The sequence below is a fragment of the Algoriphagus sp. TR-M9 genome (genome assembly GCF_027594545.1).
Classification (GTDB): Bacteria; Bacteroidota; Bacteroidia; order Cytophagales; family Cyclobacteriaceae; genus Algoriphagus; species Algoriphagus halophytocola.
In genome coordinates this window covers 3,592,501-3,823,186 of sequence record NZ_CP115160.1, presented here as the reverse complement: position 1 = coordinate 3,823,186, position 230,686 = coordinate 3,592,501, and the positions used below count along the sequence as shown (strand labels likewise).

Below are 230,686 nucleotides of genomic sequence, written 5' to 3'. Positions count from 1 at the left end.
GCTATAAGTTAAGGAATCAAACACTTTTTTGCTGGGAAAAGGTTGATTTCTGTATGGCTTCGACTTATACTTGAAAGAACAAAAACCACTATGAGGCTAGAAAAATTCAGATTTCAAACGCTTTTATTGTTAATCCTTGCCAGCTTTAGTTTTTCCTGTGCATCCAAAAAGAAAGTAGCCAACGAGCCATTTAATCAAGTAATCTCCACTGCCCGAAGCTATACGGGCACACCTTATCGCTTTGGAGGTACCACCAGAGCTGGGATGGATTGCTCTGCTTTGGTATACCACTCCTTTTATGCTGTAGGGATTACCATGCCTAGAATGTCTGCAGATCAAAGTAAAGTGGGCAAGACTGTCCGAACCAATGACATCAAGCCTGGAGATGTGTTGTTTTTTGCCACGGGAAAGAGAAGGAAGCAGGTCACTCATTCTGGAATAGTGACAGAGACTTCAAGGGGGGATGTGCGCTTTATTCATGCTTCCAGTTCTTTGGGGGTTTCCGAAGATTACCTTAGCAACCGGTACTGGTCCAAGGCCTTTTTATTTGCCAGAAGGGTGTTGGATTGATGGCTTTCTATCCGCTGCCCTTCTTAGGGCGGGAGCAAGCAAAAAGCTGAGCATGCCAACGAAGAGTTGTTCAACTTTACTTTTTCGGCAGAATAGGCCGTTTAGTTCCGGTACGAATTGCTGAAATAAATTTAGATTTATTAGGCAAATGCCCTAAATTGCAGGTGAATTAGTAAGCATTCCCAGATTTATGAAAACCCTCCTTCAACTTTCCGTCTTTTGCCTGATCCTCCAGTTTTTCTCCTGCGCTTCCCCGGAGCAATCGGAGGAAAAAGCAGAATATCCCAATGTAATCGTGATTCTCGCTGATGACCTGGGCTATGGTGACATAGGGGCTTTCAACCCAGAAGGTAAAATTTTGACTCCAAATATTGATCAGTTAGCTGCTGAAGGGATGAAATTCACCGATGCACATACCCCATCGGCGGTTTGTACGCCTACCCGATACGGGTTTCTGACCGGTAGATACAACTGGCGGAGTACCTTGAAGTCCGGGGTTCTGACTGGGAAATCACCGGCGCTCATCGAGGACGAACGCACGACTATAGCCGATGTGATGAAATCCGCCGGTTACCATACTGCTTTTATAGGAAAGTGGCACCTGGGCTGGAACTGGGGGCTAGTAGATGGAGATACGCTACGGGGTGAAGGCTGGGATGCTAAAGACTTTGAGCAGATTGATTTCAGCAAACCTATTACCCATACGCCAAACGATCTGGGTTTTGATTATGCCTATGGCCATTCTGGTTCCCTGGATATGGCTCCTTATGTCTATGTGGAAAATGGAAAAGTAACAGCCATCCCAGATACGGTCACAGTAAATACCGGCAAATATTCCTGGTGGAGAGAAGGACCGACTTCCCCCGATTTTGACCATGAGGAAGTCACTCCAAACTTCTTTGATCGCTCCATCCAATACATAGAGGAGCAGTCCAAAACCGAAAACCCTTTCTTCTTGTACCTTGCTTTACCATCTCCCCATACCCCGATTTTGCCTCCGGCAGACTGGCAGGGTAAAAGTGGTCTGGCGCCCTATGCTGACTTTATGATGATGATAGACGATTATGTGGGGCAGGTAAATGCAGTGATTAAAAATGCAGGCATAGACGAAAATACGCTGATTATTTTCACCTCTGATAATGGAGGTTCACCGGCAGCGGGACTGGATGTGATGCAAGGGGCTGGACATTTCTCCAGCTACATCTATCGGGGTCATAAAGCGGATATTTACGAAGGAGGGCATCGTGTTCCCTTTATTGCGAAGTGGCCTGCCAAAATCCAGGCGGGATCGAGCAGGGAACAAACGATCTGTCTCACTGATATGATGGCCACAGGTGCTGAAATCACAGGATACGATTTGAAGGACGATGAAGGAGAGGATAGCTACAGTTTGCTGCCACTTTTTGATGCAGGTAAGCAGGTGGATCAATTCCGTGAGGCGACTGTTTCACATTCCATTAATGGCAGCTTCGCGATCCGTCAAGGAGATTGGAAACTCATCATGGCCAAAGGATCCGGGGGATGGAGCGCACCCAAACCGAATACTCCTGCTGAGGAGGGACTTCCGGATGTGCAGCTGTATAATTTGGCTTCCGACCCGGGAGAAACTAACAATCTACAAGCTGAGAATCCTGAGAAAGTAGCCTCGCTAAAAGCGCTTCTGACTAAGTACATTAAAGAAGGTAGAAGTACCCCAGGTGCTCCCCAGAAAAACGATCCGATCGAAGGAGAATGGAAGCAAATTGGGTTTGTGGAGGAGTGATAGATTAAGCTAGAAGTGGAAATACTCCCGCAACGGCGCAAAGCCGCAAAGAGGGTTGAAAGTTGGAATTTCAAACTCTTTAAGATAATTGAGCTTAGATGCGATCTATGCTTAGTGGGTTTTTCAATAAAGTTGACACTTCACTTACATCCGGAAATCACAAAGAGTATTTAAGAAATTCAGGAATGAGTTCGACCGCCTTCGGGGTCGTGGGTTGGTTTGGTATCCAATAAACCATGGGTTGCACCCATGGCTATTAATGGTTTGACCCCGTTAGGGGTCATGCTTTTAAATCGATTTTCAGCAAATCATTTGATCTTTCAATCTCCAGTCGTTTTTAGAGGAGAAGTCAACAAATATGACCTGTGACCACGAAGTGGTCCAACTTTTCAATAACCGCGGGTGCAACCCGTGGACATCAGAAATAATAATTGAAAATGGTAACCCCGAAGGGGTTGAACTTTGATAAGTATCTTGACTATCACTAAAGATTGTTAGGTTTGACCTATTCTGGGTCTTGGGGTTCATCTGGGGAATTCTTTTATCTACCCGAAATAAGGAGAGTCCATACATCTTTATTTTTTTTAACTGATCAATAGTCACCAAGTATTCCAATAATTGTTAGAATAGCTCCTACAAATATCAGTATCCAAATACCTAATATGAATTGTGTCAACGAGTAACTCCAAACTCGCTCTTGTTTTTCTTTGGCCGACTTATTTGATTCTATTGCCAGTCCGAGTATTCCCAATAGAAGGAAAACAAGTCCGATGATTAAAATGTCTACATTCATTTTTTAATTTCTATTATCCAGCCACCAATTTATTTATTATTAAATATTTTTAGTGGGTGGCTCATCATCGGTTTTATTCACTTTATCTCCGGCTTCCTTGGACACTCGAAATCTAGTTTTTATGATACACGAGCTTGGGCGGTGACAGCGAATTTTCCAATTTTCTAATTCGAAATTTAAAGCCTAATTGCCCGCGCCACCACCTTCGCCATAATTCCCAATCCTTCGGTATTTGGATGAACTCCATCAGGCAGGAGATCTTCATGGCCCATAAATGGGGTATATAGATCGATCAGTTCAGAACCTGAGTCTATAGCGATATCCATGATCATCATGCGTTGCTCATTGTTCATGACCACAGGAGTGATCCCGAAGTTTTCACGGGTTACAGGTACCGGCATGATTACATAGACTTTGCCATCGGCAGGCATGGTTTTCTTAAACTCGGCGATCATATCCAGGTAATCCTGTCTGAATTCCGATGCGTATTGCCAGTTCTGAGGCTTGGAATCATTCGTTCCCAGCATGATGATCAGAATGTCTGCTTTGAAATCCTTCACCTGCTGAAACTGTGGCTCATTCCAATAAGGATAATCTCCTTTTTTGAGTAGGGTTCTTCCACTTACTCCGAAGTTCCCCACTTCATAGGCGTCACCAAGAATGGCTTGCATCTGTAACGGCCAGCTGTCTGGATTGTCTCTTCCTGGACCTTGGGTGATACTATTTCCCACACAGGCGATTTTGATCGGGGATTGTGCCAAAGAAAGACTGGTAAAAGCGAAAAAGGCGGCTAAAAGTAAATTGAGTTTTTTCATGTGTTTAGGTTTATGGGGTTGAGAATTGATCCGTAAAATAAATAATATCCACGAGCATCCGAGCACCAACTATGGACTTTTGCCCATTCGCCTTATCTTTAATCCGTGCAGTTTCTTTTTAAAATCTATCAGCGGCTTACCTGGCTTTCTTTGGATGTGGTTCTTGGCTCAATGGCTGGAATGCTTTTTTTTGAGCGAGCACTAAGAGTAGAATTGGACTGGCAGGAATATGCGCTGCTGGCTATGGCTGTTTGGTGTATTTATACCGCGGATCATTTGATGGATGCGCGAAAACTGGCAGCTGAGCATGCAGAAGATAGACATCATTTCCATCTGATTTACCAAAAGCCTTTACTGCTCATGTTAAGCATTGTTGGATGTATTGGTCTGTATGGGGCGATAAAATTCTTTGGGTTTTCTCAGGAATTGTTTTTTGGTGCAGGGCTTGGGGTTGTGATTCTCGGGATCATGCTTGCCGTGAGGAAATTGGCAGCTAAGCAAGCCCGTCTGAAGGAACTCAGTTCCGCTATATTCTATGTAATCGGGATTTCCTGGCTTCCTTGGTATGAAGCTCCAGCCATAGATTATACCTGGACGGCTTTTGGCCTGACGCTTTTATACATGGGCTTAGCTTACCTAAATCTGATTATGCTTTCCAGTTTGGATAAGGAAAGCGATTCGGAATCTGGCTTTTCTTCCATCGCCACCATTATCCCTCAGGAGAAACTAAACCCGAGAATTCACCAGCTCGCAATTGGATTAATCCTAGTCGCTTTAATTGGCTTGCTACTGGTGAATTCTCTTTATAGGATCTTCCCGGGTTTAGTATTGTTGATGTTGTTTGTCCACTATTTGAGCTTTTTCAAATCTGACTCTAGCCCTGAACAGATCCGGATGCGAATGGAAATCGCCTTCTTGATTCCTGCTATTTTACTGTTACTTTAGACGAATGCACTATGCCCGGTAATGGCCCGGCCTACAATCAGGGAATTGATTTCCTTGGTGCCTTCATAGCTGTAAACTGCTTCAGCATCTGCTACAAATCTCGCGATATCATGGCGGAGCAAAATGCCATTTCCTCCGAAAAGTTCACGGGAATGATCCACAATGGAGCGCATACGAAGGGTACAGAAAACTTTGGCTAGGGAAGCATGTTCGTCTTTCAGAATGTCATCGTCCTGCATTTCCGATAATCTGAATACCATCGTCTGCATGGCAGTCAGATCACCCAGCATAGTCACCAAAAGATCCTGAACGAGTTGGAAGGATGCGATAGGTCTGCCGAATTGCTTGCGTTCATTGGTGTAAGCCAAAGCCAACTCATAAGCCCCTCGGGCACAGCCCACGGCCTGCCATGCCACACCGGCTCTGGTCATGCGCAGTACTTTGGAAGTGTCCCGGAAGGAGTTCGCTTCCTGCAGTCTGTCTGATTCCGGTACCTCACAATTCGTAAGCGTGATCAGGGCATTCTGTACTATTCTCAGCGCCATTTTGTCTTCCAGCTTTTCTGCTTTGAATCCGGGATTTTCTTTTCGCACGATAAATCCTTTCACCTGCTGATCGTCCAGGTCTCTCGCCCAGATGACAGTCATATCGGAAAACGTAGCATTTCCAATCCATTTTTTCTGCCCATTCAGCACCCAGGCATCGCCTTCTCTTTTACAAGTAGTGGTCAAACCTCCTGCTACACCGGATCCGACTTCAGGCTCGGTCAAGCCAAATGCCCCGATTTTCTCCAGTTTTTGCATAGCAGGTAGCCATTCTTGCTTTTGGGCTTCAGAACCACAGAGGTAAACGGAGCCCATGGCTAAGCCGCTTTGCACTCCGAAGAATGTGGAGATAGAAGTATCGATTCTCGCCATTTCCATAGCTACAAAACCTTCCAGCAGCGCCGAGTGTCCGGGACAGCCATAGCCTTGGTAAGTCAATCCGGCAATGTCCAGTTCGGCCATTTTGGGGATGATCTGCATGGGGAATTCACCACGGTTCCAGTAGTCATTTGCGATAGGCTTGATTTCCCGCTCCATAAATTCTCGCACCTTGAGTTGGATTTCCCGCTCCTGTGGAGCAAGGGTTTTGCCCAGCTCATAAAAATCTCCATTGATCGGCGGAATGGTTTTGGGTTTGCTGCCGCCTTTGAGCATTCCCATCATTTTCGACAGGTCTTCGTCGCTCATTTGGGATACCAGCCCCACCATCTTGGAGAGATCTACTTTTTGGGAAAGTTTGGAGATTTGATCCAGATCGACGGTGGATAAAAGTTGGCGCAGACCGCCTATGGTTTTAAATAGATTCTTCATAAAAAGGGTATTTTGGGAATTAGTTCATTCCTTTAAACTAGTGAAAGATCAGTATAGTTTACTTGCTCCCTGGTATTCTTCTTTGGTAAAGTTCATTTTTGGGCAAAAGCTAAAAGAGGCTAAACTATGTTTTCTGGATGATACCAAGTCCAAACGTGTCTTGATTATCGGTGGGGGAGATGGGCTGGATTACGCTGAAATCGAGGCTGATATTTCTGGGGAATATTGGGAATTGTCCGACAGCATGCTGAAAAAAGCGAAGGCAAATCTCCAATTCAGCCAGCTGGATTTCCGCTTAGGCAATTTCGAGGCTGGGAAAAAGTTTGATGAAGTCTGGCTGCATTTTGTATTGGATACCCTGCCTGATGAAGCAATTGAATCACTTTTAGAAGAAATCAAGCTTGCGCTAAAAGCTGGTGGAAGGATAGTATTTGCAGATTTTTTTCGCCCAAAAAACTACAGACAAAAATTCCTGAATCAAGTGATGATTACTTTCTTTCGATTGGTGGCGGGTCATCATCGCAAGGATCTCCCAGACTACTCGGGATTTTTTTCCAAGAAGGGTTTTAGTAAAACAGAAGAGCAGCGCTTTATGGAAGGATGGGTGAAGTCCCAGGTTTGGAGATTAAAATGAATTGACTTCAACTTTATTTCCGGACTGCTCTATCAGGCGAATCAGGAAAGTCTTCGCTACTATATTTTATAAAAATGGAAATCCAGATAGCTCTGCTGATCCTATAGATAAAAGGTACAAAAATCAGTACCGTGATCCCTAGTATGGCCAGCAGAAGAGTCAGTGAATAATCCGGATGGACAATGGATAAAGCTAGCCATGCCGTAATAAACAATGCCGTATTAATCGCATAGCTCACAAACATGGCTCCGAAGTAATATCCTGGCTCCGGCTCAAAGGCCTGTCCGCAATGAGCGCAGCATTTATTCATCACAGAAAATTTGGAGCTGAGCAGTTTTCCACGCAAAAACATATCGCCTTGATGGCAGCGAGGACACTTGCATTGATAGATACTTTTTAGGGTGGAAAGGCTCATAGTGGTGATGATTTATTTAATGCATAGCGCATGATAAGAGTAAACTCCTTTGTGCCAACTAGGGATTCGATTTGGAAATAATCCTCAGGATCATCTCATCAAAGTATTTTCCGTTTCCTGGTCCATACCAATTCATTTCCCGCACTTCATGATAATGCTCGTCATATAATTCATCTGGCGTGATGTATCCGATATAGCCTCCGTTGAACGTAGTGACGATCAGGTTTAAGCCTTTGCTTTGCGCCAGCTGATCCCACTTTTCATAGAAAACACCAGAAAGCTCACCGCTGGAAGCGATCATCAGCGTGTTGCCGATTAAGGTGATATCAAAGTGGGGGTTAGTGTCTCCTAGCAGGTAATTAAAAAGCCATGGTCTAAGGCGAAGGTTGTCCGAAATGCGAAGATGGGGTTCGCGCAAGGAGATGGGCAAGCTTGCATGGCGGATTTGAGGCTTCTTTACCGTGGCAAAGTAGGTCATTTTCAATGCGAGGGTAGAGTCTAGTTCATGGGCGTACTGCTGAACCTTTTCTGGGGAGTTTCCTGGCCGCAAAGGCATGTGGCTTCCCACTGTACCGGCAGCATAGATAGCGAAGTCAAAGGCTCTTTTCTCTAGATTCTCCATGAGGTAGAAAGGATAGTCACCGGATAGTCCCATGAATTTAGTGGTCATCGCAGTGGCATGGGCCGAGTAGGTGAGAAAGGTTGCTTTTTTGCCAGACTTTTTGGTAAAAATAAGTTGACGGACAAAGGGGTCTTTCGGGCCATCCTTCACAAATCTATTGGCGACTAAGTTTCCAGCATCCGATTTCCGGAAGGTTATGGACACCGTGTCTTGGGCAGCCAGTGCATTTTTCAGGGCATTTAGGCTGCTTTTCACCAAAAGGTCTACGGTAGTCTGATCATACCCTCCAAAAGCCAATTCTCCCATAGGGCCGGGCATGTATCCGCCCATGCCGGAGTGGGTATGCGTGGCAGTAAAGATGACTTGATCTATGGGTAATTCATTGCTTTTGATTGCTTCTTGGATTTGATTTGCCAGGGCAGGATGTACGATCAGCAGCTCAAAATTCAGCCAGGCCACTTGGGTCTTACCATTGGAAAGTGTGAGTGCCTTCACAAAGGAGCTGTCCTGTACAAATTCATAATTACCGCGGGGAGCATAGCCTACTAGGGGTACTGGCTGAGGCGGAGTCATATTGGTACGAGCCCAGCCGGCCAGCCAGCTTTCTCCTTGGGTTTTTGGAAAATCAAGTTGCTCTAATGCGGCAAAAGTCTGCTTGTAAAAATCCTGATCCTGAATCGGGGAGCGATCTACTTTGGTCAAAGTGATCAATCCTATTACCAACAAAACAACAAAAGTCCAGCTGAGGACTTTTGTAGTTTTTAGTAATATATTTTTCCCTTTCATTGCCATTTAAATATGGATACCCACAATTTTATCAGTTAAAGGCTAAAGTGTTTTAATAAATATTGAACACTAGCTTTTCCGGTCCTTCTGCCTGGCCGCCGTGGCGGGTCTCCCGTCATCGGTCTTCTGACCAGGGGAGCAAGGAAAATACTGGTACTGATATGATTTCAGTTAGATAGATAACTTAATATTCGAAAACGCCATGAGGGCTGGTAATCGTTACTTTTTTGCCTTGATGTGGCTCTACTCTACCGATGATCTGTGCCTCTACCCCATGGGATTCGGCGATGTCTATGATTTCTTCGGCATAGCGCTCATCCAGATAAACTTCCATTCTGTGGCCCATGTTGAAGACCTTGTACATTTCCTTCCAATCTGTGCCAGACTCTTCCTGAATGATTTTGAAGAGCGGTGGGGTTTCAAATAAGTTGTCCTTAATCACGTGGACATCATCTACAAAGTGAAGGACTTTGGTCTGAGCTCCTCCGCTGCAATGCACCAAGCCGTGAATGTTTGGCCTGAGGTAATTCAGGATATCCACCATGATGGGAGCGTAGGTTCTGGTGGGCGAAAGCACCAACTTACCAATATTTACAGGAGCTCCCGGAGCCGGATCGGTGAGGTTATATTTTCCGGAGTACACTAGCTCTTCGGGCACGGAGGCATCAAAGGTCTCGGGATATTTAGTTTTGAGTACTTTGTTGAAAACATCATGGCGTGCAGAAGTAAGCCCGTTGCTTCCCATTCCGCCATTATAGGTGGATTCGTAATTTGCCTGTCCGTAAGAAGCTAGACCCACGATCACATCACCACCCTGGATTTTGTCATTGGAGATTACCTCGTCTCTACGCATTCTGCAGGTCACGGTAGAGTCCACGATCACCGTTCGGACCAGATCACCCACATCGGCAGTTTCTCCGCCAGTCAGTATGGCATTGACGCCTTTGTCACGAAGCATCTGAAGAACCTCTTCAGTACCTTCAATGATCGCTGAGATCACTTCACCCGGGATCAGGTTTTTGTTTCTGCCTATGGTAGAGGAAACTAAAATATTATTGATTGCACCTACGCAAAGCAGGTCATCGGTGTTCATGATGATCGCATCCTGCGCGATTCCTTTCCATACGCTGAGGTCTCCGGTTTCTTTCCAGTACGCATATGCCAAGGAGGACTTTGTCCCTGCTCCATCAGCATGCATGATATTGCAAAAATCGGGATCGTTGCCAAGCGTGTCTTCCACTATCTTGCAAAAAGCCTTGGGATAAAGCCCTTTGTCAAGTTTTGAAATGGCCTGGTGTACATCTTCTTTGGATGCGGAAACTCCCCGCTGCATGTATCGCTCGTTCATGTCTGGTTTGATTGACGAAATATGCCTGCAAAGTTAACAGTATCTGCTCAAATTGGATAAGGTAGCTGCTTAAAGTTCAGGGAAATCGTTTTTGGGCAAAACCCTTCGAGGGTTTTAGATAGAATGAAGGTTATTTAAGCAAATGACACCAAAAAGATTAACCCCCGAAGGGTTCATTCATTTTGATAAGATAAAATGTGATTTCCCGGGGAAAGTTGAACAGAGGTAAGAAAATGGGCTGGAGGAAATGAAACCAAAGCTGTATTTTGTGAAACTATACACATTATGAGGACAAATATAGAAATCGACGAAAAACTCATGCAGGAAGCAATGGAAGCAACAGGCTTGACTACCAAGAAGGCTACAGTGGAAAAAGGGTTGCAGCTAATCCTTACATTGAAAAGGCAAAAGCGGATCAAAGAGTTTCGTGGAAAATTGAAGTGGGAGGGAGATCTGGATAAAATGAGGAGGAATTCATCATTGAGATCGGTTTTCTGATCCTATTTTAGTCCTGAAGTAGCATTTTAAGCGAAGTCAACGTCTGGATGAAAATTGACCGCTATGAGAACATTATTTGCCAAATTCCAGACGTATCCAAAGCTTTTAGTAAGCATAGCTCTTCTTTCCGTATTTATGCTTTGTTTTAGCTGTGTGTCCGGAGAGGATGAGGGGCCTTCAGGAAAGGTGGAGGCAAATCTGAGAACCCTTTCCTTGGAAGAAAACAGCCTCTCCGAGGCAAATACCCAATTTGCTATCAACCTTTTTCAACAAATTGCTACAAATGGGGAAGCTGAGAATATCTTTTTCAGTCCATATTCGGTTCATCAGGCTTTGGCAATGGCGATGAATGGCAACGATGGGGAGGTTTTGGAAGAATTTATCCAAGTCTTGCAGATGGAAGGGATGAGTTTGGAAGAAGCAAACCAGGCGGTCAAGGACCTGACTACTTTTTTGCTGGAAGTGGATCCTAAGGTAGAATTGGGTATTGCAAATGGGATTTGGTACAAAGAGGGATATGAAGTTCAGATTCCCTTCAAAAATTCATCTCAGCAATACTTCAATGCGGAGATAGCAGCTCTCAATATGCGGGATCCAAAAGCCGTAGATGTCATCAATCACTGGATAGAAAGACAAACGAATGAACTCATCCGGGAGATGCTGGATGCTATTCCGGCTGATGCGGTGATGTACCTGGTCAATGCGATTTATTTTAAAGGAGACTGGGCTTATAATTTTCCTGAAGGAAATACGCAAAAAGAAAAGTTCACGCTCCGCAATGGCGAGGAAATCATGGCCGACATGATGAACTTGGGTGAGCCTGCAGCTTTCAAAGGCTATGACAATTCAGACTACACCTATCTGGAGATTCCCTACAGTACAGGGCAATACATCATGGGTGTTCTGACCAACGAAAGTGGAGATCTCTCCCAGCTTTATCCCTATTTGACCATGGACAAACTGAACGAGTGGAGAAATAACACCAGAGATGTGAATTTGATCTTGAAAATGCCAAAATTTAAGATTGACTATAAAATCAATAACCTTGGGGATGATCTGAAAGCCATGGGATTGGTTACACCATTTGATTTTCACCCGGATAATTTCACCCAGTTGTTCTCTAATTCAGCTGATCTTTTGAAAATCAGTAGGGTAATCCACCAGGCACTGATTGAAGTAGATGAAAAAGGTACAGAAGCTGCTGCGGCCACCATCATAGAGATAGGAGTGACCAGCCTACCTCCCGATAATACCCCGACGGTTTTTACTTTGGACAGACCATTTATCTTCTTTATCCAGGAGAAACACAGTGGAGCGATTTTGTTTATGGGGAAAATGGAAAATCCTTTAGAAAGTTGAATTACGAATAATGAAGGTTACGACCTCCACAAGTAGGGAAACAAAATATAGCCTGCTGCGGCTACAATTGCATTGATCGCTAAAAGTGAAATCAGTTTATCGGAGCTAACACTCCAATCTAAACCATCCATTGCGTTTTTGGAAATACGGATTGCCATCAAAAGAATAGGGATAATCACAGGGAAACTCAAAATCGCCATCAGCGTGGCGTTATTTCCAGCTTTGGAAGCTATACCGCTGACCATAGTGAGACTTGCCGAAAAGCCCATTGCCCCTAAAACCAAATTGAGCAGAAATAAGCCTTGGTCTTGGATAGGATTTCCCAAAATCACTGAAAAAACCCCATATCCCAAAAGTGCCAAAATTAGCGTAAGCCCGGTGTTATAGATAATTTTCGAAAGAATAATCGCTTCCGGAGAAGCAATCATGTAATAATAGAGTTGACGTCCTTGATGCTCTTGCACAAAACTTTTTGCCACGGCATTCACTGCCGAAAAAAGAATAATGATCCAATACAAGGCATTCCAGGTAGGCTCGGAAATATTCCCTTCCCTAGCTCCTACACTTAGATACGTGATAAAAACTGCCGAAACCACATAAAGTAAAATCCCATTGAGGGCATATTTTTGGCGCCACTCGAGGGTAAGCTCTTTCTGAATTAGGACGGAGATTTCCTTTAGCATCACCAAAGATAAGTCAGAAGTCAGAAGTGAGAAATCTAAAATCGACAAATTTCAGATTTCTGAATTCTCATTTTTCACTTTCCTTTCTGACTTTCGGCTCTGCCAAAATGACACCAATTCCCCTTTGGAACAACACTTGTAATTCTCTGCCCGACAAACAATGTGTTTAACTAAACTAATTTATAGCCATGCAGGAAAAAGGCACCATCTCGATACATACCGAGAACATTTTCCCGATTATCAAGAAGTTTCTCTATTCTGATAACGAGATTTTTCTAAGAGAACTAGTGTCCAACGCTGTCGATGCGACTCAAAAAATCAAGCGACTTGCGACATTAGGTCAGTATTCCGGCGAACTCGGAGATACGACTGTGGAAGTGAGCTTTGATGAGAAAAAGAAAACCATTACCATTTCCGATAAGGGGCTTGGGATGACGGCTGAGGAGATCAAAAAGTACATCAACCAAGTGGCTTTCTCCGGAGCTGAGGAGTTTGTGGAGAAATTCAAGGACGCCAAAGATGCCAATGAGATCATCGGAAAGTTCGGTTTAGGTTTTTATTCGGCATTCATGGTTGCTGATAAAGTGGAAATCAACACACTTTCCTACCAAGAAGGTGCAGAAGCAGCAAAATGGACCTGTGACGGTTCTACTTCTTTCGAGATTTCTAAAGGCAAAAGAAAAGAACGCGGAACAGACGTAATCCTTCATATCAACAAGGATTCTGAAGAGTTTCTGGACAAATTCAAGCTACAGGGAATCCTGGACAAGTACGCTAAATTCCTTCCTGTCCCGATCAAATTTGGCACAAAAACCGAATCTGTTGAAGATGGAGTGGATGACAAAGGGGAGAAGAAATGGAAATCTGTGGAGGTAGATAATTTCATCAACACCACAGAGCCGATCTGGACCAAATCTCCTAGTGATCTGAAGGATGAGGATTACCTGAAATTCTACAAGGAGCTGTATCCAATGTCTGAGGATCCGCTGTTCTGGATTCACCTGAACGTGGATTATCCATTCAACTTGACGGGGGTGTTGTATTTCCCTAAAGTGAAAAATGAATTCGAACTTCAGCGAAATAAGATCAAGCTATTCAGCCGTCAGGTGTTTATCACCGATGAGGTCAAAGACATTGTGCCTGAGTTCCTGATGTTGCTTCATGGCGTGATTGACTCTCCGGATATTCCTTTGAACGTATCTAGAAGCTTCTTGCAGGCGGACGGGAATGTGAAGAAAATCAATTCTTACATCACTAAGAAAGTGGCGGATAAGCTAGCTGAACTTTATAAAAAAGACAGAAAGGCATACGAAGACAAGTGGGATGATATTGGCCTTTTCGTGAAATACGGAATGATCTCCGAGGAGAAATTCTACGAAAAAGGGAAAGACTTCGCATTGTTAAAAAATACCAAAGGAGAGTTTTTCACGATCGAGGAATACCAAGCGAAGATCAAAGCGAATCAAACCGATAAAAATGAGCAAACGGTCATTCTTTATGCCACGGACGCAGATAAGCAGGATAGCTTCATCCAATCTGCCAATAAGAAAGACTACGATGTCCTGGTGATGGACTCACCGATCGATAGTCACTTTATCCAGAACTTGGAAAGCAAGCTGGAAAAAACGTCTCTGAAACGCGTAGATGCTGATGTGGCTGAGAAGCTGATCCAGAAGGATGAAACTTACGCCAACCTACTGACTGAAGATCAGAGCAAGGAAGTGAAGGGAATCTTCGATAAGGCGATCAACAACAAGACTTACACAGTAGAAGTGGAAGGCTTAAGCCCTGAAGAGCTTCCAGTGACGATTACTATGGAGGAATTTATGCGCAGAATGAAAGAGATGGCTGCCACTGGTGGTGGAGGAATGGGCTTCTACGGTTCACTTCCCGATGCGTACAAAGTGGCCATCAACGGTAACCACCCAGTGGTGGATAAAGTTCTGAAAGCAGAAACTGAAGAAGAAAAGATCAAAATAGCTAAGCAGTCATTTGATCTGGCGCTTCTATCTCAAGGCTTGCTTACAGGTAAAGACCTGACTGCTTTTGTGAAGAGAAGTGTGGAATTGTTGTAGGAATTGTAACCTTTGAGGTCTTTTCGACCTCGAAGGTTTTATCAATCTGAAAAACCAGTCTGCCTAAGTTACGGAAGGCGAAGGGTTTCAACATTTTATCCAAGTCCAAAATCCCCAGCTCAACAGTTGGGGATTTTTAATTTTAGTTCTTTCAAATTTAGTTTTACGTTGTTTGATAGCATGTTTTTGTTTTTAGGTAAATAATTGAATAATAATATGTTATAAATTGTATTTAACCGCGAACTAAATTTATCGTGTTGATTATCAGCGCCTTAACTAACCTTCCAAAAAAAATATTCAAACTAAAATTTGGATTTATAAAAAAGGGGGGTAAGTTTAGTTCAAGTTTTTTGCGTATAAAAACTTTTTGTTTAACCGTTTAAATTTTAATATTATGAAAAGGATAGCATTTATTTTATTGATTTTGGTTTGGATTTTAGGTTTTGAGTATTGGGAGGCAAAAGCATCCGTACCGGATCCGGCATTGGTTTGCTGTTTAGATAACCCTTGGAATGATTGTGTTGTAGTAACTTTCATCGACCCAGATGAAGGTATAACAAACCAGGTAGTGGTACATGGGGTCAAAGTTGATTGCCCCTATGTATAATATGTATAAAAGAAAAGTTTCTTTTATTGAGGTAAATACTTTGGATTTATTGAAAATATGAAGAACAAACTATTGTTTGTATTTGGAGTTTTTTCAGGATTGCTCTTTCTCTATTCATGTAATTCTGAAATTGAAAGAATTGACCCAATTCAAGAATTTAAAAATACTGAACCAGTTTCATCATATAGGCTTCAAGCATCAGATTCTTTATTTAAGGTTGTCGATTTATTATCAATAGGAGATGTATTAATTGCCTATGATGATGAAATGGATTATCTCTATAAAATATTTGACGTTGAGCAAGACAAGTTCTTAAAAAAGTTTGGAAAGTTTGGCCAAGGACCTTGTGAGCTAAGTGGGTTTTCGTTTATGGTCAGAACGGGTGAAAAAGGAGAAAAGCTTGGATTGTTTGAGAGACAAACTAGGGAGTTTCAAGAGTTTTATTTGGAACAAGTTTTAGAATACGATGAAGATCCTGAATGTATTCCATTTGAAGGTAAATTCGATTTTGAAATTAGGTCTGTAGTGAAGGTGGGCGAGAATAAATTTGTGGGTGCTACCTTGGGTGACAAACCTTATACGCTCCTCGAAGGAGGTAAAATGAAGGGGTCTATTGGAGAATATCCTTATTCAAGTGATTTCAAAGGGGTTAATCCAATGGTTTTGGCATTGGCGTATCAGTTTAGGTTAATTAAGCATCCATCTAAACCTATCATACTAAGCACCTCTACTTTTTCTTATAATATGGACATTTTAGAGGCAAAAGATGGAAATAATTTGGTGATAAATAGATCCTTGCATTTTTGGCCTCCTGAATTCCGAAGTATGGAGACAGCTTCAGAAACCGCTGCACCTATCGGTAAGGAAAATAGGTTTGGAAATATAAGAACCTCTGTTTCAGAAAATTTTATCTATGTTCTCTATTCTGATGAACCCTGGGAGTACCAGTTTCCATTGAAAAGTGATAGAGTACTTGTTTATGATTGGGATGGGAATCCGGTGAAAATTTTAGAATTGGATCAGGAAGTGAGCATCATAGCAGTGCCTGATAATGATCAATATCTGATTGGCTATTTGGATGATGGGAAAGCGAATCTATATAGGTTTGAATTGGATTAGTGAGGCTGATTTACTACCAATAAAAGGAGGTTAAAATAATTCTAAGTTGTGAGAAGTATGGAGTTGCTGTAGAAGAAGCACTTAACCCTTGAGGTTTCTCAAGCCTCGAGGGTTTCTGTTATATTCTTAAAACCATTGATTTATAAATTGTCTCAATGGTTTTTTTATTTCTAAATATTGATAGGTTAAAAAATTTCAAAAGCCTACTTCTGTACTAGGGTATTCCTTCAAAAAGTTTATTTTTGTCTATGCTTTCTAAAAAGACAAAATACGCCCTACATGCCTTGACTTACCTGGGCAGACACAAAGATGAGAAGACAGTGCTGATCCAGGAAATCGCCGAAGAGCATGGGATCTCACATAAGTTTTTGGAGAACATCTTATTGGAACTGAAAAAGGCAGGGATGCTCGGGAGTAAAAAAGGAAAAGGTGGAGGTTATTACCTGATCAAGGAACCCAAGGATATTCCACTTTCCCGAGTGATCCGATTGTTGGATGGACCCATTGCTTTGCTCCCCTGTGTGAGCCTAAACTACTATGAACCCTGTGCTGAATGTAAAAATGAAGCTGTTTGTGGCATAAACCGCGTCATGATCCAAGTTCGTGACGAGACACTCAAAATACTGGAAAACAAGACCTTAGAGGATATTCTGAAAGAAGAATAAAATTTTTTTACCATAAACCCTATATATTTTATAGGGTTTATATACTTTTGTGCTTTACGCTCGTAATAAACCTAGTATGATTTTAGACCAACCACTCAAAAAGCTGTTTGCCAGTAAGCCTGGAAAGGATAGCAATACGAAGAGCTTGCTCAAGTCGATCTCTTGGAGAATCGTGGGGACTATTGACACCATGATTATATCCTACTTCGTGACCGGAGAATTGGTCATGGCGATCTCCATAGGATCTGTGGAAGTTTTTTCCAAAATCATCCTGTTTTATTTCCATGAGAGAATCTGGGAATCTGTACCTAAAGTAAAAGAAGATGACACTCGAAAAGAATATGCATGAGTTAGAGGCTCAGTTGAGTGAACTGAGTGCACAGGAAGGATTGGCCTTGATCGCGGATTTATTTCCGGGCAAAGTCACTTTCTCTACTTCTCTGGGTCAGGAAGATCAGGTGATCACGCAATTGATCGCAGAAGCACATCTGCCGATCTCCATCTTTTCCCTGGATACGGGGAGATTGTTTCCGGAGACCTTGGATCTGCTTTCCAGAACCGAAGCCAAGTACAAGCAAAATATCAAAGTTTATTATCCCAATACCGATTCTGTTGAAAAGCTGGTATCTGAAATTGGTATCAATGGTTTTTATGACTCGGTTGAAAACCGCAAGTCCTGCTGTTTTGTCCGCAAGGTAGAGCCTTTAAAAAGAGCCTTGGCGGGAAATGATGTCTGGATCACCGGACTTCGTGCCGAGCAATCAGCCAATAGATCAGGAATGAAACGCATCGAATGGGATGAAGGAAATCAGATTCTGAAGTTCAATCCCTTATTGGATTGGACATTTGAAGACATGATCAATTATATAAACGAAAAGAATATTCCATATAACCCACTTCACGACAAGGGTTTTATCAGCATAGGCTGCGCGCCTTGTACACGGGCGATTATGGAAGGTGAAGATGCAAGAGCCGGAAGATGGTGGTGGGAAGATTCGAAAAAGGAGTGTGGCTTACACGCTAAGTGAGACGCAAGATTTTAGAATCAAGATTCAAGACATAAGATTTTAGACATAAGACATTAGAACTTCAACATTCATTATTCATCATTTTTCATTCGATATTAAAAGATTAATTAAGAATGATGAATACCGAATAGCGAATAATGAAGTCACACAGAAGACATAAACAGTAAGGAAATGAACAACCTATTAACACCTAATCCTAAGGAAGCAGAATCGATCCACATCATCCGTGAGGTGGCGGCGCAGTTTGAGCGTCCGGTTTTGCTTTTTTCCGGAGGAAAAGATTCCATCACACTGGTGAGATTGGCTCAAAAGGCATTTTATCCTGCGAAAATTCCTTTTCCTTTATTGCACGTGGACACAGGGCATAATTTCCCTGAGACCATCGAGTTTCGGGATAAATTGGTAGAAGAGCTTGGTTTGGAATTGATCGTACGCAATGTGCAGGATTCCATAGATCAGGGGAAAGTGCGTGAAGAGCGTGGCAGATATTCCAGTAGAAACTCTCTTCAGACTACCACGCTTCTGGATGCCATCGAAGAATTCAAATTCGATGCTTGTATAGGTGGTGCGAGAAGGGATGAGGAAAAAGCCAGGGCTAAAGAACGGGTTTTCTCCGTTAGAGATGACTTTGGTCAGTGGGATGAAAAAAATCAGCGTCCGGAGCTTTTTGATATGCTGAATGGTAAAATCCATAATGGACAGAATGTACGTTGTTTTCCGATTTCCAACTGGACTGAATTGGACGTTTGGGAGTATATCAAAACTGAAAATATTGAGATTCCATCGATCTACTTTGCGCATGAGCGGGAGGTTTTCTTCCGTGACGGCATGATCTGGACTGCCAATGAGCATGTGTACCGAGAGGCACACGAAGAGGTGGAAGTGAGAATGGTACGATTCAGAACGGTAGGGGATATGACTTGTACTGCCGCAGTGCTTTCTGAGGCTGTTTCGCTCGAAGACGTAGTGGGTGAGATTCGTCAATCGACTATTTCAGAGCGAGGTGCCAGAATCGATGACAAGCGATCCGAAGCGGCGATGGAAACGAGAAAGAAAGTAGGTTACTTCTAGAAAGTGTACAAGGTCTCAAGTACAAAGTACAAAGTAGACTCGGCAACCATGTCGTTATGCTGCTTCTCCAGAAGCAGCATTAATCAAACTTAAAGCTCTCAATATCAGAGTCAAGACAAGTCCAGCTTCTGGAGAAGCAGGACAACTGAAAACTAGAAACAACATGTCTGAAAATAGAAAATTGATAAAAATCGCTACTGCCGGCTCTGTGGATGATGGCAAGAGCACGCTGATCGGGCGGTTACTTTACGATACTAAATCACTTACCACGGATAAAATCGAAGCAATCGAGCGCAGTTCCAAGCAACGCGGGTACGATTACCTGGATTTCTCTTTGGCCACTGACGGCTTGGTAGCCGAGCGTGAGCAGGGAATTACTATTGACGTAGCGCATATTTATTTCAATACTGCCAAGACCAATTTCATCGTAGCGGATACTCCTGGACATGTAGAGTACACGAGAAACATGGTGACCGGAGCTTCTACCTCGCAGGTTGCGATCATTTTGATTGATGCCAGAAAAGGCGTGATCGAGCAGACTTATCGCCATTTCTTTATCGCAAATCTCCTTCGAATCAGCCATGTGGTCGTTGCGATCAACAAGATGGATTTGGTGGATTATGATGAGGAAGTGTACTTGAAGATCAAAGCTGATTTTGATGCTTTGGTAGCCAAATCAGATTTCTCTGAGGACCAGATTACCTTTATTCCGGTTTCGGCGCTGAAAGGTGAAAATATCGCCAGAAAGTCAGAAGAGATGCCTTGGTATGTGGGAAATACACTTTTAGATCACCTAGAAGTGCTGGAGCCAGCGGATTTGGAACCAAGTTCTGTGGCGAGATTCCCCGTGCAATATGTCATCCGACCGAAGACGGAAGCCTGGCATGACTTCAGGGGTTTTTCAGGAATGCTATATGGAGGAAACCTGAAAGTAGGTGATGAAGTAACGCTTTTGCCCTCATTGAATACTTCCAAAATCAAAAGCATACACTATTTCGATCAGGAGATTCAGGAAGCTGCTCCGGGCAGTTCAATCGCCATTACCCTAGAAACAGAAGTAGATCTCAGCCGAGGAGATATGTTGGTGAAGAGTGGGGAATTGCCAGCCAGTGAAAAGCAAATTTCCGCCACCATTTGTCAGGTGAACAACAAGGCTTTGACCGTAGGCAAGAAGTATATTTTGCAGCACGGAGTAAATCGTGTCTTGGCAAAAGTAGATCAAATAGAGTCCAGAATTCACACGGATTTCACAGGAGCAGAAGATGCTCATTCCTTAAAATTAAATGACATTGGGCGGGTTCATTTCCGCTTGAGTAAGCCCATTCATTTTGATCCTTATAAGACTAATAAGTCAAATGGAAGCTTTATCCTAATCGATGAAGCAGAGTATGATACCGTTTCGGTTGGATTTATAGAATAATTAAACCCTTCGATCTCGATAGTCATCGGGACGCTCAGGGTAACAATCTACTCACTTTCCATCCGAACAAAAACCTATAACAGCCATGCAAAGTTTTAGAACAGAACTTGAAAACAATATTGTAGAACAAGATATCATCGACCTGGAAAAGAAAATTGCGCTTTTCAACGGTGGAAATATTGACGAGGAAAAATTCCGTAGCCTACGTCTGGCACGTGGTATTTACGGACAGCGTCAGCCAGGTGTGCAGATGATCCGGATCAAGTTGCCTTATGGTCGTGTTTCTTCCGATCAGTTGCGCAGGATCTGCAAGGTATCTGATGAATATTCTACCGGAAGACTGCATATCACCACCCGTCAGGATATTCAGATTCACTACGTGAGTTTGGACCGTACGCCTGAGCTTTGGGCAGAACTGGAACGGGACGATGTCACTATTCGTGAAGCTTGCGGGAATACCGTGAGAAACGTCACAGCCTCAGAAACTGCAGGGATCGATGCCAATGAGCCCTTTGATGTGACTCCTTATGCAGATGCGGTTTTCAAATACTTTTTGAGAAACCCGATCTCTCAGGAGATGGGAAGAAAATTCAAGATTTCCTTTTCTTCGTCAGATGAGGATACAGGCTTGAGTTACCTGCACGATTTAGGTTTTATCCCAAAAGTTAAAAAAGTCGATGGCAAAGAAGTTCGTGGCTTTAAAGTCATGCTTGGTGGAGGTCTTGGTTCCCAGCCAAGGCATGCGGATGTATTCTCGGAATTTGTGGAAGCAGATCAGATTATTCCATTTGCAGAAGCGGTGATCCGGATTTTTGACAGACATGGTGAGCGGGCAAAAAGAATGAAAGCCAGAATGAAGTTCCTGATCAAGGATATTGGTCTGGAGGCATTCCTGGAATTGGTGGAAAATGAGAAAAAAGCACTTCCATTTAAGTCTTATCCTATAGATCATGAGTCTTATGATGCTGCGCAAAAGCTTCCAGATGCTCCATCTGCGACGGTAGAAGAAGAGCTTGGGTTGGACTTTGAGCACTTCAAACTCACCAATATTTTGCCTCAAAAACAAAAAGGGTTTGTATCTGTAGGAGTAAGAGTTCCTTTGGGGGATTTCTATACTGACCAAGCTAGAAAATTGGCTGATTTGGTAGAGAAGTACGCTAGTGCTGAAGTGCGTTTCACCCTTCGTCAAAACTTCCTGATCCGTGATGTACGGGAGGATTTGGTTCCTTATTTCTACAAGGAATTGAAAGAAATCGGATTGGCTTCAGCGGGTTATAATACCCTTGGAGATATTACTGCTTGCCCAGGAACTGACACCTGTAATTTAGGAATTGCAAGTTCTACGGGAATTGCTGCGGAATTAGAGAAAGTGATTCTTGCCGAATATCCACAATACCTGAAAAACCAGGATTTGGTCATCAAGATCTCAGGCTGCATGAACGCTTGTGGTCAGCATAATATGGCTCACATAGGTTTTCAGGGCATGTCCATGAAAGCTGGCAAAGTAGTAATTCCAGCACTTCAGGTTTTGCTTGGAGGGGGAAATAAAGGTGACGGGAACGGGCGTTTTGCAGATAAAGTGACCAAAATCCCAAGTAAAAGAGGCCCTCAGGCATTGCGGATTTTGCTGGATGATTTTGAGGCAAATGCAAATGGTCAGGATTTCTTGAGCTATTACGATGAGAAAGGTCAAATCTATTTCTATGAATTGCTGAAAGAACTTGGAGATGCTTCTACAGTAACTCCGTCGGACTATGTGGACTGGGGAAATACTGAGGAGTATAAGATTGCCGTGGGCGTGGGTGAGTGTGCCGGTGTAGTTCTTGATTTGGTAGCTACCTTGCTTTTGGAAGCCAAAGAAAAAATCGATATCGCACAGAAATGCCTCGAAGAAGGACGCTGGTCTGATAGTATTTATCACCATTACGCAGGCTTGATCAATGCTGCCAAAGCGATTTTGCTTAGTGAAAGTGTGAGCACTAATTCTTATGCAAATATCATCAAGCAGTTTGATGAGGTATTTGTAGAAAGTGGCAAAATCAATCTAGGTGGGACTTTCGCTGAGAAAATCTACCAGATCAATCAGAACGAGCCTACTGAAGAATTTGCAAACGCGTATGCTGCACAGGCATTGGAAATATATGGATTGCTGAAAAGCTACCGAGAGGAAGAGGTGACTGCATGAAGACCGTAATTCAACCCAAAGTAACACTTGTTGGCGCAGGCCCTGGAGATCCCGAGTTGATCACCTTGAAAGCTGTTTTGGCATTGAACAAAGCCGATGTGGTGTTATATGATGCGCTGATCGATCCTGTTTTATTGGATCACGCACCAGCATCTGCGCTGAAAATCTTTGTGGGTAAGCGAGTGGGAAAACATTCCTTACCACAGGAAGATACCAATCAGCTTTGCGTCAGCCTGGCTAAAAAGCATGGACATGTAGTCCGTCTGAAAGGGGGAGATCCTTTTGTTTTTGGAAGAGGTGCCGAGGAAGTGGATTACATAGAGACTTTTGGAATCTCAACTGAGGTGATTCCAGGAATTACTTCAGCGATTGCTGTTCCTGCAGCTGCAGGAGTTCCAGTGACCAAGCGCGGTGTTTCCGAGAGTTTTTGGGTAGTTACTGGTACTACTTCAGCGGGAGAACTTTCCAAAGACTTGGCTCTTGCTGCCCAGTCAACGGCTACCGTGGTGGTCTTGATGGGAACGAAGAAATTGGCTGAAATAGCTTCAGTTTATAGGAAGTTTGGCCAACAGGACTTGCCCATCGCGATTATCCAAAGCGGTACTACTAGAGATGAAAAGATCACCGCTGGTTTTATCCATGATATCGAGGACAAAGCTTTTGAAAACAAGGTAGAAGCTCCGGCGATAATCATCATCGGTGATGTTGTCCGCGAAAGCATTAAATTAGCCGAAGTTTACCGAGAAGCGGTGAAGTATAACCTTTGAGGTTTTTAAAACCTCGAAGGTTTTGTTATTAAAATAGTGTACGGTGTCTAAAAGATTTTAAACCTTCGAGGAGATTTCTCACTCGTTCCTCGCTCGAAATGACACCTCAAAGGTTATCCTAAATCACATGAACCATTTATATCCCATTTTCCTCAAAGTTCACGAACTGAATATACTCCTGATTGGAGGCGGAAATGTGGGCACTGAGAAACTTGAATTTTTACTCAAATCCAGCCCTAAAGCTCAGGTCACTGCGGTTTCTAGGGAGTTTTCTCAAAGTTTTATTGACTTGGCCGCAACTACCGATACCGTCACCATGATCGAGGATGTGTATCATGAGAAGTATCTGGGTGCTAAGCATGTAGTGATCGCTGCTACAGATGACAAGGCTGTCAATCGGCAGGTCCGTGATGAAGCCAAAGAGCGATTTTTATTGGTGAATGTAGCTGATACCCCGGATTTATGCGATTTCTACCTGGGTGGAATTGTCACCAAAGGCAATCTGAAAGTAGCGATCAGTACCAACGGTAAATCACCTACAGCTGCCAAGCGACTTCGGCAATTATTGGAAGATGTACTTCCGGAGGAATTGGATGATTTGCTGGATAACTTAAATGCCTACCGTGAAACGCTCAAAGGAGATTTTGAATATAAAGTCAAGGCGATGAATGAGATCACGGAAGGCTTTGTGAAGAAGAATTGAGAATCTTTAGATTTTATAAAATCATAGGATAAGGAAGAATTATGTGATTTTTCACCTTATTCATCTTTCAGTTCATAGCGTACATAGGCAAATTTTGTTCCCTCAGGGTTCCAAGAAGGGACGTTGATGGTTCCTTGTCCTCCATAGAATTCTTCCGTCAAATCCTTGATTTCTTTTGTCTTAAGGTCTAGAAGACGGAGTTTTACCTGCCTTCCGAAGGGATGTGCTTGCTCTTGATCTTCGATGTAGGTAATGACTGTTGCCACATCATTGTTTGGGGAGATGTGAGCAAACCAATTCGAGTGCTTGTCAAAAGTCATCTGCTCGGCCTCCCTACCATCAGGTTTCATTCTCCAGATTTGCATTATCCCCGAGCGATAGGAGTTAAAGTATATGTATTTTCCGTCTGGAGAGTACTCTGGACCATCGTCCAGGCCCTCTTCTTCGGTCAGTCGAATTTCATCTCCGCCATTTGTATCCATCTTATACACGTCGTAATTGCCATTTCTGGGTGCGCAATACACGATATATCTTCCATCTGGAGAAAGTCCATGCCAATAAGAAGGGGAAAGTGGTGTGATCAACTTTGGGGTTCCTCCTGTTGCATTTACCTTATATATATAGGAGCCACCGCCATTTGGGTCTGGTTTTCCACTGGAAATAAAGAGGGTTTTTCCATCAAAGGAATAGCCATGATCATTATTTGCTCTTTGCACAGTGCCAGTATTGAGGATGCCTATTTTTTCACCTTTAAGCCCTATTTTTTCCAGTTTTCCGGAGCTATTGATCAATAAAAAATTACCATCTGGTGACCAGTTTGGAGCTTCAAAATGTCGGTTTTCCTTTAAGATTAATTCGGAATTTCCACTTTTCATATCATAGATATAAAGGGAGCTGACTACCTGTTTTCCTTCTGGGACTTGGGCTAAAACGCCTTGGCTTAGCAACCAAAAGCCTAACAATAATTTTCTCATAGATTGGGTATTTTGGGTTATAGGAAATTAATGCTCGTATGTCATTTCCCGTTTAGAAAATAAGTTTTGCAAGTCTGAATTTCCGCAAATTTTCTAGGGGGAAAGACATAAGATACTCACATCCTATTGAAATTGAAATTTATTTGATAGGCTGGGCGTGGCAAGGTATTTCTAGCGTTAAATGTGTTGAATAAATAGCCTTCCATGGGAGTTTTCCCCACCTGGGTCATTCTCTCAGTTTTTCATGGGAATTTCCCCCACCTTTCAAATCAAAATCTCTGAATTAAGCTTTATTCGCGTTTAATTCCATTTTGAAATCGCTCTATATAGGCTGAATTACCCCGATTTGGGGATTATATAACCTCTTTTTAATCAGGTTGATAGGATTGAAAAAATCCTTGAATTTTTCTGTTAAATCTTGGGCTAGATCAAAGTTTTGGCTACTTTTAAGTGAATGTGGGAAAAAGTGGTAGGAAGTGGTAGAATGTGGAAAGCATTTTGTTACTTTTGTAATTACCATTTACTGAACCTGCAGAGAAAGTAAAAAAAGATGTTCAACAGCCAATACGTATGCAAGCTAGATCCCAAGGGGCGCTTGGTATTGCCAGCTAAAATTAAGGCGGCAATACCAGAGGCCAATGGCACTACGCTTATGCTGCAAAAGGCTGCTGACGGATGTCTGAAACTTTACCCTTTGGTAGAGTTTAGGAAATTAGAAAACCAGGTCAATGCATTGTCTGATCATAAGGAAGAAACCCGCCGATTTAAGCGTTCCTTTTTCACCAGGATTACTGATATCGATTTGGACAGTACTGGTCGCTTTCTGATTCCAAAAACTTTTCAGGACTATGCCGGTCTAGGCAAGGAAGTAATAGTGGTAGGCATAGGACGCCTAATAGAAATCTGGAGCTCAGATCGGGTGAGTGATCATGTGATCGAGGACGAGGATGAGATGTCAGAACTATCTGAAAAACTTTTATCCTGAAATTATGACAGAGTCTGTTTACCATATCCCAGTGATGCTCGCCCAATGCACTGAAGGCTTGGCTATAGATCCCAATGGGGTCTATGTCGATGTTACTTTTGGTGGGGGTGGACATTCCCGCGAGATCCTGAAACATCTGGATCAAGGGCATTTATATGGATTTGACCAGGACATGGATGCGGAGGCCAATATTCCGGCCAGTGAAAATTTCACTTTCGTAGCTGCAAATTTCAGAGATCTGAAAAAGTACCTCAGGCTTCATGGTGTAAAGAAAGTGGACGGGATTCTGGCTGATTTGGGGATTTCCTCTCATCAGATCGATGAGCCGAGCAGGGGGTTTTCTACTCGCTTCAGTGGGGATTTGGACATGCGTATGAATCAGTCCTCAGAGATTTCTGCTAAAGAGGTATTGAATACCTACGAGGCGGATAGGCTGCACAAGATTCTGGGGATTTATGGCGAAGTGAAAAATGCCAAGACTTTGGCGCAAGCTATAGTCTCTGAACGTACAGCTCAGCCATTTGAAACCACGGAAGGTTTTACAGCTTTTCTTAAAAAGTACGCACCGCGAGGCAAAGATTTCAAATACTACGCACAAGTGTTCCAGGCTTTGAGGATAGAGGTGAATGATGAAATGGGCGCGCTGGAAGAAATGCTTCTTGACGCCGTAGAGGTGCTAAAGCCAGGTGGGCGATTGGTGGTGATGAGCTATCACAGCCTGGAAGATAGGCTAGTTAAAAACCTCATCATGAAAGGAAAATTTCAGGGCGAAGTAGAGAAGGATTTTTACGGAAATCTGATCCGTCCCCTAGAGCCGGTGAGCAGAGGTGCAGTGGTGGCGAATGCCGAAGAGATCGCTGCCAATCCAAGAGCAAGAAGTGCTAAACTCAGAATAGCTAAAAAACTAAAATCATGAGCCGAAACACTTTTAAGAAAAAACTTAAGTCAGGGAACAAGCCCAAAGGTGGTCCTAGCAAATCCATTTTCACATGGATGGAGGAAAAGCTGGATATCACCGGATTCTTAGGTGAAGGAGTTCCGGTTCAGCTGGTGCCTCCAGTTGGTTTTGTAACCCTACTGGCCCTGGTGTATATCTGGAGTAATCACCGTGCTGAAAACATGGTGCGAAAAATAGAGAAAGCACAGCAAGAAGTGGAGGATCTCCGAGCGGATGTGACTACACTGGAAGCTGAGTATATGCTGAGTAGCATGCAGTCTGAAGTGGCAAAGCGTGTGGCTGAGCAGGGGATTTACGAATTGGATCAACCGCCAATAAAAATAGAAGTAGAAGAGTGAATTTTAAAAAATCCATATTGATCCGAGTACGGGTGGTGTTCATCCTCATAGCGCTGGGTTCAGCGCTAATTCCGTATCAAATCGCCAAGCTACAGCTGGCTGAGGGAGACGTATGGAGAGAAAAGGCCGAGACTATCAATTTCCAGTTCCGTGAAGTACCGGCCACCCGGGGAAATATTTACGCCAGTGATGGAAGCCTACTGGCGACAAGCCTGCCTTTCTATCGTGTGGCATTGGATCCTACCATTGCTGATAAAGATGATTACAACGAGGGGTTGGATTCGCTTGCCCGTTTGCTTTCTGGTTTTTACAAAGACAGATCGGCTGCCTCTTACAAAAGAATGATCAATGATGCCCGGCTTGACCAGAAGCGTTACTTGGTTTTGAACCGAAAGCAGATCGGCTATCAGGCGATGCAGCAGATGTCTACATGGCCTATCTTCCGAGAAGGGCGACTAGGAGGTGGAGTTCTTTTTGAAAAAGTAGAAAAGCGATATAGACCTTTTAATTCCCTGGCCAGCCGCACCGTTGGCTTTTTGAATGAGGATAATTATGGAGCTGGGATAGAATATAGTTTTAATAATTACCTGAAAGGCCAAGATGGGAAAGCATTATTTCAGCGATTGGCAGGGGGGAGCTGGAAGCCGGTTTTTGATGCTGAAGATGTGAAACCTGAGAATGGTTTTGATGTAATCACTACCCTGGATGTCAATATACAAGATGTGGCTGAAACCGCCCTGCGCAGACAATTGACTGACCGGGATGCAGAATTTGGCTCGGTGATCGTCATGGAAGTGAAAACGGGACAGATTAAAGCCATCACAAACCTTCAGCGAAATACCAGCGGAAATGGCTATGGCGAAAACTACAATTTCGCTATTGGTGACCAAGGCTCTACAGAACCCGGGTCTACTTTCAAATTGCTCTCTATGTTAGCGCTCTTGGAGGAAAACAAAGTGACCCTTGACGAAACGGTAGAAACCGGAAATGGAGCGCACAAATTCTATAATCAGGTGATGCGGGACGCTAAGAACGGTGGGTATGGCACATTGACAATCCGTGAGGCATTTGAAAAATCATCCAATGTGGGGATTTCTAAGCTGGTGGACGAGCACTTCGGCTCTAGCCCATCGAAGTTTATGGCCTACCTAGACAAAGTCGGCTTGGCAGAGCCATTTGGCTTTCAATTGATCGGGGAAGGAAAACCATTCTTCAAGAAGCCGGGAGAAAAAGACTGGTATGGGACTTCATTGCCATGGATTTCCATAGGTTATGAATCCAAGCTCAATCCGATCCATACTTTGGCACTTTACAATGCAGTAGCAAATGGAGGCAAAATGATGAAACCTTACATCGTCAAGTCCATTTCTAAGGGCAATACCGTGGAGAAAGCATACGCTCCAGAGGTGGTGCGCAAGCAAATTGCCTCGGAAAAAACCGTCAGGGAACTTCAAGCGCTTTTGGAAGGCGTGGTCTCCCGTGGGACAGCTAGAAACATCGCCAATTCAGATTACCCTATTGCTGGGAAAACAGGAACTGCGCAAAAGCTGAAAAACGGTAAATATACCAGAAACTACTACACCAGCTTTGCGGGCTATTTTCCAGCAGACCGCCCTAAATACTCCATGATTGTGGTGATAGATAGTCCGAAGGGATTTGCCGCTTACGGCGGGGATGTTTCAGCTCCTGTATTCAAGGAAATTGCTGATAGGATTTACGCTTTGGACATGGAGCTGAATCCGAGTAGCCAGCGTGAAATCCTGAAGGCTGAATTTGCGGATGCAAAAATGCCCCTGGTGAAAGCTGGGAAAGCAGAGGAGCTCCAAGAGATTTTTCATGAATTGGGACTGAGTGCTACACCTGTAAACGCCGAAGAGTGGGTACAGACAGTCTCGAATGATACGAAGATGGAAATGAAAGTGAATGACACGGATAAGGCTCAGGTTCCAGATGTATCAGGGATGTCTTTGCGGGACGCACTTTTCATTTTAGAAAATAAAGGTTTGAAAGTGAATTATTCCGGTAAGGGAAGGGTGAAAAACCAGTCCATTTCCCCGGGTGCTGAGCTTACACCAAATGCAACAATAAATTTAGTATTAGGATAAATGACCCTGCTGAAAGACATATTGTATAAAGTATCACTTACGTCCACTACAGGAGATATGGAGGTGGAAGTGAAGGATATTGTCTTTGATAGCCGCAAGGTGAGCGAAGGAAGTGCCTTTGTGGCAGTTCCGGGTACACAAGTGGATGGGCACGATTTTATAGATAAAGCACTAGAGCTAGGCGCGACCAGTGTGATCTGTGAGAAATTACCCCATGCGCTGAATGAGGGGATCACGTATGTGCAGGTAGTGAATTCTGCCAAGGCCTTGGGAATTATGGCAAGTAATTACTTTGGCAATCCTTCTGAGCAGATTCAGGTGGTAGCCATTACCGGTACCAATGGTAAAACCACTACTGCTACTCTTTTGCATCAGTTGTTCATGCGCATGGGCTATAGCACTGGTTTGCTTTCCACGGTAGAAAATAAAATCAACGAGCAGGTGATCCCTGCTACGCATACTACGCCGGATGCTGTAGCCGTTCAGGCTTTGCTACGGCAAATGGTAGACGAGGGCTGCACCCATTGTTTTATGGAGGCAAGTTCTCATGCCATAGTACAGGAAAGAATAGCCGGTTTGAAGCTTGCAGGTGCGGTTTTTACCAATATTACGCATGACCACCTGGATTATCACGGGACATTCGATGCTTACATCAAGGCCAAAAAGCAGCTTTTCGATGAGCTACCTAAAGGAGCTTTTGCACTGGTAAATGGCGATGATAAGCGTGGGACTGTAATGCTTCAAAACAGCAAGGCTTCTCACCAGACTTTTGCGCTGAAATCTCCCGCAGACTTTAAAGCCAAAATCATTTCCAATACACTGGAGGGTCTGGAGCTTGATATTAACGGAAAGTTGATTTGGTTTAGAATGATCGGTGCTTTCAATGCCTACAATCTACTGGGAGTTCTGGGAGTGGCAGTTTTGCTAGGAGAAGAGGAAGACGAAGTGCTCAGGGAACTTTCGGGTATTCCCGGAGCCAAGGGCAGGTTTGATAGGATTTCTATCGCTGGCATTACGGCTATAGTAGATTATGCGCATACGCCTGATGCACTGGACAATGTACTGAAAACCATCAATGGGGTACGTACCGGAGGCGAGCAGTTGATTACCATAGTAGGGTGTGGGGGCAACAGAGACACGACCAAGCGTCCCATCATGGCGAAGCTAGCAGTTCAGGAAAGTGATAAGGCGATCCTGACTTCCGACAATCCCAGATTTGAGGATCCTGAGCAGATTTTGAAAGATATGCAAGCTGGCATTGGTCCTTCTGAGATTAGAAAAACGCTTACGATAGTAGATCGCAAAGAGGCCATAAAAACAGCCTGTATGCTTTCCCAAAAAGGAGATATCATCCTTATAGCTGGCAAAGGCCATGAGGATTACCAAGAAATCAAAGGAGTAAAACACCACTTCGATGATGCCGAAATAGTAACAGAATTTTTACAACAATTGACACAAAACTGAAATGCTTTATCCTCTATTTGACTACTTAGACAAAGTGCTGGATATCCCGGGAGCGGGGGTGTTTCAATACATCTCCTTCAGAGCGGGAATGGCGGCTGTGTTTTCTTTGATCATTACTATTTCATTTGGTCACAAAATCATCGCCTGGATCAGAAATAAGCAAATTGGAGAAACGGTACGGGACCTGGGCCTCGATGGACAGCAGGAGAAGAAGGGCACGCCTACCATGGGCGGCTTGATGATGATTGCGGCGATTTTGATCCCTACTTTGTTGTTTGGCGATCTAGATAATATCTACATCATCTTATTGCTCGTGACTACGGTGTGGCTTGGAGCGATTGGGTTTATTGATGATTACATCAAGGTTTTCAGAAAAAATAAGGAAGGTCTCGCCGGAAGGTTCAAGATTATCGGGCAGATCGGTATAGGTATTATCGTAGGATCCACTTTGTATTTCAATGAAAGTGTGGTGATCCGGGAGTTCCAAAATCCGGTATCCATTGATGCAGGAATAGTAGAGACTCCAGCTTTCAAAGATGTGAAAGTGGCCAAGACCACCATTCCCTTTACCAAAAACAATGAACTGAATTATGAGACGCTTTTGGGATTCTTGGGAGAGGCGATGACTCCGGTTCTCTACATTTTCGTGGTGACCTTTATCATCACTGCCGTATCCAATGGGGCCAATATCACGGATGGTATAGATGGCTTGGCAGCAGGTACTTCGGCCATTATTGGGATTACCATCGCCATTTTTGCCTACATCAGCGGTAATGCCATTTTCTCCCAGTATCTCAATGTCATGTACATCCCCAACTCCGGTGAGCTGGTGATTTTTGCCTCAGCTTTTGTCGGGGCCTGTGTAGGCTTCTTATGGTACAACGCCTACCCCGCCCAGGTGTTCATGGGAGATACCGGAAGCTTGATGTTGGGAGGAGTGATCGCAGTTTTGGCCTTGACCCTGCGCAAAGAACTGATGATTCCATTGATGTGTGGAGTCTTTGTCATAGAAAATGTAAGTGTGATGCTCCAAGTGGGGTACTTCAAATACACGAAAAAGAAATATGGGGAAGGCAGAAGGATTTTCCTGATGTCGCCTTTGCACCATCACTATCAAAAGAAAAATATCCCCGAAGCCAAAATCGTCACCAGGTTTTGGATTGTGGGAATTTTGTTGGCAGTGATGACTTTGGCAACTCTGAAATTGAGATAAGAAAATAAATTGAGCATGAAACGAATAGCCATCCTAGGTGCCGGAGAAAGCGGAATGGGAGCAGCAATGCTAGCCAAGCGGGAGGGGTATGCGGTTTTCGTTTCTGATGCAGGTAAGATTTCCGCTGAGAGAAAGACCTTGCTGGAAAAGTCTGGGATAGCTTATGAAGAGGGAGGACACAGCGAGGAAAGGATTCTGGATGCAGACCTGATCGTAAAAAGTCCGGGTATCTCTCCAAAGAGTGAGCTACTGGCGAAAGCCGCGCGAGCTGAGATTTCAATTATTGATGAGCTGGAGTTTGCATTTGGGTTCAGTAGTGGGAGAGTAATCGCAGTTACCGGAACTAATGGTAAAACTACCACCACACTGTTAACCTTTCACTTGATGAAAGAAGCAGGAATGGATGTTGGACTTGCAGGTAATGTGGGGCAAAGCTGGGCTGCGCAATTGTGTGAAGCAGACCATGAGTGGTGGGTGATCGAGTGCAGCAGTTTTCAGATTGACGGTTTCGTGAAGTTCAGGCCTACTTTTGCCATTTTGACGAATATCACTCCAGATCACCTGGATAGATATGAGTATAAAATAGAAAATTACACAGCCTCCAAATTCAGGCTTTTCAACAATATGCAAGCTGGAGATACGGCTATTTTCTTTGCTGAAGATGCGCTGAGTTCGGAAGGAATGAAGAAGCATGCGCTAAAAGCTGGGAAGCTGATGATATCTGCCGAGGAGGTTCAAGAGCATGGCGCATGGACAGATGGAGCGCATTTGACTTTTGCCGTTGCAGATAAGTCCATCCGTGTACCAGTAGAATCCCTGTCCATCCAGGGCAAGCACAATCTGCTCAATTCGCTTTTTGCCGGTACGGCAGCTATGCTGGCTGGAGTTGGCGAAGTGGAATTGATGCTGGGCTTTCAGACTTTCAAAAATGCACCCCATAGGATGGAGTTGATCCGTGAAGTGAATGGGGTACGTTTTGTCAATGATAGCAAGGGGACCAATGTAGAGGCTACCGCTTATGCTTTGGCCAGCTATGAAAACCCATTGATCTGGATAGCAGGAGGAGTAGATAAAGGAAATGATTATACCGTTTTGATGCCTTTGGTGGAGGAGCGGGTCAAGGTTATGATCTGTCTGGGAAGAGATAATGAAAAGTTGAAAGCGGCCTTTGGTACGCGTGTGAAAACTATCCGGGAAACCCAGGATGTGAAAGAAGCTGTAAGCTGGGGTATGGAGCATGCCGAATCCGGAGATGTGGTATTGCTTTCGCCTGCTTGTGCCAGTTTTGACTTGTTCAAAAACTATGAAGATCGAGGAATGCAATTCCGGAGTGCTGTTGAAAATTTAAAACCTAAAGCCATCGCATGAATCAGTTTAAGGCATGGATAGACGATAATTTCAAAGGAGACCCAATCATTTGGGCCATCGTGATCTTGTTGTCTCTTTTCAGCATTCTGGTGGTTTATTCTGCCACTGGATCACTGGCGTATAAATATGCGGGAGGAAACACTGAGTTGTATTTGTTCAGGCATTCCTTATTGATATTTACCTCTCTTGTAGTGATGTGGTTTGCGCATAAAATCCCATACCGAAAGTATGCCATCTATGCCAAGCTAGGCGTGATCATCTCCATACCGCTTTTGCTGGTGACTTATCTATTTGGATCCAATATCAATGAAGCAAATCGTTGGTTGACTATCCCAGTGATCAATCAGGCATTTCAGCCTTCAGATCTAGCAAAGTTGTCTCTGATAGCCGCCATCGCGGTGATGCTGGCGAAGCGTCAGAAGAATATCAAGGATTTCAAAAACACCTTTGTACCTATCATTATCGCCATTGGGTTGATTTGCGGATTAATTGCTCTGGCTAATTTCTCAACGGCAATTTTGCTACTGCTCACTTGCCTGATCATCATGTTTATCGGACGGGTGCCGGTGAAATATCTGGCTATGGTAGTGATGGTAGGAGCTTTGGGGCTCACTGCCGCAGGATTTCTCGGGCAGCGGGGCAGTACCCTGGTGTCCCGTGTGGAAGATTTTCTGAACAAAGACGAGATTCCTTTCCAGGCGGAGCAATCATTTATTGCTATTGCCACAGGTGGAATAGGAGGGAAAGGGCCGGGCAATAGTGAGCAGAGAAATTCTCTTCCACACCCTTACTCGGATTTTATCTACGCCATTATCATTGAAGAATATGGATTGATCGGAGGGTTTAGTGTGCTGTTTCTTTATTTGGCTCTGCTGTATAGGGGCATGCGCATTATGGCCAATTCGAATAAGGCCTTTGGAGGCTTGCTATCGGCAGGATTGAGTTTTGCGCTGGTGATCCAGGCTTTGGTCAATATGGCTGTTGCCGTAGGGCTTGGGCCGATTACGGGTCTGCCTTTGCCATTGCTGAGTATGGGGGGGACATCCTTGGTCTTTACCGGTATTTCACTGGGAATTATTCTCTCCGTCAGCCGAGGAGATCATCAGGACGAGTCCCAGGCCAGTCCAGCATTTTCTAATAGAACCAGACTAAAAACTGCTTAATTATTAAAAAGGAGCTTACATATCGCATTTTGATCAGTGGTGGAGGTACCGGAGGGCATATCTACCCGGCTATTGCCATCGCCAATGCCTGGAGGGAAAAATACCCTTCCAGTAAGATTCTCTTTGTGGGAGCATCTGGCAAAATGGAAATGCAAAAAGTACCTGATGCGGGCTATAAGATAAAAGGTTTGCCTGTAGCAGGCTTACAGAGAAGCTTTAGTTTGGAGAACTTGAAGTTTCCATTTAAGCTGTTGAGCAGCCTGATGAAAGCTTCTAAAATCGTAAGTGATTTTCGTCCTGATGTAGTGGTGGGCGTGGGTGGCTATGCGAGTGGCCCGGTGCTGTTTGCTGCGCAGCGAAAAGGCATACCAACACTGGTGCAGGAGCAGAATTCTTACGCCGGTTTGACGAATAAGATTTTGGCAAAAAGAGCCAAAAAGATCTGTGTGGCTTATCCTGATATGGATAGGTTTTTCCCGGCAGACCGCATTTCCTATACCGGTAATCCGGTGAGGAAGGATATTCTGGATTTGGCGGGGAAGAGAGAAAAGGCGATCACTCATTTTGCCTTAGAGGCTGAGAAAAAGACACTGTTGGTTTTGGGTGGCTCTTTAGGAGCACGTACGCTCAACCAAGCAGTACTGAATGACATGGCAAAGCTTGATGAGGCAGGCTATCAGGTGATATGGCAATGTGGTAAATACTACTACAAGGAGATGAAGAAAAAGACGCAGGAAGCTGGCTTTTCCTGCATTCATCTGCGGGAGTTTATTCGTGAAATGGACCTGGCCTATGCGGCAGCGGATGTGATTGTGTCCAGAGCTGGGGCGCTGTCAGTTTCTGAACTTTCCCTGGTGGGGAAGCCGGTGATATTTATCCCTTCGCCTAATGTGGCCGAAGACCACCAGACTAAAAATGCCATGGCATATGTGCAGCACGATGCCGCATGGCTTTTGAAAGATGCGGAGGCCATAGGGCAATTAGAAAATAAGGTAGACCTATTGATGAAGGATGCGAAAGTGTCTGGAATTCTAGGGGAAAACATCAAAAAACTGGCTAAGCCCAATGCGGCTATTGCCATAGTAGAAGAAATAGAAGGATTGATTGCATGAGTTTCGAAGGAATACATAGCGTCCATTTACTAGGGATTGGCGGCATAGGCATGAGTGCTTTGGCTCGTTGGTTCCGTCATGAAGGCTATGTGGTTTCGGGCTATGATCGCAGTCCATCTCCCTTGATAGATGAGCTGATCGCCGAAGGTATGGAGGTGGGTTTTGAGGATTCTCTGGAATGTATACCGGAGGAAGTGAAGAGTCATCCTGCCAAGTCTTTGATTGTATGGACTCCAGCTTTGCCGAAGGACAGCCAGCAGCTGAATTTCTTTCAAGAAAATAAGTATAAGCTTCAGAAAAGATCTGAAGTACTGGGGGTGTTGACCAGTTCCTATTACACTATCGCTGTGGCAGGGACACATGGGAAGACTACTACTTCCTCCATGATTGCACATTTGTTGAAATCTGCCGGTAAGCCTGTTGCGGCTTTTCTGGGAGGGATCACACAGAACTATCAGAGTAACCTGATTCTGGGTAAGAAAAAGTCAAAAGGGCAAAAGCTGGTAGTCGTGGAAGCGGATGAGTTTGATCGTTCCTTTCTGCGCCTTCATCCCAATGAAGCGGTGATAACCAGTGCAGATGCTGATCATCTGGATATTTATGGTGACGAGCAGCACATATTGGATGGGTTTATTGCATTCACGGAGTTACTGGATAAAAAAGGTAAAATCTACATCCAGCAGAATGCCCTTCTACGGTTAACCGAAGAGAGATTGCCTAAAGTGATCAAGAAAGAATATGGTCTGAGATCTTCGGGAATACACGCTGAAAATATTCAGGCCAAGCCTGGGTTTTTTGTATTTGATTATGTGGATAGCAAGCAGGATATCAAAGGCTTGGAACTATATATTCCGGGTTTTCACAATGTGGAAAATGCCCTTGCGGCTATCGCCATCGCATTGGATCATGGATTGAGCGAAAAGGAGATTCGTAAAGGATTGAGCTCATTTAAAGGAGTAAAGAGGAGATTTGAAATTCATGTAAATGAGGGTGGTCAAGTGTATATCGACGATTATGCTCATCATCCGGAGGAAATCCGAGCCTGTTTGAGTTCAGTTCGTGCGATGTTTCCTGCGAAGCAATTGACCGTGGTGTTTCAGCCTCATTTATTCAGTCGCACCAGAGATTTTGCGGATGAATTTTCAGAAAGTCTTTCCCTGGCGGATGCGGTCATTTTGCTGGATATCTATCCCGCGAGAGAGCTGCCTATAGCGGGAGTTACATCGGAGATGCTGTTAGAGAAAATCAATTCTTCCGATAAGATTTTGCTTGGCAAAAATGATCTAATGCAGCATTTGGACCAGGCTTCTACTGAAGTACTGGTGACCATGGGCGCAGGGGATATAGATAGGCTGGTGCCGGAAATAGCCTCCTGGATGAAGAATAGAATAAACCCTCTGGCGGTATGAAAAAGAGTAAACTGACCAAGCTATTGTCATTTGTGATCCTCAGTTTGATACTGGTGGGTTTCATCGGATTTGTGGAAAAGCAAACGGGATTTAGAACCTATCAAGGAGCTGAAATCAGCATTGCGGGAATCAGCGGTGTTTATTTCGTGGAGGAAGCGGAAATCAGAAAAATATTAAATGAGGCATTTCCAGAGTTGAAAGCAGGTCTGATGCTGGAAGAAGTGCCAATGAAAGAGATAGAGGACAGGCTGAATGGTCATCCATTTGTCAAATCAGTAGAAGCTATGGTAGGTCAAAAAGGGATTTTGAACATTAAAATCAGTCAACATCAGCCTATCGCGAGAATTGCGCAGCCACTGGCCGCAGATGGATACATTACCGTAGAGGGCAGGGTAATTCCTACTTCTACCTCCTATACCAGTCGGGTTTTGATACTGGAGGGTGATTATGCAGAGAAACTGATGGATAAGGGGGAGATTATGAGCGAAATGCCCGAGCTGATGGATTTGATTCAGTTTATCGTGAAGGATGAATTTTGGAAGGCTCAGATCACTGAACTGGAAGTCAATTCACCGGATGATATCAGGCTTTTCCAGCAAGTGGGAAAGCAGGTGATCGAGTTTGGGGATGCAAATGATATCGCCAATAAATTTGACCGAATAGAGGTCTTTTACAAAGAAATACTGCCTCGTAAGGGCTGGAATGCTTACGAAAGAGTGAGTGTGAAATTTAAGGATCAAATAGTCTGTGAATAATAGTTTGGATATGGAAAACAAAGAATTAATAGTTGGGCTGGATATTGGGACCACCAAAATCTGTGTGATTGTAGGCCGCAAAAACGAGTATGGTAAGCTTGAGGTGCTCGGTATGGGCAAGGCCGTTTCCGATGGGGTAGATCGAGGCGTGGTGACCAATATAGACAAGACCGTACATGCCATCGAAAAAGCGGTAGAAGAGGCTTCCGAAATGGCAAATGTGGATATCGTGGATGTGATCGTGGGGATAGCAGGTCAGCACATCCAAAGCAAAATCCAAAGTGGTAGCATCATGCGTCAGCCTACTGATGATGAGATTACCATCGAAGATGTGATGAGGCTTTCTTCAGAAATGGAGAACATCCTTATTCCTCCAGGTAATACCATCATCCACGTGATGCCGCAGGATTATACGGTGGATTATGAGGGGGGAATCAAAGACCCAGTAGGAATGTCCGGTACCCGTCTAGAGGCTGATTTCCATATCATCACAGCCCAGACTACCGCGATCAATAATATTAACAGATGTGTGCGTAGGGCAGAATTAGTTTCCAAACAGCTTATTCTGGAGCCACTTGCCAGTTCCCTTTCAGTACTCAGTGATGATGAGAAAGAAGCCGGTGTGTGCCTGGTAGATATAGGTGGTGGTACCACAGACATAGCCATCTTCTATGAGAATATCATCCGTCATACAGCAGTGATTCCTTTGGGAGGAAATATCATTACCAAAGACATCAAGGAAGGCTGTATGGTGATGCAGAATCAAGCAGAGCTACTGAAAACCAGATTTGGAAAAGCCATCACTGAAGAAGCCAATCCAAATGAAATCGTGTCGATCCCAGGTTTGAGAAACAGGCCTCCAAAGGAGATTTCCATTCGAAACCTAGCTTCTATCATTCAAGCTAGAATGGAAGAGATTATCGAAATAGTCCAGAATGAAATCATGCAGAGTGGGCATTATAAGAAGCTTGCCGGCGGTATTGTACTGACTGGGGGTGGATCACAGTTGCAATTTATCAGTCAACTGTTTGAGTACATGACTGGATTGGACACTAGAATAGGATACCCAAATGAGCACCTGGGTAAATCAGTGATCGAAGAAGTGAAGAGTCCGATGTATGCTACTTCAGTGGGACTGGTACTGGCAGGGTTCAAAGCCATAGATGACCGTGATGGAGTGTATAGAGAGCGTGTGGCAAATGGAAAAGGAAGCAAAAGGACAAGGCCTTCAGAAATGATGCCCCAGAATATTTTCAAAAACATTACAGAAAGGCTTAAAAGCATTATTAGCGATGATATCGGAGACGATGGTTACGCTTAAACAAAAGAATTACTAGGGCTTATGATTGGGGGAGATTGCCGGTACTGCTGACAGTTTCCCCGATTTAAAGCTTACAATACTAACCAAAAGGAAATTTCACCAAAACAATAAATATGTCAGATAACATGAAAGATTACAGATTTGATTTACAGAAAAACCCTAAATCAATCATAAAAGTGATTGGTGTGGGAGGAGGCGGCTCCAATGCCGTAAACCACATGTTTAGCCTAGGAATTAAGGATGTGGAGTTTGTAGTAGTCAATACCGATGCGCAGGCATTAAAGTCTAGCCCGGTTCCATTGAGATTGCAGTTAGGTGCCAATCTGACCGAAGGTCTAGGTGCCGGAGCAAATCCTGAACAAGGGAAAAATGCAGCCATTGAGTCTGAGGACGAAATCCGTGAACTGTTGGCAGATAATACCAAAATGGTATTTATCACTGCGGGTATGGGCGGTGGTACCGGTACAGGTGCAGCTCCTGTAGTAGCCCGTGTTGCCAAAGAGCTGAATATTCTTACTGTGGGTATAGTGACTGCTCCGTTCATGTTCGAGGGAAGAAAGAAAATGAATGTAGCGCAGGCGGGTATCGAAGCACTCCGCGAAAACTGTGATACGGTCTTGGTGATTTTGAATGATAAGCTAAGAGAGATTTACGGTAACCTGGCCATCAGGACAGCTTTCAGCAAGGCGGATGATATTTTGTCCACAGCTGCTAGATCTATTGCAGAGATCATCACTGTTCATCAAGATGTAAACGTGGATTTTGAGGATGTGAAGACCGTGATGAAAGATGCCGGAGCAGCGGTGATGGGATCCTCTACCGAAGAGGGTGAAGGTCGTGCCATCCGTGCAGCTGGAGCAGCTATTTCCTCTCCATTGCTGAACAATGTGGACATCAAAGGAGCTGAGAAAATCTTGCTTTCCATCATGTCAGGCGAGGATGAGGAGTTGTCCATGGACGAATTGAGTGAAATCACTGAATACATTCAGGAGAAAGCAGGAGATAATGCTGAAGTGATTTTCGGACAGGGTATTGATCCAGAGCTTAACAAGGCAATCCGGGTAACTGTAATCGCTACTGGTTTTGCGATGGATAGACTGGAAGGTGCTTCAAACAAGAAAATAGAAACAGCCAAGCCAGCTGAACCAGTTTCAGCACCGGCACCGGCCCCTGAGGCTAGCACCCCTGCAGAAGAAGTACAGGAAGAGAAAACCATGATCCATCTGGAATCTGGTAAGTCAGAGAAAGTGAAGGAAGATTCTGTTCCTGGCGGCTCTACGTTCGTGTTTTCTATGCCTAAAACTCCTGCTCCTACTCCAGATCCAGAGCCTGTTTCTGAAGAGAAGCCTGTAGCCGAAACTCCCCAAAAATCAGAGCCTACTCCAGAGCCTAAACCAGCTCCAAAGCGTGAAGGACTTTTCTCCTTTATGAAACCAAAAGAGGAGTCCAAACCGGAAGCTCCAAAGCCTGCGCAGGAGAAGATAGTGCATGACCTGTTTGAAGAGGAAGAGGCGAAAAAGCCTGCTGCTGAAGAAGAAACTAAAAAAGAAGAAGAGCCAGCAGCTCCAGCTTTTGCAAATGACTACTACGAGCAAATGAAGCAAAAAGCGATTCAAAGAGCTCACGAGAGATTTGAAAAGCTAAAAGGTAACCGTACGTTTAACCCTACTCCAGAGGAGTTGAAGGAAAAGATGGAAGTACCTGCCTATCAGCGTAAAAATGTAGTTCTAAACGAGCCTCAGCATAGCTCTGAGCCTAGCATCAGCAAATACAATCTGAACGATGATAATGAGATTTTAGGCAATAATAGATTCCTGCATGATAATGTAGATTAAGGTCTAGAAATCAAGCAGCATGTCTGCCTGGGTTTGCAGCAAGTCCAAATACAACCTGTTGGTGAGCAGGTTATCTGACATATTTTGCTCTATTTTAGCCAGTTTTGGCTTGAGAGCTAGGACATGCATCCCCAAATAATGGAAGATGTCGGTAAGGTGGCTCATAGCGATGCCACCGCCGCCTATTCCAGAAGAAATACCCACCATGGCACATTTTTTACCCCTCAACGTATTGGGGTAGGTCATCCCGTCGATGAAGGTTTTCAGGATGCCAGGGAATGATCCGTTGTATTCCGGTACGATGAACACAAACTTTTTGCCTCCTATCAGCTGGTCATGAAACTCATTGTACAATTCATGTTTGCCATTGTTTTCGTATAAGGCATTGTCTATAAAATCACTGGGAAGATGCTCTAATTCCAGGATTTCTGAGGCTTCACCCTTTTTCTCTAAAATCTCTTGGTAAAGATTTGCAATACGTTTGGATACTGAATTCTTTCGGTTGGTTCCTACGATTATCTTAATCATGTTTCTCTTTTTTTCTGCACTGATTACACTCTTCCTTACCCAAAGGTTCGAAGCTTATCCGTAATTTTTATATTTACTTCGGACAAATTAATCACCATGAACTACCTAAACCAAATAGCGGAAGCTACTAAGTACATTCAATCACATTTTTCTGAACCTGTTTCCATTGGGATTATTCTGGGAACCGGACTAGGAAAGCTAGGCGATCAAATCACCATAGCGCAGGAAATTGACTATGCTGATATTCCCCATTTTCCTGTTTCTACCGTGGAGAGCCATTCCGGCAAATTGATTTTCGGAGAGCTGTCTGGCAAAAAAGTGATGGCCATGCGGGGAAGATTTCACTATTACGAAGGCTATACTATGCAGGAGGTTACTTTTCCGATCAGGGTGATGAAAAACCTGGGAGTAAAAACACTTTGTGTTTCCAATGCCAGTGGGGGATTAAACCCAGCCCAGGAGGTAGGGGATGTGATGATTTTGCGCGATCATATTGACTTGTTTCCTGAAAATCCTCTTCGGGGAAAACATTTTGAGGAGTTTGGGCCGAGATTTCCGGATATGAGCGATGCTTATTCATCTAGATTAATCGCACAAGCTTTGGGCTATGCCCAGAGAAAAGGCTACCCGGTGCATACGGGGGTTTATGCTGGGGTGCAAGGTCCAAATCTGGAGACACCCGCAGAATACAAATACATCAGAAGTATAGGGGCAGATGCAGTGGGCATGAGTACCGTGCCTGAAGTGATTGTTTCAAGGCAAATGGGCATAGAAGTGTTTGGGATTTCCGCTATAACTGACTTGGGAGTAGAGGGGAAAATCAAAGCCGTGACCATAGCGGAGGTGCTTGCAGCTGCTGCCAAGGCAGAGCCAATTATGGCAGATGTGATTAAGGAATTGGTACGGGTGATGGATTAGGCATTGCTTTCTGATAAGCTTTAGCAGCCACAGTCCCTGATCAGATTTTTGATGCCTTTGCGTGTAGAAACTGACACGGCTTTGTATAAGGTGCCAAAATTCAAATCCAGCGTTTGTTCCTCGCCAAAAGGAATAGGGAATTCACTGATGCTGGTTTCTACGGCATAATCTGAGATGACATTACCAGTGGCTGTTTCCATGAGTGCCACTCTCAGCATACTTTTGATTTCTGTGTCACTGTCCCAGTAGCTGGGAGAATGGATGTTAGCGGGATCGGTTCTTTCCCAGTTCCCTGTCCAAGCCAGTTCGCCTAGACTAAGCCCTATCAAATAGGGTATCCCCAGTTCTAAATTGATATTGGCGCGCTGAACAGGATCGTTTACGTCTTTGATTCCGGCATTGAGAAGCTCATATTCCATCCGATCATAGATGGCCACATTGGTAAACCCTTCCTCTTTAAAGATTTTCACTACCAGCTCTTCCAGTTCATTTTGTTCTCCTACGGATAGTTTTCGGAAGCTTTCCTGCCAGTTCAGGGGAAGTAACAAAATACCATCTTCCTTACCCAAGCAAATATGACACTTGATTCTGGGGTAGATTTTCGTAGAGGTGCAGGCCGAAAAGGTTATTGCCGTGATGAATAGGAATACTACTCCTTGCTTCAAAATATGATTTGGATTAATTAATGTCAAAACCTGTATCCAAATCGCAGGTGAATATTTGCAGTTAACTCACCGGTATCGGAAGTATAGCCTTTGGATTTGTAAAAACTATGTAGGTATCCGATCCCTATGCCTGTTTCGAATGTGAAGTTTCTTCCTATAGGACGGCGTATTCCCCAGGTTGGTACAATAGACAGGTCCGGGATAATACTTTCATAATAGTTAGAAATTATAAATAAATCCGGGTGGAAACTGGTCTTGATGGAAATGAAATTCCCGAAATTTCCTCTTGTAGCTTTACCTTTTTTACTGCGTTTTCCAAGGTTATAATACCAGCGAGGCTCTGCAGTAAATACCGGAAAAAATGCATGTCCCGAAGAGTAGGTTCCCCACCAGAGCCCGCCATCCAACCCTACCTCTGCTCTTAGAGCTAATTGATCTGACAGTCTATACTCCTTATTTAGCCAAATTCCCAATAGGCCTGTTTGAAGCTCAGTTTTATTGGTCGTGACAGCTGCTTCCTGGGCATTTGCCCATGAGACAGAAAATAGAAATGCAACTAGCGCGAACAGCTTTTTCATTGAGACTAGATTTATAATTCCCCCAAAACTATTGTTTTTTTAACATCCAACATCCAACATTTTATTTCCTTGGATGAAAATCCGTCAACACCTGCCTCAGGTAATCACGATCTAAATGTGTGTAAATTTCCGTAGTGGTGATGCTTTCATGACCTAGCATTTCCTGAACTGCACGAAGATCCGCTCCTCCTTCGATCAGGTGCGTGGCAAAGGAATGTCTGAAAGTATGGGGGGAAATGTTCTTCTCAATTCCAGCCTGCTCCGCAGTTTTCTTGATAATCAAAAATATCATAACACGGGAAAGCTTCTTGCCCCGGCGGTTAAGAAAAACGAATTCTTCGTGGCCTTTGGCGATATTTTGATGCACCCGAACTTCATTTATGTAAATATTCAGGTATTTCAAAGCATCCTTTCCAATAGGGACGAGGCGTTCTTTATTTCCTTTTCCAACCACTTTGAGAAAACCTATATCTTCAAAAATCTGTCCTGTTTTCAGTTCTATCAATTCACTTACCCGTAATCCTGAGCTGTACAACATTTCCAGCATGGCGCGGTTGCGATGGCCTTCCGGTTCTCCGAGAGGAATGGCTTCCAAAAGTTGCACGATTTCCTGATAGCTCAGGGTATCTGGTAGTTTTCTTCCCAATTTTGGGGCTTCGAGAAGTTGAGCTGGGTCTTCAGTAATTCTATCCTCATACATCAGGTATTTATAAAAGGCCTTGATTCCTGAAATGATCCTGGCCTGGGTGTAATCGGATATTTCAAGCTTGGCCAGGTCAGTGACAAATCTTCTCAAATACTCTAATTCCAGATTCAAGGGGCTTTTTTCAGGAAAATTCACTTCCGAATAAGCAGCTAACTTCTCTACATCGCGTGTGTATGCTTCTATGGAATTCCCACTCAGGGATCGCTCTAGCTTTAGGTAATGGCGGAATTGTTTGATGTGGTTTTGCCAGTCTTTAGTCATTGATGTGATTTGAAAATTGGAAGATTTAAAAATTGGAAAATTAATACTCTCTCATTTCATCCAGATTTCCTTCCCAAGTGATTTTGCCTCTGAGGTTGGACAATTCATTTAACTTGATTTTTCGGAGGTAAGCTTTCAGGGCGGCTTCCACAGCTTCCTGAACATTTTTAGCATCAGTTCTTTGTAAGATTTCAGCCAATAGCTTTTCATCAACAGTTACTTTCATATCCTTTTTACGCTTATTAGTAAAATTACAACTTTAGAACTTTCCAACTTCAAAACCTGAAAATCCTTTTAACTTTGACTCAGAAACCATCAAACCGAATATTGTTTTGAAGATAATCATCATTAACGGCCCCAACCTCAATCTATTGGGTAAAAGAGAGCCGGAAGTCTATGGAAGTACTTCTTTTGAAGAATATTTTGAGGGCTTGAAAAAAGCTTTTCAGGATGTAGAACTGCATTATTTTCAAAGTAATGTGGAGGGCGAACTGATCAATAAAATTCACGAGGTTGGCTTTTCCTACGATGCGATTCTGCTCAATGCCGGTGGCTATACCCATACTTCAGTGGCTATTTCAGATGCAATTGCCGGGGTGACCACACCTGTCTTAGAAGTTCATATTTCGAATATTTACAAACGGGAAGAATTCCGCCATAAAAGTATTATTTCCAAATCCTGTGTCGGAATGATCTCCGGACTTGGCCTGAAAGGATACGCTTTAGGAATTCTCTATTTTCAATAACCTATCTACCTATGCTCACTTTTGCACCCGGGCCATCTAAAGTTTACGATGCCCTTCCCACGTATTTGCAAGATGCCTACACTGCAGGTATTCTGAGTGCCAATCACCGCAGCAATGCGTTCATGTCTCTGTATCAGGAAACTGAGCAATTGATGCGTGAAAAGCTGCACATGCCGGAGGATTACAAGTTGTTATTTACCTCCAGTGCTACCGAAAACTGGGAGATCATCACCCAATCCATTGTGCAGCAGGCTAGCTTTCATATTTACTCAGGTTCCTTCGGGAAAAAGTGGATCGGCTTTGCGAAGCATATCAATCCAGCCACGGACGGACTGAAAATCGAAGCAAATCAGGCAATCGACGTGGCAAACTTGGAGATTTCTGAGGATTTTGATGTGATCGCGCTGACACAAAATGAAACTGCCAATGCAACGCAGGTTCCTATGTCAGTGATTGAGGAAATCAAGGAGAAATATCCTGAGAAAATGATAGCAGTGGATACGACCTCCTCTATGGCAGGAATTGAATTGGATTTTAGCTTGGCTGATATTTGGTACGCTTCTGTGCAAAAATGCTTTGGACTTCCTGCAGGTCTGGGGATTTTGATTTTGTCTCCAAAAGCTATTGAAAAGTGCGAATCAAAAGGTGAAAAAGGCAGGTATAATTCTTTAAGTTTTATGCTTGAAAATGCTGCCGGTTACCAGACGCATTACACCCCGAATGTGTTGGGGATTTACCTGTTAAACAGAGTTTTGAAAGATTTGGAAGAAATCCAGCACATTGATGCAAATCTTAGAGAGCGCATGCTCAAGTTGGAAACGGCTGTGGCTCAATCCAAGTCGCTTCGAATGCTCGTGGATAATGCTGAGACGAGAAGCACCACGGTTTTGGCTGTATCTGGTCCGGAAGAGTTAATCGCTTCGGTGAAAAAGGATGCTGAAAAAGAAGGAATGCAATTGGGTTCTGGCTATGGTCCTCATAAACCAACAAGTTTCCGAATCGCCAATTTCCCTGCTATCACCAATGCCGAAATGGATAAGTTGATTGGGTTTTTGGGGAAATTTTAGCCGCAGAGTAACCTTTGAGGTCTTTAAGACCTCGAAGGTTTTATATTAAGCCAATTAGGCATACAAACAGCTCCAAGGACTTAAGATGTTAACCATCATATTTATTATACCTCAATGATTTTGGTTATATTCAATAGTATTTTTTGAATGTGTCTATGAAAAAATCATCTGAGACTTTTGAATCTGGTAAAATCTATCACCTCTACTCCAGGTCTATTGGTAATCAAGAATTGTTTTTGAGGGAGGAGAATTATAAGTTTTTCTTGAGTAGGTATTCTCGTTATTGTGATGACTATTTTGAAACGATTGCATATTGCCTTATTCCAAATCATTTTCATTTCTTGGTTAGGATTCGAGATAACCAGCAAGATTTGGCAATAGTAAAGGCATTTTCCAATTTTCTAAATAGTTATGCAAAGGCTTTCAATAAATCAATTGGTAGGAATGGAGGGCTTTTTCAGAGAAAATTCAAACGTAAATTAATTGATGATGAAAGTTACCTTAGTCGCATCATCCTTTACATTCACTTAAACCCCATTAGACATGGTTTAGTGAAAAAAGTAAATGAGTGGAAGTATTCTTCATTTGAATCTTATTGTACATACAAACCTTCCAAAGTATCTAGAGAATTGGGTTTGGTATGGTTTGGAGGTATTCCTGAGTTTATAAAAATCCATGATAGTTCGATAGAGGAATATTTACTTGATGAATATTCTTTAGAAGGATAGTATTTTTGTTCTAACAAAACCATCGAGGTCTGTTAGACCTCAATGGTTAGACGCCATTTTTCTTCTCTTTATTTTAACCTAAAAACCTTCGAGGTTTATGAAACCTCAAAGGTTAATTCCCTACTTTCGCGGCATGTTTGATTTGAAAGAAATATTGTCAGTTTCGTTGATCCTTTTTTCTGTGATTGATATCCTCGGTTCTATCCCGATTATCGTCAATCTACGAAAGAAAATAGGACATATTCAATCTGAGAAAGCTACCCTGGCTGCTGGGGTATTGATGATTTTATTTCTATTGGCGGGGAAGTCTATTCTCAGCTTGTTCGGAATAGGAGTGGAGGATTTTGCCATCGCCGGAGCGCTGATCATTTTTGCGATTGGTGCTGAGATGATCTTGGGAATAGAGCTTTTCAAATCAGACCCAGATGTCAAAGACGGAGCGTCCATAGTACCTATAGCTTTTCCTCTGGTGGCGGGTGCGGGTACATTAACTACTATTTTGACGCTGAAAGCTGAGTTTGCTCAGCTCAATATTGCCATTGGAATTCTCCTGAATTTAATTCTGGTTTACATTGTGCTGAAAAGTACAGGCTGGCTGGAGCGCAAAATCGGGAAGACTGGTCTGGATGTACTGAGGAGGATTTTTGGAATTATTCTACTGTCAATAGCGGTGAAAATTTTCAAAACCAATGCATTTCCTACAATGGTCTAAAAGTAGCATTTGACCTAAACTCTACCGCTTTTTCACTTACTTTGTCCCATGATTACCATTTACACTGATGGCGCTGCCAAAGGCAATCCCGGTCCGGGAGGTTATGGCGCTGTTCTGAAATTCGGAAAACATAGAAAAGAACTTTCCGAAGGCTTTCGCCGGACTACCAATAACCGCATGGAATTGCTGGCAGTAATCCGCGCACTCCAAGCGATCAATACGACGGAGTTCCCGGTTCAAATTTATTCGGATAGCAAATATGTGGTGGATGCTGTGGAGAAAGGCTGGATTTGGGGCTGGCAGAAAAAAGGCTTCAAAGACAAGAAAAACCCGGATCTCTGGTTACGCTATATTCCGCTACATCTGAAGTACAAGCCTAAGTTCATCTGGGTAAAAGGCCATGCTGGAAACATTGAGAATGAGCGCTGCGATCAGTTGGCTGTTCAAGCGGCAGAAGGATTTGATCTGAAGCCGGACGAAGGATACGAAGCGAGTTTATAGGTTTTTTTAGCCACGAAGGACACGAAGAAGGCGCGAAGATGATATTTGTGTCATTTTTTCTAGTTTAAATACGCGTCCAATCTTGACATTTTAGCCCGTCCCTTTAAGGACCAACCTATGGGTAGGAATTGAATTTACATAGTTATCAGCCGTGCCTTTAGGTATGGCCCTCAATAACTCACTGTATTTTATTTTTTGGAATTCAGTTAGGATGTTTGGTGAATCGAATGTCCCCAATCGTTCCTAGACAATGGTCCATCCTGAGTCTTATCCATTTGAAAGTTTCTTTTGCTATAAGACACTAGTTTACGTTGTCAACGTAAACTATTCTAGTCTGATTTTTTCTTTTAAATTTTACACTTTAGACTTTATAATTCCTCCATCGTCATCAATGGAACATCCTCTCTATTGACCTCCAAAAGTGGCTTATAATCCGACTCAGGATATTGCCAGCCATTTTCTCCTAATTCATAAAGCAAAGGAGCAAGGTTTTGGACAGCAGCTTTACAGCCTTGTACTATAGCTCCCATATTCCCAGTTTGCTTGGAGAGAACTGCTTCATTTTCAATTTCAAAAGGGCCGGCGAAATTCTGCTCTTTTAGAATATTCACAAAAGCCCTCCAATCCATCGAATCGCCCAAGCCAAAACCTGGTAACGTAGCTTCGTAGTGATGTCTGTCCCAAGGGTTGGTGCTGGAAGGAATTCCTGCTTTTGCTGCCCATTCTGGCTTTACTTGCTGCATGGGATACATATTTCCCCAAAAAGGATCAGGATTATTGCGGGTGGATTTGACATGAATTCTATTCAGGCGATTCATATCTGTGTTTTTAATGACCTCAATTGGGTCGGTGTGTTGCCAGACATCATGCGAGGGATCATAGATTTCTCCATGATTGGCTTCTGGGACTAACTCGTACATGAGTTTTCTCGCTGCCAAAACTCCCGGCAGGTTGTTAAACGTCCCGAAATGACCTGAGCTTCTCCAGCCTTCCATAGGGCAGTTTTCATAGAGAATAGTCACTCCCAGGCTATTTGCATAGCGAATGATGGGCCCAAAGACTCGCTGGTATTCCAGTAGATTTTTCTCGAAACCGCCTTCCTGATTTCCCAATTCATGATTGTACCCGACGAAGGTTCCCACTTTCACATCGTTTTCATCTCCTCCCAGCAAATAAGCCATTCGGATCAATCGCAGCAAATGATTCTGATTTTTGATCCGCTCCGCAGGATCTCCACCGATCAGGTTATCAAAAGCACCAATGGAAAGCCGAAGTTTAGCGCCGTTGAATTGATCAATGAGTTTTTTAGCGGCTTCTGAACCGAAATTTTCATAATCCAGATGCGTGGCGACAAAGTCATCTCGGGTGCCGTCTTTTCTGAAAACGCAAAGATCAAGTCCTTGTACTCCGATTTCCAGTGCTTTCTCCACCGTTTGATCCAAGTTGAGCTGGTCAAATGCGGAAGTCATGATCCAGATAGGGTTTGCCATGTCAGTGATTTTGGGTTTGAAACAAAAAAAGGAAATATACCATGCGTCTACAAATGCAAGGTCTATTTCCTAGTTTTAATATAAACTGTAATCCAGTGACTAATTCATCAGCGTGAGGAGTACTTCTTGAGAACCAAGTCCGGCAAAATCAACCGTTTGACTTAATACCAAGGTGTTTTCGGTGACGCTGACTACTTTGGTGTCACCAGTGGCACCAGGAATGTCGATCAGATCCGTATCCACAGTGAGCACCATGGTAGCTTCGTTATAAGACCAGGTAAAATCTCCAGATTGAGGCTCAGACTCATCGCATTTGATTGGTCCGGCATCTACCATTCCTGTATTGCCACTATCGGCAGTATTGAAGGTTATGGTGTTGTCCAGGAAGCACTCAGGGATTTGGGAAGTAATGGGAAAGCCGCCTGCCGAAGCACTGCTGAATTTCCAAGCCACTCCTGAGCCTATTAATTCTTCATCAGTTTTGGGAGGATCTTGATCCTCGTCATCGCCACAAGAGCCTAAGGCCAGCAGTCCAGCGATAGCAAATAAGAAATAGAGTTTTTGAAAAATTTTCATGGGGTAAAAATAGTTTAGTTGAGAAAGTCTAAAGTAAGCATTTTAGTGCAAAAAAATACCTCTAATCTGAGATAAGCCTATACTTATGAGCTAGAATACTTTCTACGGAGTTCTATTTTTTGTTTTTGTCTATGCCAAAGAGCAGCAGCTAGATCTGAGGCTATTTGATCAGGTTCGGATTCGTGAAGTATTTTTTTGAGTTTGTTTTCTCCCAAATCTATCCGGTAGCAGATCTGCAACAGGCGCTCAAAGTCCCGGTCGAGCATTTGGCGTATTGTTTTGCTCAAAAAAGTTATGAGTTGCTCCTCATCGTATCCACTAACCTGTTCCGGAAAGTCGAAGTCTTTGCGAAGCAAGGAAAAAGTGTCTTGGCTGATAGAATTAGGCATAGCGGAAGCAAAAAAAGCCCCGAGCTGAATCGGGGCTATCTGTTAATCTTCAGCGTTTTCGCTGCTTTCATCTGATTTATCCTCTTCGGATGGAGTAAGGATTTCTGGAGCCTGAACCCGGATGATTTTATACCAGCTGATCAGCTTTTTGATGTCGGAGGTATAAACTCTCGCTTCGTCCACTTCAGGAAGAATATGCTTCATGAAGGCTCTCAGCTCTGAATCGTCCGGATTGGTGTCCAAACCTAGATCTCCTTCAAACTCAGCTTCGATTTTTTGCATCACAGACTCCAAAGGTTCTGCACCTTCCTCAGTCAGCGTATAGATAGAAATATCGCTGAGTATAGATACACGCTGGGACATTCCTGCCACTAGCTTGGTTTTTTTTCCGTCCAAGCTCTCTAGGATCACACCGGTACGGGATGGTTTTAATACTTTGAATAAGCCGGGTTTTCCGGCTACAGTAGCTAGTTCTTTAAAATTCATGCGGTTTGTGTTTTCAGCCTGCAAATATAGAATTATCAATCAAATGATTTACCCTGCCTGATATTCAGTGACCAGTTCTTCCAGAAACTTCGTCAAATCTTCCTTGCCTGTGCCGGCCTCGGCACTGGTGACAAAGTAATCTGGCGCTTCTTCAAAGATCTGTTCCGTTTTCTTCAGGAATTTATGGATGTTTTGATCCGTTTTGGATTTGGATTGCTTATCTGCTTTGGTGAATACCAAGGCAGTGGGAACACCTTCTGTACCACACCAGAGCAAAAACTCCAGGTCAATTTTCTGCGGCTCCAGTCGGCTATCAATCAGGACAAAAACCCCGCATAAGTTTTCCCTTTTGGTGAGGTAAGTGCTGATCATGTTTTCCCAGCCATGTTTCACTTTCACATTTACCTTGGCAAAGCCGTAACCGGGAAGATCGACCAGGTACCACTTGTCATTGATCATGAAATGGTTGATCAGTTGGGTTTTCCCTGGTTTTTGGGAGGTTTTGGCTAGGCCTTTTTGACCAGTAAGCATGTTGATCAGGGAGCTTTTTCCCACATTTGATCTGCCGATAAAGGCAATCTCTGCCCGGTCTGGCTTGGGGCAATTACTGGGGTCTGCATTGCTGACTACGAAGTTGGCTGTCTTGATCATATGTTTTTATTTGGTTACAAAAGTAAGACATTATATGAAATGGAATTGGAGGCAGATACCCCTAACATTTTTCCATTCCTCGTGTTTCTTGCCTATTATTGCTCTTTCAAAGACAGAATTCTGATGGCCGTAGTTCCTTACAAAGACAAGCAAGACTCCAAAAAAGATCAGGTAGCGGAAATGTTCAATAACATATCCGGCAAATATGATTTGCTCAATCACGTGCTCAGCATGGGAATTGACATCACTTGGAGAAAAAAAGCAATTAAATACCTGAAAGATGATCAGCCTAAATTGATCCTGGATATCGCTACAGGTACCGGTGATTTTGCGATCGAAGCATTATCCCTTAACCCGGATAAGATCATAGGAGTGGATATTTCTGAAGGAATGCTGGAGGAAGGCCGCAAGAAAATGAAGAAAAAAGGGCTGGAGGATAAAATTGAACTCCAGCTTGGAGATTCAGAAGGGCTGCTTTTCGAAGATAATAAGTTTGATGCGGTCATCGTTTCCTTTGGTGTCAGGAACTTTGAGAATCTGGAAAAAGGACTGGCTGATATGTACCGGGTGCTGAAGCCTGGAGGAAAAGTTGTGATCTTGGAGTTCAGCAAGCCCACCAAAGCACCGATGAAGCAGGCTTATGCGTTTTATTCGAATGCTATTTTGCCTCAGATCGGTAAAATTGTATCCAAAGACAATTCTGCTTATACTTATCTTCCAGAGTCAGTGCAGGCCTTTCCGGATGGATTGGATTTTCTGAGAATAATGAACACAGTCGGATTCACCAGCAACTTATGCAAACCACTTACATTTGGAATAAGCTCAATCTACGTAGGAACAAAATAGTCCTCACAGGTTTAGTATTTTTCTTAGCGGCGATACCGGTTGTTGGTCAGGGAATGTTTGGCTTGACTTCGGCCTCCGGTTCCGATAACCGCACCCTTTCTTATGGATTCTTTTTGGCTGCGCATAATAGTACCTATCAGCTGAAATACTCCAATGCCTTTTACCATGAGCCCAATGGGCCATCATCAATAGTCAGAAGCATACAACCCAAATATACCCCCGGTTTTTCTCTGGGATTTATTGGGATGCTGAGGTTTCACGATCAAGTACACTTGCTTTTTACCCCGAAAGTTGGGTTTTATGAATATAAGACTGTTGTTACTTATTTTAATGACCAAATCAACACGGATTTATTAGGGGGAGATGTGGTAATTGGGGAAGAAAATCTAGGGAAAGTCGTAGAATACAGCTCAGAAGCTACCATGGTGGAGTTGCCTTTGCTTTTCAAATATCGCTCGGTAAGATTTAATAATACCAGAATGTACTTTTTGGGCGGAGGGAGTTATCAGTTCCGCACCAAAAACCAGGAGGAGGCCAATGTGGACGATATAGTAATGACCGGGCAGGACTTTTCGGTAGAAGCAGGTATGGGTTTCGAGATTTATTTCAAGTACTTCAAGTTTGCTCCTGAAATCCGATTTTCACATGGCCTCACAAATGCCTATCAGGCAGAAAACTCCCTACCTGAACTCCAAGGTGCCATAGAATCCATAAAGAGAAAATCAATCACAGTTTACCTGAATTTCCAGTAAGGGTTAAAGCCTGATAATTATTCGGTTTTTCTTTTGAACATTAAGTATTGAATTTTTTCTGATTATCCGCAATGATGCCAGTAGTTAAAGAATGAGGCTGGATAGTAGCGGATAATCGTCCACCGACAACAATCCACTGTCCACAGCGCGTAGAAAAGAAACCTTAACCCATATTTCTCTCGCTACTGGTAAGAAAGTGGATATCCATTTTTGTTTTTATGTGTGTCCGCTTTTCTGCCAGTAAGGAGGCTAAAGCAATATAGCACAAGTAAAACTTTAGAATTGAGGCCACTTCAACCTGTCCCGCTCCTGCGGGAGTCTTCGGTCACTTGTACTATGCGCAGTCGTAGTATCGGTCTTCCAACCAGATAAGCGAAGGATCTAAGGTGACTGGCATCATTGGAGATAATCATAATTTTTTAACTTGCTTACATGAAAAACAAAATTGCCCTAATCACCGGAGCAACTTCAGGAATCGGCAAAGCGGCTGCGATTACCCTTGCTAAAATAGGCTTCGACATCATAGCAACTGGTAGGCGTGGAAATCGGCTAGAAGAGCTGAAACAGGAATTGCCAGCAACTATTGAGTTTTTACCCTTAGTTTTTGATGTGCGTGACCGTGAAAAAGTAGCGGAGATTCTGGAAAATCTACCCGAGCAATGGAAAAACATAGATGTGCTGATCAATAACGCAGGAAATGCCCACGGGATGGATCCGGTGCAGTCTGCGGATCTGGATGATTGGGATGCCATGATGGATATCAATGTAAAAGGACTGCTTTACGTGTCCAAAGCTATTATTCCAGGTATGACAGCGCGAAAGTCAGGTATGATTATCAATATAGGGTCTATCGCTGCCAAGGAGGTCTATCCAAACGGTAGCGTGTATTGCGGAAGCAAACATGCCGTTGACGCTATTACCAAAGGAATGCGTATAGACCTTAACCCATTTGGGGTTCGCGTAGTCGCTATACACCCTGGATTGGTAGAAACTGAATTTTCTCTGGTCCGCTTCAAAGGAGATGACAAACGAGCCGATACGGTTTATCAAGGCATGGAACCATTGGTCGCTCAGGATATTGCGGATATCGTGGAGTTTGCCGTAACTAGACCTTCCCATGTGACAATAGCCGATGTGGTGGTTTTGCCCACCGCACAGGCTTCTGCCACCCTAGTAAAACGAGACACTTGAGCGTGAACAAAATCTATATCCCACTATTAATTATTTTGGCTGGCTGCGGTACGGCGCAGAAAAGCGATCAAGAGATTTTCTCAGAGCAGCAGCGTGAAGTACTGGATCCTGTAAAAGACGTAGAATTGGAATTGGAAATACCAGAATTGGAGAAGCAGCTTATCGCGCAGGGATTGGTAGATGTAGCGGAGGTGATACCGGGTATTTTGGTGGATCTGAAGTATTCCACCACTGATAATTTCTTCGGCCAAGATGTGTATGGGGAGCTGACCAAAGCTTATCTTCAGCCCGAGGTAGCTGAGCGTCTGCTCAAAGCCCAGAAAATGCTGAAAAAGGAGTATCCCAATTACACCTTATTGGTTTACGATGGAGTAAGACCAGCTAGTGTGCAGCAGATCCTCTGGGATAATCTGGATAAGCCGGATAGCTTAAAACCACTTTATGTGGCAGATCCTAAGGTTGGAAGTTTACATAATTTTGGTGTAGCGGTAGATTTGACCATTTTCGACATGCAGGCAGATTCCACTTTAGATATGGGGACAGGGTACGATTACTTTGGCTATCCTGCCTATCCGGACCGTGAGGATCAAATGCTGGCGGAAGGGAAGCTTAATCCAGCGCAAATAGACAACCGGGAGTTGTTGCGAAAAGTAATGACTTCCAATGGCTTTGCAGGAATAGGCTCAGAATGGTGGCATTTCAATGCATTTTCCCGCAAGGAAGCAGGTGAAAAATTTAAAATAGTCAAGTGAGAATTTTCAATGCTCAATCAAAACGATTCATATTATAATAATTCAAAACCCAATATCTCTAACCTATGAACTTAAAACGTACTCTTTTCACGCTGGCGCTGATTTTCAGCATCGCTGTAGTAGCCCCAGCACAGCAATTCAAAGCTTTAGTTTTTACTAAAACAGCAGGATTCCGCCATCAATCCATCCCAAATGCAGTCACCGCCATGAAGAAAATGGGGGAGAAGCAGGTCTTTAGCGTGTACACCTCCGAAGATCCTAGGGTTTTGGAAGAAGAAAGCCTCATGAAATACGATGTATTGATTTTGATCAGTACTACAGGAACTATTTTTGATGAAAACACCCGCGCTTCCTTGCAGAAGTTTGTTCAGAGCGGAAAAGGTGTGGTAGGCGTACATGCTGCGGCTGATTCAGAGTATGAATGGCCATGGTACAACAAAATGATGGGCGGATATTTCCTAGCTCATCCGGCTCAGCAGACTTTGCGCTTGGAAGTGGTGGACCAGGATCATCCTTCGACTTGGCATCTCCCAAAAAACTGGATGTGGACAGATGAACTGTATGAGTACAAAGACCTCAATCCAAACTTGAATGTATTGCTAAATGCAGATGAAAGCACCTATAAGGTCGCAAAAGGAAACGGTGAAAACCATCCTATGGCTTGGTATCATGAGTTCGAGGGCGGCAGGGTTTTCTACACTGCATTGGGTCATGTGGACTCCGCTTGGGAGGACGATGTATTTCTAAAGCACCTGTACGGTGGCATCTGGTACGCTGCTACTGGACATCCATTTAAGCAGTAGTTTATTACCCTTAAGCAGCAAGCCATTTGCAGTCTCAGGGAAGAATACCGATGAAAATTCGATTTGCTGGAACTTAAAGCCAGCAAATCGGTTTTCTAAACAAAAATCAAGAATACCATGCTACAAGCACAAGCAAGACCAGTTCACCTCTACATGGAGGCCAATCCAAACCCAAACTCCCTGAAGTTTGTCGCTAATTTTATGTTGGTGGATGAGGGAGTGAGTTTTGATTTTCCTGATGCAGAAAGTGCCAAAATCAGTCCCTTAGCGCAGGAACTTTTTAATTTTGCTGCCGTGGAGCGCGTTTTTATAGCTTCGAATTTTGTGACAGTTACTAAATCTGAAGAGGTAGAGTGGGCAGAAATCCAAGCTATAGTCCGAGACCATATCAAGCAGTATCTGGAAGCTGGCAAAGCACCCGTTCCAGTTGGATTTGATAAGGATCCGCTTTTTGATGAGAATGATTCAGAAGTAGTGAAGAAAATCAAGGGGATTCTGGATGAGTATATCCGTCCGGCTGTGGAGCAAGACGGCGGTGCGATCGTATTCCACTCCTTCCAAGATGGCGTGGTGAAAGTACAGCTGCAAGGCTCATGCTCAGGATGCCCGTCAAGTACGGTGACTTTGAAAGCTGGAATCCAAAATCTTCTGACCAGAATGCTTCCAGAGGTGAAGGAAGTGGAGGCAGAAGGAGTATAAGTCTAGTTTATGGGGAAAAGAGATTGGTCCTGGGCGATTCTTGGAGTCATTGCTTTGGGGATTCGCTATTTGGCTGCTCAGAACCCAGAAGCCACAGACGAAATTTATTCTAGAATTTTCTTTCCGGGTATCCGGAATGTAATTGACATGACGCTGGGGAGGCTGCCTTTCCCCAGCGTTTATTTGTTTATAGTAGGGGTGTTGCTCATCCTGGGGCTATATTTTTTGAAGCTTCGCAAAAAAAATGGGTGGAAAAGCAAAGTGATGTACTCCACTCGTGCCCTGGCAAATGGGGTAGGAGCATTGGTTTTCTTTTTCTTAGTGCTCTGGGGGTTTAATTACCAGCGAACACCAATAGTGCAGCAACTCGGACTTCAGCCAAAATCTATGAACTTAGATGAAATGAAAAATGAAGTGCTGATCACGCAGCGACTAGCGATCCAATACCGCAACGCCATCAGCTCTGATACAGCGGCCATTGAATCTATTTTACCATACCCTGAATTAGAGAAAGTGGTGCGGGCCACTATTGCCGATAACCTGGATATGCTTGGTTTGAACTTCACAGGAAGGCCTAGAACCAAGCTATTCCCCCCTCCGGGCTTTATGCGAAAAATGGGTATTTTGGGGATTTATTTTCCTTTTACCGGAGAAAGCTATATCGATCCCACGCTGCACGCACTGGAGAAGCCCTTTACTATCGCTCATGAAATGGCACATAGCTATGGGGTGACCGATGAAGGAGAAGCAAATTTTATCGCTTGGGTGATCTGTACCAATTCCGATGATCCCCTACTCCGTTATTCTGGACAACTGAGGTTGCTGAATTATTTGCTCTCTGATTATTATCGTATGGCTCCCGAAGAGTACAAGACCTGGGTGAAAACCCTGGATCCTGGAATCCGAAACGATTTGATTTCACTGCGGAAGGCCAGTGAAGCCATCAAGCCTTTTTCCATCGAGCTCAGCAGGAAGACAAATGATGTTTTTCTCAAAACTCAGGGAGTCAAAGCAGGTGTGAAAAGCTATCAACAATTGCCAAAGCTTGCTTTTGCCTGGAGAGAACGGATGAAAGGCCATTGATGCCTTGATTTGGCCGATGGCACTAGGATTTTTTTCAACACTAAATGGGCTTAGTTTTCAAAAAATGGTAGTTTAGTTTCTGAACTGGGCTTTTATAGGTCTAGCGTTGTTTTGTCCTTATCTCTCCAATGTTATCAATGCGATTAATTACTTTCTTTCTGGTTGTTCTTTATTATTCTCAAGCTACTGTTGCACAGGTTACCATGGATACGGAGTACAAAGATGACGGAAGTATAGAGCTGTATGCAACGAATGCAGATAGGGTGCCTTATACCATTTTGATTGATATGACCGAACACACCAATCTCCTCCCTATAGGTTCCTCGGGATTAGTAGTAGCTCGTCCTGGCAGATCGAAGGTGTCCACCCTGAAGCGTAGAACAGAAGGTCAGGCGACTAGTATCCGTTACTCCTATTCAATCCTAAAAGGAGATTTTTATGCTAAGTCCAAAGATGAACCTGTATATCTCATTCCTCTTCCTGAAGGGACTTTAACTACAGGAGTACGCATGACGCATATTCAAAACCGACTGCAACCCGAGGAAGAAAATACTGAGTATGTTGGGATTTCTTTCAGGTTTGATTTGCCTACAGAAGTTCTTGCTCCCCGGAAAGGGGTGGTCACTGAGATCAGGATGGATCAGTATGATGAGAAGCAAAATCTGGACTATGACCGATCCGAAAATTATATTGAGTTGTTTCATGAAGATGGATCACTCACCAAAATCATGGTATTAAAACCTGGGAGTCTAAAAGTAGAAGTGGGTCAGGAGGTGTTTCCTGGAGATGTGCTTGCCGAATCGGCCGGAGAAGAATACAATTCAGGATTGCATGTGCGTCTAGTGAACATGAAGCCCATAAAGGATGGCACATCCAAGCTCAAATACCAGAATAAGCCTATGAGTTTCATTTCCCGCGAAGGTAAGTCTGACTTTCCCGAAATGAAAAAAGTAGAGGTGGTCTATCCTGAGGAAATTATCACCGCTGAAATGAGTAAAAAAGAAAAAAAGGCGTTTAAGGCAGGGAATTAAAGCTGAAGCTTAGGCCCCTTTTTGTCAAGCTGAGCTTTCCCGTTCACAGAAGCAACTTTGCTGTGGCAATTTCCTAGTAGTAGGTTTAGCTTGCTTCTGGATGGGGGAGGGAATTGATTTTTTTAAAATGCCTTAAAGGCTGTATAATCAGCATATTAATAGATTTTTGTTGCTTTAATTCCGTATTATTTGAAAATTAGGCAAGCGTTCAAAACTACTTTCCACACTTTAATTTTTTTGATAATATGATTGTTTGTAAAAGGTTCAACTGGAGTATATTCTTGGTTTTTGTCATCCTAATTGGTGTCTCCCTGAGAACATTTGGAGAAAATATCCCTTTAGCTCAACCGCCAAACGAAGCGTTGAATACTGACGGGCTTTACTTTGCTGAGTTTTACGATTACATCTACCGAGGTCATTTTGAGCATGTGGAAATCACAGCGTCCAGTCAGATTTTTTTGATGATTTACTCCAAATACCTCCGGACTTTCGGTTCCACCTGTCCAGAGCAACTGCCGGAAAATAAGGTAGAGATCATGGATTTAATATGCGTTACAGAAGAGGTCACAACAGAAAATGGCATGGAAGTCAGTCGGGTATGTGTGGAGTATGAAGCTGTTGGTAGCGGGATATTTGCCGATCCTGATATGTACCAGACCCAATTAAAGATGGAAAAGGAGCAGGCAATGAATATTTTGCCGAGTACCATAGAAAGTATGACTAATCCCAATGCAATAGGCAATTCACTGGATATGGTACATAAGTCTAAAGGATTGCTCAGCGATATGGCTGTGTTTTTTCAGCTGAATTCATGTGCTTCAGAAGCATTGAGAAGGTTTGAAAAAAATCTTAGGAATTACGCCTTGGGGAATGCGCCTGACCGGCTGGATGAGATCAGTAAATATCAGCAGATGCGAGAAGCTGGGGGCCCTACCGGTCCTCAGGATTTAACCACCTTTGTAGATCACCTGGTTGCGGATCAAGCTGAGACCTGGGCTTTTAACAAATACCAGCGAGGGAGCATTTCTGGGCTGGTAGTACAGGGCAAGGACAGTCAAGGACGTCCTACTAGTATTCAAGCCAACTATAGATTTTCTGGTTTTATGGGGAATAGCCAGGGCTGGGTGCGGGTACTGTTTAAAAATGGATTGCCAGATTGCATCATCTTTTATGATTTTCCGGATAATTGCAAAACGCCTAATAGCAGCTTAGTATCTGATTATGCAGGCGGTTCCTATTCGAATTAGGTCACTCATCTTCGATTGCCCACCCAGACTCCTATGATCACTGCGGCGATCCCTATATAGTGCCCCAATAGCAGAACTTCTCCGTCCAATACGCCCCAGAATATCGCTACAATTGGGATAATATAAGTCACGGAAGCTGCAAAAACCGGTGTGGCAGTTTTGACCATGATATTAAAAATAATTAAGGCAATAGCTGTTCCTAGAACTCCTAGCAAGGTCAGGTACCCCAAAGCCTCTAATGCACCATCTATATTGACCACTTTATAGGAAAACTGAGTGTTTGCCATGAGGTAGGTAAGTGCGACAGGTAGCACAAGGGCCAGGGAAATCGCAGTGATTTCTATAGGTTTTAGCTTGACAAACTTGTATTTGATGATGTTTAAATTGAACCCATAGCATATACAGGCAAGAATCACATAAAATGCATGGGAATTTATGTCATTGAAGGCTCCAAAACCTGAACCTTCTTTGACCGTCACCAGAATAAATACCCCTATAAATGCAATGGCTAAGCCTAGACCGTTTCGTCTAGTGATTTTAGAGCTAAAGAACAAAGCTCCTATGACCACCACAGAGAGTGGAGTCAAAGCATTCAATACCCCTGTCAAAGAACTACTGAGCTCGGTTTGGGCTTTTGCAAAGAGAAAGGCAGGAATGAAACTTCCAACCAGCCCGACAATAATCAGATTTTTGATCTGAGTTTTATCGAGGTTTTTGATTCTTGGAATAGAAAGTGGCAATAGAAAAGTGGCAGCAGCGACGATTCTATAGGCTCCTACTTCGCCTGGGGAAAATACTTCCAATCCCCTCTTGATAAGAATAAATGAACTTCCCCAAATAAGGGATAGAAGAATGAGTAACCCCCAGTTTTTGAGGTTGCTGTCGTTGGTGGTAGTTGACATTGGCATAAATGGGACATTGCCCACTTACAAAGGAAGCAAAAGCAAAGAAAAGTTCGTGAAAAAATTAGCAGGAGTTGTACACTGGAGTCAAACTTTGAATCTGGTGCTTTTGTCGAGCTATTAGAAAAGCAATGTTAAACAGTTTTTTTTGGGTATAAGCTAAATAATATTGGTTTTTAGTAAGTTTTTAAGGGTATAACCTTAAAAATATATTTTTAATGCTTACTTTTATGGTTATAACCTTAAAAAGCATGATAGCAAGAGCGACTTATTATGAGCAGTTACGGGAATTCATCGACAAACCGCAGATTAAAATCCTGACTGGGATCAGAAGAAGCGGTAAGTCAACTGCATTATTGCTGCTTAAAGAAGAGTTACTAGCTAGAAGGATTGACGGTCACCTAATTATTCATATTAATTTAGAAAGTTTTGTGTTCTCTGATTTGCGTACAGCTACTCAACTTTATAGATATGTTGAGGAGAAAGTACAAAAAGGTAAAAGAGCCTATTTGCTTCTGGATGAGATCCAAGAGGTGGATGGCTGGGAGAAAGCAATAAATTCAATGTTGGTAGATTTTGATGTAGATATTTACCTCACTGGTTCCAATTCTCATCTTTTATCCTCAGAATTGGCCACCTATTTGGCAGGACGCTTCGTAGAGATTCCAGTATATACGCTGTCCTTTGCCGAATATTTACAATTCCGAACTGCTTATTTCCCAGGTGATTTAACAGATAGAAAATCGGCTTTTATGGCTTATTTGAGAGTAGGAGGTTTTCCGGTGCTACATACGGCAAACTATTCAATAGAAACGGCATACAAAGTTGTATATGATATATATTCTTCTGTCATACTTCGGGATACGGTTCAGCGTTACAAAATAAGGGATGTGGAATTGCTGGAGCGGATTGTGAAATATGCTATTGATAATATAGGTAATACTTTTTCGGGAAAGAATGTGGCCGACTATTTCAAAAGTCAGCAACGTAAAATTGATCTCAATACAGTTTATAATTACCTGACAGCGTTAGAGGGTGCCTTTATCTTATACCGAGCTTCACGGTACGATATTAAAGGAAAAGAAATCTTAAAAACCCAAGAAAAATTTTACTTGAGCGATGTGGGATTGCTTTATGCTACGATGGGGTATCGAGATAGGATGATCTCAGGGATTTTGGAAAATATAGTTTTCCTTGAATTAAAAAGAAGAGGATATGCTGTGTTTGTAGGAAAATTTCTTGATAAGGAAATTGATTTTATCGCTGAAAAGAAAGGCCAAAAGATATATGTACAAGTGGCCTATAAGCTGGAGAGTGAACAGACTGTAGAAAGGGAGTTTTCTAGTCTTTTAGCCATTCAAGATCAATTTCCAAAATATGTAGTGACACTGGATGACTTCTGGAAAGAAGCTGTGGAGGGTGTTCAGCATGTACACTTATCCGATTTTTTACTTCAAAGTTTTTGATTTGTTGGATGAACAGAAAAGGCGGCAAAGCCGAATCAAATTTTCCAACTTTATCACCTTCCCAGTTTTTAACTAAATTTTTTAAAAGACATGGTCAGCATATACTTCTGACACCTGCTCTAGAACCTCACATACCTGTTCATAGGTGTCAGCTGTGACCATCTCCGTGCGGTATTGCTTGAAATTAGGCATGCCACGGAAGTAATTGGTGTAGTGTCTTCGCATTTCGAGAATTCCCAGTTTCGGTCCTTTCCACTCTACGGAGAAGTCCAGGTGTTTTTTGGCGACAGCTATTCTTTCTTCCAATCCTGGAGCCGTAAGTTTTTCTCCTGTGGCTAAGAAATGCTTGATCTCATTGAATATCCATGGATAGCCTATCGATGCTCTACCGATCATCATGCCATCTACATTGTATTTATTTTTGTATTCCAATGCTTTCTCCGGCGAATCTATATCTCCGTTTCCAAAGACTGGAATGTGTAGGCGTGGATTATCTTTGACCTGATTCAGGTAGCTCCAGTCAGCTTCTCCTTTATACATTTGTTTTCGGGTACGGGCGTGAATGGAGATGGCCTGAATCCCTACGTCCTGCAGTCGCTCTGCTACTTCCACGATACGAATGGTATTATTGTCCCAGCCAAGTCGTGTTTTGACTGTCACGGGGATATTTACAGCTTTTACGATTTCGGCAGTCATGGATACCATTTTGTCTATATCCAATAGGATCCCGGCACCAGCTCCTTTACAAGCTACTTTATTTACTGGGCAACCATAATTGATGTCCAGAATGTCCGGATTGGCTTCCTCTACTATGGCAGCGGCTTCACGCATGGAGTCAATTTCATTTCCGAAAATCTGAATGCCTATGGGGCGTTCATAATCGAAAATATCCAGTTTCTGGACGCTTTTGGCGGCGTCTCGAATGAGGCCTTCAGAGCTGATAAATTCGGTATACATCAGGTCTGCACCGTTCTCTTTGCATACTGCCCTGAACGGCGGATCACTCACATCTTCCATAGGTGCAAGCAATAATGGGAAGTCCCCTAACTCTAAGTTTCCTATCTTAACCACTTCTTATTTTAAATTTGCGCGTAAATTTACCTCAAATATGGAGATATACGAAACTGAATCTGAAATAGCCAAGCGGAAGAGTTGGCTTTTGTCCTTGGTAGTCACGGTTTTAGTGTCAATTGGTGTACTGATTGTTCTGCAAGTAATTGCCATAGGGATGGTGCCCCTTATTTTTAATGTTTCAATAGATGAAATAGTTGGGCTTATGAGTGGGGATTATTCTAGTCCCAATGGCCGCATGGCTATATATTTCATCCAGGGGATTGGTTCGGGAATAGGTTTTTGGGTGGCAGCCTATGTGGTGATGCATTTTATTGACCAAGCCGATTTGCATTGGGAGCTTCAGTTGTCACGCTTTAACCCAACTGGCGCAGGAATGGTTCTGTTGATTGCCCTAGGAGGAATGCTGGTGAACGGATACCTGGGCTACCTCAACTCAAATATGGCACTGCCGGAATTTATGTCCGGGATAGAACTTTGGATGCGGGAGATGGAAGATCAACTTGCGGAGATGACTAAATTTCTGACGGATTTCCAGACCATTCCGGAATTATTGACGGGGATTTTGGTAATCGGAATTCTGGCTGGGATAGGAGAAGAGATGTTTTTCCGAGGGCTAATCCAGCCCAAAATGCACTTGTACACCGGGAATGCTCATGTGGGTATCTGGCTCACAGCATTTATTTTCTCTGCCATCCATGTACAGTTTTATGGCTTTTTTCCTCGGATGTTACTGGGGGGCATTTTTGGTTACTTATATTATTATTCAGGAAGCCTTACCTATCCGATTTTAGGACATATTTTCAATAATACTTTTACACTTTTGTTGATTTATGCCTCTAATGAAGGCTGGATAGATTTTGATCTTGAATCGTCTGATTCGGCTTCTCTTCCTGGTGCATTGTTGGGAATACTGGTTCTTTTGGCAGGAATCGTTTACTTTAAGAAAACAAATAAACCCAATGGAAAACTGGATCAAGGTATTTGAAAGTCCGATGCAGGTGCGAGCCGAAATCGTGAAGGGGGTCTTGGAGGAGCATCAAATCCAAGCGGTAGTGTTAAATAAAAAAGAAACAGTCTATCAGATATTTGGACAGCATGAGGTGCTTGTGCAAAAAGACGATGTGATAGCGGCGAATAACCTAATCCAGAATGAGATCACGTTTTAGTATAAGTAACTATAGTAACCTGGGCCAGCGAGCCATCACAGCCCTTATAGGTGCTTTGGTGTTAATCGGGGCTTCAGTTTATTCAGATTACACGTATTTTATAGTTTTTGCAGCGATCTTAGGCTTTTCTCAGATGGAGTTTTACAAGTTGAGCGGACTGGACGGCATGCTTCCTCTGAAAAGCTTTGGGACATTTATCGGTTTGATGATTTTCTTGCTGACATTCCTGATCGAAAAAGAACACCTAAATAATAAATACCTCTATTTGATTTTCCCCATACTTTCGCTCACCTATTTCATCAAGCTGTATCGCAAGACGGATAAGAAACCCTTCACGGGCGTGGCCTTTACCTTTTTGGGTATTTTCTATGTTGCTGTCCCATTTTCTCTTTTGAACCTGGCCGTTTTCTCCGTAAATGAGACTTACAATTATGAAATATTACTGGGTTGCCTACTGATACTTTGGGCAAGTGATACCGGGGCGTATTTTGCAGGAACAAAGTTTGGTAAAACTAAGTTGTTTGAAAGAGTGTCCCCAAAGAAGTCCTGGGAAGGCTTTCTGGGTGGGGCATTTTCAGCGATAGGAGTAGCATTTATTTTGACCAGATACTTTCATGTGATCGAGGATTGGAAATGGCTGGTGATAGCAGGTATCATCATCATCGCAGGTACATACGGTGATTTGATCGAGTCATTATTTAAGCGCTCTATTGAGATCAAAGACTCAGGTAGAGGTTTGCCTGGGCATGGTGGATTTATGGATAGATTTGACGGTTTGTTACTTTCGGCTCCATTTATTACCGCCTTTTTGAAAATCTTCTAATTTTGACCCCCTTAGATTTAAAATCTGCTTAATATTGCAGAGCATTTGAATAACTAAATCAAACCCAAATATGGCTTACATTGAACCGGCCCCGATCAAGGATAAAGAAAATCCACTGGAGTCCATGATGGAAAGATTCAACATCGCTGCTGAAAAGCTAGGTCTCTCTGACGAGGTCTATAATGTGTTGAAAAATCCTGCCAAACAAGTAATCGTTTCCCTGCCAATTACCATGGACAATGGGAAAATCCAAGTTTTCGAAGGGATACGAGTGATTCACTCCAATATCCTAGGCCCAGCCAAAGGAGGAATCCGATTCGCTCCAGATGTCCACATCGACGAAGTGCGCGCTTTGGCAGCATGGATGACCTGGAAATGTGCCGTAGTGGATATTCCATATGGTGGAGGTAAAGGTGGCGTGAGATGTAACCCAAGAGAAATGTCCAAAGGTGAAATCGAACGTTTGGTTAGAGCTTATACTATGGCGATGATCGATGTGTTTGGGCCGGATAAGGATATCCCTGCACCAGATATGGGAACAGGACCTAGAGAAATGGCTTGGCTAATGGATGAATATTCTAAGGCACACGGAATGACTGTTAACTCTGTAGTTACAGGAAAACCGCTGGTTTTAGGAGGTTCGCTAGGCAGGACGGAAGCCACAGGACGTGGGGTGATGGTTTCGGCTTTGGCAGCCATGCAAAAATTGAAAATCAATCCTTTTCAGGCCACCTGTGCAGTGCAGGGTTTTGGAAATGTAGGCTCATGGGCAGCTAGGTTATTGGAGGAAAGAGGATTAAAGATCGTGGCGATTTCTGACCATACCGGTGCATTTTATAATGAGAAAGGAATAGATATCGTAAAGGCTATTGAATACAGAGATGCTAATGGCGGACATTTAGGAGGGTTTACAGGTGGTGATGCCATGGAAAATCCCGCAGACCTGTTGACTTTAGAAGTCGATGTGTTGGTTCCGGCAGCAGTGGAAGATGTGATTACCATTCATAATGTGAATGATATCAAAGCTAAACTCATCGTAGAAGGAGCCAATGGTCCTACTTCCGCAAAAGCTGATGCGATCATCAATGAGAAAGGAATAATGGCAGTGCCGGATATCCTGGCCAATGCTGGCGGGGTTACCGTCTCCTATTTCGAATGGGTGCAAAACAGGCTAGGATACAAATGGACAGCAGATCGGGTGAATAGACGCTCAGATCGGATTATGAAGGATTCATTTGAAATGGTATATCAAGCTTCGCAGAAATATGATGTACCGATGAGAATAGCCGCATATATAGTAGCTATAGACAAAGTGGCCCAGACTTATACCTACAGAGGAGGATTCTAAGCCCATTCTATCGAAAGAATATTTTATCTTTGAGGCGTGGGGCAAACTCCACGCCTTTTAGTTTTACTTACTATGACTATACACAGAGAAGGAAGAGTTTTATTGTTTTGGTTGCTAATAATCTTGGTGGCCGGCAATTACCTGATAATTTATTTTATGCCTGATGCCAGGGTGCTTTCCAATGTCGCGATTTTGGGAAGTGTAGTACTTTATCTGGTTATTTTACAGTTTTTCCGAAGCCCTATCATCAAACTTCCCAATGAGGAAGGTTTGGTATATGCACCGGTAGATGGGAAGGTGGTAGTCATCGAAGAGACCTTTGAGCCGGAATACCTGAAAGAAAACCGCAGACAGATTTCCATCTTCATGTCTCCCATCAATGTGCATATTACCCGATCGCCGATAAAAGGCATCGTGGAATTTTTCAAATATCATCCGGGAAAATACCTAGTAGCTTGGCATCCTAAGTCCAGCACTGAAAATGAGCGGACTACTATGGTTTTAAAGGGAGCTGACGGCACCAAACTTCTGGTAAGACAGATAGCAGGTGCCATGGCCAGAAGAATCAAATGGTACGTGGAGCCGGGTTCAGAGCTGGAGCAAGGTGGGGAGTTTGGATTTATCAAATTTGGGTCAAGGGTAGATGTGTTTCTTCCACTTGATGCCGAGGTGTTGGTTGATTTGGAAGAAAAGACTAAAGGAGGAAGGACTCCAATCGCAAAACTGAAGGCTTAGACTTTTTGCGGCTATTTTGTAGCGAATAAAGCATAAGTATCGTTCTAGGTTTTGTCCACCAAATTTCCCCATAGCCATGAGGTATCTTTCTTTGCTTATCCTAGTTTGCTGTGCAATAAGCTCTTTCAGTTGCGCTGATTCTGAAGAGCCAAGATCTCCTTTGATCGGAACTTGGGAAAACCGAAATTATTCAGATTCTTTGGAGGTATGGTTTGTGGAAAGTTACACCTTTCGAAATGACAGTCTTTTTGATGTCACTGCTTCTGTCAGAAAAACCGAAATTGGAGAGGAGTTAGGTTACAGATTGACCGCTACTTCCTGGTACAATTTCGAAGCGGGTATTTTTCAATATTACTATTCAGACGCAATGATTCATTTCGGAGGGGAGAATCAACCGTTTTATGCGCCCAAGCAGGATTTGAAGCCAGGAATAGTGGATTTTTTCAGAGTGCCTAAAGGCAAATTGACCTTTTCCAGTGATTTGCGTCAATTTACCTTTCAGGAAGATTGTTGGAGCGTAAACGAGGAAAATGACTGCATTGAATTCCCCGCCAAAACCTTTGTGAGGGTCGATTAAGCAGCTTTTTTGCTTTTGTACACCCAATATCCCAATCCTAAGGTGGTGAGAAAGAAAATAGTGGTGGTCCATTCGAATGTTCTTCGGGTAGAGAGCATTTCCGCTATGGATTTTTCTCTTTCAGCTACAGCCCTTTTTAGGGACTGAATGTCTTTCTCTTGTTTAAAAGCGATGGCCTTGTAATCCTCGCCGGTCTGGGTAGCAGTGGTGGTTTCTATCTCTCCGATCATCCTGAGTTCGTCCATGATCAGGTTGTCCTTAGCGATGATGCGTTCCAGCCATTCATTGGTTTCAATCATGTCTTTCTTGGTGCGGTTGCCAAATATGCCAGACTTTTGACTCTCTGATTGCTTCCACTGTTGGGTGAGGGCATCACGTTCCTGCAGCATTTTTTCCAATTTGGCCTGCCCAGCTTCTGTAAATTGTGGCGGGGATAGCGTTAGAAAGGCAATGAGTAATCCTAGGATCATTTTTCTTGAGTTTGTAGCGGACTTAATATAAACGATTCGGAAGGAGAAAAATTTACTTTTGACTGAATATACAGGAAAACAAAGCTGATCATGCCCACAAAAAAGATCAAAGTAGCCGATTGGTACTTCCAGCTTTCAACTGCCTGTGAGTTGATTTCATGAGTCTTCTGCGTCAGGGCATTTCTTAGTTTTTGGATGTCTTGCTCTTGAGAAAGTGTTATGGCTTTATATGCCTCATTGTCCGCCAAAAGACTTGCTTGGTCTATTTCATCCTGTAGCTTCAGGCGTTGGATGATCGCGTTGTCTTTCTTTATGATCCTCATCGCTAGTTCATAGTTAGCGTGCTGCTGAGCTGGTATTTCCACGCCAAATACTCTGGGAGATCTGGGCGTTGATTCTCTAAGGAGCTGCAGCATCTCCTCTCGGTCTGAAAGCATGGTCGAGGCATCAGGACCTGCATATATTTGGATAGGTAGGAAAAGTAACCAGGTAAAAATTGCGAATTTCATCTGTTTATGATTTGTTTTTCAAAGGCCATCCCAACTCGTTTATCGAGATGGTTGGTGGTTTTTTTCTTTCCTTATCCAAACTGTATTCCACTTCACCATTTATTTTTTCCAGGCTCGTGTCATTTCTTTTTTGCCGGGTGGTCCCGGTAAGGTTTCTACTTGTAAGCCTATTTCTTTTAGATTTCTTTTGAGCTGTCCGGAGGCACAGTAGGTCGTAAAAATCCCCCCAGGGTTCAATGCATCACAAACTTTGTTTAAGGCCTCTTTTTCCCACATTTCGGGCTGTTTGCTTGGCGCAAAAGCATCGTAAAAAACCACATCGCTGGGATAAAGCTTTACTTCTTGGAGCGTGGTTTTTTCTTTTTTCATGTTGAAATATTCTGACATGACCACACCTTTGTCCCAGTCAGCCTTGTGCAATCTTTGTAAATAAGGCTTATAGTGAAAAATAGCATCATCCATGTCTCCATAGTTCAACTGGGAATAAATCTCCTCAGAAAGCGGAAAGGGTTCAATGCTGTGATAAAGCACCGGAATCTGATTTTGCTCAGCCCAAACCAGACTGAGCCAGGCATTCAGCCCAGTACCAAAACCTACTTCAAATATGCGCAAAGGCCTGCGATTTGGGTTTTCCATCACCCAGGAATCCAATCCATATAACATAAAGACATGGATGGACTCTTTGAATGCTCCGTGAAAACTATGGTAAGTTTCCTTCAGGGTTTCATTATACAAGGAGTGTGAACCGTCCTCCGTGGTGATGATTTTCAGGTTGTCGCTCATGAGGAATAAATTAATGCTGCACAATAGGCCGAAACTCCTTCTTGCCTACCTACAAAACCCAGTTTCTCTGTAGTGGTGGCTTTGATGGAAATGTCGTTTTCAGGTACATTCATCACCTCTGCCAGGCACTTTTTCATCGTGGGAATGTGTGGGTTGACTTTCGGTAGCTGTAGGCAGATAGTGGTGTCTATATTGCCCACCTCATATCCGGCATTCCTAAGCAAAACCATCACTTCGCTCAGCAATATCTTGCTGTCGATTCCTTTAAATTTAGGATCTTGATCTGAAAAGTGATACCCAATGTCCCGTAAATTGGCTGCGCCTAGCAGGGCATCGCAGATCACATGAATCAGCACATCTGCATCGGAGTGCCCCACGGCACCCTTTTCATGTTGCAGTTTTATTCCGCCAAGCCAGAAGTCATAACCTTCTTTCAGCTGATGTACGTCGTATCCAAAGCCTATTCTGAATTTGTTCATGCCGGGGTAGATTTATAATGTATGACTGAAGAATTTTCTTCACGAATGATTTGGTTAGCCCAATTCATGATTCCTTCCTTTTTTATTTGTGATTTTCTCTGAAACTCCTCCCAGTAAAGATCTGGATTGCCAAGGTGCGCATAGTAGGCCAGATTCATGGCCCGGTTTAGAAGTTGGATAGACTCGTAGGATTTGATCGCTTCAGCCTGGTTTTTTGCTTTTTCCAGTGATAGAGTAGGGATGTCACTCAGAAGAAACTTCCCTATGACCTCATCCAGGGCCTGCTCAGCTTCCACAGCGGATACTCCATTTTCCATTTTGCCCGAAAAAATCAATAGCCCGGGATCCACTGAGCCTAGGATAAAGGAATTGATCGAAGCGAATAGTTTTCCGTTCCTTACCAGTTTGTTTTCTAAGATAGAGGACTTGCCAAAGCCCAGTAAATCAGTGATCAAATCCGCTTCTAAATATCCATCTGCGCATTTTGCGGGCATTTTGTATGCTTTGTAGAGCGCATCAGTCGGGACTGCTGCTTCTACGGTTTTTACTTTTTTGGAAGTCTGCTCAGGTTCTGAGGGGATAAGCTGCTTTGGCTTCGCTAGGTTTGGTATGGGTTCAAACCATTTTTTGGCAAGTTTTTCTACCTCAGTAGCTGTGACAGCTCCGGCTACTACGAGCACAGCATTGTCCGGTCTGTAATGCGCTTGGTAAAAGTCCCAAACATCTTCGGTAGTATAATCAATGATATCGTTGAGCTTTTGGCCAATGGTGGGCCAGCGGTATGGATGCACTTCATAACTCAGGTCTCTGAGGTGGTGAAAGACGTCTCCATACGGTTGATTGATGTAGCGCTGCTTGTATTCTTCCATCACTACTTTTCGCTGGGTTTCCACCGTTTTCTCATTTAGCGTAAGCTGGAACATACGATCCGACTCCAGCCAAAACGCTGTCTCCAAGTTGGCAGCTGGAATGGTGATGTAGTAGTTAGTGATATCTGGACTGGTGAAAGCATTGCAAGCACCTCCTACCCGTTCTAGCGCGCGGTCAAACACAGGGACATTGGCAGAACTGCCAAACATCAGGTGTTCGAAGAAATGCGCCAGGCCGGTTTTGCCCGGGACTTCATTGCGGGAGCCTACTTTATAAAGCAGGTTGAAAACGGCAATTTTGCTTCCTTGGTCTTCGTGTACGATGACTTCAAGTCCGTTTTTGAGGAAAAATCTTTGGTAGGGTAGCATATTTATAGCTTGCAAAGCTAAGATAATTGGCAATTTTGGCTAGTCTGAAGTTTGAGTTTTTAGCTAAACCTTACAATCCCTACTTCAGTTTAACCAGAAAGCGTCCCGTTGATATAAGCGTTCCGGAATTTTTCTAGGAAATTAACGAACTTAGCTTCCTAGCGCACAGTTAGCATCCCAACAAAACCCACATCAGTTCCATTATGAAAAAACATTGCGTAGAACTCCCAGAGACAGGACAGTTTTCACCGTTTTTTTTGGATTACCTAGACGGAAAGCAGCCTCTACAAAAGTTCTATGCGCTACCTCCGGCTTTGGAAAGTTTTGAATCTGCTATCGCAAATAAAAATTTTTCGGATTCTACCAGAGCAGTTTTAACTTCTGCCCTTTCCAGGCAATACGCCAACTTGGAGTTAGCCGATTCAGTAGCTGAGAATTTAAAGTCGCTAGCCTATCCGGATACCTATACTGTCACCACGGGGCATCAGCTGAATCTTTTCACGGGACCATTATACTTTATTTACAAAATCATATCTACCATTAACCTTGCGAAAAATCTCAGCAAGAAATATCCCGATCAGCATTTTGTTCCGGTTTATTGGATGGCGACGGAGGACCATGACTTTGATGAGATCAACTATTTCAAACTAGATGGTAAAAAGTATCAGTGGAAGTCCGCACAAACCGGAGCGGTGGGCGATTTTGAGTTAGATGCGGAGTTCAAGCGTTTTATGAAAACGGTGGATTTTGCTCCTGAGGTTTTCCTAAATGCATATGGCACCTCAAAGACATTGGCTGAGGCAGTTCGCAAGTACGTGAACGAATTGTTTGGAGAGCAGGGTTTGCTAATTGTGGATGGGGATGACCCTGCGCTGAAGCGGGAATTCCTATCCGTAATCAAGTCCGATCTGTTCGAGCACAAACCCTTTGAAAAAGCTACGCAGACCACCGAGGAGTTGGAAGCTTTAGGCTATGGAGGGCAGATTTTCCCAAGAGAAATCAATTTGTTTTACCTGGACAAGGGACTTCGCGAAAGAATCGAGCGGACTGAGAAAGGGTTTGGGGTAGTAAATACAGAATTGAGGTTTACAGCGCAAGAAATGCTGGAATTGGTAGATTCTCACCCGGAGCGTTTCAGCCCAAATGTGGTTTTGAGGCCACTTTATCAAGAGATGATTCTTCCAAATTTAGCCTATCTGGGAGGGCCTTCCGAAGTGGTGTATTGGTTACAGCTGAAAGGGGTTTTTGATCATTTTCAGGTTCCCTTTCCTGTTATTTTGCCTAGGAATTTTGCACTGATTTTGGATAAAAAAACACAGCGGAAGATGGGGCAATTAAATTGGTCTGCCAAAGATTTATTCACGCCGCTGGAAGAGTGGAAAAAGACTTTTGTAAAGGCAGAAGCGAGTATGGATATCGGTTTGGCCAAGCAAAAGGAAGTGGTTGCCTCTCTTTTTGAAAAGAAAGGAAAGGAGGCTGCCCACTTGGAAAAAACACTGGAGGATGCATTCGAAGCAGCTAAAGTCCGCTCATTGAAGATCATAGACCAGATGGCTGGGAAGCTACGCAAAGCCGAGGAGAGAAGGCTTCATACGCAGATTGAGCGTGCCTGTAGTATTCATGATTTCATAGCGCCGGGAGGCAGTCCACAGGAGCGGGTGGTGAATATGATGCAGTTTTACCTGGCGCAGCCAGATTTGATACGGCAATTGTCTGCTTGTTTTGATCCTTTGGATTTCCGAATGATGGTACTGGAGTATGAGTCCTGACAAGCATGCGCTTCGCGCAAAATACAGGAAGCTAAGAGCAGAAATGTCTGAGGAGCAGCTTGAGCTTGGCTCTCAATTGATAGCAGCGCAAACTGCAAAGTTCTTGATGCTGCATTCTGATCTTTTACATTTCCATTTATTTTTTCCAATGGCCCGGCAGCGGGAGATCAATACCTTCCTCATTAAAACCCTACTGGATAGCAAAGGGGCCACAGTGTACACCTCACGAGTCTCCAAGCATTCTATTGTAATGGAGACGCTGAAGCTGAAACCGGATACACGCTTTGCTATGGATTCCTGGGGCATACCTCTTCCTCAGGATTTCGAACTGGCGGACGCGTCGGCTATTCAGGTAGTATTCATTCCCTTGTTAGCTTATGATCAGGCGGGTAACCGGATTGGGTTTGGAAAAGGGTATTACGATGTCTTTTTGGAAGGATTAGCTCCGTCAGTTTTAAAAGTGGGGTTAAGCTTTTTTCCTCCTGAAATACATATCCCTGCTGAATCGCACGATATCCCTTTGGATTATTGCATTACGCCAGAAAATATCCTTAATTTTTGACTTAAATAAAAAGAACGACTATGCGTGTGCCTGTTTTAGCTTTCATGATTCTTTTAGGGATGAGCCTGTTCTCAGCCAGATCAGCAAAGGCGCAAATGAGAGATTTCAATACCATGGTAGGCGTGGTCGGTGGCACTAACTTGGGAGGAACTGTGAAGCAATTCATTACCCAGCCGGGGGCTTTGGATCTTTTGGTCTACCGCAGGTGGAAGGGGACAGTGGCGGCTTTACTTTATGAGCATCATTTTGATATTCGTGAATTTCGGGGTCTGGAATGGTATGTAGGCGCAGGTGGACACTATGGAATGTGGAGGCAGCCAAATGGCGAACCACCGTGGGTTTATAAAATTGATCAGGATTACAATGCTTTTGGAGTGGATGCGATAGTTGGATTGGAATATAATTTCAACAGGAGTAATTTTTACCTGGGGCTGTATTGGAAACCGGCTTATAACTTCCCGGATTTTACAGATTTTTGGGGAGATGAGGCAGCCTTTACCTTAAGGTATTCACTTTAAGTGGTATAGTTTGGTTTTGGTAGGAATGGCTTATTTAGTACGTTTTTATTTGTGTTGGGAATAACCGTATATTTGGAAAAGCAAATAAGCGATTTTTTATTATAGATTTAAGGGCTTAGCTTTGGATTCTTCTTTAAGAATCAATTATGGATAAGTTTTCTTATATCGCTAATGCTCACGTGTCTTATATCGATGAGCTTTACTCTACTTACAAGAGTGACCCAGAATCAATCGACCCAAGCTGGAAGGAGTTTTTTGACGGTTTCGACTTCGCACTTACAAACTACGGTGAGGAAGAAAATGGAGCCGCTACAAATGGAAAAGCTGCTGCGCCTGCTAAGAATGGAGCCTTGGCTACTCCAGGTACCATTATGGACATGGAGCAGCTGCCCAAGGAGATCAAAGTAAGAGCTTTGATTCATGCCTACCGCTCCAGAGCTCACCTGAGATCCAAGACCAACCCGGTAAGAGAAAGACGAGATAGAAAAGCACTGATCGATCCTCAGGATTTTGGTTTGGGGCAGGAGGACATGAATACCGAGTTCCAGGCAGGCAATGAAATCGGGATAGGAACTGCTAAACTTTCTGTAATTCTGGATTCTTTGAAATCCATTTATGAAGGGTCTGTGGGATTCGAATACCTATATATCCGTGACCCGGAGATGCTAGATTGGTTTAAGACCAAAGTGGAAAAAGATGCACTGGCTTTCAATCCAAAGCATGAGGAGAAGAAAAGGATTCTCTCCAAGCTTAACCAAGCGGTGGTCTTTGAAAACTTTTTGCATACTAAATATCTTGGTCAAAAGAGGTTTTCCCTAGAAGGAGGAGAAAGTACCATCCCGTTTTTGGATGCAGTGATTAATACCTCCTCTCAGCTGGGAGTGAAGGAAGTGATGATAGGAATGGCCCACAGAGGACGTCTGAATGTACTTGCCAATATCATGGGTAAGACCTATGAGCAGATTTTCTCAGAATTTGAGGGTACAGCCAAGCCAGACCTGACTATGGGGGATGGGGATGTGAAATATCACATGGGGTATTCCAGTGATATCGTGACTCCTGATGACAATAAAGTGCACTTGAAACTGGCTCCAAATCCTTCTCACCTGGAAGCTGTGGACCCGGTGGTCGAAGGATTCTTACGAGCTAAAATAGACTCTGAGTACAAAGGCGATAAGACTAAAGCGCTTCCGATTTTAATACATGGAGATGCTGCAGTCGCCGGACAAGGTATTGTATATGAGGTGACCCAAATGGCAGATCTGAAGGGATACAATACCGGAGGAACCATACACTTTGTGATTAACAATCAAGTAGGTTTCACTACGGATTTTGATGATGCTAGGTCTTCAATATACTGTACCGACGTAGCCAAAATCATAGATGCCCCTGTAATCCATGTGAACGGGGATAATGCAGAAGCGGTGGTTTTTGCTGCAAAACTCGCAGCGGAATTCAGACAGAAATTCAGCAGAGATATTTTTGTGGATATGGTTTGTTACAGACGTCACGGACACAATGAGTCTGATGAGCCTAAGTTCACTCAGCCGGAATTGTATAATATTATTTCCAAGCACCCTAATCCAAGAGAAATCTACGTAAAGCGCTTAGCTGAGCGTGGTGACATGGAAGCAAAATTGGCTTCGCAAATGGATGAGGAATTCAGACAGTTGCTTCAGGATCGTTTGAACTTGGTAAAAGAAAAGCCACTTCCTTACCAGGCTACCCGGTTTGAGGAGGAGTGGGGTAACCTGAGAAGGTCCAAGCCAGAGGATTTTGACAATTCCCCAGAAACAGGAATTGATGAGGCTACTATAGAAAAAGTAGCTGAAGCCTTGACGGTAATTCCTAAGGGTTTTAAGCCGCTGAAGCAAATCGAGGCACAGTTAAAGCAGCGTAAGGACATGTTTTTCCAGTCTAAAACCTTAAACTGGGCGGCAGCAGAACTCCTGGCTTATGGTTCCTTGACTTTGGAAGGCAAAACCGTCCGACTTACCGGTCAGGATGTACAGCGCGGTACTTTTTCCCACCGTCATGCTGTTTTGCATGATGCCAATACCAATGAGGCCTACAACTCCCTGAAGGAAATGAAGGATAGGAAAGGTGAATTTTATATTTATAATTCACTGCTTTCTGAATATGCGGTACTTGGATTTGAATATGGATATGCCATGGCAAACCCACATTCCCTGACCATCTGGGAAGCGCAATTTGGTGATTTCGCCAACGGCGCTCAGACCATGATCGATCAGTTTATCACTTCGGGTGAATCAAAATGGCAGAAAATGAATGGTTTGGTGATGCTACTTCCTCACGGGTATGAAGGTCAGGGGCCTGAGCACTCCAATGCCCGTCCGGAGCGATTCCTACAGCTGGCAGCAGAATACAATACCGTGGTGGCAAACGTAACGGAGCCATCTAACTTTTTCCACTTGTTGAGAAGGCAATTGGCTTGGGAATTCAGAAAGCCTTGCATCGTAATGTCCCCTAAATCGCTATTGAGACATCCTAAAGTAGTTTCTCCTTTGGAGGAATTCACCTCAGGAAAATTCAAAGAAGTGATCCCGGATACCACCGTGGAGGCCAAAGATGTGAAGCGGGTAGTTCTTTGCTCTGGAAAAATCTACTATGATCTGGAAGATGCCCGAGAAAAGGAAAAGGTGAAAGACGTAGCAATCGTACGCCTGGAACAGCTTCATCCACTTCCGAAAAAACAAATGCTGGAAGTCTTGAAAGGATATCCAAAAGCTGAAGTAGTATGGGTGCAGGAAGAACCATCCAACATGGGCTATTGGAACTATCTGTTGAGGCTGCTTTACAAGGAGATCCCAATGGATGTAATCGCCAGAAAAGCGAGCGCTTCCCCAGCTACAGGCTACAATAAGGTCCATGTAGAAGAGCAAAAAGGCATCATTGCAAAAGCTTTAAACTTAAAATAATCACTGCTCTCTTTTAGAGACATCCAAAATAATCGTAACATTTTGTTCCTCTCTTTTTGAAAGGAAAGAGACAAAAAGAAAAACTTATGAGCAAAGAAATTAAAGTTCCGGCTGTAGGAGAATCCATCACAGAGGTGACCATCGGCCAATGGTTTAAAAACGATGGAGACGAGGTTCAGATGGACGAGGTTCTATGTGAATTGGAATCCGATAAAGCGACTTTTGAACTGCCCGCAGAAGCTTCCGGCATTCTCAAAATCAAAGCCCAAGAGGGAGATGTGCTAGAAATAGGAGCAGTGATCTGTGAAATAGACGAGGCCGGGACTCCAGGCAAATCAGCGCCAAGTAAGGAGTCAGAATCAACTCCGAAAACTGAAGAAAAATCTTCTGGAGCCAAAACTACTGGAGAAGTAAAAGAAATGGTGGTTCCTACTGTAGGAGAGTCTATCACCGAAGTTACTTTGGCAAACTGGATCAAAGGTGATGGTGATTATGTGAAGTTGGATGAGATCATTGCTGAGGTGGATTCCGATAAAGCAACTTTTGAACTGCCAGCCGAAGCTTCAGGGATTCTTCGCCATGTGGCTGCGGAAGGTGATGTGCTTGAAATTGGCGGAATGATCTGCAAAATCGAAGTGACAGAAGGGGAACCGGCTGCGGCAGCTAGTTCTGAACCATCTGCTGAATCAGCCGCATCTTCTCCATCTGGGGATTCAAACTACGCTACTGGACATGCTTCACCTGCTGCCGCTAAAATTTTGGCTGAAAAGGGAATTTCTCCCGAGTCTGTAAAAGGCACAGGCAAAGACGGCAGAATCACCAAGGAAGATGCTCAGGCGGCTCAGAAGCCTGCTCCAGCTCCAGCAAAAGCGGAAAAGAAACCAGCAGCAGCTGCTGCTCAAGAGCCAGTTTCTGGTTCTAGAAATGAGCGCAGAGAGAAAATGTCCTCTTTGAGAAAGACCGTTGCCAAGCGATTGGTCTCTGTGAAAAATGAAACGGCCATGCTGACCACCTTCAATGAGGTGAACATGAAGCCAATCATGGATTTGAGATCCAAGTTCAAAGAGCAGTTCAAAGAAAAGCATGGTGTAGGACTTGGATTCATGTCTTTCTTCACTAAAGCCGTTTGCGTAGCGCTTCAAGAATGGCCTGCTGTAAATGCAAAAATTGACGGAAACGAAATCGTTTATAACGACTATTGCGATATTTCCATCGCTGTTTCTGCTCCGAAAGGATTGGTAGTTCCGGTGATCAGAAATGCTGAAACACTGAGCTTTGATCAGGTAGAAAAAGAAGTAGTGAGACTAGCTACAAAAGCCAGAGACAACAAGCTTTCTATAGAGGAAATGACCGGTGGTACTTTTACTTTGACCAACGGAGGGATCTTCGGGTCCATGATGTCAACTCCTATCATCAACGCGCCTCAATCTGCTATCCTAGGCATGCACAACATCGTACAGCGTCCGATGGCAGTAAACGGTGAAGTGGTGATTTTGCCGATGATGTATGTGGCACTTTCCTATGATCATAGAATCATCGATGGTCGTGAATCCGTGAGCTTCCTGGTAAGAGTAAAAGAATTGCTTGAAGATCCTACAAGATTGTTGTTTGGAGTTTAACTGTTGTACAAGGTAAAATGTACCAAGTACAAAGTATTGGCAAATAGGTAATCATGTGGTTTTGGGTTAAATTGAATAGAAAAATTTAATCTAAAACACATTGATATGAATCGTTACAAAGAATTACTTGTTTGGCAAAAGGCCATTGATTTGGCGGTGGAGGTTTATCAGATCACAGAAAAATTACCGAAAGAAGAACGGTAGGGTTTGATAAGCCAGATCAATAGAAGTGTTGTTTCAATCCCTTCTAATATTGCTGAAGGAGCTGGAAGGAATACGAATAAAGAGTTCAATAATTTCTTGGGAATAGCCCAAGGATCTTCTTTTGAATTGGACACTCAGTTGATTATTTCTAATCGACTGAATTTTATTTCGAAGGAAGAATATCATAAAGTAGAATTACAGCTTGAGCATATTCAGAATATGATAGCTAAGCTTAAGAAAAGTCTAAATGTTTAACTTCAGGCTGCTTTGTACTTTGTACTTAGTACCTGGTACAAAGACAAAAAAATGTACGACGTAATAGTTATAGGTTCTGGTCCGGGTGGATATGTTGCAGCGATTCGCTGCGCGCAACTTGGGCTGAAAACCGCCATTGTTGAAAAATACCCAACGCTAGGAGGAACTTGCCTGAATGTAGGCTGTATTCCATCCAAAGCATTGTTAGACTCCTCAGAGCACTACCACAATGCTGCCCATACTTTTAAAACCCACGGTATAAACCTGAGCAATCTGAAAGTAGATCTCAAGCAGATGATCAGCCGTAAAGATGATGTGGTAAAGCAAAACACGGATGGTATTAATTACCTGATGAAAAAGAACAAAATCGATGTTCATCAAGGTGTTGGTTCATTCGTGGATAAGACAACTGTAAAGGTGACCAAAGATGATGGGTCCTCTTCAGACATTCAAGGCAAAAATATTATCATCGCTACAGGTTCAAAACCATCCTCCTTGCCATTCATCAAGCTGGACAAAGATCGTGTGATTACTTCTACAGAAGCATTGAACCTGAAAGAAATCCCTAAACATCTGGTGGTCATCGGAGGTGGTGTGATCGGATTGGAACTGGGCTCTGTGTATGCCAGAATGGGGGCAAAGGTTTCTGTGATCGAATTCATGGATTCATTGATTCCTACCATGGATCGTACCATGGGAAAAGAACTTCAGAAGTCTTTGAAGAAAATCGGTTTCGAGTTTTTCTTGAAGCATAAAGTGACTGCTGTAGAAAGCAAAGGCAAAGAAGTAACTGTAAAAGCAGAAAATCCAAAAGGCGAAACGGTAGAAGTAAAAGGCGATTATGTGCTGGTTTCTATCGGTAGAAGACCTTACACCGAGGGGCTGAATGCAGAGGCTGCAGGAGTAAAACTGACCGACAGAGGACAGGTGGAAGTAAATGATCACTTGCAGACCAACGTTCCGAATATCTATGCAATCGGTGATGTGGTAAAAGGCGCAATGCTAGCTCACAAGGCTGAAGAAGAAGGTGTGTTTGTCGCCGAGACTATTTTGGGACAAAAACCACATATCAATTACAACCTGATTCCGGGTGTGGTTTATACTTGGCCAGAAGTGGCAGCGGTAGGTTATACCGAGGAGCAATTGAAGGAAAAAGGCATCAAATATAAAGCTGGTAAATTCCCGTTCATGGCTTCTGGCCGTGCGAGAGCATCCATGGATACAGATGGTTTGGTGAAAGTCCTGGCAGATGCTGAGACCGACGAAATTCTAGGTGTGCACATGATTGGTCCTAGAACGGCTGATATGATTGCTGAAGCAGTTGTAGCGATGGAGTACCGCGCATCTGCTGAAGATATTGCTAGGATGTCTCATGCGCACCCGACTTACACAGAGGCTTTCAAGGAAGCTTGTTTGGCGGCTACCGACAACAGAGCACTGCATATATAGTAAAATTAGTACCCTTGCTGATTATAGCCATTCGGAGAGATTCGGATGGCTTTTTCTTTGGTCGAATTTTTGGTTTAATTAGTGTATGAAGTTTAAAATTGCCCTTATTGGTGCCGGAAATGTCGCCTGGCATTTGGCGCCGGCCTTAGAAGATGCTGGTCATGTCATTACAGAAGTTTTTGCTAGAACTATTAAATCAGCAGAGCAAATCACTAATCGGGTTTACGCTGGTGAACCCAAAGATGACTTGGACTTTTCAGGCAGCGAGGCTGAAATTTTTATTTTGGCTGTAAAAGATGCAGCTATTATGGATGTAGCTGACGAGATCATTTTGCCTGAGGATTCTATTCTGGTACATACTTCAGGATCGGTGGGATTGGACATGCTCAACTATAGCTCGGCTAGTTACACAGGTATCTTTTATCCTTTGCAATCCTTTACAAAAGGCAGAAAAATAGAGTTTGACGAAGTCCCGTTTTTACTGGAGTCAGACGATGAGGAGACTTTACAAAAGTTAAGAAAACTGGCCAAAAGTCTCTCACCGTTAACTTATACGGTCCGCTCCAAGGATAGAAAAGCCATGCATATTGCTGCTGTTTTTGCCAGCAACTTCTCCAATCATATGATCAGAATAGCTGAAGAGGTGATGCATAGGCAAGGGTTGGATTTTGAAATGCTTAAGCCTTTGATCATTGAGACCATTTCTAAAAGTCTCCAAATGGGCGCTAAAGCTGCTCAAACCGGGCCTGCCATACGTGAAGACTATGAAACCCTGGAAGACCATCATCGGTTTTTGAGCTATAATGAAAACATTGCTGAAATTTACCGCTTGATCTCCCAGGATATAATAGACAGCTAATCAATGCGTCCAAGATCCGAATTTACCAGATCTATAATCCGCATAAGCTTCTTGAATCTGCTCTTGGCTGTTCATGACGAAAGGTCCCTGAGCTACGATGGGCTCGTGGAAGGGTGCTGCATGACCCAATATTAGTATGGTGTCCTCGGTGGCTTCTACATTGATGGTAGCTGTGTTTTTTTCGAACTCCACGAGATGTCGGAAAGGAACCTCTGTTCCATTGACTTCCAGTTCACCTCTTACTACATAGAAGAAAATCTGCTCCCCTGCCGGGATTGACTTTTCAAACCTTGAGCCATTTTCCATATGAATGGTACTCATGGTTAGGGGGAAATTGCCGTCGAATGCCCCTTTAGCTCCATTCCATTCTCCAAAAAGCTGCTGTACCTTTGTCTTACGCTGATTTAGCGTGAAGGTTGGAATCTGATCTTTTTGAAGACCTATGTAATTTGGCTCCATCATTTTCTTATCAGCAGGTAGATTTAGCCAAAGTTGGAGAAGCTCCAGTTCACCTCCCTTTTTCTTGAATTCTTCGCTGCTTACTTCTGCATGGATCAAACCGCTTCCCGCAGTCATGTATTGTACACCGCCCGGTCCTATCACTGATTGGTGCCCAGATGAATCCATGTGGGTAATATCTCCCTCCAGGATGAAAGTTACAGTCTCCATTCCCCGGTGCGGGTGTGGGCCAAAAGGCAATCCTTGGTTATTGCTAGGGTAGATTTGATGCCCGTGGTGGTTGAGAAAAAGAAATGGGTCCAAGTGGTTCAAGCTTTGCGTGGGCATGGGGCTATAGGTCACTAGATCTGCGATAGGCCTGAATTCCGCCTTGTGGATTTTCTTGATATTATTCATAGTTGCTGTAATTAATGTATATACATGTAATTGTTTTTGCCTCTAAATAATTCCATTTGTTGAATCGAAATTTTAATTGGCTGTTTTGGGATGGTGAAAAGCGAACATGGATATCCGAAATGATGCCAGTAAGGAATATCTCTTTGCTCAACTGGTCAGAAAACCGATACTACCACTTCGCTCAGTACAAGTGAGCAAAGACCTATTTTTGCCGGTAGGCAGGCCATAGTGGCCTCAATTCTCAAGTTTATCATGCCCCATATTGCTTTGGCCTATTTACCAGCAGAATGGCTAAAAACAAAAAATCCTTTCCGCAATGGAAAGGATTTCAGTGGTTTTTGGTTTTATTTCAGCCAGGCAAGTTTTACTTCTTCTGGCGCTTTCATCCGATCAGCTAATCGCATGTATCTGTCGGAAAGGTTAACGAGGTAGTCCTGCGCTTTTGCAGCTACATCCGTGAGTCCGGTGCGATGTTCGACTTTCCAAAGCTTCACTAGGTGATCGATGATTCTGGCATAATCCCAGCCGGTGTATATTCCGACTTTCTGAGTAATAGCTGAGAATTCCGTAAATAGGGAAGGGTTTGACCCTCCTTCTCCCATCAGCACTGCTGGCATCACGATCTGTTTTCTCATCAGTTTTTCAAATGCAAGAATGGCTCCGCTCGGATCTATGTCAAAAATAGCCGACATAAAGCTTTTATAAGCCTTTTCGTGTCTGGCTTCATCTCCTGCTATTTGCTTACAAATTTTACCCAGTACAGTGTCGCCTGCTTTGTCTGCCAATTTACCCGTATTCACATGGGAGACTTTGGTGGCTCTTTCCTGAAAGGAGGTATAGACAATCGCCTGATAAGGATCTCCTCCTGAGTTTGGATCAAAGCCATTGGTAAGCAATCTATGAATGGTGCGTTCTACGGCGTTCATATCTACTCGCCCTGTCATGTATAGGTATTTGTTCAGCAGGTCTCCGTGACGGTTTTCCTCTGCGGTCCAAGATTTGGACCATCTTACCCAGCCGGAAGGGGAAAGCAAATTTCGCTCAGGATTGATGCCTTCTAGCAAGTTAAAGTAGGTCTGATAACTAGGAAGTGCTTCCTCGGTAATCATATTTCCTACTAGTGAGGTCAAAACGGTGTCTGGGATACCTTCCGATCTCTTCTGTAGCATCTTGACTTCATCAAAGACCTCAGGGTCTGAAAAATCCGGTAGGAAATCTGAAGGCTGCCAGCAATCATCTGGATCTACCAATATATTATCTACAGCTTCACCTACCAGTTCATCCAGTTGAGAGATGACCTCGATATTTTTTTCTAATTCGTAATTTATTTCTCCTGATTTCATCATGGATAAATTTAGTCCCGGTTGATTAAACGTATTCCGGGGCGTTTGGATTTAGGACAAATTTACTCACAATTGGACGAATATGCGATAGGAAATTTCTACCAATCCTCAATGAAAGCAACTGTTTGCCATCATTTCATTGAATCTATAGTGCTTTGTCTCTGCTAAAGTATTGCTTATCAAAGATTGACCTCTTCTGAAGGCTCCAATTGATGAGTTACTTATATAAGGTAAAATTACTGCACTAGGTTCAATATACTAAAAAAGCCTCACGAGGAGGCTTTTTTACTGTTTTTCAACTTCAGCTCAATAGTCCAGCTTGTAGGCTACTACTTTGTTTTTGAAGAAAGTAGGGACCAGCACAATGTTTTCTTCTGGAATAAATCCTATATCGGCAGTGTTGGATTCAGCATCTTTTGTGTCCAAAAGTAGGGTTTCGCCGTCCTTGTCTACAAAATAGATCTCGCCCGCCCATCTAGAAGCTACGAATTTACCGTCACCTAAAATCACCAGACCATCACCACCGGTGACCGTTTCATTCATATTCATGGAGCTGCCGTCTGCGTGTAACATTTTCAGCCCTGTTTTGTCCAGGCTGTAAAGCATCCCGTCCTCTGCTACGGCTATGCCATTGATGCTTTCATTTCCTTCGGAAATGGTAGAAAGTGATCCTCCCTCTAGAAGGTGAACTTTGCCGGTATTCATATCCGTGAAATACACCTTTCCCTCATAAGTGGCCAGGTCATTTAAAAATTCACCGCCTTCTACCGGGTATTTATTGGTGATTTCAGCCGATTCTAGGTTGATTTCAATCAGTTCATCTATATCGGTCACATAGAGGTTTCCGTTGGCAATTCCCATGCCCTTGGGGGCATTTAGACCTGTCACCCAGTCTTGGGAAACTATATTTCCCTCTTTGTCAATGATAGATATAGAGCCTTTACCGTCTTTTCCGGTAGGGTCACCTTCTATGTTAGAAACATAGATTTTTCCTGAAGCTGCATCATAAAGTACAGATTCATTGGTGGTAAGTGTGGTGTCAGTCTCCCATATTTTGGTTAAGGTAGGCGTTTTGATTTCCTCTACGATCACCTCTTCAGTAGAGGTTTCTTCGGTTTTCTGTGGGCCACACTGTGCAAAAAGCAAGGTGGTCGACATCCCTAAAAGCAAAAGTTTAGATTGGTTGTTCATGGTTTTATTTTTTTGATTAGGTTTAAAATTATACCGGATCCCTTCCTAAGAATCTGATTTGCCAAGGTGGAAAAGATATTTGATATATAAAGGTCTAAATTTTATTGAAATTATTGAGTAAGCTGGTACTGTTTTGTAGTAAAGCCCATGAGCAGGTTAAATTAGCATAGTGTAGCGCTAGTTTTTTGTAAAAAATACGACTTCATGGGGTTGTATGTTCGGGTGTCTGGGATTCATCTCACTATTTTTACCATTAATGGATTATTTCAAGAGCTCTGTGAAAATACGGTTAACTTAGAGGTAAATATAAACCACCAACTTATGAGAAAATACCTAAGCCTTGCACTTGTGGCCAGTTTGGCATTTGCCTGCTCACCTGAGGAAAAAACTGAAGTCATTGATTACACCCAACTATCCGATGAAGAGCGTCTGGAAGTAGCTACAGAAATCGCTCAAAATACGATTATGGTAGATGGGCATGTGGATTTGCCGTATCGGATGAAAGTAGGCGGCTTTACCTTACAGCGGGAGGTCTTGGACGTTTCGGTACGTACACCAGATGGGAATTTTGATTTTCCTCGATCCAAGGAAGGCGGTTTGGATGCGCCTTTTATGTCTATCTATATTCCTGCTGGGCTTCAGCAGACGCCTGGTTCGTCTAAAGCTCTAGCAGATTCCTTGATCCTAATGACGGAGCGCTTGGCAGAGACTTTTCCGGACAAGTTTGCCATGGCCTACAGTCCGGCTGATATAGAAAAGAATTTTGCCGAAGGCAAGGTGTCTCTACCTATGGGTATGGAAAATGGATCTGCACTAGAGGATGATATTTCCAATGTGGAATATTTTCACGGACGTGGAATCCGTTACATTACATTGACTCATGGTAAAGCCAATTTGATCGGAGACAGTAGCTATGACACCGTAAGGCTATATAATGGTCTTAGTGAATACGGTGAGCAAGTTGTAGCGGAGATGAACCGAGTTGGGATTATGGTGGACGTGTCGCACGTGTCTGATGAGACTTTTAAGGATGCACTGGAGGTCACCAAAGTGCCTGCGATAGCTTCTCATTCCTCAGTTAGAGCCTTTACGCCCGGCTTTGAGAGAAATATGAATGATGAATTGATACAGGCTCTTGCCAAAAACGGTGGAGTAATGATGATCAATTTTGGGGGTACTTTTATTGATTCGGCTTATGCAGCAGGAGCAAATAAAGTACGTGAGCACCTGGTTAACTACTTGGCTGAAAACAATCTTTCAAGACGGGATTCCGCTGCGCAAGCTTATATCGCTGAATATACCGCTGCGAATAATCCATTTCCGACCGTTCAACGAGTTGCAGATCATATTGACTATGTGAAAAATCTGGTGGGGATAGATTATGTGGGTTTGGGCTCTGATTTTGACGGGGTGGGCGACTCTTTGCCTACAGGATTGAAAGATGTGTCCATGTATCCCAACCTGATCGCTGAGCTGTTGAAAAGAGGTTATACCAAAGAAGAGATTGAGAAAATCTGTTATAAGAATATTTTCAGAGTTTGGAAGGCGGTGGAAGATTATGCCGCGAGTCAGTCCTAATTACTATTGATCTATACAGTTGGCCCCTGCTTTCAGAATGGAAGCAGGGTTCTACTTTTTAAACCCAATTGATTTTCTTTCACTTAGGGTAGGTTTTAGCAATTCCTCAATAATCTGGTAGATTTTAGCAATGTGTTGATTTTGATCAGATTCAGATTGTTGCAGATCTTGGATTTTGTCCTGCAAATCTGAATAGCTCATGGCCCACTCCCGAATTTTTATAAAAATCCTCATGATCGATATATTCACTTGTATCGCTTGAGGACTATTCAATACTGAAGATAACATTGCCACACCCTGTTCTGTAAATACATAAGGAGGAGTTCTCCTGCCTCCCCATCTTGAGGTCGCAAAATGCGACTTCAAGTTTTTTCCATTCCTCCTCACCTAATTGAAACATAAAATCCTCGGGAAACCGATCAGAATTTCTTTTGACTTGTTCATTGAGTCGTTTAGTGGGGACACCATACATCTCTGCCAGGTCCGAATCTAACATTACTTTTTGATTGCGGATCTTGTGGATTAGCTGAAGTACTTGTTCCTCGTTTAAAAGTTCGTTCATAAATGATGTTTAAAAAGTGTAAACTAATATATAATAATACAGAATTATAAATACTCCTAATGTCGTGAAATCACCATGTTCCGAATAAAATTCTGTCAAATTTTCCGTTTTATGCTGTGAAACCCCACTTTTCCAGTCATTTTGACCGAGAAAAGTAATTGGATTTGGTTTTGATTATACAGGAAACAGCAAGGGCTGAGGTAATGCGATTTGACACTTTCAGCTCTTAACTATAGATACCACTATTAATCAACTATAATATGGACTTTAAACAATTCACGATAAAATCTCAGGAGGCGATACAAAAAGCCTTGGAGTTGGCAGCTGCAGCAGGACAGCCGAATATTGAGCCAGCCCATTTGCTGAAAGGAATTCTCTCCGAAGACGAGAATGTGACGGATTTTTTATTTAAGAAATTCGGCACAAGCAAGCAATTGATCAATCAAAAACTGGATGATCAACTGGCAAAACTTCCCAAAGTAAGCGGAGGACAGCAGCCTTACCTTTCCAATTATTCCAATCAGGTATTAACAAAGGCAAAGGACTACCTTAAGACTTTTGGGGATGAGTATGTGGCGATCGAGCATTTGCTCTTGGCCATATTAAGCGCAGGTGATGCGACTGCACAAATTCTAAAAGATCAGGGGATAGCTGAAAAACCGCTGATTGAAGCGATAAAAGAACTTAGAAAAGGCAATAAAGTGACCGACCCAAACGCAGAAAGCAAATATCAGGCTTTGGAGAAATACTCCAAAAACCTGAATGAAATGGCCAGAAAAGGGAAAATTGACCCTGTGATTGGCCGAGATGAAGAAATCAGAAGGGTTCTTCAGATTTTGGCACGTAGAACCAAAAACAACCCGATTCTTCTTGGAGAGCCTGGTGTGGGTAAAACTGCCATCGTAGAAGGGCTGGCGCAAAGAATCGTGTCCGGCGATGTGCCGGAAAACCTTAAATCAAAAACCTTGATCTCTTTGGACATGGGCTTGCTGGTAGCTGGCGCCAAATACAAAGGAGAATTCGAAGAGCGTCTAAAGGCTGTGATCAAAGAAGTAACCGATGCCGAGGGCGAGATCATTCTCTTCATCGATGAGATTCATACTTTGATCGGTGCAGGAGGTGGAGGAGAAGGAGCGATGGATGCTGCAAACTTATTGAAACCAGCTTTGGCTCGTGGAGAGTTGCATGCAATAGGTGCAACTACCCTGAAGGAATACCAGAAATATATCGAAAAAGATAAGGCTTTGGAGCGTCGGTTCCAGGCTGTCATCGTCGATGAGCCGGATGCTGCGGATGCGATTTCAATTCTTCGCGGAATCAAGGATAAATATGAACTTCACCATGGAGTAAGAATCAAAGATGATGCAGTGATAGCTGCTGTTGAACTTTCACAACGATATATTTCCGACAGGTTCTTGCCGGACAAAGCCATTGACTTGATGGATGAGGCTGGAGCTAAGTTGCGTATGGAGATCGATTCTTTACCGCAGGAATTAGATGAGTTGAATCGTAGAATCATGCAGTTGGAAATCGAACGCGAGGCGATTCGAAGAGAGAAAAATAAGGATAAGGAAACTGTTCTGAGCAAGGAGCTTGCGGAACTGGCAGAAAAGCGAGATAGTGTCAAAGCCAAATGGGAAAGCGAAAAGGCAGTTATTACCGGAATTCAACGCGAAAAAGAGCGGATTGATAACTATAAACTGGAAGCTGAGCAAGCTGAGCGAGCTGGGGATTTTGGAAAAGTAGCTGAGATCCGATACGGTAAGATTGGAGAGGCTGAGCAAAAGCTGGAGTCTTTCAAATCTCAGCTAGCAGAAATGCAAGCCGGTTCTCCTTTATTGAAGGAGGAGGTAGATCATGAAGATATCGCTGCTGTAGTGTCCAAGTGGACGGGAATCCCGATGAACAAAATGATCCAATCTGAGCGGGAGAAACTACTGCACTTAGAAGAAGAACTTGGAAGGCGAGTTGCAGGGCAGAAAGAAGCGATTACTGCCCTTTCCGATGCGGTGAGAAGAAGCCGTGCTGGTCTGCAGGATCCAAAGCGTCCAATAGGCAGTTTCATCTTTATGGGTACCACCGGTGTGGGTAAAACTGAGCTGGCGAAAGCCTTGGCAGAATACCTATTCAACGATGAGAATTCCATGGTGCGGATTGATATGTCTGAATATCAGGAAAGACATGCCGTCAGCAGACTGGTGGGAGCGCCTCCGGGCTATGTGGGTTATGATGAAGGTGGTCAGCTGACTGAGGCAGTTCGGAGAAAACCGTACTCTGTGATTTTGCTCGATGAAATCGAAAAAGCGCATCCGGATGTATTCAACATTCTCTTGCAGGTTTTGGATGATGGGCGATTGACTGACAATAAAGGCCGAGTTGCCAACTTCAAAAACACCATCATCATTCTGACCACAAATATTGGCTCGCACCTGATCCAAGAGCGATTTGCTGAGATAGAAGAGTGGAACAAGGATGAGGTAATGGAAAAGACCAAAGCTGAAGTGTTTGATCTATTGAAGAAATCGGTGAGACCGGAATTTCTTAACCGTATCGATGAGACGATTATGTTTGAACCACTGAATAAGGGGATCATTCGCAAGATCGTGGATATTCAGTGGAGAGAAATTCAGCATAGATTGTCAGAAGCAGGAATAGAAATCGAAGCGACCAAGGAGGTCTTGGATTACCTGGGAGAAATGGGATTCGATGCCAACTTTGGGGCAAGACCACTGAAGCGAACCATGCAGCGATTGATCTTGAATGAGCTGTCCAAGCAAATCTTATCTGGCTACATTAAAAATGATTCTGCTGTCTTAGTGGACTTGGATGCGGATAAGCAGGTTTATTTTAAGAATGTGGAAACGGTGGAGTTGTAATTTAAAATCACCATAAAAATAGCAAACCCTTGAGGCCAAACTGGACTCAAGGGTTTTTTGTATCAAGGGGTTAAGCCCCGATCCAATCCAGATAATTTCCAGAGTGAATGGTTTCATAACTGGCATGAGCATAAGCTTTGGCCCATGCACCAGGAACTTTGGATGGTTTGTCGGATTGGTACTTGAACTCATAAGCTCGAAGTGAATCTCCCTCTTCTTCCACCCAGTCGATTTCCTGCTGGTCGTAGGTTCGCCAGAAATAGTTATTGCAGTGCATATGGCTGTAATTCTGGAATTTCATCCGTTCTACAGCGAGATAGTTTTCCCAAAGTTCACCCACATCTGCCCGAAGATCAAGTCTGTTGAAGTTCCGGATTATGGCGTTTCGCACTCCATTGTCGTAGAAGTACCAGCGGCTGTTTTTTACGATTTCTTTGCGGAGGTTTCTGCTGTATCCGCCGATTTTGAATACCACGAATACTTTAGATAGCAGATCCAGATAGCGTTCCACGGTGTTTTTGGACATACCGAGTTGCTTGCCGAGTTCTTCCAGCGAAACTTCCTTTCCCACCTGAAAGGCCACCAACCGAAGCAAGGCATACAGCTTATCGGAATTTTTCACCCCATCCACCATCAGAATATCTTTCAAGAGATAGTCATTCATGATCTGATAGAGGTAGTCTTCCTTGTCTTTCCAGTCAGGGTAGCGGGTCAGTTCGGGATAGCCTCCAAAAATCAGGCGTTCTTCACGTTTTTCCAGCGTAGTTTTGAAATCTTCCACTAGGGCAAATTCCATTTGTGCCAAAGGATATAGAAATAACGTATTTTTCCTTCCCACCAGGGGCTCGCCCACCTGCTGGTGCATGTCAAAGGAAGAAGATCCGGTGGCAATGATCCGAATGCCGTCAATGGAGTCCACAATGAGTTTCAGGATCAAACCAATATCCGGAATATGCTGGGCCTCGTCGATGACCAGCAGGCTTTTGCCTGCCAGCAAGCGGCTGTAGTTCGCCACTGACCTTTCTTGCAAAAGTGCAGCGTCGAGCACATCTTCGCCATTGAGAATCAAACTTTGTTGCGGATCGACATCTTTGGTAAATTGACGTACAAGTGCAGTTTTACCAGACCTTCTGGGGCCAAGAATCATCAATACCTTATTTGGCATAAGTTTCCGATCAAAATCGGCTTGTAATGCTCTGGGGATGTTTTGCACTGTCTATCTTATTGAAATACAGTACAAAGTAAGCTATTTTCTGAGAAATTAAAAAGTAAACTGACTCAATTAATGTAAATTCCGTCAGTTGTTTGACTCAATTAATGTAAATTCCGTCAGTTAATTGACTTAATTAACGTTAATACCGTCAGTTGACAAGAATTATGGATTTGATTACTTTAGAAAATGCTTGAACATTTCTTCCCATGCCCTTATTGTTTGGCAGAGATATCGATTTTGGTTGACCCTTCACTTCCTTCGCAACAGTACATAGAAGACTGCGAAGTTTGCTGTAATCCGATTGAAGTTAATATTTCAATTGAAGAAAACGATATCGCTTCTTTCGAAGCTAAATCAATTGAACAATAACCTATTTAACCTCTTTGGGCAAGGTGATTTTGCCCAGGTCCTTTGGTAGTTTTTTTGTGTTAACCACTACTTCTTTGGATTGATAGTCAATCATAGAGATTATTAGAGTTACCTCTTCTTGATCAAAATATTCTAAATCCAAATAAAAGTTCCCATTAATATCCGCGACCGTGCCGGTAGTTGCATCTTTAACTTTGATGACTGCTCCTGGGATAGGCTTCTTATCTGGTGAGAGGATAAGACCTTTTACCTTTTTATCTGGTTTGAGTTGTTCTATGTCAGCAGCGGCAGTGAGGTTTGAGATAGAGAAGGCTAAACCACCTAGGAATAAACAAAAGGCAGTAAAAATGCCAATGTTTAACCTTCTTAGCTTACGTTTATGCGGATCTTTCAATGTGTTTTTCATAGTTCTACTAAATTTTAATAGTAAGAAAAATAAAATAGTTGAATAATCCTAATTATTTGATTACTAATTCACTGGCGTGTGCTCCATCAAATAATTCGTCAGCAATGTGTATAAGTGAAGGGAGGTACCAGCTCCCTCATAGATCCCATGGGATCGATTTGGATAGGGCATCATCTGGAATTGCTTGTTGTGCTTGATGAGTTCATTCATGAGCATTTCCGCCCCTTGATAATGCACATTGTCATCGCCTGTTCCGTGTACAATCAGTAGATTTCCTTCCAGGTTTTTGGCATAGGTGATCGGTGATCCATTCACAAAATCCTCCATATTTTCCTGAGGCAATCCCATGTATCGCTCTTGATAGATATTATCATAAATCAGCTGATTGGAAACCGCAGCCACGGACATGCCGGTTTGGTAAATTTCTGGGAATTTGAACATCAGATTTAAAGTCATGGAGCCGCCTCCGCTCCATCCCCAGACGGCTACCCGGCTTTCATCCAGGTAAGGAAGTTTAAGTAATTCCTTGGCGGCCAGACCCTGATCTTGGGCATTGATCACTCCGATTTTTCTATAAATGCTTTTTCTCCAATCGCTTCCTTTGAGAGTCGGTGTACCCCGATTGTCCATGTCGATGATGAAATAGCCTTTTTGCACCAGCATGATATTATAAAGCCCAACTTGCGTATCCGTAGCGACCGTGCTCCAAGGCTCTCCATACACATGGAAAAGTACCGGATATTTCTTTGTCTCATCAAAATCAACCGGATAAATGATTCTTGCGTCCAGCGTCACACCTTCAGAAGTAGTCACTGTGGTAAATTTGATTTCAGGGGTTTTAAGCGAAGCTAGTTTGGCTTTGTAAGCCTGATTTTCAACTAAAGTTTTCAGCACCTCATGCTTTGGCAAAGAGATCAATCTCGTGGTTAAAGGCTCCGAGGTGCTTTGATGATTATGCACCGCAAATTGCCCGTTTGGAGCGATATCATAAGTATTTACTCCTTCGAAAGCCTCGGGAGTTACCCGTCTCAGTTTTCCTTTGCCAGCCAAATCAATAGCATACAGGTAACGCTGGGTAGCATTCTTAGGAGAGGCGATAAAGAAGACTTCTTTGTCCGAAAGACCGCCAAAAGAAGCGACGTCATATTCTCCCGGAGTGAGTAAAGTCTTGTTTCCAGAAGCAAGGTCCACTTTGTAGATATGTCTCCAGCCGTCAGTTTCAGTCATTCGGAGAAAAGCTTTGCCTTCATCCACCAGAGGCAAACTATTGTCGCTCCAGCCATATCTGGATAAGTCAGGATAAGCCAAATCCACCCAAGTCTTTTCAGATTCTACATAAATCTTTTTCAATTCTTCATGGGAAGGTTTATAAGTCCAAATGGTCAGTTGATTTTGCTTTCTGTTCATCTGCTGGATCAAAAGCAAATCATCATTGATCCACTGCATTCCAGGAAGGTAATTTTCCTTTTCTCCTCCTGGAATCGGAATCCACTTGGTCTTTTGCGATGCGATGTCAACTAAGCCAATTTTCGCGCCGGCAGGTTCTTCGCCCACTTTTGGGTATTGTAAAGGAATGGGTCTGGAATAAACTGAATCGGTATTATTGATCATGTAAAAGGTACCGATTTTGGAGGCATCGATTTGCCAAAAAGAAATGAATTTGGCATCTGGACTCCAGGCAAAACCATCCCGTTTTCCAAACTCTTCTTCGTAAGCCCAGTCAAAAGTTCCGTTAATGATTTTGTCCGTACCATCAGAAGTTAATTGGGTGACTTGGCCTGTTTCAAAGTCCTCTAAATACAAATTGAACTTCTGTACATAAGCGACTTTTGAGTTGTCAGCAGAAAACTTTGCAAACATCAGTGAGGAAGGCTCAAAGTCCTGACCCAATTGCTTCAACGCACCGCTTTCCAGGTCGTAAACGTAATAGTCCCCTTTGGTATTCGACCTCCAAACTCTACTTGAATTGGTGAAAATCAGCACTTTTGATCCATCCTCCGAAAGACTGAAGGATTCGAGTTGAAGGGGTTTTCCATTGCTTTGCAAAGCTGATCCTGGCACAAAAATGCTTTTCTCTAGGCTTTTGCTATCCCATCTCGCCAGCTCATTTCCATTTTCCACGGTGACGTAGGCGTCTCCATTTTCTATCCATTGAATGGGTTGAAGTCTTTCTTGCCGAAATTCATTGGAAGCATATATCCGCTCTAGGGTTAAAAGGTCTTTTTGCTGAGCAATAACGGAGGTGGCGACTAGTGAGAAGAGGATGACTAGTGAAAGAAAATGTCTTGGAAAATGCATGAACGCTGGGTTTAAACTGAAGTCATCAAAAATAAGAGAATATCCCAAGACTTTTCATGAGAGGTCAATCCAAAAGAAAAACAGGTCAATTTGACCTGTTTTATGTTTTTTCTGAGAATGGGGAATATTCTTACCTCACCTAATAGTTACTATTTGTAAACCCCATCTTTCAATTTGATCTGGCCTAAGGACTTTGGGAGGTCTTTGATTTTCACATCCACCGATTTTGATTCTTTTTCAAGATATCCAATATTCAAGGTGATACTTTTGTTTTTGAATTGGCTAAGATCTAACTCGAAGAATCCATTTTCATCAGATACTATTCCTTTGGTAGTGCCATCCACGATAATCGTTGCACCGATTATTGGAGAAGCGTCCTTGTCAACAATTTGACCTCTGACAAGTGGTGTAGTCGGTGGTTTTTCCATTTTTTGAGCGAAAGACGCCTGGTTAAAAGCGAGGCAAGAGAAAATCCCAATAAAAAAGAGAATGCGAATATTAATCGATCCGGATAGGTTCATAAGCTTAAAAGATAAAAGTTAGTCAAACTCAAGTAACTAAAAACTCTTAAATATTTCAAGTTATTGAAAATTAAATTTTTACAGTTGCAAATCCCCCTCATACTTGAATTTCAAAACCAACGATTGATTTTTGGTTAGAAGGGAGCTTGAAGGTAATTGTCCGGGTAAACTAAAAACAGATCCGAAGCTGGCTTAATTTATTTATTGCTTTAGCCTATAGCTCAGGGTTAATATAATCTGTCGTCTCTGGTATTGGGAATCGCCTACCGTGTAGAAATTCACGCCTTCGCTGATGTATCTGTTTCTTCGGGAATTGAAGATATCCGTGGCATTGAATACTAAGGTTCCCCGATCTTGGAATACACTTTTGCTGGCGGAAAGATCCATGAAGAATATGCCTTTTCTCACGCCCTGCACGGTTTTTTGTCTGGCATCGTAATTTGCCCTTACCTGGATGTCAAATCCTTCAGCTACAGTAAACCTGGATGTCTGGCGGAAAAGCCAAGAGGTCGTTTTGGTCTCGTATCCGTCTTGAAAATTCGTTCCATCGATTACCGCATGGAAGAAGTTTACATTGAAGTCTATTTTCCACCAATCTCTGATCTGATAGTCACTGGTCAGTTCTACCCCAAAGGAATTTTCTCCATTGAGGTTGTAAGGCAAAGTTCTGGAATTTCCATCTTCATCCACGGTGCGAAGTCGCTCAATTTTGTCATCTGTGCTTCGGTAATAAACTGTAGTGAACAGGGTGCCCAGGTCAAAGTATTTGATATGGCCTAGCTCGAATGAATTGGTGTACTCCGGGTTCAGATCTGGATTTCCACTGAAAAAATTCCTGGCATCTGAAAGGGTGACATAGGGACTGAGGTCGTTGTAAACTGGTCTGCGAACCCGGCGGCTGTAGCTGACCTGAAAGGCATTTTCAGGAGTAATGTTATAGGTCAGGTGCGCACTAGGGAAGAGGTTGGTGTATTTTCTGGGGTTCACCTCATTGGTTTCTTCTAGCGTGGTTTTTACATCTGTATGCTCTACGCGGAGTCCGCCTTGGTAGCTCCATTTGCCTGAAGTATTCCCGAGTATTCCGTATGCGGCCAGTATGTTTTCATCATAAAGGAAAATATTGTCCAAGCCAGGTACAGGCTCGAATTCCCCGCTTTCATTTTCTTCCTCTACCAGGTAATCATTCTTCATTTCCCGAAAACTGGTTCTGAATCCCGCTTCGAATTTTCCTTCCTTAGCAAAAGGCTGCACGTAATCCAGCATTGCCAGGTATTGGTTTTCGTATTCGTCATTCAGGGAGGTTTGTACCAGAGCCGTGCCAGCTAGGGGAGTACCGTCCGGCAAGTAGGAATTTTGGGTAAAAGTCTGATCAGAATTTTCCCAATAATTCAGATAAGTCAGGGTGCCGGTCAGTTCATGGCCTTTTCGCTCAAAGCTTTTCTTGTAATTCATGGAAATTTCAGAGTTCGGCTCCTGCTCCGTTTCATCTTGATTTCTTAGGGTAAAGCCCTGAAGATTGTCAAGGGTATTCCAAGAATCCTCGTATCGGATATCGGTATTTCTATGTGCATCAGATCTTCTCCATAGGTAGGAAAGCGTGAGTATGCTGTTTTCACTGAAATAGTAATCCAGGCCACCTCTGATGTTGTTATTCATGCTTTTGACTACTCCTTCATTGCTTTGGTTGAGAATAAATGTGGTGTCTTCGCCGTAAGTTTCCTGGTACAGTTCGCCCACATTGGGCGAGTGCCTGTAGGTAAGCCCGTAGTTGATAAACCAATTGATTCGCTTATGTCGATAATTGAGGTTGGCTGTAAAACCAAGGTTGGTAGGAGTTCCTCCCACTATTTCAAAGGAGCCATTGAAGCCTTGATTGTTGTCTTTTTTCAGAATAATATTGATCACGCCGGCCATTCCCTCTGCCTCGTAACGCGCGGATGGATTGGTGATAACTTCTACGCGTTCGATCATATTGGCGGGCAATTGGCGGAGCCCGGCACTACCCTTGAAACTGACCAGTCCGGAAGGTTTTCCATCGATCAGGATGCGCACGTTTTGCGATCCTCTCAGGCGTACATTTCCCTCGGGGTCCACGGCGATAGAGGGCAGGTTCATCAGGATATCACTGGCATTTCCGCCGGCATTGGCCAGATCTTTTCCTACATTGAATATTCGCTTGTCCAGCGAAAGCTCCATGGTTGTTTTTTCGCCTTGCACGAGTACTTCATCCAGATTTTCGGCAGATATTTTCATTGGGAGCAAGCCTAGATCGTGGGTGGAAGATGCCTTTGAAATCGTGAAAGTGGCCGTTTTATGCGGTTCATAGCCCATGAACTCCACCAAGGCGTAGAACTCACCATTTGGGATGTCAATTCGAAATTTGCCCTTATCATCGGATAGTCCACCCGAAACCAAACTATCACTTAGGGTGTAAATGCCTATGGAAGCAAAGGGCAGTGGAGTGTCCGAGCCTTCTTCCAGCACAGTTCCATTGATAGTTCCTTTGGGGTTCTGCTGCGCAACTAAGGGAAGGCACAGAAGAAAGCTCAAAAATTGGAGAAGTAGGAGTTTACCCTTTTGGGGTGGAAAAGCAAGAGACATCAGGCGTCGGTTTAGGTTTTGGGTTAAGCTGATTTCTTCCAAATCAAATGTAGATTGGTTAGAAAATTACGGGAAGTTATTTTGATTTATCTTTAAATACAGTGGAAAAATGATTAAAGGTCTAAAATGCCTGATGAAAGTTTGCGGTAAGTTGGTACTTTGTTCTATCCCCCTAGGGGAAGGACACCCACTTTTATTCCTATCGTAATGTGAGGGATGTAATCCTTTCCATTGAATCTGTATCGGTCACTGCTCAAAAAATACTCCTCTTCCACCTCTTGAACTGGAGAGAGTTCCAGCAGATTTATTTCTCTATTTCTAGACCGAAATCCAACTCCAATAAAACTGTCTAAGAGTAAATTTTGAGAGATAAACTGTTGTTTCCCAAATTTCAATCCCGATCCTAAAACCTGAAAGTCAATATGCGCTTTGTTATACCAGATTTTGGTATTGGAATCAAAAAAGTAATCGTCTGTTCGAATAAAGGCTTTATTTACAAAAAATAACTCAAGTCCCCAATAATGGTTTTTGGTATGAAATTTAAGCTCACTTTTACTTTTCCATAAGTTGAAATCCTCATTTTTCCCTCTGCCTGAAGGAATGCCAAAAATCCCACCATTTACTCCTAATTCTGTCTGAATGCTAAATTTGGAGCTAAAGAAATATTCTATTCCTCCTTGAATTACTATGGTTTCGGGCTCCAGTAGCGCTAAGGGGGAGACTTTGATCAGTAATCGATCTTCTAAATTCAGGTTTCGCTGAGCTTGGGCAAAAAATGCAAATAGTAAACCAAATAGGAATACAAAAGGAGAAGTTTTCTTGCAGAACATGTGTGCATTTAGTTGGGCTAAAGTAAACTTAAATTATCAATTAATATGGTAATTGTTGTTGCTTTGATTAACAACTACAGTTCTCCACTCACCAAATAAACGGTGTAACCCAAGTATGTCAAGAGCAAAATGGCAGCTTCCCAGCGATCAAGTCTTTTTCTTTTTCCGGTGAACATCGCCAAAAACAAAAAGACAGTACCGGCCACAAGTAAATATAAATCTGTATTGAATGGGGTAGAGTAGTTCAATGGCTTAATTAAGGCACTTACACCCAGGATCAAGAAGATATTAAATATGTTTGAACCGATGATATTGCCAATTGCGATGTCGTTGTTTTTCTTCATCGAGGCGACCACGGAAGTAGCAAGCTCAGGCAGGGAAGTGCCGGCAGCCACGATGGTCAGCCCTATGATTTTTTCACTCACACCAAATGATTGTGCCATGGAAACTGCGTTGTCCACTACCAGCTTTCCTCCGATAATCAAGCCTGCCAATCCAGCGAATATCAATCCCCAGATTTTGAGAGTGGAATAGTCTTTTACTACAAAGTCTCCTGATTCAGGCTCGGATTTGAGCTGGGTGAATACGTAGTACAGAAAACCGAAGAAAAAGGACAACAGAATCAGACCATCCACGATGGATAAAGCGGGGAGTGCATCACTGAAATAATCATTAGCTAGGAAAAGCAAAACCAGTACAGCAAGCATGGAAAATGGGATTTCTTTCCAAACCGAACTGGACTGTACCGCCAGTGGGGTAATCAGGCCGGCAATTCCCAAAATCATAAATAGATTGAAATTGTTGGAGCCAATGACATTTCCGAAAACCAAGTCAGGATAGCCTCCAATCGATGCGACAGAGTTCACCACTAGTTCAGGTGCAGAGGTGCCAAATGCCACAATCGTCAGGCCTATTGCTAAGTCGGAGACTTGGTGTTTTTTGGCCAAAACAGAAGCCCCATCGACCAACCAGTCTGCCCCTTTGACCAAAAGTAGCAGTCCAGCCAATAATAGCATTAGAGATAATATCATAAGAGCAGTCTGCGGATTCCGGTTTGTAGCTTTTGAAAATTCGCTCAAAAGTAGTGTGAATTTCACTCAGTAAATTCAGCCGAGGAATAATTATTTTTTCCAGGCTAAACGGTATCAAAAAGACTGTAAATGATCAGCTTAATAAAGTTTGAGATTAGTGAAATACTGCATTCTGGAAGCTTATTTTTTTAATTTTCGCATTGCTGGGTTTTCTCTAGTTTATTGATGTCAAAGCCTTTTTCAGAAATTCCCTGTAGGAGTGTCTGGTATAGATTTTCACTCATCTCTGGTGTTCTGGAAAGGATCCAGAGGTAGTTCCTATTAGGATGTCCTACTACGGCATAGGAGTAATCTTTGGCTAAATCTATGATCCAGTATTTTCCTTTGAAAGGCCAGAAGAACTGGACTTTCAGCTTGGCATTTCCAGACCCCTCTTCCACAAATGCCGTTGCTGTAGAAGTTTTGGTTTTACCTTTTTCAGGAAGATTGCAGGAGTTCTCGACCTTGATAGTTCCATCTTCATTGGCAGTATAAGTTGCTTTTGTACAGGTACAACCTTTCTGAAATGACTGCGGAAATGATGCTATTTCATACCATTCTCCGGCGTATTTTTCCAGATCTACATAAGGGACTGTCTCCAAGTCCTGAGCTTGGCTAGAATGTGATAAAAACATCAACCCTGCTGCAGCCAATATTGGCATTGCCAAAGCAAATTTTTCAGTGTTGTTTAAGGATCTCATATTAGTTGGTTTGGTTAAATTTAAATGGGGCGGTAGCTCGGTTTTTATAACCATGATAACTGGTGGCTACAAAAAGCACTACTGCACCACCTAGGGCTGTCCATTGTACTACTGGCAAGCTTCCCCAGTGTCGGACTGCAATCGCAACCAGCGCCCAAATACCCACGCAGGCAAATTCGCGTAAGTTTCTGGTGAAGATCATGAATAAGTTGAGCAATACGGCAATGGTGATCATGATTACAGTCCAGGTCACTTCGGTTTCACTATTGCCCCAGTTGTTCTTTACCAAGTAAGCAGAAATATTGGCTATAGTTGCCACTGCTATCCAGCCACTATATAGCGCGATAGGCCACCAGAGCCAAAAGATAATGGGTCTGGGAGCATGCCATCTTTCCATGTTGGTGTTCAGAATGACGATCACTAAAGAGCTGAGAATTCCCAGCATGACGATCACACTGATCCCGGTATATTCCATGAGCCACATGTATAACCAAAGTCCATTTCCAATATTGGCCATGATGAGATAAGGCCCGATTTGAGAGAGGAAATCAGAATCTCTGCTGGAGCTGAATGCCCGGGAAATAAAGAAAATCGCCTGGGCGAAAAGCGCAATAAAGATCAATCCCCAGATAGAAAAGGCATACCCTGCAGGGGTGAAGAGGTTTTCATATTCAGAACTGAGTGAACTTACCGTATTGCCATTGAGGCCTTGGGTGTTGACCCAGTAATTCCAGAAAATCACCGCCATCAAAACGATGAGATTAAGAATTGAGTAGATTTTATGTGATTTTTTCATGGATTTACTGCTCAAGGGGTTTTAGTTGCTGTAGGAGTGTTGGGATGAGTTCTGTGACAGTTGGGTGAGTCTGTACAGTGTTCATCAGTGTTTTATAACTGATTTTTCCATACATGGCGGTCAGGAAGGTGCCGATTATTTCATCTCCGCCAGTCCCAAAAACTGTGGCTCCCAGGATTTGTTCGGTGTCAGCATCCACGATCACTTCCATTTTTCCCTGAGTTTCTCCTTTTTCTTTTGCCCTGGAAATATCGCTCATGGACATACGGGCAAAGAGGAGGTTTTTACCAGATTTTTGAGCTTGGAAAAGTGTCATTCCTGCTCTGCCCAGGGGAGGGTCGATGTACAGGGCGTAGTTTGTAATTCTGTCCTTCAGCGTTTTTTTCTTTTCTCCGAAAAGCTGATCCTGCATGATCTCAAAGTCATGGTAAGCCGTATGGGTAAATGCGCCTTTTCCGTTACAATCGCCCAATGCATAAATTCCCGGCAGGTTTGTTTCCAGTTTTTCATTAATCGAGATGAACCCTTTTTCGTCTAGCTCTAGACCGGCTTTATCCGGTTTTAGTAAATCAGAATTCGGAGTTCGGCCAGTAGCGATTAGAACGTGCGAGCCACTTATTTTCTTATCGGATCGATCCTTATGGAAGGATACAGTCACGCCGCCAGATTTTTTGCTTTTTCCTTTTAGGCATTCGGCACCGCAGATGACTTTGATTTTTTCTTTTTCGAGGATTTTGTGCACAGCTTCAGAGGTGTCCTCATCTTCTTTTGAAATTAGGCGATCTCCCATTTCCAGCACAGTGACCTTGGACCCTAGTCTTTTGAAAATCTGCGCAAATTCTAACCCTATGTAACTTCCTCCTACAATGATGAGATGCTCTGGGATTTTTTCCAATTGCAAAATTGATGCATTCGTCAGGTAATCCATGTCCTCAAAACCCTCAGGGATTTTCGGTCTGGCTCCTACATTGATGAAGATCTTGTAAGATTTTAGCACTCTGGATCCCACTTTTAACCTAGTCTTATCCAGAAATGTGGCTGTGCCTCGGATCATTGAAACCTGCGGAGAGTCAGCCAGTGAATTTCTGATGCCCAGCCGGGTTTGTGTGACTAGTTGGTCTTTACGCTTTTTGATCGCTTTCAGATTGATTTTGGGCGATTTGGGTACTTCTATGCCCAAGTTTGAAGCGTTTGTAATGGCCCAAGCTGCTCTTGCACTGGCCACATAGGCCTTGGTGGGCGTGCATCCGGTATTCACGCAAGTGCCTCCCAAAGCGGCTTTTTCTACTATGGCTACCTTCCATTTTTCTTTGGCTAGCGCCAAAGCAAGGGGATTTCCAGCTTGGCCAGATCCTACTATTATCGCGTCAAAAGTTTCTACTCTGTCTTCAATCATGCTCAAAAAGTTTAATGGATAAGATTTGTTTCTCTAAAAGTTACAAACTCAAAGCCAAAGACAAAAAAAGGAGCTTAGCTACTGCTAAACTCCTTTTTTAGTGTTAATACTCTCGGTGATACCTATTTCGTCAGTAGCCATTTGCGGACATTTCCATGAAACTCGTTGATCGCTTTGGTGTGAAAATAGGGATAAATGATTTTGTCTCTGAACCATGAACCACTTCGGTACAGCGTTTTGTGTACCACTTCAGTTTTTCCCTCGGGCATTGCTTTGAAGCGAATAAACTGAGAGCCTTCAGACTTAGAGTTTTCCAAGTAGCAGATGCGGATTAGTTTTTTCTCCCGGTCTATTTCCATGACTTCATGCCCTACCTGTAGCTTGACCAATCCATTAAAAACATGCAGATTCAGTATCAAAACCTGTCCCTGCCCCATACTGCCATGATAAACTTGGCCTGGGAAAACCTCTTCCTGAGTGCGTCTGGTGTACATTCTATGAAAGTGGATCATTTTCCCACTCCAGGCTTTCTCCGGAGAGATATTGACATAAGCATCCCATACTGCATCAAAGGCTTGATCGTAGCGGTAGGTTTCAAGATGTTCGTGATAGTTTGGATCATCTTTTTGGTAGCAAATCGAGTGTAGCTGGGTGAAATCAAACTCTGATTTTAAATTCTTTGCGTTGGTGGTTTCTTGCATGGATTTTCTGGATCCGCTTTAATTTGGATTTAAAGAAAGTGAATGTGAAGCTAAACACAAACCACTTGATGATAAGAAGAAGGAATAAGGCTACAGGGAAATCGTTTTGGGTTAAACCCTTCGAGGGTTTAAGATGGAATGAAGGTTGTTTGACCAATTAATAACTTTGTCTTTAGAAAATATCAACCCTCGAAGGGTTCATTTTTACTTTAGTATATTAAAAGTGAATGGCTTAGGAGAAATGCAAAAAGGAGCTTTTTATAGCTCCTCTTCTATTAAAATGCTCTTTTCTCTAAATGTTCGTCCAGGTCTAGTCTATCTATTCCTTTTGAAATCCATTCTGGCGCATCAGCACCTTTTAGATGGTAATCGAAGAATTCCATCATGCGAACTGAGTAGTCTTTGCGGTTTTCGAGTTTTCCCAAGCCGTGGTTTTCTCCCTTGTATTGTACCAAAATCACTGGTTTTTTCAATCTCCTCAGTGCAGAATAATACTCGATTCCCTGTGTAAAGTCCACAGCGCCATCCTTATCATTATGCAACATGAGCAATGGGGTGGTCACATTCTTCACATGGTAAACGGGGCTGTTTCGTTCGTAAGCTTCCCAGTTTTCCCAAGGACCTCCGGTAAATCTACCCTGTGAAGCTTCGAAAATAGACATGTTACCTCCCCCGGAGTTCCAGTAGATCAAATCATACATGGAAATCATGTTGGTGAGCGGAGCACCTGCGGCTGCTGCTTTGAACATGTCCGTTTGTGTGATCAGGAATGATGTCTGATAGCCGCCCCAGGAGTGGCCATGAATGCCAATATTATCTTCGTCTATAACTCCAGTTTCGATTGCAGCTTTGACAGCAGGGATCACGCACCAAACAGCGGACATGCCAGGATCATCCATTTTGTAAACGATGTCCGGAATGAATACCGCATAGCCATTGCTGGTGTACACATTTGGGTTCCAACCTGTACCACTGAAGCCAGGATTGGTCCAATTGTGTCTGGTCTGAGAGAGCTTTTCGTAGTAATAAACTACGGTCGGATATTTTTCTCCTTCAACATAATTAGCTGGAAGGAAAAGCGCTCCCTGTAGCGTGTCGCCTTTGTCTGAGACATAGTCCACTAGTCTAGTACCAGCTGACCAGGCGTAATTTCCTGCATCCGGTGCGTTTTCGGTTATTTTCTTAGGTGAAGAAAGCGAGGCATCTGCCACGAAAGTCTGCTCAGGTGTATTGAAGGTTTCTTTGCTGAAGAAATAAACGGGGGCTTTTTCAGCTTTTCTTAGATTACCTATGGCTGCATCTTCCCAGATCAATGGAGTAGCACCAGGATTTAATCCGTTTTTAGCAGGCTTAAGCTCCGCTATTCCACTTTTTTTGGTCCACTCACCATAGATTCTGAAGTATTGCGGTTTGGAAAGGTCTATGCCTTTCTCTTCCTTGTCCAAGCCGAAACGGTACTGATATCTGATCTGTTCAGCTCTGCCGTTTTGGGTGAGGTTCACTGCTTTTGCCTTACCTCCAACAGGGATCTGCCAGATGTCCCATCCATCGCTGATCAACACGTACTGGCTATCACTGCTCCAGCCCACTACACTTTCCAATGGTTTTTTGACATTGTGGTCATCTTCCACATCTACGAAAGTTACGGGCAGGCTTCCAGTCAAATTGGTTTCTTCTCCACTGGCAATTTCATAAGCATAATAGTTGCCATCATAGCCATAAATCAGCTTGCTGCCATCCGGTGAGCTTCTTGGGTAAGCAGAATATCTAGGAATGTAGAAACTGGTGAACAGGGTCTTTTTCTCACCTGTTTGTAAGTCAATGATGTAGAAGTCCCTATAGGATTGACCGTCTAGGTTGCCTTGCAGTTCGTAAGCCTGCATATCTGAGCCTAGAGCATACTTCTCCTTATCGAGAATGCTAAGGTCCTTCATGGTGCTATCCTGGAGCTGGATGTGCTTTCCTGCGGCCACATCATACATTGCATAGAAGCTGTAATTTTTGTCCTGGTTTTCCAGGACTTGCTGACGGGATTGAAGTCTGCTGTCGTTCCAATGCCAGATGGTCATATCGGGCTTGTCGGCATCATTTTCCTTTTTGCTTACCTTTCCTGAGTCCAACTTTGAAAGTGCTTTTTTCAGGTCTGCAATAGAGTTCAGGGAAGTGTCAGCCATGATTTTTTTCATGGCTTCAGACTCTGCCAAAGCCACCGAATCCTTATCCAGTTCCTTTTTTACTTCCTCTTTTTTGGCTAAAACCAAGGGGTGAATGCCGTAAAATAGCCGGGTCAAATCCTCTGACCACCTTGGGCGGCGATTTGGGCTAATGGTGTAATCCTGATCGAAGCCTGTTGAATCTTTGGCAGGATCATAGACGGTCACAACTGGAGCAGTTAAGTTTTTGATGCCCACTAGCTTTCCCTGATCCTGCTTGTACTTTTTGTCTTTGACCATTTTTAGGGCAGCAAAAGCATCACCTTTTTCATTCCAATTGATGGACTTGTAGGAAGCGTCATCGGAGTCCAGCACGGAGGTGCTGTTATTCCTCATGTTCAACAAGTAAATGCCGTTTCCGGATTGATTTGCAGCATCAACTGTGTAAGCGAGGTAGTTTCCACTTTTATTGAAAGAGAACTCAGCTACATTTCCGAGGTTTTGAGCTTTCATGCTAGTTAGGTGATAAATCAACAGATCTGAACCTTTGGCATCTCCACCACCATCTTTGGTCAAGTTGATAGCAAGGTGAGTAGAGGCATCTCCATTGAAAGAGAAATTGCTAACGTTTTCAAACGTTTTCTTGTCTTCCTTATCGGTGGAGCCCAACTTCATCAAGGTAAGCTTGTCATGAAGCGGTTTTCCTTTCGATTTTTTATTGGCTTCTTTTTCCTTGAAGGTTGGATATTCCTTGAAAGCGATCCACTTGCTATCCTCACTGAACTCGATGGATGGATAATTGGTAAAACCGATTTTGAAGGTCTGTGTAGAGTCTGGGTCGCTTACATATTGAAGGATCACCTCTCCATCATCCTCCAAAGCGATCATGCCATAAGCGATCCATTTGCCATCTGGAGAGATTTTGAATGTGCCGCTGTTCATGTATTTCCAAGTTGGAATATCTTTCCAGGTGATGGGCTTTGGAGCGTCATCCTGTGCCAAAGCTAGGCTAAATGTCAGGCAAAAAAGCCAGAAAAAGGTAAAGAGTTTTTGCATAGTAGTATTTGATTCAGATTTGAAAATAGGGAAAAATTGTGAGTTCGGTGGATTAGGAAAAGCCACTTTGTCTGAAATCTTTGCTCCCGAGGTGATTATTTAGTGAGCTATTGGACTTTGCCCATATCAGGCTGGCAAGCATGAATCCAGAAATAAAATGTTGATTTTTGCCTTTATTTTATGTGATGAATCCAGCTCCGTAGGAGCGTGCTCTTTGTAGAATTTAGATCTAATGAACGATTATGCTAGCTCCATAGGAGCGACACATTCTATTTCAATCCAAAAAATCAAACAAATATTTTTCATCGTAATCGATTTCAAATTTCTTTAGAAAACCTAGGTATTCTTCTCTAAATGTAACCTTTCGATGATGTATTGGTTGATTTAGGATGTACTTAACTACAATATCCAATTGAGATTTAGCATAGCTAAATGCGCCATAACTATCTTGCCATTCAAATTTTCTTGACACTAATTTTTGCTCATTAATCCACTTAGATGAATTAGCCTTAATGTCTGATGCAAATTGCGAGACTGCGACTATAGGGTGAAGTCCAACCAGCACATGGCAGTGATCTGGATTACAATAAATTGCCAGAGGTTTAGATTTTTTGTTTGAAATAATACCACAGATGTATTTTTCGATATGTTCTCTATTATTCTCGAGAATTAAGTTCTGCCTTCCCTTCACGGCAAATACAACTTGAATTAATAATTGGGTGTAGGTGTTCGCCATGGTCTCTACATTTAGGTGGAAATGAAGAGATTAATTTAATTATAAGTTCTGAAAATTCATCATTTAAATAAGGTGTCACCTGTCCGCTGAGCCAAGAATTGGAGAGCTCCAGAGGAGCGAAATATTTGTAGAAAAGGACGGTCTTTAGTTTAAGTTAAGCTCCATAGGAGCGACACCTTTTAAAGCTTTTTCAAGATACCGCCCTGACGGGGCTTTGGCTAATATTGACATTTACTGAAAAGTAATAATGGATATTAAATTGAGAGCGTATACAAATTTCACATTTAGGATTGCTTCCTTAAATGAGCTCCAGAGGAGCGAAATCTTTGTAGAATTGATGGTTTCGGCCTAAGCAAAGCTCCGTAGGAGCGACACCTTTAATTTGAATAATAGTGTCGCTCCTACGGAGCTATTGTTGTTTAATGTAGTTTATAAATTCTACAAAGATGATGGCCCTCTGGGCCTAAGCGTGGCAGAAGATTTAGCGAAAACACCATGCCTTTACTCTACTTCTTATACACTACTTTTCCCCCCACCACTGTCATTGCCACTTTGGTTTCCAAAATTTCATCCTCCGGCACTTCCATGATATTCTTATCAAAAACGGTGAAGTCAGCAGCTTTACCCACCTCAATAGAACCTTTGAAATCTTCTTCAAACTCAGCGAAAGCACCGTCCAATGTGTATGATTTCAGAGCTTCGGCACGAGTCATTTTCTGATCTCCTTCGTAGCCTCCTTCTGGCATTCCTTGCAAGGTTTTGCGAGTCACAGAAGCGTAAAAAGATGGAATAGGATCTACCGGTTCCACAGGTGCATCTGTGCCGTTGGTTACTACAGCCCCAGTTTTCATCAGCTTTTGCCAAACATAAGCACCATCGACAATGCGCTTTTCACCTAGCCTATCGATAGCCCAAGGGCGATCTGAACTCAGGTGAATTGCCTGCATGGCAGCGATCACGCCTAGCTCACCGAATCTTGGAATGTCATCTGGATGTATATGCTGTGCATGCTCTATTCGGAATCTTAGGTCTTTAGCGTCAGGGTAATTGGCAAAAGCAGCTTCGTAGCGATCGAGGATTTCCTGATTTGCACGGTCGCCAATAGCATGTGAGCAAACCTGAAAACCCGCTGGAATGGCTTTTTCAGATACTTCAGAAACAACCGACATCGGTAAAGTCTCATGACCCCTGTGGTCAGGTCTATCAGAATAATCTTCCAACAACCAAGCTCCACGATTCCCCAATGCTCCGTCACAGTTCAGCTTGATCGAACGTACTGTCAGCATGTGATCTGCTGAGTCGATCATTGGTCCTTTTTTGTACCACTCTTCCAAAAGCGCAGGTTGCGTTCCTGTCAGCATCACGTACTGACGCACGGTAAGCTTTCCTTCGTTTTTGAATTTTTGGATCAAATCAATCACGTTTTGTCCGCTGCCTGCATCGTGGAAACTCGTGATTCCTTTTTCATTCAGCTCTTTCAGCGCCAAAGTCAACGCTTCTTCCGCTCTTTCCGGAGTCTCCGCGGGGATCAACCTGGCCACTAGTCCGGAAGCTCTTTCGGAAAGTATTCCTGTAGGATTGCCTAACTCATCCAGGATGATTTCTCCGCCTTCTACTTCTCCTGGTCGCTCACCTTTTAGGTTACTGATGCCAGCTAGTTCCAGTGCTTTTCCATTGGCAAAGGCTGCGTGACCACTCGCATGTCTCAGAAACACCGGATTGTCTGGTGAAGCTTCATTGAGCTGATCATTGGTCTGGAAGCCTTTTACCATTTTCTCAGGCTTTTCTATCCACTTGTCCTGATGCCAGCCACGACCCGTAATCCAATCGCCTGGCTTTGCTTTGGCAACTGCTTCGGCTACTTTCTCAACTAGCTCATCGTAGGTTTTGACATACATGAGGTCCAGTTCCAGCTTGTTGTAGCCGATTCCCATCAGGTGCGCGTGGGATTCGATCAGGCCAGGAGTCATGGTTTCCCCTTGGAGGTTGATCAGCTCGGTGTTTTCAGCTTGGTGTTTTTCGATTTCTTCAACTGACCCAACGGCTAGGATCATTCCATCCTTTACGGCGACCGCTTCTGCGGTAGGTTGGGATTCATTCACGGTGTAAATGATGCCATTGGTGAAAATCAGATCGGCGGGTTCCGCCTTTTCGGAGGAGCAGGCCATGAGGAAAATACCCCAAAGACCGAGTAAGTAAACGTATTTCATGGATTTATATTTCTAACCAGAAAGCTACGTTTTTTTGGTTTAATGTGGAAAGCAAGAAGGGTAATTAACGCACCCAGAATTTACCGGTTCTGATCGCCTTCCCTTCAAAATCAAAGGATAGAATATAGAGCCCTGGAGGTAAAAATCCAGCTTGAATCTCGACCTCAGTGTTGGCAGGTATAGTTATAGCTGTCAATAACTCCTGGCCCATGGCATTGATTAATCTTGCTTCGGCAGGGGAGTTTGTGATGACTTTGATAGGAGTGTCAGCTGGGTTTGGATAAATTTTGAATTGGTACGTTCCGTCTGGGATAGGGTCAGAACTATCGGAACTGAGGTAAATCAAGCCTCCTGCTCTGGTGCCTAGTATAAGGTCTGGAGAGCCTCCCAATGGAGCTTCGACCAGTGTGATCCAGGTGTTTCTTCCTAGCTTAGTTGGAAGGGTTTGTTCCCCGGTTTTGACCAAAACATTTTCCCTGATGGAGGAATTCATGAAGTTTTCGATTTTCACTAAAAGACCACGCTGGTCGATTGCGTAGAGGTTTGGGTTGGGAAGGTTTTCTACTGCCACTGCCAAATTCCTATTTGCCGGATTGTCTACAAACCCTAAAAAATCACTTTGGATCAAAGTAGCTGTATAGCTTTCAAAATCAAAAGTGTATAGATCCAAACTCCCATTTTGCGCAGCTACTAAAAGATGATCCTGCTGCTCATAAGTATAAAACTGCAAATAATCCCCGCGCATGGGGGTGTATCCGGTGAAAGCAATAGGGTCAGAGCCCCTATCATTCAGGTCATAAACCACTTGAGTCGGGATACTTGCCTGGTAATCGATTCCAGAGGCCAATACATGCAGTTCGTTGTCTATATCCTGGTAGTGGATGTATTGTGCGTCGATTAAGTTGAGTTGCGAAAGATTAAGGTACTCACCTTCCATCTTTGTGAATTCACCATTCAATACCTGAAATCGTGATCGCTGCGATTTGATTTGACCATTTTCGAGGACATTGGCAGTTACTAGAAGTTCTCCGTTTGCTTTATTTCCCAAGAAAATGGGGCGGGCACTTTCTCCCAAGTCTATCATTTGATCTTGAATGAAATTTCCTCGCGAATTACCTGCCGAATTGATCTTCAGAACAGAGTTTTTAAAATCAATTCCAAAGTTCACTGCTTGCTCACTGGTGTTGAGAGCAATTATCAAATCGCTTTCGGTAAGCTTTCCAATGTGAAAAATCGGAAACTCAGGAAGGGCTCCGAATCCAGGGAGCTCATTGCTGACAGTAGTAAAAACAGGTTTCTCATTCGTGCCTGAGTTTGGTAGGAAATACAGAATATCACACTCGTCTCTACCCAGAAGTAGGTCTTTTAGCCCATTTCCGTCTAGGTCTTGATACAAAATAGAATGTCCTCCAGCGTGGAGGATCTTTCCCGATTCCTTATTTAACTTTCTACCGCTGATATCCAGGCCTTGGCAGGTTTTGCCAAATGAAATATCTCCGCAGCCACAAAATTCAAAATTGCCCCAGTGATTTTCCCCAAAAGCAAACCCATCGATATCAGCTGAGCCCTTACGTTCCATACTGGTGTTTTTGTAAAACTCCATGTAATCGCCTCCGGCAAAATTAAATATTACCAGATCCAGATCGCCATCTCCATCTAAATCCTGGATTAGGGGCGTGTCAAGGTTATTTGCTTGAATATTTCCTGATCCATCTAGTTTGAGGAAGTTTTGTGCGATTTCCCAGGAAATCTCAGCGCCATTTGATGTGTTTCTGTAGGCTTTGATACCTAGTGCCGTTGAGGTGAAAAGATCCTTTTTGCCGTCTCCATCAAAATCGGCCAATACCAAAAAACCACTGATATCTGTTGGGAAAAAATAGCTGAGCTCAGGTAGGTGAATGAAGGAATCTCCTTCCTTTTTGAATACTAAAAGCTGGCGGGCGTTGATGTCCCAGACCACCCATTCCTCGACTTGATCTCCCGTCAAATCTATGGTTTGAATCTGAGCGGAATTTATGCCTCCGGCAAAGGGAGAAGAGAGTTTCACTCCATCCACATTCGCAGCAGGGGGCTGATCCATACGGAAGGTTTCTTGAGCCTTCAATTGGAAATTGATCAGCAGAAAAGTGAAAATCCAGAATAATCTCATGAATCGGGGAAAAGGAAGTCGCAAATTAATACGTGAGTAGCAGTTCAAAGATGTGAATGATTCCTTTATTTTGGGATTAATTTCTTCAGAAACGATGAATATTTCCATTTTATATACCCTGTTCAAAAATAGTACTGGAGTCAGTACCGACACCCGGAAAATCGAAAAAGGCAATATCTTTTTTGCACTGAAAGGCCCAAATTTTGATGCCAATGCCTTTGCTCCCAAAGCCCTGGAAATGGGAGCTTCGGTGGTTGTGATCGATGATATTCAGTATTTTGTGGAAGATGATGAACGTTATTTTTTAGCAAAAGACTCCTTAAAAATGCTCCAGGATCTGGCCAATCACCATAGAAAACAACTCCGTATTCCCATCATTGGCATGACGGGCTCTAATGGGAAAACTACTTCCAAGGAGCTAATGAAGGCTGTTTTGAGTCAGAAATACCAAACAGCAGCCACCGTTGGGAATTTGAATAACCATATTGGTGTGCCTTTGACTTTACTCGCGATCAAAGAGCAAGATGAGATCGCCATCGTGGAAATGGGAGCGAATAAACAAGGAGATATTGCGGAGCTGTGTGAAATAGCAGAACCTACCCATGGAGTCATTACCAATATCGGCAGAGCGCATCTCGAAGGAATGGGTGGGCCGGCTGGTGTGCTGAAGACCAAAACAGAATTGTTCCAGTTTTTGAAGGAAACAGGGGGAAGAGTTTTTATCAATTCTCAAGATCCCATTTTATCAAATTTGAGTAAGAGATTTGATGAACCTGTGTTGTACCCGGCCAAAGGGGATTTTTGTGAGGTAACTTTTATGGAGGCCAATCCATTTGTAAAATTTACTGCCGAAGGTTCTGATACTGTTTTTCTCAGTTCGCTGATCGGGCGCTATAATTTCGGCAATATCGCTACAGCACTCACAATTGGGAAGTTTTTTGGAGTGGAAATGGAAAAAGCTGTGGAGGCAATTGTGGATTACCAGCCTTCAAACATGCGCTCTCAATTATTGGAGAAGCGGAGTAATCTGATCATCCTTGATGCTTATAATGCTAATCCATCCAGTATGGAAGTTGCGATTCGGACCTTTGGGGAAATGACCGGTAAAAAGCATAAAATGTTGATCATCGGAGACATGTTTGAGTTGGGAGAGCATGCAGAGGCGGAGCATGCCCGACTAGGTGAAATTGTCAGCGAATACCAGATCGAAAAAGTTTGCTTTACAGGTCAGTTAATCGCGGCTGCCTTGGCTAAGTATCCCAAAGCATTGTATTTCCCTGATCCTTTTTCGTTTAGAAACTGGCTTCAGGATAGCAAATTGGAGGATTACCTGATCTTGATTAAAGGAAGCCGAGGAATGAAATTGGAAGGCTTGGTGGATTTTATTTGAAGAGGGCGATTTTTTAATCTCTTTTTGAGATTGAATTTCCAGTTTTTGCCTATTGCTTTGGGAAAATTTTAAATTCTTTTTTAATAGTGCTTAGATTTTGATTCAAGTAATTCTCTCAAAAAGTTTTCAACCAATTCGGATAATGTTAGACCGCGTTCTTCAGCATACTTTTTTGCTTTTTCCGCAAGATCTTCGTTGATGTCTATGGTTAGTTTCGTTGTCATGACTTCTGGATTATTCGATTTAATTTAAGAAGTTTCCTCGAATGTTGAAATCAATTTTCATTCAATTAAGTTTATTCTCAAGTCAGTCCATTGACGATTTTCAGATTTCTATAGTTTCAAAACTCAAACCTAATGCGCCCATACTTACCTTTTCTAGCTGCCCTCGCCGAACATAATTCCAAAGAATGGATGGATGCCAATAAGAAATGGTATCAGGAAATCCGAGCGGAATTCTTGGAAGATGTGGCGGTTTTGCTCAAAGGAATTGGGGAATGGGAGCCTGCGATGCTGGCATTTCAACCGAAGGAATGTGTCTTCAGGCAAAATCGGGATATTCGATTTTCTGCCAATAAAATGCCCTATAAGACCAATTTTGGAGCTTATTTTTCTCCCAAAGGTAAAAAGTCTGAAGGACCAGGTTATTACCTTCAGATTCAGCCGGGCAATTCATTTATCGCTGGAGGAATTTGGATGCCTCAGGCAGAAACGTTGAAAAAAATCAGAAAAGAGATTGACTACTCAGGGGCAGAACTCGCAAAAATCGAAAGCCAAAAGGAGTTCAAGTCGCTTTTCGGAGAAATTGAAGGAGAAAAACTCAAGACCAGTCCACGGGATTACGAGGCTGATCATGAGTATATTGATTATTTAAGGTTGAAAAGCTTTACCGTTTCTTCCAGAATTGCTGATCGGGATATTGAATCAGGGAATTTCATCAACATCGCATTAGAGGGTTTTAGGAAGATGATTCCTTTACAGCAGTTTCTTACTCAAGCCATTGAAGATGTGGAAGATGGATCTGGGATATTGTAGAGTCAAGAAGCTAGAGCCAAGAATCAAGAGTCAAGAATCAAGATTTTAGAACCAAGAATCTAGACCTCAGAACTGATTTCATGTGTTTATAATTTTTTTTTAAGGTCACATGGAATCTTCGCATGAATTATAATCATCCCTCTGTGTGTCGCTTCGGGTCATGCTTGATTTCATATTTCAAATCTTGGACTTTTTCTAATACCGCTGCGACTCCATCTTTTTTGTTGTGATGAGTGATTTCATTGGCAACGGCTTTAACTTCCATTCGGGCATTTTCCACAGCTACTCCCCAGCCTACGGACTGCAGTAGAGCGATGTCGTTGTAGTTGTCCCCGAAAGCAAGGACTGAATCCATCCCAAAATCATAGGAGTGCTCCAGGATTTTTTTGAGACCAGTGGCTTTGGAAATGGCTTTTGGGGCGATTTCCAGATAGGTTTCGCTGGATCTGTACAAATGTAAATCGAGCGAGTGCTCTGCATGTAATTCACCAAAAAGCCATGCCATTTCATTGGACTCTCCCATACACATCACTTTGTGGGCACCGGAGTTATTCTTTGTCCAAAGATCTACTACCTCGTGGCCAGGAAGCCAATCGCATTGAACTTTCGTGTTTCTGATTTCTCTTTGAGACCAGTAATCGTCCTTTTCCTCATACCATTTTTCACCTTGGTAAAGACTGACGTGGATGTCAGTTTTCTGAGTTAAGTGCAGGATTTTGGCAACCAAATCAACCGGGATGCTGACATCTTCTAGGACTTTTCCATCAGCGCTTAATACATAGCCGCCATTGTAGCAGATCAAGGGTTGGGGAGGCCGGTTCATATCATCAAGCAAATGCCGCATCGCATCAGGCATGCGGGAGCTGGCAAGGATGATGGGAAAATCCACTGGAAGTTTTGCTACAGCGCTGATTAAGCGGGGGGACAATTCACGTTCTGCATTGAGGAGGGTGCCGTCAATGTCTGAACAAAAGGCTTTAATTTCCATTAATCGAAGTCGGACCAGTTTACATCATTGGCAAAATTGGTGAAAACACCGAAGCCTATGATGGCGATAAAAATCATTACTGCAGCGAAGATAATAAGTTTGACAATCAATTCTGCCTTTGCCCAATTGGCCTTATCGGGATCTGTGTTTTTGTCAGTAGCCCAAACGATGAGCATGACAAAACCGATGATGGGTAGCCTTTTAACTAAAACTGCGATCACCCATTCTCCCAGAGAGGTGGGTGGTTTTTTGTAATCATTCGGTAATTCCATAAACAATGGGGTTAGTTAAAAATCCTTGGTATCAAATAGGTACTCCTGCATGGCAACATTCTCCGGATTTGTAGGGTCTGTTTGAATGAATTGTACCGTAATTTGTTGATATTCTTCAGCTTTCTCAAAATCCCGAAGATAAAGTTCGGCGCATTTTCTGGCTAAAACTTCAGGCTGATTTCCCAAAACTAGTGGGTCTCCATTTTCCAATTTCAGAAAAATCGTAGAAGTAGTGGAGTCATTTTCAGTTGATTTGCTGAGGTTAACATTCATTCCTTGGAACTTTCCGAGCATTCTGATTTCCTCGGAAGGCATAAACCCTTTACCCATCATCGCTTCCATTCCTTTGAAAGCAAACTTGGCAATATTTTCAGGATTGCAGGAGCAGGAGCTTAGGCTAATTGAAAGAATGAGAAGAAGTAGAATTTTACTGCGCATGCTTAGATCTGGTTAGAGTCTGAAGCGAATTTACATAATATCAGGTAGATCTGCGGGTGATCAGTAATATAGCTCGTTTTTCTCCTTCCTTTGTGGTCTTGGTAATGTCAGGAAAAGGTACAGCGTCCACCAATTTGACCGTGTAATCGGTGGTGGAAAAGGACTCTGGGAAGCCACTGACTGTTTCGTAACTACTAAGGTTCAGGTCGTACTCCTTTCCATTTATAGTTAGCTCTCCGCTGATTGATATCATGCCAGACCAGATGCATTGTGCACCTATTGGGCATCGGGAATCTTGAATTTCAAAAAGTGTAATGGAGATGTTCTCAGGGCAATTGCTGATGGGCTCATCCATTGGTATTTCAAACTCTTGCCCTAAGCGAAAGCCATTGCAATCGGTGGGGTCATCGCAGGAAATCAATAGGCCTGTCACTAAAAGAGCGAGTGTCAATATACGTATCATAAAAATGGGATTATGATATGGATACGGAATACAGGAGACAAACGCTACAGATGGGAAGCTTAAAATGCAAAAAAGCCTCACATTGCTGTGAAGCTTTTTGTAGTGGAGAATAACGGATTCGAACCGATGACCCCTACACTGCCAGTGTAGTGCTCTAGCCAACTGAGCTAATTCCCCATTTGGGATTGCAAATATAGAATTAGGTTTTTGCTGTGCAAAGGAAAATTTACTCCGTAGCGTAATTTATTCTCGTAAGTATACTTCTACCCAGTGTCACTTCATCTGTAAATTCCAATTCTCCACCCACTGGAATGCCTCTGGCTATGGAGCTCACACGAATACCTTTTTCTTTTAATCTTTTTGCTAAATAAAATGAGGTGGTGTCACCTTCCATAGTGGCACTGAGTGCCAAAATCACTTCTTGTACAGGGGCAGCGTGCGCACTTGATTCTACTCGACTAATCAAAGATTCAATAGTAAGGTCTTCTGGTCCTACACCTTGGATTGGGGAAATAACGCCACCAAGCACGTGATATTTGCCCTGGTATTGGTTGGTGTTTTCTATAGCTAAAACATCCCTGATGTCCTCCACCACACATATAAGGGACTCATCACGTCGATGACTCAGGCAGATACTGCATTCTTCCTCATCGGAAATGTTATGGCAAGTCTTGCAGTACCTGATTTCAGAGCGCATGCGGGTAATGGCCAAAGTCAATGCTTCAGAATGAGCCTCGTGTTGTTTGAGGAGATGAAGAGCCAGTCTTAATGCAGTTTTCTTACCGATTCCAGGTAGTCTGGAAATTTCGGTGACTGCATCTTCAATCAGTTTGGAAGGGAAATTCAATGCTGGGTGGATTTAAACGATTGCGGCTTGGATTCCGGCATCTAATATAGCTTCACACATAGGTTTTAGCTCTGTCATGCTGCCTTTTTTTACTGCGCATTTCCCTTTGTAGTGGATGGTGATCGTGCATTGTTCTGCCTGCTCTATGCTATGCTTGCAGACTTTCATCAAAATCTTGATCACATGATCAAAGGTATTGTACTCGTCATTGTACACGATCAGATCATTGGATTCAATGTCTATCAAATCCTCCTCCAAAACTTCTGATTCCTCAATATATGGAAGTGGTTCGTTTGAATGATTCATTTTGCAAAATTAAGAATAATGGACAACTTAGCGAACCCACTTTAATACGATTTATGAATTCCCAACTAGTTCTCCTGGTAATCTGTAGCTATTTTTTACTGCTTTTCTTGATTTCTTGGTTTACTTCCCGCAAAGTCTCTGCCGAAACCTTCTTCACAGGAGACAGGCAGTCACCATGGTTTTTGGTTGCATTTGGGATGATAGGTGCTTCACTATCAGGGGTTACCTTTATCTCTGTCCCTGGCGAGGTGGGTAATTCTAACTTCTTTTACTTCCAAGTTGTTTTAGGATATACGCTCGGGTATTTTACTATAGCCAAAGTCCTGCTCCCGCTTTACTACCGCTTGAACCTTGTTTCTATTTACTCTTATTTGGAAGATAGATTTGGCTTTTGGTCGTATAAAACCGGAGCATTTTTCTTCATTCTTTCCAGAACACTTGGCTCCTCTATCCGGGTATTTCTGGTGGCGAGCGTACTGCAGTTAATTTTGTTTGATTCCTTAGGGATTCCGTTTTGGGTTTCTGTATTGATTACGGTTGGTTTGATCTGGCTTTACACACACAAAGGAGGGATCAAGACAGTGGTATGGACGGATACCTTGCAGACTTTCTTTATGCTGGCAGCGGTGGTGGTTTGCGTGATTATGGTAGGAAATGAGCTGGATTTCGATGGAGTAAGTGATTATTTCAAAGCTGTTTCCAATGATTCAAGATCCCAGATATTCAATTGGGACTGGAAAGCGGGAACCAATTTCTTCAAGCAATTTATTTCCGGGGCATTTATCACCATCGTGATGACAGGCTTGGATCAGGATATGATGCAGAAAAATCTGACCTGTAGAAATATCGGAGATGCTCAAAAAAACATGTTTTGGTTTACTACAATTTTGGTATTTGTAAACCTGCTATTCCTGGCCTTAGGCGTATTGCTTTACCTTTATGCTGAAACCCAAGGCGTGCAAATCCCGGTGAAAACCGATGAGCTTTTTCCTTTATTGGCCACTGAATACTTTTCGCCGTTTGCAGGGATTATCTTTGTGTTGGGGATTACGGCTGCAGCATATTCCAGTGCAGATTCTACTTTGACGGCTTTGACTACCTCTTTTTGCATTGATTTTCTGGAGGTGGAGAAAAGATACCCTACGGAGAAACGTGTTTCAGTACGGAAAAGAGTTCATCTCATTTTTACCTTTGTGATGTTTATTGTGATTTTGGCTTTTCACTGGATCAATGACCAAAGTGTGATCAACTCGGTGTTTGTAATAGCGGGTTATACCTATGGTCCTTTGCTTGGTCTATATGCTTTTGGATTGTTTACCCAATGGCAAGTGAAAGACAAATTCGTTCCATATCTAGCTGTCCTAGCACCAAGCCTCACATTTCTGATTGCTTCAAATTCAGAGAAATTGTTCTGGGGTTACAAATTTGGCTTCGAGGCATTGATTCTAAATGGACTGCTCATGTTTGTTGGGTTGTATTTGTTAAGGAGAAAGTGATTTTTTACCAGACGTTCCTAAGGAACGACAATAGAAATTCTGCAATCTATTTGCTACCAACCAGACATTCCTGCGGAATGAATTATTGATTTTTCAAGAATTTCATGCGATTGTCCCAGCGGGACATTTGGTCGGTAGCAAAAGACATGTAATTGCGAGGGAGCGTTCCATCGGAAGGCCTGGTGAATTTCATTTATATCAAGTCATGAAATCGAGCATGTCGGAAGCGACACACAGAGGGATGATTATCTCCCAGGCGAGATTCCATATGGCCTTTAAAAGACAAATTATAATCATATGAAAAATGTATTTTTCATCCCATTCCAATTCAAAAGCATCAAGGATTGACTTATACTCTTCAATGAATGATTTTTTGGAATGATGTGCTTCTTGATTCTGGATGTATTTAATGACTTGAGGGAGTTGACTTTTTGAATAAGAGAATGCTCCAAAACCATCTTGCCATTGGAATTTTGAAGCACTTAGCTTATTGGTATTGACCCATTTTGAGCTCTCTGTTTTTACATTTTGGATTAGCGATGATAAGGATTGTTCTGGCCTTAAGCCTATCAAAATATGGATATGGTCAGGCATACTTTCAATCTGAAGTACCTTATGTTTATTACTCTGGATTATTCCTGTTAAATATTGATGTAGGCGCTCTTTCCAGCTTGAGTGGATCTGTGCCTTTCTGAATTTCACCGCAAAAATCAGATGAATGTGGATTTGTGTGTAGGTGTTTGGCATGGCTAAAAAGATAAAAAAGTATAACAATTTAGATCTTAAAAAAATCATCACCAAACGTTCCTATGGAACGACCTAATCATTACAATGCAATTGCTTCTACCAACCAGACCTTCCTACGGAAAGATTAAATCAATTAATGTTGATTCAATTTTGTGCTAATTAGGAAATCTATTTATGATAAACCCTTTTAACCCAAAAACATCTTTAGTCTAAAAGGATTAGGATAGGGTGAGTTTATTAATTGGTTGGTAGAAAAAGAGGATATTTGGGGAGGGCCGTTCCCTCGGAACGCATGGTGAAGTATTTGACTACAACGCCAATTCCACCTCTGGATTCCAGAACACCTTTTCGAAATTCTGGACTTTGTCTTTCACTATTTTCACACCTTCCTTTTCAAGCAATTCCTGCATTTGGGTAGGTGTTGCGAAATGTGCCTTTCCGGTCAATAAGCCCTGACTATTTACCACGCGATGAGCAGGTACATCTTCTAGGGTATGAGCGGCATTCATCGCATAGCCTACCATTCTGGCTCCGCTTTTTAGTCCCAGATAATGAGCTATCGCTCCATAATTGGTCACTCTGCCACTTGGGATTAAACGAACGACTTGATACACCAAGTCGAAATAATTAGGCTTTTCGGTTTTCATCTGACCAGTTGATAAATTCTTGGTTGACAGCTTTTCTTACGCTGATTTCAGTGGCTTTTTCCCCAGACTTAATAGGAAACTGGTAGCGGATGATCATACTTTCCGGTTTTCGCTCGATCACATTCAGCTGAGCGCCTTCTACAAAAACCAACTCTGAAAATGGGCCCAAGGCTTTACTTAGTTGCTGCTCAAGGTCATTCAATTGTAACTTAGAGAAGAAAGGAATTTCGGCATCGAATATAACCTGATGTGCACTGTTTTTGGAATAATTCACCACTTCCGAAGTAAGTGCAAGTGTGTTTGGGATGATGACGATTTCACCCGTCTCGGTTTTCAGCACCATGTTGATCAAAGTGATATCCCGGATGAACCCTACATTTTTTCCGATCAAGATCTTATCTCCAATCTCCAGCTGATCCGAGAACATCATGATCAGACCATTTACTATATTAGTGATGTATTCTTTGGTGAGCAAGGCAATCGCTGCCGCCACAATGGTGATACTGGTGAGGAATTCCAGTGGGCGTACCCCAAAGGCAAGCATGAGGGTGACCAGCAGTACATTGAAATTTAACAAGGTGGAAAGTCGATCTATCCCGATCACAAAGTTGGGCTGGACCTTAGTCTCTTCAGTTTTCTGTAAGTAGAAGCGCAAGGTGATAATCCGCGCTAAGGAAATGATCAAATTGCCGCTGAGCAGAAAAATCAAGGCGCGGACCAGATTGGAAGCGATGATATGCTTTTCGAAAAAAGGGCTGAGCCAGGTGTTGGGCTCGTAGCCTATGATCAAAACGACCAGCAAGACAAACTTCAGAAAGAAATTCCTTCTGCGTTTGTTTTCCTGATCTTTAATGATGCTTTTGAGTTGATTCATTCCTAAATGAAAAATTAAACCTAATTTTAACAAATATCAGAAAGAATATCGAAGTAGTATGAGGAGAAATATCATTATCACCGGAGCCGCAGGAAATCTAGGTTCGGCAGTCGTAGAAAAGTTCAAGCGTGAAGGTTATCATATCATCGCTTTGGTACAGCCAGACAAGAATCTGGAAGTGGAAGAAGCGGATGATTCCTACGAAGTGGACGTTACAGATGAAAAATCTGTGGGCGAATTTATCAAAGAATATCAACTGCAATATGGGGATTTAGATGCGCTGGCGCTCTTGGTAGGAGGTTTTGCGATGGGTGGAATTGCAGAGACCAAACAGGCAGACCTGGAGAAGATGTTTTCATTGAATTTCTTTTCTGTATTTCACCTGGTCAAGGGATTTTTGCCTTTTATGAAGAAACAGGGCAAGGGCACATTCCTTTTCGTGGGCGCCAGACCTGCTTTGCAGGCCCAGGATGCTACAGGGACTCTGGCTTATGCCTTGAGTAAGCAGCTAGTCGTCTCTCTAGCCGAAATCGTAGCAGAGGATACCAAAGACTCCCCGATCAGGTCGCATGTATTTGTGCCAAGTATCATCGATACTCCGCCTAACCGTGAATCTATGCCTGATGCTGATTTCAGCAAGTGGGTGAGGGCTGATGAGATAGCTGAGGCAATGCATTATGCCGTCAATACACACTCCCTACGCAATATGACCTTCAAACTTTACGGTGAAGTTTAACTCTGTATCCCTATGAAAATAAAATCCATTTTACTCCTGTTAGTTGCCTTTGTTTTGGCGGTTCCTGCCTTTTCCCAATCAGATGAAGCCAAGGTTAAAGCTGTCATTGAATCACTATTTGATGGCATGCGAAGCAAAAATCCAGATCAGATCGCGGCAGTATTTTCGGAAAATGCCATCATGCAGACCATTGAATCCCATGGGGAATATGGCGAAGTCAAAGCCGGATCGGTAGAGCAGTTTGTGCAGGGAATAGGAAGTCTTCCCGCAGATACTGAGTTGGATGAGAAAATTACGGATTACCAGATCAAAATTGACGGTGATATGGCCACTGCCTGGACGCCGTATGAGTTTTATCTGAACGGCAATTTTAGCCATTGCGGTGTGAATTCTTTTCAGTTGGTGAGGATGGCTGAGGGATGGAAAGTGGTTTATATTATTGATACTCGTCGCAAGGAAGGTTGCGTTAGCTAGTTTTATGAATTCGTTTAAGGAGAAAGTTTACCAGGCATCGATTGCTCAGGTAAAAGAGAAGATCAAGTTGCTGACTGAAGAGCGTAAAGCGATCAACGAGGGGATTTTGGAAGATACCAAAAGCAGTGCTGGGGATAAATTTGAGACGGGAAGGGAAATGATGTCCCGGGATCTGATGACTATTACTACTCAGATCAAACAGGCGACGGCTGATCTGGAAGAGTTGTATAGACTGCAGGCCGTCAAAAACCGGACAGAACGTGTCCAGGAAGGAAGTTTGGTGAATTTAGGAGATGCGTTGTATTTGATCTCTATCAGTTTCGGTGCATTGCAGGTCGGGGACAAAAGATTATTTCTACTCAGTAAAAATGCTCCCCTGGGTGAGCTGCTTTTGGGTAAAAAGCAAAATGACCAAGTAGAATTTAGGGGCAAACTCTTCCTGGTCAAAGAAATAGCATAGCCCTGCTTATTCTTTTTTTGGTACAAAACTCATGAGCTCCTGTCCTCCATCTATCAAAGTGAGCTTGTCTTGGTCAATTTTCAAATCCTTCACTTTATTTAAAGCTGAAATAAAATCCTGTTCGCCCGTTCCTGGACACATTTTCTTCGTGATCGCTCCTGGATCAAGCTTGAGACCGCTTCCTTCTAGAGAAAAATTTCCGGAGAAATTATTGCAGCCAGTGAAGCCGGCAAGTCTTCCTTCCTCTAAAAATGAGAGCGAAGGTATACCACCAGCAAATTGACTGAGGTCCAGACTGTTTCCATTTAGAGAGGCAAGAGCCCAGTCGTTTCCGGTCAAAAGATTCAAAGGATTAATGGCCTTTGTAGAGCCGCAGCTCACTAGAACTATTATGAAAATTACGGCTATTATGGATTGCTGGAGTTTCATCGGAGTTTAATTTTAGTGTCAAATCAATATAGCTAGAAACAATTCCAAATTCAATTTGGATAGAGGGTGTCTTTGCCAAAAGAAAGGTCTGAATAAAGGCGAAGGATGAGAAAAATGCATGGTTTTTTGAAGGAATCGCCTTTTTATGCAAAAACTCTAACCTATTGTTTGGCTAAAAGAAATTTTGGCAGTAAGATTGTCACATCAATTGTCCAGTTATGGTATTTGCAGTGAAAAACACATCCGAACACAAATTACTTCCAGGTATGGAAACGGGTGTCTGCACCATTTTTTCTATGACGACATGCATTGGTACCACGATTACGGGGTGATCCCGTTGATAGTTATAGAGTACCCGCCCCCGAGGCCTTTTCAGGCCGATTTTAATTTCCTTAGTTATTAATTTCAGAAGTAATATTTATGAAGATCATCAAGTTTGGTGGCTCGTCCGTAGCTAACCCGGAAAATATCCAACGTGTTTTTTCAATCATTCAAGAGAAGCTCAAGCATGAAGAACTGGCTGTAGTTTTTTCAGCTTTTGGAGGGGTGACGGAGACCTTGCTGAAAATCGCCCAACTGGCCAGGGAAGGGGATGAAGCATATCGAGAGCTGCTTCAGTCTTTAGAAGAAAAGCACTTATATATCGTCAGGCAGCTCATCGGCGTACAGAGTCAGTCCACGGTGATGACCTTTGTCAAGGTTCGTTTTAAAGAACTGGAAGATCTGTTTCACGGGATTTACCTGATCAAGGAAAACTCAGCCCGCACTTTGGATTATGTGGCGAGTTTTGGTGAGCGTTTGGCGGCCTTTATTTTGGCCGAGTCCATGAATGGGCAAGGGATGAAGAGCCAGTTTTTGGATGCCAGAGATGTGATTCGCACCAACGATAGATTTGGGCAGGCCAAAGTGGACTTTGAGGTGACCAATGCTGCTATTAAAGATTTCTTTGCCAATCATGAAGGGATAAAGGTGATTACCGGATTCATCGCTTCCACTGCCAAAGGAGAGACCACCACTTTGGGAAGATCAGGTTCGGATTATACTGCGGCCATTTTTGCAGCAGCTCTGGATGCCGAGCATTTAGAGATTTGGACCGATGTGTCAGGGGTATTGACCGCTGACCCGAAGCTGGTTTATACTTCATTTACCATTCCTCAATTGAGCTATAACGAGGCGATGGAACTTTCACACTTTGGGGCCAAAGTGATATTCCCGGCCACCATGCAGCCGGCCATGCGCAGAAGCATCCCGATTTACATCAAGAACACTTTTGAACCTGAAAATGCCGGGACCCTGATCAATGGAGAAGTAAGCCCTGGGGCCTTAATCAAGGGCATAAGCTCTATCTCCAATATCTCCATTGTGACTGTACAGGGTTCAGGCTTGCTGGATTCGGTGGTAGGCACTAGCCGTGTGTTCAAAGCCCTCGCGGAGGCACAAATTAATATACTTCTGATTTCTCAGGCTTCCTCTGAGCACAGCATTTGTTTGGCCATCAAAACCAAAGAAGCTTTCCTGGCTAAGGAAGTAGTAGAGCGTGAGTTTTTCTATGAGATCAAGTCGGGAGAAATGGACGAGGTTTCCCTACTTCATGACTTGGCCACTGTAGCTGTGGTGGGAGAAAATATGAAGCAAAACCCGGGAGCTTCCGGACGCATGTTCCGGGCCTTGGGGAGAAATAATATCAATGTCGCTGCGATCGCTCAGGGCAGCTCGGAGTTGAATATATCAGCCGTGATCCCTCAGCCTGATCTTCAAAAGGCACTGAACGCACTTCATGAAGCGTTTTTCTTATCTGAAAACAAAGTGCTTCACGTCTTTTTGGTGGGGGTAGGTCTGATCGGGCAAGCTCTGATCAAGATGATAGCCAATCAGCAACAGAAATTGCGCGGCGAAAATGAGCTGGACATTCAGATTCACGGTTTGGCAAATAGCCGGTATATGGCTTTTCACGAAGATGGGTTTGACCTGAGTAATCCCAATCAGCTGAGTGAGTCTGATCAAAAAACAGATTTGAATAAGTTTATTCAGACCATGGAGGAAATGAATTTCTCCAATTCCGTTTTTGTGGATTGTACGGCTAGTCAAGATGTGGCTGAGCTATATGCTAAAATCCTGGAAGCAAAGGTGGCTATAGTGACTCCGAATAAAAAGGCAAATTCCGGCTCTATGGAGCAGTACAAAAACCTCAAGCGAATTGCTAAGAAACGCGGTGTAAAATTCCTTTATGAAACCAATGTAGCCGCTGGTCTCCCGGTGATCAATACACTTCAGGATTTGATGCTTTCTGGAGATAGGGTGATTCGAATTGAAGCGGTGCTTTCAGGTTCCATGAATTATATTTTTTCAGAGCTTGAAAAAGGAGATCCGTTTTCAGAGGTGGTGAAAAAAGCCAAAGACCTAGGATTTACAGAGCCAGACCCTCGGGATGATTTGAGCGGAATGGATGTGGCTAGAAAGATTCTGATCTTGGGAAGAGAGGCTGAGCAGGAAATAGAATTTGACTCTATTGAAGTACAGAGTATGGTGCCTGAAGATTGCCAGTCCTTGGGTACTGTGCCAGAATTTTTTGAGAAACTGAAAACACATGACCCTGATTTTGCCAAGCTGCTAACAGATGCTGAAGCCAGAGGAGAAAAGCTGCGCTTTATGGCTACACTGGAAAATGGCAAGGCAAAAGTAGGGTTGAATGCGCTACCGCTGGAGCACCCGTTTAGTGGGTTGAGTGGAAGCGATAATATGATTTTGCTCACCACTGATCGATATCTTGATCGGCCTATGATCATTCGTGGGCCTGGAGCTGGAGCAGATGTGACCGCAGCTGGAGTGTTTGCAGATGTGATTAGAATCGGTAACTATACTCGGGAATGATGCGCTCCGTCACAGCTTTTGCACCTGCTACTGTCGCCAATGTATCCTGTGGTTTTGATATTCTTGGGTTTGCTATCGATGCGATGGGAGACACAGTGGAGGTGGTGCGGTCGGATTCTGAAAAATTGCGGGTAGTGTCTATCGAAGGTGATGGAGGGAAGCTTCCTTTAGAGGCTGATAAAAATACCTGTGCAGTGGCTATCCAGGCCATGCTAGAAGCCTTGCAGCAGAAGGTAGGCCTTGATATTTATTTGAAAAAAGGACTTCCTTTGGGTTCTGGCATGGGCTCCAGTGCGGCTAGTGCTGTCGCGGCTTTGGAAGCAACCAACCGGCTTTTGGGGAATCCATTTGAAAAGAAGGATTTGTTGCCTTTTGCGATAGCTGCGGAGAAAGTAGCCTGTGGAGCGGGACACGCAGATAATGTGGCCCCGAGTTTATTGGGCGGATTTGTTTTGATCAGGGATTACCACCCGCTGGATGTGATCAAACTTCCGGTTCCGGAGGGGCTTTATTGTACGCTTTTACACCCTCATTATGAGCTAAAGACGGCCGATTCCAGGTCTGTACTGCGGGATCAGATCCCGATGAAGCATGCGACTATTCAGTCCGGAAACGTGGCAGGATTGATAGCAGGGCTTTATGAGTCTGATTTTGAGTTGATTTCTAGATCGCTTCGGGACGTGATCGCAGAGCCCTATCGAGCAGTCTTACTTCCGGGGTTTTATGAGGTAAGAGAAGCTTTGAAGGCTGCAGGCGCGTTGGGAATGGGGATTTCCGGTTCCGGTCCTACGCTCTTTGCACTTTCCCAAGGGAAAGAAACAGCTCAGGCGGTCGCCAAAGCTGCCGAGAAAATTTTCAAAACCATAGGCCTCGATTTGGATGTGTATTTCTCAGAAATAAATACCAAAGGGGCTTACGTCATCGAAGAAAAATAAGAGTATGAAGTTTTATAGCACAAATAATTCTGCTCATCAGGTGGAGCTTGCAGAAGCAGTAATCAAAGGACTGGCTCCGGATCAGGGGCTCTATATGCCAACTGATATTCCTGTTTTACCGAAAGAACTTTTTGACAAACTTCCTGAAATGACCTTTCAGGAAATAGGATATGAGGTGATTGGCGCCTTGTTTTCTTCAGCACTCAGCCAAGAGCAGATCAAGGAATTGGTGGATCATACGCTGGTATTCGATGCGCCGCTGGTAAAGGTGGAAGAAGACGTCTATAGCTTGGAGCTTTTCCATGGGCCTACATTGGCATTCAAGGATTTTGGGGCACGTTTTTGTTCCAAATTGATGAGTATGCTGATGGAAAAGTCCGACCGTAAAGTGCGTGTGCTGGTAGCAACTTCAGGCGATACTGGAAGTGCGGTAGCCAATGGCTTTTTGGGAGTGGATGGAGTGGATGTGATTATACTTTTTCCGAAAGGAAAAGTAAGTGAGCTTCAGGAAAAGCAGTTTACTACGCTGGGTCAAAATATCACAGCGCTGGAAGTGGATGGTGTATTTGATGATTGTCAGCGAATGGTAAAAGAAGCATTTTTGGATGAAGAGCTGAATGAAAAGCTGTTGCTGACTTCTGCCAACTCTATCAATGTAGCCCGCTGGATTCCACAGTGCCTGTATTATTTCTATGCGTTTTCCAGACTTCCTAAGAATGATAAAAAAGTAGCTTTCGCTGTTCCTTCAGGGAATTTTGGAAATATTGCTGCCGGTATTTTGGCGCAACGAATGGGCTTGCCTATTGATCAATTTGTAGCTGCTACCAATGTGAATAAAGTAGTTCCAGATTATTTGAATGGAGCAGATTTCGCAGCGATGGCCTCAATAGCAACCATCAGTAATAGCATGGATGTGGGTAATCCTAGCAATTTTCCCCGCCTTCTGGCTCTTTACGGAGAAGATGAACAACTACTAAAGGACAACGTGAAAGGTTATTTTTACTCTGATGCTGAAACCGTTGAAGTGATGCAAGAAGTGAAAAAGTCTGGCTATACCTTAGATCCGCATGGAGCTGTTGGGTATAAAGGCTTAAAGGATTTTATGGCTGAATATGATGGCTTCCAAGGTGTGTTTTTGGAAACTGCTCATCCTGGGAAGTTTAGAGAAACGGTAGAAAAAGCATTGAACTTGAAACTAGAGCTTCCAGAGCGATTAGCTGCTTTTATGGATGGACAGAAAAAAGTGGAAGCGATGGGGAATGATTTTGAGGAGTTTAAGGGGTATTTGAAGAGTTTACTTTGAATCTATTTTTATGGAATTGAAATATTGATTCCCCATTTTTTGGTAAATGCTGTCTGAAAGTGGATTAGTCGGGTAAGAGAACCGGGCATAATAAAGCTGGTTAACGCTGTCTAATAGAAGTTTGTCCTTAAAAGTTATCATGTTTATGCTGTCTTCCGAATGGTTTTCTAAAATAGCATTAGGATGAGTTGGAGTCCAATTGATTATTATGTTCGTTAGCCCTTGATTGAAAAGGAAATCCACAGACCAATTTTCTAGCATTAAAGTGTCTGGATAGAATTTATTTAAATTCCATATAGTGTATTCAATTTCTTCCTTCTTTACTGTGTATCCCAGAAAGGTGTCATTTTGGTAAATCAGATAATTTACTTTTGGTTTTTCAGGGAAAAATGCAGCAATATTACTGAATAGCTCATATGATTTTTCCTGATTAATCTTTGAATCATTTTTAAAATCCCAGTAATCAGTGAATTGTATCGCGATAGTAAGTAGAATAATTAGGAATACTGGGATTATTCCTTTCTTCGTGAATTTCTTTGATTTTGTGTTCATTGTGAATCAATTGTCAATAAATGAAATACCTCATCTGATTCCCTTTCCCTTTAGCAGAAATTAAATGCAATTCCAGGGCTTTTTTTAAATCACGACTTGCAGTTGCAGAAGAAATAGATTTGAAGACATCCATGTAATCTTTTCTGCTAAATTCAGCTTTCCCTAAGGAAATAAAGTGTGTAATGCGCTGCTCTGAGGTTAAAGTTTGACCATTAGTGTTAAGTAGGTTGGCTAGAGAATCATCAATAATTCTTAGCATGTACTCTATAAAAATCGTGGATTTACCAGATTTATCACTTGCTGACAAGGCCTGATAATATTCATCCTGAGTTTTGTTAATTAGCGTTTCAAACGGTAAAAATTCAAATACTGTATATCGGTCTTTTAGAATCAAAGTTTGCCAAAGTCTTCCCATCCTTCCATTTCCATCTATGAAAGGATGAATGAATTCCATTTCGTAGTGGAAGACACAGCTTTTGATCAAAGCAAGCTCGTCATCATTGTTCAGGTACTGGAAAAGGTCCTTCATTAGCCCAGGGACATTAGCCGCTGGCGGGGCTAAATGAGCTACTTCTGAACCTTTTACTACGCCAACTCCACGCGATCGATATTTGCCAGGTTGATCAATCAATCCTTTCATCAGAGTTTCATGAGCAGATAAGAATGAATTGGCAGAGGTGGATTTGTAAGAGTTTAGATTTTCGTAAACGGCGATTGCATTGATCACTTCAGTAATATCTTTCTGTGGCCCTATGATCCGTTTATTTTCAATTAATGCAGTTATCTGTTCTTCCGATAGTGTGTTTCCCTCGATCTGAAGAGAGGAGTGGATGGTTTTAACCTTATTTCGCTTTCGAAGCTGAGGTGATTGCTTGTCTAAAAACAGTGTATTTGCCTCACCGATTTTCTCTGAGATCGAGCTGACAAATTGCAGAATGGTTGGTGTGATATCATATGGAGGTTTCATTGATAGTATCATTTGATACTATCAAAGATATCTCTATTGATTTGAATATAGGTAATATGTGGGTGAATGATACCGATAAAATTTGGTAGAATAAAGTCATCATTGCTTCGATAAAAGATAAAATGATGGTTAAGAATGTGATCTACTGATTTAACTTGGCACTTTTAACTCCTTACAGGTAGATCGCTTCACTCCTACATCGTTCGCGATGACGGCTATGAGAACTCTGTCTTCCGTCTCCCGTCTTCAAGCTAAATCAAACCCTACTTCTTCCTCTCAATCGTATAACTCACCAAACCCTCCAATGAGGTTTTGTAGTCTGATTCTGGGAAAGTCTTTAGGATATCCAGCGCTTCTGCATAGAATCTATCCATGATGGTTTTAGCATACTCCAGTCCACCGCTTTTCTTTACGAAGCTGATAACTTGATTCACTGCTTTTTTGTCCTCGCTTCGGTTTCGGATCAAATTAATGATCTTCTTTTTCTCCAACCAGTCCGCCTTTTGCAAAGCAAAAATCAGCGGTAGAGTCATTTTCTTTTCTTTGATGTCGATTCCAACAGGTTTTCCGATTTCATCATCACCATAGTCAAAAAGGTCGTCTTTGATCTGAAAAGCCATTCCTACTTTTTCACCGAATTCCCGCATTTTGGAGATGGTTTCATCGCTGCTGTCGGTGCTGGAAGCGCCAACTGCGCAGCAGGAAGCCAATAAACTGGCCGTTTTTTGCCGGATAATGTCATAATAAACTTCCTCGGTGATATCGAGTTTTCTGGCTTTGGCGATCTGTAGCAATTCGCCTTCAGACATCTCTTTAACTGCGTTAGAAACGATCTTCAAAAGTTTGAAGTCATTGTTTTCTACACTCAAAAGTAGGCCGCGGGAAAGCAGGTAATCACCTACTAATACAGAGATTTTGTTTTTCCAAAGTGCATTTACAGAGAAAAATCCACGTCTGTAATTTGCATCATCCACCACATCATCGTGAACCAACGTTGCGGTGTGAAGTAATTCTATGAGTGCCGCGCCTCTATGTGTGGAGTCGTTGATTCCACCACAAACACCTGCCGTCAAAAAGACGAACATGGGTCTCATTTGCTTGCCTTTACGCCGGACTATATAGTTGGTGATGTGATCGAGTAGCTTGACCTTAGATTTCATAGAGGCCCGAAATTTCAGCTCAAACTGAGCCATTTCATTCTCTATAGGTATTTGTATTTGCTTAAGGTCTGGTTTCATCCGCTCTTTGATGGTGTAAAAATAATACCCTTTCTGTCATGGACAAGGGATATGTAGGTATTGCAGCTTAATCGGGTGAAATTGCTTCTTCTTTTGATTAATTATGTATTTTGTGTATTGAATTTTGTAACCTAACTCCCTAAACGGTATGAAAAATATTAGGATAGAAATCAAATGGGCATTGATTTTTGTGCTCATGATGCTGGCCTGGATGATGATGGAAAAATCCCTCGGTTGGCATGATGAAAAAATTTCCCAGCATGCGACTTTGACCAATTTTGTGGCTATCCCTGCGATAGCCGTGTATGTTTTTGCTTTGCTGGACAAAAAGAAAAACTTTTATCAAGGAACTATGAGCTACAAGCAAGGCTTTGTTTCCGGTTTGATCATTACCCTGATTGTAGCTTTATTAAGTCCAGTATCTCAATACATTACCACGACCTTTATCACTCCGGGTTATTTTCCCAATGTCATTGACTACGCAGTAGAATCTGGGCAGATGTCCCAGGCTGATGCAGAAGCCTATTTCAACTTGAAGAGTTATGTCATTCAATCAGTTATTGGGGCTTTGGTGATGGGATTGGTGACTTCTGCCATTGTCGCCATTTTTGTAAAATCCAAACGTACATGATTCTCGTTTCGACCTCAGAGAAAGGGCTTTTTCACTATCTTTGACGAGATTTTTAAAAACTAATCAGCCACTTGGAGGAGAAATACATCAAACATAGGTACGAGCCGATTCACCCTAGTAAGGAGGAATGGCCGGTGGTGAAGCTCGCCCGTGAGCGTAAGGATTTTGTGAAAAAGGTGTCCGGGCTTGCGGAAGAGAAGGTTTTGAGTATCACTGCCCACAATCCAGATATTCTCAAAGAAGAACTGGAGACTACGCTCTACAGAGAGAAGCTGCGAATCAAGCAAAATCCCTGGGTCGTCGATCCAGATGATGAGGCCACTTTTTGGGGGGATGTGAAATCTGCACTGGTGCAGATCAGCACAGAAGGAGGCAAGAGTAAAAAGGAAAAGCTGGAAGGGTACAAGGCGATTTTGAATCGGATTACATCCAGGTATGCTGAGGAGATAGCCAGTAATTTCAAGCATAGCCATTATAAATTTACCCGTTCTGTGGTGACATTTGGGTTTTCCAGGTTGTTAAATGCTGCACGGGTGAAGGGATTCAAATCCATCTTTAGCAATCAATATACTTTACAGGACAAGATTCAAATCACTGGAGAAACGGATCAGTTGAGAGATCTGGCTTCCAAAGGAACCGTAGTGATGGTTCCTACGCATTTTAGTAACCTGGACAGTATTCTTATCGGCTGGGTGATCTCAGTATTGGGACTGCCGCCTTTTATTTATGGAGCTGGACTTAACCTTTTTAATATTTCTATTTTCGCTTATTTCATGAATTCCCTAGGTGCCTATAAGGTGGATAGAAGGAAGAAGAACCTGATGTACCTAGAGACATTGAAGACTTACTCCAAAGAGGCGATTCAATTTGGGTGTCACAGTTTGTTTTTTCCCGGTGGGACCAGGTCTAGGAGTGGAATGATAGAGTCCAAATTGAAGCTTGGGTTGCTCAGTACTGCCATAGAGGCACAGCGGGCAAATTTCCAGAATGGATTGAATGATATTGGAGGAAAGGTGTTTATAGTTCCGGTGACTATTAATTACCATTTTGTACTGGAAGCGCCCAGTTTGATCCGCGATCACCTGAGCATCACCGGGCAAGAAAGGTACTATCAGGAAAACGATGAGTTTTCCAATTCTTACAAAATCTCTAAGTTTTTGATCAAGTTCTTTACAAAAGGCTCAGATATTTCAGTCTCTGTGGGCAAAGCAATGGATGTCCTAGGTAACTATGTGGATAAAGACGGGAATAGCCTGGATAAAAAAGGAAGGCAGATTAATACCCGGGATTATTTTATCACAGATGGAGAGGTGTCTGTAGATCATCAGCGGGAGGAAGAATATACCTACATGTTAGGCAAGAGAATCGTGGAGGAGTTTCATAAAATCAACCGGGTATTTAATTCTCATTTGGTTGCCTTTACAGCTTTTGAACTGATTAAAAAGAAGAATAAGAAGTTAGATCTTTTTGACTTGCTGAGACTTCCAGAGGAGGATATTTCCATAGATTTTCAGGAGTTTAAGGGAGCCTGTGAGATGGTTTTGAAGAAAATATTGGAACTGAAGTCCCAAGGGTTGATCAATACCGCGCCGCATCTGTCCCAACCTATGGATGAACTGATGAAGCAGGGTATAGAGAATGTGGGGATGTATCATGCCAAGCGGCCGATAGTACAAGGTAAATCTGGGGATATCGGGACAGATGACATGAGTTTGCTTTATTTTTATCACAATAGACTGACAGGATATGGACTCGAAAAGCTCTTCTAAAACCAAGACAGTAGGGGTAATCGGAGTGGGAAGCTTTGGTACAGCCATAGCCAATATGCTGGCTTCAAAAAACCCGGTGATGGTCTATGCCCGAAAGCCAGAGGTGGTGGAGGAAATCAACCTTCAGCATACAGCCCAGGGAAAGGCTTTGAACGAGAATATTGTGGCTTCGCTGGATCCAGAGGAGCTCTGCAAAACCTGTGATATTCTCTTTTTTATGGTTCCATCTTCTGGTTTTCAGGAAGTGGTGCGCAATTTTGCCCCTTTTCTTTTTCCCTATCACCTGATCATCCATGGGACCAAAGGACTTTGCTTGAATCTGAAAGAAGGAGAAACCCTGGATACGGTGCAGAAAATCGGTAGAAATCAATTGCTCACCATGAGTGAGGTGATTTTGCACGAAACCGTGGCTGTAAGGGTAGGCTGCCTTGCCGGCCCTAACCTTTCCAAAGAACTTACATTAGGCCAGCCGGCAGCGACAGTGATTGCCAGCAAGTACAATGAGGTGATTTTGGAGGGGCAAAGTCTGCTCCGCTCCGAGAAGTTTCAGGTATATGGAAATTCCGATATTATAGGGGTGGAGATCAGCGGAGTTTTGAAGAATATTATTGCGATTGCCTCAGGCGCATTGGCAGGGCTAGGCTTGGGTGAAAACGCCAAAGGCCTACTCATCAGTAGGGGTATGGTGGAGATGATCCACCTAGGAAATGCACTGGGTGGCAGCATTAAGTCTGTGATGGGACTCGCAGGAATTGGCGATCTGGTAGCTACCTGTAATTCCGTTCATTCCCGGAATTTTACCGTTGGTTACCGATTGGCCAAAGGAGATACTTTGGAGCAAATCATGGGTGACATGGAGGAAGTGGCCGAAGGAATCAATACCGTGCGTGTGATGAAAGCATTTTTGGAAACGGCTGAGCTTCGTGCTCCTATCACAGAGAATTTATACCGGGTATTATTTGAGGACTTGGAGATAGAAGAAGCGCTGCAGTTTTTGATGAAATACCCCTTCAATGTAGATGTGGACTTTGTATGATCTTCGTGCAAAAGCAATAAAAAAGGCCTCTTCATTCATCTGAAGAGGCCTTTTTTGATAGTCGTGCAAGATTAATTAATTGGAATGAGCTTAACCATTAGACCTGTTCCTTGTGTAATTGCATAAATGTATCCGTCAGGACTTTGGGATACCTGTCTTACTCGGCCTAGATCCTGGAACATGACTTCTTGAGAAAGTGCTTTTCCACCTTCCATGTCCACTCGGTTGATGTGCATTTTGGCAAGGGCACCAATCAGAAAGTCGCCCTTCCACTCCGGATACTTGTCGGAAGTAACCCTAGTCATACCTGCTGTAGCAATGGATGGTACATAGTAAGTCAAAGGTTGTTCCATACCTTCTTTTTCCGTGATATCGGTGATTTCTGTACCGTCATAGTTGATTCCATAGGTAATCACTGGCCAGCCATAGTTTTTTCCTTTTTCCAATAAATTCAATTCGTCACCACCCTGAGGGCCGTGTTCTGAGCCAAACAATTGATTGGTTTCGGTGTCGAAATATAGTCCTTGCGGATTTCTATTTCCCAAGGTCCAAATAGACTGGACTGCATTAGGTTCATTTACAAATGGGTTGTCCTCGGGGATTCTCCCATCATCATGAACTCTATGGATTTTGCCGTGGGAATTACTCAGTGTCTGAGCATTTTCTGGGGTATCAAATCGGTCTCCGCTGGAGTAGAAAAGGTAGCCGTTTTGGTCAAAAACTACTCTACTGCCAAAGTGATTGCCACCGTCCCAACCGGGTACTGACTGAATTATTTCTTCTTGATTTACGGCAGTATTTCCCTCTAGCTTAAAGCGCATGACAGTGGTTGCGCCTTTACCCCCGTCTACTTCCTTGGAATAAGTGATGTAAATCCAGCCATTCTCTGCGTAGCTAGGATGTGCTGCCACGTCAAGTAGCCCGCCTTGTCCGTTGGTTCTTACCTCAGGAAGACCCTGTACCTTTTCACCGGTAAACGCATCGTCTTGAAAAATCAGGATTTCGCCTTCTTTCTCAGTTACTAGCATTTTGCCATCAGAAAGCCAAGTCATTCCCCAGGGATTGTCAAAGCCGGTATGAAGTGTGTCTAGTTTAACAAGAAGTTTCTCTGTTTGAATTGCATTTGCAGTGTCTACAGGCGCAAGCTCGTCAGCTGATTCTGCTGGCTTGGTGGAGCAAGCACCTGACAGGGCAAGCATACTGCCTAGTGTAATCCCTGAAAATAGAAGTTTGGAGTTTTTCATAGTAGTGAATTAGAGCCGCAAGATAAAGCTAATCTTGGGAACCTCCGAATTGCTGGGTTGGCTACACTTTGGATGCTTTTAAGAATTTTTCTACCTCAAGGACCATTTTTGCGGAGCCTGTGAATAAAGGTGTGCGCTGGTGAAGTGAGGTAGGGATGATATCGAGAATTCTCTGATGGCCGTCAGTTGCTTTTGCTCCGGCTTGTTCTGCGATATAGGCTAGGGCATTGGCTTCATATAGCAAGCGGAGTTTACCGGACGGGTTCTTCTCCGTAGCAGGATAAAGGTAAATTCCGCCTTTCAATAAATTTCTGTGAAAATCCGCCACCAAAGACCCGGTGTACCGAGCGGAGAATTTTTCTCTTTTACATTGATTGACATAGTCCAGTATTCCCTGTTCCCATTCCAGCTGTGAGCCTTCATTTACTGAATAGATCTGTCCGGTTTCCGGAGCCTTTATATCTGGGTGTGAAAGGAAAAATTCTCCCAGTGAGTTTTCGTAAGTGAAGCCATTTACACCACATCCGGTGGTATAAACGAGCATGGTGGATGAGCCGTAAAGCACATATCCGGCAGCTACTTGCTCTCTGCCAGCTTGCATGATGTCTTCTTTGAGTATGGGGCTGCCGACCGTTGTTTTTCTCCTGTAAATGGAGAAAATCGTCCCAATACTAATATTTACATCAATGTTTGAGCTACCATCCAGCGGGTCTATGGCGACCACATATTTTCCAGAGCTATTTTGTAAATCTATGACCGAATCCTCTTCTTCTGAAACTATGGCACAGACTTCGCCGCCTTTGCTCAGGGCGCGCATAAATCGGATATTGGCGATTACGTCTAGCTTTTGCTGTTCTTCGCCTTGCACGTTGACTTGACCGAAGGCTCCGCCAATATTGGACAGGCCTGCACGGGTGGTTTCCCGGTTGACGATCTTAGCTGCAAGGGCAATGTCCCGTAAAAGCTGGGAAAGTTCACCAGAGGCGAAGGGGAAATCGCTTTGTTTAAGTTTGATAAAGCGGTCCAGAGTAGTACCGACAGAGTAAGCAAGACCGCTTTGGTCTGGCGCGTAGGGTAAAATTCTCATATTGAAATAGTATAAATTGTGGTAGATATAGTAGAAAATTAAGCATTTATTTTAATGTCAAAAACTTTGATTTATAAATTCGGGGGAGCTTCTGTAAAGGATGCTGCTGCATTAGTAAACCTAGCTGATATTTTGCGTAATCGATTGCGAAATAATTTGGTAATCGTGGTTTCTGCAATGGGAAAATCTACCAATGCACTGGAAGAGATCTTGAGGATGAAGTTGGAGAATAAAGACTATTCTATAAATAGTACAAATTTAAAAGACTTCCATTTATCGATATGCAGGGACTTATTTCCCGAGAGTCATATGATTTTCCCGCAAATTAAAAACTACTTTATCCAACTGAATCATGAACTCAATAAAGCTCTGAGTGCGGTAAATTATGATGAATTTTATGATCGGATAATCAGTTTCGGGGAATTGGTCTCCTCTCGGATTGTGATGGAATACCTGTGCCTACAGAACCTCTTGGTGCTGTGGCAAGATGCTCGGGAGCTTGTGGTTACCAACAGTGATTTTCGTTTTGCAAAGGTAAATTGGGAGGAAACAAAGCGTAACTGCCAGCTGCAACTCAAACCCAAACTTGCTCAGTTTCCAGTGCTCACTCAGGGTTTTATCGGGCGGGATAGGCAGGGTAAAACTACTACACTGGGTAGGGAGGGATCTGACTTTACGGCGGCGATTTTGGCGGCCTGTCTGCAAGCCGTCTCCGTGACGATCTGGAAGGATGTGCCGGGAGTATTGAATGCGGATCCAAAGCGCTTTCCTTCCGCTCAGCTTTTTGATGAGTTAGGTTATGCTCAGGCGGCTGAGATGACTTATTACGGTGCTTCGGTCATCCATCCGAAGACCATTAAGCCCTTGGCAAACTCGCGCATTCCTTTATTTGTCAGGTCGTTTGTTGATCCGGATTTGCCAGGAACCAAAATCCATCAAAATGCCCCAATCCAAAACTTGGCAGCCATCATCCTAAAAAGAGACCAGCTTTTACTCAGCTTCAAAGTGACGGATTTTACCTTTATAGAGGAGCGACATATTTCGCTTATTTATGAAAAACTTCGTCAGTTAAAGCTTTCTGTCAATATGCTACAGACTTCAGCGATTAGTATTTCTATAGTATTGGACACACAGCTTTTTAAACTTCAACAATTAATCTCAGAGCTAAAGGGAGAATTTGAAATTAAATACAATGAGGGAATGGAGTTAGTGACAGTACTCCATCCCCAGAAGGAACTGCTGGTAGATTTACTGGGAGAGGACGAGATTTTTCTGGAGCAAACTACCAGAAACACCTTTCAGGCTGTACGTAAAGCTAAAATCTCATAGTTGGGTAAAGATTCTGAGTATTTGGCTAAAAATGAATAATTTAAGGAACTCTTAACTCAAACCCTTATACCTGATCTATGAACAACAGAAGAATATTTTTGCAAAAAGCCGGCTTGTCTGCAATGGCACTGAGTGTACCGGCATTTACACCACTTTCAGCAATGACTAATTTCAGTACAAACAACCAAGATACGAGAACGCTTCGTGTAGCTATCATGGGCCTCGGAAGTTACGGGACACGTGTGGCGGAGGCGATTCAGGACTGCAAGCGGACCAAGCTCGTGGGGGTGATCAGTGGAACCCCATCCAAAATCACGGCCTGGCAATCCAAGTATAATATCCCTGCCAAAAACTGTTACAATTATGAGAATTTCGATGCGATCAAGGATAATCCTGAAATCGACGCTGTCTATGTAATCACGCCAAACGGGCTGCACAAATCACAGTCTATCCGCGTGGCCCAAGCAGGTAAGCATGTGATCTGCGAAAAACCTATGGCTGTGAATGCCCTAGAAGCCCAGGAAATGGTCGATGCATGTGACAAAGCAGGAGTGAAGTTACTGATTGGCTATAGGATGCATTTTGAGCCCAACACCTTGGAAATCGTCCGCATGCGAAAAGCGGGTGAGCTGGGGACTCCGCTGTTTTTTCAAGGGCTGAGTGGCTTTATCATCGGAGATCCCACTCAATGGAGACTGGATAAGGAGTTAGCAGGAGGTGGTGCTATGATGGATATCGGTATTTACTCCATCAATGGAGCCAGGTATATGCTAGGCGAAGAGCCCGTTTGGGTGACTGCTCAGGAGACCAAGAACAATCCTGAGAAATTCAAAGAAGGGGTGGATGAGACCATTCAGTTCCAACTTGGCTTTCCCAGCGGGGCTGTGGCTTCCTGTCTTTCTACCTATAGTATGAATAATCTGGACAGATTTTTCCTGAACGGAAACAAGGGCTTTGCGGAGCTTCTACCTGCCACTGGATATGGTCCTATAAAAGGTAAGACGCACAAAGGACCCCTAGATAAGCCACATACCACACACCAGACGGTACAGATGGATGAGATGGCGGCGATTATTTTTGATGGAAAAACACCGGAGCTTCCAGTTGATGGGCGTGAAGGACTGAAGGATATGAAGGTCATCGATGCGATATTTCAGGCAGTTCGGACCGGTCAAAAAGTTAAATTGGACTTAGTTTAAGTTCTTATTTAAGAAATTTAGAGACCGTGCGCTCGATTCCTGGGAGGTAAGCAGACCCAAAAAGATTCAAGTGCACCAAGAGCGGATAGAGGTTGTAAAGGCCCATCCGCTCTTCAAAGCCACTCTCTAGCGGTAAGATTTCCTCGTAGGCCTGATAGAACCGTTCATCAAATCCTCCAAATAGCCTGCTGAAAGCCAGATCCATTTCTCTATGACCATAATAAACTGCCGGATCAATGAGGCAGGGCTGTCCATCGGCGGTGCTGATTACATTGCCCGACCAGAGGTCGCCATGTACCAAGGAAGGTTTCTCCTTTGGAAAAAGGCGGTGAAGTTTAGGGTAGATTTCTTGAAATTTCTTCAGAAACTCCAGCGGGATCAGTTTGTCAAAATAAGCTTTCCCGACTAGTGGCTCCAGTCTGTTTTCTATGTAAAAATCAGTCCAGTTGTCCGTTTGGAGATTTTTCTGTGGGATAGACGCTATGTAATTGTCCTGATCCAGACCGAAATTCTGATGATGAGCAAGGTGGAGGTGAGCGAGCCCCATTCCCATATTTTCCCAGTAATCAAGCTGGTATCTGCCAGATGGAATATACTCTGAAAGGAGAAAGTTGTAATCCTCTACTCTTCCGGTCCCATATACCTCGGGGACTTTGAGAAAGGTGGATTTTCGAAGTAATTGAAGCCCGTCAGCTTCTTTGGTGAGTATGTCTCTTTCGTGGTCAAAATTTAGTTTAAGAAAAAAAATGCCTGCTGTGCTCTCGATTCGAATTCCTTGGTTGTGAGTACCTGCTGCTACTAGAGAGGCTGATTTCAGCTGAGCCTTAGAGCCCAGGCTCGCCATGAGGATTTGTTCATAGAGTTCATTTTGATCAGGCATAGAGGTGATGTGTTGCTTTCACCTGCTTGAGGAAGTTTTCTATTGCCTCGTCGAGGATTTGATAGATTTCCTCGAAACCCTCTTCACCTCCGTAATAGGGGTCTGGAACTGATTGGCCTTTGGATCTTTCTACAAAATCCCGCATCAGGTGGACCTCTTTTTCATCAAAACCGTATCGGCTTTTGAGATTGTTCAGCACTCGGAGGTTGTTTTCGTCCATGGCCAGTATATAATCAAAATCCCGGAAGTCGGTTCTGTTTACCTGTCTACCTCTATGGTTCAGGGGTAAGTTGTATCTGAGAGCGCATTTAAGTGTGCGCTCATCTGGTAATTCGCCAATATGGAAATCCGAAGTGCCTGCACTGTCACAGAAAAACAGTGACTGCATGCCGTCTTCTTTCACCTTGTGGTTGAAAATGGCCTCTGCTAAGGGTGAGCGACAAATATTACCGAGACAGACGAATAGAACTTTGATCATTTATAAAACAAACTGGAATAATAGGTTTTCGAAAAAAACAAGGGTAATGAAAGTACAGATTTTTGAATGGAAATGCACGGATGAAAGAGTCTTTTTTGCAAGCTGTACCGAATTTCCCGAAATGGAGAAAGCTGTTTTTCTGAAATTAATGCGATTAATACTATTTCCACTCAAATACCTACTTTTGGATAATGAAATGGCTGTACAAAATTGCAATCGCCTTAGGAAGAGTAGTATTACTGCTTGGAGGACTATTTCTGCCCAAAATTAGACATTTTTCTAAGGGTAGAAAACAGCTGTTTGAAAGGCTTCAGAAGTACCGAAGCCAAAATTCGGGAAACCTGGCCTGGTTTCATGTGGCATCTTTAGGTGAGTATGAGCAGGCTAGACCGGTGATCGCTCAGTGGAAATCAAAGTTTCCCGAATACCAGATTGTGGTAAGTTTTTTCAGTCCTTCCGGCTATGATCATGTGGTCAAAAAGCCTCAGCCAAATGTTGATTTCATTACCTACATTCCTATCGATAGCAGGGCCAATGCAGTTAATTTTTTGGGACTTCTAAAGCCTACCGTGGCTTTTTTTGTGAAATATGATTTATGGTATCATCACATCGAAGAGATAAAAAAAATGGGGGTACCACTTTATTTGTTTTCAGCTTCCTTTCGCGCTGATCAGGTGTATTTCAAGAGGGATGGGTTTTTTAGAAGTATTTTATTTCAATTTGATCATATTTTCACGCAGAATAAACAGACAGTAGAACTGCTGAAAGCTATACACTACCAGCCAGTTAGCTTGGCAGGCGATACACGCTTTGACCGAGTGTCAGAAACCGCGCTTAACCCAAAAACCTTTCCAGATTTAGAAAAATGGTCCTCAAAGGGGCCAGTCCTGGTGGCTGGATCAGTGTGGCAGGAGGACATGGACTTATTGATTCCGCTGATCAATTCGCAAGATGGGTATAAGTGGATTATTGTGCCACATGATCTGGATCCGGAACCTATGAAACTCTGGGCGGAGCGACTGAAAGCGAAATCGGAAAAATATTCAGAATGGGATAAGGAGACTGTTCCCAGTATTTTGTTTATTGATAATATCGGTATGCTAAGCTCCCTTTATCAATATGCGAGGATGGCCTATGTAGGTGGTGCGTTTGGCAAGGGCTTGCATAATATTTTGGAGCCTATGGGCTTTGGGGTTCCTGTGATTTTCGGTGATTTGCAAAAGGTCTCCAAATTCCCGGAAGCATCAGAAAGCCAGGTGTATGGTTGTGGATTTTCAGTGAAAAATGAGCAGGAACTTCAGGCGGTTTTTGAGAAATTGAAGCAAGAGCAAGCTTATCAGGCTGCACGGTCAGCTACAGAAAGCTGGGTCAATTCCAATCTAGGAGCAGCCCAAAAAATTATTAATGAAGTGCAGAGATTACTAACTAAGGAATGAAAGGACGAGTTATAAAATCTACGGGTAGCTGGTACTCTGTGCAGGTGGGGGAGTCGGTGCTATCGGCCAGATTGAAAGGCAAATTCAAGCAGGACGAATTGAAATTGACCAATCCAATTGCGGTGGGAGACTGGGTGGAGCTAGCCAAGGAGCCTAATCAGGAAACTGCAGTTATTTCGGAGATACTTCCACGGGAAAATTACGTGATTCGAAAATCCACGAGAAAGCAGCATTTTTCGCACATTATAGCCAGTAATGTAGATCAGGCTATTTTGGTGATAACGATGAAATCGCCCCGAACCTCACTGGGGTTCATCGATAGGTTTTTGGTGAGTACGGAAAGCTTCAGGATTCCGGCCATTTTGGTAGTGAATAAAAGAGATCTGATGTCTGGAGAAAAAGCGGAAGACTGGTTGCTGGATATTTATGAAATATATAAGCCGCTGGGATATCAAGTTATGGAAGTATCTGCGGCCAGTGACCTGGACCTCAAAGAAAAGTTTGAACCTATTTTGGCCAATAAATCAACCTTGATTTCCGGTCACTCTGGGGTGGGGAAATCCACTTTGCTGAATGCGCTGGTGCCTGAAGCCAAACAGCATACGCAGGAGATATCGGGCTTTACTGCCAAAGGTGTGCATACTACTACTTTTGCGGAGCTTTTTGCACTGGACAATGGTGGAGATCTTATAGATACCCCGGGGATCAAAGAGTTTGGGATCTTAGATATAGAGGATCAGGAGCTCTCACATTATTTCCCGGAGATGAGGGCTTTTTTGGGAAAATGCAAATACAATAATTGCCAGCATCTCAATGAACCGGGATGCGTAGTACTAGAAAAGTTGGCCGAAGGGTATATACATCCCTATAGGTATGAAAGCTACGTGAACATCCTCAATGAAGAGGATGACCATAGATAAGAACTTTCGTAATTTTGAAAGCAAAGAGAATTGACCTAATTTTCAATTTTGAACAAAACCATGAGCGAAGTACTCAATCATCAACAGATAAAGAAGAAAATCACCCGAATGGCTTACGAGATCTACGAAAGAAATCTCCATGCCTCAGGGGTAGTTTTGGCGGGGATTTCCGGTATGGGCGTCACCTTGGCCAAATTGCTCGCTGATGAACTAAAGGCCATATCTAAACTACAAGTAGAGGAAGTAGAAGTGCTGTTGGATAAAGTGAGTGTAGCGAATTCCGAGGTGAAACTTTCTGATCCCCTCACGCTTACGGGTAAATCCCTGATCCTGGTAGACGACGTGTTAAATACCGGACGTACCTTGGTCTATGCCATGAAGCCTTTTCTGGATGAAGAGCTTTTCAAAATGGAAATCGCAGTACTGGTCAACCGCAGTCATGGATTGTTTCCGATCAGACCGGATTACACAGGATTTGAACTTTCTACTACTTTAAACGAACACATCAGGGTTGATTTCTCTGGTGATAATTTCTCCGTACACCTTCATTAAGTTATGTCTGTACATTCTGCCGCAAACGTCAAAAGAATAACTACTCATATTCTTCAGGAAATGAAGGATAGAGGAGAGAAGATTTCCATGCTTACATCCTATGATTTTTCTATGGCAAAAATCGTAGATGCTGCTGGGATCGATATTATTTTGGTGGGGGACTCCGCCTCCAATGTGATGGCTGGTCACGAGACCACTTTGCCCATCACCTTAGATCAGATGATCTACCATGCATCAGCTGTGGTGCGAGCAGTCAGCCGTGCGTTTGTGGTAGTGGATATTCCTTTTGGTAGCTATCAGGGGAATAGTTCTGAGGCTTTACGGTCCACCATCCGGATCATGAAAGAGTCTGGGGCACATGCGGTGAAGGTAGAAGGAGGCTCCGAAATACGTGAGTCCATCACCAGAATCCTAAGCGCCGGAGTGCCGGTGATGGGGCATTTGGGCTTGACTCCACAGTCGATTTACAAGTTTGGGACATACACCGTTCGTGCTAAAGAAGATGCAGAAGCTGAAAAGCTGATCTCCGATGCCAAATTATTGGAGGAGTTGGGATGCTTTGCTGTAGTTCTGGAAAAAATCCCCGCCAAGCTGGCTAAAACTGTGGCAGAGTCTGTTTCTATTCCCGTGATAGGAATAGGAGCCGGGGGGCATGTGGATGGGCAGGTCTTAGTTGTCCACGACATGCTGGGGATCACGCAGGAATTCAAACCAAGATTTCTGAGGCAATATGCTGATCTACAAGGGGTAATGATGGAGGCCTTTGGAAAGTATATTAAAGATGTGAAAAGTAAAGACTTCCCGAATGACTCGGAGAGTTATTGATAGAAAAAAGGAGCAGATGTAAATCTGCTCCTTTTTTTGGCTTATTATTTCTTTAATAAGTCCTTAAAGGTTTGTATCCCGGTATCAATCATTTCTTTCATAGAACCTTGGGTTACTTCCATGTATTTGGCAGGATCACATGCTGCATAGTGGGAAGCAAGATTTATCTCATCTCCGGATACCATGACTAGCTGCGGGTAGGAGGATTTAGAAAAATAATCTACCTGGGCAGCCGTGGTCTCCTGTACTTTGGTTTCTGCAAAAACCCCTTCAAAATCAACATTCTTTTTCAGGCCAACGGATGCATCAAAAACTGGTGCGCTGGCAAAATGGCCTGCTAGTATTCTTACCCTAGAGTAGAATCTTTCTTGATTGCCCGCATTTGCAAACCCTTTAAGAGAGGATGTCAAGCTGGTGGTCTGTTGATTATCAGATACATCTAGGGCAGAGGAAAGGTGTAGGTTCATTTTAGCTTTCACCGAAGATGAATTGGTAAAGCCAGATGAATTTGCATCCAGGTTTACAAATGGGAAGATGAAGGTAGCTTCTGCTACATAAGCGTCACCTAAATCCTGGGATAGTTTGGAACTGGTGTCTGTGAAGGTAGACTTTTCTCTTCCTGAGTTATCTAGTCCTTTTACCCAATACTCATATCCCTCAGGGGTGACCATTACAAAGCCCAGAGCCTGAGCTGTGGAACTTGCCCCTCCTTTAACTTTTGTATAGCCTTTGTAATATTCACTTTGCCCAGCTTCATCTGCGGTGATGATTTCAAATCCTTCAGCCTCTAGTTGGGCTACAAAATCTGCGTAAGCCTCGTTGATCATTTTCTGGAATTCGGGCACATCTACTCCACTTAGCTGTACGCCCATGCTGGTTTTAGTCCCGGATACATAGGTGGCGCGATTAGCACGTTCTTTTTTTGATGCCTGCGTGCTGGCAGTTGCTTTTTCGTAAACTTCAAATAGGGCCCGGAACTTTTGAATGTAAATTCTTTTGGGCGATTTGGAGGCTTGATTTTTTCTATGCATTGTATTGATATCATAGATTTTTGATGGGATAATCGGATCGGCAGGTTGCAAAATCGAAGTTGCCCAAAGCAGTAGAGTTAGTAATAAGATTTTCATAAAAGAGATAGTTAAAACGTGACTAGTGAATGGTATTGACTGTCCTAAATTAGCTGAAGCGATCAATAAAACGCTATGCTGTTGTTCTAGGGGATTTCCATATTTTGTCACAGAAATGTTAATTAAATAATTGACAATCAATTATTTGATATGTGAATTTTAAAAATTAGGAAATGAAATCAGACCTCTTAAATAGGGCATTTGGCGTATGAAAAAAATGTGTTTTACCTAGCGCTTTTTAGGCTTAGATAATTTTTCAGGCAAAAAAAAGACCGGGAATTTCCGGTCTCTTGTCCTTGCATTTTTGATTTATATGTATGTCCGCTTTTTTGCCAGTAAGGAGGCTAAAGCAATATGGCAGCACATGTTAAACTTTAGAATTGAGGCACACTTCAGCCTGTACCGCTCCTGCGGGAGTCTTCGGTCACTTGAACTGAGCGTAGTCGTAGTATCGGTCTTCCGACCAGATAAGCGAAGGTTCTAAGGTGACTGGCATCATTGCGGATAATCAAATTGATTTATTTGACTTTTGGGCTTTCTTTTTCATTGATTTTTTCCTTCACGCGGATCATGAAATCACTGAGCACATTCATGTAATTTATGAAAGCATCGTAAGGTGAATCATAGGGACTGAAGTAGGAGTGGATATCCCCGTCTGAAAAGAACTTGGTGCACATATAATAGAAGTGGTCACTGGTCTGTAGGTAGGTCCAGTCCCGCTGGATTTCCTCATCGTCTATGGACTTGACGAGCTTTTCCATTTCATACAATCGGTCAAAAGCTTCATCCTGTAGATCATTTCCCAGCCATGCTGTCAAGTCCCGCTCTTCATCTGCCCAAGAGATGGGGATAGGGACATGGATTTTTCCTACTGGAGCGATCTTCGCCGACACTTCTGATGGAGTGGAGAAGCTAAAGGAGGTTTTACTGAAGACTGCTTCAGGTAGATGTCGCATAAAATCAAAAATACCGGTTTCTGCCCACTGGTGTTCTCCGAAGGTCTCATAATCCATAAATAGGTTTAGGACTTCTTCACCTGCGGGAATTTCATTGATCCAGTTAATGAATTTTTCAGTGGTTAACGGATAGTCATCCCAGGCTTTGTTGCCAAAGCGGAATGCGATGTCGTCTGAAAGTTGAAAGTTTTTAAGTAGGACTTTTAGCTTAGGTTCTATGGAGTTGCAATAGACGTAGTTGGGACTTTTCCATCCCAATACGTGTTTGGCTCCTTCGGTTAATATCGCATCAAATCCCATGTCAGAGACCATTTTGCCTATTTCGTCCGAATAAATGAGCTCGGTGTTTCGGAATACTTTGGGTTGGTATCCGTTGAAAAGCTTTTTAATTTTTTGCTGGTGGTTTTGCACCATATCTTTGAACTCCTCCTTGCTTTTCAAAGCCACCAAAGCGTGTGCGTAGGTTTCATTGAGCAATTCACAGTGTCCTGTTGCTACCAGTTTTTGAAAGCTCTCCAGCACATCTGGAGCAAATTCCTCCAATTGATCAAGGAATACTCCGGACAGTGAAAAGCTGACTTTAAACGCCCCGTTGTACTTTTCGATAAGTTCCAAGAGTAAAGCATTCATAGGTAGGTAGCACTTCTGGGCTACTTTGCGCATGATGCTTTTGTTAGAAAAATCATCCCAGTAATGATGATCTTCGCCGATATCAAAAAACCTATAGGGCTTTAGCCTGTAGGGCTGGTGCACTTGAAAGTAAAAGCAGATGGTTCTCATGATTTCTTATCTAAAGTATTTGAATACACAGTGACCAGTTTTTCTGCCACATGTTCCCATTTTAATTTTTTCAATTCCTCAATACCCAGCTCTTTGAACATTCTGGATATTCCGTCATAGTGCAGCAGGGCAAAGATCGAATCGGCCATGGAGTCTATGTCCCAGAAGTCAATTTTGATGGCATTAGTCAGCACTTCTGCTACTCCTGATTGTTTGGAAATAATCACGGGCGTATTGTGTCGCACAGCCTCTAGCGGGGAAATTCCGAAAGGTTCCGATACAGAAGGCATCACATAAACGTCTGATATTGCATACATGTGATCCACATCATCTCCCTTGAGGAAACCGGTGAAGTGAAATTTGGTGCCCATTCGGAGTTCAGCCACTCGATCTATCATTCTATTTAGCAAGTCCCCGTTTCCGGCCATTACAAATCTTACATTTGGATCACGCTGAATTACCTTTTTCGCAGCTTCTACAAAATACTCTGGGCCTTTTTGAAAGGTGATCCTGCCTAAGAAGGTGACGATTTTTTCAGGTACTTTCTTATTGTATTTGGATTTGATGATACTGGCATCCAACACGGCATTGTGCAGCACACTCACCTTGTGAGCGGGGATTCCATATTTGTTCACAATGGTGTTTTTGGTCAGTTGACTTACCGCCAGCACATGATCTGCAGCTTCCATTCCTGCTCGCTCTATGTCATAGACAGTTTGGTTGACACTTTCACCAGACCGGTCAAACTCAGTAGCATGCACATGTGCTATGAGTGGTTTTCCGCTTATTTCTTTAGCAGCGATCCCTGCAGGAAAAGATAGCCAATCATGCGCATGAATGATTTGATGGTCCTTGTTTTTGGCTATTTGCGCAGCTACTAAGGCATATCTGGAAACCTCCATCAGGAGATCTTTGCCGTATTTCCCGCTGAATTCAAACTTGTTGGAAAAAATGCTTTCATCCACATCAGTCCGGTCATGAATGGCATAATCCGTGAATTTTTTAAATTCATCTGGGCCTAGGTAGGGTACCAAGAAACTACTGACTTCGAGGTAAGTAAGGTTTTTCCAGATGGATTTGAATTTTTTCTCCTTATAGTCTACTATGACATCGCTGGCATTTACGAAGTCCGCCAATGGTTCTTCATCTCCCCAGAGTTTTGGGACTACAAAAATGATATCCTGATTATGATGGGCCAAACCTTTGACCAGACCATAACAGGCCGTTCCAAGACCTCCAGAAATATGTGGCGGGAATTCCCACCCGAACATGAGCACCTTCATAAAAAGTCTTTTATATTTTTTCTTTGATCAAATCCATCATTCTCAACAATTCTGACACACTCCAGGCCTGAGAAATAGCTCCTTTGGGTCGATGTGGAGGGTCACCATCGTAGATTTCAGCGACTGCACCCACACCATACTGCGTCATTACACCATCGAATCCCTTGATTATTTTACTGATAAAATTCGAACTGGACTTCCCGTGTAATTTTATATATCCTTCTACAAAGTGTCCCAGTGGCCAAACCCACACCGTGCCATTATGATAAGCTTGATCTCTGCTGATCTGGTCTCCAAAATAGTATCCCTTGTATGCGGGGTCATCAGGGGCCAGGGAGCGCATGCCTCTGGTGGTAAGAAGTTTCGATTTGGCAACTTCCAGTACCATATCGCACTGCTCTTCACTGAGCATAATGTATGGGAGCGAGGTCGCAAAAACCATATTTGGGCGGATAGACCAGTCTTTATTGCTTCCATCTACACAGTCTGCTAAGTATTCAAGTTCTTCTGACCAGAACTCTTTCACGAAACTTGCTTTAATTTTATCGGCTTGGGCGGCTATGGACTCGTCTCCAGTGAGTTCGTGATAAAAGCATAGAGCATTGTACCAAAGTGCCTGTATTTCTACTGGGCAACCTCTGCGCTGAGTCACCGGGCCATCTGGCGTCACTGCATCCATCCAAGTCAATGCAACGCCATCCTCACCTCCGTAGACCAGGCCATTTTCCAGTACTTTGATGTTGAAATCAGTGCCGTCCATGTACCCATCTATTATTCCTTTCATTTTACCGAGATACCTGTCTTTGATGGTTTTGCTGTCTTTGGTGTATATGATGTATTGCTGCAAGGCCCAGAAGTACCAGAGTGGCGCGTCTATAGAATTCATATTAGAATTCACACCGCTTCCCACATTTGGGAAAAGAGGGCCTTTCAGGTCTTTGGACATGGTATCCATGATGTCCAGGAAGGTTTTGCTATCTCCTGTGGTAAGCGTAAGCCCAGGAACTGCCACAAAGGTGTCCCGTCCCCACCATCCAAACCAAGGATAGCCAGCGATTACTCTGGTTTGGCCATCACGTTTTCTGATGAATTGGCCGGCTGAGTTTTTCAGACAGTTTTCGAAATTATTTCTTGGGATTCTTCGGGCAATTTCTTTTTCAAATGCATTTTGTCTGGTTTTGGGATCTGCTTCTGTCAGTCCCGCTGAAAAAATGACAGATTCCCCTTTAGTGATATCAAATTCAAAATACCCAGGCACATAGAGGTCTTCTTGATAGTCATACCCCCTTTCGCGTTCTAAGATATACTCCACATTATAATACCAGTCAGGTGCAGGTACGAATTCCGCTTTTTTGGAAAGCTGAATAAATAATGGATCGTAAGATTCATAAAGCTGGAAAACAGCTCCATTTGGCGCTTTTTTGAATTTCTTGTTGATATAGGTATTGGCCTTGGATAGTGCGTGAAAACTTCTAAAAGCCAGAAATGGGGATATGCGGATTTTAGTGGGAGAGTGTGCTTCCAGTAGGGTGTATCGGATCATGACCCGGTCCCGATTGGTGTCCAGGATCAGTTCCTTTTGAAGCAGTACTCCTCCCACCCGGTAGGTGAGTTTGGGGATAGGCTCTGAGTCAAAGTCCTCCAAATACTTATGTCCTCTGGGGGAGTAATTGCCGGGGAATTTGCTGATGCCCAAGTTAAAGCTCGCTCCATGCTGAATCACCGTTTCATGAACGGTTGATAGCATGACATGACTTTGAGTGTCAATCTGTGGCTGTGGCGCTACCAGTAGTCCGTGGTATTTTCGGGTATTGCACCCGATAATAGAGGTGCTGGTATAGCAGCCAGATTGATTGGATCTAATTATTTCCCTTTCAAGAGAATAGTTAAGATTTATCAGCTGGGTTTTGTCAAAATGTATATAACTCATGAGAATATTCTGTCTCATTAAAAATAGAGTATTGAACTGATAAGAAAAATGAAATGCGAAAAAATAAAGGTTATGTTTCCATAACCTCTTGATTTAAGTGAAATATTCAGGAATGAACCGCTTCCTTTTGCAATTCCTCGAAGTTTTTGAGCGATTCTTCAAATTTTGTCAGATAATTTTTTGCCATTTTAATGTTGATTGGCGTGACCTGCGGGAATTTTGGTGAGGATTTGAACAAAGTAAACATCTCAAGTTGGTTTAGTTCTGTCGGATTTTATCAAATGTTGTGCCAACAGACTCTCTATAAAAAGCAAAACCCCTCACTAGGAGGGGTTTTGGGTGAAAGACCGGGTTCGAACCGGCGACCTCTGGTGCCACAAACCAGCGCTCTAACCAGCTGAGCTACAATCACCATGTAGATCTAAGGAGAATTGAACTCTCCCAAATGGTCTGCAAAAGTAATGATTCACTTTTCTATGTGCAAGAGAGCGCTTAAAATTTTCCTGAAAATTTCAGTCTTTCTCCTTTTCTCTCCTCGTGAAATGTCCCGTTTTCGTACGCCAAATGTCCGGATACTATAGTGTGGGTCACTTGGGACTTGAATGTATGCCCTTCGAATGGAGACCAGCCGCATTTTGACAGCACATTGGCTTTGCTGACCTCCCATGGCGAGTCCAGGTCTACCAAGACCAGGTCTGCAAAGTATCCTTCACGGATAAATCCCCTGTCCTCTATTCTGAAGAGCTTAGCTACATTGTGACTCATTTTCTGGGCGATCAGTTCCAGATTGATTTTTCCTTGATGGTAAAAATCCAGCATGGCTACCAGACTGTGCTGATTGAGCGGTCCTCCTGAGGGTGCTTTAGTGTAAACTTGGGCTTTTTCTTCCAAAGTGTGCGGGGCGTGATCGGTAGCTACGACATCGATCCTGCCATCAATGACAGCTTGCAGAATTGCCTTGCCATCAGCTGCCGTTTTCACTGCAGGGTTCCATTTGATCAGGGTGCCCTTGGTCTCGTAATCTTCCTCTGCAAACCACATGTGATGAATACAGGCCTCTGAAGTGATTTTTTTCTCTTCCAAAGGAATTTTATTGGTGAAAAGCTCCAATTCCCTGGCCGTGCTAATATGTAAAATATGGAGGCGGGTTCCATGTTTTTTTGCCATGGCTACAGCTCTGCTGGACGCATCATAGCAAGCCTCTTCAGAGCGGATTTTCGGGTGAAACTTCACCGGGATATCATCCCCATAAATTTCTTTGTATTTGGCGAAGTTCTCCGCAATGATGTGGTCATTTTCGCTATGGATGGCGATCAGTGCTTTGCACTCTTTGAAAATTCCTTCCAGAGACTCGATATTGTCCACGACCATGTTTCCAGTAGAGGAGCCTTGAAATATTTTCAGGCCACATACATTCTGGAAGTCCACTTTTAGGATTTCGTCCAAGTTGTCATTGGTAGCTCCCATAAAGAAGGAGTAGTTGGCAAGGGAAACTTCAGCCGCTCTGCTGTATTTTTGCTCCAGAAGTTCTACCGTGGTAGCCTGTGGGACGGTGTTGGGCATTTCCATGTAGGAAGTGGTTCCACCAGCCACTCCGGCCTTTGCTTCTGTGTAGATTTCGGCTTTATGTGTGAGTCCCGGTTCTCTAAAATGTACCTGATCATCGATTAGTCCTGGGAAAAGATATTTTCCCTTTGCATCAATATGTGTGTCTGCACGCTCAGAACTAAGGTTGTTACCAAGTTTTGCTATTCTTCCATTTGCTATCAAAACATCTCCCGGACTTATCCGGCCTTCATTGACTATATTTGCACCGGTGATCAGAATACTTTTCATCATATCTCCTTTTTGGATTTTACTATTTCAACCAAAATTAACGAATCATGAGCAATGAGTCCCCAACTTTTGAAGCATTTAAGCTAAATCGACAGCTGTTGAATGCGGTCGCGGATGCGGGCTATGTTCACCCTACTCCCATTCAGGAGAAGGCCATCCCCCTGGCTTTGGCAGGTCATGATGTGCTTGGCATCGCGCAGACCGGGACGGGAAAGACAGCGGCTTATGTGCTGCCACTGCTCATGAAGGTGAAGTATGCACAGGGAGATCATGCCCGAGCCGTGATATTGGCTCCTACTAGGGAGCTGGTCATGCAGATTGAGGAAGTGGTACTTCAAATGGCCGCAAATACGGACCTAAGAATGGTTTCACTTTATGGTGGATTGGGGCCTAAGACTCAAATTGAAAATCTTGAAAAAGGAGTTGATATCATTGTTTCCACACCGGGAAGATTTTTGGACATCTATAGAAAAGGGAAAATCCTGACCAAGGAGATCAAAACCATGGTGCTGGATGAGGCAGATAAAATGATGGATATGGGTTTCATGCCACAGATACGTTCCATTCTGGAAGTGATACCAGTGAAAAGACAGAACCTGCTTTTCTCGGCTACTTTTGGAGAGCGGATTGATCGGTTTGCTGCCGAGTTTTTGGAGTTTCCGGAGCGGGTGGAGGTGACTCCATCGGCCACTACTGCTGAGACTATCGCGCAGGTGAAATATCTGGTGCCTAATATTAAAACCAAGCTTAACCTTCTTTCTCATCTGCTACAGGCCGAAACGGTCAGTAGAGCGATCATTTTTACCCGGTCGAGAAAAAATGCCGAGGAGGTTTTTGCATTTTTGAATCACAGAGGATACGGTGAGATACGCGTGATTCATGCCAATAAAGGTCAGAATACCCGGATCAATTCTATTGAAGATTTCAAAGGTGGAGAGGTGAGGGTTTTGGTAGCTACAGATGTAGCTTCCAGAGGCTTGGATGTGACCATGGTGAGCCATGTGATCAATTTTGATGTGCCCTTAATCTACGAGGATTATGTCCATAGAATCGGGCGAACTGGGCGGGCAGAGAAAGAAGGGATTGCTATCAGCTTTGTGAATCCGGCAGAGACCTATCATTTTGAAAAGATCGAAGAGATCATCCGAATGAAGGTGGAGGTAGCTGAAATACCTAAAGCAGCGGATGTCACCAATACGCCCTTTGAAGAAAAGCAGGCTTATGCCCGTGAGCTAGATCGACTGATGCAGCGCGATAATCCAGATTATAAAGGTGCGTTTCATGAGAAGAAAGTCAAGCCCAAAAAGAATATAGGAAAGGGTGAAAAAGCACGAGCCAAAAAGACAGGCAATAAGCGGAACCGAAACCAAATGAAAACCAAGAACCAAAAGAATAAGGGGAAATAAAAAAGCCCTGAATTTTTATCCAGGGCCTGTTTATTCTATCGCTCAGTCCGGGTATTGGTCCCGTCCACTCTGATTCGATTTTCTCGATTTGCCACATCCCAGGCAGTATGGAAAATCAGTTTTACTCTTTTTTCCATCAGTGGAAATTCGATTTTATCCACAGTGTCAGTTACTTGGTGGTAGTCATCGTGTACTCCGTTGAAGAAGAAGGCAATCGGAATATTGTTCTTTGCAAAGTTATAATGATCTGATCTGTAGTAGAATCTGTTTGGATCGTCTTCTGCGTCATATCTGTAATCCAGGATCAGGTCAGAATAGGTGATATTATTGTATTCCAGGATTTTTTTCAGATCTGTAGAAAGCATCTCTGAACCGATCACATATACAAAATCCGTATTGGAAGAATCCTGGTATTCATAATCAATACGGCCTACCATGTCTATATTCAGGTTCAGGATGGTGTTTTCCAGTGGAAATATAGGATGGTCAGCATAGTAAGCTGAGCCTAGTAATCCTTTTTCCTCTCCGGTTACATTTAGGAATAGGATGGATCTTCTAGGTCTGTTTCCCTCCTTAGCCGCAGTGGCAAATGCCTCAGCGATTTCCATGACAGATACAGTTCCTGAGCCATCATCATCTGCACCGTTGAAAATTTCTCCGGTGCTGCTCACACCTACATGGTCGTAGTGGGAGGAAATGACGATTATCTCTTCTTTTTTATCCGTGCCTTCTAGGAAAGCCAGGATGTTTGATGAATCCACTTCTTCTATTTCTTTTTCGATTTTATAAGAAGCCTTTTGAGATTTGATGGTCTCTGGGCTAGACTTGGCAGCTTCTTTTAGGTCCTCTACTGGAGTTTCGAAAAGCTCGGCCATTTTGTCGGAGCTGACCATAAATACCGGCTTTTGCTCTACTTCCTTAGGGAATCCGATGCGGCCTTTACCTGCCAGGGTTTTATAACGGTTCGCAATCCGGTCAAAATTTGCTTGACCTTCCATACTTACCAAAACCACCCCTGCAGCTCCCGCGTCCATCACTTGGGTCAGTAGGTTGTTTGACCTTACGCCCACAGCCCAGATTCCTACTAACTTATCTTTCACATCCACCTTGGCCAGGTTTTCATCAGATACCAGCCCAAGGAATACCAGGTCAGTTTTGGATGTTTTCTTCATGTCGCCATCTCCGACAAACACGAAATCTTCATTGTTGACCAACTTGTTTTTTCCTACTTTAAGCTCTACTTCGCTGAAAGAGGAGCTTACCAGCTCTACGCTTTGAAGGTAGCCGCCATCCACTGGACCGGCAAGCCCTAAGTTTTTGTAGAATTCTACGATGTAGTTGGCTGCGATTTTTTGCTCTTCAGAGCCCGTATCTCTACCTTTCATCTCATCCGAAGCGAGGTAGGTCAAGTGCTCTTCCAGATCTCCGGCAGAAATGGTGTTGGCATATTTCACCTGAGCCGGTGCTTGAGCCAGGACAGATGCAGAGAGGCCAAAGGCCAAAGCACCTGATAGTAATAGACTTTTATTCATCAGTTTATAGTTAGGTTTTTATTGAATTCGACCTGAGACTCATTTGTTTTAGTTGTAAAAAGGCATTTCAAAGGAGCTTCTTGTCGAAGGTGATAATTTTTTACGATGCTAAACTAGATAAATTTTTTTCTGAATAAATAACCGTTTATAAATTTTGACCTATCTCAAAGGAAATAATGGAAGTCTTGAAAGTATTATCTTTCAATAAATTGTACCTTTGCAGCTTGAAAATTGAGCCAATTTCAAACCCAAATAGTTCATTGTCCAAACGTTCTTATATGAAGATCAATCTTTCCAATGCGCTCAAGTTTGAGCACAGACACAATGGCCCGACCGATACAGCAATCGCTGAGATGCTGGAGAAAATCGGAGCTTCAACTTTAGAGGAATTAATCAACCAAACTGTACCCCAAGCAATTCAGCTCGATAGGCCACTGGATCTTCCGGCAGCGAAATTGGAATCTGAATTTTTGAAGGACTTTAAAAGGCTTGCCTCCAAAAACAAGGTTTTTAAATCTTTTATTGGTTTGGGGTATTACGATACGTTAGTGCCTAGTGTGATTTTGAGAAATGTGCTCGAAAATCCAGGATGGTACACCGCTTATACCCCGTATCAGGCAGAGATAGCTCAAGGTAGGCTGGAAGCGCTGATCAACTTCCAGACTGTGGTGATGGAATTGACCGGGATGGAGCTGGCGAATGCCTCTCTACTGGATGAGGGAACAGCTGCAGCTGAAGCGATGAATATGCTTTTTGCAGTGAAGCCTAGGGAGAAGAAGAAGGCGACTAAGTTTTTTGTAGACGAGAAGGTTTTTCCTCAGACCAAAGCGGTTTTGGAAACCAGGGCAGAGCCTGTGGGTGTAGATTTGGTGTTCGGGTCTATAGATGAGCTGGACCTGACGGACGAAGACCTTTACGGGGTTTTGTTTCAATATCCTGATGCAGACGGTGAAGCTAGAGATTACTCAGCGATCGTAGCTGCAGCAAAGGAAAACAACGTAAGTACTGCTTTTGCGGCTGATTTGTTGGCATTGACACTATTGACAGCTCCAGGCGATATAGGAGCAGATGTAGTGGTGGGGTCTTCTCAGCGATTTGGCGTGCCTATGGGGTACGGTGGCCCGCATGCAGGCTTCTTTGCGACTAAGGAAGCTTATAAAAGACAAATTCCAGGACGAATTATAGGAGTGTCGCAAGATCGTGAAGGCAATAAAGCTTACCGAATGGCTTTGCAGACTCGCGAACAGCATATCAAAAGAGAAAAAGCTACCTCAAATATTTGCACAGCTCAGGTTCTATTGGCGGTGATGGCTAGCTTTTACGCCGTTTATCACGGCCCAAAAGGTCTGAAAAATATTGCGCTACGGACTCACGGTCTAGCCAAACTCACAGCCAAAGCGCTGGAGAGCTTGGGATATCAAGTGCTTTCAGAAAATTACTTTGATACCATTAAAGTAGGAATTGAAGCCAAAAAGCTAAATGCTATTCAGTCCTTGGCACTGTCTTCGGAAATGAATTTCCGATACGATTATGATCAAGTTTTCTTATCCTTTGACGAAGCCAAAACCTTAGCAGATGTGAAGGCTGTGGTGGAGGTTTTTGCGAAAGCCAAGGGAGTAGAAGCTCCAGATCTATCAGCTTTGGCAGATGCAGTAGAGTTTGAATTGCCAGAAGCTTTGGTAAGAAAGTCTGAATACCTAGCTCATCCGGTTTTCAATAATTTCCAGAGTGAGCACGAAATGCTTCGCTACATCAAGCGCCTGGAGAATAAAGATTTGTCTCTGGTTCACTCCATGATTTCTTTGGGATCCTGTACCATGAAGCTGAATGCTACAGCCGAAATGATCCCTGTGACCTGGCCAGAGTTTGGGCAGATGCACCCGTTTGCACCTACTGATCAGACCGCTGGTTATCAGGAGCTATTTGCGCATTTGAGACATTGGCTGAATGAAATCACCGGTTTTGCAGATACTTCCCTTCAGCCAAACTCCGGTGCACAGGGTGAGTTTGCAGGATTGATGGTGATCAGAGCTTATCATCAGAGTAGAGGGGACCACCATAGAAATGTGGCTTTGATCCCGACTTCTGCACATGGTACCAATCCAGCATCTGCAGTAATGGCTGGAATGAAGGTAGTATTGGTGAAGTGTGACGAAAAGGGAAATATAGATTTGGATGATTTGCGTGAAAAGGCTACGGCTCATTCCAATGAATTGGCGGCTCTGTTAGTGACTTACCCGTCTACCCACGGTGTTTTTGAAGTTGCTATACAGGAAATCTGCCAGGTGATCCATGAAAATGGAGGGCAAGTATATATGGATGGTGCAAATATGAATGCACAGGTAGGGCTGACTAGTCCGGGTAGAATAGGTGCGGATGTCTGTCACTTGAATCTGCATAAAACCTTCTGTATTCCTCATGGAGGCGGAGGACCTGGTATGGGGCCTATTTGTGTTGCTAGTCATTTGGCACCATTCCTTCCTGGAAACCCAGTGGTCAAAGCAGGAGGAGAGCATGCTGTATCTTCGATTTCAGCTGCGCCTTATGGAAGTGCGAGTATTTTACCGATCTCGTATGCTTATATCGCTATGATGGGCGGAGATGGTTTAGAAAATGCCACTAAAATGGCGATTCTAAATGCGAATTACATCAAAGAAAGGTTGGCTGAACACTTCCCTATTCTTTACACCGGTACTCAAGGAAGAGCGGCTCATGAGATGATCGTGGATTGCAGAGGGTTTAAGGAAGTAGGCATAGAAGTAGAAGATATTGCCAAGCGATTGATGGATTATGGATATCATGCCCCTACGGTGTCTTTCCCTGTGGCTGGTACATTGATGATTGAGCCGACCGAGTCTGAGACTAAGGTTGAATTAGATAGATTCTGTGATGCATTGCTTTCTATCAGAGCGGAAATTCAAGAGATCCAAGACGGTGAGGCTGATCAGGAGAACAATGTGTTGAAAAATGCGCCTCATACGGCTTCTATGGCACTTTCGGACAACTGGGATTTACCTTACTCCAGAGAAAAGGCGGTTTATCCGTTAAGCTATGTCAAAGAGAATAAATTCTGGCCTAGCGTACGTAGAATCGATTCTGCATTTGGGGACAGAAATTTAATGTGTAGCTGTATTCCTGTAGAAGAATATGCAAGCGAAGAAGCTTGATCCAATAAATTAGAATAAAAAAAGGGCTATCGAAAGGTAGCCCTTTTTTAGTTTATTCGATCGGGGATTGTGGCTCCTTGGATAATTGGATCTCCAAACCGCCGGTTTTAGATGCGATAAAATTATAAACTACAGCACCTAGTGCTCCAAAAATAAAGCCTAAGACTCCGTAGAATATAGGGAAAACAATGACCATCCAAATTCCTAATCCACCCATTCCGCTATATTCACTACCAAGCAATCCAGAAAAAGCTGAAAGAAATAGGGCGTAGAAGAGACCGATTACAAAACCCATAATTGCCATGGTGAGACCATATATTCTAGCCATGGACGTCACTCCGATTTTCTCAATTTTTACCATTTAGTCAAAAGTTTAAGTGAAGGTTGTATGCACAAAGTATTAAAAAACTAGACATAAAAAAAGCACACCGAAAAGTGTGCTTTAAAATATTAAGCTGTAGGCTATTTACACGTTCACGTGCCTTTCAGCATGATAAGATGATCTCACCAACGGTCCTGATTCTACATATTTCAATCCTCTAGCCAATCCCTCTTCTCTATATTCTGCAAAAAGATCTGGGTGGATAAATTCAGCTACCTCTATATGTCTTTTGGTGGGCTGCAGATATTGGCCAAGGGTAAGAATATCACATCCGTGGGCTACTAAATCATCCATGGCTTTAAACACTTCTTCTTTTTTCTCACCCAAACCTAGCATAATGCCTGTCTTGGTTCTTTTGCCAAATTCTTTGGTTAGTTTCGTCTGCTCCAGCGAGCGGGCATATTTGGCTTGAGGGCGGACTCTTCTATAAAGGCTTTCCACGGTCTCCATGTTATGGGAAACCACTTCTTGACCCCCTGAAATCATTCGATAGAGTGCATCCCAATTGGATTTCACGTCCGGAATTAATGTTTCTATGGTGGTTTCAGGTGAAAGTTCTTTTGTTTGGATTACCGTCTGGTACCAGATTTCAGCTCCTTTATCTTTCAACTCATCACGGTTGACAGAGGTGAGTACGGCATGTTTTACACCCATCAGCTTGATGGCTTCTGCCACTCTCCTTGGTTCGTCCAGATCGTATTCAGGTGGACGTCCAGTCGCCACAGCACAAAATGAGCAAGAACGCGTGCAAACATTTCCCAAAATCATGAAGGTGGCCGTACCGGCTCCCCAGCACTCACCCATGTTTGGACAGTTTCCGCTTTCACATATGGTGTGAAGTTTATGTTCATCTACCAGTTTGCGGACTTTAGCATATTCTTTTCCTACCGGAAGTTTTACCCTTAGCCAGTCAGGCTTTTTTCTTCGGGTTGCTTCTTCGGAAATTACAGGTAATTCGATCATTGATTTCTGATTTGATGCAAAGGTAAGTCAGCCCGGTTCAAAACCAAAGCTGGATTACTGTCTGAACCCATAGAAAAAGGTGAAGTATGCCGATTGGAATAGCTGCCTGTTTTCGGTGGTAGGGATCAGTGGGATTTCTTTGGTAAAACCTTCGAGCATGTATCCAAGTTCCAAACCGGTGGCATTTGAGCGAAAAACTCCAAATTCAAAAGATATGGCTGCTTTTAGATTGCCTCCAAAAGCAAATTCTGATTCTCCTAATCCTTCAAAAAGCCGTCCAGTTCCCAAAATATTAAATCGGCTTTGGTGCACTTCCGGATCATATTGTTCCCTTACGGTTTCTACACGGTTTAGCGCGTACTCTATATAGTAAGGAGCGATCAAGCCAAAGGATGGGCCAATTGCAGCTAAGGCAGAAACCTGAACCCCTTGGTTAGGCGCTTTCTTGAACAGGATTATCTCGCGCCCGTATTGAGGCCTGATCGAATAGAGGTAATTTGATTTACCAAAAATATAACTGTTGCCAAGTACCGTGTTATAGCGGACTTCCTTTGGGTTTTTGACATTGGAAAATTCTACTGCCCAAAAACTGAATTGTGTATCGTCAAGGCGTGTTCCAGCTTTGAATACAAAACCGCCGATTAGTCCGCCGTTGGTGTTTTTATTGATCCCAAACATGTATTCTTTGTCGTAGTCATAATTGCCTGCGTCTTCACGCTGTGCCAGACTTACTTGAGAAATACCGAGCAGAAGGAATATTGAGGATAAAATGAATTTCAGCTTTTTCATTCGAATTGGTCGAAAATATAGCCCTATTTTTGGGTGTTAATAGTTTTAACTGATTTTAAAAATAAGAGTTTATGCCCACTATAAAAAGTTCATATTTAGGGAATTTAAGAACCGAATCCGAGCACCTTCAATCCGGTGTCAAAATTATCTCTGATGCCCCTGTCGATAACAATGGCAAAGGCGAGGCATTTTCGCCCACCGATCTCGTGGCGAGTGCTTTAGGAAGTTGTATGGTGACTATAATGGGGATTGTGGCAGATCGGGATGGCATGTCTCTGGAAGGGTTGAGCTGGGAGGTGACGAAAGTAATGCAGTCTAATCCGCGTAAAATTGCCGAAATTGTGGTGGATTTCCATTGGGAAAACCCGGTTGAAGATGCTGCTGCACTTCAGAAACTAAAAAATGCAGCAAAGACTTGCCCAGTGGCACTGAGTCTTGACTCTTCTGTCAAGCAAACTTTGAATTTCAATTTCTAAGGAAAGCTGACCGAATTTTAGAATATAACCCCAAATACAATGAGTTACCTTTTTGAATCCTTTACGGGATGGAAGTCATATTGCGAAGAGCATAAAATCACCTTGCCCGAATCCGTGATTGAATACGAAATTGATCAGAAAAGCGGAGATGCTGATCAAATAAAGACTGGGATTCTACAGGCTTTTGTTGTGATGAAAGATGCGGTGAAGACAGGTCTGGAAGAAGATATGACTTCCCGATCAGGCATGATAAATAACGGTGCAAAGAAGGTTTACAATCATCCTTTGGCAGTATTGTCACCGGAATTTCAGCAATTGATTTCCAGAGCACTCGCCGCCAAGGAAGTCAACAGCTGTATGGGAAGAGTGGTGGCAGCGCCTACAGCAGGGGCCAGCGGAATTTTGCCTGGGGTTCTGGTGACACTTCAGGATATTCATGGACTCAATGATGAGCAGATTGTGGAGGGACTCTTAGTTGGGGCGGGAATTGCTTTGATTATAGAAGAAAAAGCAAGCTTGGCCGGTGCAGTGGGGGGCTGTCAAGCCGAAACTGGCTCAGCTGCAGCCATGGCGGCGGGAGCGATAGTGCATTGCCTTGGTGGTGATACAGATCAGGTTTTCAATGCCGTCGCTGTTACCATTCAATGCATGCTTGGTTTGGTCTGTGACCCAGTGGCAGGGCTGGTAGAGGTACCCTGCGTGGTGAGAAATGCCAGTGCCGCAGCTATTGCCTTTAGTTCCTCGCAGATTGCCCTGGCTAATGTAAACGCAGTAATTCCCGTGGATGAATGCGTGGAAGCAATGGGTGAGATAGGCAGTTCTATGGAGAGCCGGTATAAAGAGACAGCGATGGGAGGTCTGGCGGCTACCTTGACTGGCCAGGGAATAGCCGAAAAAGTTTTGATCAAAGATATAGAGATCCTTCCAGATGAGGAATTAGATGAATAATCCTTTAATGAAAGAAATGTGCATTAGCTGATCTATGCTTGAGCTGAGAATGAAGGCCCAAAGGCATGAACTCCAAAGCATATGCGTATAGATTCTTCTTTTTTTTACTCCAAAGGAAACCATAATCAAAGTACCACCTATAGGCGTTAAAAACAGGGGAGTGAACAATGCAATCCCCATTTCTCCATATTTTTTCCAGAGATGGACTATGTTGCGGTTCTTTTTGGTGAAAATGGGTTTGGACTTTGGTCTGAAGTTTCTCTGAATAAAAGCTCTTATTTGGGTTCCGATTAAGGTAAAAATCATGACACTACTCATCGTACCGGCAATGGTGACCAATGCGCTCTCGACTACTGTATATCCAGCAGCAGATCCTAATACAGGTCCAGCGATGAATTTGAACCAGCACAGGAAGTAAATTCCAAGCATAGTGAGTAGTGCATCCATCAAAGCAAGAAATACATATATGCAAAGTAGCTAAGTAAAAGTATGGAGCCTTCTACTTTGGAAACACGCATTTTGGTTCGCATGAGCAGGAATAGTAGAACCGTAATTCCTAGCATCCAGAGAAAATCAGAATCAATGAATGCTTGAGAAACCCCAATGGGCTTAATGATAGCAGTAATTCCAATGATGGAAAGGATATTCATGATGTTGCTACCTAGTATATTACCTAGTGCTAAATCAGTTCTTTTGGCCAGCGCTGCCATGATGGAAGTAATCAGTTCGGGAAGACTAGTGCCAATCGCAATAACGGTTACTCCTATGATCCGCTCAGATACTCCAAACTCTCGGGAAATTTTCACTGCATTGTTCACCAAAAGCTCAGACCCGGCATATAAACCAACTACACCACCAATAAATAATCCAATGGCTGCAAACCAGGAATAGTTTTTTACCTGTTCGATTTCTTCTTCTACTTCAGTATTGTCGGTAAGTTCTGCATTAGGGCTTTTGAAAAGATAGTAATTGAAGCCTATGAATATGGAGAATAGTAGAATTCCTTCCCAGAACGAAATTATCCCATTGAAACTTAAGCCATAGAAAAGGATAGATACTAGAAGCGTAACTACGTAATCAAAACGTATATGTATCTTTTTGATCAAAATAGGATAGAATATCCCGCTTATACCTAGTACGAGGGCGATGTTTGCGATATTCGAGCCGATGACATTGCCAATGGAAATATCACTGTTTCCTTTTAGGGCTGCATTTACACTGACTAGCAGTTCAGGTGCTGAGGTGCCAAAAGCCACCACTGTCATTCCAATCAGCCCAGCACTCATACCTAGCTTAACAGCCATAGCAGAAGCTCCATCGACCAGAATTTTACCTCCATAAAGAAGTATGACAAATCCGAGTATTAACAGAAGGTAAGGAAGCATATAGTGGTTAAAGTTTAGGTCCGAAGGCTAAGTCTCCGGCGTCACCCAGGCCAGGTACTATGTAGGATTGATGATTAAGCTTTTCATCTATAGCTCCCAGCCATAGTGAAAAAGAGCAGTTTAGGTTTTCTTTGAGGTACTGAATACCTTCTGGAGCAGCAATTACTGACGCGATATGAAGGTGTTTCGGTTTTCCATGTGCCAATAGGGTGTTGACCGTTTCTACGATTGATTTACCGGTAGCCAGCATAGGATCGGCCAGTATGACGGTTCTTTCCTCAATGCTAGGGCTGGCGTGGTAACCTAGTTCTATCGCTATTTCACCTTCCTTACTTTCATCTCGGAATGCGCCTATAAATCCACTGTCAGCTCTATCGAAGTAGTTTAAGAATCCATGGTAAAATGGAAGAGCAGCCCGCATAACCGAGATTATCACCGGTTGTTCACTTGGCTGAAGTACCGTGGATGCTTGTATGGGTGTTTCGATGGGTAAGGAGTTGAAATTTAGGGATTTAGATATTTCATAAGCCAAAATTTCCCCCAAGCGCTCCAAATTTCTTCGAAACCGCATGCTATCCTTTTGGATATGAATATCTCTTAACTCAAGTAAGAACTGATGTGCAAGTGATGGGGTGTCAGACAGTACAAACATGATGCGAAGATAAAATAAAAACTCGGCTCTCTATGAACCGAGTTTTTTCTTAAACCGACTTCTCTTAGTTACTTTATCTCGAAGCTCGCTCTTCTAGCCATTTGTCTCGCATCAGCAGAAGACTTGTCTACGCTAGTGTCTTCGCCGTAACCTTTGTAAGAAAGTCTAGAGGCATCCACACCTGAGGCTACTAGCAAGTCATAGACTGCTTTAGCTCTTCTTTCAGAAAGTTTCATGTTATAATCTTCTGGACCTAGTTCGTCAGCATAACCTTTAACCTCTACGCTTACGCCAGGATTCTTTTTCAAGAAGTTAGAAACATAGTTTGCAGCGCTAGCAGAATATCCAAGCGGCTTAGCGCTATCGAACGCATAGTAAACATTTACATAGCCATCTTTGATTGCTTTCTTGAAGAAATCAAGTTGCTCTTTTACTTCTTCCACATGACATCCGTCAGTAGAAGCTGGACCTGGCATGAAAGGACATTTGTCCATGTGATCAGGGGTGCCGTCACCGTCAGAATCCATAGTCATACCTGCAGAGTCTACTCTAGCTCCAGCAGGAGTATTAGGCTCTTTGTCCAGGTAATCAGGTACACCATCACCGTCAGAATCTTTCAGCATGTCTTTGATGCCGTTGATTTGAGTAGCTAGCTCTTCTTTCGTAGCATATTTGTCAGCAGCTACATACCAGTCTGCATGCGCTTCGTGCTTACCCAAGTAGAAATTCAAACCTAAAGTCCCTGTCCACCAGGTGCCTGGAGCATGCACGTATGGGTTTGACATAGGGTCTATTGGTTGTACCTCAGCATTATATTGATTTCCATCAAAGGTATAGGTTTGACGTCCATTATGAATCATTGAGATATCGCCAGTCAAGGCTACTCTTTTTCCGAGTTTCGCTTGACCGGTAAAACCAACTATAAAGTTATACATGTAATCTGGCTGGGTGTTGAGGATGGTTTGTTCGAAACTGAGTCTTCCTCCCCCTACTCCCGCATGTCCTAAAAACCCAATGGTTCTGGTGAATGATTGGAAGTTCATGATTCTACCCAGGTTTGCTACTCCCTGTAGGTTTGCACGAAAATAATTTGTGGTAAATTCTGGGCTTTCATCCTTCGCCTCAGAAAAGGATCCAAATCCCCCGTCTGCTTTTATGCCGAAGTGTTCATTGAACATATACCTCACACCGAAATCAAGGTGACCAATATTTAAAGTAGGGGATAAATAACCTGGGGTGAGTGGAGCCATGGGCTTGTTAAAGCCAGCGTTTGTTTCCAGAGACCATCGATTATAGTCAGTTTGAGCATAACCGATTTGAGTAAGCCCAGCTATAGCTAGGCAAAGCAAATACTTTTTCATTGTGGATATGGATATAGGGTAATGCGGCAAAAGTATGCAAAATCCATGCACAATCACTATGCGGTAGAAACAAAAAAAAAGCCCGGATTTCCGGGCTTTTCAAATCTATTATGAGTGATGATTATTTCACTTCGAAGCTCGCTCTTCTAGCCATTTGTCTCGCATCAGCAGAAGACTTGTCTACGCTAGTGTCTTCGCCGTAACCTTTGTAAGAAAGTCTAGATGCATCCACACCTGAAGCTACTAGCAAGTCATAAACTGCTTTAGCTCTTCTTTCAGAAAGTTTCATGTTATAATCTTCTGGACCTAGTTCGTCAGCATAACCTTTAACCTCTACGCTTACGCCAGGATTCTTTTTCAAGAAGTTAGAAACATAGTTTGCAGCGCTAGCAGAATATCCAAGCGGCTTAGCGCTATCGAACGCATAGTAAACATTTACATAGCCATCGTTGATTGCTTTCTTGAAGAAATCAAGTTGCTCTTTTACTTCTTCCACAGGACATCCGTCAGTAGAAGCTGGACCTGGCATGAAAGGACACTTGTCCATGTGATCAGGGGTGCCGTCACCGTCAGAATCCATAGTCATACCTGCAGAATCTACTCTAGCTCCAGCAGGAGTATTAGGCTCTTTGTCCAGGTAATCAGGTACACCATCACCGTCAGAATCTTTCAGCATGTCTTTGATGCCGTTGATTTGAGTAGCAAGCTCTTCTTTCGTAGCATATTTGTCAGCAGCTACATACCAATCTGCATGCTCTTCATTTTTACCTAGGTAAAACTGAAGTCCAACAGTACCCGTCCACCAAGTACCATTAGCGCCATAGAAACCTTGGTCTTCTGGTCTGATAACTGATGCTCCGTCGAACGCTACCGTCTGACGTCCGTTGATGATCGCACTGATGTCACCAAAAATGGCCACACTTTTACCAATCTTCAATTGAGGAGTAACACCTACGATAAAGTTATACACATCGTCAGTGAAGTCATTATAAAGATTTTCTTCAGGATTTACATTTCCTATACCTGCACCGAAGTGACCCAATAGACCTAGAGATCTAGAGAATGATTCGAAATGCATGATTCTTCCTAGGTTAGAAACCATCTGAAGATCCAATCTGTAGTATTTGGTGTCAAAGGTGCCAGTAGCAGCATCATCTGCTCCAGCTTCTTTGAAGCTACCGAATCCATAATCGAGTTTTAATCCGAACTTCTCGTTGAACATGTATCTCGCGCCAAATTCTACGTGGCCAAGATTTAAGGTTGGAGACAGGTATCCCGGTGTTAAAGGAGCCATTGGTTTGTTAAAACCTCCGCCTACTTCTAGGGAAAATTTGTCATAGTCCTGGGCATTTGCTCCGATTGCCAGAGCGCCTGCCATAATTGTTGATAGTATTAGTTTTTTCATAACAAAAAATTTTTGTTCAAATTTTAAGTGTTGATTGATGTGAATACAAATTTATAAACTTTTAATTTACTACAAATCTAGCTGAAATATTTAAAACCCAATTCGGGAAAAAAATAATTTCTGACTTTTTTCAAATTTTACCTGAAAATATTAACATAATTTATGCCAAAATGAAATTTTTGTTCGAAATCCTTAATATCCCCAGTGTTTCTGGTGACGAATCTACATTATCGGAATTTATTTTACAATATATACACCAACGAAAGAATGATTGGAATGTTGTTCCAGAAATTTACCATGGTGAGGATTTTCACGATTGCATTCTTTTAAAGTTCGGGAATCCTAGGACAGCAGTGTTTGCTCACATGGATACCATTGGGTTTATGGCGAGGTATCAAAACCAGTTGGTCAGTATAGGAGGGCCAGAGCTTACCGAGGATGTAGAGCTGGTAGGGGAGGATTCTCTGGGCAAAATAGCGTGTAGGCTTAAAGGAGATGAGGAAAATAGCTACCATGATTTTCCTAGGAAAATAGAACCTGGAACCAGACTTTCCTTTAAACAAGATGTGAGGGTAGATGAAGAGTTTATTCAGGCAGCTTATCTGGATAATAGACTTGGAGTTTATTCTGCCATTGAAATCTGCGAAACCATCCGTGATGGCTGGGTGGTTTTTTCTACCTATGAAGAACATGGAGGGGGTAGTATGCCTTTTTTGCTCAAATTCATCCAAGATAAGGCTCCGATAAAACAAGCACTGATCTCAGATATTACTTGGGTGACTGAAGGGGTTTCTTTTCACGAAGGCGTGGTGATATCAATTCGTGATAAATTTATTCCGAGGAAAAAGTTTGTCGATAAAATCATTGCCTTGGCAGAAGAAAGCCAGATTCCTTATCAACTTGAGGTAGAAGCTAGTGGAGGTAGTGATGGGCGGGAAGTGCAATTTTCTCCCTATGCCATTGACTGGTGCTTCATAGGTGCTGCTGAAGAAAATGTCCATAGCCCCAATGAAAAGGTGTCTTTGGCAGATTTAGATGCCATGGTAAAATTGTACGCATACTTAATGGATAAATTATGATTCCAAAAAAAACGGTAACAATAAAGGAGAAGCAGTTTGATGTTTTTCTCGGGCAAGATCAGATCAAGGAAAGGAATGTGCAGCTTGGGGAAAAAATCTCACGCGATTTTGCAGGAGAAGAACTGCTGGTGCTGGGCGTGTTGAATGGCTCCTTTATATATATGGCAGATTTGTGCAGGGAAATTGATTTGCCTTTGGTTACTAGCTTTATTAGAATCAGCAGCTATGCCGGCACCGAATCTACGGGGAATGTGAAATCAATTCTAGGTCTGACCGAAAACCTCAATGGGAAAAATGTGCTGATTATAGAAGATATTGTTGATACGGGGCACAGCATGAAATACCTGTTGGATACCATTTCCGGCCACAATCCGGCACGTGTAGCCATCGCCACTTTGCTCCACAAGCCAGATGCATTTCAGTATAATTACGCCTTAGATTATGTGGGTTTTGAAATTCCCAATAAATTTGTCCTAGGCTATGGCCTTGATTATGATGGCTTCGGTAGAAATCTTCCCGATATTTACCAGCTTTCTCCTATTCATTAACTAATAGATTTCGAATGTATAATATTGTGTTATTTGGTCCTCCGGGTGCAGGCAAAGGCACCCAAAGTGAAAAACTTATTCAAAAGTATGGTTTGACTCACCTTTCTACAGGGGATCTCTTCAGAAAGCATCTTGGGGAAGGCACAGAGCTGGGACAGCTTGCTAAAAAATATATGAATGAAGGCCGGCTGGTTCCTGATGAAGTAGTGATCGGTATGGTAGAAGACAAAATCAACGAGACCAAAGATGCCAAAGGATTTATTTTTGACGGCTTTCCTCGGACCACTGCTCAGGCAGAGGCTTTGGATAAAATGCTTGAAAAGCACGGCCTATCCATCAATGGGATGATAGCCTTGGATGTGTCAGAGGATATCTTGAGAGCTAGAATCAAAGAAAGAGGGAAGACCTCCAATCGTGCAGATGATCAGGATGACGAGAAAATCACCACTAGAATTCAAGTATATCTAGAGGAAACCCTTCCTGTGGCTGATTACTATGCCGCCCAGGGGAAACTTAAGAAAATCAACGGAGTCGGAGAGATTGAGGAGATCTTTGGTGAGATCACTTCGGTGATAGATAGCTACTGATTGCCTTAATTTTCCTAGTTTTGCAATTCAATCTTGGCTAAGCTTTTCTGCTTAGCCATTTTTCTTTCAAAGAGATGGCAGATACTAATTTTATTGATTATGTGAAGTTTTGCTCCCGCTCAGGAGCTGGCGGTCCTGGATCTCTGCACTTCCGTAGAGAAAAGCATGTGCCCAAAGGAGGTCCTGACGGCGGTGATGGGGGTAGAGGGGGGCACATAATCCTACGGGGAAGTACCAATGTTTGGACATTGCTACACCTTAAATATAAGAAGCATGTCATCGCTGAGAATGGCAAAAGAGGTGAAGGAGGAAGAAGAACTGGTGCAGACGGCAGCGATATCATCCTTGAGGTGCCACTTGGCACTGTGGCAAAAGATGCCGAGACCGGCGAAAAGCGGTTTGAAATCACAGAAGAAGGGCAAGAAGTCATATTGACCCGCGGAGGTAGAGGAGGATTGGGAAATGATCATTTCAAGACATCAACCAATCAAGCGCCGCACTATGCACAGCCTGGGGAAGAGGGAATCGAAGAATGGATTATCCTTGAATTAAAGCTTTTGGCAGATGTAGGGCTGGTAGGCTTTCCAAATGCTGGGAAATCCACCCTGCTTTCATCCATCTCAGCTGCCAGGCCGGAAATCGGCGATTACCCATTTACCACTTTGGTGCCGAATCTGGGCGTGGTAAGTTATAGAGGTGACCAGTCATTTGTGATGGCAGATATACCGGGGATCATAGAAGGTGCCGCAGAAGGGAAAGGGCTAGGAATACGTTTTCTCAGACACATTGAGCGTAATTCCATTCTGGTGTTTATGGTGCCTGCCGATGCAAGCAATATTGAAGAGCAATACCAAATTCTCCTAGGGGAATTGGAGAAATATAATCCAGAGCTGCTGGACAAGCGAAGGATACTGGCAATCTCCAAAACGGACATGCTGGATGAGGAACTTATGAAAGAAATGGAGAAAGAAGTCCCTACAGGTGTGCCACATGTATTCATATCTTCAGTCTCACAGTACAATCTTGACAGGCTGAAAGATTTGATCTGGCAGGCCATTCATGAAGGGTAAGGTGTCAGTTTGTCAGGAATGAATCACTGGCAACAATATTGATTAACCCTAAATGCCTAGAAATTCCTATTACAATTATGAGTAATCAAGACAATTTAGATCAAGAAATGGATCAAAAAGAAGAGAATTTAATGGATGAAATGCCTGAAAATACGGCTGAAGAGCAAGTAGAAAACGACGCGATATCCGAAGAAAATAAGCAGAACGACGAAGTGGCTGAATTGAAGGAGAAATACCTTCGCTTGTATTCAGACTTTGAAAATTATAGAAAAAGAACCGCCAAGGAAAGGTTAGACTTGATCACTACAGCCTCTGAAGCTGTACTGAAAGACCTTATTCCGGTGGTGGACGATTTTGAAAGAGCATTTAAAGCCAGCGAAACTGAGGATGATGCATCAAAAGTGAGAGAGGGAAACCTGTTGATTTTTGACAAATTCCTGAAAATACTGAATGCTAAAGGCCTGCAGCCCATGGAAGAGCTGATAGGCAAACCATTCGATGCGGATACCCAAGAGGCGATCACTCAGATTCCTGCCCCTTCAGAGGATCTGAAAGGGAAAGTTATAGATGTAGTGGAAAAAGGCTACGTACTAGGAGACAAAGTAGTACGATATGCCAAAGTGGTGACAGGAGCATAAATTTATTATGGCAAAAAGAGACTATTACGAGGTACTGGGAGTGTCAAAATCCGCTTCTGCGGACGAGATCAAAAAGGCCTACAGAAAATTAGCAATCAAGTATCATCCGGATAAGAATCCAGATAATGCTGAAGCGGAAGAGAAATTCAAGGAAGCTGCAGAAGCCTATGAGGTACTCAGCAACCCTGAGAAAAAGCAACGCTATGACCAGTTTGGTCACCAAGGAGTAGGTGGTGGCTTCAATGGAGGCGGTATGAATATGGATGACATATTCTCCCAATTCGGCGATATCTTCGGCGGAGGCGGTGGATTCGGTTCCTTCTTCGGCGGAGGTGGTGGAGGTGGACGACGCACCAAAAAAGGCACCAACCTTCGCGTAAAACTGAAGCTTACCTTAGCGGAAGTGGCCAATGGCGTGGAGAAGAAAATTAAAGTGAAGCGCCATCTTATAGCAGATGGAGTGACATTCAAATCTTGCGCTGCTTGCCAAGGTACAGGGCAGGTGAAAAAAGTGGTCAATACCATGCTTGGCCAAATGGTCTCTGCAAGTACCTGTGGAGTCTGTGGAGGTAGCGGTCAGATCGTTGATAAAAAACCTGCTGATGCGGATGCCAGAGGACTAGTAGTGAAGGAAGAGGTGATTTCCATCAATATTCCCGGTGGAGTAGCTGAAGGAATGCAACTCAGTATGTCTGGTAAGGGTAATGAAATTCCAGGTGGAATAGCAGGCGATCTGCTTATAGTTATCGAAGAAATTGAAGACAAAGTACTGCAGCGGGATGGAAACAATGTGATATTTGACTTATACGTGTCATTTGTAGATGCCGCGTTGGGATCATCCATAGAGGTGCCGACTATAGATGGCAAAGTCAAAATTAAAATAGATCCAGGAACCCAAAGTGGCAAAATGCTACGATTGAAAGGTAAGGGGATCAAGGACATCAATGGCTACAGCAAAGGCGACCAGCTCATCATGGTAAATGTGTGGACGCCGACCCACCTCACCAAGGACGAAAAAGAAGCCCTTGAAAAATTAAGAGATTCGGACAATTTTAAGCCAGACCCCATCAAAGGTGAAAAAACCTTTTTCGACAAAATGAAAGAGTTCTTTTAGAACCGAAAAAGCCAGAAGTAATTCTGGCTTTTTTTATATTTTTAAAAAACCTTTTCAAAGTCGCCTCGTAACCTTACCGTATGCTTAGAAAATTGTGTCTGCTTTTTCTGTTAATGATAGGATGGGTAGCTGTGAGTAAGGCGCAACTAGTCAAGGAGTTCAAAGCGAAAGAACAAAATGGCTTTGAGGAGGTCAGGTTGGATTTTACTTCTTACAAGAGTACTACTCAGTTAAAACGCACTGGATCCACTTATCCCGTATATATCCATGGACATTTAGAGAAAACCAATATTCTCCCGGTTTTTTCAGATGAAATTGCCAGAAATGTACTTTGGACCTCACTCATGCATAAAAATGTGGAGTCAGAGAATCTCGGTAAAAGCATTACTTCCAAACTTTTCGCCGGAGCAGATGAAGATTATGACCATAGCTGGGATGTATCGCTCAGCTCTGATTTCCTTTACCATCTGGATTTTAACCTTGGAATGGGTAAATCAGAGTTTGACCTTTCCAATCTAAGTATCAATCAGCTGAAAGTACGCTCAGCCAGTGCCGATGTAACCATTCATTATGATTCCGACCTGCCAAATACCGTAGTGATGGACACCTTACTGGTGACCTTGAATATGGGGAAGGTGATCATCGATCAGGCAAACTTTAGCAATGCCAAAAAAATGATCTTCGAAGTGAATTATGGCGCGATAGATCTTATTTTTTCTGAAGGAATGACTACCTCCTCTCAGGTGATCGCGGCAGTGGGAGCAGGGACACTTCATCTTAAATTGCCGGCAGAAAACTTTCCGGTAAAAATAAAAACCCGTACCACCGCCATGTGCAAAACTTCTTTGCCAAGCTATCTTAGAACTCTGGAGAAAGGCATTTATGTTACCAAAGGCTATGAGGCTTCAGATCCTAGGCTACTGGATTTGACCATTGATGTAGGAGTGGGTTCCTTAACTGTAGAATAATACCTATTTTTTGCAATGCTGAAAATTAATAAGCTAAACAAATCCTACGGTGCAAATACTGCACTCACGGACGTGGATTTGGAAGTGTCCCAAGGGGTTATATTCGGGCTATTGGGCCCCAATGGCGCAGGGAAAACCACCTTAATACGAATCATCAATCAAATCATTGACAGCGATAGTGGTGAAGTGTTTATAGGTGGAGAAAAGCTGGAACCCAAGCACATCAAACAAATAGGCTACCTCCCGGAGGAAAGAGGACTGTACAAAAAAATGAAAGTCTGGGATCAGATGCTCTATTTTGCCAGATTGAAAGGGCTTTCGCCCCAAGAAGCCAAATCTAAAATCAATTATTGGCTGGATAAGCTGGATATGCAGAGCTGGCGAGATAAGAAAATCGAGGATCTTTCTAAAGGAATGGCCCAGAAGGTGCAGTTTATTTCCACCATTGTACATAATCCACCTTTATTGATTTTGGACGAGCCTTTTTCGGGCTTTGATCCGGTGAATGCGGATATCATCAAAAATGAGATTTTGGAACTAAAGGAAAATGGTACTACCGTGATTTTAAGTACGCATAGGATGGAATCTGTGGAATTGCTTTGTGATCAGGTAGCCATGATCAACCGATCCCGCAAAATCATAGATGGTACCATCAAAGAGCTAAAATCAAAATACCGGCCTGAGGTTTATTCCATCAGTTTGGAACATCTCAAAAAAGAGCTTCCGGCAGAATGGATTTCAAAAGAGGAAGATGGGAGTCACCATTTTACACTTCCCCTCAGCGGCAAAAGCCCCAATGAGCTAATCCAAGAACTGATGCAATACGGACAGGTCAATAATTTTCAGGAACTGATTCCTAGTATGGAAGAGATTTTTATTCACCAGGTAAAATCTACAGAAAATGGATAAGATCTGGCTAGTGATTCAGAGGGAATACCTGTCGCGGGTAAAGAAAAAATCCTTTTTGCTGGTGACTTTATTGACCCCGCTGATATTCCCTGCCATCATGGGCATCTTTGTCTGGATAGCGCTAGAAGAAGAAGGAAGCCAAGGTCTCCGCATTATCGAAGTGGTAGATGAGAATAAGCTGTTTTTCTTGGAGAGCTCGGAGCAATACGCATTTTCTTTCTCAGAAGCCAATCCGGAAGAAGCCAAGAAATTGGTTCAAAATGGCGACCGGTATGGGTTTCTCCATATCCCGAAAATGGAATTGGAATCTCCCGCCGGTATTGCATTCTACGGAGAGGATAATCCCAGCATGAACCTGATAGGCTATCTGGAAAATAACCTGCGCAAGAAAATCGAGGAACAGCGACTATTTGAAAGCGGCATTGACCCAAAAATCATCAATGATGTGCGTACCAAGGTGTCTATCAAGTCGATCACCCTGGATGAAGAAGGCAAGGAAACCGTCAATGATGCCCTGGTTAATTATGCGATCGGTTTTGTGGCCGGAATCCTGATTTACTTTTTTATTTTCATCTATGGCAATCAGATCATGCAGGGTGTTATAGAGGAAAAATCCAGCAGAATTATCGAGATCTTGGTTTCTTCGCTCAAGCCATTTCAGCTGATGCTGGGCAAGATAATAGGAATAGCGGGCGTGGGATTGACCCAGTTATTGATTTGGATTGTTTTGATAGGTACGCTGACTACGGTGGTCACAGGATTTCTGGGTATGCAGATGCCGCAGCAGCAGGCCATGGAGCTGGCAAATCCTGAGCTGGCGCAAAGCATGGCCGGCAGTTCGGAGGCAGGAGAGATTTTACAGGTTATTGCGGGGATCAACTACTTCCAAATTGTATTCAGTTTTGTGTTTTATTTCCTTGGGGGATATTTGCTTTATGGAGCTTTGTTTGCGGCTATAGGCTCTGCCGTAGATGCGCCGTCAGATGCGCAGCAATTCATGTTTCCGGTGACTATTCCACTCATAGTTGCATACATGGGTTTATTTGTTTTTGTATTAAATGACCCGGACAGCACCACTTCATTTTGGTTATCCGTATTTCCATTGACTTCGCCCATTGCCATGATGGGTAGGGTGAGTTATGGTGTGCCGGTTTGGGAATTGGTACTTTCCATGGGGTTATTGATCCTGGGCTTTCTGGGAACTACCTGGATGGCTGGAAAAATCTACCGGATCGGAATTTTGATGCATGGTACCAAACCGAGTTACAAGACGCTTTGGAAGTGGATCAGGACGAATAATTGAGAAGATGAATAGTAGTATCAAGTAGCAAGACCTAAGTATCAAGATGGTAGAGCCAAAAATCAAGGCTATAAAAAAATCCCGATCAACTACTGATCGGGATTTTTTCATTTTAGGTGTGGCGGGTTTTTTATTTTAGGTAAGCAGAAAGCATCCAAACTACTTTTTCCTTAGCCGTGATGTAATCACTCATGAGAGAAGCTGTGCCTTCGTCCCCAGACTCTCCTGCGGCTTCCAGTGTGTCTCGTTCCAGTTTCAGTAGGGTATTCATGTTGTTTTTGACGATTTCCACCATTTTTAAGGGATCGGTAACTTCCTTCGCTTCCTTTATAGAAGCTTTTTCTATGTATTCTTGGTATGAAGAAAGCGGTCTGGCTCCCAGTGTAAGAATACGCTCTGCGGTTTCATCTACCGCTTCGTTTGCGGCATTGTATAACTCTTCGAATTTTGCATGAAGTTCGAAGAAATTTGGGCCGGTTACATTCCAGTGAAAGTTTCTCAGGTTTTGGTAATAAATCTGATAGTTTGCCAAAAGATCATTAAGCTTTTCAGTCAAGACCTTGCTCTCTTTGATTTCTAATCCTATGTCGTTCGTTTTCATATTTCAGTTGTTATGTTTTCTGTACTTGAATTAAAGTCTAAATTTACCCCAAAGCGGTTTAAAAAGCCAACTGCTAATTTCTATCGTCAAGTCATACTATCTATGGGCATAGGAAGTTAGTATCGGTAGCTACACAAGTTCTATTAATGAAAAAAACATTCCAAGATCTTACCTCCCTGGACTTTTACAGCAACAAAAAACAAGTCAAGTGGCTGGTCATCGCCTTTTCTTTACTGATAGGTGCAGGGTCTATTTGGTACACCAATAGCCTGGTGGAGGAGCTCCGAGAGCGGGAAAGAAGACAGATAGAATTGCTCTCCAGCGCGTTGGAGTATGCGGCCACCACTATGGAGAATCTCACTTTTATCAATCAGGAGATTATTCAGCAAAACTACTCCATCCCCATAATCATGGTGGATGACTCTGGTAATCCCATTGAGTTCAGGAACATTCCCTTCAAAAAGAATGCAAGTGCTGAGGACTCAGTCAAAACCCTGGAAAAAGAGCTTGCCGAAATGCGGGCGGAATATGAACCTATTCTTTTGCCGGAGGCGGATATCCAAGTGTACTATAGAAATTCCGAGCTGCTCATCAATCTCAAATATTACCCCTATGTGCAATTGGGTGTGATAATGATCTTTGGTGTACTGGCTTATGCACTTTTCAACCAAAGTAAAATTGCGGAGCAAAACCGTGTATGGGCGGGGCTGACTAAGGAAACCGCCCATCAGCTGGGTACTCCCATCGCTTCACTGATGGCCTGGATAGATTACCTGCGAAACTCACCGGTCTGGGAAGAAAACAAGGAAATCATCACTGAAATGGACAAGGATGTGGTGAAACTCAGGATGGTGACCGAGCGATTTAGTAGTATTGGCAGCAAGCCGGTGATTCAGGCAGAGAATCTCTATGAGGTGATCGAGGAGACCATTAATTACCTCAGACCAAGAATCTCCACCAAGGTAGAGCTGAACATCCACTCCGATACCAAAGACCTGGACGCGATGATGAACAAACCGCTATTTGAATGGGTGATAGAGAATATCTGCAAAAATGCTGTGGACGCCATGCGAGGCAAAGGTAAAATCGATATTCAGATCCTTCAGGATAGCGACAAATTCGTAATCGTGGATATTACGGACACTGGCAAAGGTATGGAAAAGCGTATGTACAAACGCGTGTTTAATCCAGGGTTCTCTACCCGGCAGCGTGGCTGGGGGCTGGGACTTACACTGGCCAAACGAATAGTGGAGGGGTATCATGGAGGGAAGATTTTCGTTAAAACCTCGGAAGTGGGCGTAGGTACCACTTTTCGGATTTTGCTCCATGGTAACCATGAGGGAGCTTCGCAGTTTATAACAGAAGGAATTTTGGAATACTAAAGATTTACGAATTACGATTTTGGATTTACGAGGGCAATTGGGACTTCGGCTATTTTGGATAATAGTAAGCTTTTTAATGATGAATGTAGAATGAGAAACAGTGAATGATGAAGTGTACCAAAGGAAGGTCTCAATTCTTAATTTTTCAATTTTAAATTCTTAAATCCCCTTCACCTATTTTTTCCCTACCTTTGCAGCCTTAATTTGATGCCTCCCATGAGTTTGAAAGAAGAAATCCAGAAGCGAAGAACATTTGCCATTATTGCCCACCCGGATGCAGGGAAGACCACCTTGACTGAAAAGTTGTTGCTTTTTGGGGGTGCGATCCAGACTGCGGGCGCAGTGAAATCCAATAAAATCGACACGGGAACGAAGTCTGACTGGATGGCTATCGAAAAGCAAAGAGGCATCTCCGTGGCCACTTCCGTGATGGGATTTGAATACAAGGACGTCAAGATTAACCTGCTGGATACACCGGGTCACCAGGATTTTGCAGAGGATACCTATAGAACGTTGACAGCGGTCGATTCGGTGATTATGGTGATTGACTGCGTGAAAGGAGTAGAGATTCAGACCGAAAAGCTGATGGAAGTTTGTCGGATGAGAAATACACCGGTGATCTGCTTTATCAATAAACTGGACAGAGAAGGCCGTGATCCTTACGAGCTGATCGAGGAAGTAGAACAAAAGCTGAATATTCAATGCCGCCCGCTTTCCTGGCCCATTGGTATGGGAAAGACTTTTAAGGGGGTTTACAATCTCTTTGACCATAAACTCAACCTGTTCACTCCATCTCAGCGCAAACTGAGTGATGTGCGACAGGAATTTGAAAATGTAGATGATCCAAAGCTAGATGAGCTGATCGGGCAAAGCTATGCAGATCAGCTTCGGGAAGATGTGGAATTGATCGAGGGAGTTTACCCTGATTTTGATCCCACAGAATACCTGGAAGGGAAAGTAGCCCCAGTCTTTTTTGGCTCGGCGGTGAATAACTTCGGGATCAATGAGATGCTGGATACTTTTATCAAAATATCCCCGGCTCCGAAAAGCCGCAGAACAGAAGATCGGGAAGTCATGCCAGATGAGAAGAAATTCTCAGGATTTATATTTAAAATCCATGCGAACATGGATCCGAACCACCGCAACAGAATTGCTTTCTTGAGAATCTGCTCTGGAACCTTTGAGCGAAATAAGCCTTACAACCATGTACGGGGGCCAAAACCTTTACGCTTTTCCAATGTGACTCAATTTATGGCGCAGGATAAGGAAATGATCGATGAGGCATTTCCGGGTGATATAGTTGGGCTGTATGATACTGGAAACCTGAAAATCGGGGATACGCTTACCGAAGGTGAAAATATGCAGTTTGTGGGGATTCCCAGTTTCTCTCCTGAGATTTTCCGTGAGGTGGTGAATAAAGACGCCATGAAGACCAAGCAACTGGAAAAAGGGCTTCAGCAGCTGATGGAAGAAGGAGTAGCGCAGCTTTTTACCTTTGATATGGGGTCTAGAAAAGTAGTGGGTACTGTCGGTCAACTTCAGTTTGAAGTCATCCAGTTCCGATTAAAGAACGAATACAATGCCACGGTGGAGTTTCATCCGATGAACTTGTACAAAGCTTGCTGGATCACAAGCAAGGACAAAAAGCAGTTGGATGAATTTGTCCGTTCCAAAAACCGTCACATTGCCCATGACAAGGACGGCAAACTGGTCTTTATGGCCGAGTCAAAAGCCTGGCTTCAGATGGTAATGGATAATTATCCTGAGATAGAGTTTCATTTTACTTCGGAGTATTGATAAGATAAACCCTCCAGGTTTTCGAAACCTGGAGGGTTTGGTTTTCCTAAAACTTGTGAAATCTTGTACAAGAATTGTCAATGTCTATTCTAAATCAAACTGAAAAATATTAGCCTCGCCATCATCATGGTAAGTGTATATTTTCTTTCCGTCTTGAGAAACAGCGATTTGTTCAACTTCTATATTAAGTTGAATCTCTTCAATTCTGTTCCCGTCCCAGTCATATATGTGAAGCTTATTGCTAGAATATGGGTTGTTATCGAAATTTTTTCCCGAGTATAGTAAATAAATCTTTTCATCAGTAACAGAACTACTAATAAAGCCAAATTTGTTGTCGCGCTTTAGGGATGTAGAAATTATATTACTATTTTCATTATCCAATACTGAAGGAGCCCATCCTTCCATTCTTTTGATGACTTTAAAGTCATGTGCATCTATAATGTCAAAGAATGGGGAAAAGTTACTGGTTACTAATATTTTTGATCTGTCAGGCTTAAGAAAAATGTCACCTTGTTGGTTCATAGCAATGTTAGGAGATAAATTTAAGTTTTCGTCATTGAATGGATAAGGGATGTCTAATACAGTAGCTTTAGATTCGTTTTGATTGATAATAGCATATTTATTTGGGAAGATACCTATTCCAAAAAACAAGCTATCTCTAACCCATACTACTTTCTGAAAATTGAAATCTAGTGGTTTACTTGGGGTGGATATACAATCAAAAGTAGAGAAATCAAGAGTTTGAAATCTCCACCTAGACCTGTTGAATAGGGCAAGTTCAATTGTCCCGTCGGTTGAATGGATTAATTGTAGGGAAGTAGGAAATTCAAATTCACAAGGGCCTTGACCGATCTGACCAAAGTGCGTTGTTAACTCATTAGTAGTAAGATCAAAAACTGTAAATAAATATTCGTCTTTTTTATCTGAAACAATCAATTTATCTTCTGCCGTTATAATTTCAAAGGATCGATTAATCTGATCAGATATTGGATTTCTTACACCGCTAATCGATTTTGATATAGGGAATTCATTTGATTTGGCATATTCACTGGTCTTGGGTTTACATGCTAAAATAGCCAGGAAAAATAAGAATGTAATATATCTCATAGGGTATGGATTTTTATCAGCCGGAAGGATGAAAACCCTTCCGGTGAAACTAACTATTTAACATGCTTCTGGTTTCCCGTGGAAGATATGTACAGTTGTAACAGTGTTACCATCGGCATCCTGATCTTCTGTAACGACTCTTTGACACTCTCTACTGCCTTCAGTGCATCTTACACATCCTGCTTCTTGGGAGAAAGTTGGTGTATAAGAAGTGGAGAAAAGTAATCCAAGTAGACCTAGGGCGATGCCATTTAATTTTAATTTTTTCATGATTTTTTAAAATTTAAGTTTGAAAATTGATTCACTTTGCGAATACCTAGGATTTCGCAGATGATCATTGGCCAAAAGATCACTAGCAATATAGGTGGGGGGGGTAAAAAGCAACAAAAATTTAATAATATTTTTAAATTTTAGTAATCAGCAAAAAACACCTTTTCAAACGCAAAATTCTTTCCATTAAATAATCCTTTATCGCTCAGCTTCAAATCCGGAATCACCAGCAAAGCCATAAAACTCAAAGTCATAAAGGGTGAGTGGAGCGTGGCTCCCATTTCCTTGGCCAGTTTGTCGATCCGGGTGTAAGCAGCGGCCACTTCGTAGCCATCCGAAGCAGACATGATTCCTCCCACCGGAAGTGGAAGGATCTCTTCCTGATCTCCCGAGACAGCCGAAACTCCGCCTTTTGCCTGGATGATAAGATTTACCGCCTTGCAGATGGATTCATCATCGATTCCTACCGCGATGATATTGTGTGAGTCATGTCCGACAGAGGAAGCAATTGCCCCGGTTTTCAGGCCAAAGTTCTTAATGAAAGCCAGCGCTGGTGGAGCGTCTTGGTAGCGGTTGACTACCGTGATTTTTAAGATATCCTCCGCAGGATTCGATTCTGCAAAGCCCTCTTTGATGAGTATTTCACCTGAGATTTTCGGAGTGATCAATTGTCCGTCCAAGGCTTCGATTATTCTGACATTCGATCCTTTAGCTTTTAGTCGAAAGTCTTCTGGCTTCTTTAGGGAAGTGTTGAAGTTATTGATGATCCGGTTTTTGATGGGCTGGATCAGCGTCTTTCCATTTTCAGCTACCTTCTTTCCATTGATATAGGTACTGATGACTTGGAAATCCTTCAGGTCCTTCACTAGGATCAAATCCGCGGGGTCGCCTTCTCTGAGTTGGCCCACATTCATGGAGTAATGGGCGATAGGATTTAGGCAAGCAGCCTGAAGTACATGAAAAATATCTTTCCCTCTTGCGACAGCCCTTGCTGCCAATTCATTGATATGAGAAACCGCAAGATTATCGGGGTGCTTGTCGTCCGAGCAAAACATAATGTGATCTGGAAACTCATCGATCAGATCGATCAAGGCCTCAAAGTTTTTGGCTGCAGAACCTTCCCGAATAGCGATTTTCATTCCTAGTTTGATTTTGCCCAGTGCTTCTTCGTGCGTAAAGCACTCATGGTCGGTGCTAGGTCCAGCATTTACGTATTTCTCAGCCAATTCGCCTTTGAGCCCAGGTGCATGACCATCGATGGGTTTACCATATTTTTGGGAGATCCTGATTTTCTCCATGACCAGCTCATCCCGGTTTACCGTCCCGGGCCAGTTCATCATTTCTGCCAAATAATGAATCTCAGGTCGGGCCATCAGGTTTTCTACATCAGCTGCATTGATTTCTCCCCCAGCTGTCTCGAATAGTGTCGCAGGCACACAAGAAGGAGCGCCGAAGTAAAACTTGAAAGTAACCTGTTTTCCGTTTTCTATCATGTATTCCACACCTTGCATTCCGCATACATTTGCGATCTCGTGCGGGTCAGAAATGGTGGCCACAGTGCCATGGACTACCGCCAGCCTAGCAAATTCAGCAGGGACCAGCATGGAGCTCTCCACATGCACATGCGCATCTATAAAGCCGGGCATTATAAAAGGCAAGGAAGGATCCGCTGCTATTTTTTCCAGTTGGGTGATTTTCCCATCTGCTACACTGAGCGAGACGGTATAGATTTCACGGTTTGGGATGTCTACGAATTGACCTTGGATCTGCATAAATGAGTACTGGGCTGTTAATTGGAGAGAATCTGGATTAGAGATTAGCTTCCGGGGTTAGGGGATAGGTTTAGATTAAAACTACTATATTTGCGCAGTAATAAAAAAACGAACCAAGCGGGTTTTTGAATGAATAAAATCGTCATCGCCATCGATGGGTATTCGGGATGTGGGAAGAGCTCCACGGCCAAGGCAGTTGCAAAGGATCTAGGGTACACCTATATCGATACCGGGGCGATGTACAGAGCGGCGACGCTCCATTTTTTGAACAACTACCTCTCCTCAGCTAATCCAAACGACATTGCCAAGGGGCTGAAGACCCTGGAGATATCGTTTCACTTCAATCCTGAAACCCAACTGCAGGAAATTTACCTCAATGGCCTGCATGTGGACGATGAGATCCGTACGATGCGGGTTTCCAACAAAGTGTCGGAGATCGCGGCTATTCCGGCCATTCGCAGTGAACTGGTGGCGCAGCAGCAGAGATTGGGCAAGAAGAAAGGAGTGGTCATGGATGGCAGGGACGTGGGGTCTGTGGTTTTTCCAGATGCGGAGCTCAAGGTGTTCATGACGGCAGATTTGAATACCCGTGCAGAGCGTAGGCAAGCGGAGTTATTAGAAAAAGGAGAGCTGGTGCCTTTGGAAGAGATCCTGGAAAACCTTTCGTCCCGGGATCGGGTTGACTCTACACGGGAGGTAGGTCCTTTGATAAAAGTGGCGGATGCCCTAGAGGTGGATACCAGTAATATTACCTTTGTGGAGCAAGTGGCGCAGATCGTGCAGAAAGCCAGAGAAATCATAGATAAAGAAAATAGCTATGCAGGTAAGCATTGATAAAAATTCAGGTTATTGCTTCGGAGTGGAATTTGCCATAAAAATGGCAGAAGATGAGATGGAGCAGAGCGACAAGCTGTATTGCCTGGGCGATATTGTGCACAATGATATGGAAGTGAAGCGGCTCAGTGCTAAAGGACTGGTTGTGATAGACCGGGAAGAGCTGGCGGATCTGCACGATTGCAAGGTGCTGATCAGAGCGCATGGGGAGCCGCCAGAAACCTACAAAACCGCTATTGAGAATAATATAGAGCTGATCGATGCCTCCTGTCCAGTGGTGCTGAAGCTACAGCATAGAGTGAAGACTGCCTTTGATAAGATGGAAAGAGAAGAGGGGCAAATCGTTATTTACGGTAAAAAAGGCCATGCAGAAGTGATAGGGCTCACCGGGCAGACTTTGGAAAAGGCCATCGTGGTGATGGAAGAATCAGATCTGGATAAGATTGATTTTACCCGTCCGGTGACACTGTTCAGCCAGACCACCAAGAGTACCAAAGGCTTTTATGAGCTTTCGCAGAAAATAGAGGAGAGAATCAAATCCGCTAAAGGTGAAGTCACGCAGGTGGATTATAATGCCAATGACTCCATCTGTAGGCAGGTGTCCAACAGAGAGCCTCAGCTGCAGCGTTTTGCTGAGGAAAATGATGTGATCATATTCGTGTCGGGCAAAAAGAGCTCTAACGGCAAGGCGCTTTATCAGGTATGCCTAGGAGAAAACCCCAGAAGTTACTTTATAGAAAATGAATCAGAACTGGACCCGGCGTGGTTCAGCTCCAGTGATAAAATCGGGATTTGCGGAGCTACTTCTACACCGATGTGGCTCATGGAACAAGTAAAATCACATATAGAAGCCATGGAAGAGGAAGTTTTATCGATTTAAAATACATTCCTTTAAAAACCCAAAAAGCCATTCTTCTAAAAGTTCAAACATTAAAGTTCATATACCCTCGAATTAAAAAGGTTATTTATTAGATTTGGGGCGTTTTTCAAAAGCTCATAGTTCAAAAACAGATATGTCTAAAATAGTGAAGCTTAAGAAAGGTTTTGACATCAACCTGGCGGGAAAGGCTAAGCAAGAGCTGGCTGACTTCGCCTCTGCTCAAACCTTCGCCATTAAGCCGACTGACTTTATTGGGTTGCAACGCCCTAAAGTTCTTGTCAAAGAAGGAGATACCGTAAAGGCCGGTACTCCAATCCTGATCGACAAAGCCATGGATCAGGTAATTTATGTGGCTCCTGTTTCCGGCGAAATCGTCGAAGTGAAAAGAGGAGATCGGCGTAAGCTACTTGAGATCAGAATTTTGGCTGATAGTACCATCACCCACGAACAGTCAGAAAAGCTAGACCTGGCATCTCTGGATAGAGAAGCATTGGTGGCTAAACTGGCTGCAAGCGGAGTATGGCCCAATATCATCCAAAGACCATACGGTATAGTCGCCAATCCGGAAGATACTCCTAAGAGTATTTTTGTGTCAGCTTTTGATACCCATCCTCTAGCTCCAGATTATGCATTCACCCTTAAGGGGCAAGAGCAGTACCTGCAGGCTGGATTTGATGTGCTGGCAAAACTGACTAGCGGAAAGGTTCATCTCAATGTGGATGGAGCTAAGGCTGTGCCTTCCATATTCTCAGCTATCAAAGGTGTCCAGCTGAATAAATTCGAAGGGCCGCACCCGGCTGGGAACGTAGGGGTACAGATCCATCACCTAGATCCGATAAACAAGGGAGAGATTGCGTGGACAGTAAATCCGCAAGGAGTAGCCCAGATCGGTAAATTTGCCTTGGAAGGTGTCTATGATGCTGCTAAGGTGATCGCAGTGACAGGTTCTGAACTGACCAAACCGGCTTATGTGAAGACCTATCTAGGTGCTTGTGTTTCTTCCTTTGTCAAGGGGAACTTGAATTCCGGGCATGTCAGAGTAATCTCAGGTAATGTACTTACCGGGGAGAAAATAGCACTTGAAGGATTTTTGGGGTACTACCATAATCAGATCACTGTTATTCCGGAAGGCGATTACTATGAGTTTATGGGTTGGGCTAAGCCATCTACCCGATTGAGCTTCCACAGGGCATTAGGCTTGCTATCCTTCCTTTCTCCTAAGAAAGAGCATGTGCTGGATTCCAATGCCAGAGGTGAAGAGAGAGCTTTCGTACAGACGGGGGTTTTCGAATCAGTGACTCCTATGGATATTCTGCCAGTTTATCTTCTGAAGGCCATCATGGCCAATGATTTTGACGAAATGGAAGAATTGGGGATTTATGAAATCATAGAAGAAGATTTGGCTCTATGTGAGTTTGTAGATGTGTCCAAGCATCCGGTGCAAGAGCTAGTAAGAAAAGGAATTGAATTAATCCAATACAGTTAATCCATATGAAGTTTCTAAGAGATTTAATGGACAAGCAAAAGCCACTTTTCGAAAAAGGTGGAAAGCTTGAGAAATTATATTACGCGTTTGAGGCAGGGGAGACTTTTCTTTTCAGCCCAAATCATACTACAGGGATCAAAGGTGCTCAGGTAAAGGACGCTATTGACCTGAAGCGAATGATGATCACCGTGGTGATTGCCATGATTCCATGTTTGTTATTTGGAATTTACAATACCGGTCATCAACATCTATTGGCTACTGGGGGTACCGCAGGCCTTTGGGAGGATTTTGGAGACAAAACCCTGGTAGGTTTGAAGCTGGTGTTGCCATTGGTAATTGTAGCTTATGCAGCAGGTGGTCTAGTCGAAGCAGTGTTTGCTGTGATCCGTAAGCACCCTATCAACGAAGGTTTCCTAGTGACAGGGATGTTGATTCCATTGGTAGTTCCGGCGACTACACCATTATGGCAGGTGGCCTTGGCTACCGTGTTTGCTGTAGTGATTGCAAAGGAGGTTTTCGGTGGTACAGGGATGAATATCCTGAATGTAGCCATGACAGCCAGAGCATTCCTTTATTTCGCATATCCTGCTCAGATCTCAGGAGATCAAGTTTGGACTTACTTGGGTGATAAAATGCCAGTAGATGGCTTTTCAGGAGCCACAGCGCTTTCGGTTGTTTATAACGCAGGAGTTGACGGAACCCAGTCGGCAGTAGAAGCTTTGGCGCAGCACAATACCGCGCTAGGCGCAGATCTATTCAGCTTTACCAATTTATTCATGGGCTGGATCCCAGGTTCAGTAGGAGAGACTTCTACTTTGATGGCCTTGATCGGAGCTTTGATTCTGATCGGAACAGGTGTAGCGAGCTGGAAAATCATTGTTTCTGGATTTGCTGGAGCCTATGTGATGGGCTTTGTGATGAATCTATTTGCAGTGAATGAATATATGGCTTTGCCTCCTGAGTACCACTGGGTGATGGGTGGCTTGGCTTTCGGTGTGGTGTTTATGGCGACAGACCCGGTGTCTGCGTCACAGACAGAAACCGGAAAATGGATTTACGGTCTTTTGATCGGTATGTTAACAGTAATCATTCGAGTGACCAACCCTGCATATCCTGAGGGAATCATGCTAGCAGTTCTATTTATGAATGTGTTCGCTCCTTTGATTGATTATTATGTGGTAAAAGCAAACAAAACAAGGAGGTTACAACGTGCAACAGTCTAATACATATATTATTACGTTTTCCGTCATTTTGACGGTGGTGTTGGGTTTATTACTTTCGGGTACTTCCCAGCTACTTGGGCCAATGCAAAAAGAAGCCATTGCGCTTGATAATAAAAAGCAGATTCTGGGTGCTGTGATCTCTGGGGAAGAAATCGCAGCCATGACTCCTCAGGAAGTTAATGCTTTCTATGAAAGTAGGATTGCTTCCAGGGTAGTAGATATCAACGGTGAAGAAGTGGCAGAGCGGGATGGCGTAGCAGTCACTGCTGAAAGTGTAGATATTGCTAAAAACTACAAAAAGCCGGCTGAAGAAAGATTATACCCAGTGTATATTTTCCATGCAGAAGGAAACAACGAGGATGTAGAAAACTATATTCTCCCGCTTTATGGAGCAGGCTTATGGGATGCCATCTGGGGTTATGTCGCTTTGGAAACAGATATGAATACCGTTGGCGGGATTACCTTGGCCCACGCTGGGGAGACTCCAGGTCTGGGTGCTAGAATCACCGAGCCAGGGGTGCAAGAAAGATATGTAGGTAAGAGTATCTATGATGAATCCGGCGACCTAGTGGCAGTAGAAATGCAAAAAGGTGAAGGCAAAGATTATTCTGGTGATCCTCATCAAGTAGATGGATTGTCTGGTGCCACCATCACTGCCAAAGGCGTAAATAACATGCTGAAGAATTACCTCGGCTATTATCAAGCATACATTGAAAGTCAGAAATCATCTCAATCGGTAGCTGCTCTTTAATCGAACATCAACTCACTAATTATTTTAAATATGAGTGCTGAAACATTAGAAAAAAAGCCTGCAGAGGCGCTGCTGTCAAAACGCAGAAAAAAACTGGTCACTGACCCTTTGATTGACGATAACCCGATCACCATACAGGTATTGGGAATCTGTTCTGCATTGGCAGTTACCACACAGATGAAGCCGACTTTGGTTATGGCTATTGCGGTAATCTTCGTAATTGTGATGTCCAATTTGTTGATCTCATTACTCAGAAATACTATCCCTGGCCGGGTTCGTATCATTGTACAGCTGGCTGTAGTGGCTACCTTGGTGACTTTGGTAAATGAGGTGCTGAAGGCCTTTGCTTATGACATGTATAAGGAGCTTTCTGTATTCGTAGGATTGATTATCACCAACTGTATCGTAATGGGTCGCCTGGAAGCTTTCGCTTTGGGTAACAAGCCTTATGATTCGATACTTGATGGTTTCGGATCAGCATTGGGGTATTCTTGGATTATCTTGACCGTGGCTTTCTTTAGAGAATTACTAGGGTCTGGCTCCGTGTTTGGGATTCCGCTTTACGATTACGCTTCCAGCTTATTTGGTCCAGATTTTAAATTGGCCACTAATGGTCTGATGGTGTCTCCGGTAGGTGCGTTTATGGTTCTTGGATTGATCATCTGGGTACAGCGTACTAAAACAGGATATGTAGAACACTAATAACCAACTGAAGAAATGGATTTATTTAACTTAGGTATTCGGTCGATCTTTATCGACAATATGGTTTTCGCTTACTTCCTTGGGATGTGTTCTTTCCTGGCCGTATCCAAAAAAGTAAGTACAGCCATCGGTCTGGGAGCTGCGGTTATTTTCGTATTGACAGTTACTGTTCCGGTCAATTGGCTTTTAAATGAGTATGTACTGAAAGAGGGGGCTTTGTCATGGGTAAATGCTAGCCTGGCTTCAGTAGACCTTACTTTCTTAAGATTTATCATGTTCATTGCGATTATCGCTGCCATGGTTCAGTTGGTAGAGATGGTGGTGGAGAAATTTGCTCCAGCACTTTACGGTGCATTGGGTATTTTCCTTCCTTTGATCGCGGTAAACTGTGCGATTCTTGGTGGTTCCCTTTTCATGGCTCAGAGAGACTATACACTGGCTGAATCTGCAGTTTACGGCTTTGGTTCCGGTACAGGTTTCTGTTTGGCGATTGTTGCTTTGGCAGCTATCCGCGAAAAACTGAAATATTCTAATGTGCCAAATGGACTTAAGGGGTTAGGTATCACTATGATTCTTACCGGTCTGATGGGCTTGGCATTCATGTCCTTTATGGGGATTGATTTGTAACAGTTCATTTAAGTTTAGAGATAGTTGAAGCCTTGAGATCTTTCTCAGGGCTTTTTTTGTTTTTAGCGGTAATATGATCTCCCAAATCCTTTTGTAACTTTTGGGCTCAAACTTATTAACTCAGTAACCCTGTGCTTTTATGAAAACCCTTTTGACATTTTGCTGCTTCGTAGCACTTACATTTTCTGTTTCCGCTCAAGATGGAGAGTGGATAGAGCTCTTCAATGGTAAGAATTTGGACGGCTGGAAAATTTCTGAAAACTCCCAATCCTTTCAAGTGGAAGATGGTGTAATCAAAGTCGCTGGACCTCGTGGCCATGCTTTTTATAATGGAGAAGTTGCCAATCATGACTTCAACAATTTTGAGGTAATCGCAGAAGTGAAAACCATGCCTGGAGCCAATTCCGGGATTTTCATTCATACCGAATACCAGGAAGATGGCTGGCCAAATGTAGGCTATGAAATCCAAGTGAACCAAAGTCATGGTGACTGGAGAAAGACCGGTAGTGTGTATTCCTTCCAGGATGTTCGTGAGGTCTATGTGGAAGATGGGGAATGGTACACCGAGCATATCATCGTAGAAGGTGATGTGGTGACTGTGAAGATCAATGGCGAAACAGTCAATGTCTATGACCAGTCCAAAGATGAGAATCGTAAAGGTGATCTGGGTTCCAAAAAAGTTGATCATGGGACTATCGCTCTTCAGGCTCACGATCCTAAGTCGGTGATCTATTACAAAAGTGTAAAAGTGAAACTTTTGCCAGATTGATAAATTGTCTTGATTTCTTCAAATACTACTTAAATCCTGATTATTATTGAGCAATAATCAGGATTTTTATTTTCAGGCTATGGCATTCACTTATAAGCGCATCATTTCATATTTCCTAAGAGGATTACTGTTCATCACTCCAGTAGCTGTTACAGTTTACATCATATTCCAGACCATTCTTTTCCTGGATAATTTGATTCCCGTACCCTTACCTGGAATAGGGATATTGATGGTATTGGCACTGATCACCTTTGTTGGCTACCTGGCAAGTCTATTTTTTGCCAAACCTATATTTGATTGGTTCGAGAGAGGTTTGATCAAAATCCCCTTAGTGAATCTGATCTACACCAGTATTAAGGATCTAATGGGAGCTTTTGTAGGGGATAAGAAGAAATTTTCCTCACCTGTCAAAGTACAGCTGAGTGACACGTTTATTCGATTGGGATTTATCACCCAAGAAGATATGTCCATCGTTGGTGAACCTGATATGGTGGCTGTTTATTTTCCCCACAGCTATAATGTTTCGGGTAATGTATTCTTGGTTCCCAAAGATAAAGTAACGCCCTTGCTCGATGTGAAAAGCTCAGATGTGATGAAGTTTATGGTGAGTGGAGGGGTGTCTCCCTTGGGCAAGCAATAGTTATGAATTCACTTCCACCACAAACTCTCCTTTTTCTGTAAACTTCCCGATTTCCCAGATGACCTGGCCTTGCTGCTTCATGGTTTCTTCAAACCATAATTGGTTCCCCCCTTTTACAGCAATTAATAGCCCGCCGCTGGTCTGCGGATCACAAAGTTTGACTAAATCCATTCCTACCACACCTTTTGTTTTGGCACTGTAGGCATTCCAGTTGCGGTAGGTATTGTCAGGGAAAATAAACTGATTGATGTATTCTTGAACACCTGCTATCATGGGAAGTTTATGAAGATCGATTTCTGCCGAGACTCTTGAACCCTCGCACATTTCTATCAAATGACCCAGGAGCCCGAAACCTGTCACATCCGTCATGGCATGAACCTCTTCGTGGTTGCCTAAAATTTCTCCTATACTATTCAACCTACAAGCTGTATCTAGTAAACTCAGATAATCTTGGTCAGAAATTTTTTGACGCTTTAGTGCGGTGGCCAAAACGCCCACACCAAGTGGTTTAGTGAGGTATATAACATCTCCGGCTTTTGCACCTTGATTCTTTTTGATTTTATGGGGATGGACAACACCATTCACCGAAAGACCAAAAATCGGATCTTTTGCAGCAATGGAATGTCCTCCAGCTAATTCTATTCCGGCTGTTTTGCAAATGCTTTTTGCCCCTTCCATGACTTTGGCAGCAAGTTCTGGAACCAGCTTTTCTACTGGCCAACTGAGAATAGCATTGGCAAAAATAGGCTTGCCACCCATCGCATAGACATCCGAGAGGGCATTAGCTGCGGCTATTCTGCCAAAGTCAAAAGGATCGTCCACGATAGGAGTGAAAAAGTCCACTGTATTGATTACCGCCAGATCTTCTGAGACTTGATAAACTGCTGCATCATCTTTTCCTGAGTTTCCTACCAATAATTTAGGGTCAGATTGGGAAAATGAGCCGCTTGAGTTAAGTATTTGATCTAATATGGCTGGTGCGATTTTACAGCCACAGCCAGAGCCTTCACTCCATTCAGTGAGTCGGGTTGGTGTATTTTCCATGAAATTGAGACTTTGCTTCAAGTAGTTTTTTTGTGGAAGTTTCTTCGTCCATCCCAGACAGGTCTAACTGGATAGTTTTTCCGGCTTCATGCTTCTCCAAGTCAAACGTATAAGCCTTGTCATAGTAGATCAGCAGGTTTGCGATCCAGTCAGAGTGATTTTCTTCTACGATTGCTTCTATTGCCTGAGAAGTTCTTAACCCACCCAAGCGCTTTTTCAAGCGTAAAACGGCAAGTATTAATTCATCTGTAGGCAAGCACGCATATTCCTCTGCGATCAAAGCGATGCGTTCTTGCGCTGATTTCTGAATGTCGATCAAAGGAGCCTCCAACATTTGCTCATAGAATTTGTCAGGAAGTACTAGTCTTCCGATTTTTCGGCTTTCGTTTTCTACCCAGATTTCTTTTGCTGGATTTAGCTGCCTCAGCGCTTCTGCAAATAGGTTTTCAAATTGCTCTACGGTGGGTTGCGCAGGTTGGCCAATTGAGCCAAAGGAAGATCCCTTATGATTTGCCAATCCTTCCAGATCGATGATTTGCTCGCCTGATTCTTGGAGTTTTTGAAGCAACCTGGTTTTTCCGGTTCCTGTTTTTCCTCCTAAAATAAGGAGGTTCCAGTCTTTTCTTACCAGTTCATAAGTGTGGGTTCTGTAAGTTTTGTAACCTCCCTTGAGACGGAAAACTTCAAAACCTACCATGGTCAGAAGCCAGGAAAGAATCTGACTTCGCATGCCACCACGCCAGCAATAGACAATGACTTTTTTCTTGGGGAATTGGGTTAGAGCATCCCGTAAGATTACATGAAATCTTGGCCCAACCAGTTCGAAGCCTTTGAGAGTGGCTTCCTCAGAACCTTTTTCCTTGTATAATGTGCCTACCGCTATGCGTTCAGCATTAGTGAGGATGGGGATATTGATGGCTCCAGGAATATGACTTTGCTCAAATTCTCCTTCACTTCTGGCGTCGATCATAGGGAACTGTTCTCGCAAACTCCAAAATTCATCTAAAGAAATTAATTGCTCGGCCATCATCGAATATAAAAAACATTCATGAATTGAGACTTCCTTTTTCGGGTAGGCAGGAGATTATTGGTAATGAAAAGACTCGCCAAGTCCTGCTTTTGTAGAAGCAGGACAACCGCAACTATGACCTATGCGAAAAGCGCTGTGGCCACTGCGGGAAAAAAACAAAAAAACCGCAAGAAAATCCTTGCGGCTCTGAATGTATTATTGTCAACTGATTACAGCTGAGCGTCTAGTTTTTGGGACAGCACAGATTTTGGCACTGCTCCGACCTGCTTATCTACGATCTCTCCACCTTTGAAGAATAGGAGAGTTGGGATAGATCTGATGCCGAAAGCCTGAGCTACAGCTGGATTTGCATCCACGTCCACTTTACCGATCACTGCTTTGCCATCATAATCTCCGGCTAATTCTTCCACCACTGGGCCGATCATTTTACATGGTCCGCACCATTCTGCCCAGAAATCTACTAGGATGGGCTGTTCAGATTTGATGATTTCTTCAAAGTTTGCGTCGGTAATTTCGATTGCTTTTGCCATTGTATGTTTGGTTTTTAATTTCTCAGATTTCAAATATATGTGCAAAAGCCCATAGCCCGGTAATTAGTTCCGCGGGTTTTGATTTTTTTGTCTATGAGGTATTGAGGGAGTCTATTAATTCTTTGTAGATAAAGCAGCTTATTTATTGCTTAGACCACTTTATAAACTACCTCGGGGATTTCCTTGAGTTCTTGGATCATTTCAGCACTTGGGTCGATGGAGAATTTTTTGGAGAAAAGCTCCAAAGCGATGTTCTCTTTTCTGTCCACCACATCAAAGTACAGTTTGGCTTCCCCCTTATACTTCTCGGTAATAGCTTCGAGTTTTTCCATGAGATCCAGTGTCAGATCATCCAGATCAATATTAACACGCAGGCCTTTGATCATTTTCCCACGGACTTCGTCCAAAAGAATGATGCTATTGATCTTGAATTCCAGTTCATTTTCAGCCCAACGCTTACTGCCTACTTTTCCTGTAATATAGAGGTACCAGTTTGGCATGAAATACTCTTTGAACTTCACGTAGTCATCCCCAAAGAGAAAGAAGGTAAAACAGCCCTGGTAATCTTCCAAAGTCAGCGTACCGAATGGTTTCCCGTTCTTGGTAGTCCGATGTGCAAAGGTGGATACAGATCCTGCCAGACGGATTTCCGGTCTATTTCTCAGGCTTTCCAGGTCATTCAGTTCGGGTAAGGAAGCATTGGTAAAGGACTCGATCTCCAGTTTGTACTGGTCCAAAGGATGGCCGGAAATATAAAGCCCGACCACTTCTTTTTCTATATTTAGTTGCTGTAGCTGGGTAAAGGGCTCCATAGGAGCTATGGTTGGCATAGGTACTTCCATACTTCCGGCATCTCCTCCAAATAGACTCACTTGGTTGCTGTCTTCTTCTTGCTGGACTTTTTGGGCATATTTCGTGGCTTTTTCTATCAGCGTAAGGTCTCCATCCGGAGCTTCCAGGTATTGCCTTCTATGATGCTCCTTGAAGCAGTCAAATCCACCGGCCATAGCCAGGGCTTCCATGGTTTTTTTGTTGAGTGCTTTAGAACTCACCCGCTTCGCAAAGTCAAAGATGTTTTTATAGGGGCCGTTTTTCTCCCGCTCTTCGATGATAGCATCCACAGCTGCAGAACCTGCGCCTTTGATGGCAGCCATGCCAAAGCGGATTTCCCCGGCAGCATTTACCGTAAAGCCATTTTTGGATTCATTGACATCTGGGCCCAAAACTGGTATGCCTGCCCGCTTACACTCTTCCATGAAAAATGTCACCTGGGTGATATCGTTCATGTTATTGCTCAGTACCGAAGCTAAATATTCAGCAGGGTAATGTGCTTTGAGGTAGGCTGTCTGATAAGCAATCCAAGCATAGCAGGTGGAGTGGGATTTGTTGAAGGCATAGGACGCAAAAGCCTCCCAGTCTGTCCAGATCTTGGCAAGTTTTTTAGCGTCATGTCCTTTGGCAGATGCCTGCTCGATGAATTTGGGTTTCATCTTGTCCAGTACATCCTTTTGTTTCTTACCCATTGACTTTCGCAAAACATCGGCCTCACCCTTGGTAAATCCTGCCAGTTTCTGGGACAAGAGCATCACTTGCTCCTGATAAACTGTGATGCCGTAGGTTTCCTCCAGATATTCCTGCATGTCGTCCAGGTCATAGACGATTACTTCTGTGCCATGCTTTCTTTTGATAAATGAAGGGATATAAGCCAATGGTCCCGGACGATAGAGCGCGTTCATGGCGATCAAATCTGCAAAAACTGTGGGTTTAAGCTCGCGCATGTACTTTTGCATTCCGGCAGATTCATACTGGAATATACCTACCGTCTCCCCGCGTTGGAAAAGCTCATAGGTCTTGACATCATCTATGGGAAAGTGATCTGGATCCAAGGTGATTCCATGTCTTTCCTTCACGATCTTAACGGCTGTTTTGATCAGCGTTAGGGTTTTAAGCCCTAAAAAGTCCATCTTCAGTAGACCAGCAGATTCTACCACAGAGTTATCAAACTGAGTACACACCATGTCTGAGTCTTTCGCCAGTGCTACCGGGACAAAATTGGTGATGTCAGAAGGCGTGATAATCACCCCGCAGGCATGAATACCTAGATTTCGCACAGACCCTTCCAGCATGGTAGCCTGATTGATGGTCTTTGCAGATTCATCTTGGCCTTGGGAGATTTTGATCAGTTCATCGGCCTTTGCGATTAATTCACCTTGTCCTTTGAGCTTCTCAGAAAGTGCTGATCTATTGTTGGCCAGGCCAAAAAGTGCTTTTAATTTAATATCGGGGACCAGGTTGGCCAATCTCCCGGCCTCAGGCAGTGGTAGATTCAGTACTCTGGCAGTATCTCGAATCGCCGATTTGGCAGCCATGGTGCCATAGGTGATGATTTGTGCCACCTGATTGGAACCGTATTTTTTGATTACATAATCAATGACCCGCTGACGGCCCTCGTCATCAAAGTCAATATCAATATCGGGAAGGGATACACGATCAGGATTTAGGAATCTCTCAAATAGTAGATTGTAGGCTATGGGATCTATATTGGTGATTCCTGTGCAGTAAGCTACCGCTGATCCGGCAGCAGACCCACGCCCTGGCCCCACGGAAACCCCAAGTTTTCTAGCCTCCACTATGAAATCCTGTACAATCAAAAAGTAACCCGGATACCCCGTGTTCTCAATGGTAGCGAGTTCAAAATCCAGTCGTTCTTCTATTTCAGGAGTGATTTCTTTATACCGCTTTTTAGCGCCCTCGTAGGTGAGGTGCCGTAGAAATGCATTTTCTCCACGCTTGCCTCCGTCCACTTCATCTTCAGGATGCTTAAACCGCTCCGGAATATCAAATGCCGGTAGCAATACTTCCCGCGCAAGCTTATAAGTTTCTATTTTCTCAGTAATCTCAGCGGTGCATTCTATGGCTTCAGGCAGGTCTGCAAAGAGCTTTTTCATCTCATCTGGCGACTTGATGTAGAATTCATCGTTTGGAAAACCAAATCTAAATTCCCGTCCTCTCTTTCCTACGTATTTTTTGGGTTTGGCTTCCGGGCCTTCTAGGCGCTCACCGTCCTTCACACAGAGCAAAACATCATGCGCCTTGGCATCAGCCTTTTCCGTATAGTAGGAATTGTTCGCTGCGAAATATTTGACATCGTATTTCTTGGCAAATTCTAACAAAACCTCGTTTACCTTTTCTTCCTCTGGGATACCATGGCGATTGAGCTCCACATAGAAGTCCGCACCAAACTGCTCTTTCCACCAGACGAAGGCTTCTTCAGCCTGGGTTTCTCCCACATTCAGAATCAGAAATGGAATCTCTGCCCAAAGCCCCCCTGTGGTGGCGATCAGCTCACCTTTGTACTGCGTCAATAGCTCCTTGTCTATTCTAGGTACATAGTAAAAACCTTCAATATTGGCGTAGGAGGCCAGTTTTGCCAGGTTATGGTATCCGGTTTTGTTTTTAGCTATGAGGACAGTTTGGAAGCCATCATCCTTGTTTGACTTGTTTTTCCGGTCACGGCAAAGGTTAAACTCGCAGCCTAAGATGGGTTTGATATCTTTTGATATGGCTTCTTTTACAAAGTGAAAAGCTGCCATCATATTGCCATGGTCGGTCAAAGCGATCGCGGGCATGCCCAGCTCTTTGGCACGGGCCACCATAGCAGGTATTTCGGAAGTAGCCTGTAGTACCGAGTACTGACTATGGACGTGCAAATGGGTGAAGGGAATATCCGTCAGATCAGAAATGTCAGCTTTGCCAGCCTGCTTCAGTACATCTTTGGCGGCAGCTTTTTGGTCATCTTTTGCTTGCGCAAAGTTGGCTTCCTCCAGTTCGGGGGCTTCATAGACTACTTCGGCAATGGAAATGCCTGGCTCCGGAGCCTGAACCCCATGTGTGATCAGTCCGAAGAAACATCTGGCTGTGGCGTCCACATCGTAAGCTGCATCATGGGCATCTCCAAATCCCTGTCCAAAGAGTTTTTGGTGCAGTTCAGTCAGAGTAGGCCATTTGAACTTGCCCCCACGGCCTCCAGGAATGGCGCAGAATTCAGTAGAAATATCTTTGGTGTCAAGCTGAGTCGCTGTCAGCGGCATGGTGGCCTCTGCCCGGATATACTCTGACCCGACCACGTTGATGTCAAATTCCACGTTATGCCCGACGAGATACTTGGCGTTTTTTACATCTCCTTCAAAAATGCCGAGAATCTGCTTCAGGTCATGACCTTCTTTTTCGGCCCGTTTGGTAGAGATTCCATGTACTTTTTCTGCGTTGTATGGAATGGTAAACCCATCTGGCTTGATGATGTAGTTATGGTTGGAAATCAGATTTCCCTTCTCATCATGCAGTTGCCATGCGAGCTGAACCAGCCTGGGCCAGTTGTCCACATCGGACATGGGAGCATTGTAATCGCGGGGAAGACCGGTGGTTTCGGTATCAAAAATTAAGTACATACAGGTTGGGGAATTGAGACTTCAAATTAGGGCTAATCTCCGAAATGAGACAAGAGTAGCGGAGCTAATTGTCGGGAAATTGAAAAAAAATAGTGTGAGTAATCCTTAGCTGTCCGCATATAGCGAACTCTAAATAATTCTTGAAAAAATTAGGAAAAAGTATCAGAATTCTGACAATATAAATCATACAGCAGAAATCTTGCTACTATGTCATTTCCAATGTCAAGTGTAAGAGATTTCTTAGTCGATCCTTCTTGGAAATGGCACTGCAGATCTTAAGTCTACTACTTTCAGCTTCCTACTATCCAGCTTTTCAGATTTCTCACTTTTGATTTCAGACTTTTACCAGAAAATCTCACAATCATAAATCAAATAGCATAAATCTAAAATCCGTTCTTACCTCTTATCCTCCCAAGGCATATAAACCACCTTTTTGGTTTCGAAAAATTCTTCCTTGAAATAGTCTTCGAGATGGTAAACCACGTAGGATTTCCCTAATTCCTCCATCTCTTCGTCTACCTCTCCGCCTTTCAGATAAAGTATGCCATTGGGGTATTCGTTGAAGTCTTCTTTTCGGATTTTGTTTTTCACCCAAGGGTAAAAATTAACCATTCGGGTCACAGCCCTACTGATTACAAAGTCATATTTCCTGACCAACTGTTCTGCCCTCGCTTGCTGAGCTTCCACATTACTCAGTTTGAGCTGCTTTACCACATCTTTGACTACCGTGATTTTCTTTCCTATGGAATCCACCAAGTGGAAATGCGTGTCAGGAAATAGAATGGCTAATGGAACACCTGGAAATCCTCCTCCTGTCCCAATATCAAGGATTTTGCTGCCTGGCTGAAAAGGCATCACCTTAGCTACACCTAGGGAATGCAAAACATGATGGATATAGAACTGATCCATGTCCTTGCGGGAAATCACGTTGATTTTGGAATTCCAGTCTTCATAGAGTTCCTGGAGCTTGTCAAATTGCTCAAGCTGCTTTTCAGACAGATCCGGGAAATAGAATTGAATTAGCTGAGTGCCAGAGTTCATCAGATGTGTTTTTGTTTGCCTGCGGCAATTTCGTAAAGTAATTCTCTAGAGCGGTGGAGCTGTGCCTTGACGGTACCCAGGGGCTTTTCCAGCTCCTTTGCGATCTCGTCATAGCTCAATTCGTCAAAATACCTAAGCTTCACGAGTTTGCGGTATTTGGCCGGAAGCTTGTCTACGAATATCCGCACCATCTCTATCCGCTGTGACTTGATGTATTCGTCTTGTGGATTGTTGTCATCGTCCTCCACGTCAATATTTACAGAATTACCCCCGTCATCTGACATGGTGGTATTCAAGCTCATGGTTTTGAGTTTCTTCTTTCGGATGAAATCAATGGTATTATTGGTGGCAATGCGAAAAAGCCAAGTGGAAAAAGTGTAGTCTTTTTTAAATCTATGCAGGTTTTTGAACGCCTTGGCAAATGCCTCCATCGTCAGGTCTTCTGCATCATCCGCATCGCGGATCATCTTCAAGATCATATAATAGACGGCTTTTTTGTAGCGCTTCATCAAAGAGGCATAGGCCTGCTGATCTTTTTTTTCTACAGCTTGATCGATCAAGTCAAAATCCTCGAGTGCTTTTTTAGAAAAACCGCGTTCATTTATTTCCATTGAATGTCTTTTGCCTGGTGGGAAATCGTCCCTAAAATCCAAAAATAACCTAAATATAAGAAATCAAGTATCCAGATAGATTTTGGTGGTTTGGTACCTTGGATCTTCTTTGAGGCGGCATTGAATATGCTCACTACAAGGAAAGTCCTCAATAGGATAATACCGAAAACAGCCGAAAAATGTTCCCAGCTTTGATTTATCCCCGTATAAATTAGCATTCCTATGCCGAAAAGCCAGAATAATGCATGAGAAAGCGTGTAAAGTCCAATTTTTCTCTTATCTGCACCATCGTAGTATTTGCCCGCATGAAGGTGGCGTTTCTTTTGAACCAGGTATTCTTTCTTTGTTTCTTTTGGGATAGAAGTAGTGTTGGCTTCAGGGTCAAGGACAATAGCCGTATTTTTGCCAGTGGTGTAGAGGTTGACAAAGAGGTCGTCATCTCCTCCTTCGATATGCCATAGATGCTTAAAAGCTTTTACCTTCATGAAGAAGCTTTTGCGGTAGCACAAATTTCTCCCCACGGCCATGAAAGGCTTTTTCCACAGCCCAAAGGACATATAATATAGTGCTGTCAATAAGGTTTCGAATTGAATCCAGCTGTTCAGAAAGGTGTCTCGCTTCTGATAGCCGGAGAACCCCACCGCAAAGGTTTTGTGCTGATTACGAATCGGGGCGGTCATTTTTCTGATCCATTGATCTGAGTCTGGCAGGCAATCTGCATCAGTGAGCAGTATAATATCGTTTTTGGCCACTTTGATTCCTAGGGTTAGGGCATACTTCTTTGCAGTTACATGTGGCGGGGTGTACTTGATGGTGACGGATCGCAGTTTGGGATAAATTTCCATCATTTTTTCCAGGAGTCTCATAGTCCGATCTGAAGATCGGTCATTTACGATCATGAGGTCAAAACTAGGATAGTCTTGTTCAAACAGTTTGGGAATCAAGGTCTTGAGGTTGCTGTACTCATTGTGCGCACAAACGAGTACGGTGACGCCTTCTTCATTATGAGCGTTAGCTGTAGAAGTGTTGCCTTTATAGAAAGCAGTTTTACCAAAAATAATTAGCAGATAAATTACCTGAATAAGTATTCCGATTCCGAAGAAAAACCAAAGTAAAAATAGGCCCATAGGTCGATTTTGCTTGGCAAATATAAAATCAAAATCAGCAAACCATTTAAGAATAAGCGTATATTTTTGTAGGCTGAACTGGACATTCTGTAGAAGGTCTCTCCAGCAACTAATTAGCGACATGAAGTTTACCCTAGCCCATCAAGATTCCAAAAGTAAAGCCAGAGCCGGCGTAGTCCATACAGATCACGGTGAGGTACAGACCCCGATTTTCATGCCTGTGGGCACAGCTGCCAGTGTGAAAGCGGTGCATACCCGTGAACTTAAGGAAGATATCAAAGCTCAAATCATTCTGGGGAATACCTATCACCTCTATTTGAGGCCAGGACTTGAAATTATGGAAAAGGCCGGAGGGCTGCATCAATTTAATGGCTGGGATAAGCCTATTCTCACCGATAGCGGGGGGTATCAGGTTTTTTCGCTCTCAGGAACCCGGAAAATCAAGGAAGATGGAGTGATGTTCAAATCCCATATCGACGGGTCAAAGCATCATTTTACTCCAGAGAATGTCATGGATATCCAGCGAACAATAGGTGCGGATATCATCATGGCTTTTGACGAGTGTACACCATATCCATGTGAATATGGCTATGCCAGAAACTCCATGGAAATGACCCACCGCTGGTTGAAGAGGTGTATTGATCGATTTGACTCCACAGAAGGAAAGTATGGATACAACCAGACTCTTTTCCCTATAGTCCAAGGTTCGGTTTATAAGGACTTGAGAAAACAAAGTGCGGAATTTATTGCATCCACCAACCAAGAAGGAAATGCAATAGGCGGACTTTCTGTAGGGGAGCCGGCGGAAATGATGTATGAAATGACCGAGTTGGTCACCGCTATTTTACCACAGGACAAACCCCGCTACCTGATGGGAGTAGGCACTCCGGCAAACATCCTGGAGTGCATAGCGCTGGGGGTGGATATGTTTGACTGTGTGATGCCTACACGAAATGCCCGAAACGGAATGCTCTTTACCTCAGAAGGCTTTATTAATATCCGTAATGAGAAATGGAAGGATGACTTTAGCCCCATAGATCCAGCCATTGGAGGTTATGTAAGCACATTTTACTCTAAGGCTTATCTTAGGCATCTGGTGATCAGCAAGGAGATCTTGGCTGCTCAAATTGCAAGCATTCATAATTTGAGTTTTTACCTTTGGCTAGTCAATCAAGCCAGAGAACATATCCTTGCCGGGGATTTTTCCGTTTGGAAGGATCAAATGGTCAAGAAAGTGAGCACAAGACTTTAATATGAAGCTACTCGACAAACTAATCATCAAGGATTTTCTGAAGACCTACTTTTTTGTGGTGGTCATGTTGATCTTGGTGGTATTGGTTTTGGATTTTACCGAGAAGAATGACACGTACATTCGAAATGAGGTGCCTTCAGCGGAGATTTTGAAGTATATGGCCAATTATGGGCTCTATTTGAATAATCTGCTCACGCCGATCACGGTATTTATTTCGGTGATTTTCATAACGTCCAAAATGGCCGGTCGGACAGAGATTATTGCTATTTTGAGCTCAGGTGTCAGCTTTATACGGCTGTTAAGACCATTCTTCTTTGCGGCAGCTATGATTGGAGCTGCGAGTTTTTTGCTCAACGGATGGGTGCTTCCACGGGCTACGGCAGGAGTTACGGAGTTTCGGATGAATTATCTGGATAAGGAAAAGACCGCATCTGAAGCCAATGTTCATATCAGGGTAGGGGCAGAATCTTATGCTTATTTGAGTAGGTTTTACCCGACCAGTAATAGCGGATATCATTTCACTTTGGAAACAATCCGAGATGGGGAGTTAAAGGCGAAGCTTTCGTCGGACCGGATAGATTGGGATACGGCAAAGCGCGTGTGGACTTTGAGGAATTGGAGATTGAGAGAGTTGAAAGACAGGAAAGAAGATTACACCGTAGGTGAAGAATTGGACACCACGCTTTCCATCAGGCCGGAGGACTTTGATCTTCCGCTGAACCATCATGAAACCCTGATGCTACCGGAGCTGGGTAAGCAAATCAGGATTTTGGAGGATAGAGGGGCTGATAATGTGAACTTCTATAAGATCGAGCGCTATGTGCGTTTTATGTCTCCATTTGCAGCTATCATATTGACCTTCATCGGGGTGATCATGTCAGCTCGCAAAACCAGAGGCGGATCCGGATTTCAGATTGCCATGGGCTTCTTGCTGGCATTTATTTATATCATCCTTTTCATTCTATCCAGAACTTTTGCAGAAAACGGGGCTGCTTATCCCATTTTGGCTGTTTGGCTTCCTAACATCGTTTTTGCTGTGACGGGCCTAGTTTTGTACAAAACCGTACCTAGATAAATGAATGCAACGCTGAAGGATTACTTGATGCTTCATTTCATAGTGCTGATCTGGGGTTTCACTGCTATTTTAGGTTTGCTGATAAGTTTGCCGGCTATAGAGCTGGTTTTTTACAGAACTTTGATCGCGTCTGTAGGAGTGGCCGGTTTGTTCTTTTGGAAGAAAAAGAGACTCCTACTTCCAGTTCGGGATATGGTAAAGGTCACTGGAGTTGGGTTTGTCATTGCTGTACATTGGATATTGTTTTTTTGGTCTGCCAGAGTGTCCACTGCCTCGGTGTGTCTGGCGGGTATGGCTACCACTTCCCTTTGGACGGCTTTTGTAGAGCCGATTTTCAACCGTGCAAAAATCAAATGGTACGAAGTAGGTTTGGGCCTGATGGTGATTGTAGGTCTATTGGTGATTTTTAGTTTTGAGTCTGGATATTGGCTGGGGCTGAGTATGGCGCTGGCCTCTTCTCTAATGGCGGCGATTTTTTCTGTTTTGAACGGTAAACTCGCCCATCGGCATAACCCTTATCAGATCACCTTTTATGAGATGGCTGGGGCTTGTTTGTTCACGCTCATTTTTATGCCCATTTATTCGGGATTTATGACCGATAGTGGGCTGAATCTACAATGGGTAGGGTATGACTGGTTTTGGCTTTTCCTGCTTGGTGGAGTATGTACTGTTTATGCTTTTTCCGTGTCTGTGGAATTGATGAAGCGCCTGTCTGTTTTTTCCATTAACCTGACGGTGAATTTAGAACCCGTTTATGGGATTGTGCTGGCAGTATTGATTTTTGGAGAAAGTGAAAAAATGACTCCGCAGTTTTACTTGGGAACAGCCATTATTTTGGTTTCAGTGCTTTCTTATCCTGTGTTGAATTACCTGAATAAAAGGAGAAAGCCTGTCCGGCCACTAGGGTGAAAAGGTGAATTAGTGTCTGGTGATGTCCTGTTAAGTCGCAAATGCCACGTTTAACTCATCATCGGATATTTCTCCTGTTTTCTCAATCTACAAATAGTGAAATCCTGTTGAGAAATTTTGCAACTGATTTAATTTTAGGGGTTTATAGGGTTAATTCTACTTGAAAATATTTTTCATTCCATTTGAAGGAAGGTGGCTTTTGCTCAAAAAGTCCAAAAACGGAGGAACCTGAGCCGGACATAGCTGCATAAAATGCCCCGGCTTCATACATGGTTTGTTTGATTTTTGCAATCTCCGGATGATTGGTGAAAATGCTGGCCTCGAAGTCGTTGACCAGTTCATCTTTCCAGCGGCTTTTGTCACTTAGCACTTCCTCCAGTTTGACTTGTGGAGGAGACGGTTTTACTCCCGCATAAGCTTCTTTGGTGCCTATATGGATTCCCGGATTTACCAATACCAAGTGCATTCCCTTCAAGTCTAAGTTGCTAGGCGCTAAAATCTCGCCTCTGCCAGTTGCGATTTTGGGAGTGTTTTCTATGAAAAATGCACAGTCGCTGCCCAGTTTTGCGGCATACTCCTCGAGGAAGAAATCATCTAAGATCAAATCAAAAAGATTATTCATCAGCTTGAGTGCAAAAGCCGCATCCGCCGAGCCACCACCCAGTCCAGCTCCCATAGGGATGTGTTTGTGCAGATGGATGGCGAGGTTTGGCAAAGCCGGAAAATCTTTTTTCAATAAATTGAAAGCTTTCAAGATCAGGTTATCAGAAGGCTTGCCAGGAATGGGTATCCCTGTGCTTTCAAAGGAAGTACGTTTTTTATCAATAATCATTTCCAAAGCGTCATAAACCGGGATGGGGTACATGCAAGTTTCGATGTCATGAAACCCGTCATTTCGCTTTTTGGTGATGTGTAGACCGAGGTTGATTTTAGCGTTTGGGAAAGTGATCATGGATATTTGGTGTTTGGGCAAAAATAAAATAAAAAGTAAGGTGAAATAGGGTTTTTGCTTTTTAGGAATTTTGTAATTTTTGAGATTCTTTTTGAAGTTACTGTTTCTAAGCTTTTTTATTATTGAAAAAAATAGAACAAGGAATGGTTAAAATTGAAAATTCTTGAAATCAATACAAAATTTTGGAAATCCATTTATTGAACAAATCATTCCCCGAAATACAGGATGATTTTGGCTTTTGATCCATTTAATATTTTGAATATTATTAATTCACATACATTTTTTATCTGAGTAAGATGAAAAATGTAAAATTAAATATTGTAAGTCTGAAAATTCGGTTTTAAGTTTGTCATGTGATTCGTCACCAGTTAATAGAAAACCGACACAAGAACATGTATAAAGTAGTCATTTTGCTAAGCGTCATTATTCTCATTGGATTTTAATGTGAGGCACTAGACTATTATTTATAATGAAATAAAAAACATCTAAAGTGCCTCACTGAGTTGAGGCACTTTTTTTTATACCCCAAAAGATATGACCCTGAAAAAGTACAGCTGGGAAATAAGCGACAATGAAGAGCATCCTGCAGGCAAAGCCATGCTTTATGCCACTGGTTTGAGTGACAAAAAGATGAAACAGCCTTTTGTAGGGATAGCCAGTTGCGGTTATGAGAGCAATCCCTGCAATATGCACCTGAACGACTTTGCCGGTCTGATCAAAGCCTCCTCACAGGAGCACGATCTGACCGGTTTAATTTTTAATACCATAGGAGTCTCTGACGGCACGACTATGGGCACGCTGGGTATGCGCTACTCTCTGGTGTCCAGAGAGATTATCGCTGATTCGATAGAGTCATTTATAATAGGACACTCCTTTGACGGTACTGTGGCAGTGGCTGGATGTGATAAAAACATGCCGGGAGCGCTAATGGGGATGATACGTACCAATAGACCTGCGATTATGGTGTATGGAGGAACTATCGCTTCAGGTAACTATAAAGGAGAGAAACTGAATATTGTTTCAGCCTTTGAAGCTTTCGGTAAGCGAGTCAATGGAAATATTTCTGACGAAGATTATGATGGTGTGATCCGAAATGCATGCCCCGGCAAAGGAGCTTGTGGAGGGATGTATACCGCCAATACCATGTCATCGGCAATTGAGGCGATGGGGATGTCCTTGCCCTACTCCTCGTCCTATCCGGCAAACTCACCAGAGAAACTCAGAGAATGTCGTGAGGTAAACAAGTACATGAAAATCCTACTGGAGAAGGATATCAAACCAAGTGATATCATCACCAGAAAAAGTATAGAAAATGCCGTGGTAGTAGCCATTGCTCTGGGCGGCAGTACTAATGCAGTGATGCATATCATAGCTATCGCGCGTACAGCTGGAATTGACTTTACCATTGAGGATTTCAAAGCTATCAACGCCAGAGTGCCGATGATAGGTGATTTCAAGCCTTCCGGAAAATTCATGATGGAAGACCTTCATGAACAAGGTGGAGTTCCTGCATTTATGAAATACATGCTTCAGAATGGATTCCTGCATGGGGACTGCATGACTGTAACCGGGAAAACTTTAGAAGAAAATCTAAAAGATGTGGAAGCCGTCACCGTTTCTATGGTCAATGTGATTCATCCACTTGAGACCCCGATCAAAGCTACCGGTCACCTTTGTGTGCTTTCTGGTAATCTAGCTCCAGAAGGAGCAGTAGCAAAAATCACCGGTAAGGAAGGTAGTTCATTTACCGGACCTGCTCACGTGTTTGATTCCGAGCAGGCAGCAAATGACGCGATCCGGGATCATCAGATCAATAAGGGCGAGGTGATCGTGATACGGAATATTGGCCCCAAAGGCGGTCCTGGAATGCCGGAAATGCTTAAGCCAACATCGATGATTATTGGTGCGGGTTTAGGCTCTGATGTAGCATTGATCACGGACGGCAGGTTTTCTGGAGGAACTCACGGATTTGTGGTGGGGCATGTCACTCCGGAAGCTTACAATGGCGGGCCAATTGGTCTGGTGAAAAATGGTGATATGATCACTATTGACGCTGATAATCTGCAACTCAAAGTGGATGTGTCTGAGGAAGAGCTGGCAGAAAGAAAAAAATCCTGGAAGCAGCCTGACGTTTCGGGCCTGCAGGGTACCCTTAAAAAATACAATAAACTAGTGTCATCAGCTTCAGAAGGCTGTGTGACAGATAAATTTTAAGCCTATGAAGGAGTCTATGATCAGAGGGGCGGATATTGTAGTTAGATCACTCATTGCTGAGCAAGCTGAGATAATTTTCGGATATCCAGGTGGAGCTATCATGCCGGTTTATGATGCATTGTACGATTATCATGACCAGATCAAGCATGTTTTGACACGCCACGAGCAGGGGGCTATCCATGCCGCGCAGGGGTATGCCAGAGTTTCTGGAAAAGTGGGGGTCTGCCTGGCTACTTCAGGACCTGGAGCTACCAATTTAATCACTGGTATGGCGGATGCTCAGATAGACAGCACCCCACTGGTCTGTATTACAGGTCAGGTAGCCTCACATCTACTCGGAACAGATGCATTTCAGGAAACGGATGTAGTAGGGATCTCCATGCCTGGTACCAAGTGGAATATTCAGGTCAGGAGGATTGAGGATATAGCTCCAGCCATCGCAAAGGGATTTTATATCGCTCGATCGGGAAGACCTGGTCCGGTATTGATTGATATCACCAAGGATGCACAGCAGGATTTTGGCGACTTTTCATATGAACACTGCCTGGGCTTTAGATCCTATCAAGTCAATCTGCCCATAGATAAGTCAGCCATTCAAGAGGCTGCTTTCTTGATCAATATGGCTAAAAGACCATATGTCCTCTTTGGGCAGGGAGTGGTTTTAGGCAAAGCAGAGGCGGAGTTTAAAGCATTTATCGAAAAGACCGGTATTCCGGCAGCATCTACCTTGTTGGGATCTGGAGCATTGTCTGAGGATCATCCAAATTATGTAGGAAAACTTGGGATGCATGGAAATTATGCGCCAAATTTATTGACCAATCAGTGCGATGTGTTGATCGCAGTGGGGATGAGGTTTGATGATCGTGTGACAGGAGACTTGAAGAGATATGCCAAACAAGCCAAGGTAATCCATCTGGAACTTGACCCGGCAGAGATCAACAAGAATGTGAAATGCGAGGTGGCCGTTCTGGGCAATTGTAAAGAAAGCCTTGGATTACTGACTGATGCAGTTTCTGAAAAGTCACATCCAGAATGGATGAATAAGTTTCAAGAATTGAAGGACGAAGAAAATGCCACAGTCATACAACCGGACCTGAAGCCTACCAAGGCTGGGTTGACCATGGGTGAGGTCATTCATCAGATCAATCAATATAAGGCAGACGATGCTATCTTGGTGACAGATGTGGGACAGCATCAGATGATTGCCTGGAGGTATTTCAATTACAAGCAGTCACGTACGCAAGTGACTTCCGGGGGACTGGGGACTATGGGCTTTGCCCTGCCAGCAGCACTGGGGGCACAGATGTATGACTTCTCTAGACAGGTAGTTTGCGTAGTAGGTGATGGGGGTATACAGATGACCATCCAAGAACTAGGGACTATCATGCAGACCAAAGCTCCTGTAAAGGTGGTTTTGCTGAATAATAATTTCCTGGGTATGGTAAGACAGTGGCAGCAGATGTTTTTCGAAAAACGCTATTCTTCTACAGAGCTGGACAATCCTGATTTCATTAAAATTGCGGAAGCTTATGGAATTCAGGCACAGAAAGTCACCGAAAGAGGGGACTTGCAGGAAGCAATCGAAGATATGCTGATTCACGATGGGCCATACTTCTTGGAAGTAGTGGTCGAAAAAGAAGACAATGTATTCCCGATGATAGCCACTGGATGCTCCGTGGAAGAGGTAAGACTTAGCTAATTAAACCACATGAAATCGAGCATGTCGAAAACGACACACATAGGGATGATTATCAACCATGCGAGATTCCATCTGACCTTTAAAAATCAAATTTTAAACAGATGAAACGATATACTATTTTCGTTATTACCGAAAATTTCATCGGTATCTTAAATCGCATCACTATTATTTTTACCCGTAGGGGGATCAATATCGATGCGCTCACTGCCTCTGAAAGTAGACTGGATGGAATCCACAGGATCACTATCGAGGTAACTGCCCATGAAGATACAGTCATCCAGCTGGTCAATCAGATCGAAAAAATCATTGATGTGATCAAGGCCTTTTATCACGAAGACGAAAGCGTGGTCTATCAGGAGATAGCATTGTACAAAATCCCTGTAGCCAATCTACATGGAGGCTTGGAGAAAATCATCCGGCAGCACAATGCAAAAATCATTGCGGCGGAGCCGGACTTTGTAGTCCTAGAGCTCACCGGGCACAAGGAACAAACGCAGGAATTGCTGGAAATTCTCAAAGATTATGGTCTGTTGGAATTTGCACGCTCAGGTAGAGTGGCAGTAGCCAAAAGAATGATGACCATTGATAGTTTTGTCAAATAAAATAAACCATACAGGATCCATTAGGAACCTATTAAACACTAGTAATTAATAATTAAAACTCATGAAATCGAGCATGACTAGAGCATCACACGAAAGTGTAATTGTCAACCATGCGAGATTCCATCTGACCATCTAAAATCAAACAAAAAAACAGATGAAATTAAAATTCGGATCAGTAGAAGAGAACGTAGTGACCAGAGAGGAATTCCCTTTGGAAAAAGCAAGAGAAGTACTCAAAGATGAAGTAATCGCAGTTTTGGGTTACGGAGTACAAGGGCCTGGTCAGGCACTTAACCTGAAAGACAACGGTTTCAACGTGATCGTAGGTCAGCGTAAAAATTCCAAAACATGGGATAAAGCTGTAGCAGACGGTTGGGTTCCAGGTGAGACACTTTTCGAATTGGAAGAGGCATGTGAAAAAGGTACTATCCTACAGTTTTTGCTTTCAGATGCTGGTCAGATCGCCCTTTGGCCCACAGTTAAAAAACACCTGACTCCAGGCAAAGCACTTTATTTCTCTCATGGCTTCGGCGTGACTTATAAGGAAAAAACCGGGATTATTCCTCCGGCAGATGTAGATGTGATCTTGGTAGCACCAAAAGGATCCGGTACTTCCTTGCGAAGAATGTTTGTAGAAGGTAGAGGATTGAACTCTTCTTATGCAATCTACCAAGATGGAACTGGCAAAGCTAAAGATCGTGTTGTTGCTCTTGGAATTGGAGTTGGATCTGGTTACCTATTCGAAACAGATTTCTACCGTGAGGTGACTTCAGATTTGACTGGAGAAAGAGGAACTTTGATGGGAGCTATTCAAGGTATTTTTGCAGCGCAGTATGAAGTGTTGAGATCTAATGGTCACACGCCTTCAGAAGCTTTCAATGAAACAGTGGAAGAATTGACACAGTCATTGATGCCACTAGTAGCCGAAAACGGGATGGACTGGATGTATGCTAACTGTTCTACTACTGCCCAAAGAGGTGCTTTGGATTGGTGGAAGCCTTTCAGAGATGCTACCAAGCCTGTGTTTGAAGATCTTTACAACTCTGTAAAAACCGGTCAAGAGGCCCAAAAGTCAATTGACTCAAACTCTAAAGAAGACTATCGAGTGAAACTGGAAGCTGAATTGAAAGAATTGAGAGATTCTGAAATGTGGCAGGCAGGTGCTGTCGTCCGTCAGTTGAGACCAGAAAATAACTAATACAAAACCCAAAGAATTATGAGTGAGAAGCTATGGATATTTGACACGACCCTGAGAGACGGGGAGCAAGTGCCAGGGTGCCAACTTAATACCCAGGAGAAAATTGTGGTGGCGAAGGCTTTAGAAGAACTGGGAGTAGATATCATTGAAGCTGGATTTCCGATTTCCAGCCCGGGTGATTTCAATTCCGTTGTGGAAATTTCCAAAGCAGTGTCTAACCCGATTATTTGCGCCCTCTCCAGAGCAGTGGAGAAAGACATCGAAGTAGCAGCTCAATCCCTCAAATTCGCCAAAAAAGGACGGATTCATACAGGAATTGGAGTCTCTCCTTATCATATTCAATACAAACTGAGGTCCACACCCGAGGAAATCATTGCTCGTGGTGTGGCCGCAGTGAAGTTTGCTAGACGATTTGTGGACGATGTTGAGTTTTATGCAGAAGATGCCGGACGCTCAGAGCCAGATTTTCTGAATAGAATCATAGAGGAAGTAATCAAAGCCGGAGCTACGGTGGTAAATATTCCTGATACTACAGGATATTGCCTCCCTGAGCAGTATGGCGGAATCATTGCTTCTTTGAAAAACAACGTGCCTAACATCGATAAGGCTATCATAGCCACCCACTGTCATAATGATCTAGGTATGGCTACCGCCAATACCGTAGCAGGTGTGCAGCATGGAGCTAGGCAGGTGGAAGTCACGATCAATGGTATTGGCGAACGTGCTGGAAACACCTCCATGGAGGAAGTAGTGATGGCAATCAAATGCCACAAATCTATTGAGGTGCACTCCGATATCGTCACGCCTAGAATTTATAATACCAGCAGATTGGTGTCCAAATTGATGAATATGCCTGTGCAGCCAAACAAGGCAATAGTCGGCAGAAATGCCTTCGCGCATTCATCTGGAATCCACCAGGATGGGGTGCTCAAGCATAGAGAAAACTATGAAATCATCGATCCTAAGGATGTAGGAGTTGCGGAATCTACCATCGTGCTGACTGCTAGATCAGGAAGAGCCGCGCTGAAACATCACTTAGATGCTCTAGGTGTAGAATTGGAAGGAGAAGCTTTGCGTGAAGTATATGAGGAGTTTTTGATTCTTGCAGATAAAAAGAGAGATATAGGTCGAAAAGACCTGCTCGGCTTAGTTGGGAAATTCATCGAGGAATCCAATTTCATCGAATTGGAAAAAGTAAACTACTCCTCAAGTGATACCATCAACGCTACTGTTTCTTTGAAAATCGGAAACGAATCCCATACCACCACCGCGCATGGCAATGGGCCTGTAGATGCTGTTTTGAAAGCTATAGAAAAGAGCGTCAAGCCCACTGTTGAACTGGAGGAGTTCCTGATTCAGGCCATCACCCATGGCAGTGACGATGTGGCCAAAGTACACATGAGATTGATCAAAGGAGACAAACCTTATTATGGGTTTGCTTCTCATACAGATATAGTATTGGCATCAGCACAGGCTTTTGTGGATGCACTTAACAAAATACCGGTCAAAGAATACGCGACCGCATAATTATGGAAAAGACAACATTATTCGATAAAATCTGGGATTCCCATGTGGTAAAATCTGTTCCTTCAGGCCCAGATGTTTTCTTCATTGATAAGCATTTTATCCATGAAGTTACTTCCCCAGTCGCCTTTCTTAACTTGGAAAAGCGTGGCATAGGTGTAAAAAACCCAAGCAGAACTGTGGCTACTCCTGATCACAATGTGCCTACCGTAGACCAGGACAAAACGATCAAGGATAAGCTCTCCAGAATGCAGGTAGAACGACTTCGTGAAAACTGTGCCAAGTATGGCATAGAGCTTCATGATTTGGGATCGGCTCACCACGGGATTGTCCACGTGATCGGTCCAGAGCTTGGCATCACCCAGCCTGGCATGACTATAGTGTGTGGCGATAGCCATACGTCCACACACGGAGCTTTTGGAGCCATTGCATTTGGAATCGGTACTTCTGAGGTGGAAATGGTTTTGGCTACGCAATGTATCATGCAGTCCAAGCCAAAGAAAATGCGAATCACCATTGATGGAGTAGCAGGGCCAGGAGTGACTTCAAAGGATTTGATCCTATACGTAATATCCCAAATTTCAGCAGCAGGAGCGACTGGCTACTTTGTAGAATATGCTGGATCTGCAATCCAAAGCCTTTCCATGGAAGCCAGAATGACCGTGTGTAACATGTCCATTGAGATGGGAGCACGTGGTGGTTTGATCGCTCCGGATGAGACTACTTTTGAATACTTAAAGGGCAAACAGTACGCACCAGCAGGAGAGGAGTGGGACCAAGCCGTAGCATATTGGAAGACACTGAAAACTGACGAAGGTGCTGTTTTTGATAAGGAGTATCACTTCGATGCAGCGGATATCGAGCCTATGATTACTTACGGTACCAATCCAGGTATGGGGATCAAGGTAAAAGGAAATATTCCAACTACTGCCGGCATGGAAGGAAGCAACAAAGCTTCATACCTAAAGTCTTTGGCTTACATGGGCTTTGAACCAGGAGAAGCGATTAAGGGAAAGAAGGTTGACTTCGTTTTCGTGGGGTCTTGTACCAATGGTAGAATCGAAGATATCCGCTCCGTAGCCTCATTTGTAAAAGGCCATAAAAAAGCGGACAATATCACAGCTTGGATTGTGCCGGGTTCTCGTGAAGTAGAAAAAATGGCACATGAGGAAGGCTTGGTCAAGATTCTAGAAGAAGCAGGATTTGAGCTTCGACAGCCAGGCTGCTCAGCATGTCTTGCGATGAACGATGATAAGATTCCTTCCGGAAAATATGCGGTTTCCACTTCCAACCGAAACTTTGAAGGTCGTCAGGGGCCTGGGGCAAGAACTATGCTCGCTTCTCCTTTGACAGTAGCAGCAGTAGCCATTGCAGGCGAAATTTGTGACCCTAGAGAAGTGTTTCAAAATTAAAAATACGAAGTCAGAAATTTGAAGTAAGAGATTGAATCGGTAAGTAAGTTTTATGCACCGATCAAATCTTTCAATTTTCCAATTTTCCAATCTTTCAATTAAAATAAAATGGCTTACGATAAATTTACTGTTCTCACAAGCACTGCGGTTCCTTTACCGACAGACAATGTGGATACAGACCAAATCATACCCGCTCGTTTCCTGAAGGCTACAGAGCGTGAAGGGTTTGGAGATAATCTTTTCCGTGACTGGAGGTATGATGTAGAAGGTAATCCTAAAAAGGATTTTGTACTCAATGACCCAACTTACAGTGGTAAAATCTTGGTGGCTGGAAGGAATTTTGGCTCTGGTTCCAGTAGAGAACATGCGGTTTGGGCGATCTACGATTACGGATTCCGTTGTGTGGTTTCCAGTTTCTTTGCAGATATTTTCAAGAATAACTGCCTCAACATCGGTGTGCTACCGGTAACGGTTACTCCGGAATTTGCGGATAAATTGCTGGATACTATCACTTCCAATCCTGATGCCACCATTACAGTTGATATTCCTAACCAAAAGATCACACTGGATTCCACTGGAGAATCTGAATCTTTTGACATCAATGAATACAAAAAAGCAAACATGCAAAATGGCTTCGATGACATCGACTATCTGTTGAACATGTCGGACGAAATAGATGCATTTGCAGCGAATAAATAAGTGAAAATGACCGCAGGGAAGCGCATTGAAATAATGGATACTACGCTGAGGGATGGAGAACAGACCTCCAGCGTATCCTTTTTACCTTCAGAAAAACTCCAAATAGCCAAACTATTACTGGATGAGTTGAAGGTAGATCGTATCGAAGTGGCTTCAGCGAGAGTGTCTGAAGGAGAGCTAGAGGGAGTACAGAAAATCACCCAATGGGCTGCAGAAAAAGGCTATCTGGATAGAGTGGAGGTCTTGGGATTTGTAGACACTCCCGCTTCAGTGGATTGGCTGACCAAAGCCGGGGCAAAAGTCATGAATCTATTGACTAAGGGCTCGCTCAATCACCTAACCCATCAACTCAAAAAGACCAAGGAGGAGCACTTTTCGGATATTCAGAGGAGTATTTCTTATGCCCAGGAAAAAGGAATTGATGTAAATGTATACCTGGAAGACTGGTCAAACGGTATGCGCAATTCTCTGGAATATACCCTAGAGTTGATCGCCTTTTTGACTACGTTACCAATTAAGCGAATCATGCTTCCAGACACGCTGGGATTGCTTTCTCCGGAGGAGACTAAAAAGTTTTTCCTTCAGATTTCTGGTAAGTTCCCAGAAGCTCATTTCGATTTTCACGCCCATAATGATTACGATCTATCGGTGGCTAACGTCATGGAAGCGATCATGTATGGCGCCTCCGGGATCCATACTACAGTCAATGGCCTGGGAGAAAGAGCCGGAAACGCACCACTGGAATCTGTGATCGCAGTGATCAAAGACTTTACCGATCTGCAGATTAACGTGCAGGAGCAGAAGATCTACAGGGTGAGTAAGCTTGTAGAGCAGTTTTCTGGTCAGCACATTCCAGCTAATAAACCAGTGGTGGGCGAAAATGTCTTCACCCAGACCGCAGGGATTCATGCTGATGGTGATAATAAGAAGAACCTATACTTCAATGACTTGCTGCCAGAGCGATTTGGTCGCCAACGAAAATATGCACTAGGTAAAACTTCTGGTAAAGCCAATATCCTAAAGAATCTGGAAGAATTAGGGATTTCTTTGGAAAAGGATGAGCTGACCAAAGTAACTCAGCGTATCATCGAACTCGGTGATAAAAAAGAGCGAGTGACTACGGAAGATCTGCCGTACATCATTTCCGATGTATTGCAGAATAATTCTATTTCCAAAGACATTCACATTGAAGGGTATCACATGACCCATTCCCAGGGCCTAAAGCCGTCAGTACAGTTGCGACTGAATATTTATGGGAAATCCTATGATGCCACCGCTACAGGTGATGGACAGTACGATTCCTTTATGAAGGCAGTCAAGAAAATCTATAAAACCAGAAAAAGACAGCTTCCAAAGTTGATAGATTATCATGTTTCTATTCCCCCGGGAGGAAAAACTGATGCCTTTGTGGAAACTGTAGTGACCTGGGATTATGGGAAGATATTTAAAACAAAGGGGCTAGACCCCGATCAAACAGTGGCTGCGATGATGGCCACAGAGAAAATGCTGAACATCGTCGAATCTTTTAATCAAACCCCAACGAAAGAAGAATCCAAATTTTATGGAAATGAATATCGCACTATTGCCGGGTGATGGCATAGGACCAGAAGTTATTGATCAGGCAGTAAAGGTGGTGAAAGCCGTAGGACAAAAATTCGGACACCAAATCAACTTTACAGAAGGAGTAGTAGGCGCTGCGGCTATTGATGCCACAGGAGAACCTTATCCAGATTCAACCCACGAAGTAGCTGCGGCCTCAGATGCGGTACTTTTTGGAGCTATCGGAGATCCTAAATATGACAATGATCCTAAAGCAAAGGTACGTCCTGAGCAAGGTTTATTGTTGATGCGCCAGAAATTGGGCTTGTTTGCCAATGTAAGGCCTACGTTTACTTTTCCTTCTTTGGTACATAAATCTCCCTTGAAACTGGAGCGTGTCGAAGGCGTTGACTTTGTCTTCTTCAGAGAGCTTACCGGCGGAGTTTATTTTGGCGAACCAAGAGGTAGAAACGAGCAAGGAACCAAGGCTTTTGATACTAACATGTACAGCAAGGAAGAGATTACCCGTCTTGCTAGAATGGGTTTCGAAGCTGCGCAAAAAAGAAGAAAACTCCTGACTTGCGTAGACAAAGCCAATGTGATGGCGACTTCCAGACTTTGGAGAGAAACCGTTCAGGAATTGGCCCCGGAATATCCAGATGTGAAAGTAGAATATGAATTTGTAGATGCGGTAGCCATGCGTTTGATTCAGTGGCCAAAAGCCTACGATGTCTTGATTACTGAAAACTTGTTCGGAGATATCTTGACAGATGAGGCTTCTGTAATTTCAGGTTCTATGGGCTTGATGCCATCTGCTTCCTTGGGTACTTCCATCAAATTGTTTGAGCCAATTCACGGTTCTTATCCACAAGCTGCTGGAAAAGACATTGCCAATCCTTTAGCTACAGTGCTTTCTGCAGCAATGATGTTCGAGTATGCGTTTGACCTGAAAGAAGAAGCCCAGGCGATTTCTGATGTAGTGAACCTGTCGCTTTCAGAGGGATACGCAACCGAAGATATCGCTGATGGAGGGCCGTCCTACAAAACTTCTGAAGTGGGTGACTGGCTTGCTGCGAAGATTTTGGCTTAAATCAGTCAGCAGAAAAAATGAAAACCACCTCAGGACTGGGGTGGTTTTTTTGTGCCCAATGTTTATGATAATCTAGAGCTAACCTTTCATTTGCAAGAGCTTGTTATATTTGATGAACACCTAAATATCATGTGCCATGAAAAATCTCCCTCTGCTTTGTGTGCTTTCTGCTTTAATTTTTGTTTCCTGTAAACCTGGAGAGAAAGTTGAGAAACCTTCCAAACAATGGTACAAAGGCAATCTCCACACGCATTCCTATTGGTCGGACGGGGATGATTACCCGGAGATGATCATGGATTGGTATAAGTCGCATGAGTATGATTTTGTGGTTTTATCTGATCATAACACGCTGGCGCAAGGCGAAAAGTGGAAGTTGATTCCGAGATCTCCTTCACATGAAATGGGCTTTGAGAAGTACTTGGATAAATATGGTGATCAAGTCGTTTATCGGGAAGATTCAGCCGGAAGAGTGGAGGTAAAGTTGAAAACCTTGGCAGAGTATGCTCCGATGTTTGAGGAAGAAGGTGAGTTTTTGATCATTCAATCTCAGGAGTTGACAGAGAGTTTTGAGAGCAAACCGCTTCATATGAATGTCACGAATATTCAGCAATTGATTCCGGCGGAAGGAGGGAATTCAATTCCGGAAATCTTGCAAAATGGCTTAGACAGGGTGAAAGCCCAGCGGGATTCTACAGGAATTCCTATGTTTTTGCACCTCAATCACCCGAATTTTATCTGGGCCATTACGCCGGAAGATATCATCCAATTGGAAGGAGAGCGATTTTTTGAAGTTTATAACGGTCATCCCCAGGTAAATAATTACGGAGATTCTCTAAGACCCAGTATGGAGGTGCTTTGGGACAAAGTGCAGGCAGCATATTTACAAGCAGGGAAACCATTGCTTTATGGCTTGGCTGTTGATGATGCGCACAATTACCATGTTTTTGATCAAAATAGCAGTAACCCCGGTCGGGGTTGGGTGATGGTTTTATCTGAAAGTTTGGCCCCTGCTTCTTTAATCGAGGCAATGGAAAAGGGTGATTTTTATTCCACAACTGGCGTTACCATGAATGAGATCAATTTCGATGGTGAGACTTTATCCGTTGCTGTTCAACCGGAAAATGGGGTGGCCTATACCATCCAGTTCTTTGGAACAAAAAAATCTAATCCTTCTGAAAGTGGAGTTCTTTTGAAAGACATTAAAGGTGTGACTGGAGATTATACGCTTGAGGTAGATGATATGTACGTTCGCGCCAAAATCATTTCCTCCAAACCTAAGGAGAACCCCTATCAGATCGGTGATAAAGAAGTTGCCTGGACACAGCCAGTCGTAGCGAATTGATTTCAATTATTGACTACGTGAAAGAATTAAGGGAAATTGGACTTAATTTCAAATTTCAAACTTCAAATCAAATTGCAATCTCGCCCATTTTCCTTCCTTTTTTCCATTTCCTATTTTGGTGCCCGATATAAAGGTTGGGCACCTCAGCCCAATCAGCCCACAGTTCAGCGAAGATTGGAGCGCGTGCTACGGCATGTATTGGGGCATGAGGATTTTTCCTTAATTGGTGCAAGTCGGACTGATTCTGGGGTTTCTTGCGTAGGTGGATTTGTTCAGATTTTCCTTCGTGAAAAGGTTGAGATGGATTCGCTTTTGCTCGAGCTCAATGTGCATTTGCCTCAGGATATTCAGCTTAATTCAGTGCAAGAGGTTCCCATAGACTTCAATTTGATCCAGTCAGTACGGCAGAAAACTTACCGTTTCTATTTCTCGAATTCCAATGATTTTCATCCTTTTGCTTCGGCTTTCCTTCTCAATGTTGCAGGAGATTTGAACTGGGAAAAAATGAAGGAAGCTTGTGAATTATTTATTGGAGAGCATAATTTCAAAGGTTTCTGTAGACCTTCCGAAAACAAGACAGACTATCTCCGAAAAGTAATTTCAGCAAGGATCGCAAGCTCAAATGAATTGCTGGGGCAGTTTTTTCCCGATGAGATTTTTTACTTCGAAATCACTGGGACGGGTTTTTTGCATCACCAGGTTCGCATGATGATGTATGCCATTTGGCAAATAGGAAAAGGAGAGATGGAATTGACTGAGATTGCCAATCGATTTGAATCTCCTGGATCATTTGAAAAATTACCTCCTGCCCCTGCAAATGGATTGGTGCTTTGGGAGACCTTTCTGAATAACCTTTGAGGTGTCATTTTCGAGGAACGACCGAGAAATCTCCTCGAAGGTTTTAAAAATAATTACCCTAAGGTCTTACATTCGGACTATATTATTTTTCTGCTCTTTAGATACAAAAGGCCATATGTGAAACCCAATCAATGTCTTTGGATTCTGATTAGTTGGATGAAATAGGGCTTGAGTTTAAACCTTCGAGGTCTTTGCAACCTCAAAGGTTAATTATTTTAAAGCTTCAACTCAAACACAAAATCATCCATCACATAGCCATTGCCAATGTCGATGACTTCTTCTTTTATTTTCTTAAATCCCAAATACTCGTAAAAGGCGATCGCACCCTCGTTGTATTTATTGACATTCAAAAGTAGACTTTTCTGATCTTTTGCCAGCGCAACTTCTTTGATCTTCTGAATCAATTTCTTTCCTACTCCTTTTCCCTGGGCGCTTGGAAGAATGTAGATTTTATGGATCTTGGTTTTGCCAGGCCCTTGATTGATCTCAATTCCGGTGAATCCCATTTTTTGACCATTTTCCTCAGCCAAATAAAACAGGTGTCCCTTGTTTTGTTGTTTCTCCAGAGTATCCAGGCTATACATCCATTTTAGCATATAATCGATTTGCTCAGGACTTAAAATTTCCCCAAAAGTATCTGGCCAGGTTTGATTGGCGATGCTTTGGACATATTTCAGGTCGTCTTGGGTTGCAGGTGTAATCTCAATCATGGCATTTCAAATAGAGAAGAGAAGCCAAGATATTGGGTTTATCAATAAATTAAAACCGAGTCCCAAAATTCGAGACTCGGTTTATAAGATGTCTTTAAACGCTTTTAGGTTCCGGATGTGTGTATCCTTTTCTGTAAGGCCTCCGGAGGAGTTTCGTAGCCTCTTTGTCTCCGATTACGGTCATGGATTTAGGGTCGTATTCCAACCTTCTTCCACCCAAATCCATGGAAATATTTGCCAAAATACAAGAAGCCGTGGAAATATGCCCTTCTTCAATATCAGCAACAGGCAGGGTGTTATTATCGATTGCCTTTAGCCAATCCTGCATGTGGAGACGTGTGGCTGGTGCAGCATTCAGCTCGATATCCGGTTCAGTCAGATCTTCCGGATAGTTCTCACGCTCAAAAAGACATTCAAAGTGGATTGGTTTTTCATCTTTATCCAAAGGTGTATAGTCCGCTTGCATGGTGCTGCCTGCCAGCATTCCCTTCTCTCCAAATATCTTAAATGCCCAAGGGTACTCTGGATCATCAGGATTACCCCAGGTTCGGTGCTGCCAAACTACGTTCAGTTCCGGGTATTCGAAGATTGCAGATTGCGTGTCAGAAATATTGGATTTGCCGTCTTTTTGAACAAAAATCCCACCGGTAGAACTGATCCCTGTAGGCCAGCCTAATTTCAACATCCACCGAACGGTATCCAGCATGTGGACACACATATCCCCTGTAATGCCATTTCCATATTCCATAAATGTTCTCCACCAGCGGCGGTGTGGCAATCCATCATAAGGCCGGAGTGGGGCTGGTCCAGTCCATAGGTCATAATTGAAAAAATCCGGTATGGGTTCGACTGGAGGATTTCCGTTAGCACGCATGTGATAGTAGCAGCAAACTTCCACATGGGAAATTTTGCCTAGTTTGCCGCTGTCTATAATCTGCTCTTTGGCATCGATTAGATGCGGAGTGCTTTTTCTTTGCGTACCTACCTGAACTACTTTATTGTATTTTCTCGCAGCTGCCACCATCGCTTCGCCTTCTATGACATCTACGGAGATTGGCTTTTGTACATATACATGAGCGCCTGCTTTCAGGGCATCTATGCATTGCAAGGCGTGCCAATGATCTGGGGATCCGATTAAAACAAATTCTGGTTTTTCTTTTTCTAGGAGCTCTTTATAATCTTGATAAAGCGCGGGCACTTTTCCGGATTTTTGTCTAGTTGCCACCATGTCACCGGCGGCTTTCAGCATATTTTGATCTGGGTCGCATAGTCCCACCACTTCCACATCAGCCACTTGGATGAGTCGGAAAAGATCTGACTTTCCATACCATCCAGCGCCGATCAAAGCGACCTGGAGTGGTCCTTCACGATCTTTGAAGTCCATTCCTAATAATCCAAAACTGGCAAGTGTGGCTAAAGCTGAAGAGCCTTTGAGAAAATCTCTACGGTTAAGAGCATTCATTGTGTAAGGGGTTGAGGTTTATTGTAAAGCATAAGTTACAAAAACACAATCCCTTAGCAACAAGATTTGGATAAGTGGAAACGAAGTGGTTAGGAAATTGAAATTTGAAATCTCAAATTTGGTCTGGCTCAGGATGTATATAACCTTCACGGTACGGCCTCCTCAATAGGGCAGTGGCTTCCTCGTCCCCTATGACAGTCCTTGTTTTCGGGTCATACTTCAGAGGTCTACCTCCCAGGTCCATGGACATATTTGCCAGAATACAGGATGCAGTAGAAATATGCCCTTCTAAAACATCTGCCACAGGCAAAGTGTCATTTTCTATTGCCTGAAGCCAGTCTTTCAATTGCTCTCGGGTGGCTGGAGCAGCATGGATTTCTATGTCTTTTTCGGTGACATCTTCTGGGTATTGCTCTTTTTCTAAAACCACCGGATAGTGGATCTGTTCCCCGTTGTTTCGGCCTTCCGGATAAAAATCCGCTCGCATAGGACTTCCTGCCAACATGCCGTTCTCCCCGTAAATCTTGAAAGCCCAAGGGTAATCTTTGTCCACTGGATTTCCCCAACTTCTATGTTGCCAAACCACATTGATTTCATCAAATTCAAAAATGGCAGTTTGGGTGTCCGAAATGTTCGCAATTGAAGCTTTGTCCACATAGATTCCTCCCGTGGAAGTCACCTGAAGTGGCCAGCTCAAGTCTAGCATCCAGCGCACTGAATCCAGCATGTGTACACACATATCACCTACGATTCCATTGCCATATTCCATAAATGCTCTCCAACCTCTGTGCAAAATTCCACGATATGGAAGCTTAGGGGCAGGTCCGGCCCAGAGTTCGTAATTCAGGTTTTCAGGAACAGACATTACATCCGGGTGACTGCTATTGCGCATGTGATAATAGCAGCAAACCTCCGCATGGGAGATTTTGCCAAGTTTACCCGAGTCGATAATTTCCTGCTTGGCCTGAACCAAATGAGGTGTACTTCTCCGTTGTGTTCCTATCTGTACCTTTCGGTCGTATTTTCTGGCTGCAGCCAAAATTGCTTCACCTTCTATCACATCCACGGAAATTGGCTTTTGCAGATAGACATGTGCGCCACTTTCCAAAGCATCAATAGCCATCAAAGCATGCCAGTGGTCTGGTGAACCTATTAGCACATACTCTGGCTTTTCTTTGGCCAAAAGTTCTTTGTAGTTTTCGTAAAGTGCCGGCAACTTGCCTGACTTCTGTCGGGTGGAAACTAATCTGCCGGCCTCTGCTAATTGTTTGGAATCAACATCACAAAGCGCCACTACTTCCACATCTGCAACTTGTATCAATCGAAAAAGATCAGATTTGCCGTACCAGCCTGAACCTATCAAAGCAACCTGAAGAGGTCCTTCACGGTCTTTGAATTCCATGCCGAGCAAGCCAAAACTTGCCAGCGACATCATAGCGGTACTTCCTTTCAAAAATTCTCTTCGATTTAAGGGATTCATAGGTTTTGGGTTGAGATTTTAGGTTTTTGAATTTACAAAAAGCCGGGATTTTGACAAGTCAAATTAGGAGTGGTGGGGTAAAGGGTGGATAAGACTAGGGAGTTTGGGGAATACAGGTAAAGTATGAAGGGTAAATTAGCTTATTTGGCAGTCCAATCGAGCTGTTTTCCTTCTTCTTCTGCTTGCTTATCCTTGTTTGTGCCAATGGCAATACCTATAGCCATGCCGATGGGTAAGCCAATACCTAAAAAGGCCATATTTCCCAGTGAAGCTCCGAAAACCACTCCTAAGGGAATCCCAAATGTTGCCATCCCGATAGCAAGCCATTGGAGTTGGTAGTGGTTTTTGGCAACTAGTCCCAGTTCACTTTCCAAAAGTTTGAGGATAGCCGATTGGGCTGATTTGAGTTGCTTGAGCAGTTGGGGGGGCTGTCCGGGGAAATTATTCACCCCTGCTATAATCACATTGATCTTTATTTCAACTGACTCTGGAATGTTTTTTTTCGCGATAGCCGCCAGTAGCGTACTGAGGTTATGAGCGGCTTTGGCGAGTTTTGGATTGGATTCGTATGAGGGGTGTAGAGTAAGAGTGGATAGGGGCATGTGATAAAGTTAAAAAAAGATATTTTAAAAGATCGTATGTATATCACTCCCTATCTCCATTCTCTTTTTTACTCCATCTCTAATTCGCTCATAAGAGTGGGTGACATGCATCGGTCACCCGACACCCTACATCAGCAATTTGCTGGTCTAAAAAACAGATCAATCGGGGTGGGAGACATGCATCGGTCACCCGACACTCTACATCCCACATTCCTAAAACTTCACCCCAAATCGCTCTCCCAATGCAGTCAAGTCCTTCACTACTGGATCCAGCAATGGTATTCCATCTTTCATTCTGGTAGCTTCCAATTCCCGCTCAGGGTCACCTGGGATCAATACCTTTTCATTTCCGGGAGTTGGTTTTGCAGCACGGAATCGGGTGATCCAGTTATCCATATGGGCTTTGAATTCATCTGCTGGACGGAAAGCATCTACGCGCATTGCTCCAAAGAAGTGACCAATTCCTTCTCCCACCGGATTTGGATCTGGCTCTAAGAAAGCAACAAAGGGTGGAACCCATGGTCCATAGTTGGCGCCGGAAAGCACAGCTGAGAAAATGTCTACAATTGAACCCAAGGCATAACCTTTGTGAGAACCATGCTCTCGGTCTCCACCCAGCGGAAGTAAAGCTCCACCATCTTTTACTCCATTAGCCGAAGTGGTTGGATTCCCTTCTTTGTCCTGCACCCAGCCTGTTGGCGTATCCATCCCTTTTCTTTGAAGGATTTCCAGTTTCCCATTTGCAGCGGTTGTGGTCGCCATATCAGCGACGAATGCAGGCTGTTCCTTTGCTGGAATAGCCACCGAAATTGGATTTGTACCCAAAAGCCTTTCCTGCGAAAAAGTAGGGGCGACTAGCGGACTGGCATTGGTCAGTGAAATACCGATCATATCATGATCCAAAGCCTGCATAGCATGATAGCCTGCAATGCCGTAGTGATTCGAGTTTTTGACAGAAACCCAACCTGTACCAGCAATCTTTGCTTTTTCTATGGCCACTTTCATCGCGTAAGGAGCTACGACCAAACCTAAGCCGCCATCTCCATCGACTACAGCTGTGGATGGGGTTTCGTGGACTACCCGGACATTTGGCGTAGCATTAATTCTCCCTTTCTCCCACAAGCGCACGTAGCCAGAAAGCCTCGCCACACCATGACTATCCACTCCTCTCAGATCTGCCGATAGCAAAACATCGGCTGCTGTTTTCGCCTGATCTGCCGGACAGCCGATTTTCGAAAGCATGCTTAGAGTAAACGTGTGAAGTTGTTTATAAGAATAATTCATAACAATGCGGTTAGTACAGCCGATAGGTTTTGGCCAAAGATAAGAAAGGAAATTTTTTGGAAAGGAACTCAGGCAGTTTGCTCCTGATTCAAAAGCGTGGCAATAGCTCCCTCTTTCAGCGCATAATGCGAGCAGGTGATATAGTCCACTTTCATATACCTCAGGATAAATTCAATCAGACTTGAGGCCACTACGATCATGTCCACGCGCATAGGGATCATGCCAGGTATTACCAGTCGCTCTTCTTTATTTTTGGTGACGAGCTCACGGTGAATCTCTTCAAATTCTTCAACAGGAAGCTCAAATACATGGTGTCCCGTCAGTTTGCACTGCAGCATGGACTCAAAATAAATATCCGTCAAAGTGTCAAAAGTACCTGATGCTCCGACTAGTCCTGTTGGTCTGAACCGTGCTATTGCCTCGATAAGTGGTTGTAGCTTTTCTTCAAGATAGCCCTCCAGTTTATCTATTTCTTCAGGCAGAATGGGGTCATGGTGATGAAACAATTCCAGGAGACGCTGCCCCCCAATTTCAAAACTTTGCTTCCAAAGTGATTGCTGGCTATTACCAATGATAAATTCTACCGAACCGCCTCCTATATCCATCATCAACTCAGTCTGTCCATTCAATGATCCGGAAAGTCGAATTCCTTCATAGATCATCTGGGCTTCCTCAGTGCCAGAAAGCACCTGAATAGCAATACCTATGCTGTCCTTTACAGTATGGACAAACTCTGCACCATTGGCAGCATTGCGAACAGCACTGGTCGCAAAAGCAAAAACCTGATCTATGTGCTCAGCATCGATCAGGTTTTTGAAATGTCTAAGGGTATGATAGGCTCTTTTCAAAGCATCCTTGGCAAGTGTGTTTTGGTTAATGCCGCCTTTTCCCAGCTTCACAGGGATTTTTTCCTTGTAAATAGTTTTGAAGCTTGTTCCGTCAAGTTCTACCAATAGCAAATGAAATGTATTGGTGCCCATGTCAATTACCGCCGTTTTCCGGGTACTCATAGCTTGCCGATTTTTTGGATGGGCGAATATAGAAAGTTATTCGAAATGAGCGCTTTTTGAAGGGGCTTTAATTGATTGAATTTTACAAGGTGCATGAAATCAGGTACGAATGAAATGTGCCCTTTGGTTTTATTTACTAAACCGGCCCTTTGTTTTGGTAGGCTAATACCCTGATTGTTCATTCATCCGGGAAGATTTTTCCATAGCAGCAAAAGCCTGCTATATTTGGAATACTCTAAAAACGATTTCATGAGCGAACAGGATAAACCCAATGACCCGATTATAGCCGATAAAATAAAAACCCTGCAAAGGAAGAATGCAGAGGCACTCCTGGGTGGAGGAGAAAAGCGAATAGAAGCCCAGCATAAAAAAGGCAAGCTAACGGCCCGCGAGCGGGTAGAATTGCTGATGGATGAGGGGACTTTTCAGGAAATTGACAAATTCGTGATGCACCGTGCAAAGGACTTTGGTCTGGATAAAGAGCATTACCTGGGAGATGGTGTGGTCACTGGATATGGAGAGGTGAATGGCAGGTTAGTCTATGTCTTTTCACAGGACTTTACTGTTTTTGGAGGTTCGCTTTCTGAAACTCATGCCGAGAAAATTTGCAAAATCATGGATATGGCCATGAAAAATGGCGCTCCAGTAGTCGGGTTGAATGATTCTGGCGGAGCGAGAATACAAGAAGGAGTTAATTCGCTCGGTGGTTACGCCGATATTTTTTACAGAAATACCCTTGCCTCAGGAGTCGTACCGCAAATTTCTGCGATCATGGGCCCTTGTGCTGGAGGTGCAGTTTATTCACCGGCTATCACTGACTTTATATTAATGGTGGAAAACACCTCTTACATGTTTGTCACTGGACCCAATGTGGTAAAAACTGTGACACAGGAAAATGTCACGGCTGAGGAACTTGGAGGTGCATCTGCGCATAGTACGAAAAGTGGTGTGACTCATTTCGCTTGCGCAAATGAACTGGAATGCATACAGCATATCAAAAAAATCCTGGGTTATATGCCTCAGAATTGTGAGGAAATTGCTCCGGTTTATCCTTATGAGCTATTGGAAGATGAAAGCCGAAAGGAGTTGGATAGCTTGATTCCCGAAAACCCCAATCAACCGTATGATATACGTGATGTTGTGAAAGGGATTGTGGATGAGGATTCTTTTTTGGAGGTGCATGAAGATTTCGCAGACAATATCGTGGTTGGTTTTGCGAGAATAGCTGGTAGAAGCATAGGAGTGGTAGGAAATCAACCGCAGTCCATGGCAGGTGTTTTGGATAATGATGCTTCGGTGAAAGCTGCCCGTTTCGTGCGGACCTGCGATAGCTTTAATGTTCCAATTTTAGTATTAGTTGATGTTCCGGGCTTCTTGCCAGGAACAGATCAAGAGTGGAATGGAATTATCGTCAATGGAGCCAAAGTGCTCTATGCATTTTCGGAGGCAACAGTTCCAAGAATTACTGTGATCACGCGGAAAGCCTACGGAGGAGCCTATGATGTAATGAATTCCAAGCATATCGGAGCTGATCTAAACTTTGCCTGGCCAACAGCAGAAATCGCTGTGATGGGAGCAAAAGGAGCTTCCGAGATTATTTTCAAAAAAGAGATTGCGGAAGCTGAAGATCCAGAGGCTAAGCTTCAGGAAAAAGTGGATGAATACACGGCTAAGTTTGCCAATCCATATCGTGCTGCACACAGAGGCTTTATTGATGAAGTCATTATGCCATCTGAAACTCGCCTCAAACTCATCAAAGCTTTCAAAATGCTAGAAAACAAAGTGGATAAGATTCCGAGGAAGAAGCACGGGAATATACCCTTGTGAGTTAATAGCTACTAGACAATAGCCCATAGTTTTACCCTAAATAGGAGTTATGGCTTTCAAGTTTGAAAAATTAATAGTTTGGCAAAAAGCAATGGATCTTAACGAGGTGATATTTGTTATCACCAAAGATTTCCCTAATGAGGAGCGGTTTAATTTAATTTCGCAAATGAGAAGAGCTGCAGACTCTGTAGCATTGAATATTGCTGAAGGAAGCACTAGCCAATCCAATCTGGAATACAAAAGGTTTTTAAATTACTCAATCCGTTCTATCGTTGAAGTTGTCTCGGCTCTATTTATCGCAAGGAGGAGGGGGTATATTTTAGAAGAGGTATTTCAGTCAACCTATACACAATCCGAAGAACTGTAAAAATGATTCAATCTTTAAAAAATAAATTGTTCTCAAATTAAACCTTCTATGGGCTATGGACTAAAAACTATGGTCTGTAATAACAAATATGAAATGACAAAAGAACCAACAGAAAAACAATTCCTATATAACTACCTCAACAACGCTTCGCCAACCGGCTTCGAAGCATCTGGTCAGCAGATTTGGCTGGATTACATCAAACCTTTTGCAGATGATTATTTCACCGACAACTATGGAACGGCTGTAGCGGTCATTAATCCGAAGGCAGAATATAAGGTCGTGATTGAAGCGCATGCGGATGAGATCAGCTGGTTTGTGAATTACATCAAAGAAGATGGCTATATCTATGTGCGTCGCAATGGTGGTTCGGATCATATGATCGCTCCATCCATGCGGGTAAATATTCATACAGATAAGGGTGTTCTACCAGGAGTTTTTGGCTGGCCGGCAATTCATGTAAGAAAGGACGGAAAAGAAGATGCGCCTACTTTGGACAATATCTTTATCGACGTGGGAGCCAGATCCAAAGAAGAAGTAGAAGAAATGGGAATTCACGTGGGATGTGTGATCACATTCAAGGATGAATTGACCGAGTTGAATGGCAAGTTTTATTCGGGAAGAGCACTGGATAATAGAATCGGGGGTTACATGATAGCCCAGGTTGCTAGGAAAATCAAAGAGAATAAGAAGAAACTTCCTTTTGGACTCTATATAGTAAATGCCGTGCAAGAGGAAATTGGCCTTCGTGGAGCGCAGATGATCGCTGCTAACATCAAGCCTAATGCGGCTATTATCACAGATGTTTGTCATGATACTACAGCACCTTTATATAATAAGGTGACCAGTGGGGATTTTACTGCGGGCAAAGGTCCCGTATTGCCAGTCGGTGCTTCAGTTCATAAGAAGTTACTTGATTTGATAATTGCGACAGCGAAAAAGAACGACATTCCATTTCAGAGAGCAACTGCATCCAGAGGAACTGGAACGGATACAGATGCTTTTGCCTATTCAAATGAGGGCGTGCCATCAGCATTGATTTCACTTCCATTAAAATACATGCATACTACAGTCGAGACTGCCAGCAAAGATGACATCGAGCAAGTGATCAATTTGATGTATGAGTTCTTGGTGGATTTTGGTCCGACTTTTGACTTCAGGTATATAAAATAAGTCCACAGTCCGCGGTCCACAGCCTACAGCTGTGGTCCGTCGATCGTCGACAGTTGACTAAAAATGCACTTCACCGACCAGCTCAAGCGTAGCGTTTCACTTCCTACTCCTCCCCAGCGGATTATTTCTCTCGTTCCGTCGCAGACTGAGCTATTGGTTGATCTAGGTTTGGAGGAAAGGATAGTCGGAGTGACGAAATTCTGTGTGCATCCCGAAGGTCTTCGCAAAGCAAAAACTATTGTAGGCGGAACGAAGAATTACCGTATGGATGTGATTGATTCTTTAAAACCTGATCTGATTATTGGCAACAAGGAGGAAAATGAGCAAGCTGGGATGGAAGAGTTGATGGGAAAGTATCCGGTTTGGATGAGTGATATCTATAATTTGCAAGATAGCTTGGAGATGATAGCGTGTTTTGGGCAAATGCTTGGTGCAGAAACCAAAGCGGAAAAGATTGCGGGGCAGTTGAGAATAGACTTTACGAAGCCTTTACCTAGAAAAGGAACGGCTATCTATTTGATTTGGAAGGATCCTATCATGGTAGCTGGAAGGGATACCTTTATAAATGAAATGTTGGGCTTTGCTGGATTTGAGAATTTGATCAGCACTTCACGCTACCCGCAGTTGTCAGAAAAGGAGATGGCTGAGTTGAATCCTGAATACCTGTTGCTCAGTTCGGAGCCATTTCCATTTAAGGATATTCATATGGATTATTTTCATTCACTTTTGCCCAGAGCTAGAATCAGACTTGTGGATGGAGAAATCTTCTCTTGGTATGGTAGCAGGCTGCTGAGAGCCAACACGTATTTCCAAAATTTAAAACTGGATTGCGGATAAGAGGATTTCTGGACTTGTGAAAAAATTTATTTAGCTAAGCTACTTTCTTAAAAAAATCAATTAACTTTTGAATTCAAATAATTTGGAATCAAGCATGACGGAAAACGTCACACGCTGGGATGATTACAAACCATGCGAGATTCTCCCGATCTGCCACCGCGGACGGGACCGGTTATCTGACCTTTTAAAAATATATTATAAACAGATGAAACTAACAATACTATGAAAAATGCAAGATATGCCTGGGTAGCTTTATTTGCCCTAGCTTGGTCCTGTGGACCTAAACCTGCTGAGGACTCGGTGACAGAAACAGTGGTAGAGGAAGTCCTGGTAGCAGAAAACACCCTTACAGAAGAAGAAAAGAATGAAGGTTGGATGCTGCTATTTGACGGCACCAATACTGATGGCTGGAGAGCATTTAACGGGGATAGCTTCCCATCGGATGGCTGGACTGTGGAGGATGGAGCATTGAAAGCCCTAGGCAAAGGAGGAGATATCGGCGGAGATATTGTTTTTGGGCCTATGGAATTTGAGGAGTTTGAGATGGAATGGACATGGAAGATTGCCCCTGGTGGTAACAGTGGGGTGCTCTATCATGTGGTAGAAGATCCAAAATATGACGCTCCTTACGAAACAGGACCGGAATACCAGATGATTGACCAACTGGGATTTCCAGATCCATTGGAAAAGTGGCAGTCAATTGGTGCAGATTATGCGATGACAGAGCCAGACTATGAAGGAGCAGTAAAACCTGCTGGGGAATGGAACACTTCAAGGATTGTTTTCTCAGAGGAAGGCTCGAGTTATTACCTTAATGGTAAGAAAACCGTTGAATTTGTTCCTTATTCTGAAGCGTGGACCGCTGCCAGGAATTCTGGCAAGTGGGAGGAGTATCCGGATTATGCTATTGCCAAGTCTGGCCTCATTTCTCTTCAGGACCACGGAGCTGAAACTTGGTTTAAGAATATAAAGATAAGAAAGCTGTAAAATCGGGACATTCTGAGACCAGCAGACAGGTATTAAATTTGAATGACAAATTATAAACACATGAAATCGAGCATGTCGGAAGCGACACACAGAGGGATGATTATCTCCCAGGCGAGATTCCATATGGCCTTTAAAAGACAAATTATAAACACATGAAAAACGTATTAGTAATGGTGCTCTTGTTGGCATCTGTGAATTTTGCCCATGCGCAGAAAAAAGTAAAGCTCTTTAATGGAAAAGATCTTTCAGGTTGGACTATTTATGGGACCGAAAAGTGGTACGTTGAGGATGGCTTGTTGATTTCAGAGAGTGGTCCAGATAAAGGATATGGCTATTTAGGAACAGACGAGCACTACAAGGATTTTGAGATCACTTTGGAATTCAAGCAGGAAGCAAACGGAAACTCAGGGGTATTCATTAGGTCTACCGTGGATGGGACTAAAGTATCAGGCTGGCAAGTAGAGGTAGCGCCTCCAGGTCATG

Annotated in this window: 218 protein-coding genes, 2 tRNA genes and 1 pseudogene (1 of these 221 cut by a window edge); 125 read left to right on the top strand and 96 right to left on the bottom strand. The window is 43.3% G+C overall.

What is annotated here, in order from left to right:
* Positions 1-90: 90 nt before the first annotated feature.
* Positions 91-570, top strand: coding sequence for a C40 family peptidase (locus PBT90_RS16160; RefSeq protein ID WP_264807552.1), 480 nt, complete (start codon positions 91-93; stop codon positions 568-570).
* 190 nt (positions 571-760) lie between these two features.
* Positions 761-2,332, top strand: a complete 1,572-nt coding sequence (locus tag PBT90_RS16155) for a sulfatase family protein (RefSeq protein WP_264807551.1) — start codon at positions 761-763, stop codon at positions 2,330-2,332.
* A 969-nt stretch (positions 2,333-3,301) separates the two neighbouring features.
* On the opposite strand, the gene PBT90_RS16150 is transcribed toward PBT90_RS16155, so the two are convergent.
* A complete protein-coding gene (locus tag PBT90_RS16150) occupies positions 3,302-3,940 on the bottom strand; it encodes a GDSL-type esterase/lipase family protein (RefSeq protein WP_264807549.1) in 639 nt (212 codons plus the stop codon).
* A 105-nt stretch (positions 3,941-4,045) separates the two neighbouring features.
* On the opposite strand from PBT90_RS16150, the gene PBT90_RS16145 reads away from it, so the two are divergent.
* Positions 4,046-4,885 (top strand): hypothetical protein, encoded by an 840-nt coding sequence (locus PBT90_RS16145; RefSeq protein ID WP_270130020.1) that lies wholly within the window; start codon positions 4,046-4,048, stop codon positions 4,883-4,885.
* Here PBT90_RS16145 and PBT90_RS16140 read toward each other — a convergent pair.
* Positions 4,882-6,240, bottom strand: coding sequence for an acyl-CoA dehydrogenase family protein (locus tag PBT90_RS16140; protein WP_264807547.1), 1,359 nt, complete (start codon positions 6,238-6,240; stop codon positions 4,882-4,884). The genes PBT90_RS16145 and PBT90_RS16140 overlap by 4 nt on opposite strands.
* 40 nt (positions 6,241-6,280) lie before the next feature.
* Here PBT90_RS16140 and PBT90_RS16135 point away from each other — a divergent pair, with 40 nt between their 5' ends.
* Positions 6,281-6,874, top strand: coding sequence for a class I SAM-dependent methyltransferase (locus PBT90_RS16135; RefSeq protein WP_270130017.1), 594 nt, complete (start codon positions 6,281-6,283; stop codon positions 6,872-6,874).
* Between the two features lie 13 nt (positions 6,875-6,887).
* Here PBT90_RS16135 and PBT90_RS16130 read toward each other — a convergent pair whose 3' ends face one another.
* The 3 genes from PBT90_RS16130 to PBT90_RS16120 all read right to left on the bottom strand — a co-directional run bounded on the left by PBT90_RS16130 (position 6,888) and on the right by PBT90_RS16120 (position 10,045).
* Complete coding sequence (locus PBT90_RS16130; RefSeq protein ID WP_270130015.1) at positions 6,888-7,289, bottom strand: DUF983 domain-containing protein; 402 nt, start codon at positions 7,287-7,289, stop codon at positions 6,888-6,890.
* A gap of 58 nt (positions 7,290-7,347) precedes the next feature.
* Entirely contained in the window at positions 7,348-8,697 is a 1,350-nt protein-coding gene (locus PBT90_RS16125) for a neutral/alkaline non-lysosomal ceramidase N-terminal domain-containing protein (RefSeq protein ID WP_270130013.1), read from the bottom strand.
* Between the two features lie 184 nt (positions 8,698-8,881).
* Positions 8,882-10,045: an AIR synthase related protein gene (locus tag PBT90_RS16120; protein WP_264807543.1), complete on the bottom strand. Its 1,164-nt coding sequence runs from the start codon at positions 10,043-10,045 to the stop codon at positions 8,882-8,884.
* A 285-nt stretch (positions 10,046-10,330) separates the two neighbouring features.
* Between PBT90_RS16120 and PBT90_RS16115 the strand changes: the two genes are divergently transcribed.
* Together PBT90_RS16115 and PBT90_RS16110 are read left to right on the top strand one after the other, a co-directional pair.
* Positions 10,331-10,543 (top strand): type II toxin-antitoxin system VapB family antitoxin, encoded by a 213-nt coding sequence (locus PBT90_RS16115; protein WP_270130011.1) that lies wholly within the window; start codon positions 10,331-10,333, stop codon positions 10,541-10,543.
* Positions 10,544-10,606: 63 nt separating this feature from the next.
* Positions 10,607-11,902 (top strand): serpin family protein, encoded by a 1,296-nt coding sequence (locus PBT90_RS16110; protein ID WP_270130009.1) that lies wholly within the window; start codon positions 10,607-10,609, stop codon positions 11,900-11,902.
* A 17-nt stretch (positions 11,903-11,919) separates the two neighbouring features.
* Here PBT90_RS16110 and PBT90_RS16105 read toward each other — a convergent pair whose 3' ends face one another.
* Entirely contained in the window at positions 11,920-12,585 is a 666-nt protein-coding gene (locus PBT90_RS16105; RefSeq protein ID WP_270130006.1) for a heme exporter protein CcmB, read from the bottom strand.
* 188 nt (positions 12,586-12,773) lie between these two features.
* Here PBT90_RS16105 and htpG point away from each other — a divergent pair, with 188 nt between their 5' ends.
* The 11 genes from htpG (at position 12,774) to PBT90_RS16050 (ending at position 24,225) form a co-directional block, all read left to right on the top strand.
* Entirely contained in the window at positions 12,774-14,660 is a 1,887-nt protein-coding gene (gene htpG / locus PBT90_RS16100; protein WP_270130004.1) for a molecular chaperone HtpG, read from the top strand.
* A gap of 394 nt (positions 14,661-15,054) precedes the next feature.
* Positions 15,055-15,267 (top strand): hypothetical protein, encoded by a 213-nt coding sequence (locus tag PBT90_RS16095; RefSeq protein ID WP_264807539.1) that lies wholly within the window; start codon positions 15,055-15,057, stop codon positions 15,265-15,267.
* A gap of 57 nt (positions 15,268-15,324) precedes the next feature.
* Positions 15,325-16,386: a TolB-like 6-bladed beta-propeller domain-containing protein gene (locus PBT90_RS16090; RefSeq protein WP_264807538.1), complete on the top strand. Its 1,062-nt coding sequence runs from the start codon at positions 15,325-15,327 to the stop codon at positions 16,384-16,386.
* 248 nt (positions 16,387-16,634) lie between these two features.
* Positions 16,635-17,051, top strand: coding sequence for an RrF2 family transcriptional regulator (locus PBT90_RS16085; protein WP_264807537.1), 417 nt, complete (start codon positions 16,635-16,637; stop codon positions 17,049-17,051).
* A gap of 76 nt (positions 17,052-17,127) precedes the next feature.
* Entirely contained in the window at positions 17,128-17,400 is a 273-nt protein-coding gene (locus PBT90_RS16080) for a DUF2061 domain-containing protein (RefSeq protein WP_264807536.1), read from the top strand.
* Positions 17,375-18,079, top strand: a complete 705-nt coding sequence (locus PBT90_RS16075) for a phosphoadenylyl-sulfate reductase (protein ID WP_270130001.1) — start codon at positions 17,375-17,377, stop codon at positions 18,077-18,079. The genes PBT90_RS16080 and PBT90_RS16075 overlap by 26 nt, the downstream gene beginning before the upstream one ends.
* Before the next feature lie 171 nt (positions 18,080-18,250).
* Positions 18,251-19,150 carry a sulfate adenylyltransferase subunit CysD gene (cysD, locus tag PBT90_RS16070; RefSeq protein ID WP_264807534.1) on the top strand — a complete coding sequence of 300 codons (900 nt, stop codon included), beginning with the start codon at positions 18,251-18,253 and terminating at the stop codon, positions 19,148-19,150.
* 163 nt (positions 19,151-19,313) lie between these two features.
* Complete coding sequence (locus PBT90_RS16065; RefSeq protein ID WP_264807532.1) at positions 19,314-20,570, top strand: sulfate adenylyltransferase subunit 1; 1,257 nt, start codon at positions 19,314-19,316, stop codon at positions 20,568-20,570.
* Between the two features lie 85 nt (positions 20,571-20,655).
* Positions 20,656-22,755, top strand: coding sequence for a nitrite reductase (locus PBT90_RS16060; protein WP_270129998.1), 2,100 nt, complete (start codon positions 20,656-20,658; stop codon positions 22,753-22,755).
* On the top strand, positions 22,752-23,522 hold the full coding sequence (gene cobA, locus PBT90_RS16055; protein ID WP_264807530.1) for a uroporphyrinogen-III C-methyltransferase: 771 nt from the start codon (positions 22,752-22,754) through the stop codon (positions 23,520-23,522). The genes PBT90_RS16060 and cobA overlap by 4 nt, the downstream gene beginning before the upstream one ends.
* A 127-nt stretch (positions 23,523-23,649) precedes the next feature.
* The gene (locus PBT90_RS16050) at positions 23,650-24,225 is read left to right on the top strand and encodes a precorrin-2 dehydrogenase/sirohydrochlorin ferrochelatase family protein (RefSeq protein WP_264807529.1); all 576 of its coding nucleotides are present in this window, start codon (positions 23,650-23,652) and stop codon (positions 24,223-24,225) included.
* 56 nt (positions 24,226-24,281) lie between these two features.
* Here the strand turns inward: PBT90_RS16050 and PBT90_RS16045 are convergent, their stop codons facing one another.
* Positions 24,282-25,199, bottom strand: coding sequence for a TolB family protein (locus tag PBT90_RS16045; RefSeq protein WP_270129980.1), 918 nt, complete (start codon positions 25,197-25,199; stop codon positions 24,282-24,284).
* Positions 25,200-25,749: 550 nt separating this feature from the next.
* Here PBT90_RS16045 and mraZ point away from each other — a divergent pair.
* The 13 genes from mraZ to ftsZ all read left to right on the top strand — a co-directional run bounded on the left by mraZ (position 25,750) and on the right by ftsZ (position 41,225).
* On the top strand, positions 25,750-26,184 hold the full coding sequence (gene mraZ, locus PBT90_RS16040) for a division/cell wall cluster transcriptional repressor MraZ (protein WP_264807522.1): 435 nt from the start codon (positions 25,750-25,752) through the stop codon (positions 26,182-26,184).
* Positions 26,185-26,188: 4 nt separating this feature from the next.
* Positions 26,189-27,100, top strand: a complete 912-nt coding sequence (rsmH, locus tag PBT90_RS16035) for a 16S rRNA (cytosine(1402)-N(4))-methyltransferase RsmH (RefSeq protein WP_264807521.1) — start codon at positions 26,189-26,191, stop codon at positions 27,098-27,100.
* Complete coding sequence (locus tag PBT90_RS16030) at positions 27,097-27,480, top strand: FtsL-like putative cell division protein (RefSeq protein ID WP_264807520.1); 384 nt, start codon at positions 27,097-27,099, stop codon at positions 27,478-27,480. Before rsmH ends, PBT90_RS16030 begins: the two co-directional genes overlap by 4 nt.
* Complete coding sequence (locus tag PBT90_RS16025) at positions 27,477-29,585, top strand: penicillin-binding protein (protein ID WP_264807519.1); 2,109 nt, start codon at positions 27,477-27,479, stop codon at positions 29,583-29,585. The genes PBT90_RS16030 and PBT90_RS16025 overlap by 4 nt, the downstream gene beginning before the upstream one ends.
* Positions 29,586-31,049, top strand: a complete 1,464-nt coding sequence (locus PBT90_RS16020) for a UDP-N-acetylmuramoyl-L-alanyl-D-glutamate--2,6-diaminopimelate ligase (protein WP_264807518.1) — start codon at positions 29,586-29,588, stop codon at positions 31,047-31,049.
* Between the two features lies 1 nt (position 31,050).
* Positions 31,051-32,262 carry a phospho-N-acetylmuramoyl-pentapeptide-transferase gene (gene mraY / locus PBT90_RS16015; RefSeq protein ID WP_264807517.1) on the top strand — a complete coding sequence of 404 codons (1,212 nt, stop codon included), beginning with the start codon at positions 31,051-31,053 and terminating at the stop codon, positions 32,260-32,262.
* A gap of 15 nt (positions 32,263-32,277) precedes the next feature.
* Positions 32,278-33,630 (top strand): UDP-N-acetylmuramoyl-L-alanine--D-glutamate ligase, encoded by a 1,353-nt coding sequence (murD, locus tag PBT90_RS16010; RefSeq protein ID WP_264807516.1) that lies wholly within the window; start codon positions 32,278-32,280, stop codon positions 33,628-33,630.
* The gene (locus tag PBT90_RS16005; protein ID WP_264807515.1) at positions 33,627-34,793 is read left to right on the top strand and encodes an FtsW/RodA/SpoVE family cell cycle protein; all 1,167 of its coding nucleotides are present in this window, start codon (positions 33,627-33,629) and stop codon (positions 34,791-34,793) included. Before murD ends, PBT90_RS16005 begins: the two co-directional genes overlap by 4 nt.
* Positions 34,794-34,822: 29 nt before the next feature.
* Entirely contained in the window at positions 34,823-35,905 is a 1,083-nt protein-coding gene (gene murG, locus PBT90_RS16000; protein ID WP_264807514.1) for an undecaprenyldiphospho-muramoylpentapeptide beta-N-acetylglucosaminyltransferase, read from the top strand.
* Complete coding sequence (gene murC / locus PBT90_RS15995) at positions 35,902-37,314, top strand: UDP-N-acetylmuramate--L-alanine ligase (RefSeq protein WP_264807513.1); 1,413 nt, start codon at positions 35,902-35,904, stop codon at positions 37,312-37,314. Before murG ends, murC begins: the two co-directional genes overlap by 4 nt.
* Positions 37,311-38,069 (top strand): cell division protein FtsQ/DivIB, encoded by a 759-nt coding sequence (locus tag PBT90_RS15990; RefSeq protein ID WP_264807512.1) that lies wholly within the window; start codon positions 37,311-37,313, stop codon positions 38,067-38,069. Before murC ends, PBT90_RS15990 begins: the two co-directional genes overlap by 4 nt.
* Before the next feature lie 10 nt (positions 38,070-38,079).
* Entirely contained in the window at positions 38,080-39,390 is a 1,311-nt protein-coding gene (gene ftsA, locus PBT90_RS15985; RefSeq protein ID WP_264807511.1) for a cell division protein FtsA, read from the top strand.
* Positions 39,391-39,503: 113 nt separating this feature from the next.
* Positions 39,504-41,225, top strand: coding sequence for a cell division protein FtsZ (ftsZ, locus tag PBT90_RS15980; RefSeq protein ID WP_264807510.1), 1,722 nt, complete (start codon positions 39,504-39,506; stop codon positions 41,223-41,225).
* Between the two features lie 3 nt (positions 41,226-41,228).
* Here the strand turns inward: ftsZ and PBT90_RS15975 are convergent, their stop codons facing one another.
* Positions 41,229-41,753, bottom strand: a complete 525-nt coding sequence (locus PBT90_RS15975; RefSeq protein ID WP_264807508.1) for an NADPH-dependent FMN reductase — start codon at positions 41,751-41,753, stop codon at positions 41,229-41,231.
* A 96-nt stretch (positions 41,754-41,849) separates the two neighbouring features.
* On the opposite strand from PBT90_RS15975, the gene PBT90_RS15970 reads away from it, so the two are divergent.
* A complete protein-coding gene (locus PBT90_RS15970; protein ID WP_264807507.1) occupies positions 41,850-42,671 on the top strand; it encodes a purine-nucleoside phosphorylase in 822 nt (273 codons plus the stop codon).
* A 20-nt stretch (positions 42,672-42,691) separates the two neighbouring features.
* Here PBT90_RS15970 and PBT90_RS15965 read toward each other — a convergent pair whose 3' ends face one another.
* From PBT90_RS15965 to PBT90_RS15950, 4 genes are all read right to left on the bottom strand, one after another.
* Positions 42,692-43,336 carry a hypothetical protein gene (locus PBT90_RS15965; protein ID WP_264807506.1) on the bottom strand — a complete coding sequence of 215 codons (645 nt, stop codon included), beginning with the start codon at positions 43,334-43,336 and terminating at the stop codon, positions 42,692-42,694.
* Positions 43,337-43,359: 23 nt separating this feature from the next.
* A complete protein-coding gene (locus tag PBT90_RS15960; RefSeq protein ID WP_264807504.1) occupies positions 43,360-43,914 on the bottom strand; it encodes a hypothetical protein in 555 nt (184 codons plus the stop codon).
* A gap of 61 nt (positions 43,915-43,975) precedes the next feature.
* Complete coding sequence (gene xerD / locus PBT90_RS15955) at positions 43,976-44,881, bottom strand: site-specific tyrosine recombinase XerD (protein WP_264807503.1); 906 nt, start codon at positions 44,879-44,881, stop codon at positions 43,976-43,978.
* A gap of 40 nt (positions 44,882-44,921) precedes the next feature.
* Complete coding sequence (locus PBT90_RS15950) at positions 44,922-45,107, bottom strand: type II toxin-antitoxin system VapB family antitoxin (RefSeq protein WP_264807501.1); 186 nt, start codon at positions 45,105-45,107, stop codon at positions 44,922-44,924.
* A 106-nt stretch (positions 45,108-45,213) separates the two neighbouring features.
* On the opposite strand from PBT90_RS15950, the gene aroQ reads away from it, so the two are divergent.
* From aroQ to rnhA, 5 genes are all read left to right on the top strand, one after another.
* Entirely contained in the window at positions 45,214-45,627 is a 414-nt protein-coding gene (gene aroQ, locus PBT90_RS15945; RefSeq protein WP_264807500.1) for a type II 3-dehydroquinate dehydratase, read from the top strand.
* Between the two features lie 11 nt (positions 45,628-45,638).
* The gene (locus PBT90_RS15940; RefSeq protein WP_264807499.1) at positions 45,639-46,694 is read left to right on the top strand and encodes an aminotransferase class V-fold PLP-dependent enzyme; all 1,056 of its coding nucleotides are present in this window, start codon (positions 45,639-45,641) and stop codon (positions 46,692-46,694) included.
* 155 nt (positions 46,695-46,849) lie between these two features.
* The gene (locus PBT90_RS15935) at positions 46,850-47,422 is read left to right on the top strand and encodes a transposase (RefSeq protein ID WP_264807498.1); all 573 of its coding nucleotides are present in this window, start codon (positions 46,850-46,852) and stop codon (positions 47,420-47,422) included.
* A gap of 133 nt (positions 47,423-47,555) precedes the next feature.
* Complete coding sequence (locus tag PBT90_RS15930) at positions 47,556-48,134, top strand: MarC family protein (RefSeq protein ID WP_264811470.1); 579 nt, start codon at positions 47,556-47,558, stop codon at positions 48,132-48,134.
* Positions 48,135-48,182: 48 nt separating this feature from the next.
* Complete coding sequence (gene rnhA, locus PBT90_RS15925; protein WP_264807497.1) at positions 48,183-48,635, top strand: ribonuclease HI; 453 nt, start codon at positions 48,183-48,185, stop codon at positions 48,633-48,635.
* Positions 48,636-49,003: 368 nt separating this feature from the next.
* Here the strand turns inward: rnhA and PBT90_RS15920 are convergent, their stop codons facing one another.
* The 5 genes from PBT90_RS15920 to yihA all read right to left on the bottom strand — a co-directional run bounded on the left by PBT90_RS15920 (position 49,004) and on the right by yihA (position 52,227).
* Positions 49,004-50,125: a sugar phosphate isomerase/epimerase family protein gene (locus tag PBT90_RS15920; RefSeq protein WP_270129967.1), complete on the bottom strand. Its 1,122-nt coding sequence runs from the start codon at positions 50,123-50,125 to the stop codon at positions 49,004-49,006.
* Positions 50,126-50,224: 99 nt separating this feature from the next.
* Complete coding sequence (locus tag PBT90_RS15915) at positions 50,225-50,701, bottom strand: lipocalin-like domain-containing protein (protein ID WP_264807495.1); 477 nt, start codon at positions 50,699-50,701, stop codon at positions 50,225-50,227.
* A gap of 83 nt (positions 50,702-50,784) precedes the next feature.
* On the bottom strand, positions 50,785-51,090 hold the full coding sequence (locus PBT90_RS15910) for a hypothetical protein (RefSeq protein WP_270129964.1): 306 nt from the start codon (positions 51,088-51,090) through the stop codon (positions 50,785-50,787).
* A 42-nt stretch (positions 51,091-51,132) separates the two neighbouring features.
* Positions 51,133-51,576: a DUF5606 family protein gene (locus PBT90_RS15905; RefSeq protein WP_264807493.1), complete on the bottom strand. Its 444-nt coding sequence runs from the start codon at positions 51,574-51,576 to the stop codon at positions 51,133-51,135.
* Between the two features lie 48 nt (positions 51,577-51,624).
* The gene (gene yihA / locus PBT90_RS15900; RefSeq protein WP_264807492.1) at positions 51,625-52,227 is read right to left on the bottom strand and encodes a ribosome biogenesis GTP-binding protein YihA/YsxC; all 603 of its coding nucleotides are present in this window, start codon (positions 52,225-52,227) and stop codon (positions 51,625-51,627) included.
* 123 nt (positions 52,228-52,350) lie between these two features.
* Between yihA and ubiE the strand changes: the two genes are divergently transcribed.
* From ubiE to PBT90_RS15855, 9 genes are all read left to right on the top strand, one after another.
* Positions 52,351-53,073 (top strand): bifunctional demethylmenaquinone methyltransferase/2-methoxy-6-polyprenyl-1,4-benzoquinol methylase UbiE, encoded by a 723-nt coding sequence (ubiE, locus tag PBT90_RS15895; protein WP_264811469.1) that lies wholly within the window; start codon positions 52,351-52,353, stop codon positions 53,071-53,073.
* The gene (gene porT, locus PBT90_RS15890) at positions 53,022-53,825 is read left to right on the top strand and encodes a type IX secretion/gliding motility protein PorT/SprT (RefSeq protein WP_264807491.1); all 804 of its coding nucleotides are present in this window, start codon (positions 53,022-53,024) and stop codon (positions 53,823-53,825) included. The genes ubiE and porT overlap by 52 nt, the downstream gene beginning before the upstream one ends.
* Positions 53,826-54,257: 432 nt before the next feature.
* Entirely contained in the window at positions 54,258-55,016 is a 759-nt protein-coding gene (locus PBT90_RS15885; RefSeq protein ID WP_264807490.1) for an SDR family NAD(P)-dependent oxidoreductase, read from the top strand.
* Positions 55,013-55,768, top strand: a complete 756-nt coding sequence (locus PBT90_RS15880) for a M15 family metallopeptidase (protein ID WP_396127650.1) — start codon at positions 55,013-55,015, stop codon at positions 55,766-55,768. Before PBT90_RS15885 ends, PBT90_RS15880 begins: the two co-directional genes overlap by 4 nt.
* Before the next feature lie 65 nt (positions 55,769-55,833).
* Entirely contained in the window at positions 55,834-56,571 is a 738-nt protein-coding gene (locus PBT90_RS15875) for a ThuA domain-containing protein (protein ID WP_264807489.1), read from the top strand.
* A 117-nt stretch (positions 56,572-56,688) separates the two neighbouring features.
* Positions 56,689-57,270 (top strand): NifU family protein, encoded by a 582-nt coding sequence (locus PBT90_RS15870; RefSeq protein ID WP_264807488.1) that lies wholly within the window; start codon positions 56,689-56,691, stop codon positions 57,268-57,270.
* Positions 57,271-57,279: 9 nt separating this feature from the next.
* Positions 57,280-58,353, top strand: a complete 1,074-nt coding sequence (locus PBT90_RS15865; protein WP_264807487.1) for a DUF3810 domain-containing protein — start codon at positions 57,280-57,282, stop codon at positions 58,351-58,353.
* Between the two features lie 137 nt (positions 58,354-58,490).
* Positions 58,491-59,384, top strand: a complete 894-nt coding sequence (locus PBT90_RS15860; RefSeq protein WP_264807486.1) for a M23 family metallopeptidase — start codon at positions 58,491-58,493, stop codon at positions 59,382-59,384.
* A 245-nt stretch (positions 59,385-59,629) separates the two neighbouring features.
* A complete protein-coding gene (locus PBT90_RS15855) occupies positions 59,630-60,631 on the top strand; it encodes a hypothetical protein (protein ID WP_264807485.1) in 1,002 nt (333 codons plus the stop codon).
* A gap of 5 nt (positions 60,632-60,636) precedes the next feature.
* Here the strand turns inward: PBT90_RS15855 and PBT90_RS15850 are convergent, their stop codons facing one another.
* Complete coding sequence (locus PBT90_RS15850; RefSeq protein WP_264807484.1) at positions 60,637-61,533, bottom strand: DMT family transporter; 897 nt, start codon at positions 61,531-61,533, stop codon at positions 60,637-60,639.
* Between the two features lie 251 nt (positions 61,534-61,784).
* Between PBT90_RS15850 and PBT90_RS15845 the strand changes: the two genes are divergently transcribed.
* The gene (locus PBT90_RS15845) at positions 61,785-62,999 is read left to right on the top strand and encodes an ATP-binding protein (protein WP_264807483.1); all 1,215 of its coding nucleotides are present in this window, start codon (positions 61,785-61,787) and stop codon (positions 62,997-62,999) included.
* Between the two features lie 81 nt (positions 63,000-63,080).
* Here the strand turns inward: PBT90_RS15845 and dusB are convergent, their stop codons facing one another.
* A complete protein-coding gene (dusB, locus tag PBT90_RS15840; RefSeq protein ID WP_264807482.1) occupies positions 63,081-64,070 on the bottom strand; it encodes a tRNA dihydrouridine synthase DusB in 990 nt (329 codons plus the stop codon).
* A 37-nt stretch (positions 64,071-64,107) separates the two neighbouring features.
* Between dusB and PBT90_RS15835 the strand changes: the two genes are divergently transcribed.
* The 6 genes from PBT90_RS15835 to PBT90_RS15810 all read left to right on the top strand — a co-directional run bounded on the left by PBT90_RS15835 (position 64,108) and on the right by PBT90_RS15810 (position 68,722).
* Positions 64,108-65,058 (top strand): CPBP family intramembrane glutamic endopeptidase, encoded by a 951-nt coding sequence (locus tag PBT90_RS15835; protein ID WP_270129957.1) that lies wholly within the window; start codon positions 64,108-64,110, stop codon positions 65,056-65,058.
* Positions 65,033-65,239 (top strand): DUF2007 domain-containing protein, encoded by a 207-nt coding sequence (locus PBT90_RS15830; protein ID WP_264807480.1) that lies wholly within the window; start codon positions 65,033-65,035, stop codon positions 65,237-65,239. Before PBT90_RS15835 ends, PBT90_RS15830 begins: the two co-directional genes overlap by 26 nt.
* Positions 65,223-66,062, top strand: coding sequence for a phosphatidate cytidylyltransferase (locus PBT90_RS15825; protein WP_264807479.1), 840 nt, complete (start codon positions 65,223-65,225; stop codon positions 66,060-66,062). Before PBT90_RS15830 ends, PBT90_RS15825 begins: the two co-directional genes overlap by 17 nt.
* A gap of 70 nt (positions 66,063-66,132) precedes the next feature.
* Positions 66,133-67,410 carry a Glu/Leu/Phe/Val family dehydrogenase gene (locus PBT90_RS15820; protein ID WP_264807478.1) on the top strand — a complete coding sequence of 426 codons (1,278 nt, stop codon included), beginning with the start codon at positions 66,133-66,135 and terminating at the stop codon, positions 67,408-67,410.
* Positions 67,411-67,482: 72 nt separating this feature from the next.
* On the top strand, positions 67,483-68,145 hold the full coding sequence (locus PBT90_RS15815) for a phosphatidylserine decarboxylase family protein (protein ID WP_264807477.1): 663 nt from the start codon (positions 67,483-67,485) through the stop codon (positions 68,143-68,145).
* A gap of 76 nt (positions 68,146-68,221) precedes the next feature.
* The gene (locus PBT90_RS15810) at positions 68,222-68,722 is read left to right on the top strand and encodes a hypothetical protein (RefSeq protein WP_264807476.1); all 501 of its coding nucleotides are present in this window, start codon (positions 68,222-68,224) and stop codon (positions 68,720-68,722) included.
* On the opposite strand, the gene PBT90_RS15805 is transcribed toward PBT90_RS15810, so the two are convergent.
* The 5 genes from PBT90_RS15805 to PBT90_RS15785 all read right to left on the bottom strand — a co-directional run bounded on the left by PBT90_RS15805 (position 68,719) and on the right by PBT90_RS15785 (position 72,201).
* A complete protein-coding gene (locus tag PBT90_RS15805; RefSeq protein ID WP_264807475.1) occupies positions 68,719-69,192 on the bottom strand; it encodes a Clp protease ClpB in 474 nt (157 codons plus the stop codon). The two genes, PBT90_RS15810 and PBT90_RS15805, sit on opposite strands and share 4 nt — an antisense overlap.
* Positions 69,189-69,701 (bottom strand): hypothetical protein, encoded by a 513-nt coding sequence (locus PBT90_RS15800; protein WP_264807473.1) that lies wholly within the window; start codon positions 69,699-69,701, stop codon positions 69,189-69,191. Before PBT90_RS15800 ends, PBT90_RS15805 begins: the two co-directional genes overlap by 4 nt.
* A 99-nt stretch (positions 69,702-69,800) precedes the next feature.
* The gene (gene mnmD / locus PBT90_RS15795; protein ID WP_264807472.1) at positions 69,801-70,484 is read right to left on the bottom strand and encodes a tRNA (5-methylaminomethyl-2-thiouridine)(34)-methyltransferase MnmD; all 684 of its coding nucleotides are present in this window, start codon (positions 70,482-70,484) and stop codon (positions 69,801-69,803) included.
* Positions 70,481-70,963 carry a 2-C-methyl-D-erythritol 2,4-cyclodiphosphate synthase gene (gene ispF, locus PBT90_RS15790; RefSeq protein WP_264807470.1) on the bottom strand — a complete coding sequence of 161 codons (483 nt, stop codon included), beginning with the start codon at positions 70,961-70,963 and terminating at the stop codon, positions 70,481-70,483. The genes mnmD and ispF overlap by 4 nt, the downstream gene beginning before the upstream one ends.
* A complete protein-coding gene (locus PBT90_RS15785; RefSeq protein WP_264807469.1) occupies positions 70,960-72,201 on the bottom strand; it encodes a M16 family metallopeptidase in 1,242 nt (413 codons plus the stop codon). The genes ispF and PBT90_RS15785 overlap by 4 nt, the downstream gene beginning before the upstream one ends.
* Before the next feature lie 203 nt (positions 72,202-72,404).
* Between PBT90_RS15785 and bshC the strand changes: the two genes are divergently transcribed.
* From bshC to PBT90_RS15745, 8 genes are all read left to right on the top strand, one after another.
* Positions 72,405-73,970 carry a bacillithiol biosynthesis cysteine-adding enzyme BshC gene (gene bshC, locus PBT90_RS15780; protein WP_270129950.1) on the top strand — a complete coding sequence of 522 codons (1,566 nt, stop codon included), beginning with the start codon at positions 72,405-72,407 and terminating at the stop codon, positions 73,968-73,970.
* Complete coding sequence (locus PBT90_RS15775; protein ID WP_264807466.1) at positions 73,960-74,532, top strand: 5-formyltetrahydrofolate cyclo-ligase; 573 nt, start codon at positions 73,960-73,962, stop codon at positions 74,530-74,532. Before bshC ends, PBT90_RS15775 begins: the two co-directional genes overlap by 11 nt.
* Before the next feature lie 59 nt (positions 74,533-74,591).
* The gene (locus PBT90_RS15770) at positions 74,592-75,050 is read left to right on the top strand and encodes a hypothetical protein (protein ID WP_264807465.1); all 459 of its coding nucleotides are present in this window, start codon (positions 74,592-74,594) and stop codon (positions 75,048-75,050) included.
* 146 nt (positions 75,051-75,196) lie between these two features.
* Positions 75,197-77,989, top strand: a complete 2,793-nt coding sequence (locus PBT90_RS15765; protein ID WP_264807464.1) for a 2-oxoglutarate dehydrogenase E1 component — start codon at positions 75,197-75,199, stop codon at positions 77,987-77,989.
* 86 nt (positions 77,990-78,075) lie between these two features.
* Positions 78,076-79,608, top strand: coding sequence for a 2-oxoglutarate dehydrogenase complex dihydrolipoyllysine-residue succinyltransferase (gene odhB, locus PBT90_RS15760; RefSeq protein WP_264807463.1), 1,533 nt, complete (start codon positions 78,076-78,078; stop codon positions 79,606-79,608).
* A gap of 207 nt (positions 79,609-79,815) precedes the next feature.
* Positions 79,816-80,067: a four helix bundle protein gene (locus PBT90_RS15755; protein WP_454665270.1), complete on the top strand. Its 252-nt coding sequence runs from the start codon at positions 79,816-79,818 to the stop codon at positions 80,065-80,067.
* Positions 80,068-80,118: 51 nt separating this feature from the next.
* On the top strand, positions 80,119-81,516 hold the full coding sequence (lpdA, locus tag PBT90_RS15750) for a dihydrolipoyl dehydrogenase (protein WP_264807461.1): 1,398 nt from the start codon (positions 80,119-80,121) through the stop codon (positions 81,514-81,516).
* Between the two features lie 85 nt (positions 81,517-81,601).
* Positions 81,602-82,375, top strand: a complete 774-nt coding sequence (locus PBT90_RS15745) for a Rossmann-like and DUF2520 domain-containing protein (protein WP_264807460.1) — start codon at positions 81,602-81,604, stop codon at positions 82,373-82,375.
* Here PBT90_RS15745 and PBT90_RS15740 read toward each other — a convergent pair whose 3' ends face one another.
* The 3 genes from PBT90_RS15740 to PBT90_RS15730 form a co-directional block, all read right to left on the bottom strand.
* Positions 82,376-83,230 carry a pirin family protein gene (locus PBT90_RS15740; protein ID WP_264807458.1) on the bottom strand — a complete coding sequence of 285 codons (855 nt, stop codon included), beginning with the start codon at positions 83,228-83,230 and terminating at the stop codon, positions 82,376-82,378.
* Between the two features lie 344 nt (positions 83,231-83,574).
* Complete coding sequence (locus tag PBT90_RS15735) at positions 83,575-84,576, bottom strand: acyl-ACP desaturase (RefSeq protein ID WP_264807457.1); 1,002 nt, start codon at positions 84,574-84,576, stop codon at positions 83,575-83,577.
* Between the two features lie 303 nt (positions 84,577-84,879).
* Positions 84,880-85,764 carry an NHL repeat-containing protein gene (locus PBT90_RS15730; RefSeq protein WP_264807455.1) on the bottom strand — a complete coding sequence of 295 codons (885 nt, stop codon included), beginning with the start codon at positions 85,762-85,764 and terminating at the stop codon, positions 84,880-84,882.
* A gap of 321 nt (positions 85,765-86,085) precedes the next feature.
* Between PBT90_RS15730 and PBT90_RS15725 the strand changes: the two genes are divergently transcribed.
* Positions 86,086-87,342: a dipeptidase gene (locus PBT90_RS15725; RefSeq protein WP_264807454.1), complete on the top strand. Its 1,257-nt coding sequence runs from the start codon at positions 86,086-86,088 to the stop codon at positions 87,340-87,342.
* 51 nt (positions 87,343-87,393) lie between these two features.
* Here the strand turns inward: PBT90_RS15725 and PBT90_RS15720 are convergent, their stop codons facing one another.
* Positions 87,394-87,708, bottom strand: a complete 315-nt coding sequence (locus PBT90_RS15720; RefSeq protein WP_264807453.1) for an ORF6N domain-containing protein — start codon at positions 87,706-87,708, stop codon at positions 87,394-87,396.
* Complete coding sequence (locus PBT90_RS15715; RefSeq protein WP_264807452.1) at positions 87,608-87,904, bottom strand: ORF6N domain-containing protein; 297 nt, start codon at positions 87,902-87,904, stop codon at positions 87,608-87,610. Before PBT90_RS15715 ends, PBT90_RS15720 begins: the two co-directional genes overlap by 101 nt.
* Positions 87,905-88,164: 260 nt before the next feature.
* Here PBT90_RS15715 and clpB point away from each other — a divergent pair, with 260 nt between their 5' ends.
* A complete protein-coding gene (gene clpB, locus PBT90_RS15710) occupies positions 88,165-90,780 on the top strand; it encodes an ATP-dependent chaperone ClpB (protein WP_264807451.1) in 2,616 nt (871 codons plus the stop codon).
* Between the two features lie 70 nt (positions 90,781-90,850).
* Here the strand turns inward: clpB and PBT90_RS15705 are convergent, their stop codons facing one another.
* A complete protein-coding gene (locus PBT90_RS15705) occupies positions 90,851-91,945 on the bottom strand; it encodes an ATP-binding protein (protein ID WP_264807450.1) in 1,095 nt (364 codons plus the stop codon).
* Between the two features lie 234 nt (positions 91,946-92,179).
* On the opposite strand from PBT90_RS15705, the gene PBT90_RS15700 reads away from it, so the two are divergent.
* Positions 92,180-92,362: a CPXCG motif-containing cysteine-rich protein gene (locus PBT90_RS15700; RefSeq protein WP_091696005.1), complete on the top strand. Its 183-nt coding sequence runs from the start codon at positions 92,180-92,182 to the stop codon at positions 92,360-92,362.
* A gap of 1 nt (position 92,363) precedes the next feature.
* On the opposite strand, the gene PBT90_RS15695 is transcribed toward PBT90_RS15700, so the two are convergent.
* The 14 genes from PBT90_RS15695 to PBT90_RS15630 all read right to left on the bottom strand — a co-directional run bounded on the left by PBT90_RS15695 (position 92,364) and on the right by PBT90_RS15630 (position 111,986).
* The gene (locus PBT90_RS15695) at positions 92,364-92,768 is read right to left on the bottom strand and encodes a carboxypeptidase-like regulatory domain-containing protein (protein WP_264807449.1); all 405 of its coding nucleotides are present in this window, start codon (positions 92,766-92,768) and stop codon (positions 92,364-92,366) included.
* Between the two features lie 63 nt (positions 92,769-92,831).
* The gene (locus PBT90_RS15690) at positions 92,832-95,066 is read right to left on the bottom strand and encodes a S9 family peptidase (RefSeq protein ID WP_264807448.1); all 2,235 of its coding nucleotides are present in this window, start codon (positions 95,064-95,066) and stop codon (positions 92,832-92,834) included.
* Positions 95,067-95,215: 149 nt separating this feature from the next.
* Positions 95,216-95,494, bottom strand: a complete 279-nt coding sequence (locus tag PBT90_RS15685; RefSeq protein WP_264807446.1) for a carboxypeptidase-like regulatory domain-containing protein — start codon at positions 95,492-95,494, stop codon at positions 95,216-95,218.
* 294 nt (positions 95,495-95,788) lie between these two features.
* Positions 95,789-98,188, bottom strand: a complete 2,400-nt coding sequence (locus tag PBT90_RS15680; RefSeq protein ID WP_264807445.1) for a TonB-dependent receptor domain-containing protein — start codon at positions 98,186-98,188, stop codon at positions 95,789-95,791.
* Positions 98,189-98,352: 164 nt separating this feature from the next.
* Positions 98,353-99,018, bottom strand: coding sequence for a DUF3575 domain-containing protein (locus PBT90_RS15675; protein ID WP_264807444.1), 666 nt, complete (start codon positions 99,016-99,018; stop codon positions 98,353-98,355).
* Positions 99,019-99,092: 74 nt separating this feature from the next.
* Positions 99,093-100,049 (bottom strand): calcium/sodium antiporter, encoded by a 957-nt coding sequence (locus PBT90_RS15670; RefSeq protein WP_264807443.1) that lies wholly within the window; start codon positions 100,047-100,049, stop codon positions 99,093-99,095.
* A gap of 188 nt (positions 100,050-100,237) precedes the next feature.
* A complete protein-coding gene (locus PBT90_RS15665; RefSeq protein ID WP_264807442.1) occupies positions 100,238-100,789 on the bottom strand; it encodes a lipocalin family protein in 552 nt (183 codons plus the stop codon).
* A 1-nt stretch (position 100,790) separates the two neighbouring features.
* Positions 100,791-101,585, bottom strand: a complete 795-nt coding sequence (locus PBT90_RS15660) for a hypothetical protein (RefSeq protein WP_264807441.1) — start codon at positions 101,583-101,585, stop codon at positions 100,791-100,793.
* A 4-nt stretch (positions 101,586-101,589) separates the two neighbouring features.
* Entirely contained in the window at positions 101,590-102,981 is a 1,392-nt protein-coding gene (locus PBT90_RS15655; RefSeq protein WP_264807440.1) for a mercuric reductase, read from the bottom strand.
* Between the two features lie 122 nt (positions 102,982-103,103).
* The gene (locus PBT90_RS15650) at positions 103,104-103,682 is read right to left on the bottom strand and encodes a hypothetical protein (RefSeq protein ID WP_264807439.1); all 579 of its coding nucleotides are present in this window, start codon (positions 103,680-103,682) and stop codon (positions 103,104-103,106) included.
* A 275-nt stretch (positions 103,683-103,957) separates the two neighbouring features.
* A complete protein-coding gene (locus tag PBT90_RS15645; protein WP_264807438.1) occupies positions 103,958-106,891 on the bottom strand; it encodes a S9 family peptidase in 2,934 nt (977 codons plus the stop codon).
* A gap of 274 nt (positions 106,892-107,165) precedes the next feature.
* The gene (gene tnpA / locus PBT90_RS15640; protein WP_264807437.1) at positions 107,166-107,627 is read right to left on the bottom strand and encodes an IS200/IS605 family transposase; all 462 of its coding nucleotides are present in this window, start codon (positions 107,625-107,627) and stop codon (positions 107,166-107,168) included.
* Positions 107,628-108,133: 506 nt separating this feature from the next.
* Complete coding sequence (locus PBT90_RS15635; RefSeq protein ID WP_264807436.1) at positions 108,134-109,837, bottom strand: amidohydrolase; 1,704 nt, start codon at positions 109,835-109,837, stop codon at positions 108,134-108,136.
* Between the two features lie 64 nt (positions 109,838-109,901).
* On the bottom strand, positions 109,902-111,986 hold the full coding sequence (locus PBT90_RS15630) for a T9SS type A sorting domain-containing protein (protein WP_264807435.1): 2,085 nt from the start codon (positions 111,984-111,986) through the stop codon (positions 109,902-109,904).
* Between the two features lie 94 nt (positions 111,987-112,080).
* On the opposite strand from PBT90_RS15630, the gene PBT90_RS15625 reads away from it, so the two are divergent.
* On the top strand, positions 112,081-113,376 hold the full coding sequence (locus PBT90_RS15625; RefSeq protein WP_264807434.1) for a UDP-N-acetylmuramoyl-tripeptide--D-alanyl-D-alanine ligase: 1,296 nt from the start codon (positions 112,081-112,083) through the stop codon (positions 113,374-113,376).
* Between the two features lie 80 nt (positions 113,377-113,456).
* On the opposite strand, the gene PBT90_RS15620 is transcribed toward PBT90_RS15625, so the two are convergent.
* On the bottom strand, positions 113,457-113,600 hold the full coding sequence (locus PBT90_RS15620) for a DUF6364 family protein (protein WP_264807433.1): 144 nt from the start codon (positions 113,598-113,600) through the stop codon (positions 113,457-113,459).
* Positions 113,601-113,732: 132 nt separating this feature from the next.
* Here PBT90_RS15620 and PBT90_RS15615 point away from each other — a divergent pair, with 132 nt between their 5' ends.
* Positions 113,733-114,410, top strand: a complete 678-nt coding sequence (locus PBT90_RS15615; protein ID WP_264807431.1) for a DUF2461 domain-containing protein — start codon at positions 113,733-113,735, stop codon at positions 114,408-114,410.
* A gap of 133 nt (positions 114,411-114,543) precedes the next feature.
* On the opposite strand, the gene PBT90_RS15610 is transcribed toward PBT90_RS15615, so the two are convergent.
* The 7 genes from PBT90_RS15610 to PBT90_RS15580 form a co-directional block, all read right to left on the bottom strand.
* Positions 114,544-115,398: a Cof-type HAD-IIB family hydrolase gene (locus PBT90_RS15610; protein WP_264807430.1), complete on the bottom strand. Its 855-nt coding sequence runs from the start codon at positions 115,396-115,398 to the stop codon at positions 114,544-114,546.
* Positions 115,398-115,670, bottom strand: coding sequence for a hypothetical protein (locus PBT90_RS15605; RefSeq protein WP_264807429.1), 273 nt, complete (start codon positions 115,668-115,670; stop codon positions 115,398-115,400). The genes PBT90_RS15610 and PBT90_RS15605 overlap by 1 nt, the downstream gene beginning before the upstream one ends.
* Positions 115,671-115,685: 15 nt before the next feature.
* A complete protein-coding gene (locus PBT90_RS15600) occupies positions 115,686-116,108 on the bottom strand; it encodes a hypothetical protein (protein WP_264807428.1) in 423 nt (140 codons plus the stop codon).
* Positions 116,109-116,148: 40 nt separating this feature from the next.
* A complete protein-coding gene (locus PBT90_RS15595; protein ID WP_264807427.1) occupies positions 116,149-116,571 on the bottom strand; it encodes a hypothetical protein in 423 nt (140 codons plus the stop codon).
* A gap of 103 nt (positions 116,572-116,674) precedes the next feature.
* A tRNA-Ala gene (locus PBT90_RS15590) sits at positions 116,675-116,748 on the bottom strand.
* A gap of 49 nt (positions 116,749-116,797) precedes the next feature.
* Positions 116,798-117,418: a recombination mediator RecR gene (recR, locus tag PBT90_RS15585; protein ID WP_264807426.1), complete on the bottom strand. Its 621-nt coding sequence runs from the start codon at positions 117,416-117,418 to the stop codon at positions 116,798-116,800.
* Positions 117,419-117,430: 12 nt separating this feature from the next.
* Positions 117,431-117,724 carry an ATP-dependent Clp protease adaptor ClpS gene (locus PBT90_RS15580; protein ID WP_264807425.1) on the bottom strand — a complete coding sequence of 98 codons (294 nt, stop codon included), beginning with the start codon at positions 117,722-117,724 and terminating at the stop codon, positions 117,431-117,433.
* Positions 117,725-117,777: 53 nt separating this feature from the next.
* On the opposite strand from PBT90_RS15580, the gene PBT90_RS15575 reads away from it, so the two are divergent.
* Positions 117,778-119,220, top strand: a complete 1,443-nt coding sequence (locus PBT90_RS15575) for a sodium:solute symporter (protein WP_270129930.1) — start codon at positions 117,778-117,780, stop codon at positions 119,218-119,220.
* 300 nt (positions 119,221-119,520) lie between these two features.
* Here the strand turns inward: PBT90_RS15575 and tnpA (PBT90_RS15570) are convergent.
* From tnpA (PBT90_RS15570) to PBT90_RS15560, 3 genes and pseudogenes are all read right to left on the bottom strand, one after another.
* A pseudogene (gene tnpA, locus PBT90_RS15570) lies at positions 119,521-119,967 on the bottom strand (IS200/IS605 family transposase); the annotation flags it as partial.
* A gap of 308 nt (positions 119,968-120,275) precedes the next feature.
* Positions 120,276-120,614: an MGMT family protein gene (locus PBT90_RS15565; RefSeq protein WP_264807422.1), complete on the bottom strand. Its 339-nt coding sequence runs from the start codon at positions 120,612-120,614 to the stop codon at positions 120,276-120,278.
* The gene (locus PBT90_RS15560) at positions 120,595-121,488 is read right to left on the bottom strand and encodes a mechanosensitive ion channel family protein (RefSeq protein ID WP_264807421.1); all 894 of its coding nucleotides are present in this window, start codon (positions 121,486-121,488) and stop codon (positions 120,595-120,597) included. The genes PBT90_RS15565 and PBT90_RS15560 overlap by 20 nt, the downstream gene beginning before the upstream one ends.
* 58 nt (positions 121,489-121,546) lie before the next feature.
* Here PBT90_RS15560 and PBT90_RS15555 point away from each other — a divergent pair, with 58 nt between their 5' ends.
* The 3 genes from PBT90_RS15555 to PBT90_RS15545 are packed head-to-tail and all read left to right on the top strand — an operon-like array spanning position 121,547 to position 123,158.
* Positions 121,547-122,224 (top strand): SDR family NAD(P)-dependent oxidoreductase, encoded by a 678-nt coding sequence (locus PBT90_RS15555; RefSeq protein ID WP_264807420.1) that lies wholly within the window; start codon positions 121,547-121,549, stop codon positions 122,222-122,224.
* A 12-nt stretch (positions 122,225-122,236) separates the two neighbouring features.
* The gene (locus PBT90_RS15550) at positions 122,237-122,698 is read left to right on the top strand and encodes a nuclear transport factor 2 family protein (protein WP_264807419.1); all 462 of its coding nucleotides are present in this window, start codon (positions 122,237-122,239) and stop codon (positions 122,696-122,698) included.
* A gap of 4 nt (positions 122,699-122,702) precedes the next feature.
* Entirely contained in the window at positions 122,703-123,158 is a 456-nt protein-coding gene (locus PBT90_RS15545; RefSeq protein WP_264807418.1) for a hypothetical protein, read from the top strand.
* Between the two features lie 6 nt (positions 123,159-123,164).
* On the opposite strand, the gene PBT90_RS15540 is transcribed toward PBT90_RS15545, so the two are convergent.
* Positions 123,165-123,587: an META domain-containing protein gene (locus PBT90_RS15540; protein ID WP_264807417.1), complete on the bottom strand. Its 423-nt coding sequence runs from the start codon at positions 123,585-123,587 to the stop codon at positions 123,165-123,167.
* A gap of 420 nt (positions 123,588-124,007) precedes the next feature.
* Between PBT90_RS15540 and thrA the strand changes: the two genes are divergently transcribed.
* From thrA to thrC, 3 genes are read left to right on the top strand one after another with little or no spacing between them, the layout of a single operon-like run.
* Positions 124,008-126,458 carry a bifunctional aspartate kinase/homoserine dehydrogenase I gene (gene thrA / locus PBT90_RS15535; RefSeq protein ID WP_264807416.1) on the top strand — a complete coding sequence of 817 codons (2,451 nt, stop codon included), beginning with the start codon at positions 124,008-124,010 and terminating at the stop codon, positions 126,456-126,458.
* The gene (locus PBT90_RS15530) at positions 126,458-127,393 is read left to right on the top strand and encodes a homoserine kinase (protein WP_264811467.1); all 936 of its coding nucleotides are present in this window, start codon (positions 126,458-126,460) and stop codon (positions 127,391-127,393) included. The genes thrA and PBT90_RS15530 overlap by 1 nt, the downstream gene beginning before the upstream one ends.
* Positions 127,394-127,397: 4 nt before the next feature.
* Entirely contained in the window at positions 127,398-128,696 is a 1,299-nt protein-coding gene (thrC, locus tag PBT90_RS15525) for a threonine synthase (RefSeq protein WP_264807415.1), read from the top strand.
* Here the strand turns inward: thrC and PBT90_RS15520 are convergent.
* The 3 genes from PBT90_RS15520 to PBT90_RS15510 form a co-directional block, all read right to left on the bottom strand.
* Positions 128,688-129,248 (bottom strand): hypothetical protein, encoded by a 561-nt coding sequence (locus PBT90_RS15520; RefSeq protein WP_264807414.1) that lies wholly within the window; start codon positions 129,246-129,248, stop codon positions 128,688-128,690. The genes thrC and PBT90_RS15520 overlap by 9 nt on opposite strands.
* Before the next feature lie 13 nt (positions 129,249-129,261).
* Positions 129,262-130,215 carry a Fic family protein gene (locus tag PBT90_RS15515; protein ID WP_264807413.1) on the bottom strand — a complete coding sequence of 318 codons (954 nt, stop codon included), beginning with the start codon at positions 130,213-130,215 and terminating at the stop codon, positions 129,262-129,264.
* Between the two features lie 263 nt (positions 130,216-130,478).
* Positions 130,479-131,453 carry a polyprenyl synthetase family protein gene (locus PBT90_RS15510; RefSeq protein WP_264807412.1) on the bottom strand — a complete coding sequence of 325 codons (975 nt, stop codon included), beginning with the start codon at positions 131,451-131,453 and terminating at the stop codon, positions 130,479-130,481.
* A 148-nt stretch (positions 131,454-131,601) separates the two neighbouring features.
* Here PBT90_RS15510 and PBT90_RS15505 point away from each other — a divergent pair, with 148 nt between their 5' ends.
* The 3 genes from PBT90_RS15505 (at position 131,602) to PBT90_RS15495 (ending at position 134,889) form a co-directional block, all read left to right on the top strand.
* On the top strand, positions 131,602-132,084 hold the full coding sequence (locus tag PBT90_RS15505; protein ID WP_264807411.1) for a DUF4199 domain-containing protein: 483 nt from the start codon (positions 131,602-131,604) through the stop codon (positions 132,082-132,084).
* 71 nt (positions 132,085-132,155) lie between these two features.
* Positions 132,156-133,853, top strand: coding sequence for a 1-acyl-sn-glycerol-3-phosphate acyltransferase (locus tag PBT90_RS15500; protein ID WP_264807410.1), 1,698 nt, complete (start codon positions 132,156-132,158; stop codon positions 133,851-133,853).
* Positions 133,831-134,889 carry an NAD(P)H-dependent glycerol-3-phosphate dehydrogenase gene (locus PBT90_RS15495; protein WP_264807409.1) on the top strand — a complete coding sequence of 353 codons (1,059 nt, stop codon included), beginning with the start codon at positions 133,831-133,833 and terminating at the stop codon, positions 134,887-134,889. The genes PBT90_RS15500 and PBT90_RS15495 overlap by 23 nt, the downstream gene beginning before the upstream one ends.
* 71 nt (positions 134,890-134,960) lie before the next feature.
* Here PBT90_RS15495 and PBT90_RS15490 read toward each other — a convergent pair whose 3' ends face one another.
* The gene (locus PBT90_RS15490; protein WP_264807408.1) at positions 134,961-136,133 is read right to left on the bottom strand and encodes a PQQ-dependent sugar dehydrogenase; all 1,173 of its coding nucleotides are present in this window, start codon (positions 136,131-136,133) and stop codon (positions 134,961-134,963) included.
* Between the two features lie 61 nt (positions 136,134-136,194).
* Positions 136,195-137,220, bottom strand: coding sequence for a class 1 fructose-bisphosphatase (fbp, locus tag PBT90_RS15485; RefSeq protein ID WP_264807407.1), 1,026 nt, complete (start codon positions 137,218-137,220; stop codon positions 136,195-136,197).
* A 54-nt stretch (positions 137,221-137,274) separates the two neighbouring features.
* On the opposite strand from fbp, the gene PBT90_RS15480 reads away from it, so the two are divergent.
* On the top strand, positions 137,275-138,549 hold the full coding sequence (locus PBT90_RS15480; protein ID WP_264807406.1) for an aspartate kinase: 1,275 nt from the start codon (positions 137,275-137,277) through the stop codon (positions 138,547-138,549).
* Between the two features lie 77 nt (positions 138,550-138,626).
* Positions 138,627-139,748: a Gfo/Idh/MocA family protein gene (locus PBT90_RS15475; protein WP_264807405.1), complete on the top strand. Its 1,122-nt coding sequence runs from the start codon at positions 138,627-138,629 to the stop codon at positions 139,746-139,748.
* 4 nt (positions 139,749-139,752) lie between these two features.
* Here PBT90_RS15475 and PBT90_RS15470 read toward each other — a convergent pair whose 3' ends face one another.
* Positions 139,753-140,628: a fructosamine kinase family protein gene (locus PBT90_RS15470; protein ID WP_264807404.1), complete on the bottom strand. Its 876-nt coding sequence runs from the start codon at positions 140,626-140,628 to the stop codon at positions 139,753-139,755.
* Positions 140,621-141,106, bottom strand: a complete 486-nt coding sequence (locus PBT90_RS15465; RefSeq protein ID WP_264807402.1) for a low molecular weight protein-tyrosine-phosphatase — start codon at positions 141,104-141,106, stop codon at positions 140,621-140,623. The genes PBT90_RS15470 and PBT90_RS15465 overlap by 8 nt, the downstream gene beginning before the upstream one ends.
* Positions 141,107-141,297: 191 nt before the next feature.
* Between PBT90_RS15465 and PBT90_RS15460 the strand changes: the two genes are divergently transcribed.
* From PBT90_RS15460 to panB, 4 genes are read left to right on the top strand one after another with little or no spacing between them, the layout of a single operon-like run.
* Positions 141,298-142,542 (top strand): 3-deoxy-D-manno-octulosonic acid transferase, encoded by a 1,245-nt coding sequence (locus tag PBT90_RS15460; protein WP_264807401.1) that lies wholly within the window; start codon positions 141,298-141,300, stop codon positions 142,540-142,542.
* A complete protein-coding gene (rsgA, locus tag PBT90_RS15455) occupies positions 142,539-143,462 on the top strand; it encodes a ribosome small subunit-dependent GTPase A (RefSeq protein WP_264807400.1) in 924 nt (307 codons plus the stop codon). Before PBT90_RS15460 ends, rsgA begins: the two co-directional genes overlap by 4 nt.
* A gap of 60 nt (positions 143,463-143,522) precedes the next feature.
* Positions 143,523-144,014, top strand: coding sequence for a phosphoribosyltransferase family protein (locus tag PBT90_RS15450; RefSeq protein WP_264807399.1), 492 nt, complete (start codon positions 143,523-143,525; stop codon positions 144,012-144,014).
* Between the two features lie 3 nt (positions 144,015-144,017).
* Positions 144,018-144,839, top strand: coding sequence for a 3-methyl-2-oxobutanoate hydroxymethyltransferase (panB, locus tag PBT90_RS15445; protein WP_264807398.1), 822 nt, complete (start codon positions 144,018-144,020; stop codon positions 144,837-144,839).
* Between the two features lie 44 nt (positions 144,840-144,883).
* Here the strand turns inward: panB and PBT90_RS15440 are convergent, their stop codons facing one another.
* The 6 genes from PBT90_RS15440 to PBT90_RS15415 all read right to left on the bottom strand — a co-directional run bounded on the left by PBT90_RS15440 (position 144,884) and on the right by PBT90_RS15415 (position 152,751).
* The gene (locus PBT90_RS15440; protein WP_264807397.1) at positions 144,884-145,966 is read right to left on the bottom strand and encodes a hypothetical protein; all 1,083 of its coding nucleotides are present in this window, start codon (positions 145,964-145,966) and stop codon (positions 144,884-144,886) included.
* Between the two features lie 518 nt (positions 145,967-146,484).
* On the bottom strand, positions 146,485-147,702 hold the full coding sequence (locus PBT90_RS15435) for a glycoside hydrolase family 57 protein (protein ID WP_264807396.1): 1,218 nt from the start codon (positions 147,700-147,702) through the stop codon (positions 146,485-146,487).
* Positions 147,699-148,985 (bottom strand): glycosyltransferase family 4 protein, encoded by a 1,287-nt coding sequence (locus PBT90_RS15430; RefSeq protein WP_264807395.1) that lies wholly within the window; start codon positions 148,983-148,985, stop codon positions 147,699-147,701. The genes PBT90_RS15435 and PBT90_RS15430 overlap by 4 nt, the downstream gene beginning before the upstream one ends.
* A gap of 10 nt (positions 148,986-148,995) precedes the next feature.
* A complete protein-coding gene (locus PBT90_RS15425) occupies positions 148,996-150,915 on the bottom strand; it encodes an amylo-alpha-1,6-glucosidase (RefSeq protein WP_264811466.1) in 1,920 nt (639 codons plus the stop codon).
* A gap of 337 nt (positions 150,916-151,252) precedes the next feature.
* Positions 151,253-151,328: transfer RNA gene (locus tag PBT90_RS15420), tRNA-His, on the bottom strand.
* Between the two features lie 79 nt (positions 151,329-151,407).
* Positions 151,408-152,751 carry a dihydroorotase gene (locus tag PBT90_RS15415; protein WP_264811465.1) on the bottom strand — a complete coding sequence of 448 codons (1,344 nt, stop codon included), beginning with the start codon at positions 152,749-152,751 and terminating at the stop codon, positions 151,408-151,410.
* Between the two features lie 47 nt (positions 152,752-152,798).
* On the opposite strand from PBT90_RS15415, the gene PBT90_RS15410 reads away from it, so the two are divergent.
* The gene (locus PBT90_RS15410; protein ID WP_264807393.1) at positions 152,799-154,157 is read left to right on the top strand and encodes a DEAD/DEAH box helicase; all 1,359 of its coding nucleotides are present in this window, start codon (positions 152,799-152,801) and stop codon (positions 154,155-154,157) included.
* 35 nt (positions 154,158-154,192) lie between these two features.
* Here PBT90_RS15410 and PBT90_RS15405 read toward each other — a convergent pair whose 3' ends face one another.
* A complete protein-coding gene (locus PBT90_RS15405; protein WP_264807392.1) occupies positions 154,193-155,689 on the bottom strand; it encodes a M28 family peptidase in 1,497 nt (498 codons plus the stop codon).
* Positions 155,690-155,967: 278 nt separating this feature from the next.
* Here PBT90_RS15405 and gcvP point away from each other — a divergent pair, with 278 nt between their 5' ends.
* Positions 155,968-158,856 carry an aminomethyl-transferring glycine dehydrogenase gene (gene gcvP, locus PBT90_RS15400; RefSeq protein WP_264807391.1) on the top strand — a complete coding sequence of 963 codons (2,889 nt, stop codon included), beginning with the start codon at positions 155,968-155,970 and terminating at the stop codon, positions 158,854-158,856.
* A 52-nt stretch (positions 158,857-158,908) separates the two neighbouring features.
* Here the strand turns inward: gcvP and PBT90_RS15395 are convergent, their stop codons facing one another.
* The 3 genes from PBT90_RS15395 to PBT90_RS15385 all read right to left on the bottom strand — a co-directional run bounded on the left by PBT90_RS15395 (position 158,909) and on the right by PBT90_RS15385 (position 160,990).
* Complete coding sequence (locus PBT90_RS15395) at positions 158,909-159,217, bottom strand: hypothetical protein (RefSeq protein WP_264807389.1); 309 nt, start codon at positions 159,215-159,217, stop codon at positions 158,909-158,911.
* 105 nt (positions 159,218-159,322) lie between these two features.
* Positions 159,323-160,201: a lipoyl synthase gene (gene lipA, locus PBT90_RS15390; protein ID WP_264807388.1), complete on the bottom strand. Its 879-nt coding sequence runs from the start codon at positions 160,199-160,201 to the stop codon at positions 159,323-159,325.
* Positions 160,202-160,255: 54 nt separating this feature from the next.
* A complete protein-coding gene (locus PBT90_RS15385; protein WP_264807387.1) occupies positions 160,256-160,990 on the bottom strand; it encodes a hypothetical protein in 735 nt (244 codons plus the stop codon).
* Between the two features lie 71 nt (positions 160,991-161,061).
* Here PBT90_RS15385 and PBT90_RS15380 point away from each other — a divergent pair, with 71 nt between their 5' ends.
* A complete protein-coding gene (locus tag PBT90_RS15380; protein WP_264807386.1) occupies positions 161,062-161,466 on the top strand; it encodes an OsmC family protein in 405 nt (134 codons plus the stop codon).
* A 39-nt stretch (positions 161,467-161,505) separates the two neighbouring features.
* Positions 161,506-162,414 (top strand): L-serine ammonia-lyase, iron-sulfur-dependent, subunit alpha, encoded by a 909-nt coding sequence (gene sdaAA, locus PBT90_RS15375; protein WP_264807385.1) that lies wholly within the window; start codon positions 161,506-161,508, stop codon positions 162,412-162,414.
* Here the strand turns inward: sdaAA and PBT90_RS15370 are convergent.
* From PBT90_RS15370 to PBT90_RS15350, 5 genes are all read right to left on the bottom strand, one after another.
* Positions 162,403-162,861 (bottom strand): hypothetical protein, encoded by a 459-nt coding sequence (locus tag PBT90_RS15370; RefSeq protein WP_264807384.1) that lies wholly within the window; start codon positions 162,859-162,861, stop codon positions 162,403-162,405. The two genes, sdaAA and PBT90_RS15370, sit on opposite strands and share 12 nt — an antisense overlap.
* Positions 162,861-163,799, bottom strand: coding sequence for a calcium/sodium antiporter (locus PBT90_RS15365; RefSeq protein ID WP_264807382.1), 939 nt, complete (start codon positions 163,797-163,799; stop codon positions 162,861-162,863). Before PBT90_RS15365 ends, PBT90_RS15370 begins: the two co-directional genes overlap by 1 nt.
* Positions 163,800-163,806: 7 nt before the next feature.
* Positions 163,807-164,451, bottom strand: a complete 645-nt coding sequence (upp, locus tag PBT90_RS15360) for a uracil phosphoribosyltransferase (protein ID WP_264807381.1) — start codon at positions 164,449-164,451, stop codon at positions 163,807-163,809.
* 68 nt (positions 164,452-164,519) lie between these two features.
* On the bottom strand, positions 164,520-165,812 hold the full coding sequence (locus PBT90_RS15355) for an OmpA family protein (RefSeq protein WP_264807379.1): 1,293 nt from the start codon (positions 165,810-165,812) through the stop codon (positions 164,520-164,522).
* A gap of 121 nt (positions 165,813-165,933) precedes the next feature.
* On the bottom strand, positions 165,934-167,217 hold the full coding sequence (locus tag PBT90_RS15350; RefSeq protein WP_264807378.1) for an OmpA family protein: 1,284 nt from the start codon (positions 167,215-167,217) through the stop codon (positions 165,934-165,936).
* A gap of 170 nt (positions 167,218-167,387) precedes the next feature.
* On the opposite strand from PBT90_RS15350, the gene PBT90_RS15345 reads away from it, so the two are divergent.
* The 9 genes from PBT90_RS15345 (at position 167,388) to PBT90_RS15305 (ending at position 175,433) form a co-directional block, all read left to right on the top strand.
* Positions 167,388-168,296, top strand: coding sequence for a M20/M25/M40 family metallo-hydrolase (locus PBT90_RS15345; RefSeq protein ID WP_264807377.1), 909 nt, complete (start codon positions 167,388-167,390; stop codon positions 168,294-168,296).
* A complete protein-coding gene (hpt, locus tag PBT90_RS15340) occupies positions 168,293-168,844 on the top strand; it encodes a hypoxanthine phosphoribosyltransferase (protein ID WP_264807376.1) in 552 nt (183 codons plus the stop codon). The genes PBT90_RS15345 and hpt overlap by 4 nt, the downstream gene beginning before the upstream one ends.
* Before the next feature lie 14 nt (positions 168,845-168,858).
* On the top strand, positions 168,859-169,431 hold the full coding sequence (locus tag PBT90_RS15335) for an adenylate kinase (RefSeq protein ID WP_264807374.1): 573 nt from the start codon (positions 168,859-168,861) through the stop codon (positions 169,429-169,431).
* Between the two features lie 74 nt (positions 169,432-169,505).
* Positions 169,506-170,501 (top strand): GTPase ObgE, encoded by a 996-nt coding sequence (obgE, locus tag PBT90_RS15330; RefSeq protein WP_264807373.1) that lies wholly within the window; start codon positions 169,506-169,508, stop codon positions 170,499-170,501.
* Between the two features lie 77 nt (positions 170,502-170,578).
* A complete protein-coding gene (locus PBT90_RS15325) occupies positions 170,579-171,139 on the top strand; it encodes a nucleotide exchange factor GrpE (protein WP_264807372.1) in 561 nt (186 codons plus the stop codon).
* A 7-nt stretch (positions 171,140-171,146) separates the two neighbouring features.
* A complete protein-coding gene (gene dnaJ, locus PBT90_RS15320; RefSeq protein WP_264807371.1) occupies positions 171,147-172,253 on the top strand; it encodes a molecular chaperone DnaJ in 1,107 nt (368 codons plus the stop codon).
* A gap of 80 nt (positions 172,254-172,333) precedes the next feature.
* Complete coding sequence (locus tag PBT90_RS15315) at positions 172,334-173,221, top strand: hypothetical protein (RefSeq protein ID WP_264807369.1); 888 nt, start codon at positions 172,334-172,336, stop codon at positions 173,219-173,221.
* A 15-nt stretch (positions 173,222-173,236) separates the two neighbouring features.
* Positions 173,237-174,130, top strand: a complete 894-nt coding sequence (locus PBT90_RS15310; RefSeq protein ID WP_264807368.1) for an ABC transporter ATP-binding protein — start codon at positions 173,237-173,239, stop codon at positions 174,128-174,130.
* Entirely contained in the window at positions 174,123-175,433 is a 1,311-nt protein-coding gene (locus PBT90_RS15305; RefSeq protein ID WP_264807367.1) for an ABC transporter permease, read from the top strand. Before PBT90_RS15310 ends, PBT90_RS15305 begins: the two co-directional genes overlap by 8 nt.
* Before the next feature lie 127 nt (positions 175,434-175,560).
* Here PBT90_RS15305 and PBT90_RS15300 read toward each other — a convergent pair whose 3' ends face one another.
* Positions 175,561-176,031 (bottom strand): Dps family protein, encoded by a 471-nt coding sequence (locus tag PBT90_RS15300; protein ID WP_264807366.1) that lies wholly within the window; start codon positions 176,029-176,031, stop codon positions 175,561-175,563.
* A 146-nt stretch (positions 176,032-176,177) separates the two neighbouring features.
* On the opposite strand from PBT90_RS15300, the gene PBT90_RS15295 reads away from it, so the two are divergent.
* Both PBT90_RS15295 and PBT90_RS15290 read left to right on the top strand, forming a co-directional pair.
* Positions 176,178-177,413 (top strand): sensor histidine kinase, encoded by a 1,236-nt coding sequence (locus PBT90_RS15295; RefSeq protein WP_264807365.1) that lies wholly within the window; start codon positions 176,178-176,180, stop codon positions 177,411-177,413.
* A 216-nt stretch (positions 177,414-177,629) separates the two neighbouring features.
* A complete protein-coding gene (locus tag PBT90_RS15290) occupies positions 177,630-179,210 on the top strand; it encodes a peptide chain release factor 3 (protein ID WP_264807364.1) in 1,581 nt (526 codons plus the stop codon).
* An 84-nt stretch (positions 179,211-179,294) separates the two neighbouring features.
* Here the strand turns inward: PBT90_RS15290 and PBT90_RS15285 are convergent, their stop codons facing one another.
* The 3 genes from PBT90_RS15285 to ade form a co-directional block, all read right to left on the bottom strand.
* The gene (locus tag PBT90_RS15285; protein ID WP_264807363.1) at positions 179,295-180,317 is read right to left on the bottom strand and encodes a TolB-like 6-bladed beta-propeller domain-containing protein; all 1,023 of its coding nucleotides are present in this window, start codon (positions 180,315-180,317) and stop codon (positions 179,295-179,297) included.
* 57 nt (positions 180,318-180,374) lie between these two features.
* Positions 180,375-180,587 carry a hypothetical protein gene (locus PBT90_RS15280; protein WP_264807362.1) on the bottom strand — a complete coding sequence of 71 codons (213 nt, stop codon included), beginning with the start codon at positions 180,585-180,587 and terminating at the stop codon, positions 180,375-180,377.
* A 140-nt stretch (positions 180,588-180,727) separates the two neighbouring features.
* Entirely contained in the window at positions 180,728-182,359 is a 1,632-nt protein-coding gene (gene ade, locus PBT90_RS15275; RefSeq protein ID WP_264807361.1) for an adenine deaminase, read from the bottom strand.
* 129 nt (positions 182,360-182,488) lie between these two features.
* Between ade and cmk the strand changes: the two genes are divergently transcribed.
* The 9 genes from cmk (at position 182,489) to PBT90_RS15230 (ending at position 190,271) form a co-directional block, all read left to right on the top strand.
* Positions 182,489-183,193 (top strand): (d)CMP kinase, encoded by a 705-nt coding sequence (gene cmk / locus PBT90_RS15270; protein ID WP_264807360.1) that lies wholly within the window; start codon positions 182,489-182,491, stop codon positions 183,191-183,193.
* Complete coding sequence (locus PBT90_RS15265; protein ID WP_264807359.1) at positions 183,177-184,073, top strand: 4-hydroxy-3-methylbut-2-enyl diphosphate reductase; 897 nt, start codon at positions 183,177-183,179, stop codon at positions 184,071-184,073. Before cmk ends, PBT90_RS15265 begins: the two co-directional genes overlap by 17 nt.
* A 133-nt stretch (positions 184,074-184,206) precedes the next feature.
* Positions 184,207-185,559: a Na(+)-translocating NADH-quinone reductase subunit A gene (locus tag PBT90_RS15260; RefSeq protein ID WP_264807358.1), complete on the top strand. Its 1,353-nt coding sequence runs from the start codon at positions 184,207-184,209 to the stop codon at positions 185,557-185,559.
* A gap of 5 nt (positions 185,560-185,564) precedes the next feature.
* Positions 185,565-186,782 (top strand): NADH:ubiquinone reductase (Na(+)-transporting) subunit B, encoded by a 1,218-nt coding sequence (locus PBT90_RS15255; RefSeq protein ID WP_264807357.1) that lies wholly within the window; start codon positions 185,565-185,567, stop codon positions 186,780-186,782.
* Positions 186,769-187,533: an NADH:ubiquinone reductase (Na(+)-transporting) subunit C gene (gene nqrC / locus PBT90_RS15250; protein ID WP_264807356.1), complete on the top strand. Its 765-nt coding sequence runs from the start codon at positions 186,769-186,771 to the stop codon at positions 187,531-187,533. Before PBT90_RS15255 ends, nqrC begins: the two co-directional genes overlap by 14 nt.
* Before the next feature lie 30 nt (positions 187,534-187,563).
* A complete protein-coding gene (locus PBT90_RS15245; protein ID WP_264807355.1) occupies positions 187,564-188,235 on the top strand; it encodes an NADH:ubiquinone reductase (Na(+)-transporting) subunit D in 672 nt (223 codons plus the stop codon).
* Between the two features lie 15 nt (positions 188,236-188,250).
* Positions 188,251-188,862, top strand: coding sequence for an NADH:ubiquinone reductase (Na(+)-transporting) subunit E (gene nqrE, locus PBT90_RS15240; RefSeq protein ID WP_264807354.1), 612 nt, complete (start codon positions 188,251-188,253; stop codon positions 188,860-188,862).
* Positions 188,863-189,001: 139 nt separating this feature from the next.
* Positions 189,002-189,631 (top strand): 3-keto-disaccharide hydrolase, encoded by a 630-nt coding sequence (locus PBT90_RS15235; RefSeq protein ID WP_264807353.1) that lies wholly within the window; start codon positions 189,002-189,004, stop codon positions 189,629-189,631.
* Between the two features lie 79 nt (positions 189,632-189,710).
* A complete protein-coding gene (locus PBT90_RS15230) occupies positions 189,711-190,271 on the top strand; it encodes a DUF502 domain-containing protein (RefSeq protein ID WP_264811464.1) in 561 nt (186 codons plus the stop codon).
* Here PBT90_RS15230 and selD read toward each other — a convergent pair whose 3' ends face one another.
* The 7 genes from selD to PBT90_RS15195 all read right to left on the bottom strand — a co-directional run bounded on the left by selD (position 190,272) and on the right by PBT90_RS15195 (position 200,225).
* Positions 190,272-191,315: a selenide, water dikinase SelD gene (gene selD, locus PBT90_RS15225; protein WP_264807352.1), complete on the bottom strand. Its 1,044-nt coding sequence runs from the start codon at positions 191,313-191,315 to the stop codon at positions 190,272-190,274.
* The gene (mnmH, locus tag PBT90_RS15220) at positions 191,287-192,342 is read right to left on the bottom strand and encodes a tRNA 2-selenouridine(34) synthase MnmH (RefSeq protein WP_264807350.1); all 1,056 of its coding nucleotides are present in this window, start codon (positions 192,340-192,342) and stop codon (positions 191,287-191,289) included. The genes selD and mnmH overlap by 29 nt, the downstream gene beginning before the upstream one ends.
* 212 nt (positions 192,343-192,554) lie before the next feature.
* Entirely contained in the window at positions 192,555-192,875 is a 321-nt protein-coding gene (gene trxA, locus PBT90_RS15215; RefSeq protein ID WP_264807349.1) for a thioredoxin, read from the bottom strand.
* Positions 192,876-193,024: 149 nt separating this feature from the next.
* Positions 193,025-197,323, bottom strand: a complete 4,299-nt coding sequence (dnaE, locus tag PBT90_RS15210) for a DNA polymerase III subunit alpha (protein ID WP_270129892.1) — start codon at positions 197,321-197,323, stop codon at positions 193,025-193,027.
* A gap of 396 nt (positions 197,324-197,719) precedes the next feature.
* Entirely contained in the window at positions 197,720-198,364 is a 645-nt protein-coding gene (gene rsmG, locus PBT90_RS15205) for a 16S rRNA (guanine(527)-N(7))-methyltransferase RsmG (RefSeq protein WP_264807347.1), read from the bottom strand.
* On the bottom strand, positions 198,364-198,975 hold the full coding sequence (locus PBT90_RS15200; RefSeq protein WP_264807346.1) for an RNA polymerase sigma factor: 612 nt from the start codon (positions 198,973-198,975) through the stop codon (positions 198,364-198,366). Before PBT90_RS15200 ends, rsmG begins: the two co-directional genes overlap by 1 nt.
* Positions 198,966-200,225, bottom strand: a complete 1,260-nt coding sequence (locus tag PBT90_RS15195) for a glycosyltransferase (protein WP_320055329.1) — start codon at positions 200,223-200,225, stop codon at positions 198,966-198,968. The genes PBT90_RS15200 and PBT90_RS15195 overlap by 10 nt, the downstream gene beginning before the upstream one ends.
* Between PBT90_RS15195 and tgt the strand changes: the two genes are divergently transcribed.
* From tgt to PBT90_RS15180, 3 genes are read left to right on the top strand one after another with little or no spacing between them, the layout of a single operon-like run.
* The gene (gene tgt, locus PBT90_RS15190) at positions 200,224-201,354 is read left to right on the top strand and encodes a tRNA guanosine(34) transglycosylase Tgt (protein ID WP_264807345.1); all 1,131 of its coding nucleotides are present in this window, start codon (positions 200,224-200,226) and stop codon (positions 201,352-201,354) included. The genes PBT90_RS15195 and tgt overlap by 2 nt on opposite strands.
* A 1-nt stretch (position 201,355) precedes the next feature.
* A complete protein-coding gene (locus tag PBT90_RS15185; RefSeq protein WP_264807344.1) occupies positions 201,356-202,429 on the top strand; it encodes an LptF/LptG family permease in 1,074 nt (357 codons plus the stop codon).
* On the top strand, positions 202,430-203,338 hold the full coding sequence (locus tag PBT90_RS15180) for a DMT family transporter (protein ID WP_264807343.1): 909 nt from the start codon (positions 202,430-202,432) through the stop codon (positions 203,336-203,338).
* 142 nt (positions 203,339-203,480) lie between these two features.
* Here the strand turns inward: PBT90_RS15180 and ispE are convergent, their stop codons facing one another.
* Positions 203,481-204,290, bottom strand: coding sequence for a 4-(cytidine 5'-diphospho)-2-C-methyl-D-erythritol kinase (gene ispE, locus PBT90_RS15175; RefSeq protein WP_264807342.1), 810 nt, complete (start codon positions 204,288-204,290; stop codon positions 203,481-203,483).
* A 534-nt stretch (positions 204,291-204,824) separates the two neighbouring features.
* Here ispE and ilvD point away from each other — a divergent pair.
* The 11 genes from ilvD (at position 204,825) to truA (ending at position 218,467) form a co-directional block, all read left to right on the top strand.
* The gene (ilvD, locus tag PBT90_RS15170; RefSeq protein WP_264807341.1) at positions 204,825-206,504 is read left to right on the top strand and encodes a dihydroxy-acid dehydratase; all 1,680 of its coding nucleotides are present in this window, start codon (positions 204,825-204,827) and stop codon (positions 206,502-206,504) included.
* Positions 206,505-206,508: 4 nt separating this feature from the next.
* Positions 206,509-208,203 carry a biosynthetic-type acetolactate synthase large subunit gene (gene ilvB / locus PBT90_RS15165; RefSeq protein WP_264807340.1) on the top strand — a complete coding sequence of 565 codons (1,695 nt, stop codon included), beginning with the start codon at positions 206,509-206,511 and terminating at the stop codon, positions 208,201-208,203.
* 101 nt (positions 208,204-208,304) lie between these two features.
* Positions 208,305-208,805: an acetolactate synthase small subunit gene (ilvN, locus tag PBT90_RS15160; RefSeq protein ID WP_264807339.1), complete on the top strand. Its 501-nt coding sequence runs from the start codon at positions 208,305-208,307 to the stop codon at positions 208,803-208,805.
* A gap of 154 nt (positions 208,806-208,959) precedes the next feature.
* Positions 208,960-210,003 carry a ketol-acid reductoisomerase gene (gene ilvC, locus PBT90_RS15155; protein ID WP_264807338.1) on the top strand — a complete coding sequence of 348 codons (1,044 nt, stop codon included), beginning with the start codon at positions 208,960-208,962 and terminating at the stop codon, positions 210,001-210,003.
* A gap of 18 nt (positions 210,004-210,021) precedes the next feature.
* Positions 210,022-211,530: a 2-isopropylmalate synthase gene (locus PBT90_RS15150; protein ID WP_264807337.1), complete on the top strand. Its 1,509-nt coding sequence runs from the start codon at positions 210,022-210,024 to the stop codon at positions 211,528-211,530.
* Between the two features lie 2 nt (positions 211,531-211,532).
* Positions 211,533-212,939: a 3-isopropylmalate dehydratase large subunit gene (leuC, locus tag PBT90_RS15145; protein WP_264807336.1), complete on the top strand. Its 1,407-nt coding sequence runs from the start codon at positions 211,533-211,535 to the stop codon at positions 212,937-212,939.
* A 108-nt stretch (positions 212,940-213,047) separates the two neighbouring features.
* Positions 213,048-213,638, top strand: a complete 591-nt coding sequence (gene leuD, locus PBT90_RS15140) for a 3-isopropylmalate dehydratase small subunit (RefSeq protein WP_264807335.1) — start codon at positions 213,048-213,050, stop codon at positions 213,636-213,638.
* A 6-nt stretch (positions 213,639-213,644) separates the two neighbouring features.
* The gene (locus PBT90_RS15135) at positions 213,645-215,231 is read left to right on the top strand and encodes an alpha-isopropylmalate synthase regulatory domain-containing protein (RefSeq protein ID WP_264807334.1); all 1,587 of its coding nucleotides are present in this window, start codon (positions 213,645-213,647) and stop codon (positions 215,229-215,231) included.
* The gene (leuB, locus tag PBT90_RS15130) at positions 215,200-216,267 is read left to right on the top strand and encodes a 3-isopropylmalate dehydrogenase (RefSeq protein ID WP_264811418.1); all 1,068 of its coding nucleotides are present in this window, start codon (positions 215,200-215,202) and stop codon (positions 216,265-216,267) included. The genes PBT90_RS15135 and leuB overlap by 32 nt, the downstream gene beginning before the upstream one ends.
* Before the next feature lie 136 nt (positions 216,268-216,403).
* Entirely contained in the window at positions 216,404-217,609 is a 1,206-nt protein-coding gene (locus PBT90_RS15125; protein ID WP_264811417.1) for a CehA/McbA family metallohydrolase domain-containing protein, read from the top strand.
* A gap of 72 nt (positions 217,610-217,681) precedes the next feature.
* Positions 217,682-218,467, top strand: coding sequence for a tRNA pseudouridine(38-40) synthase TruA (truA, locus tag PBT90_RS15120; protein WP_264811416.1), 786 nt, complete (start codon positions 217,682-217,684; stop codon positions 218,465-218,467).
* Positions 218,468-218,682: 215 nt separating this feature from the next.
* On the opposite strand, the gene PBT90_RS15115 is transcribed toward truA, so the two are convergent.
* From PBT90_RS15115 to PBT90_RS15090, 6 genes are all read right to left on the bottom strand, one after another.
* Entirely contained in the window at positions 218,683-219,177 is a 495-nt protein-coding gene (locus PBT90_RS15115) for a GNAT family N-acetyltransferase (RefSeq protein ID WP_264811415.1), read from the bottom strand.
* 94 nt (positions 219,178-219,271) lie between these two features.
* Positions 219,272-220,639, bottom strand: coding sequence for a Gfo/Idh/MocA family oxidoreductase (locus tag PBT90_RS15110; protein ID WP_264811414.1), 1,368 nt, complete (start codon positions 220,637-220,639; stop codon positions 219,272-219,274).
* A 112-nt stretch (positions 220,640-220,751) separates the two neighbouring features.
* Positions 220,752-222,119, bottom strand: coding sequence for a Gfo/Idh/MocA family protein (locus PBT90_RS15105; RefSeq protein WP_264811413.1), 1,368 nt, complete (start codon positions 222,117-222,119; stop codon positions 220,752-220,754).
* Positions 222,120-222,259: 140 nt separating this feature from the next.
* The gene (locus tag PBT90_RS15100; RefSeq protein ID WP_264811412.1) at positions 222,260-222,721 is read right to left on the bottom strand and encodes a hypothetical protein; all 462 of its coding nucleotides are present in this window, start codon (positions 222,719-222,721) and stop codon (positions 222,260-222,262) included.
* Positions 222,722-222,934: 213 nt separating this feature from the next.
* Positions 222,935-224,005: an Ldh family oxidoreductase gene (locus tag PBT90_RS15095; RefSeq protein ID WP_264811411.1), complete on the bottom strand. Its 1,071-nt coding sequence runs from the start codon at positions 224,003-224,005 to the stop codon at positions 222,935-222,937.
* A gap of 68 nt (positions 224,006-224,073) precedes the next feature.
* Positions 224,074-225,015: a Ppx/GppA phosphatase family protein gene (locus PBT90_RS15090; protein WP_270129878.1), complete on the bottom strand. Its 942-nt coding sequence runs from the start codon at positions 225,013-225,015 to the stop codon at positions 224,074-224,076.
* 249 nt (positions 225,016-225,264) lie between these two features.
* Between PBT90_RS15090 and PBT90_RS15085 the strand changes: the two genes are divergently transcribed.
* The 6 genes from PBT90_RS15085 to PBT90_RS15060 all read left to right on the top strand — a co-directional run.
* Positions 225,265-226,842, top strand: a complete 1,578-nt coding sequence (locus PBT90_RS15085; protein WP_264811409.1) for an acyl-CoA carboxylase subunit beta — start codon at positions 225,265-225,267, stop codon at positions 226,840-226,842.
* A 49-nt stretch (positions 226,843-226,891) separates the two neighbouring features.
* Positions 226,892-227,209 (top strand): four helix bundle protein, encoded by a 318-nt coding sequence (locus PBT90_RS15080; protein ID WP_264811408.1) that lies wholly within the window; start codon positions 226,892-226,894, stop codon positions 227,207-227,209.
* 93 nt (positions 227,210-227,302) lie between these two features.
* A complete protein-coding gene (locus PBT90_RS15075; RefSeq protein WP_264811407.1) occupies positions 227,303-228,379 on the top strand; it encodes a M42 family metallopeptidase in 1,077 nt (358 codons plus the stop codon).
* 63 nt (positions 228,380-228,442) lie between these two features.
* Positions 228,443-229,216: a helical backbone metal receptor gene (locus PBT90_RS15070; RefSeq protein ID WP_264811406.1), complete on the top strand. Its 774-nt coding sequence runs from the start codon at positions 228,443-228,445 to the stop codon at positions 229,214-229,216.
* A 222-nt stretch (positions 229,217-229,438) separates the two neighbouring features.
* Positions 229,439-230,203: a 3-keto-disaccharide hydrolase gene (locus tag PBT90_RS15065; protein ID WP_264811405.1), complete on the top strand. Its 765-nt coding sequence runs from the start codon at positions 229,439-229,441 to the stop codon at positions 230,201-230,203.
* A 152-nt stretch (positions 230,204-230,355) separates the two neighbouring features.
* Positions 230,356-230,686 carry the 5' portion of a 3-keto-disaccharide hydrolase gene (locus tag PBT90_RS15060; RefSeq protein WP_264811404.1) on the top strand. The gene runs 266 nt beyond the window's last position, so 331 of the gene's 597 nt are visible here — the first part of the coding sequence; it begins with the start codon at positions 230,356-230,358; its stop codon lies off the right edge, out of view.

What these genes read in the sequence shown, in the direction of transcription:
- PBT90_RS16160 (WP_264807552.1), top strand. Translation starts at nt 91, where the DNA reads ATGAGGCTAGAAAAATTCAGATTTCAAACGCTTTTATTGTTAATCCTT.
- PBT90_RS16155 (WP_264807551.1), top strand. Translation starts at nt 761, where the DNA reads ATGAAAACCCTCCTTCAACTTTCCGTCTTTTGCCTGATCCTCCAGTTT.
- PBT90_RS16150 (WP_264807549.1), bottom strand. Translation starts at nt 3,940, where the DNA reads ATGAAAAAACTCAATTTACTTTTAGCCGCCTTTTTCGCTTTTACCAGT.
- PBT90_RS16140 (WP_264807547.1), bottom strand. Translation starts at nt 6,240, where the DNA reads ATGAAGAATCTATTTAAAACCATAGGCGGTCTGCGCCAACTTTTATCC.
- PBT90_RS16130 (WP_270130015.1), bottom strand. Translation starts at nt 7,289, where the DNA reads ATGAGCCTTTCCACCCTAAAAAGTATCTATCAATGCAAGTGTCCTCGC.
- PBT90_RS16125 (WP_270130013.1), bottom strand. Translation starts at nt 8,697, where the DNA reads ATGAAAGGGAAAAATATATTACTAAAAACTACAAAAGTCCTCAGCTGG.
- PBT90_RS16120 (WP_264807543.1), bottom strand. Translation starts at nt 10,045, where the DNA reads ATGAACGAGCGATACATGCAGCGGGGAGTTTCCGCATCCAAAGAAGAT.
- PBT90_RS16115 (WP_270130011.1), top strand. Translation starts at nt 10,331, where the DNA reads ATGAGGACAAATATAGAAATCGACGAAAAACTCATGCAGGAAGCAATG.
- PBT90_RS16110 (WP_270130009.1), top strand. Translation starts at nt 10,607, where the DNA reads ATGAGAACATTATTTGCCAAATTCCAGACGTATCCAAAGCTTTTAGTA.
- PBT90_RS16105 (WP_270130006.1), bottom strand. Translation starts at nt 12,585, where the DNA reads ATGCTAAAGGAAATCTCCGTCCTAATTCAGAAAGAGCTTACCCTCGAG.
- htpG (WP_270130004.1), top strand. Translation starts at nt 12,774, where the DNA reads ATGCAGGAAAAAGGCACCATCTCGATACATACCGAGAACATTTTCCCG.
- PBT90_RS16095 (WP_264807539.1), top strand. Translation starts at nt 15,055, where the DNA reads ATGAAAAGGATAGCATTTATTTTATTGATTTTGGTTTGGATTTTAGGT.
- PBT90_RS16090 (WP_264807538.1), top strand. Translation starts at nt 15,325, where the DNA reads ATGAAGAACAAACTATTGTTTGTATTTGGAGTTTTTTCAGGATTGCTC.
- PBT90_RS16085 (WP_264807537.1), top strand. Translation starts at nt 16,635, where the DNA reads ATGCTTTCTAAAAAGACAAAATACGCCCTACATGCCTTGACTTACCTG.
- PBT90_RS16080 (WP_264807536.1), top strand. Translation starts at nt 17,128, where the DNA reads ATGATTTTAGACCAACCACTCAAAAAGCTGTTTGCCAGTAAGCCTGGA.
- PBT90_RS16075 (WP_270130001.1), top strand. Translation starts at nt 17,375, where the DNA reads ATGACACTCGAAAAGAATATGCATGAGTTAGAGGCTCAGTTGAGTGAA.
- cysD (WP_264807534.1), top strand. Translation starts at nt 18,251, where the DNA reads ATGAACAACCTATTAACACCTAATCCTAAGGAAGCAGAATCGATCCAC.
- PBT90_RS16065 (WP_264807532.1), top strand. Translation starts at nt 19,314, where the DNA reads ATGTCTGAAAATAGAAAATTGATAAAAATCGCTACTGCCGGCTCTGTG.
- PBT90_RS16060 (WP_270129998.1), top strand. Translation starts at nt 20,656, where the DNA reads ATGCAAAGTTTTAGAACAGAACTTGAAAACAATATTGTAGAACAAGAT.
- cobA (WP_264807530.1), top strand. Translation starts at nt 22,752, where the DNA reads ATGAAGACCGTAATTCAACCCAAAGTAACACTTGTTGGCGCAGGCCCT.
- PBT90_RS16050 (WP_264807529.1), top strand. Translation starts at nt 23,650, where the DNA reads ATGAACCATTTATATCCCATTTTCCTCAAAGTTCACGAACTGAATATA.
- PBT90_RS16045 (WP_270129980.1), bottom strand. Translation starts at nt 25,199, where the DNA reads ATGAGAAAATTATTGTTAGGCTTTTGGTTGCTAAGCCAAGGCGTTTTA.
- mraZ (WP_264807522.1), top strand. Translation starts at nt 25,750, where the DNA reads ATGTTCAACAGCCAATACGTATGCAAGCTAGATCCCAAGGGGCGCTTG.
- rsmH (WP_264807521.1), top strand. Translation starts at nt 26,189, where the DNA reads ATGACAGAGTCTGTTTACCATATCCCAGTGATGCTCGCCCAATGCACT.
- PBT90_RS16030 (WP_264807520.1), top strand. Translation starts at nt 27,097, where the DNA reads ATGAGCCGAAACACTTTTAAGAAAAAACTTAAGTCAGGGAACAAGCCC.
- PBT90_RS16020 (WP_264807518.1), top strand. Translation starts at nt 29,586, where the DNA reads ATGACCCTGCTGAAAGACATATTGTATAAAGTATCACTTACGTCCACT.
- mraY (WP_264807517.1), top strand. Translation starts at nt 31,051, where the DNA reads ATGCTTTATCCTCTATTTGACTACTTAGACAAAGTGCTGGATATCCCG.
- murD (WP_264807516.1), top strand. Translation starts at nt 32,278, where the DNA reads ATGAAACGAATAGCCATCCTAGGTGCCGGAGAAAGCGGAATGGGAGCA.
- PBT90_RS16005 (WP_264807515.1), top strand. Translation starts at nt 33,627, where the DNA reads ATGAATCAGTTTAAGGCATGGATAGACGATAATTTCAAAGGAGACCCA.
- murC (WP_264807513.1), top strand. Translation starts at nt 35,902, where the DNA reads ATGAGTTTCGAAGGAATACATAGCGTCCATTTACTAGGGATTGGCGGC.
- PBT90_RS15990 (WP_264807512.1), top strand. Translation starts at nt 37,311, where the DNA reads ATGAAAAAGAGTAAACTGACCAAGCTATTGTCATTTGTGATCCTCAGT.
- ftsA (WP_264807511.1), top strand. Translation starts at nt 38,080, where the DNA reads ATGGAAAACAAAGAATTAATAGTTGGGCTGGATATTGGGACCACCAAA.
- ftsZ (WP_264807510.1), top strand. Translation starts at nt 39,504, where the DNA reads ATGTCAGATAACATGAAAGATTACAGATTTGATTTACAGAAAAACCCT.
- PBT90_RS15975 (WP_264807508.1), bottom strand. Translation starts at nt 41,753, where the DNA reads ATGATTAAGATAATCGTAGGAACCAACCGAAAGAATTCAGTATCCAAA.
- PBT90_RS15970 (WP_264807507.1), top strand. Translation starts at nt 41,850, where the DNA reads ATGAACTACCTAAACCAAATAGCGGAAGCTACTAAGTACATTCAATCA.
- PBT90_RS15960 (WP_264807504.1), bottom strand. Translation starts at nt 43,914, where the DNA reads ATGAAAAAGCTGTTCGCGCTAGTTGCATTTCTATTTTCTGTCTCATGG.
- xerD (WP_264807503.1), bottom strand. Translation starts at nt 44,881, where the DNA reads ATGACTAAAGACTGGCAAAACCACATCAAACAATTCCGCCATTACCTA.
- PBT90_RS15950 (WP_264807501.1), bottom strand. Translation starts at nt 45,107, where the DNA reads ATGAAAGTAACTGTTGATGAAAAGCTATTGGCTGAAATCTTACAAAGA.
- PBT90_RS15940 (WP_264807499.1), top strand. Translation starts at nt 45,639, where the DNA reads ATGCTCACTTTTGCACCCGGGCCATCTAAAGTTTACGATGCCCTTCCC.
- PBT90_RS15935 (WP_264807498.1), top strand. Translation starts at nt 46,850, where the DNA reads ATGAAAAAATCATCTGAGACTTTTGAATCTGGTAAAATCTATCACCTC.
- PBT90_RS15930 (WP_264811470.1), top strand. Translation starts at nt 47,556, where the DNA reads ATGTTTGATTTGAAAGAAATATTGTCAGTTTCGTTGATCCTTTTTTCT.
- rnhA (WP_264807497.1), top strand. Translation starts at nt 48,183, where the DNA reads ATGATTACCATTTACACTGATGGCGCTGCCAAAGGCAATCCCGGTCCG.
- PBT90_RS15920 (WP_270129967.1), bottom strand. Translation starts at nt 50,125, where the DNA reads ATGGCAAACCCTATCTGGATCATGACTTCCGCATTTGACCAGCTCAAC.
- PBT90_RS15915 (WP_264807495.1), bottom strand. Translation starts at nt 50,701, where the DNA reads ATGAAAATTTTTCAAAAACTCTATTTCTTATTTGCTATCGCTGGACTG.
- PBT90_RS15910 (WP_270129964.1), bottom strand. Translation starts at nt 51,090, where the DNA reads ATGCCTAATTCTATCAGCCAAGACACTTTTTCCTTGCTTCGCAAAGAC.
- PBT90_RS15905 (WP_264807493.1), bottom strand. Translation starts at nt 51,576, where the DNA reads ATGAATTTTAAAGAACTAGCTACTGTAGCCGGAAAACCCGGCTTATTC.
- yihA (WP_264807492.1), bottom strand. Translation starts at nt 52,227, where the DNA reads ATGATCAAGACAGCCAACTTCGTAGTCAGCAATGCAGACCCCAGTAAT.
- ubiE (WP_264811469.1), top strand. Translation starts at nt 52,351, where the DNA reads ATGGCCGTAGTTCCTTACAAAGACAAGCAAGACTCCAAAAAAGATCAG.
- porT (WP_264807491.1), top strand. Translation starts at nt 53,022, where the DNA reads ATGCAAACCACTTACATTTGGAATAAGCTCAATCTACGTAGGAACAAA.
- PBT90_RS15885 (WP_264807490.1), top strand. Translation starts at nt 54,258, where the DNA reads ATGAAAAACAAAATTGCCCTAATCACCGGAGCAACTTCAGGAATCGGC.
- PBT90_RS15875 (WP_264807489.1), top strand. Translation starts at nt 55,834, where the DNA reads ATGAACTTAAAACGTACTCTTTTCACGCTGGCGCTGATTTTCAGCATC.
- PBT90_RS15870 (WP_264807488.1), top strand. Translation starts at nt 56,689, where the DNA reads ATGCTACAAGCACAAGCAAGACCAGTTCACCTCTACATGGAGGCCAAT.
- PBT90_RS15865 (WP_264807487.1), top strand. Translation starts at nt 57,280, where the DNA reads ATGGGGAAAAGAGATTGGTCCTGGGCGATTCTTGGAGTCATTGCTTTG.
- PBT90_RS15860 (WP_264807486.1), top strand. Translation starts at nt 58,491, where the DNA reads ATGCGATTAATTACTTTCTTTCTGGTTGTTCTTTATTATTCTCAAGCT.
- PBT90_RS15855 (WP_264807485.1), top strand. Translation starts at nt 59,630, where the DNA reads ATGATTGTTTGTAAAAGGTTCAACTGGAGTATATTCTTGGTTTTTGTC.
- PBT90_RS15850 (WP_264807484.1), bottom strand. Translation starts at nt 61,533, where the DNA reads ATGTCAACTACCACCAACGACAGCAACCTCAAAAACTGGGGGTTACTC.
- PBT90_RS15845 (WP_264807483.1), top strand. Translation starts at nt 61,785, where the DNA reads ATGATAGCAAGAGCGACTTATTATGAGCAGTTACGGGAATTCATCGAC.
- PBT90_RS15835 (WP_270129957.1), top strand. Translation starts at nt 64,108, where the DNA reads ATGGAGATATACGAAACTGAATCTGAAATAGCCAAGCGGAAGAGTTGG.
- PBT90_RS15830 (WP_264807480.1), top strand. Translation starts at nt 65,033, where the DNA reads ATGGAAAACTGGATCAAGGTATTTGAAAGTCCGATGCAGGTGCGAGCC.
- PBT90_RS15825 (WP_264807479.1), top strand. Translation starts at nt 65,223, where the DNA reads ATGAGATCACGTTTTAGTATAAGTAACTATAGTAACCTGGGCCAGCGA.
- PBT90_RS15820 (WP_264807478.1), top strand. Translation starts at nt 66,133, where the DNA reads ATGGCTTACATTGAACCGGCCCCGATCAAGGATAAAGAAAATCCACTG.
- PBT90_RS15815 (WP_264807477.1), top strand. Translation starts at nt 67,483, where the DNA reads ATGACTATACACAGAGAAGGAAGAGTTTTATTGTTTTGGTTGCTAATA.
- PBT90_RS15810 (WP_264807476.1), top strand. Translation starts at nt 68,222, where the DNA reads ATGAGGTATCTTTCTTTGCTTATCCTAGTTTGCTGTGCAATAAGCTCT.
- PBT90_RS15805 (WP_264807475.1), bottom strand. Translation starts at nt 69,192, where the DNA reads ATGATCCTAGGATTACTCATTGCCTTTCTAACGCTATCCCCGCCACAA.
- PBT90_RS15800 (WP_264807473.1), bottom strand. Translation starts at nt 69,701, where the DNA reads ATGAAATTCGCAATTTTTACCTGGTTACTTTTCCTACCTATCCAAATA.
- mnmD (WP_264807472.1), bottom strand. Translation starts at nt 70,484, where the DNA reads ATGAGCGACAACCTGAAAATCATCACCACGGAGGACGGTTCACACTCC.
- ispF (WP_264807470.1), bottom strand. Translation starts at nt 70,963, where the DNA reads ATGAACAAATTCAGAATAGGCTTTGGATACGACGTACATCAGCTGAAA.
- PBT90_RS15785 (WP_264807469.1), bottom strand. Translation starts at nt 72,201, where the DNA reads ATGCTACCCTACCAAAGATTTTTCCTCAAAAACGGACTTGAAGTCATC.
- bshC (WP_270129950.1), top strand. Translation starts at nt 72,405, where the DNA reads ATGAAAAAACATTGCGTAGAACTCCCAGAGACAGGACAGTTTTCACCG.
- PBT90_RS15775 (WP_264807466.1), top strand. Translation starts at nt 73,960, where the DNA reads ATGAGTCCTGACAAGCATGCGCTTCGCGCAAAATACAGGAAGCTAAGA.
- PBT90_RS15770 (WP_264807465.1), top strand. Translation starts at nt 74,592, where the DNA reads ATGAGCCTGTTCTCAGCCAGATCAGCAAAGGCGCAAATGAGAGATTTC.
- PBT90_RS15765 (WP_264807464.1), top strand. Translation starts at nt 75,197, where the DNA reads ATGGATAAGTTTTCTTATATCGCTAATGCTCACGTGTCTTATATCGAT.
- odhB (WP_264807463.1), top strand. Translation starts at nt 78,076, where the DNA reads ATGAGCAAAGAAATTAAAGTTCCGGCTGTAGGAGAATCCATCACAGAG.
- lpdA (WP_264807461.1), top strand. Translation starts at nt 80,119, where the DNA reads ATGTACGACGTAATAGTTATAGGTTCTGGTCCGGGTGGATATGTTGCA.
- PBT90_RS15745 (WP_264807460.1), top strand. Translation starts at nt 81,602, where the DNA reads ATGAAGTTTAAAATTGCCCTTATTGGTGCCGGAAATGTCGCCTGGCAT.
- PBT90_RS15740 (WP_264807458.1), bottom strand. Translation starts at nt 83,230, where the DNA reads ATGAATAATATCAAGAAAATCCACAAGGCGGAATTCAGGCCTATCGCA.
- PBT90_RS15735 (WP_264807457.1), bottom strand. Translation starts at nt 84,576, where the DNA reads ATGATGAAATCAGGAGAAATAAATTACGAATTAGAAAAAAATATCGAG.
- PBT90_RS15730 (WP_264807455.1), bottom strand. Translation starts at nt 85,764, where the DNA reads ATGAACAACCAATCTAAACTTTTGCTTTTAGGGATGTCGACCACCTTG.
- PBT90_RS15725 (WP_264807454.1), top strand. Translation starts at nt 86,086, where the DNA reads ATGAGAAAATACCTAAGCCTTGCACTTGTGGCCAGTTTGGCATTTGCC.
- PBT90_RS15715 (WP_264807452.1), bottom strand. Translation starts at nt 87,904, where the DNA reads ATGAACGAACTTTTAAACGAGGAACAAGTACTTCAGCTAATCCACAAG.
- clpB (WP_264807451.1), top strand. Translation starts at nt 88,165, where the DNA reads ATGGACTTTAAACAATTCACGATAAAATCTCAGGAGGCGATACAAAAA.
- PBT90_RS15705 (WP_264807450.1), bottom strand. Translation starts at nt 91,945, where the DNA reads ATGCCAAATAAGGTATTGATGATTCTTGGCCCCAGAAGGTCTGGTAAA.
- PBT90_RS15700 (WP_091696005.1), top strand. Translation starts at nt 92,180, where the DNA reads ATGCTTGAACATTTCTTCCCATGCCCTTATTGTTTGGCAGAGATATCG.
- PBT90_RS15695 (WP_264807449.1), bottom strand. Translation starts at nt 92,768, where the DNA reads ATGAAAAACACATTGAAAGATCCGCATAAACGTAAGCTAAGAAGGTTA.
- PBT90_RS15690 (WP_264807448.1), bottom strand. Translation starts at nt 95,066, where the DNA reads ATGCATTTTCCAAGACATTTTCTTTCACTAGTCATCCTCTTCTCACTA.
- PBT90_RS15685 (WP_264807446.1), bottom strand. Translation starts at nt 95,494, where the DNA reads ATGGAAAAACCACCGACTACACCACTTGTCAGAGGTCAAATTGTTGAC.
- PBT90_RS15680 (WP_264807445.1), bottom strand. Translation starts at nt 98,188, where the DNA reads ATGTCTCTTGCTTTTCCACCCCAAAAGGGTAAACTCCTACTTCTCCAA.
- PBT90_RS15675 (WP_264807444.1), bottom strand. Translation starts at nt 99,018, where the DNA reads ATGTTCTGCAAGAAAACTTCTCCTTTTGTATTCCTATTTGGTTTACTA.
- PBT90_RS15670 (WP_264807443.1), bottom strand. Translation starts at nt 100,049, where the DNA reads ATGATATTATCTCTAATGCTATTATTGGCTGGACTGCTACTTTTGGTC.
- PBT90_RS15665 (WP_264807442.1), bottom strand. Translation starts at nt 100,789, where the DNA reads ATGAGATCCTTAAACAACACTGAAAAATTTGCTTTGGCAATGCCAATA.
- PBT90_RS15660 (WP_264807441.1), bottom strand. Translation starts at nt 101,585, where the DNA reads ATGAAAAAATCACATAAAATCTACTCAATTCTTAATCTCATCGTTTTG.
- PBT90_RS15655 (WP_264807440.1), bottom strand. Translation starts at nt 102,981, where the DNA reads ATGATTGAAGACAGAGTAGAAACTTTTGACGCGATAATAGTAGGATCT.
- PBT90_RS15650 (WP_264807439.1), bottom strand. Translation starts at nt 103,682, where the DNA reads ATGCAAGAAACCACCAACGCAAAGAATTTAAAATCAGAGTTTGATTTC.
- PBT90_RS15645 (WP_264807438.1), bottom strand. Translation starts at nt 106,891, where the DNA reads ATGCAAAAACTCTTTACCTTTTTCTGGCTTTTTTGCCTGACATTTAGC.
- tnpA (WP_264807437.1), bottom strand. Translation starts at nt 107,627, where the DNA reads ATGGCGAACACCTACACCCAATTATTAATTCAAGTTGTATTTGCCGTG.
- PBT90_RS15635 (WP_264807436.1), bottom strand. Translation starts at nt 109,837, where the DNA reads ATGAAATACGTTTACTTACTCGGTCTTTGGGGTATTTTCCTCATGGCC.
- PBT90_RS15630 (WP_264807435.1), bottom strand. Translation starts at nt 111,986, where the DNA reads ATGAGATTATTCTGGATTTTCACTTTTCTGCTGATCAATTTCCAATTG.
- PBT90_RS15625 (WP_264807434.1), top strand. Translation starts at nt 112,081, where the DNA reads ATGAATATTTCCATTTTATATACCCTGTTCAAAAATAGTACTGGAGTC.
- PBT90_RS15620 (WP_264807433.1), bottom strand. Translation starts at nt 113,600, where the DNA reads ATGACAACGAAACTAACCATAGACATCAACGAAGATCTTGCGGAAAAA.
- PBT90_RS15615 (WP_264807431.1), top strand. Translation starts at nt 113,733, where the DNA reads ATGCGCCCATACTTACCTTTTCTAGCTGCCCTCGCCGAACATAATTCC.
- PBT90_RS15610 (WP_264807430.1), bottom strand. Translation starts at nt 115,398, where the DNA reads ATGGAAATTAAAGCCTTTTGTTCAGACATTGACGGCACCCTCCTCAAT.
- PBT90_RS15605 (WP_264807429.1), bottom strand. Translation starts at nt 115,670, where the DNA reads ATGGAATTACCGAATGATTACAAAAAACCACCCACCTCTCTGGGAGAA.
- PBT90_RS15600 (WP_264807428.1), bottom strand. Translation starts at nt 116,108, where the DNA reads ATGCGCAGTAAAATTCTACTTCTTCTCATTCTTTCAATTAGCCTAAGC.
- PBT90_RS15595 (WP_264807427.1), bottom strand. Translation starts at nt 116,571, where the DNA reads ATGATACGTATATTGACACTCGCTCTTTTAGTGACAGGCCTATTGATT.
- PBT90_RS15580 (WP_264807425.1), bottom strand. Translation starts at nt 117,724, where the DNA reads ATGAATCATTCAAACGAACCACTTCCATATATTGAGGAATCAGAAGTT.
- PBT90_RS15575 (WP_270129930.1), top strand. Translation starts at nt 117,778, where the DNA reads ATGAATTCCCAACTAGTTCTCCTGGTAATCTGTAGCTATTTTTTACTG.
- PBT90_RS15565 (WP_264807422.1), bottom strand. Translation starts at nt 120,614, where the DNA reads ATGAAAACCGAAAAGCCTAATTATTTCGACTTGGTGTATCAAGTCGTT.
- PBT90_RS15560 (WP_264807421.1), bottom strand. Translation starts at nt 121,488, where the DNA reads ATGAATCAACTCAAAAGCATCATTAAAGATCAGGAAAACAAACGCAGA.
- PBT90_RS15555 (WP_264807420.1), top strand. Translation starts at nt 121,547, where the DNA reads ATGAGGAGAAATATCATTATCACCGGAGCCGCAGGAAATCTAGGTTCG.
- PBT90_RS15550 (WP_264807419.1), top strand. Translation starts at nt 122,237, where the DNA reads ATGAAAATAAAATCCATTTTACTCCTGTTAGTTGCCTTTGTTTTGGCG.
- PBT90_RS15545 (WP_264807418.1), top strand. Translation starts at nt 122,703, where the DNA reads ATGAATTCGTTTAAGGAGAAAGTTTACCAGGCATCGATTGCTCAGGTA.
- PBT90_RS15540 (WP_264807417.1), bottom strand. Translation starts at nt 123,587, where the DNA reads ATGAAACTCCAGCAATCCATAATAGCCGTAATTTTCATAATAGTTCTA.
- thrA (WP_264807416.1), top strand. Translation starts at nt 124,008, where the DNA reads ATGAAGATCATCAAGTTTGGTGGCTCGTCCGTAGCTAACCCGGAAAAT.
- PBT90_RS15530 (WP_264811467.1), top strand. Translation starts at nt 126,458, where the DNA reads ATGCGCTCCGTCACAGCTTTTGCACCTGCTACTGTCGCCAATGTATCC.
- thrC (WP_264807415.1), top strand. Translation starts at nt 127,398, where the DNA reads ATGAAGTTTTATAGCACAAATAATTCTGCTCATCAGGTGGAGCTTGCA.
- PBT90_RS15520 (WP_264807414.1), bottom strand. Translation starts at nt 129,248, where the DNA reads ATGAACACAAAATCAAAGAAATTCACGAAGAAAGGAATAATCCCAGTA.
- PBT90_RS15515 (WP_264807413.1), bottom strand. Translation starts at nt 130,215, where the DNA reads ATGAAACCTCCATATGATATCACACCAACCATTCTGCAATTTGTCAGC.
- PBT90_RS15510 (WP_264807412.1), bottom strand. Translation starts at nt 131,453, where the DNA reads ATGAAACCAGACCTTAAGCAAATACAAATACCTATAGAGAATGAAATG.
- PBT90_RS15505 (WP_264807411.1), top strand. Translation starts at nt 131,602, where the DNA reads ATGAAAAATATTAGGATAGAAATCAAATGGGCATTGATTTTTGTGCTC.
- PBT90_RS15495 (WP_264807409.1), top strand. Translation starts at nt 133,831, where the DNA reads ATGGACTCGAAAAGCTCTTCTAAAACCAAGACAGTAGGGGTAATCGGA.
- PBT90_RS15490 (WP_264807408.1), bottom strand. Translation starts at nt 136,133, where the DNA reads ATGAAAAACTCCAAACTTCTATTTTCAGGGATTACACTAGGCAGTATG.
- fbp (WP_264807407.1), bottom strand. Translation starts at nt 137,220, where the DNA reads ATGAGAATTTTACCCTACGCGCCAGACCAAAGCGGTCTTGCTTACTCT.
- PBT90_RS15480 (WP_264807406.1), top strand. Translation starts at nt 137,275, where the DNA reads ATGTCAAAAACTTTGATTTATAAATTCGGGGGAGCTTCTGTAAAGGAT.
- PBT90_RS15475 (WP_264807405.1), top strand. Translation starts at nt 138,627, where the DNA reads ATGAACAACAGAAGAATATTTTTGCAAAAAGCCGGCTTGTCTGCAATG.
- PBT90_RS15470 (WP_264807404.1), bottom strand. Translation starts at nt 140,628, where the DNA reads ATGCCTGATCAAAATGAACTCTATGAACAAATCCTCATGGCGAGCCTG.
- PBT90_RS15465 (WP_264807402.1), bottom strand. Translation starts at nt 141,106, where the DNA reads ATGATCAAAGTTCTATTCGTCTGTCTCGGTAATATTTGTCGCTCACCC.
- PBT90_RS15460 (WP_264807401.1), top strand. Translation starts at nt 141,298, where the DNA reads ATGAAATGGCTGTACAAAATTGCAATCGCCTTAGGAAGAGTAGTATTA.
- rsgA (WP_264807400.1), top strand. Translation starts at nt 142,539, where the DNA reads ATGAAAGGACGAGTTATAAAATCTACGGGTAGCTGGTACTCTGTGCAG.
- PBT90_RS15450 (WP_264807399.1), top strand. Translation starts at nt 143,523, where the DNA reads ATGAGCGAAGTACTCAATCATCAACAGATAAAGAAGAAAATCACCCGA.
- panB (WP_264807398.1), top strand. Translation starts at nt 144,018, where the DNA reads ATGTCTGTACATTCTGCCGCAAACGTCAAAAGAATAACTACTCATATT.
- PBT90_RS15440 (WP_264807397.1), bottom strand. Translation starts at nt 145,966, where the DNA reads ATGAAAATCTTATTACTAACTCTACTGCTTTGGGCAACTTCGATTTTG.
- PBT90_RS15435 (WP_264807396.1), bottom strand. Translation starts at nt 147,702, where the DNA reads ATGAGAACCATCTGCTTTTACTTTCAAGTGCACCAGCCCTACAGGCTA.
- PBT90_RS15430 (WP_264807395.1), bottom strand. Translation starts at nt 148,985, where the DNA reads ATGAAGGTGCTCATGTTCGGGTGGGAATTCCCGCCACATATTTCTGGA.
- PBT90_RS15425 (WP_264811466.1), bottom strand. Translation starts at nt 150,915, where the DNA reads ATGAGTTATATACATTTTGACAAAACCCAGCTGATAAATCTTAACTAT.
- PBT90_RS15415 (WP_264811465.1), bottom strand. Translation starts at nt 152,751, where the DNA reads ATGAAAAGTATTCTGATCACCGGTGCAAATATAGTCAATGAAGGCCGG.
- PBT90_RS15410 (WP_264807393.1), top strand. Translation starts at nt 152,799, where the DNA reads ATGAGCAATGAGTCCCCAACTTTTGAAGCATTTAAGCTAAATCGACAG.
- PBT90_RS15405 (WP_264807392.1), bottom strand. Translation starts at nt 155,689, where the DNA reads ATGAATAAAAGTCTATTACTATCAGGTGCTTTGGCCTTTGGCCTCTCT.
- gcvP (WP_264807391.1), top strand. Translation starts at nt 155,968, where the DNA reads ATGAAGATCAATCTTTCCAATGCGCTCAAGTTTGAGCACAGACACAAT.
- PBT90_RS15395 (WP_264807389.1), bottom strand. Translation starts at nt 159,217, where the DNA reads ATGGTAAAAATTGAGAAAATCGGAGTGACGTCCATGGCTAGAATATAT.
- lipA (WP_264807388.1), bottom strand. Translation starts at nt 160,201, where the DNA reads ATGATCGAATTACCTGTAATTTCCGAAGAAGCAACCCGAAGAAAAAAG.
- PBT90_RS15385 (WP_264807387.1), bottom strand. Translation starts at nt 160,990, where the DNA reads ATGAAAAAGCTGAAATTCATTTTATCCTCAATATTCCTTCTGCTCGGT.
- PBT90_RS15380 (WP_264807386.1), top strand. Translation starts at nt 161,062, where the DNA reads ATGCCCACTATAAAAAGTTCATATTTAGGGAATTTAAGAACCGAATCC.
- sdaAA (WP_264807385.1), top strand. Translation starts at nt 161,506, where the DNA reads ATGAGTTACCTTTTTGAATCCTTTACGGGATGGAAGTCATATTGCGAA.
- PBT90_RS15370 (WP_264807384.1), bottom strand. Translation starts at nt 162,861, where the DNA reads ATGGATGCACTACTCACTATGCTTGGAATTTACTTCCTGTGCTGGTTC.
- PBT90_RS15365 (WP_264807382.1), bottom strand. Translation starts at nt 163,799, where the DNA reads ATGCTTCCTTACCTTCTGTTAATACTCGGATTTGTCATACTTCTTTAT.
- upp (WP_264807381.1), bottom strand. Translation starts at nt 164,451, where the DNA reads ATGTTTGTACTGTCTGACACCCCATCACTTGCACATCAGTTCTTACTT.
- PBT90_RS15355 (WP_264807379.1), bottom strand. Translation starts at nt 165,812, where the DNA reads ATGAAAAAGTATTTGCTTTGCCTAGCTATAGCTGGGCTTACTCAAATC.
- PBT90_RS15350 (WP_264807378.1), bottom strand. Translation starts at nt 167,217, where the DNA reads ATGAAAAAACTAATACTATCAACAATTATGGCAGGCGCTCTGGCAATC.
- PBT90_RS15345 (WP_264807377.1), top strand. Translation starts at nt 167,388, where the DNA reads ATGAAATTTTTGTTCGAAATCCTTAATATCCCCAGTGTTTCTGGTGAC.
- hpt (WP_264807376.1), top strand. Translation starts at nt 168,293, where the DNA reads ATGATTCCAAAAAAAACGGTAACAATAAAGGAGAAGCAGTTTGATGTT.
- PBT90_RS15335 (WP_264807374.1), top strand. Translation starts at nt 168,859, where the DNA reads ATGTATAATATTGTGTTATTTGGTCCTCCGGGTGCAGGCAAAGGCACC.
- obgE (WP_264807373.1), top strand. Translation starts at nt 169,506, where the DNA reads ATGGCAGATACTAATTTTATTGATTATGTGAAGTTTTGCTCCCGCTCA.
- PBT90_RS15325 (WP_264807372.1), top strand. Translation starts at nt 170,579, where the DNA reads ATGAGTAATCAAGACAATTTAGATCAAGAAATGGATCAAAAAGAAGAG.
- dnaJ (WP_264807371.1), top strand. Translation starts at nt 171,147, where the DNA reads ATGGCAAAAAGAGACTATTACGAGGTACTGGGAGTGTCAAAATCCGCT.
- PBT90_RS15315 (WP_264807369.1), top strand. Translation starts at nt 172,334, where the DNA reads ATGCTTAGAAAATTGTGTCTGCTTTTTCTGTTAATGATAGGATGGGTA.
- PBT90_RS15310 (WP_264807368.1), top strand. Translation starts at nt 173,237, where the DNA reads ATGCTGAAAATTAATAAGCTAAACAAATCCTACGGTGCAAATACTGCA.
- PBT90_RS15305 (WP_264807367.1), top strand. Translation starts at nt 174,123, where the DNA reads ATGGATAAGATCTGGCTAGTGATTCAGAGGGAATACCTGTCGCGGGTA.
- PBT90_RS15300 (WP_264807366.1), bottom strand. Translation starts at nt 176,031, where the DNA reads ATGAAAACGAACGACATAGGATTAGAAATCAAAGAGAGCAAGGTCTTG.
- PBT90_RS15295 (WP_264807365.1), top strand. Translation starts at nt 176,178, where the DNA reads ATGAAAAAAACATTCCAAGATCTTACCTCCCTGGACTTTTACAGCAAC.
- PBT90_RS15290 (WP_264807364.1), top strand. Translation starts at nt 177,630, where the DNA reads ATGAGTTTGAAAGAAGAAATCCAGAAGCGAAGAACATTTGCCATTATT.
- PBT90_RS15285 (WP_264807363.1), bottom strand. Translation starts at nt 180,317, where the DNA reads ATGAGATATATTACATTCTTATTTTTCCTGGCTATTTTAGCATGTAAA.
- PBT90_RS15280 (WP_264807362.1), bottom strand. Translation starts at nt 180,587, where the DNA reads ATGAAAAAATTAAAATTAAATGGCATCGCCCTAGGTCTACTTGGATTA.
- ade (WP_264807361.1), bottom strand. Translation starts at nt 182,359, where the DNA reads ATGCAGATCCAAGGTCAATTCGTAGACATCCCAAACCGTGAAATCTAT.
- cmk (WP_264807360.1), top strand. Translation starts at nt 182,489, where the DNA reads ATGAATAAAATCGTCATCGCCATCGATGGGTATTCGGGATGTGGGAAG.
- PBT90_RS15265 (WP_264807359.1), top strand. Translation starts at nt 183,177, where the DNA reads ATGCAGGTAAGCATTGATAAAAATTCAGGTTATTGCTTCGGAGTGGAA.
- PBT90_RS15260 (WP_264807358.1), top strand. Translation starts at nt 184,207, where the DNA reads ATGTCTAAAATAGTGAAGCTTAAGAAAGGTTTTGACATCAACCTGGCG.
- PBT90_RS15255 (WP_264807357.1), top strand. Translation starts at nt 185,565, where the DNA reads ATGAAGTTTCTAAGAGATTTAATGGACAAGCAAAAGCCACTTTTCGAA.
- PBT90_RS15245 (WP_264807355.1), top strand. Translation starts at nt 187,564, where the DNA reads ATGAGTGCTGAAACATTAGAAAAAAAGCCTGCAGAGGCGCTGCTGTCA.
- nqrE (WP_264807354.1), top strand. Translation starts at nt 188,251, where the DNA reads ATGGATTTATTTAACTTAGGTATTCGGTCGATCTTTATCGACAATATG.
- PBT90_RS15235 (WP_264807353.1), top strand. Translation starts at nt 189,002, where the DNA reads ATGAAAACCCTTTTGACATTTTGCTGCTTCGTAGCACTTACATTTTCT.
- PBT90_RS15230 (WP_264811464.1), top strand. Translation starts at nt 189,711, where the DNA reads ATGGCATTCACTTATAAGCGCATCATTTCATATTTCCTAAGAGGATTA.
- selD (WP_264807352.1), bottom strand. Translation starts at nt 191,315, where the DNA reads ATGGAAAATACACCAACCCGACTCACTGAATGGAGTGAAGGCTCTGGC.
- mnmH (WP_264807350.1), bottom strand. Translation starts at nt 192,342, where the DNA reads ATGGCCGAGCAATTAATTTCTTTAGATGAATTTTGGAGTTTGCGAGAA.
- trxA (WP_264807349.1), bottom strand. Translation starts at nt 192,875, where the DNA reads ATGGCAAAAGCAATCGAAATTACCGACGCAAACTTTGAAGAAATCATC.
- dnaE (WP_270129892.1), bottom strand. Translation starts at nt 197,323, where the DNA reads ATGTACTTAATTTTTGATACCGAAACCACCGGTCTTCCCCGCGATTAC.
- rsmG (WP_264807347.1), bottom strand. Translation starts at nt 198,364, where the DNA reads ATGAACTCTGGCACTCAGCTAATTCAATTCTATTTCCCGGATCTGTCT.
- PBT90_RS15200 (WP_264807346.1), bottom strand. Translation starts at nt 198,975, where the DNA reads ATGGAAATAAATGAACGCGGTTTTTCTAAAAAAGCACTCGAGGATTTT.
- tgt (WP_264807345.1), top strand. Translation starts at nt 200,224, where the DNA reads ATGAAGTTTACCCTAGCCCATCAAGATTCCAAAAGTAAAGCCAGAGCC.
- PBT90_RS15195 (WP_320055329.1), bottom strand. Translation starts at nt 200,225, where the DNA reads ATGTCGCTAATTAGTTGCTGGAGAGACCTTCTACAGAATGTCCAGTTC.
- PBT90_RS15185 (WP_264807344.1), top strand. Translation starts at nt 201,356, where the DNA reads ATGAAGCTACTCGACAAACTAATCATCAAGGATTTTCTGAAGACCTAC.
- PBT90_RS15180 (WP_264807343.1), top strand. Translation starts at nt 202,430, where the DNA reads ATGAATGCAACGCTGAAGGATTACTTGATGCTTCATTTCATAGTGCTG.
- ispE (WP_264807342.1), bottom strand. Translation starts at nt 204,290, where the DNA reads ATGATCACTTTCCCAAACGCTAAAATCAACCTCGGTCTACACATCACC.
- ilvD (WP_264807341.1), top strand. Translation starts at nt 204,825, where the DNA reads ATGACCCTGAAAAAGTACAGCTGGGAAATAAGCGACAATGAAGAGCAT.
- ilvB (WP_264807340.1), top strand. Translation starts at nt 206,509, where the DNA reads ATGAAGGAGTCTATGATCAGAGGGGCGGATATTGTAGTTAGATCACTC.
- ilvN (WP_264807339.1), top strand. Translation starts at nt 208,305, where the DNA reads ATGAAACGATATACTATTTTCGTTATTACCGAAAATTTCATCGGTATC.
- ilvC (WP_264807338.1), top strand. Translation starts at nt 208,960, where the DNA reads ATGAAATTAAAATTCGGATCAGTAGAAGAGAACGTAGTGACCAGAGAG.
- PBT90_RS15150 (WP_264807337.1), top strand. Translation starts at nt 210,022, where the DNA reads ATGAGTGAGAAGCTATGGATATTTGACACGACCCTGAGAGACGGGGAG.
- leuC (WP_264807336.1), top strand. Translation starts at nt 211,533, where the DNA reads ATGGAAAAGACAACATTATTCGATAAAATCTGGGATTCCCATGTGGTA.
- leuD (WP_264807335.1), top strand. Translation starts at nt 213,048, where the DNA reads ATGGCTTACGATAAATTTACTGTTCTCACAAGCACTGCGGTTCCTTTA.
- PBT90_RS15135 (WP_264807334.1), top strand. Translation starts at nt 213,645, where the DNA reads ATGACCGCAGGGAAGCGCATTGAAATAATGGATACTACGCTGAGGGAT.
- leuB (WP_264811418.1), top strand. Translation starts at nt 215,200, where the DNA reads ATGGAAATGAATATCGCACTATTGCCGGGTGATGGCATAGGACCAGAA.
- PBT90_RS15125 (WP_264811417.1), top strand. Translation starts at nt 216,404, where the DNA reads ATGAAAAATCTCCCTCTGCTTTGTGTGCTTTCTGCTTTAATTTTTGTT.
- PBT90_RS15115 (WP_264811415.1), bottom strand. Translation starts at nt 219,177, where the DNA reads ATGATTGAGATTACACCTGCAACCCAAGACGACCTGAAATATGTCCAA.
- PBT90_RS15110 (WP_264811414.1), bottom strand. Translation starts at nt 220,639, where the DNA reads ATGAATGCTCTTAACCGTAGAGATTTTCTCAAAGGCTCTTCAGCTTTA.
- PBT90_RS15105 (WP_264811413.1), bottom strand. Translation starts at nt 222,119, where the DNA reads ATGAATCCCTTAAATCGAAGAGAATTTTTGAAAGGAAGTACCGCTATG.
- PBT90_RS15100 (WP_264811412.1), bottom strand. Translation starts at nt 222,721, where the DNA reads ATGCCCCTATCCACTCTTACTCTACACCCCTCATACGAATCCAATCCA.
- PBT90_RS15095 (WP_264811411.1), bottom strand. Translation starts at nt 224,005, where the DNA reads ATGAATTATTCTTATAAACAACTTCACACGTTTACTCTAAGCATGCTT.
- PBT90_RS15090 (WP_270129878.1), bottom strand. Translation starts at nt 225,015, where the DNA reads ATGAGTACCCGGAAAACGGCGGTAATTGACATGGGCACCAATACATTT.
- PBT90_RS15085 (WP_264811409.1), top strand. Translation starts at nt 225,265, where the DNA reads ATGAGCGAACAGGATAAACCCAATGACCCGATTATAGCCGATAAAATA.
- PBT90_RS15080 (WP_264811408.1), top strand. Translation starts at nt 226,892, where the DNA reads ATGGCTTTCAAGTTTGAAAAATTAATAGTTTGGCAAAAAGCAATGGAT.
- PBT90_RS15075 (WP_264811407.1), top strand. Translation starts at nt 227,303, where the DNA reads ATGACAAAAGAACCAACAGAAAAACAATTCCTATATAACTACCTCAAC.
- PBT90_RS15070 (WP_264811406.1), top strand. Translation starts at nt 228,443, where the DNA reads ATGCACTTCACCGACCAGCTCAAGCGTAGCGTTTCACTTCCTACTCCT.
- PBT90_RS15065 (WP_264811405.1), top strand. Translation starts at nt 229,439, where the DNA reads ATGAAAAATGCAAGATATGCCTGGGTAGCTTTATTTGCCCTAGCTTGG.